Source organism: Hymenobacter fastidiosus (genome assembly GCF_039539565.1).
Classification (GTDB): domain Bacteria; phylum Bacteroidota; class Bacteroidia; order Cytophagales; family Hymenobacteraceae; genus Hymenobacter; species Hymenobacter fastidiosus.
On record NZ_BAABDJ010000006.1, the window covers coordinates 63255 to 293940 of the forward strand.

A 230686-nucleotide genomic window follows, 5' to 3' on the forward strand; every position below is an offset into this window, starting at 1 on the left:
AGGGCATGGGCGGGGCTATGGACCTGGTGGCTTCGGCCAAAAACATCATCGTGGCCATGCAGCACGTGGCCAAAGATGGCAGCAGCAAGCTGTTGGCGGAATGCACCCTGCCCATCACGGGCCTGCGCTGCGTGAAGAAAATCGTGACCGAGCTGGCCGTGCTCGACGTGACCCCCGACGGCTTCGTGCTGCGCGAGCGGGCGCCCGGCGTCACGGTCGAGCAGATTCAGGCCGCCACCGCCGGCAAGCTGGTGATTCCGGCGGCGGGCGTGCCGGAAATGCAGGGCGTGTAGCGGCGGCGGGTCGGCGGCGGATAGCCCCGCGGCGGGCCGGCAAGGGCCGCCGGCCGCGGGTAGATGCTTTGCGGCGGAGCCTTTTTTACCCCCGCAGTTGTTAGGCTTCCGTAAAGCGAGTGCCGAACCCGCTGGCCGGACGGTATCTTTGCCCTCAATTCGACCATCTCCCTTTCTTACCTATATGGCCCCTTCCTCCTCCGCCAAACCCGGCGGCAGCCACGCTAAAAAGCAAACCCTGCCCGGTGCTCCGGTACCGACCGAGCTGCTCACGCCTACCGCCATTCCGGCCCACAAGCTGGTGCTGCGCACGCTGCGCCGCTCCGACTTCAAAGCCGTGAAGGCCATCATGGACAAGGTGTACTCCAACATGGAAGGCTCCTGGTCGGCGGAGGAGTTCGGGGCCCTGGTGCGCAAATTTCCCGAGGGACAGATCTGCATCGAGGACAACGGCCAGGTAGTAGCCGCCGCCCTGGCCATCATAGTGCAGTACTCCGACTTCGGCGACCGGCACACGTACGCCAAAATCACCGGCAACGGCAAGTTCCACACCCACAACCCCGACGGCGACACCCTGTATGGCGTCGACGTGTTCGTGGACCCCGAGTACCGCAGCCTGCGCCTGGGGCGCCGCCTCTACGACGCCCGCAAGGAGCTCTGCGAAAACCTGAACCTGCGCGCCATGGTGGCCGGGGGCCGCATTCCCGGCTACGCCGCCTACGCCGACGAGATGACGCCGGCCAAGTACGTGGAGATGGTGCGCAACAAGGAAATCACCGACCCCATCCTCACCTTTCAGCTCTCCAACGAGTTTCACGTCCGCAAAATCATCCGGGGCTACCTGCCTTATGATTCCGAGTCGAAGGCGTTTGCCACGCTGCTGGAATGGCTGAACGTGTATTATGAGGAGGAGGAAAAGCTGATCGGCAACCAGAAAAGCAACGTCCGCATCGGCATTGTGCAGTGGCAGATGCGCGCCACCCGCTCGCTGGAAGATCTGCTCCAGCAGATTGAGTTCTTCGTCGACACCGTGTCGGGCTACAAGTCGGACTGCGTGATGTTCCCGGAGTTTTTCAATGCCCCGCTCATGGCCCTCACCAACGAGGACTCGCCGGCCGTGGCCATCCGGGCCATGGCGGCTTTCACCGAGCCCATCAAAACCAAGATGATGGAGCTGGCCGTGAGCTACAACATTAATATCGTGGCGGGCTCCATGCCGGTGTACGAGGATGGCAAGCTGCACAACGTGGCCTTCCTCTGCCGCCGCGACGGGACCATGGACGAGCAGTACAAGCTGCACGTGACCCCCGACGAGGCCAGCTACTGGGGCATGCGCGGCGGCGACAAGCTCCAGTGCTTCGACACCGACTTCGGCAAAATCGGCATCCTGGTGTGCTACGACGTGGAATTCCCCGAGCTCTCGCGCATGCTGAGCGACGAAGGCATGAAAATCCTGTTCGTGCCCTTCTGGACCGATACCAAGAACGCCTACCAGCGGGTGCGCATCTGCGCCCAGGCCCGGGCTATCGAAAACGAGTGCTACGTGGCCATCACCGGCTCGGTAGGCAACCTGCCCCGGGTCGAGAACATGGACATTCAGTACTCGCAGAGCGCCGTGTTCAGCCCCTCCGACTTCGCCTTCCCCCACGACGCCATCGTGGCCGAGGCCACGCCCAACACCGAGATGACCCTGATTGCCGACCTCGACCTCGATCTGCTCAAGGACCTGAATACCAGCGGGGCCGTGCGCAACCTGCGCGACCGGCGCAAGGACCTCTACTCGCTGAGCTGGACGGTGAAGAAGGCCGACCGCGACGAGGAGCTGCTGGCCCAGGGCGAGGAGCGCCTGCCCAAAGTCAGCCGGCGCAAGGCCATTTCGGCGGGGTAGAACAGCCCTTCTGTTTCGTCTGTCATCCTGAGCGCAGCGAAGGCCCTTCCCCGTAGGGGACTGTACCCTTTGCTCAATGGACAAAGTCCTTTACCGTTCGCTGGTAAAGGACTTTGCGCGTTTAAAACCGATTAGCAGGGCATCAGAGGAAGCTCCTTCGCTTTACTCAGGATGACAGAAAAGGGCAGGGCACGCCGAAGTAATTGTGTAATAGATGATTGACGGCTTCTGCCGTCAGGGGTTTGGTTAGCACCGCCGTGACGGGCAGGTGTTGGTTCTCCACCAGATGCGGGTCGAGGGGCAGCGCGGTAAGCAGGACCACCACGAACGCCTGCGGCAAGGCGGGGTGCCGCTGGGTTAAGGTGCGCAGAAACTCGAAGCCGTCGCGCAACGGCATGATGAAGTCCAGCAAAATCAAGATGGGGCACTCGGCCGTATCGGGGTGCGCGCAGCGGGCGGTGAGGACGGCCAGCGCGTCGTCGGCATTACTGGCCACCAGCACTTCCTGGCTCACCTGCATCCGCTGCAGCAGGCGCTGGTTGTAGTAATTCGTGGCCGGGTCATCGTCCACGAGCAGTACGGTAAGGCGTTGCGGCATGGGTGAAGTGGTTAAGAGGGTAGCATTTTCTGTACCCGAGCTTGCATCGCCTGAATCTTCGCCCAGTCCAGCGGCTTGTGCAGGACGCCCGCCACCAGGGGGTACTGCCGGGCGCGGGCCGCGTCGGCGGGAGCCAGCGAGGAGGTCAGGACGTAGAACACGCACCGACCCAACAGGTGTGCTTCCAGGGGTTGGAGGGCATCTAATACGTCCCAGCCGCTGAGCAGGGGCATGTTCAGGTCCAGCAGCACGACGTCGGGCACCGCATCGGCAGGCCCCAGCTGCCGGAAAAAGGCCACCGCTTCCTCCGGGGAGACGAAGGAGGTAATCACATCGGCGGGTTGCCCGTCGCGGCGCAGCAGGCGGGTGGTTAAAAAAATGCCCGTCGGGTTGTCGTCAATGATAAGGGTATCCATCTGCCTAAGGTATCACAATTATGAAGCGGGTGCCCTCGTTCACCCGGCTGTGTACGGCAATATGCCCGCCCAGGCTCTCAACGTGGGTTTTGGTCAGGTACAGGCCCAGTCCGCGGCCGGGGCGGTGGGGATGGAACCGCTTGTAGAGCTTGAACACGTCGTCGCCCGCCTGCTGCTGGTCAAAGCCCGAGCCGTTGTCGGCGACCGTTATCCGCGTTTCCTGCCCTTCCCCGCCCGTTGCCGTCACGGTGACTGCCAGGGGCCGCTCGTCGGCGCGGTACTGGAGGGCGTTGGAGAGCAGGTTGAAAAAGATGCTGTAGAGGTAGGCCCGGTTGGCGCGCAACACCAGGCCGGCGGGAATGGCCACCCGCACGGTGCCGCCGCACTGGTCCACCACTTCCTGCAGGTTCTGCACCACCTGCCGCACCACTTCGGCCAGGGGCACGGCCTCGGCTTCGGCCAGCTGCTGCTGGTCCCGAATGGCGAGGATGGTGTTCATGTCGCGCAGCACCAGGTCGAGCTGGTGCAGGCTGGCCTGCAAGTGGGTGCGCGTCTCTTCAAAGCACGGGGAGCCCGGCTCTTCGGTGCCCAACAGGTCGGCCAGGCCCAGGGCACTGGCCAGCGGGGCGCGCAGGTTGTGCGAAACGATGTAGGTAAACTGTTGCAGGTCCTGGTTTTGGGTCACTATTTCCTGCTGCGCCAGCATTTTTTCGGTGATGTCGCGGGCAATCATGTGAACCCCGACCACGACGCCTTTTTCCAACAGCGGTATTTTCACCACGTCCCAGTGCCGGAGCGCGGACTTACCCTGGGCGGCGTACATGTCGAAGCGCACGATTTTGCCGGTGAAGGCTTCTTCCAGCTTTTCCCGGAACAGGGGCCGCACCTCCGGGGGCAAGAAATCGTCGTAGCAGCGGTCCACCACCTGGTCCCTGGGCTCGGCAATCAGGGTGAGAAAGGCCGGGTTGGCGTCCAGAATGATGCACTTTTCGTTCTGGTAGAGAATCAGTTCGGGGGTGTTGTCGAACAGGGACCGGAACCGGACCTCACTCGTGGCAATGGGCGGGCTGGCTTTCGGGGGCATGGCGAAGCAGGGGTAAGAGCGGGCCAGGCGAACCACCCGCCACCCTTCACAAGAGCATACGGGCCGGCAGAGGTTAGTGGCGAAACAGCCTTGCTTTTCGGGGGCCTGGTCCGGATAAGGGCTATAGCAGTTTCACGAACGATGGCGCGCCGCGACCCGGCGCGCCGCGGCGGGGGCCGACACCCGGGGCACCGGCGCGCCCGGCGCGAAAATCGGTACTCGCTGAGCTGGACGGTGAAGAAGGCCGGCCGCGACGAGGAGCTGCTGGTCCAGAGTCAGCCGGCGCAACGCTATTGCGACGGGGTGAGGCCCAAACCGCCTGTCATGCTGAGCGCAGCGAAGGGCCTTCCCTGTAGGGTACTGTAACCTTTGCTAAATGCACAAAGTCCTTTACCGTTCGCTGGCAAAGGGCTTTGTGCATTGAAAACCGTTTAGCAGAGCATCAGAGGAAGGTCCTTCGCAAGCTCAGGATGACAGGTGCCTGGGAAGCGGGCTCAACCAACCTTACAAAAAGGGGGGGTTATTTGAGTAAACTTGGGCCTGGCTACTTAGCCGATAAGCAGCCAGGCCATCTCACCACCTAATCTTTCTTTCTCAGCTTATGAAACGTGTCCTCATCACCGGTGCCAACCGCGGCCTGGGCCTCGAGCTTACCCGCCAGTACCTGGAGCGCGGCGACCAGGTGTTCGCCGCCAGCCGCCAGCCCGATTCCGCTACCGATCTGCAGGCCCTGCAAGCCCAGTACCCCGACCAGCTCACGCTGCTGAGCCTCGACGTGACGGATACCGCTTCGCTGACTGCGGCCCACGCGGCCGTGGCCATGCGCGCCGAGGGGCTCGATATTCTTATCAACAACGCCGGCATTCTGCCCGGCCACCCCGGCGCGGGCGTCGGCGACGACCCGGCCACCCAGCGCCTGGGCCAGCTGCGCTACGACGACGCCCTGCGGGTGCTGGCCACCAATGCCGTGGGGCCGCTGCTGGTTACCCAGCAGTTCCTGGAGTTGCTGAAAAAGGGCGCGAAAAGCCGCATCGTGAGCATTTCTACCGGCCTGGGCTCGCTCACGCTGAAAGCCTCGGGCAGCCAGTACCACTACAGCGCCAGCAAGGCGGCCATGAACATGTACATGCGCACCCTGGCCGTCGAGGCCGGCCACGACGACATCGTGTCCGTTATGGTAGACCCAGGCTGGATGCGCACCGACATGGGCGGCACCGGCGCGGCCCTGCTCCCCGCCGACTCGGCCCGGGGCATCATCCGCCTCACCGACCAGCTGCACGCCGAGGAAAACGGCAGCTTCGTAACCTGGCAGGGCAAACCCGTGCCGTGGTAACTCCCGTCTTTCCGGATAATCCGGCCCAGCGCGGTTCCCGGGTTGATGTACGTCCTGGTCCGCCGGCCCAAAAGCCAGCGGACCGGAAAACGGCCGCGTACACCAGGCGGAGAACCACGCTGACTACAGCGTTGTGCATCCCCCGTTAGCACAGGATAGCGATACTTCGTTACCCGGACCAGATGGGCCCAGCCAGGAAACCGGATGCCCGCCACATCTTTGCTCATGACTCGTCAGCTAAAGCTACGGCATTGAGTAGCAACTGAAAGTCGCGCGCTGAAAGCGCGTAGCTCTGACCAGCGCTTGTGACCAGTCAACCTGTTTCCGGAAACCCCGCGCCTACGGGCGCAGGAGCCGGCTCCCGATCTGAGCGACGACGAAACCCGGAAGCGGCTGGCTCAGCTCCTCGACCCGAGCCCGGGTCGAGGAGCTGAGCCGCATTGTCCAGTTTGTTCGCACGGCCCCGCCGGTTCACGCCGCGGAGCCGCACCGGCTGGATCAGGCTATCCGGGACTTTCGCAAAAGCGTATTCTGCTGATTGCACTATGCCGGAAAATACGCTTATATCACTTTATAACTATACCAGTAAACACTATTCAAGCATTTCAGGGACTACTTTCAGGTATATATACTTCAAATAAGATATAATTATCCCGCAGCCACTCCTTCGCCGCACGCTTGTTTTTTCGCCGTCCTAACGGGGGAAATAATCCAGCTGATCCCACATCAGGAAATCCCCGCCCGCTTACGCGGCCCGCGGCCGACGGGTCGGTGGTTACGGAAACGGCGGCCTTTGCTCCCCGCACCGGTTTCAGCCTGCTCACGACCAGCACCGACGCCATCCGTCGCGAGCCGGGGAAGGTGATTGTGGGCCTGCGGCACCAGCTGCCCTACCTGCGCCGGCGGGCCCAAGACCATCTGCTGCTGGTCGTGTTCTTCGAGAACACCGGGCTGCGCGAGTTTCGGGACGCGCCGGCCGCTACCACCGAAGATATCTACCACCAGACCGTCGCCGGGAAATTCGCCCAGGAAAAGCGCCGGATCGTGCGCGAGCTGCAGCGCTACGGCATTCACGCCCTGCTCACCCCGCCCCAGGATCTGACGGTGAATGCCATCAACCGCTACCTCGAGTTCAAGGCCCGCGGCCTGATCTGAGGCCGGGAAGGGTTACTGCTCGTCGAAAACCGTCAGCCGGGCATTATCGATCAGCAGGCCCGAGCGGGTTCCGTAGTAGAGAAACACGACCGATACATTGTCGAATGCTTCGCGCGGCGGGCGCATATCGAAGTGCAGCTCCTGCGTCCAGCCGCCCTGCATGGCCCGCTGCAAGCGCACGGTGCGCGCTTTCACCACTTCGGAGCCCCGGCGAAAACGGACTACGTACTGCGTCATGCGCGGTACTTCCCACTCCGTATACTCGGAGCGGACCAGCGCCGAGGCGCGCACCCACTGAAACTCCCCGGGCTTCGCGGGCAGGACGTATTCTGTGCTTTGGGCATGGAGGGAATCCAGGACCAGCGAGCAGGCGCCGGCCAGGGCCGGGGTGCCGCAAAAACGGGTGCCGACCTGCTCGAAATCCTGCTGCCACAGTACGCGCTGCCGGACGGCCGTGCCCCCGAACTCCGAATTGCTGTCGAGCAGCAACCGGGTTTCCGCCGGGGCTTCGTAGCGAAACAGGATGCGCCACAGGTACGAGCGGGTCATGTCGCCGGCGGCCAGCAATCCTCCGCCCTGGGCCTGGATGGTCAGCCAAAGGCCGTAGTAGCAGCCCACCACCGCCAGCACCCCATAGGCCGCGGCCCAGCGCGGCCGCGCCAGCAGCCAATGAAGAGCGGCCGCCATGGGCCAGGCCAGCACGGCGTAGCTCTGCACCATAGCCCGCTGGCCCAGCGCCCCCCCGTACGTCCACTGCGACCAGGCGAAGGTGACGTACAGAAACAGCACAAAGTACCCCAGCATAGCCCAGAAAGCGGCCGGCTGCTGCCGCCGCAGGGGCCAGAACCCCACCAGGGCCGTCAGCAGCATGGGCGAGTACATCAGCCAGCCACTGCGAAAACTGAAAATCCCCAGCCACAAATGGGGTTGGAGCCAGTCGAATCCTTCCTGCCCGTAGCTGTAGTAAATCCAGGAGCCCGTAGCGTAGTGCCAGTAAAAGGCCTGAACGCTCAGCAGCGCCGCGCCCGCCAGAGCCGCCGCCAGCAGCAGTCCCAGATGGTGCCGCCAGAAGGCCAGCCGCGCCCGAAGACCCGCGCGGTCGAACGACACGCCCCACAACAGCGGCAGCAGTACGGCCAGAATATCGGTGGGCCGCGTCAGCGCCATCAGCCCAACGGTAGCGCCAATGCCCAGGGCTTTGCGCAGCGTGGGGCGGGCGTAGAAGCTGGGCGTGAGCAGCAGCAGGACCGCGTACCAGGTGAACAGCCAGTTGTGCGTCATGGCCCCCTGCCCGGCGCTGTAATTCAGATAATTGGTCCCCAGCACCAGAATCAGCAGCGTCAGCGCGGTAGGCCATTCCCCGAACCGGGGCAGCAGGGCCCGGCGGACCAGCCATAGCCCCAGCACGGCCACCAGCAGACTGGCCAGCAGAATGGCCCACTGGTAAGGCTGGGAATAGCCATCGGCCGGGTAGCCCAGGGGGCCGGCGAGGGTGTGCGCTATCAGGAAGAACGGCAGCTCCTGCAGCGCCAGCCCCGAGGAGTACTTCAGCACGAAGTTCCGGGATACCGAATCCCGGGAGGCGTGCTCAAACCGCGGCGTCGGATGGTATCTGGCGACCATCTCGTCGCGGAAGCCCAGCTGCCGCAGGTCGTGGTGCACGATGGCCGCCGGCAGGTAGAGGTAGTAGCCGGCGCTGTCGGAGCTGAGAATCCGGACTTCCTCCCGCAGCCAGGGCGCCAGGTAAAAAGCCACCCACAGCATCAGTCCAATACTCAGCAGCCACGCCCCGCGGGAAGGAGATTTCATACACGTTAAAAGTTCGGCCCGGCTGATTCAGCCCGGATCTGGCCGGTCGATAAAAGGTCCAAATTACGGATAATCCCCGGCCGCCGGGCATTTGGGCCCGGTGGTTGCTTACCTTTGATACCTGCTGTTTTACCCCGCCTATGTCGATCCGCGCCTTTTTTTGCCGCCTTTTGCTCCCGCTTCTGATCCTGGGCCCGGGGGGCCGCGGGCTGGTGGCCCAGCCCCTGCCGGCGGCTACCCGCAGCCTGCTGCCGGTACCCACCGCGGTGCGCTGGGGAGCGGGGCGGTTTCCCCTGAAGGCGCAGTGGCGGGTGCAGATGCAGGCGCTCCGGCCGGATTCATCCATTCAGCCCGCCGTGGCGGAACTCGGGCAGTGGCTTAGCCGCCAGACCCGCGACAAGCGCCTGACCACGCAGTTCGTGGCTTTCGGCAGCCCGGCCGACCTGCTGATTCAGTACGGCCGCCCGGGGCAGGTCACCAACCCCGCCGAGGATGAGTCCTACAGTCTGCGCGTCACGCCGATGGGCGTTGCCCTGTCGGCACCGACCAGCTTCGGCGTGCTGCGCGGCTTGGCCACGTTGCGGCAGCTGCTGGCCGGCGAGAAGAAAACGTACTACTTCCCCGAAACCGACATCGAGGATGCGCCGCGCTTCCGGTGGCGGGGTCTGCTGATCGACGTGGCCCGCCACTTCCAGCCCGTACCGGTCATCAAGCGCAACCTCGATGCCATGGCGGCCGTGAAGCTCAACGTGCTGCACTGGCACCTCTCCGACGACCAGGGCTTCCGGGTCGAAAGCCGGGTGCTGCCCCGCCTGCACGAGGTGAGCGGCCAGTACTACACCCAGGCCCAAGTGCGCGACGTGCTGCGCTACGCCGCCGCCCGCGGCATCCGGGTAGTGCCGGAGTTCGATATGCCGGGCCACACCACGGCCTGGCTGGCGGCCTACCCGGCCCTGGCCTCCAACGACTCGATCTACGGCCCGGCCCAGACCTGGCGCACCCTCAACATCGCCCTGGACCCCACCAGGGAAACCACCTACCAGCTCATCGATCAGCTGCTGGGCGAGATGACGGCCCTGTTTCCCGACCCCTACTTCCACATCGGCGGCGACGAAAACGATGGCCGGCAGTGGCGGCGCAGTCCGCGCATTATGGCCTGGGCCAAGAAAAACGGCTTCGTGAAAGACAATGGCCAGCTCGACAAGCACGGCCTGCAGACCCACTTCAACCGCCGGGTGCTGCAGTCGGTGACGAAATACGGCAAGAAGATGATTGGCTGGGACGAGATTCTGGGGCCGGGCCTGCCGCCCGATGCCGTGATTCAGAGCTGGCGCGGGCGCAAAGGGCTGGCCGACGCGGTGAAGGCCGGGCACGCCACCCTGCTTTCCCACGGCTACTACCTCGACCTGAACCACGGCGCGGCCACCCACTACCTCAACGACCCGCTGCCCGCCGATCTGGCCCTGACCGAGGCGCAGCAGGCCCTCGTGCTGGGCGGCGAGGCGGCCATGTGGGCCGAGTTTGCCGACAGCGTGATTCTTGAAAGCCGCATCTGGCCCCGCGCCGCCGCCGTGGCCGAGCGGCTCTGGTCGGCCGCCACGGTGCGCGACGTGCCCGATATGTACCGCCGGCTGGCCCTGGTGTCGCAGGAGCTGGAAACGCTGGGGCTGCAGCACAAAATCGCCCCCGAACAGCTGCTGCTGAACATGGCGGCGGGCCAGGATGCCGGGGCATTGCGGACGCTGGCGGCCGTGTTGGAGCCGGTGAAGGACTACAAGCGCCATTTCCAGGGGATGCTCTACACCCCCCAGACCCCGCTCACCCGCCTGGTCGATGCGGCCCCGGCCGAGTCGGAGGTGGCGCGGGAGTTTGGCGTAGCCGTAGATGCCCTGCTGGCCCGGCGGGCGGCCACCGCTTCCGGGCCCCTACCCGCGGATGCCCCAACCCGGGCGGCGCTGGCCGCCGTGCGGGGCCCGCTGGGGCGCTGGGCCACCAACGACCCACTGCTGCAGCCGTTGCTAACCTCGGTTCCGTCTCTGGGTGAATACGCGCCGCTTTCCGTTCGCCTCAGTGCCCTGGCCACGCTGGCGCTGGAGCGGGTGCAGCTGCTGGAAAAAGGGCAGACCCCCCCGGCCGCGTGGCTGGTGGCGGCCCACCAGCAGCTCGACGCGGCCCGGGCCCCGGCGGGCCAGGCGGAGCTGGCCGTAGTGCCGGCCCTGAGCCGGCTGGTGCTGGCGGGTACCCGGGTAGAATAATTGTGGGAGGATAGTAGTCTGGCCCCGGTTTTATTCAGAAATTACCGTCACTATGTTGTACCAGGAGCATTTCGCGGGCGGCACCCTTTTTCAGCGCAGCCTGTTTTCGACCAAGTATTTCACCATCACCGACCACAAGGTGCAGGTCCGGGAGAAAAACCTCGCGGGCGAAAAGTCGATGCAGGTCTCGTTCGAGGAAATCGGGCGCGACCGGCTGGTGAGCATGCGGCGCAAACCCGAAATTCTGGTGCTGGCCGCGCTGGTGCTGGGCCTCAGCCTGCTGGGTTTCTACGATTATCTGGCGGGCACCACCGGCAGCACGCTGGAAGGTCCGCTGGAAGGCCTGGTAGGCGCGCTGATGCTGGCCCTGAGCTTTTTTCTGACCCAGCAGCGCACTTTATTCCTGGTCAACGATGACCAGAAGCAGCTGGCTTTGTTTCTGCCGATCAAGGGCGAAGCTCCGGCCGCGGAAGAGTTTATCCAGGTGCTGCTCCGGAAGCGGGATATCTACCTGCGCCAGCAGTACGGCCACCTCAGCCACCTGCTCGACTACGACCTGCAGCTCAACCGCCTCACCTTCCTCTACAAAGCCAGCGTCATCAGCCCGGCCGAGTTCACGGCCCGCCGCGACAAGCTCGACGCCCTGTTCCCGCAGAAGACTGATATGCCGTCCGGGTTTTCATTCAGCCTGAACTGAGCCGGTGTCGAACAATCTGCTAAAAGCGGGTTTGAGATTTGACAAAACAGAGCTTTTGTCCTGCTCAGCATAACAATGCCCAGACTACTCTACCCCATTATTTTTGCAGATATCGGATAGCGAGCGACTTGCTTGATGAGCCAATCCAATAAGGCTTCGACTATTCGGGCTAGCTTAGTTTGGGCGTCGGTGGCGGGGCGGGTGAGTTGGCGCACGATATTCAAGCCGTGGCGGCTCAGGCTCGTGGCGCGGTAGCCGTGGTTTTTCCGGGGCAGCGGCGCCCGCCGGTCCGCCGCCCGGCCTACGCTCAGGCAAAAAGCATAGGCTAGGCTGACCAGCGCAACGAGTTTGCGCAGCTTGTCGTGCGAGCGCAAGTGGCTGTTTTCCAGGTTAAATCCCCGGCCTTTCAGGTTCTGAAAGCACTGCTCTATCGTCCAGCGCTTGGCGTAGAACTGCCCCAGGGAGGTCAGACCGGCCGTGCCAAAGAGAAAGAGAAACTCCCCTTCAGCCAGGGCTTTGACCCAGACTTGCCCCCAGACGCCATCGACTTGCCTGTGGGCAAAGCGGCGCACCTGCCCCACGGCCAGGCCCAGGTCCGCAATGGCGCAGCGCTCGCCGCTTTCAGCCGTCAGCAGATGATGCTTGGGCAGGCGCATGACAAAGCTCAACCCGTTGTCTTTGAGCCACTTCAACCACGCATGGCCCACAAACTCGCGGCCCAGCGCCGCCACGCAGACCTCGAGCACGGCCATGCGCTGGGCCGCGTTGGAGTTGCCGCTGCGATTGTCGAGCAGTTCCCGGTAGAGCGGCACGTGCCACGCGCCGCAGCCCACGGTGACGAGCAGGATAGTGACCTGACACTGGCCGAAGTCCCATTCGGTGCGGTCCAGGCACAGGCGCAGCTTGCCGGTTGATGGTAACAAGCTGATTATCAAACGTGCGAACACCAGGTAGTTGAGCGTCACATCGCGGAAGAAGTTCTGGATCCGGGTTTCATTCGAGGCGGGTTTAGCCGCATCGTTCAGGTGCTGGGCCACTTCGCAGAATGGCACGTTGCGGCTCTTTATCAGGCCAATAACGAATTACGCGATGAACTTTTGCCGCGACAGATGGCCCACCAGGGGCACGTGCTGTAAAACGGTCGTAATTTTGGCGATGAGGCGTCGCTTCACGGGGCGGGAAGGGCTTTGGTGTGTTGGAACCACAAAGGTCGGTCCGCCCCGTTTTAGCTGGCAACCCCTTCAAACAGGCAGCAGAGGGTCCTATTTGCCCATAAACAGTTGCTTATCAAATAATTGAAAAATCGTGTAGTATAGTAGGGAAGTACTATATTTGGTAACACATATTGTATTCCCCATGAAACCTTTTTCCTCCCTCTTGCCCGGGGGCCTGCTGGCCCTGCTGCTCCTCACTTTCAGCCGGCCGGCGGCGGCCCAGGCCCCGGCCTGGCAGTCGGCGCGGATTGTTGCCGTGGCCACGGCGGCGGCGGTTAATAGTTCCTCGTCAGTGAGCGCCACGGCCGTCGATGCGGCGGGCAATGTATACGTGGCCGGGATTTTCCAGGGCACGGTGGTGCTGGGCGGCACCACGCTGACCAGCCTCGGCCTCAATGACGTGTTCGTGGCCAAGTTCAACCCGGCCAGCAACCAGTTCGTGTGGGCGCAGCGGGCCGGCGGCACGAACGACGACCGAGCCACCGCGCTGGCCGTGAGTGGTACCAGCGTGTACGTGGCCGGGTATTTTTCCAGCCTTACGGTCGGCTTCGGTACCACCACCCTGACCAATGCGAATTCCAATGGCGGTTCCGAGGTGTACGTGGCCAAGCTCACCGATGCGGGCAGCACGGGCAGCTTCGTGTGGGCGCAGCGGGCCGGCGGCACGGAAACCGATTTTGCCACCGCGCTGGTCGTGAGCGGCACCAGCGTGTACGTGGCCGGCTTTTTCGACAGCCCCACGGCGGGCTTTGGCCCCGCCACTCTGACCAGTGCGGGCTCCTACGACGTGTTTGTGGCCAAGCTCACCGACGCGGGCAGCACGGCCAGCTTCGGGTGGGCGCAGCGGGCCGGCGGCACGGGCAACGATGGAACCTTCGCGCTGGCCGTGAGCGGCACCAGCGTGTACGTGGCGGGGTATTTTCAGAGTCTCACGGTCGGCTTCGGTGCCACCACCCTGACCAATACAAACGCTAATGGCTCTAATGACGTGTACGTGGCCAAGCTCACCGACGCGGGCAGTACGGGCAGCTTCGGGTGGGCGCAGCGGGCCGGCGGCACGGGGGACGAAACTGCTCTCGCCCTGGCCGTGAGCGGTCCCAGCGTGTACGTAGCCGGGTCGTTCACCAGCGCCACGGCAGGTTTTGGCCCCGCCACTCTGACCAATGCGGGCGGCCAGGATATATTCGTGGCCAAGCTCGCCGACGCGGGCCCCACGGGCAGCATCACGTGGGCGCAACGGGCCGGCGGCACGGCCAACGATTTAGCCGATGCGCTGGCCGTGAGCGGCACCAGCGTGTACGTGGCCGGACATTTCAGCAACGTCGCGGGCTTCGGTGCCACCACCCTGACCAGTGCGGGCGGTAGGGCGGGCATTCGCGACGTGTTCGTGGCCAAGCTCGCCGACGCGGGCAGTACGGGCAGCTTCGGGTGGGCGCAACGGGCCGGCGGCACGAGTGACGACCGAGCCACCGCGCTGGCCGTGAGTGGTACCAGCGTGTACGTGGCGGGGTTTTTCGACAGCCCCACGGTCAGCTTCAGCTCCATCACCCTCTCCAACCCAACCCTCAACGCCTCCACCTCCGGCTTCCTGGCCTCCCTCACCGACCCCACCCTCACCGCCACCACCGCCACCCGCGCCCCGGCCCCGGCGCAGCTCTTCCCCAACCCCGCCCACCGCACGGCCACCCTGCGCCTGCCCGCCGGCACCGCCCCCGCGCCCCTGACCCTGACCGATGCCCTGGGCCGGGCCGTGCGCCGCTACCCCGCCCCGGCCGGGGCCGAAGCTACGCTCGACCTGGGCGGGCTGCCCGCCGGCCTCTACCTGCTGCGCGGCGCCGGCCCGGCCCGGCGCCTGGCGGTGGAATAGGGGTGGGCTATATTTGAGAACACCTTTTTCCTCTCCCCGTGAAAGCATTTTCCCCTTTCTCCGTGGGCCTGCTGGCTCTGTTTCTCCTCACCTTGCACCTGCCGGCGACGGCCCAGGCCCCGGCCTGGCAGTCGGCGCGGGCCGTCGCGGCGGCTACGGCGGCGGCAGCTAGTGGTTAAAAAACTTTATTGAGTCGGGTATAATTTAGCGAGTTTGATGCGGGCATCCGCCGTTTTGAATTGCCAGTTACGGGGCTTGGGCCGCGCATTCTAGCGCTATTGCCACTGTTCCACCACGGCTCGCACCTGCTCGCTCGTAGTGAATGGCTGGTCGAGGACCTGCCGGCTGAGCACGGAGAATTCAATTTCGGCCCTGTTCAGCCATGAGCCATGGGCCGGGGTGTAGGTGATTTCCATCCGCCGCAGATACGCCTGGGCCACGGCGGGCGGAAAGTGGGCGTAGAAGAAGCTGCGCTTATGAGTGCTCAGGTTGTCCATCACCCAGCGCACCTTCTTGGCCTCGCGGTAGGTCGTATCCATCTGCCGGGCCACAAACTGGACCCAGGTGGCCGCTTTGTGGTCGGCCTCCACGCTCAGGTAGCGCCAGCCCCGCAGCGGCTCGGTGGCCACGAACAACTCCACTACGCCCCGGCGCACGTATTCCGAATCGCGGCAGCGCTGGCCGGTGGAAGTCGTAAACTGCTCGTATTCGAGCAGTTGCTTGGGCGACTCATCCAGGCACACGACGGGGTAGTCCGCGTCGTAGGGCTGCTCGTAGAGGTCGAGCTCCTGCTCCATCTGGCACACGAACGAGGCGCTCTGCTCGGCCGGAATCACCCACTGCTGCGGGCCGTTGAAAGGCTTGAGCTCGTTTTTTTTAGCAGCCGGGCCACCATCGTGGTCGAGATGTGCTCGACTACTGCCAACTCCACCAGGCGCTCGGCCAGCAGGCGCAGCTGCCAGCGGGGCTGACCGTCGGGCGGGCTTTGACAGAGCAGGGCCGTCAGGTGGGCCTCCACCCGGCCGTCTATCTTCTTGTCGGAGCGTGTTTTACGAATCTTCGGCTCGAACAGGGCCATGCCCTCTTCGCAGAACTGGCGCCGGACCCGCTCCACCGTTTTAGTGGACACGCCTAGCACGGCGGCCAGTTCGGAAGCCGGGCGGCGGCCCGCTTGCTCGTCACTATTCAACAGAATCTGAATGCGTTGCAGCTTCGGCGAATGGCTTTTGTATTTCTTCTGCCACCCTGCCAGGGTCTGGCGTTCCTCAGCGGTCAGAAACAGGCGATAAACTATCATTGACAAGGGGGTTAGCAAGGAAAAGAGCAACAGACCCAATAATGTTTTTCAACCACTAGAGCGTGTGGACACTTAGCTAAAAGGGTCTTTGAAGCCATCGAAACAGTCATGCTGAGCTTGTCGAAGCATCTCTACCGGACGTTTTGCCGCAAAAAAGCGGTAGAGATGCTTTGACAAGCTCAGCATGACCGCCTTTTTCGTTAAGTGTCCACACGCTCTAGAACAAATCGATCAATGAAGCGACGCGAAGGGTCGCGTATCTGCACCATGTACTGTTCGTGAAACCGCTATAAATGGACGAATGGCTTTGGTGCTGCAGAAATAAGCCGGGACAACCACAAGCAATAACAGCGGGGATTAACAGGGATTTTAAGCTCGTCTGCGCTCCCGCAGCAGGATTAGGCACTAAACTCAAAACAGCACCGATACCTGCATGCGGCCGGTGTGCACGGCGTTCAGGCCGTTGGCTTTGCGGCCGTCGTAGGCCACGGTCACGTTCAGGCCATTGCTGAGGCGCTGCTCCAGGTTCAGGTTCCAGGTGAAGTTGCTGCCGGGGCGCAAAGCGTTGAGGATTTCCAGCCCCACCAGCGAAGACTCCGCGCCCTCCATCCCTTCGAAGCCCACGCGCACGTAGCGGGTGGCGGCCGTCACGGTGCGCTTGCTCACCTGACTCAACCGCGTTTCGAGGCCCAACTCGTCAAAGGTGCCGCGGGTATCCTGGTTGGCGCCTGCGCGGGTGTTGCGCTTGCTGGTGCGCAGATAGGTGCCGGTGAAGCGCAGCGAATTGTTGGGCTGGTAGCTGATTTCGGGCGACGCTTCGTAGATCAGCAGGCTGAAGTCGCGGGCGGCCTGGGCCCCGGGCAGGTTGGCCAGATAGTTCGACAGGCTGGCCCGCACGTTGCGGGAGGTGGTCAGGCGGCCGGTGAAGCTCTGGGCCAGGGTGCGGCGCACGAGCAGCTGCTGGCTGGCCAGGTTGCGGGTGTCGGTGCCATTGGTGAGCAGCACTTTCTGCTGGGTTTGCTGCACCGTGAACTCAGCCCCGAAAACAGGGTTCGAGCGGTTGAAGTACAGCGTGTTGCGCAGCAGCTTGTTCAGCGACAGCAGCAGCAGGTCGTCGGTCTGAAACGCAAACGGATTCAGCCGCGAGCTAAGCGAGGTTTCGGTGGTGCGCCGGTCCAGCGTGACGGTAGTGATGGCCGAAAATCGCCCTACGATGCCCCGTAGGCCCACGGCCTCCCGCCATTCGCGCGGGGCGCTGGTGGTGAGGCGGTAGTTGAAGCGGTTGGTGAAGGCCGTGATGTAGTCGTCGGTGGGCAGGAAGACCTTAATGTGGGTGCGGAACTGGGCGTCGGGCGTCTGGGCCTCAAAAAACTCCTCCTTGTCCTGGCGGGTGTTGTTGTTGGCGTCGCCGCCGTAGTAGTGGGTGCCCTGGCCGTTTATCACCGTCAGGAAGGAATAGTCGCGCTTCAGCTCCCGGCCCGTGGCAATGCTGTAGCTCAGCTCCGAGCGCAGCACGTTCTGGAAAAAAGTGGCGTTCCAGTCAATGTTGCTGAGCACGGTGCGCTGGCGGGCACTGTCGCGGGCGGCCAGGTCGCGGTAAGTAGCCAGCACGTTCAGATCCTGATTTTTCCCCAGGCGGCTGGTGAACGAACCCTGCCAGGTCTGGGCCCGGCCCCGCTCCCGGAACTCGTTGCTCCGGGGCGTCTGGTCGCGGCGGTAGGTGTAGTCGAGGCGGAAGCGGGTTTTGGCGCTGTCGCGGCTTTGCAGAAAAAAGGCGTGCTCGTCGTAGTAGTTGGCCGAGCTCAGCGAGTCGCCATCGGGCAGGGCTACGCGGTTTTTGTCGAAGCGGTAGGCGTAGCCGGGCACCACGGGGCCGCGCACGTAGCGGGCCGTAGCCTCGCCCCGGGCCCAGCTGGACCGGCGCTGCCCGGCATCGGAATCGAGTACAAACAAGCCGGTGCGCACTTCCACGTCGCCGATTTTGCGGGCCACGTCCAGCCAGTGCTGCAGGCCGCGGACTTCCCCGGCCCGGTAGCGGCGGCTGAGGCGGTAGTTGAAGGCATTGTCGATATCCTTCACCGCGCCCACCGAAAAGTTGAAGATGTTGTCTTCGCGGGCCACGCGGCGCACGGCATTGCCCTGGGTGGTGCTGGTGGTGCTCCAGTTGCGGTCGAATTCCACGTCGCGGTACCGGTCGATGGGCGCGAACCGGCGGCTGGTGTACTCGTAGTCGAGGGTGCTGCGCAGCTTGTACTCCCTGAGAATGGGCAGGTTCAGCGGCCGGTCGAGCACGGCGTAGCCCACCCGGAATGCCTGCCCCTTATCCGCCGCCGCCGAAAACCGGTTCAGATCCAGCTGCGACGAGGCCATATCCACGAACACCGTTGTCGTCGAGTCGACCTGGTAGCTGGTGCCCACGCTGAGCAGCTGCTTCTGCAGGGGCGTGGGTATGAGCCGCTCGGCCCGGTAGCTGCCGCGGCCCGGGCCCACGTAGGAGAACACCCGGCCGTTGGCATTGGCGTTTTCAGTGCTCAGGCGGTAGTCGCCGGCCCCGCCTCCCACCTGGGTGAAGCGCACGTTGAACACCCGGGTCGAGTCGGTGGGCGGATACACGAACGTATTCACCGGCAGGCCCGTGCCGGGGTCGGTGCCGACCACGAGGTTGTACTGCACCTGCTGGCGGTTGTAGTCCACGGGTTCCCCGCCGGGCAGGCGCAGCTGACTCACGTTGTCGGTCAGGTTGCGCAGCGTGTCCCGGTCGGCCGCCGTCAGGGTCAGGTTGGGCGAGTTGTCGGGGTTGTCGGCTTCGCGGTAGTAGTTGGCCCGCACGCTCAGCTTACCCACTTCCTGGTAATGACTCAGGTGCGTGAGTGAGCGGGCGTAGTTGAAGTCGGAGTACTCAAAATCAACCTTGATGCGCGAGTTGCGGGTAATCAGGTGGCGGGGCGAAAAGGTAACCTCGGCCTGGTTGTAGTCAATAACGTAGTCGAAGTCGAAGCCGCGGGTCATCAGCCGGCCGTCGAGGTAAACCCGCTCGGAATTGGCCAGCACGATGATGAACTGCTCGCCGTTGGGGCCGCGCAGGCGGTAGGGTCCCTGCACGTTTTCGATGGGCGCCAGGTCGATGGACGCGAACTTACCCTTGGCCACGCCCGCCGCCGCCACCGTGCTGCTGCGGAGGCCGGGCCGGCCCAGGTTCACCTCCGCCGCCGCGCCCTGTACATTTTTGTAGAAGCGCAGGAAGTAGTCGGGTTTGTTGCGCAGCACCACGTCGCCGGCCGTCAGGTTCCAGTTGGGGTGGCTCAGGGTGATGTAGATGCGGTCGAATTCCTGGAGCTGCTGGGTGTTGCCCTCGGGCTGAAACGGCACGTTCTGGTCGGAAATGGCCGCTACCAGGTTGATTTTATCGGTGAGCTTCCCTTCCAGCTGCAGGTTGAGCGAGGAGTTGACGAATACGTTCTGGGTGTTGCCAAACGACACGCCCCGCGACAGATTGCCGGTTTTGCTGATGCCGGGAGTGCTCAGAATCTGCTCCTTCACCGCAAAGTCGTCGAACTGCAACGTCCGCCGGGTGAAGCTGAGGCTGTCCATCAGGGTGCGCGGCCGCCGGTAGCGGGCCGCCGTAAGCTGCACCGGCAGCACGCGGTAGCACACCAGCAGCGAATCAGGCGGCGGGGGCAGCGGGTTGCCCGCCGAATCATATTCCACGGGCTGGGGCCGCGTCCGGATCAGCTGGTAGCGGTCCGTGCGCGCATCGTAAGCCAGCGCGCGGCCGGCGGCATTCACGGAAGTGGGTACCACCGTCAGCGTATCGGTCAGGGTAAACGTGGTGGTGTCGCGGCCGGGCGTAAGCGCCACCCAGCGGCAGCGCCGCGACGACGGCACCCCCACCTGCTGGGCCACAGCGGCGTGGGCGGCCAGCAAAACCATCAGCAGCAGGCAGGCGGGCAGAAGCCGATGCGTAATGCTGCGGATCATGGAAACGGGTTGCGGTGGAAAAAGCGGTGGGAACTGGCTCCACAACGTGCAAAGCCGGGGTTTGGTGCTTGGTTTGGTGCCTGGTTTGGTGCCTGGTTTGGTGCTTAGTGCCGGCTGTTGAGGCCCGGCTGTCATCCTGAGCCTGCGAAGGACCTTATCGCGCTGGAACGAGTCGTTCAACTGGCATAAGGTCCTTCGCAGGCTCAGGATGACAAGTCGATACAAAACCAGGCCCCAGGCCCTAAACGCAAAGCTCTACTCCGGGGCCAAAGGCAGCTCGATGAAAAACCGGGTCCCGACATCTTCCCTGGTTTCAAACCAGATGTGGCCGCCCGCGCTTTCAATGCCGCGCCGCGCCACCGCCAGCCCGATGCCGGAGCCGGATTCCTTGGTGGTGAAGTTGGGGACGAAAATTTTGTCCTGCACGTCCCGGGGGATTCCCGCGCCGTTGTCCTGAATGCAGATCCGCACCCGGTCGGCGCCCGCTGGGGTCAGAGCGGCCATAATCAGGGGCTTGCGGGTGGCCGGCACCGACTGCAGGGCGTTGATGAGCAGGTTGTTGAAAGTGCGCACCAGCAGATTTTCGTCGGCAAACACTATGTAGCGGTCATCCTGCAGCCCGGTGGAATCGTGCAGATCGATGACGCCGCCGTGGGTTCCGCCCTGGTGCAGGGCCACGCAACGGCGCAGAATAGCGGCCACCGCCAGCCGCTCGGGCCGCATGGCGGGCAGGTTGGTGAAGTTGCTGAACGAAGTGGCAATGTCGTTCAGCACGTCGACCTGCGTAATCAGGGTCTGGGAGATTTTGCCGATCAGCTCGTCTACGTTGGGGCGCTGCTCGGCAATGGCCTTCTGCAGAAACTGCAGGCTCAGCTTCATCGGCGTGAGCGGGTTCTTGATTTCGTGGGCTACCTGCCGGGCCATTTCGCGCCAGGCGGCCTCCTTTTCCTGATTAGCCAGCTCCTGCTTGCTGTCTTCCAGCTTGAGCAGCATGGCGTTGTACTCGCGCACCAGCAGCCCGATTTCGTCCGACGACTCGTAGGCCAGCATCTCGTTCTGCCCCGTGAGCGTGGTGTGGCGCAGCTTCTCGGTGATAACCTTGAGCGGGTTGGTCAGCAGGCGGGAGGCAATGAAGGTGAGGATCAGAAACAGGATAAACATCACGGTGAAGATGTTCAGGATGGTCGAAATCAGCTCGATGAGCTTGTTGTCCAGCTCCTTTTCCGAATCGAAGAACGGGATGCCCACGTAGCCCACCACCCCCGTACGGCCCGGGCCCGCCACGGCCCGCAGCGGGAGATACAGCGCATTGAACGACAGCGAACCGGCCTGTTCCATGAGCAGCACCCGCGGCTGGCCACGCTCGGCCAGCGAGGCTACCGCCTGCGGGTTCATCAGCGGGCTCAGCAGCCCCGACTCAAAAATCAGGGGCTGGCTGCTCACCAGCAGCTGGCCCCGGGCGTCGTAGAGGTTGAGGTCGGTTTCGGTGAGGCCCGCCACGTTTTCGGCCAGGGCAATCAGCGGAGCTTTACTGGCCGAGTCTGCCAGCAGCGCATCGTGGCGCAGCAGATTTTCCTGCACGGCCTTGCCGCGCCGCTCGTAGGTGCGCAGCAGGTCGCGCTTGTAGGACGAGGTTACCTGGCTGGCCGTGGCCACGCTCACCACTACCAGCGGCACCAGAATTCCGAAGTTGAGAAAGAGCTGAATCTTGGTGCTGAAGTTGGTCTGGAAAGCCTCCACGTAACGGCCCCGGGCCAGCATGTAGATACCGATGCACAACAGCCAGAAAAAGGTGTGCAGCAAAAACAGGAAGGAGAAGTTGGCCAGCCAGTTGCTGAACGAATAAGTGGCGGTCGTCACCACCACCATCCGGCTCTGGGCGCCTCGCACGGCCAGGTGGTGAAAACCCTCAACCGACAGCCCGGAAGTGTAGAGCCGCGCATCGAGCAGCTGCGTAGCCGATAGGTTGTTGCCGTAGTCAAAGTCGCCCTCATTGTACACCAGCCGGCTGTTCTCGTAGCCGGCGTAGCTGAGGTCGGGGCCCAGGTTGGGCTGGAAGAATTTCTGGTCGACCAGCAGCTCAGGGACTACGCTGTAGGCCGTCAGCTTTTTCAGCGACAGCTCCAGCAGTACCGTGTTGGCCCGGCGACGGGAGGTGGGCACGCGCACGAAGGCCACGTAGCGGCGGGTGCTGAAGGAATTACTACCGCGGACCAGGTACAGGTTGGCCTGGTCCGTAAGCACCGCATCACGCAACAGCTGCCGCCGCCGCTGGTACAGCGACGGGGCCGTCCCCCCCCCCTCAATCGGCTTACCGCTGGGGTCGAAGAGCGACACGACAATTTCGTACTTATCGAAATAGTCGCGCAGGTAGTACTTGATGATTTTCTGCCGCACAATGTCCTGGCTGGCAAACGGACTCGCCAGGCGGGACCGGATCAGGGGGTCGGCGGCTAGCTCCCGGGTGCGCTCGGCCAGCAGGTATTCGCCTTGCAGGTCATTATCGACCAAGAGGTTGCCGGCAATTTTCTGCTTGCTGAGCACCAGCTGGTGGTCGAAATGCTCGTACAGGGCCAAAGCCCCCACGGCCGAGCTGACGCCCAGCATCAGGAAAATAAACAGGTAGACCTGATACGGCACCACGGCCGCGAGCTGCTTGAGCCCCGTGAGGCGCACCACGAAGAAGAAGAGCAGCGTCAGCCCCAGCAATACCAGGTCCACCTGATCCAGGGCCAGGCCCAGGGGCAGGAAGACGACCGTGCCGGCCCCCAGTACCAGCACGCCCAGCTGTCGGGTGCCCGGCCGCACAACGGTGATAAAAAGCTGGGAGAGCATGTAAAACCCCACCAGGTAGCCCCCCGTGTGCAGCACAATAGCCAGACAGAGCAGCAGCTTGAAGCCGCTGATCTGGATGCTTTGGGTGACGTCGAGGATCAGCTGGGAGTTGTTGAAGCTATTGGAGTAGAACTGAAACAGCAGCTCCAGCAGCCCCAGGAAAAAGCTCACCACAATGGCCCCGAACAGCGCCCGGGCCGGCAGGCCGTGGATGTGCCGGCCCCACCGCACCAGCCCGTAGCGGCGGAACAGCAACAGGCTGTAGTAAGCAATCAGCAGCAGTAGAAAGGCATTGATGAGCAGGTCGCCCAGCGAGGGCGACAGCCAGGAAGCGGCATATACCCGCGGGTCGAACAGGGGAACCTCGATAAAGGAAAAGGGTAGCCCGAAGTACAGCAGCGCGGCGCGGAACACGGCCAGGGGGGCCACTATTGCCGTAGCGGAGGCCACGGCATCGCTCCGGTCCCGAAAGCGCCGGGCCAGCAGCAGCCAGCTCACCAGATACAGGCCAAGTCCCAGCAGCAGCAAGGCCAGCGGCAGGTATTTGCCCGTGATGGGATTGGCCTGCAGGCTTTCCACTGAGAAGAGGTACCGGCCTTCGTCGGAATAGATCCTGGGCAGCGCCCGCCCCCCGGCAATGCCGGCGACCAGCCGCACGTTCAGACCCTGGAACAGCGCATTCTCCTCCCCTTCTTTCAGGTAGCGGTTGCTGATACTGTAATGCCGTTCCAGTGGCACGTAGGTCAGAATAACGTACGGACCGGCCACCCGGCGCAAGGCCAGAAACCGCCCGAACTTCATGTCCACGAACTTTTCCCGGAAGTTCTGACCCACGTTTTCGGGCTCCGGCCGCATCGTGTGGTCAGACCAGTACCAGAGCTGTTCGCCCCGGAAAATAAAGCACGGATACGTGGTGCGCCCCACCAACGAGCCGAAACTTACCTGCCCCTGCTGCAGGCGGTCGGCTACTTCGTCGGCGTCCCGCTCGGCCGTCGTTTCAGCCTCCCGCATCAGCGCCTGCAGGCGGGCGACATCAGTACGCAGCAAGGTATCGGCGGCCTGTCCGTAGTGACTGCTCAGGTAAGCCCCCACAAAGCAGACGACGGCCCCAAAAAGCAGTAGCAACGGAGACAGGCGGGGCGACTTCAAAGGCAACTGATACTGGGCCGACGGGGTTACCGGCGCGGAAAACGGGAAGGGGCTATCAACAAAAATGCCGCCAAAGGGCGGCATTTCCTAGCTTTTCGGAGTTCCCGCCGCCGATGGAGGCGGGCCCGGAGCATAGGCAGCATCATAATGCACCCCGCCGAAAAAGTACAGCATCATAGTACGGGCGTAGCGAAACATAAGGGGCGTGAGCAGAATAACTACCGCCGCCACGGTCACGATATAGATCCAGGTGGCCGGGTCGCCGGCCAGAAAGTAGAGCAGGATGCCCGTCAGCACCACGATGCCCACGGAAAAGCCATAGCTGATGTACATGGCCCCCCAGTAGAACCCTACTTCCGGCTCGTAGGCCTGCCCGCAAGCCGGGCAAGCCGCCGGCATCTCATCGAACCGGGCCAGATTGAAGGCGGAATGGAGAAACAATGGTCCCTGATGACAGCGCGGACACTTCTGAGCCAGCAGCGCCAAAGCGGTCGAACTGGGTCTGGGCATTACTTCTTCTGGTGAGTGTGCCGATACCAGAAGTACCCCACCGCGCCCATAAGAACGTAGGGCACCGTCATCAGGTAAAGAATCCCGCTGTTGAGGCCGGCGGTATCGTAGGAGCCTTTTTCCGTGCGGGCCGACTCCACCTGCGTTTTACACATGCTGCACTGCGCCCGCGCGGCCAACGGGGCCAGACTCAGCAACACACTCAAACACACGGCAAACAGGCCAAAAATTGCAGTCTTTTTCATCTCTTTTCTAACAGTCCCGGCCGCGTTAAGTTTCCCCGACTCAGGTGTAATACGGCGAAATCAGGAAGTAGACGATAACGCCCGTAACCGAAACGTAGAGCCAGACCGGGTAGGTCCAGCGGGCAATGCGGCGGTGCCGGGCAAACTGTGCCGTGAGGGCAAAGTACAACGTAAACAGCACCAGGCCCACCGTAGCCGCCGCCAGCGTGATATGGGTCAGCAGCAGGAAGTAATACACGTACCGGATGAAGCCCACGCCGCCGAATCGGGTGGAATCGACCTGGGAATGATACACCACGTACGACACCAGAAATAAAGCCCCGATCAGAAAGGCGGTGCCCATCATGGCCCGGTGTTTCAGCACTTCCTTGCGGCGGATGAAATAGTAGCCCAGCATCAGGCACATGGCCGTCAGCGAGTTGAGCACGGCATTCAGCGCGGGCAGAAACTTCACCTGCGCCCCCGGAATGCGAAAGGCTTCGGGGAAGTAGTGCAGTATGGCCACCAGCAGGGGCACAACCGCCGCCAGCACGGCCATGGTGACTTTGATCTTGGTGTGGTTTCCGGGGTTAACGGCCGGGGTCAGTGTGGTCATAGTCGTACAGCAGCACGCTGATTTCGGTGATGAGGCGGTTCACCTCTTTGGCTTTGGTACCATCGTAGATGCCCCGCACGCGCCGGTTCCGGTCCACGAGGAAGAGGTTCTGACTGTGCACCAGCCCCGGAGCCGCGCCGGTCGGGGCAGGCAGCCGGTATTCCTGAGTAGCTAACCGATAGAGCGCCGTTTTGTCGCCGGTCAGGAAAAACCATTTACCGGCAATAGCCCCATACTGCTCGGCGTAGCGCTCCAGCACCGCCACCGAATCGTGCGCCGGATCGACGGTATACGACACGAGCTTCACGCGGGGCTCCTTGCGGAATTTCTCCTGCACCTGCATCAGCAGGCCATTCATGCGCGGACACGCGCCGGGGCAGGTGGCAAAGAAGAAACTGGCCACGTACAGGCCACTATCCAGATCCGTTGGGGTAACCATCCGCCCCGATTGCGACTGCAGCCGGAAATCACCCAACTGGTGAAAAACAGTATCGCGCTGCCACTTCCCCCCTACCTGCGTCGAATCGACGCGGTCGGGCAGGTAAGTTGGCAGCGCGTAACGGTTGGTGCCGAAGGTTCTCAGGAAGAGAAAAGCCAGTACCGGCACTAGCAGCATGATGCCCAGCAACAAAGTTTGTTTGGGCCGCATCCGCTATTTAAAGATGTTGTAAACCGCTTCTCCGATGTAGGAACCCTCGGTGATGAGGGCTACCAGCAGCCAGATCAGCAGCGCCATAGGCACCAAAATGATCCAGATCAGACCTTTCGTCTCGTGCTTCAAGTGCATGAACTCCGCCACGATGAAGAACGCTTTGAAGATGGTCAGGATGATCAGGATGGAGTTGCGCAGCGTGCTGGGGTCCATGATGAACGTCACCGCGAATTCCAGGGCCGTAATGCCGACCAGCACGAAGAACGTCTTCCAGATCCAGCCCGTGACGGGCTTGGTAATCTCCCCAGGGGCCTGGGTATGGTCAGGTGCTTGATGAGCCATTTTGAGAGAATTAAGAATTAAGAAGTAGGAATTAAGAATTAGGAATTGATATGCGGAAGCTAAGCATACACCGCGTTGCGCAGCAAGTCTTAATTCCTAATTCTTAATTGAAAAATCAGACCAGGTAGAAGAAGGTGAAAACGAACACCCAGACCAGGTCAACAAAGTGCCAGTAGAGGCCTACTTTTTCTACCATCTCGTAGTGCCCCCGGTTATGGAAGGTGCCGTTGGTGGTGGCAATAAAGCAGTACGTCAGCAGAACCAGCCCGCTGAATACGTGGGTACCATGGAAACCGGTAATGAAGAAGAACAGGTCGGCAAACAGCACCGGACCGTATTGGTTCATGGCCAGGTTAGCCCCGAAGAACGTGCTGCCATCGAGCATCTTGGTGCCCTCATCGGTGCCGGTGATAAAGTGGCCCCACTCCCAGGCCTGGCAGCTTACGAACGTGGCACCAAAGAGCAAAGTCCAGAGCAGCCATTTTTGCACGTCGGCCTTGTCCATACGGTGGCCGGCTTCAACGGCCAGTACCATCGTCACGGAGCTGAAGATGAGAATCATCGTCATCAGGGCGACGAAAGCCAGCGGCAGGTCGACGCCGTGCAGGCCGGGGAAGGAGTTAAATACCTTATCCGGAATCGGCCAGTAGGCCGAGCTGAACACGAAATCCTTGTGGGCGCCAGCGTAAGCGAGGTGACGGTGACGAACCAGCCCGTAGGTGGTCAGGAAAGCGGCAAACGTGAAGGCGTCAGACAGCAGGAAAAACCACATCATCAGCTTGCCATAGCTAGCCTTGAAGGGTTCGTTGCCGCCGTCCCAGGTGCCCGAGCGGGGCTCTTCGTGGGAAGTGCTGGGCGAAAGCATCTGCGTCGGGGAAGTGGTGGACATAGCGGGCAGGGTAAAAACGAAATCAGTGGTTCAAAAGTAGGAACAAATACAGGTACAACCAAAGCGCGCCCAGGAAGTGCCAGTAGATGGCCACGTTGCCGATGGAGAGCATCTGGCGGGAATGCACCCGGTAGTTCAGGCTTTTACGCAGTACGATAAGCAAAAAGATCAGGCCCGTAATCAGGTGAAACGCGTGGACCCCGGTGAGCACGTACAGAAACGAGCCCGATGGATTAGAGTCAACGCCACCGAAGAAGATCTTGTTGCGGACCAGATCGGCCCACACGTTCCACTGCCCGATCAGGAAGGCTATGCCCAGCGCAAACGTCAGCCCCAGACCGATTTGTACGCGGCGCACCTCATCTTTGCGGGCCGCGAAATAAGCCCACTGTACCGTAGCGCTGCTCAGGGCCAGAATGATGGTCGTCGTCAGCAGGCGAACCGGCAGGTCAAATTCCAGCCAGTTGCCTTCTTCGCGCCGCACGATGTAGGCGCTGGTGTAAGCGGCAAAAATCATGGTGATGCTCACCATCATCAGCCAGAGCAAAAACCGCAGCGGGTGAGTACCGGCCCCGGGTTCTTTTTCTGGAGTTAGCTCCGTAGTAGTCATGCGAAAAGATTAAAGTTTGTCGAGTACCAGCGCAATCTGAACGATGGGCAGGTAGAGAAAGGAACCGAACATAATGCGCATGGCGGCTTTTTTAGTGCAGGTGCGCATCAGGTAAAACGTCTGCATCAGAAACAGCACCCCGCACACTACGGCTACTATGGCGTAAATCTTGCCGCTCATGCCAAACTGGAACGGCAGTAAGCTCAGCGGCACCAGCAGCAGCGTGTAGGTCATGATCTGGAAAGCGGTGCGCATGTCCTTACCGCCCGGCGTGGGCAGCATCTTGAAGCCGGCCTTCTTGTAGTCGTCGTCCAGCACCCAGGCAATGGCCCAGAAATGCGGAAACTGCCACATGAACTGAATGCCGAACAGCACCCAGGCTTCCAGACCCAGAATACCCGTGGCGGCCACGTAGCCGATCAGCGGCGGCATGCCCCCCGGAATGGCGCCTACGGCCACGCAAATAGGCGAAATGCGCTTGAGCGGGGTATATACGAAGCCGTAGAGAATCAGCGACACCAACGACAGCGCCGCCGCCTGGGCATTGAAGAAGTAAGTCAGCAGGCCCAGGCCGAAAACGCCCAGCACGATAGTGAAACCCCAGGCTTCGGTGATGCTGAGCACGCCCATCGGCAGGGGCCGGTTGGCCGTGCGCTTCATGAGCTTGTCGAGGTCCCGCTCGAAGATCTGGTTGATAGTATTAGCCGACCCTGTAACGGCCAGACCACCCACCATCACCAGCATCGCCCGGGTCCAGTCGAGTTCCTGCACGCCGAGCAGGTAGCCAATGGCGCTGGAAAACGCCACCGTCAAGGCCAGTCGAAACTTAATCAACTGGAAATACGCCTTGGCTTTTATCATTAAGGAAGGGAACAGTCCACCCGTGGTAGCAACCGCCAACGGGGCCGCAAAGTTACGCAACGACGCCCGCATAAGCGACCGGTACGGTGAATTTCGTTAGCCGCCGGTACGTGACGATGGTGAGAAACTGGGAGCCGAACAGCAGGGTAGCTACCGTGAGATGAATGGGCTGTACCGCGGCCGGCAGCGCCAGGTAAGCCAGCGTTATGCCCGCCAGGATTTCCAGCCCGATGAAAGTCAGGTTGAGCGTCGCCAGCCGGCGCAATCGGTAGTCGGCCAGCCCGTAGAGCCGGTAGGCCACGTACCCGTTCAGCAGCAGCAGCAAGGCCGAAAACGTCCGGTGGATTTTGAACGTGTTACCCAACTGCTCCACCCAATCGACCCGGTTGAGGTAATTGTTGGCCGCAGCCACCATATCAATCTGCTCCCGCACCTGGGTGCCCAATACGATCTGCGCAAACGTCAGCAGCGTTATCAGCCAGAGCAAAGCTGTTAAGCCCGTTGAAAGCGCCAGCGGCGCGGCCTGCGGGGCGGCATATTCCTTTTGCGACCGGACCACGGCGTAGATCAGCATCGCCACAATCAGCAGGGCCACGCCCATGTGGATCGTGACCAGCACCGGCAGCAGGTTGGTGGAAACGACCAGGGACCCCAGCCAGCCCTGAAACCCCGTCAGCAGAAACGAGGCGAAGGCCAGCCAGAACACCGCCCGGTCGCGCTGCCAGTACGGCAGGGCAAATACTACCGTCAGGAAGATAAAGAGGCCGATAAGAGCGCCCAGCAACCGGTTCAGGTACTCAATCCAGGTTTTGGTAGCATTGAAGTCCGTTTCGATATACTGGGTAGGGTGGGCGAATATTTCCCCGGCGACCTGCTTAAACCCCAGTCTCTCCAGCGTCCGGGCCAGCTTCTGGTTTTTAGCTACCCGCTGGGCCAGGTACACCTCTTTGTAGTCGGCAGGCAGCTGGCTGATCTGCGTGGGGGGCACCCATTGCCCAAAGCACTTGGGCCAGTCGGGGCAGCCCATGCCGGAACCCGTGCTGCGGACCACGCCGCCGACCAGAATGAGTAGATAAACCGCTACCACCGTCAGGATTCCAACGAAGCGGAAGCGGCGCACAAAAGCAGGTAGTTGCATGCGTAGGGAGAACAAGCCAGGTATTGGCTTTACAACAATCCAAACCCCGTTTAGATTGCCAAAGGTCAAGAGAAACCCCGATAACGGGGGCTGGTTTGTGCACAAGAAAACGGGCCGCTGTAAGTACAGCGGCCCGTTTCAGATATCAATGCCAAGTGACGCTTACTCCATGTCGCGCTCGTAGGGCAGGTTCGACGACTGCGTCTGCGAGTATGGTACGTTCTGGGGAATAAAGTCCTCCGTCGCGCCGGGCTTGCTGTAATCGTAGGGCCAGCGGTACACGGCGGGAATAGCGCCGGGCCAGTTGCCGTGACCGGGCACGACTGGCGTCGTCCACTCCAGCGTGGTCGAGTTCCAAGGGTTCTCAGTGGCACGACGGCCGCGGAAAATGCTGTAGAAGAAGTTGACGAGAAATACGAACTGGGCGAAGAAAGCCAGGATGGCCGCTACGGAGATAAACTTGTTCAGGTCAGCAAACTGGCTGAAGGAGTCGAAACCGGTCCAGGCATAGTAGCGGCGGGGGAAGCCGGCAATACCGACGTAGTGCATCGGCAGGAACACCAGATATACCCCGGCGAAAGTGAGCCAGAAGTGAACGTAGCCCAGCTTCTCGTCCATCATGCGGCCAAACATCTTTGGGAACCAGTGGTACACCCCGGCGAACAGACCGAAGAATGCCGCCGAACCCATTACCAGGTGGAAGTGAGCTACCACGAAGTAGGTGTTGTGCATCTGAATATCCAGCGCGGCGTTGCCGAGGATGATACCCGTCAGACCACCCGAGATGAACAGCGATACGAAGCCAATCGAGAACATCATGGCCGTGGTGAAGCGGATATTACCGCGCCACAGCGTGGCCAGCCAGTTGAAGGTTTTCACGGCCGAAGGCACCGCGATGATCAGCGTCAGGAACATGAAGACCGAACCCAGGAATGGATTCATGCCCGTGATGAACATGTGGTGAGCCCATACCACGAACGAAAGCAGCGAAATACCGATCAGTGAGCCAATCATGGCGCGGTAGCCGAAAACCGGCTTACGGGCATTGGTAGCCAGGATTTCCGATACCATCCCCATGGCGGGCATGATTACGATGTATACCTCGGGGTGACCCAGGAACCAGAACAAGTGCTGGAACAGGATGGGCGAACCACCTACGTTCGGCAAAGCCTGACCCGCAATGTAGATGTCCGACAGGAAGAAGCTGGTGCCGAACGAGCGGTCGAAAATCAGCAGCAAAGCGGCCGAGAACAATACCGGGAACGACAACAGCCCCAGGATAGCCGTCAGGAAGAAAGCCCAGATGGTCAGCGGCAGCTTCGACATCGACATACCGCGGGTCCGCAGGTTAATGACGGTGGTGATATAGTTTACGCCCCCCAGCAGCTGCGAGATAATAAACAGCGCCATCGACACGAGCCACATCGTCATCCCCATGCCCGAGCCGGGAATAGCCTGGGGCAGGGCACTCAAGGGTGGATAGATGGTCCAGCCCGCCGAAGCCGGACCGGTTTCCAGGAACAGCGAAGCAAACATGACCAAGCTCGACAGGAAGAAGAACCAGTACGAAAGCATGTTCATAAAGCCCGAGGCCATGTCGCGGGCCCCCACCTGCAGCGGAATCAGGAAGTTGGAGAACGTACCGCTCAGGCCGGCGGTGAGCACAAAGAATACCATGATGGTACCGTGCATCGTCACCAGGGCCAGATAAAACTCCGGATTCAGCTTACCCGCTTCAATCCATTTGCCCAGGAAAGGCTTCAGCCATTCCATGGTCGACTCCGGCCAACCAAGCTGCAGACGGAACAGGCTCGAAAGCGTGCCACCCAGAATAGCCCAGATGATACCCGTAATCAGAAATTGCTTGGCAATTACTTTATGGTCCTGGCTGAAGACGTACTTAAACAGCCAGTGCTGGTCATGATGATCGTGCTCGTCATGGTGCTCGTCGTGCCCGATGTGGGGGGCAACCGTGACGGTACCGCCTTGCACCAGCGAATTGGTAGGAATGTTAGCAGCCATAGAAGCGTGCGTTAAGATTGGATTTAGAGAGCAGGATTCAGTTGAGCACCAACGGCGGCCGTAGTGGCCGGCGCTACTGTCTTATCAACCAGATTACCCGATTTCTGTTTGAGATTAGCCAACACATCCGGGTTCTGTTCGGCAAAAGATTTTTGCGCCCCAAACCAGGCTACGTAATCATCCGGCTCATCCACGATGATGTTCAGCTTCATAGCGAAGTGACCACGGCCACAAATCTGGTTGCAGGCCAGCTCGTAGTTGAATTTCGGGTTGCCCAGCTTGGCGCGCATCTCATCGGTAGTGGTGGTAGGCGTAAACCAGAACTTGGTCGGCATACCCGGCACGGCGTACATCTGCACCCGAAAGTGCGGCATGTATACGGCGTGCAGTACGTCGCGCGAGCGAATCTTGAGCATCACCGGGTGGCCTTTCGGAACGTGTACTTCGCCGGCGACGAAGTCATCCATCCCGCTCTTGTCGTTTAAGTCGAACCCGAACTCGTTGGTGGCATCAATGAGGCGGTAGTTTACCACGCCCAGCTTCTGGTCGCGACCGGGGTAGCGTACGAGCCAGTTGAACTGCTTGCCCATGATTTCCAGCACTACCGAATCGGCGGGTGCGGGACCCGTGATTTTCGTCCACTCTTTCCAGCCGGCAAATACCAGACCGGCCATGACAATGGCGGGAATGATGGTCCAGATGATTTCGATCTTGTTGTTGTGCGAGAAGAAGAATGCCCGACGGCCTTCCTTGTGCTGGTACTTGTAGGAATAGTAGAACAGCAGTACCTGCGTCAGCACGAACACGATGCCGATGATGATCATCGTAATCCAGAACATGCGCTCGATGGCGAGGCCGTGCACGGAAGCAACGGGGGGGTTCATCTTGCCGTAGTTGTCGGCAAAAGAGTAGGCGAACAAGCCCCCGCCCACTACGAGGAAGACCATCATCAGAATGGCATTCACCCGGTTGCTGGTGCCAATCTCACGCGTGGAGCTACCCGAGAAGATAGAGGTCAGAATCTGGATGCGGAACAGCAGGCCAAACACGACCAGCAGCAACAGCAACAGCAGAAAGATACCGAGAGCAATCATTTTTGAGGAGTTAGAAGCTAGTAGCAAGGAGATAGGAGCAACAGGAGATGACAGAACAAACTTGCTCCTATCTCCTGACTCCTAGCTTCTCAATTAGGTGGTATGATGCACGCTCTCGTCGAGGAACGGGTGGTGAATCGGCACCAAAGAAGCTTGTGACAAGCGCTTGGTGAACAGAATCAGGTAGCTGCCCAGGAAAATCAGGGCTACGCCAATTTCAATGATAAACCCATTATCCCCCTTCAAAGTTGCCGGCATGAACATCAAATAAAAGTCCGACCAGTGACCAATCAGAATGGCGATGCTCACGATTTTGAGCATGATCATCTGGCGCTTGGCATCCCGCGTCATCAGCAGCAGGAAAGGAAACACGAAGTTGATGGCCAGATTGAAGTAGAAAATCCAGGTGTAAGCGCCATTGAAGCCGCCGAGGCGCTGGTTGAAGTACACCGCCTCCTCGGGCAGGTTGGCATACCAGATCAGCATGAACTGCGAGAACCATACGTAGGTCCAGAAGATGCTGAAGCCAAACATGAACTTACCCAGATCATGCAGGTGGTTCGAGTTTACGAACCGCAGGTAGCCGGCCTGCTTCAGGAAAATAGCCGTCAGCGTCGTTACGGCGATACCCGATACCCACCACGAGGCGAATACGTACCAGCCGAACAGGGTGCTGAACCAGTGGACATCAACCGACATTACCCAGTCCCAGGCCGACATCGACGAGGTTACGGCGTAGAGCACCAGGAACAGGGCCGCCACGTTGATACTTTTGTGGAAGTACTCGGTGCCGCCGTTCAGGTCTTCGGCCAGCGAAATCTTACGCAGACGCTCGGAAAAGAACCACCAGATGCCCAGATAGGTTACCGTGCGAATCAGGTAGAACGGCAGGTTCAGAAAGCCGCTCTTGCCGGCAATGATTTTGTCGTAGCTGGCGCTGCCTTCGGTCATAACACCTTCGTGCGTCCAGTGGAACAGGTCGTGCCGGCCCAGGAAGAAGGTAATCAGCAGGATGATGGCACCGGGCAGCAGCCAGGCGCTCATAGCTTCGTTGATTCGCTTAATCAGGACCGACCAGCCCGCGTACGCTACGTATTGCAGCGCCACGAAGAAGGTCCCGATGGCGGATACGCCAATGAAGAACACGTTGCTGTGCCACAGGCTGACGATAACCCGCTTCAGCCAGATGGGGCTGCCTTCGTGCTCCCCACCGTGGGCAGCCGCGGCACCGTGCGCGCCAGCCGCGGCACCGGCCGCTTCGTGATGCTCGCCCGGAAACATAATGGCGGCGATGATACCGAGAACCAGCAGGACGACGCCGGCCACGATGATGAGGAGAAAATTGCGGTTGGTGCGTGGCGAAACCTCCAGGTATTCAGCCGTGGCGCTTTCGTGGTGCGTCAGAGTTGCCATATCGAGTTAGTTCGCCGTTCCGTTACGTCCTTTATCTCCCTGACCCGGATTTTCCGAGCCTTTGTCGGCCTGCGCCTGTAGCGTAGGCTTTTGCGTGGCCTGATCCGTCATCTGCGTGGAGTCGTTGCTCACGCCGCGGGCGGTCAGGAAATCGGCCAGGCCATCGGGGCCTTTGCCTTCCTGCAGTACCCGCACGTACATGGCAATCTTCCAGCGCTCTTCGGGGTTCACCTGCGAGCCGTGCGGCATCATGCGGTTGCGGCCCCACTGGATGACGTGGTAGATGTGACCGTCGTTCATGGTCTTGTAGGCGCCCGCCGTATAGTTGGGCACCCCTTTGAACTTGATGCCGACCAATCCCTGACCGTCGCCCTGCTCGCCGTGGCAGTGGGCGCAGATCCGGGTGTAAAGCACTTTGCCTTCTTCCAGATTAGCTTTGGTGTAGACGTACGGGTTTTTCAGGCGCCGCTCGGCCGTGCCCACGCTATCCTTGGGAATGTGGCTGTAGTAATCTTCCTTGCCGCGGGCAACGGTACCAACCACCGGAGTGCGCTGGTTGATGCCCATCGGGTTGATGGTGTTGGTGTTCACCTGACGCAGGGGGTCGTACGCAATGGGTTCGTACATCTGCGGGGCGTACTCGATGCCGGTGCTATCAGCCTTGTTGCAGCTGGTGGCGACCACCGCACCGAAGAGGATAGCCGACGCGTGCAGACCTAGTTTCAGCGAATGCGTCATTAGTTCTTAGTCATTTCTTTTTCGTTCACCTCCGATGCGCCATTCTCGCGCAGCAGCTTGGTCAGGCCGGTCAGGTCCGACTTTTCGTTCAGCTCGATGGCTACCACGAACTTGTCGTCGGTCGAGCGCACGTCCAGCACCGGGGTTTTCCACCGTGGGTAGAGCTTGCTGATGGCGTAAAAGGTAATCACCATGCCGTGGCAGGTGAAGAATACCGTCAGCTCGAAGGAAACCGGAATGAAGGCGGGCAGGGCAATGTGGGGCTTACCGCCAATGATCATCGGCCAGTCGAAGCCCAGCATGTAGATCTGCATCCACAGGGCGAAGGACAAACCGACCAGACCGTAGAAGAAAGCCGCAATCGGCAGGCGCGACCGTTCGATGCCCAGGGCATCGTCCATGCCGTGGATGGGGAAAGGCGTAAATACCTCGTGGATCTTTACACCCGCGCCGCGGATGTTTTCAACGGCGTGCAGCAGCACATCTTCGTCTTCAAAGATGCCGAGGGCGAAGCGCTTAGTCATGCTTGTTGTAGTTTACCGGAGCGCTAGCAGGTACTCCGTGGGTGGTAGTCTGGGGGGTAGCGGGGGCGTGAGCGTCGTGGCTGGCGTAGGTCGGGCCATTGTCCACAGTGTACTTCAGGATAGTCTTCACTTCGGCCATGTTAATCACGGGGAAGAACTTGGCGAAGAGCAGGAACAGGGTGAAGAACAAGCCCAGCGTACCTACGTAGATGCCCACGTCGATGATGGTAGGCGAGAACATAGCCCAGCTTGAGGGCAGGTAGTCGCGGTGCAGCGAGGTTACGATGATTACGAAGCGCTCGAACCACATGCCGATGTTCACGATGATGGACAGCACGAAGGTGGCAGGAATGCTGTAGCGTATCCGGCGGAACCAGACCAGCTGGGGCGTAATCACGTTGCAGGTCATCATGGACGCATACGCCCACCAGTACGGGCCGGTAGCGCGGTTGATGAAGGCGTACTGCTCAAACTCTACCTGCGAGTACCAGGCGATGAAGAACTCGGTGATGTAAGCTACCCCTACAATCGAGCCCGTGATCATCATGATTTTGTTCATGAGGGCAATGTGCTCGATGGTAATGTAGTCTTCCAGCTTGAATACGACCCGGGTGATGAGCATCAGGGTGAGTACCATGGCGAAGCCGGAGAAGATAGCCCCAGCTACGAAATAAGGCGGGAAGATGGTGGTGTGCCAGCCCGGTACGACCGAGGTAGCAAAGTCCATCGATACGATAGTGTGTACCGACAGTACCAGCGGCGTCGAAACCCCGGCCAGAATCAGCGACACCGTCTCGTAGCGGCTCCAGTGCTTGGCCGAGCCGGTCCAGCCCATGCTCAGCAGCGAATAGGCGACCTTGGCAATCGGACCCTTGGCCCGGTCGCGGATAGTAGCGAAGTCAGGCACCAGACCCGTGTACCAGAACACCAGCGACACCGTGAAGTAGGTCGAAATGGCGAATACGTCCCAGAGCAGGGGCGAATTGAAGTTGGCCCACAGCGAACCGAACGTGTTCTGCAGCGGGAACACCCAGTAAGCCAGCCACGGGCGACCCATGTGCAGTACCGGGAACATAGCGGCGCAGATAACGGCGAAAATCGTCATTGCCTCGGCCGCGCGGTTGATGGAGGAGCGCCATTTCTGGCGGAACAGCAACAATACCGCCGAAATCAGCGTGCCGGCGTGACCAATGCCTACCCACCACACGAAGTTGGTGATGTCCCAGGCCCAGCCTACGGTTTTGTTCAGCCCCCACTCCCCGATACCATACCACAGGGTACGATAAACGGAGTAGAGGAAAATGCCCAGGAAGAACAGGGCAACGCTCAGGGCAGCCATCCACCGGACATTCGGTTTGGCTTCTACTTGGCGGCACACGTCTACGGTGACGTCGTGGTACGTCTTCCCCCCGGTAACGAGCGGCTCGCGTACGGCTGATACGTGCTGCATATGGTTGATTTTTGGTTAGGGTCTTGGAGACTTGGGAACCTGGGGGCTTGGTTTTTGTTGATCCGGCGCTGGTTGTTCTCCGAAAGGAAAACCCAAGCTCCCAAGTCCCTGCTATCCTATGGTTATGCGTTCCGAACGGCTTCGGTATTGCGGATCTTAGTCAGGTACGTGACGTTTGGCTGCACGTTGATGGTATCGAGTACGTGGAAAGCCCGCTCCCCGTCTTCGCGGCGCAACAGCTGCGAAATCCGCGTTTCCGGGTCCCGCATGTCCCCGAACACAATGGCTTCCGTAGGGCAGGACTGCGCGCAGGCCGTTACTACTTCCCCATCTCTCGGACGACGCTTCTCTTTTTTGGCTTCCAGCTTCCCGAGCTGAATGCGCTGCACGCAGAAGCTGCACTTCTCCATTACCCCGCGGGCCCGTACCGTTACGTCCGGGTTCAGCACCATGCGGCCGAGGTCGGTGAACATATGGCCGTTCACGTTCTCGAACTTCTCATTCGAAGTGTACGAGAACCAGTTGAAGCGGCGCACTTTATACGGGCAGTTGTTGGCGCAATAGCGGGTTCCTACGCAACGGTTGTAGGTCATCTGGTTCAGCCCTTCCGAGCTGTGCGTGGTAGCCAGTACGGGGCATACCGTTTCGCAGGGCGCGTGGTTGCAGTGCTGGCACATCATCGGCTGGAAGATCACGGAGGGGTTCTCCGATGGGTCTTCCATGGCGGCGTAGGTCGCCAGCTTGCCTTTTTCCTCGAAATCCTCTTTGCTGGCGTCGGAGCTATAGTAGCGGTCGATGCGCATCCAGTGCATTTCGCGGCGGTTGATAACCTCCTGCTTGCCCACTACGGCAATGTTGTTTTCCACCTGGCACCCAATCACGCACGAGCCGCAGCCAATGCACGAGTTGAGGTCGATGGCCATGCCCCAGTGGTGGTTCTTGTATTCGTAGTCATCCCAGAGCGAAACCCTGCTCGGCGACTCCAGCCCGTCCGGAGTGGCAACCTTTTCGTACTCGGTTACTTCCTTCGGGTTCTCGACGTACTTGGCCAGCGTCGACTCCTGCACTACCTGCACCGTCCGGTCCATGATGGTGTGGTGGGTCTGGGTCTGGGCAATGGTCGACTGCGCGCCGGTTTTCTCCAGCGTAACGACGTTGGCGTAGGTGATACTGTTGCCCGCCGCCATTACGGCCATCGGGTACGCGTTGGCGCCTACTTTGTCACCCACTTTGCCCGCCATTTCACGGCCGTAGCCGATGGCGATGCTCACGGTTCCTTTCGCCTGACCGGGCTGAATCAGCACGGGCAGCTCAATGAATTTACCGTTGGCGGTGATTTTTACCACGTCGCCCTGCTCCCACGCGTTGGCCACGGCCATGTCGCGCGGCACGGCCACGTAGTTGCCCCAGGTGGCTTTCGAAATCGGGTCGGGCAATTCCTGCAGCCACGGGTTGTTGGCCTCGCAGCTGCCGGTACCGACCCCTACTTTCTCGTACAGCGCCAGCTCCACCGCGCCACCCTTAGGCACGGCCGACAGCGTTGCTACTGCCTGCTGCACGCTCATGGCCGGAGCCGCAGGAGTTGCCGCAGCCAGCAGCGTGCCGGTGGCTACGCCATCGTGCACGGCAGCATCCCAGGCTTTCTGAAAGTCGCCGCCCAGAATACCGCGCCAGGAAGCGCGGAGGTAGTTGTAGTAGGTCTGTGGGCTGCCGGCCCAGGTGAGCAGGCTGTCCTGGGCCTGACGCGTGGCGAACAGCGGCGAAATCACTGGCTGGGCCAGGCTCAGGAAACCACGCTTGGGCTCGTAGTCATTCCACGATTCCAGGTAGTTGTGGTCGGGGCAGGCGTAGTAGCACAGCGAGCCGGTTTCGTCCAGACGGTCGTTGAACGAGATGCTCAGTGGCACTTTAGCGATGCCCTTCTTCACTTTATCGGCCAGCGGATGGTCGTAAGCAGGGTTGGCGTTGTAGAAGATAACGGCACCTATAGCCCCGCTATTCATGTCGTTCACCAGCTGTACCATGCGGGCATCATCGCCCTGGCGCAACAGTGAAGGATTAGCTACGTCAACCCCGGCGCTACCGAGAGCCTGGTTGATAGCGGCTACCAGCGTCTGCACGGCTACGTCGTTCGAACCCGAAACAACCAGGCCCGCACCGCGGGCGGCTTTCAGCTCGGCGGCCGCTTTCTTGAGGCGGGCGTTGCTGGTGGTGCCGCTACCGGTTACTTCGTTGTACAGCTCCCGGGCGATAGTACCCATTTCCGAAGGCTTCACCGGCACGCGCACATCAGCATTGGAGCCGGTCAGCGACAGCGCCGTTTCGAACTGGAAGTGCCGCGACATGGTCCGCTTCGCGCTCGAAACTTTCCGGTTGGCCACGTACTGCTTGGCAAATTCCACCGGCGACAACCAGGTCCCGAGGAAGTCGGCACCCAGGCTCACGATGACGGTGGCTTTACTGAAGTCGTAGGAAGGAAGCACGCCGCCGTTAGCCCCCAGCAGTGCGGAGCTGGAGTTGGCGTCGTACATCACGTGCTGCGTGGTAGGGTAGCGGGCGCTGAATTCAGCAATAACCTTCTTGGTCGAAGGGCTGATGATGGTATTCGACACGATGGCAATGCGGCCGGTCGTGGCCGCCAGCTTGGTGCGGATTTCCTGGTCGACGCGGTCCGTTTCCGCCTTTTTGCCTTTGATGGCAAAGTGCGGCAAACGACCGGTATCATACAGGTTGAGCACCGAAGCCTGGGCCCGGGCCGACAGGCCCCCCCCGGTAATCGGCGACTCGGGGTTGCCCTCGAGCTTGATCGGCCGACCATCGCGGGTTTTCACCAGCACGCTGTTGTAGTCGGTGCCGTTGAAGTAGGTGGAGGCGTAGAAATTGGCAATACCCGGATCCACCTCTTCGGGCTTGTTCAGATACGGAATGGCCTTCCGGACGGGGGCTTCGCAGCTGGCCAGGGTGGCGGCGGCAATGCCGAAGCCCATGAGTTTGAGGAAATCCCGGCGGGGCGCTACCGTCGCGTCCGAAGTGCCATAGGCTTCCTTCATCGGCATAAAGTCGCCAAACTCGCTGAACGCGGTTTTCACGAACTCCGGTGAGCTTTCCAGTTCCTCAATTCCCTTCCAGTACTTAGGCGACTCTTGCATTTGTGTGGGGTCTTGGGGTCTTGGGGACTTGGCTTTTGCGGCCGGTCATCGTCCTCAAGGTCAATGCTTGGCTTGTTTTATTGAGAGGTATTGGGCGGAGTGCTTGTCGGTGCCCGGGCGTCTTAACCAAGACCCCGAGACCCTAAGCCCCCCTCAACCAACTAGTAGTGGCACTTCGAGCACTCCGTACCGCCGTTCGACGATACCGTGAAGGGGGCCGCGCCGTTGGCCGTGTTGTGCAGCTTCACGAGGTTGTTGTAGTAGCCGTTGCCCTTGGTGTTGAGCGGCGTCTCGCGGTGGCAGTTGATGCACCAGCCCATGGTGAGGGCCGAATACTGATACACCACTTCCATGTTCTGAATCGGGCCGTGGCAGGTCTGGCACTCAATCCCGCCCACCTGGGTGTGCTGGGAGTGGTTGAAGTAAGCCAGATCCGGGATGTTGTGAATCCGGACCCACTGGATCGGCTGCTTGCGCTCAATAGCGCGGTAGATCTTCTTGATTTCCGGCGACTCCGTCTTGATCTGCGAGTGGCAGTTCATACAGATGTTGGCCGAAGGAATGTTGGCGCTCTTGCTCTTGTAGACCGACGTGTGGCAGTAAGCGCAGTTGATCTCATGCTCGCCGGCGTGCAGCTTGTGCGAGAAGGCAATCGGCTGGGTAGGCTGGTAGCCCTGGGTCAGGCCAATGGCCATTACGCCCTGCACTGATTCATAGAGTACCACGAGGGCGAAGATGCCGACGGCCAGCCCGCGCACTACCGGCGACTTGTAAAGCTTAGCAAAGTCGAAGCGCTGCTCGATCTGCTCTACGTCGCGGCCATCGAGGTCTTTGCGGCCGCGGAGCACGTCCTTCATGATGTTGGCGATAATCACCAGCGTGACTACCATCACGATCAGGACTACTACCAGAATGATCAGCAGCAGGTCAATGGTGCTGCTGGAAGCGGTAGCATCCGCGACGCCCGGCGTCTCAGTGCCGTCTTTAGGAGTAATTCCCGTAGCGGCTCCGGGAGCACCGGCGGTCTTACCTTCCTCCGCCGTAACGTAGGAAATGATGGAGGTGATTTCCGCATCCGAGAGCTGGAAGCTCGGCATCTGCTGCTTCTGGTACTGGTTGTAGATCTTCACGGCGTACTCGTCGCCGCTGGCTACCATCTTGCTGGAGTTCTTGATCCAGGGAATCAGCCACGATATCGGCCGACGCTTGGCGATACCGGCCAGCGCCGGACCAACGACTACGTCGTTGATGGCGTGACACTGGGCGCAGTTGCCTTTAAATAAAGCATCACCGGCGGCGATAGCCGCGGCGTCGCCAGTGGTGGTACCCGCAGCCGCAGCCGGAGCGGCCGCGGCGGTAGCGCCGGGAACTACACCTTCTTTACTCACTGCCGGAGCGGCACCAACCGTTTGAGCCGAGGAACGGCCGACGGCAGCAAACGTCAGAAACAGGGTGAGAAAAAGGTGGGAAAGAGAACGAAGTCGGATGCTATTCATAGCACTATTTGACTGGGGAAAAGAAACGCGGGGGGGTACTTTAAGGCCACAAATGTAAGTCGCGAATCGCAGAGAACAAACCCAGCCGGCCTAATTTTCGGCTTATGGCGGTTGAGTAGAACGATTCTAAAACCAGCATCCGGCAGACGGCGGCATCAACTCCCTCGCAAGCTGAAGCCTGAACTCCGTCCCATACTCTCACCGTATTAGCAGAGTACATCACCCTATAGAGTACCCGTTCGCCGCAGAAATGTTTCCTCCTTGTTACTCAGCCGTTTACTACGGCGGCTATTTCGGCTATTTTTACAATGGGCCATGGCATAGCGTAGATATAAAGTGTACCTTTGCCCCCTCAATAAGTTTTTCACCCTAATTTTTTCATCCCGTCTAATGGAAGTAAGAAATTACGAGACGGTCTTTATCCTCACTCCCGTTCTGAACGAGAGCCAGGTACAAGAGACGATCGAGAAGTTCTCCCAGGTGCTTAAGGAAAATAGCGCCGACATTATCCACACTGAAAACTGGGGCCTCAAGAAATTGGCCTACCCGATTCAGAAGAAGTCAACCGGGTATTATCACCTCGTTGAATTCACTGGCTCGGGCAACATCGTTGACGTGCTTGAGCTGGCCTTCCGCCGCGACGAGCGCATCATCCGCTTCCTGACCACGGTGCTCGACAAGCACGCCGTGTCGTACAGCCAGCGTCGTCGCAACGGCGAGATGAACCAGCAGAAAGCTAAAAAAGAATCGGAAGCCGCCGTAGCACAATAAGGATATGAGCCTAGCCAACGAGAAAATCCACAAGCAGGACACGCGCGTTAAGTATTGCCGCTTCAAAAAGGCCGGCATCAAGTACGTGGACTACAAAGACCCGAACTTCCTGCTGAAGTTCGTGAACGAGCAGGGCCGCATTCTGCCCCGCCGCATCACGGGCACGAGCCTGAAATTCCAGCGCAAAGTTGCTCAGGCCGTGGCCAAAGCCCGTCACCTGGCACTGATGCCCTACGTAACCGATTCGCTGAAATAGTCTAGTTATTGGTTTTTCGTTGTTGGTTTTTGGCCCCGGCCGCTTTCTCCGGGAATCGGCTAGTCAAACAACCAACAACCAATACCCATAAGCCAACAAAGTCATGGAAGTAATTCTGAAAGACGACGTAAAGAACCTGGGCTACAAGAACGATATCGTTACTGTAAAGTCCGGCTACGGTCGCAACTACCTGCTCCCGCAGGGTCTGGCTATTATGGCCGACAAGTCCAACAAGAAAATCATTGCTGAGAACGTCCGTCAGGCCGCTCACAAAGCAGAGAAGATCAAAACCGAAGCGCAGGGCGTAGCCAACCAGATTGGCGACGTGGCCTTCGACATTAAAGCGAAAGTAGGCGAGAGCGGCAAGATTTTCGGCCGGGTAACCACTTTGCAGCTGGCCGAGGCCCTCAAAGCCAAAGGCATTGATATCGACCGCAAGCGTATTTCTTTCGATCAGGAGCCTACGGCAGCCGGTGAATACACCGCTACCGTGAACCTGCACAAGGAAGTAAAGCACCAGGTCCGCTTCAACGTAGTAGCGGAGTAAGCTGCTGCACAACAAGCGAAGAAGGCCTGACCACTCCGGTGGTCAGGCTTTTTTTGTCTCTTCCGCTTTACAAAATCAAAGCCTCCTACGCTCTGCTCAGCAGCCCGGGCAAGGGTATTAGCCGGCCGAAAAGCTATTCTATTCTTTTCCCGGTACCTTTGGCAACCAAAATCCGGAATAATCCTGTTGGACATCTCCCTTTTGGCTAGCCCGTTATCCAGCCGCCACGGGCGGCCCACTCCGCTTCTTTTGGCTGAAAGAGGGGAGTTGAGTAGGTTGCCGGTCCGTTGGTCGGCTCACGCCCCTATTGCTTTCGAATGTTCCGCACTGAATTACCCCTTACGCCCCATCCTGCTCAGCTGCCCCTCACGGCCCGCGTGCTGACGGTGGGCTCCTGTTTTTCCGACGTCATTGGCAGCCGGCTGGCCCGCAATAAGGTCAGCACGCTGGTAAACCCGTTTGGCACCGTTTTCAACCCGATTTCGGCCTGTATGCTGCTGCGGGCAGCGGCGGGCGAGGAAATGGACTGGCAGCAGCATCTGGTAGAAGCCCGGGGCCGCTGGCAGAGCTACGATATGCCCGCCGACATCGGGGCCGATTCACCGGTGGAGTTGCTCCAACAGATCCGGGAGGTGGTGCAGCAAACCAGCCAGTTTCTGGAAACGGCCGACGTGGTGGTGCTGACGCTGGGTACGGCCTTCGCCTACCGGCTGCAGGAAACCCAGGAGTTGGTCAACAACTGCCATAAAATCCCCGCCGAGAAGTTCGAAAAAGAGCTTTTGACGCCGGATGAGGTGATTAACGCCATAGCCGAAACCCACGCCCTGCTGCGCCTCAGAAACCCTAAGCTGCGCTTTATTCTGACCGTGAGTCCGGTGCGTCATCTCAAGGACACGCTGCCGCTGAACGCGGTAAGCAAGTCGGTGCTGCGCGTGGCCTGCCACTACCTGAGCGAGCTGCTGCCCGACGTATCCTACTTCCCGGCCTACGAGCTGCTGCTGGACGACCTGCGCGACTACCGCTTCTACGCGGCCGATATGCTGCACCCGTCGGACGTAGCCGAAACCTACCTCTGGGAGCGGTTTACGCGTACCTATTTCGACCAGAATTTCGGCCGCTTTAAGAAGGACTGGGAAGCGGTGCAGCAGGACCTGGGCCACCGGCCCCTGCATCCGGCCGCGCCGGAGCACCGGGCATTCCTGGAAAGCACGCTGGAGAAACTCCAGAAGCTCAGCACCCAGGCCGATGTGCGCCCGGAAATCCGTGATTTGCACAAGCAGCTGGCCGCCTTGCCCGTGCCGCGCCAGCCCCAGCCGTTGGTGGAGCCTGAACCGGACGATGACGAGGAGCGCATTGATATCGGCGACCAGGAAACGTCCGGGGAAACGCCACCGGCAGCGCCGGCTCCCGCCCGCAGCCGCAACAACTCCCGGCCCCCGCGCCGCGAGCCCCAGCCGGCGGCCCCGGCAGTTCCCGTCGAAGCAGCTCCCTTCGCCGAACCGGTAGAAATGGAAGCGCTGGAAATGGAGGCGCTGGAAATAGGCGACCTGGAGGAAACGGCCGGCGACGAAGAGCTGCCGGGGCAACCCAAGAAGAAACGTCGTTCCCGCGGGGGAGCCAAGCGTACCGCCCGTAAGAACGCGGCCCGCGCCGCGCTGGAAGCCCCGCAGCCCCTGGAAACCGGCGCTATGCCGGTAGCCGCGGAGCAGGCCGATGAGTCGGCGGATTCTGAGGCACTAGCCACCGCACCGCAGACTCCTGCGCAGCCTGCGCCGGAAGTGCCGCTGCTTACTCAGGAGCTGGAAGTGATTCATGAGCTGCCGGAGCCAGAGCCGGTTGCCGCCCCCGCCCCGCGCAGGCCGGCGCCCCCGGTAGAAAAGCCGGCGCCCACCCCGAACGTGGACTGGCTGGTACCCATGGCTGGCGCGGACAACGCGCCCCGGATACCCGTACGGCAAGGCAAGGGCATTGTACGGACGCCTCCGACCCGGGCCCGCAAAAGCACCAAGGAGCCTATTGTTACCCCGCCCAAAACGGCCGCTAAAGCCGCGGCCAAGCCGAAAGCAGTGCGGCCCCCGCGGCGTAAGCCTACGGCGGTGGCAACTCCGGATGAAGCAGCCCCGGCCCTTGCAGTGCCGGAAGTAGTATTGGTGCCCGCAGTAGAGGCCGCCGTACTTCCCGCTCCCGAGCCCGTAGCGCCGACCCCGGTAGTCGAACCGGCAGAGCCCGCTGCGGAGCCCGTGGCTACGGCCCCCAAAAAGCGGGTTCGGCCGCCCCGCAAAAAGCCGGCGAAGCCCGACGAAACCGCTTAATTGCCGTAAATCAAAACCCAGCCCCGCGACGGCTGGGTTTTGTGTTTCTTTCTCCCGCGTATCTGCTATGTCAACTGCCCCACCCAACCGCCTCAGCCAGGAGTCCAGCCCCTACCTGCTCCAGCACGCCCACAACCCGGTGGACTGGTACCCGTGGGGGCCGGAAGCGCTGAGCCGGGCGCAGGCCGAGCAGAAACCGATTCTGGTGAGCATCGGCTACGCGGCCTGCCACTGGTGCCACGTCATGGAGCGCGAGTCGTTCGAGAATCCGCGCATTGCGGCGGTGATGAACCAGCATTTCGTCTGCATCAAAGTAGACCGGGAGGAGCGGCCCGACGTGGACCAGGTGTACATGGAGGCGCTGCACGCCATGGGCCTGCGGGGGGGCTGGCCGCTGAACGTGTTTCTGAACCCCGATGCCAAGCCCTTCTACGGCGGCACCTACTTCGCGCCCCGCAGCTTCACCCAGCTGCTGGAAAGCATCGGGCAGGCCTACCAGAACGACAGCCGCCAGGAGCTGGACCAGTCAGCCGAGCAGTTTGCCCGCGCCCTGCGCACCAGCGACCTGGAGAAATATAGCCTGCACCCTTCCGAGGCGGCAGTTTCGGCCGAGCAGTTCAAGCTGCTGGTCGCTAACCTAAGCGTGAAGTTCGACCAGGAAAAGGGTGGAACGAGCCGCGCGCCCAAATTCCCCATGCCCAGCATCTGGCGCTTTCTGCTGCGGGCCCACGCGGCTACCGGCAGCCCGGATTTGCTCCAGCAAGCGGCGCTGACGCTGCGCGAAATGGCCTGGGGTGGCCTCTACGACCAGGCCGGCGGGGGCTTTGCCCGCTACTCCACCGATACCGATTGGCTGGCGCCGCACTTCGAAAAGATGCTCTACGACAACGGACAGCTCATAAGTCTGTACTCGGAAGCCTTTCAGGTGACGCAGGACGAGCTGTTCCGGGAGGTCGTGTACGACACGGTAGCGTTTGTGGAACGGGAGCTGCGCAGTCCGGAAGGCGGCTTCTATTCCTCGCTCGATGCCGACAGTGAAGGCGAGGAAGGGAAGTTCTACGTCTTCACCCAGGACGAGCTCCGGGAGCTGCTGGGCGACGAGGAGCCGCTGTTTTCCGCTTACTACAACTGCACGGCGCCCGGCAACTGGGAACACGGCCGCAACATCCTGCACCGCCGCGCTTCGGACGCCGACTTCGCCCGGCAGCACCAGCTCCCGCCCGGCGTAGTCGCCGATATGGTGCAGGGCTGGAAAGCCCGGATTCTGGCTGCCCGCATCCACCGTATTCGCCCCGCCCTCGACGACAAGATTCTGACCGGCTGGAATGCACTGATGCTGAACGGGCTGACAGATGCCTACCGGGCCTTCGGCGAGGCCCGCTTTCTGGCTCTGGCCCTCCGCAACGCCCACTTCCTGCAAGCCCGGCTGCGCCAGGGTCCGCGTCTGTTTCGTAACTACAAAGCGGGCCGCGCCACCATTGAGGCCTTCCTCGAAGATTACGCCCTGGTGATTCAGGCCTACACCAGCCTCTACGAAGTCACTTTCGATGCTCAGTGGCTGCGCGAGGCCGAAACCCTGACGGAATACGTACTGGGCCATTTCTTCGACCCCACCGAGCAGCAGTTCTTCTACACCGACGATACCGGGGAAGTGCTTATTGCCCGCAAGAAAGAGCTGTTCGACAACGTGATTCCCGGCTCCAACTCCGTGATGGCGCACAACCTGCACCGCCTGGGCCTGCACCTCGACAACAGCCACTACCGGGAGTTGGCCGCGGCCATGCTGAAGCAGGTGCAGGAACTGGTGGTGCAAGAGCCTCAGCACCTCACCAACTGGGCTTCGCTTTACGCGGCCCTGCTCCACCCCACGGCGGAAATTGCCATCGTCGGGCCCGCCGCGGAAGCTATGCGGCACGAGCTGGGCCGCCATTTCCTGCCGAACGTCGTGCTGGCCGGCGCAGTGGTGGCCACCGACGAGCTTCCCCTGCTCCGCCAGCGCCCGGCGCAGAATGGCCAAACCACGCTCTACGTCTGCTTCAACCACGCCTGCCGGCAGCCGGTACATACCGTGGCCGAGGCGCTGGCCCAGCTGCGGGAGGCGCGTTAGGAGCTCAACAGAACGTCATGCTGAGCGAAGTCGAAGCATCTCGCGTGGGGTCGTCTGATTAGTATAGGACTTACGCAAAACCCTCCTAGTGCCATTTCACGCAGTGTTTCGCAGTGTTTAACGTCCTCGCACTGCGAAACACTGCGTGAAAGCATTTTGCGTAAGTCCTATAGTAATCCAGCATCAGCACGCGAGATTCCTCGGCTGCGCTCGGAATGACGTTCTTTTTCAGTGTGGCCGTTTCGCTGCCCAAATATTCAACCTGGACCACCCGTATTCTTCTCAGTGAGCCGAATCATCGACGGCGCGGTTTATCTTTACGGTTCCGTTTTTTAGTACCCTGCCCGTTGAGCCTCACCTTTGACTTTGTCCAGCCCGAGCCCGCCGCGACGGACCGCATCACGCTGTTTGCCGATGTGATTCTGCCGCTGCCCCTGCCCAAGCTCTACACCTACCGCGTGCCCTACGAGATGAACGACGACGTCGTCATCGGTGGCCGCGTAATTGTGCAGTTCGGGGCCAAAAAGACGCTCAGCTGCATCGTGGCCGCCGTGCACGAAACGCCGCCCGCCCTGTACCAGGCCAAGTACGTGCTCGAATTCATCGACGACGCGCCGGTAGTGACCCAGCCCCAGCTCAAGCTGTTTCGCTGGATGGCCGAGTACTACATGTGCACGCTGGGCGAGGTGATAAATGCAGCCCTGCCCTCAGCCCTGAAGCTCAGCTCGGAGTCGCGGATTCAGCTGCACCCGGCTTTCGTGCGCGACGAGCCGGCGTACCCGCTTAGCGAACCGGAGGAGAAAATAGTCGTGGCCCTGAGCACGGAAGATGGCAAGGCCATGACCTTTACCGACGTGGGCGAGCTGCTGGGCAATACCAACTTTCATAAGGTGATTAAGTCGCTGATTCAGAAGGATGTCATCTTTCTGTTCGAGCACCTGGCCGACAAGTACTCGCCCAAGGTGGTGAAGAAGGTACGGCTGGCCCACCACTTCGTGGAGGAAAACGTGCTGGAAGGGCTGTTTCAGCAGCTGGCCGGCCGCCCCAAGCAGCTCGACGTGCTGATGCGCTACCTGCAGAAGGTGCCGGTGTACCAGAATGTGCACGCCAACCACCAGGGCACCGAAAAAGCGTCGCTCACCAGCAGCCCCCACCTGTCGCCGTCGGCCGTCAACACCCTCATCAAAAACGGCGTGCTGGAGCAGTTCGACGTGATTGTATCCCGCTTTCCGCTCGACGACTCGCCGGAAGCCAAGATGCCTTTCACGCTCAGCGAAGCCCAGCTCACGGCTCAGGCTGACATTCTAAAGCAGTTCACGGAAAAGGACATCGTGCTGCTCCACGGCGTGACGGGCGCGGGCAAGACGGAAATCTACATCGAGCTGATCCGCAAGGCCCTGGAGGGCGGCGGGCAGGTGCTGTACCTGCTGCCCGAAATTGCCCTCACGGCCCAGATCGTCACCCGGCTGATGCGCGTGTTCGGCACCCGGCTGGGCGTGTATCACTCCAAGTTCAGTGACAATGAGCGGGTGGAAGTATGGAACGGCGTGCTTTCGGGCCGCTTTCAGGTGGTGGTGGGGGTGCGCTCGGCCGTGTTTCTGCCCTTCGACAACGTCTCGCTCATCATCGTGGACGAGGAGCACGAGAGCAGCTACAAGCAGTACGACCCCTCACCGCGCTACAACGCCCGCGAAGTAGCGCTGATGATGGCCAACTTCCAGGGCGCCAAAACCCTGCTCGGCTCGGCCACGCCCTCGGTGGAAACCTACTACCAGACCCGGGCCGGCCGCTGGGGCCTGGTTTCGCTTACCAAGCGCTTCGGCGAGGCCGGTCTGCCCGAAATCGAGCTGGTCGACACCCGCAAGAGCCGCGACGCGAAGAAGATGCTCAACCACTTCACGCCCGAGCTGATGAGCGAGATGGAGCGCAAGCTGGCCATGCAGGAGCAGGTGATTCTGTTCCAGAACCGCCGCGGCTACTCCCCTTTCATCAACTGCCTCGACTGCGGCTGGATTCCGAAGTGCAAGAACTGCGCGGTGAGCCTCTCCTACCACAAGCACGCCCACGAGCTGCGCTGCCACTACTGCGGCTTCCACGACCGGATGCCGGTGGAATGCCCCGCCTGCGGCTCGCGCAACCTGAAAACCGTGGGCTTCGGCACCGAGAAGATTGAGGACGACCTGAAGGTGATGCTGCCCCAGGCCAACGTGCAGCGCATGGACCTCGACACCACCCGGGCCAAGAACTCCTACCAGCAGATCATCAGCGACTTCGAAAACCAGGTCACCAACGTGCTGGTGGGCACCCAGATGGTGACCAAGGGCCTCGACTTCGCCAACGTGAGCCTGGTGGGCATCATCAACGCCGACAGCATCATCCACTACCCCGACTTCCGGGCGCACGAGCGGGCATTTCAGATGTTCGTGCAGGTGAGCGGGCGGGCCGGGCGCAAGGGCAAGAAGGGCAAAGTCATCATCCAGACCGCCGACCCGGCCCAGGTGATTTTCGACAAGGTGATCCGCAACGACTACCTCGAATTCTACGAGTACGAAATCACCCAGCGCCGCGAGTACGGCTTCCCCCCCTTCATGCGCGTGATTCGGATGACGGTGAAGCACGTGGACCAGCTGGTGGCCGAGCAGGCCGCCATTCTGCTGACCCAGGAACTGGTGGAGCGGCTGGGGCGGGAGGCCGTGCTGGGGCCCGAAGCGCCCTACATCTTCCGCATCCGCAACTTCTACCTCCAGGAAATCACCATCAAGCTCGACCGGGAACACACCGTGCTCAAGCACGCCAAAGGCCAGATTGCGGCGGCCATCAACGTGGTGAAAGACCAGAAGGAGTTCAGGCAGGCCCGGCTGGTAGCCGACGTAGACCCGATGTAGGTGTTTGGGCAGAAAAGCCGGCTACAGTAAACCGCCATTCCGGCCCATAAAAAGAGCCCCGATAACAACTGCTATCGGGGCTCTTTTCGGCTGGTGTCAACGGCTCCTACAGTTCGTCGAGCAGCCAGAGGATGATGAAGATGACGCCGATAATGGCAATGATGCCACCGATAAGGCCAATAACCCCTCCGAATATACCCAACAGCAAACCGATCAGCAGCAGGATAATACCCGTGCGCAGGTTTCCACTTATCTTGGAGGTAGAAGCGGTTTCCTTCTTATTGAGGGAAGTTTTGCTGGCTACTTTATTCACCTTGCTGATCACCTTGGCTACGGCAGCCCGCTGAACCAGATTCAGCCGGGGCGCCGCCGGGGCTTTCACCGCGGCCGGAGCGGAAGCTACTACCGGTGCTTTCGTGGTCCGGACCGGCACGGCGGCCGCAGCCGGCTGGGGAGCCGAAGCCACCGGAGCCAAGGCTACTGCGGGAGCCGGGGCGGCTGCCGGCGTTTCAACCACTGCGGGAGCAGCAGCAGGCCGGATAGCTACTGAGCGCTCAGTGCCATGATACGGCGTGGTTTTGGGCAGCATGGCATAATCGCCGCGGCCGCAGCTACTCAGGGCGACGGCAACGGCAGCCATAGCCGTCAGCTTATTCAGAATTCCGGACAGGTGTTTCATGGGTCTTGGGGTTTGGTGAAGGTGCAACGACGCGCATTTTACGGCGCGGACGGGAAAAAGTAGGAATTTTTCCCGTCGGTTATCAGGGTGGGGAGGTTTCAACTGGCCCAAGTATTTAAGTAGCACTGCACTTATAGTAGGCAAACCCTATATAAAAAACCGGTTTCCATTCGTTGAGGGCTGATAGCCGAACGCTTCACGCCCCCGGTACGTTAAGCAAAACCCAGTTTCTTTGCCCTGTGCGTATGACTCTTGTTCCTTCTTTTTCCTGGCGGGTGTTGGCCCCGGGCCTTTTTCTGCTGCATACCGCCTGCACCCAGTTGCCCGCCGAAAGCACGGCCACTACGCTGGCCGAGCAGCGCCGCCGCATGCCGCCCGACACCACCGGCTATGAGTCGCGCCCCCCGGCCGACCCCAATGGCATCAGCCGCTATTACCTGGGCCGGCAGATAGCCCACGTAATGGGCCACGAGGGAGCCGACTGGCTGGAGCGGAGTGGACGGCAGAAAGAGGAAGGTACTGACATCCTGCTGCGGGAGCTCAAGCTTAAGCCCACCGACGTGGTAGCCGATCTGGGGGCGGGCACGGGGTATTTCAGCTTCCGGATCAGTCCGTTGGTAGCCAAAGGCAAAGTGCTGGCCGTAGATATTCAGCCCGAGATGATTGCCTCGCTGAAGGCTACTAAGGAGCGCATCAAAGCTTCCAACGTGGAGCCGGTGCTGGGCACGGTGCAAAACCCGAACCTGCCCGCCAACAGCGTGGACGTGGTGCTGATCGTGGATGCCTACCACGAGTTCGACCATCCCCGCGAAATCATGCGGGCCGTGCGGGCCGCGCTGACGCCCACGGGCCGGGTGGCGCTGGTTGAATACCGCGCCGAAGACCCGGCAGTACCTATCAAGCGGATCCACAAGATGAGCATTGAGCAGGCCCGCAAGGAAATGGCCGCCGTGGGGCTGGAATTCATAGAAAGCGTGGAGACCCTGCCCCAGCAGCACCTGATGTTTTTCCGCAAGGCGAAATAGTCCGGTTTTCAGCTGGTGCCGGCACCCGGTTTTACGCTTTCCTTGAAGCCGGGCGCTTATCTTTGTGGCCTATGTCCGTTTTCCCCGACCCACGCCAGCTTTCCATCCACGATTTCACCTATCAGCTCCCCCCGGAGCGGATTGCCCCCGAGCCTCTCCCCGACCGGGACCAGTCGCGCCTGCTGGTGTACCGCGGCGGCACCCTGCAGGACCAGTGTTTCCAGGATTTACCGGCCGAGCTGCCTCAGAACGCCCTTCTCGTGTTCAACGACACGAAAGTAGTTCGGGCCCGGCTGTTCTTCCACAAGCCTACCGGGGGCCTCATTGAGCTGTTCTGCCTGGAGCCCGTTGCGCCCCACCGCGCCATTGAGCCGGCCATGCAGCAGACGGGCAGCAGCGTGTGGAAGTGCCTGGTCGGGAACGGCAAGCGCTGGAAAGGTGGGCCGGTCACCCTCGAATTTGAAGCCGAGGGCCAGGCGGCTACGCTCACGGCCGAGCGGCTGGAGGCCGCGGAGGGCTATTCGCTGATTCAGTTCAGCTGGCAGCCCGCGGCCCTGCCGTTTGCGGCGGTATTGCGCGGGGCGGGCCACCTGCCCCTGCCGCCCTACCTGAACCGGGAAGATACCGACGTCGATGCCGTGCGCTACCAGACGGTGTACGCGGCTCACGAAGGGGCCGTAGCTGCTCCCACGGCCGGCCTGCACTTCTCCGACCTGGTGCTGGCAGCAATAGCCCAGCGCGGCATCACCACGGCGCGGGTAACGCTGCACGTCGGCGCGGGCACCTTTCAGCCGGTGAAAGCCGACCAGATGGCGGGCCACGCCATGCACGGGGAGCCCTTCGTGGTAACCAGAGCGGTACTGCGCCAATTACTGGATCAGCTGCCGCGGCCCGTGCTGGCCGTGGGCACCACCAGCCTGCGGACCCTGGAAAGCGTGTATTGGCTGGGGTCCGGGCTCGTCCAGAATGCGGAGCCCGACGCATCGGCGCTGCACGTGAGCCAATGGCAGCCCTATGAAGCGGGTCCGGAAGTAAGCCTGACTGAGGCGTTGCGGGCAGTGCTGGAACATCTGGAGAAAACCGGGGCCGAGGCCCTGCACGCCACCACCCAGCTGCTGATTGCGCCGGGCTACCGGTTCCGGGTGGTGCAGGGCCTGATCACCAACTTCCATCAGCCCGAAAGCACGCTCCTGCTGCTGGTGGCCGCCCTGATCGGGCCGGACTGGCAGCGCGTGTACGACCATGCCCTGGCCCATGACTACCGCTTCCTGAGCTACGGCGACAGTTCGCTGCTGCTGCCATAAGCACATCTTTATTGGTCGGCAGCGCGTACACGGGGCAGTTTCATGTTCCAATTGCACTCCCTGCTATGAAAAAGATAAGCTTGTTGCTGGCTGTTGTGGCCTTCTCCGGCGTTTCCGCATTTGCTCAAACGACCACTACCCCCACCGGCACCACCGGTACTACTACCACCGGCACGACCACTACCGGTACCATGACCCAGAGCACGACTCCTACCACCACGCAGTCGACGACGACGACGACTGTGCAGGAGGAGCAGGATAAAACCCGCGCCGGCAAAGTAGTTGACCGCACAGGCCGGACCGCCAGGAAAGTAGGTCAGAAAACCGGCCGCGTTGCCCAAAAAGGCTACAAAGCCACCAAACGCGGCGTCAAGAAAGGCGTCGACAAAGTAACCGACTAGTCTCGTCCGCCCTCCGCAAAAAAGCCCTGTCAGTGATCTGACAGGGCTTTTTTGCACTCCAGGTAACTGCTCAGAGCTTACTGCCCGACAAAAAACAGCGCGTTGCCAAACAGCAGCTTACCGCCCTGCCAGAATCCGCGGAACAGCGGGTTGTCGGCCATGTAGACCACCTGGCCCCGGCCCATGTCCTGACTACCCAGCACGAAGGTGTCGGTGAGCTTGCGGCGGGCATCCCGGCCGGCGAAGCCGGCCGCGTAGCTGTCGCGCTTCAGCACGCCCACGTTCCAGCCCCCTTTGCCCATAAAGCGGTAGTTGAGCGTATCGCGCACCAGGGCGAAGTAAGTGCTGCCGTAGCCGAAGGCCAGCGGGTGGGTATTGTCGAGCTGCACGCGGTACACGCTGCCCTGCACCCGGTCGTCGATGGGGTCCCGCTCGGAATCGGCGTAGCGGCGCAGCAGGCGGTAGGGGTTTGCTTTCTTCGCCGCCATGGTGTCAGCGGGCTTAGTTTTGAGCAGGAAGTCCTTTTTGTTGGCCAGGAAGCTGGCCGCGCCTTCCAAAGCGATGAGCTTGCCGCCGGCCCGTACCCAGGCCTTCAGGTTTTCCAGGTTCTTCTCGGAGTAAATATCGCCGTAGTCGCCATCGGGCAGAATAAGCACGTCGAACTTCTGCAGCGGCACACTCCGCAGGTAGTCCGCGCCCAGCACCGTAACGGGGTAGCCGATCTGCTGCTCGAAGAAGTGCCACACTTCCCCGAACGCCGTGGCCGACACTCCTTCCCCGGCAATAACGCCAATGGTGGGCCGGTTCACGTAGCGCACGTAGCCCGAGCCCAGATCGGCTCCGGTAGTGGAAAAACCGGACTTGACGGCCTGCACCTGCACTCCGGCGGAATCGGCCTGGGCCCGCACGAGCTGGTCGAAGCGGGGGCCCAGGTTTTCGTTGCCGGTGCGGGTGATGACCAGGGTGCCGGGCTGGTACTGCCGGCCTTCGGCTTCGAACCCCCGCTGGGCCACGCGCACCTTCACGCGCTGCTGCAACAGGCGGCTCAGAAAGCGCAAATCCTGCAGGCTGCTCCAGCGGGCCACGTAGGCGTAGGGCGTTTCTCCGGCCGTGGCGCCGCTCACGGTGGGCTTGGCTGCCGCTTTGGCCCCCGGCTCCAGCTTGTCGCGCAGGGCGTAGGCTTTCAGGCCAAACGCGTACGGCAGCGCCCAGGCCGTGATGTCATACGTGAGCGAGTCTTCCACCCGGGACTGGGGCTCAAACAGCACTTTCACCAGCGTCGATTTGGGCTGGTACATGCTCACCACCAGGTCCTGGGCTTCTACCTGCACGGTTTCGGTTTTACCGGAGCTGTAGTTGAAGCCGCTGGTGCGCAGGCGGCGCGGCGCGTAGCCGTAGCGGATCTGCTGGCGGTCGAGGTACTGGGTGAAGGCGCGGAGCTGGCCCGGGTCGCCGGCCCCGGCCAGCACGAAGGTTTTGTAGGTCCCGCCGGGCTTGGTGCGGGCCGTGGTGAAGTACTTCTGAAACTCCTGGATCAGCTCCACGTGCCGGTCCGAAGCGGCCTGAATGGTAGCCAGGCTGGCGGCGTGGTGGTGGGAGATGCGCTGGCTCAGCGTGAGCGTATCGCCATCGGCCTTGGCTACGCGCACCCCGGCCCGGCCCGAGCCGCCCTGCTCGTACGTCATGCCGATGGCGCCGTTGAACGAGGGGTAGGTGTCGCCGTAGCTGGGGTAGAACAGGTCGTAGGTTTCGCGGGTGAAGTAGAGCCAGTTGTTCTTGTCGAACACCTTGCGGTTGTAGTCGCCGATGATGTTCTGGAAGTTGCGCTGCCAGGGGGTGATATCCTCGTGGAAGGGCTTGGCCGCGGGCGAGAAATAGTAGGGGTCGTCCACGCTCATCTCGTGGAAATCGGCGTGCACCTGGGGCAGCCACTGGTTGTAGAGCGCCACGCGGGTTTTGCTTTCCTGCTGGGTCTGCCAGGCCCAGTCGCGGTTCAGGTCGAAGAAGTAGTGATTGTAGCGTCCGCCGGGCCAGGGCTCGTGGTGCTCCCAGGCGTAGGGCGAGGCGTTGGGCTGCTGGTTGCGCACCCGGTTGTACCACTGCACGTACCGCTCGCGGCCGTCGGGGTTCACGCAGGGGTCGATGAGCACTACCACATTCTGCAGCCACTGCTGGGTGAGCGTGTTCTGGGAATCAGCCAGGTCGTAGAGCACCTGCATCACGGCCTCCGACGACACCGACTCGTTGCCGTGGATGTTGTAGCTCAGCCACACGATAGCCGGCTGCTGACGCTGGACCGCCCCGGTTTCCAGCCCCGCCATCCGCAGGTTGTTGTGGCGGATTTCCTCCAGGCGGCTCAGGTTTTCGGGCGTTCCGACCTGCACCACTTCCAGGATCCGGCCCTCGTAGGTAGTGCCGTAGGGCTGAACCTTCATGCGTCCCCCGGCATTCTGCACCACCTGGCCGACGTAGTTCAGCAGCTGGGCGTGCGGGGTGAAGCGGCTGCCGAGCGGATAGCCTAAAAACTGGCTGGGCGTCAGCAGCGGGCCCGCCGTCGGCTGGGCAGTACTCAGCCGGGGCCAAAGGGGCAATAACAGTACGAGCAGAGCGGCTGCAAGCCACGTGGAGCGAGGCGCGGCCGGCTTCCGGCAGTAGAATTTCGTCATCAAACAGGGAAAAGAAGAACAAAGAAAGTAGGTCCGCCGCCACCGGATATCCGGCCGGCGCGGCCGCTGGTTGTAGCAGCGGGCTAATTTCGCCCACTTTGGGCATAGTCCTAATATTTGCGCTGGAATTTGTTCGGTCGCGGTTCGCGGCACGGTGGCCCTGCCCGCCTGATCCTTCGGACGCGACGCCCAGGGCAACCCGCCTTGACCTCCGGCAGCCGCCGTAGCCGGCCAGGGCCCCGTAGCTTAGCCGGGCAGTCCGGCATCAGGCGCAGCCTGGGGTATAGTACTGCCAGGGCTGGCGCCGGAATCTTTTTCGCGCAGCTGGTACAACACGTTTTCGGCCACGCCGCGCCCAAACAGGCAGATGCCGGCGTTGAAAACGCCCAGCGCCACGGTGCCCGCCGCGACCCACTCCGGCGTAGGTGCTCCACCGGCTTTCTTGGCCGTAGCCCACTGTATCAGACAGGCGCCAAACCCGATAACCAGCAGCCCCGAGGGGGCGAATACCAACCATTTCTTCTTGTGTGTCATAAGGCAGAGCGAGTTAGGGTAGCTACGGTAGCCTGATCCGGCAGCAGATGAGCCAGGCCGGGGCCAGTCTACTTCTCTTACGGCTAATCGTACCTTTGAGGGCTCGGGGTGCACCGCTTCCTGAGAATAACTCTTTTTTTGCCTGGGCCACCGCTTAGCCGGTGGATCCGTTACTTGTTTCCCCACTGATGAGTGCTATTTCCTACGAGCAGCTGCTCCACCAGGCCTTTTCCACGGCCGAAGACGCCACCCGCTTCCTGACGGAGCCTACTACCACGGCTTACGCCACGTTTGCGCGGGCATCTAAGGCGGAAGTAGCCTTCCGCTTCGAGCGGGTCCGGCTGGGGGTAGCCATGGCCCTGATGAAGCTACTGGCCGACCTCGGCGACCACGAGGAAAGCCGCCGCGTGCTGGAGGTGCTGCACAAAGCGCTGCGGGCCCAGTCCGTGGCCGATATCGACGCCACCATCACCCGCGACGCCAAGCTGTTTGAGCGGCTCTACACCAATCTGTACGTGAATGAGGACGGGGAGCTGCTGCTTAATCTGTTTGAGCGGGCCCTCGACGCGGATTCCCAGCCCCTGATGGACGAAGTAATTCAGGACGCGCTGGAAGTGGCCGGGGAGCTGGATTTCAGCCCCCACGGCGACGATGACGACCCCGAGTAGCGTTCAGCTACAAGATAAAGGACAAACCCTTACCTTGCCCTGATTGCCGCCCGGTCTGACCGCCGGACTATCTGGTTCACCTCATCTCCTGCTGTATGACCCTCGTTTTTCTGGGTATCGTGTTGCTTATTCTGGGCTTCAACGCCGCTAAAATCTCCTTCAGCTTCGAGCGGTTTCGCAGCACCCTGCTGCTTGGCGGCCTTGTGCTGGTGGTTCTGGGACTGGCCCTGAGCACCGTGGTGCAGATTGAAGCCGGCCAGGTAGGCGTGCAGACGCTGTTCGGCCAGGTGCAGTCGCGCATTCTGACCAGCGGGCTGAACGTGGTGAATCCGCTGGTGGACGTCACCAAGTTCGATACCCGCACCCAGAACTACACCATGTCGGCCCAACGCAGCGAGGGCCAGCAGGCCGGCGACGACGCCATCCGGGTGCTGAGCGCCGACGGCCTGGAAGTGGTGATTGATCTGACGGTGCTCTACCGCGTGGTGCCCGCCGAAACGCCCAAGGTGCTGTCGACTATCGGCGAGGCGTACCAGGACGCCATCGTGCGCCCCGTCACGCGTACCCGCATCCGCGACAACGCCGTGTACTACGATGCCGTGGCGCTGTATTCCACCAAGCGCGACGAGTTTCAGGCCCGCATCTTCAAGAGCATTTCCGACGACTTCAAAAACCGCGGCCTGCAGCTGGAGCAGCTCCTGATCCGCAACATCCAATTGCCCCAGTCGGTGAAGCGCAGCATCGAAAGCAAGATTTCGGCCGAGCAGGACGCCCAGAAAATGCAGTTCGTGGTGCAGAAGGAGCGCCAGGAAGCCGAGCGCAAGCGCGTGGAGGCCCAGGGCATTGCCGACTACCAGAAGATCATCAACCAGGAAATCACTGACAAGCTGCTGCAGTACGAAAGCATCAAGGCCAACAAGGAAATTGCCACTTCTCCCAATACCAAAGTCATTATCATGAGCGGCCGGGGCACGGCCCCGCAGGTGCTGATCGGGGATAAGTAAACAGGTATGACCATACACAAAAGAGCCTCCCGGAATCCCGGGAGGCTCTTTTATGCACGGTTAGCTGGGCGTAAGGCTACAGGTAAGCCTCGTTTTGCACCAGATTGGGATTCACATCCCGCTCCCGCTGCGGAATAGGCAGCACCAGCTTGGGCGAGTTGAAGGGCAGGGTACCGACTTTTTGCTTTAACCGCTTGATATCGTGCAGCCGGAAGCCTTCGAAAGCCAGCTCCAGCCGGCGCTCCAGCAATACACCGTCAATGGTGACGGCAGTAAGTGGCGAAGCGCCGGCCCGCGCTCTAACCGTATTGATATCGGCCAGTGGGGTAGCGCCTACCGATGCCCTGGCCCGCAGGTTAGCTTCGGCCCGGATCAGGTACATTTCGGCCGAGCGAATCACCTTCACGTTGCCATATTGCTGGTCGAACTTGAGCGTGTAGACATCGTCAAAAAACTGGCCCCGTTCGTCATCAGCCTCATATAGGTCAATGAAATCCTCGCTCACTTCAATGTCTTGCCGCTGCGACACCGAGAAATAGGTATTCAGGTCATTAAGCCCATCCTGGGAAGTAATCTGAATGGCGAAGATATCCTCCGAAGTGTTGGTGGTGGTTTCAAACTCCTCAGCAAAAGTACCCGTCAGAGGGTAGCGACCCGAAGCAATAACGCGGTTGGCGGCGGCAGCAGCTTCGGCGTAGCGCCCCTGCTGCAGATACACCCGGGCCAGCATGGCGGCGGCAGCGCCTTTAGTGGCAAAAAAACCGTTACCCGCCGGCAGCTTGGCCTCGGCATCCGTCAGGTCGGCAATTACCTGGGTATATATCTGGGCCACCGTATTGCGCGATACCAGCGAAGCGCCATCGATCCGGCTCGTGGGCGTGAGTACCAGCGGCACGCCCAGGTTAGTCTGCGGGTTGCCGTCGTTCCAGTCGCGGCCAAACAGGCGCACCAGCTCGAAATACAGGGCCGCACGGATAAACCTGGCCTCGCCTTCGATCCGGTTTTTGCGCACGGCTACCACCTTATCGCCGTTGGCCAGCACGTTGTTGGTGATGTTGATGGCCTGGTAGGCATCGGTCCAGGTAGCGGCGGCGAAGGAGTTGTCCCGCTCAATGGCCTTTTCGATAAACTCCCGGGGCTGGGTGAACGTGCCCACGAACTCGAAGTCGCCATCATCACCCAGCAGGTCAGAGATGAACTGGATGTAGCCCCCATACAGCCGGTTGCTGCTCAGGGCGCTGTAGGAACCCACCAAAGCGGCTTCTACGTCGGCGGAAGTCAGCAGGGCCTTTTCGGCCCGCACCTGGTTTACGGGTTCTACGTCCAGCTTGCTGTCGCAGCTAACCAGCGCGCCGGTGGCCAGCATCGCGGCCAGGGCGAGGGAATGCAGTGATTTTTTCATGAGAATAAAGTCGGAAAGCGGGCGAACCCAGCGTTAATTTTTGGAAACAGACAGCAAGTCCGGTTAGAAAGCGACGTTCACCCCGAAGGTGTAGGTGCGGGCTTGCGGAGCGGAGTAGAAGTCGTTGCCCTGGGAGATGTTGCCCGTGTTGGCCCCGCTGGACAGGTAGTCAGCGTTAACTTCCGGGTCCCAGCCTTTGTAGTCGGTGAAGGTCAGCAGATTCACGCCGCTGAAATAGAGGCGGGCCGACTGCAGGTGGGCGGGCTGGATCCAGGCCAACGGCAGGTTGTAGCCCAGCGTCACGGTCTTCAGGCGCACGTAGGAGCCATCGGACAGGAAGCGGGATGATTCGCCGCCGCCACCAGTGCCATAAGCCAGGCCCGGCCGGGGACGGTCGAACAGCGTAGCCCGGGGCGTGTTGGTGATGTCGCCGGGCTTCTGCCAACGGTCCAGCTGGTCGCGGGTCAGGTTGTCGAAGCCGCCGGTAGCGTTGGCCGACTGGAACTTGCCGCCCCCGTCGTACACGTCGTTACCGAATACGCCCTGGAAGGTGAAGCTCAGATCGATGCCTTTATAGCCGAACGTGTTGGTTACCCCCCCATTCCATCTGGGGTTAGGATCGCCGATAAGCACCCGCTCAGCGTCGTCGTAGCGGTTGGTTTTCGTGCGGTCGGTGCTGCCATCCGCATTTATCTTGTTCAGAAAGTACAGCGCATCCCCGTTGGCCGGATCAACTCCGGCGTATTCCTTACCATAAAACGAGCCCAGGGGCTGGCCTTCGATGGCGCGGTTCAGGAACCCGCCCTCAATCACCTGCCCATCGAGGTTGGTCACCTTGTTGCGGTTGATGGACGCATTCAGGCTGGTGTTCCAGGTGAAGGCATCAACCAGATTGCGGGTGTTCAGGACGAACTCGATGCCCTTGTTTTCCAGCTTGCCCACGTTGCGGAACTGCCGGGTGAAGCCCGAAGTGCCCGGTACGTTTATGTTCAGCGCCAGATCCTTGGTCTTCTTCTGATACACATCGATTTCGCCGCTCAGGCGGTTATCCAGGAAACCAAACTCCAGTCCGATGTCTGCCTGGGCCGTAGTTTCCCACTTCAGGTCCGGATTGGCCAGCTGCGACGGCCGCTGCCCCGGTACGCCCGCGTAGCCGCCGTCGCCGGAGTAAAGCGCCAGGGAAGGGAAGTCGCTGAACTCCTGGTTGCCCGTCAGGCCGTAGCTGATCCGGGGCTTCAGAAAGCTCAGCACTTTCTGATCCTGCAGGAAAGACTCCTCCGTAACCACCCAGCCCACGGAGCCCGCCGGGAAGTAGCCGTATTTATTGTTGTCGCCGAAGCGGGAGGAGCCGTCGATGCGCAGGCTGGCATTGACCAGGTACTTGCTGGCAAACGCGTAGTTGGCCCGGCCGAAATAAGACAGCAGCGTATTGCCGGTTTCGGAAGACGAACCGCCCGTGATGCTGGCCGCGTTGAGAATGGTCTTGTAGGAGTCGCTGGGGAATTGCTGGCCCGTAACGCTGTTCGAGCGCAGCTTCCGCGCCTCGAAGGCCATGCCGCCGATAGCTTCCACGCTGTGGTTTTCGGCGAACACCTTGCGGTAGCTCAGGAAGTTGTTGGTGGTGTAGCGGGCCACCGTCAGGCGGCGGTTGAAGCCGTCGCCCCGGTTCGGGCCATTGTTGCGGGACGTAATGCGGCCGGCAAACTGATCCTCTTCCTGGTTAAGCAGATCCAGTCCCAGCTCGCTGCGGAACGACAGACCGGGGAGGAACTCGTACTGGGCAAACACATTGCCCAGGTTGCGGTAGACCGTGGCCACGTAGGAGGCCCCAATCTGGCTCAGGATCGGGTTGTAGTAGGTAGGGTAGTTGGTGTTGGGGTTGCCAGTGGCCAGGTCCAGGGCCCCGCTCACCTGTCCCGTGCGGGGGTCAACCGTAGGACTGATCGGCGCGAGGGCGACAATCTGCATCGGCGTGCTGAAGGCGTTGTCGTTGGAGATACGGTTGTTGCGCGTCCGGCTCACGCCCACGTTCATGCCGAGCGTCAGCTTATCGGAAGCCTTCTGGTCGAGGTTGATGCGGGCCCCGATTTTCTCAAACTTGTTGCCGATCAGAATACCGCTCTGGTCGCTGTAGAGTCCCGACACGAAAAAGCGGGTTTTGTCGTTGCCGCCGCTCACGTTCAGATCATACTGGCCGAAAGGGGCGCGCTGAAAGGCTTCGTCCTGCCAGTCGGTATCGACGGTGCTCGTGGCGAAGTCGGCATTTTCGGCGGCGAAGCGCCGCAGGCGTCTTTCCGTAAACGCTTCCAGACCGGCGTTCTTGCCGGCTTCGCGGAAATACTCGATGTACTCGGCCGCGTTCAGGAAGTCCTTTTTGTTCGTTGGCTCACTGCGGCCGGTCTGGTAGCCCAGCGTGAAGCGCGTGTCGCCGGCCTTGCCCCGCTTGGTGGTGATGAGCACCACGCCATTCGAGGCCCGGGAGCCATAAATCGCCGAAGCCGAAGCATCTTTCAGGATGCTGAGGCTCTCGATGTCGTTCGGGTTCAGATCGGCAATCGGGTTGGTGGCCGCATCGGTCCCCGACAGGTTTTCCGAGATGAGGGGAATGCCGTCGATTACGTACAGGGGCTGGTTGCCGCCGCTCACGGAGCTGGTGCCCCGCACGCGCACCTTGATGCCCTGGCCGAGCTTGCCGCTGCTGTTTTCAATAAACACGCCGGCTGCTTTGCCCTGAATGGCTTGCTCAAAGCTCGGTACCGGCGCATTCTGCACTTCCTGCCCCGAAATCTGGGTGATGGCGCCGGTCAGGTCGGCTTTCGACTGGGTGCCGTAGCCAACTACCACCGTTTCACTGAGGAGCGTGGCATTGGTGGCCAGCGCTACATTCACTACCGAGCGGCTGCCGACGGGCACGTTCTGGCTCACGAAGCCGATAGAGCTGACGACCAGCGTCGCGGTGGGCTGGACGGTGAGGGTAAAGTTACCCTCGGCGCCGGTGCTGGTCCCGTTCGTCGTGCCTCGTTCCACGATGGTCACGCCCGGTAGCCCCGAGCCATCGGCCGAGGTGATCCGGCCACTGATGGTCTGCGTCTGGGCCCAGGCCGTCACCGACAGCAAAAGGCTCCAGACCAAAAGGAAAAGTACTTTTTGTTTCATACGCTTGGTCTCTTCAGACCGGTTTGAGTGAGGAACAGCCAGTCCGGAGCTCTGGCAAAACGGAAAGAAAAAAGAGTGCGGGTGCCGCTAATGTAGTTTGTTTGATGCGGGATGTGCAATAATTCCACATTCGGTCGCCGTAATTACTATAATTTAATCAACCCACCAAGGTCCGGTTCCTTGATTTGCTCTTTACCAGCGTCCGTCAGCCGGTGCCGGCGAGCCTTTCCAGGGTCCCCGCGCTTGTTTCGCTTATTGGGTTTGCCCGCTCAGCTTAGCTACCTTTACCCGACCGACCGTAGCCCTATCCCGGCGCAGGCCAGTCGTAATCAGCCCTGCTATTCTTCGTAAATGCCTACCATTCACTACCTAACTACTGCCGCCGAGGTACAACAGGCGGCCGCTGCCCTACGCACTGCTCCCCGCATTGCCATCGATCTGGAGTTTGATGATATGCGCCACCGCTACGGCCGCAACCTCGCCCTGATCCAGATTTTCGACGGCGAAGTCGTGTACCTCATCGACCCGCTGCCGCTGACCAATCCGGCGCAGGATCTGGAGCCGCTCTGGGCCATTTTGCGCGACCCGGCGGTGGAGAAGGTATTTCACAGCTGCAAATCCGACATCCTGCTGCTCGACGAGGTCTATGGCGTGCACGTGCGGCCCATCACCGATACCAGCGTGCAGTACACGCTGCTGGGCGAATCGGACAACAACATTTCCCTGGGCCGCCTGATTCAGGCCGAAGTAGGGCTGGAAGTGGATAAAGGCGAGCAGAAGTCGAACTGGCTGAAGCGCCCCCTGACGGAAGCGCAGAGGCTTTACGCCGCCAACGACGTGCTTTACCTGTTTGAGCTGACCGATAAGCTGCGCGACAAGCTGGCCGCCCTGGGCCGCACCGGGTGGGCCGACCAGGAAAACCAGGCCCTGGAAGAGGTGCGCTACAACCGGGATGAGCGGCCCTACCTGCGCATGGCGGGCAAATACCGCATCCTGCCTAACGAGCTGCTGCTGTTCCGCGACCTGTATCTGCTCCGCGACCAGGTGGCCAAGCAGCTTGACCGGCCCCCCTACATGGTATTTGCCAACGACCGGCTTTCGGAGCTGGTGCGCGACACCCCGCGGGACCTCAACGACTGGAAAGCCGCCCGCGGCCTGCACCCGGAACTGAAACGCGCCCCTTTCCTCGATCAGCTGACGGCCCTGTCGCCCGCTAATTTCGTACCGGTACCCGAGCCGGCGGCCCCCGCCGAGCAGCGCCGCTTCCCGTTCCGGCGCCGCCTCAGCGGCGAAAAAGCCACCCGGGCTGATGCCCGCGAACAGCTTTTGATTCAGCTGAAGGCCCACCTCACCACCGACATGAACGGCTACGTGGCCAACCTGGTGCTGTCTAACCGCCTCGTGGCCGACATCGTGGAGCTGGGAGCCGACCAGGTGCTGCGCCCCTGGCAGAAAACTATCCTCCAGGAAACGGCCCGGCGCCACGACCTTGACTACCACGAGCTGGCTGATTCTTTCTGAACCACGGATTCCTCCGGATTTTTCGGATTGGTCGGATTTTGTGGACGATTAGCTTCACGCCAGAAAGGCCACCCAATTGGGTGGCCTTTCTTATTAGACTGCTAGCCAGATGGATAATCACCGGACGTTCACGCCGTCCACAAAATCCGATTAATCCGAAAAATCCGGAGGAATCCGTGGTTCAGACGTGGAACTGGGCTTCCTCAGTGCTGCCCACCAGCGCGCCGGTGCTGGACTTGCCAGCCGACACCACGTTCTGCACGGCATCGAAGTAGCCGGTGCCGACGAAGGACTGGTGCTTCACGGCTTTGAAACCGTGCTTTTGCAGCCCGAATTCGCGCTCCTGCAGCTCCGAATAGCCGGCCATGCCCCGCTCCCGGTAGGCCAGCGCCAGCTCGAACATGCTCGTATTGAGGGCGTGAAAACCGGCCAGGGTGATAAACTGAAACTTGTAGCCCAACGCGGCCAGCTCCTCGCGGAACGTTTCCATCTGCTCCACGCTGAGCTTGGAGGCCCAGTTGAACGACGGCGAGCAGTTGTAGGCCAGCAGCTTCCCGGGAAACCGGGCGTGAATGGCCGCGGCGAACTGGCGCGCCTGGCTCAGGTCGGGGTGAGAAGTTTCCATCCAGAGCAGGTCGGCGTAGGGCGCGTAGGCCAGGCCCCGCTCAATGCACGACTCCACCCCCGGCCGTACCCGGTAGAATCCTTCATTGGTGCGGCCTTCCTCCGTGAGCACGAAGGGCACGTCGCGCTCATCCACGTCACTCGTAATCAGGTCGGCGGCGTCGGCATCGGTGCGGGCTACGACCAGCGTAGGCACGCCCATTACGTCGGCGGCCAGGCGGGCGGCGACCAGCTTATTAATGGCTTCCTGCGTGGGCACCAGCACTTTGCCGCCCAGGTGGCCACACTTCTTGGCCGATGAAAGCTGATCCTCGAAGTGGACGCCCGCGGCGCCGGCCTCAATCATCATCTTCATCAGCTCAAACGCGTTCAGGTTGCCCCCAAAGCCGGCTTCCGCATCGGCTATGATGGGCACCAGCCAGTGCACGTCGCCGTCGCCGGTGAGGTTCTGAATCTGGTCGGCCCGCAGCAGGGCGTTGTTGATGCGCTTCACCACGCTCGGCACGCTGTCCACGGGATACAGGCTCTGGTCGGGGTACATCTGGCCGGCCCCGTTGGCGTCGGCGGCCACCTGCCAGCCGCTGAGGTAGATGGCGTTGAGGCCGGCCTGCACTTCCTGCACCGCCTGATTACCCGTCAGCGCGCCCAGCCCGGCCACGTATTCTTCCGAGTGCAGCAGATTCCACAGCCGCTCGGCCCCCTGCCGGGCCAGCGAGTACTCAATGTGGAGGCTGTTCTGGAGCTTCACCACATCCTCGGCCGAGTAGGGCCGCTCAATTCCTTTCCAGCGGGCATTCGTGGCCCAGTCGTGCTTGATGGCGGTAATCCGTTCGTGCTTTTTCATGGTGTTGGAAATGATGAGAGAAGTGAAACTTTGGAATTGACAGGCAAAGCGCGGCCCGGCCGGCTGGCAAAGCCGCTTTTTTGATCAGAAAACAGGAGGGAGGCAGGGTGGTGCCACGGCTTTTTTGCCGTGGTACCACTATCGTTGAACGACCGGCAGGCATTAGCAACGAAGTGGCACCACTATCGTTGAACGACCATCAGGCACAAGACAACGACAGTGGTACCTATCGTTGAACGACCGTCAGCCATCCGCAACGATAGTGGTACCACGAGGCCCTGCGGGCAACTCGTGGCACCACGACATCAGGCCAGCTGCTCGTAGGCGGGCACGGTCAGGAATTCGATGAATTTTTCGCTGATGACCATCCGGTCGAAGAGGCGGGCGGCGGGCAGGTACTGGCCGCGGGTATAGCGCTCCTCCCCTACCAGGGCCTTGATTTTTTCCAGCTGGTCCGGCACCAGGGAGCGGTACAGCTCCACGGTCACGTCGCGCCCATCCTGGAGCTTCGTGCCGGGCGTGTGGACCCACTGCCACACCTGCGCCCGGCTGATTTCGGCCGTGGCGGCGTCTTCCATCAGGTTGTAAATCGGCACGCAGCCGTTGCCGCCAAGCCAGGACTCAATATACTGAATGGCCACGTCGATGTTGAGCTTCAGGCCGGCCTCGGTGATGGTGCCCTGCGGAGCCTGCACGAGGTCGGCGGCGGTTACCTGCACGTCTTCGCGCTTGTTGTCGATCTGGTTCAGACCGGGCATCAGCTCGTTGAATACCTCCAGCGCCACCGGTACCAGGCCCGGATGCGCCACCCAGGTGCCGTCGTGGCCGTTTTTAGCTTCCCGGATCTTGTCCTGCCGGACTTTATCCAGGGCCAGCTCGTTGGCTTCGGGGTTGTTCTTGATCGGAATCTGGGCCGCCATGCCGCCGATGGCGTGTACCCCGCGGCGGTGGCAGGTCTGAACGACGAGCTGGGAGTAGGCCGCCATGAAGGGCACCGTCATGGTCACCTGGGCGCGGTCGGGCAGGGTAAATTCGGGCTTCCGCCCCAGACGCTTGATGTAGGAGAAGATGTAGTCCCAGCGGCCGCAGTTAAGGCCGGCGCTGTGCTCGCGCAGCTCGTAGAGAATCTCATTCAGCTCAAACGCGGCGGGCAGCGTCTCAATCAGCACCGTGGCTTTGATGCTGCACTTGGGCATTTTGAGTGACCACTGAGCGAAGCCGAACACGTCGTTCCAGAGCCGGGCTTCGAGGTGGCTTTCGATTTTGGGCAGGTAGAAATACGGGGCGCTGTCGCGGCGGCACAGCTCGTGCACGTTGTGGAAGTAGTACAGGCCGAAGTCGAACAACGAGGCGCTGATCGGCTCGCCGTCGACCAGCACGTGCTTTTCCAGCAGATGCCAGCCGCGGGGGCGCACCATGAGGGTCGCGGTTTTCTCGTTCAGCGTATACTCTTTGGTGGGCGTGCTCACGGAAATGGTGCGGCGCACGGCATCGCGCAGGTTGCGCTGGCCCTCAATCACATTGGCCCAGGTGGGTGAGTTGGAATCTTCCAGGTCGGCCATGAACACTTTAGCGCCGGAGTTCAGCGCGTTGATAATCATCTTCCGCTCCACGGGGCCGGTGATTTCCACGCGCCGGTCGAGCAGGTCGGCGGGCAGCGGGGCCACGGTCCAGGGCTTTTCGCGGATCAGGCGGGTTTCGGACAGAAAATCGGGCAGTACGCCGGCGTCAAACTCCCGTTGCCGGGTGTCGCGACGCAGCAGCACCTCGCGGCGCGTTTGGTCGAAGCGGCGGTGCAGCTCGGCTACGAAAGCCAAGGCCGAGGGCGTCAGGATTTCGGCGAACTCGGCCGAGTAAGAGCCCACTACTTTCACCCGCTCGGGCGTCAGGTAAGCGGGGGGCGAAACAAGCGTCTGAGGTTCAGCGAAAGGCGACATAAGACTGGCGTTTGGAGTGGTCGATGGGAAAGCTGATGGCCAAACATACAAAAGCGAATTTTATCATACTAGCGAATATTCGCTAAAATTAAAAAACACGGCTTTCTGAGTAGTTTTACGGGAATTTATTTTTTGCCTTCCCGAAGAGCACACCTAATCATTGATTTTCCGGGGAGGTAGGTTTTCGACGTTCCATTATGCTGAGTCACGGTCAGGTAGTACGGTTAATTTTTGGATTGAAGCTGCGGGAGCTGCGGCAGGAGCACGGCTTCACCCCCGCCGAGCTGGCCCGCGTCTGCGACGTGTCGGTTTCTTACCTCAATGAGATTGAGAAAGGCAAAAAGTACCCCAAGGCCGACAAGATTCTGAGTTTGAGCAAGGCCCTGGGCGTCACCTACGACCAGCTTACTTCGCTCACGCTGAGCCGCAAGCTGGAGCCGATTTCGGAGCTGCTCCAGTCGGATCTGCTGAAGGAATTCCCCCTGGAGATGTTCGGGCTGGACCCCATCCGCATCGTGGAGCTGATTTCGGATGCGCCGGCCAAGATGAACGCCTTCATCAGCACCCTGTTTGAAATAGCCCGCAACTACGAAATGCGGCAGGAGCACTTTTTCCTGGCGGCGCTGCGCTCCTACCAAGAAATGCACGACAACTACTTCGACGAGCTGGAGCAGGACGTGCGCGTGTTCGTGAGCCACGAAAAGCTGAGCGTGGGCGCGCCCTTCGACATCACCCAGCTCGAAACGGTCCTCACCCAGAAGTACGGCTACAGCATCGACCGCACGGCCCTGGGCGCCTATACCACCCTGGGCCGGCTCCGGTCAGTCTTTCAGCCCAAAACCCGCCGACTCCTGCTGCGCCCGGGCCTGACGGGCACGCAGGAAGCCTTCGTGCTGGGCCGCGAAATTGCCTTCAACTACCTCCATCTCAAGGAGCGGCCCTACGTGAATGCCAGCTTCCCCGTGCGCAGCTTCGACGAGGTGCTCAACAACTTCAAGGCGTCGTACTTCGCCGGGGCGCTGCTGATGGAGGAAGACAGTCTGGTGCGCGACTTCCAGAAGCTGTTTGCCAGCAAAAAGTGGGAACCCGCCGCGCTGCTGGACCTGATGGCCCGCTACGACGTGTCGCCGGAGATGTTCATGCAGCGCATCACCAACCTGCTGCCCCGGCATTTCGGCCTGCAAAGCCTGTTTTTCCTGCGCTTCGACCAGGCCAGTGCCGACGCGGCCTACGTGCTGACCAAGGAGCTGCACCTGTCGCGCCTGCACAATCCGCACGGCAACGAGCTGCACGAGCACTACTGCCGCCGCTGGATTTCGCTGCGCCTGATTGCCGAAGCCCGCCATAATCCGACCCCGGAAGCCCCCCTGACGGTTATCGGGGCGCAACGGTCCCGCTACTTCGGCACCGAGGATGAATACCTCTGCCTCACGCTGGCCCGGGCCGGCTCGGCCACTGAGCCCGCCGTGAGCGTGACCATCGGCCTGCTCTGCGACGAAAACCTGAAGCAGAAGGTGCGCTTTTTGGAAGACCCGGCTATTCCGCTGAAAATAGTAAACGAAACCTGCGAGCGGTGCCCGATTCCCGACTGTGAGGTGCGGGCCGCGGCGCCGCTGGAAATTGAACGTCAGCAGCGCAACCGGGAGCAGGAAGCCGCCGTGGCGGCGCTGGTAAATGGCGGGTAGGTTGGTTTTTGGTGGGTGGTTTTTGGTTTTTGGTGGTAGTCTTAGTGCTGGTAGCCTGAGCTACATTCCCCGACTTAAGCCTCAGCCATAAATACCTCGTGGTCAGTCATCAACTTCCGACCAATCATCCGACCATCTGAGCCAACAACCAAAAACCACCCACCAAAAACCACCCACCATTCACCAAAAACCAGAAGATGACCACCGCCAAAGAGCAGTTCGACCGTCAGGCCCGCCACTACAACGCCCAATGGAATACCTGGACCGAAGCTTCGCTGCATTGGCTGCTCACCCACGCCAACTGTCAGCCCACCGATGAAGTACTGGACGTAGCCACTGGCACCGGCTTCACCGCCCTGGCTTTCGCTCCCCGCGTGCGCTCCGTCGTGGGGCTGGATGTGTCGACCGGGATGCTGGCCCAGGCCCGGCAGCACCAGGCCGAAGCCGGCCTGGCCAACATCACCTGGCAGGAAGGCGCCGCCGAGGCCCTGCCGTTTGCCGATGACACGTTTTCGATGGTTACCTGCCGGATTGCGCCCCACCATTTCGAGTCGGTGCCGCGGTTTCTGGCCGAGGTAGCGCGGGTGCTGCGGCCCGGCGGCCGTTTCCTGCTGGCCGATACCACCGTGCCCGACAACGACCCGGCCACGGCCGCCTGGCAAAACCGCGTGGAGGCGCTGCGCGACCCGTCGCACCGCCGGAATCTGGCCCCGCAGCAGTGGCGGCAGGCAATCGAAACCGCCGGCCTGGATGTGGCAGAAATCGGGGTGCCCGGCCCGGAGGCCACCATGCAGCTGAACGACTGGCTGACCAGGGCCGGCTGTCCGGCGGAGCAGGCGGCGGCGGTGCGCACGGCTTTTGCTACCGCGCCTGAGGCTGCCCGCTCAGCCTTCCGGATTCAGCCGTTGGCGAACGAAGGTTATGCTTTCTGCTGGCAGCGGCTGGTAGCCAGGGCCACCAAGCGCTAGACCCTAACTTTTCAGTCCTTTGGCGCAACTACCTTCTGCTCTCCCTTCTTCCCGCCGCCGGTGGCGCCGCGTGGCCGGTGGGCTCCTGCTGCTGATTGTCCTGGGTGGGGCAGGCGCTTGCTACGTGGCCTGGCGGGTACTGTGGCAACCGAACGTTACCGTTTCCGCCTTCGGCCCGGCTTACCTCTACATCCGCACCGGTTCCTCCTACCAGGCAGTGCTGGACTCGCTGGAAAAGCACGACCTGCTGCGGGAGCCCGCCACCTTCCGCTGGCTGGCGGCGCGGCGCGAATATCCGGCCCACATCCGGCCCGGTCGCTATCTGCTCGACCCGGAGCTGGGCAATGCCGCCTTACTGGACCGCCTGCGGCACGGCCGGCAGGATACGGTGGCCTTCGAGCTGAACGCCTTTAAGTACAAGCCCCAGCTGGTCCGCCAGGTCAGCCGCCAGCTCGAAGCTGACTCCAGCGCCCTGCGGCGGCTTTTGAACGACAATGCCTTTCTACGGCGCCGCTACCAGCTCGACACCACCACCGTGCTGACGCTGTTCCTGCCCGGCCCTTACCGGCTGTTCTGGAACACGTCGGCCCGGCAGTTTCTGGATTCGGCGGCGGCCACGCACGGCCGGTTCTGGAACCCCCGGCGCCGCCGGCAGGCCGACTCGCTCCGGCTCTCGCCGGTGCAGGTGCACGTGCTGGCCAGCATCGTGCAGCGCGAAACGGCCAAGCCCGGGGATAAGCCCATCATTGCCGGGGTATACCTGAACCGCCTGCGCACCAACATGCGCCTGCAGGCCGACCCCACCCTGCTCTGGGCCATCGGCAACTTCGGGGTGAAGCGGGTGCTGAACCGGGACAAGCTCGTGGATTCGCCCTACAACACCTATAAGCACAAGGGCCTGCCGCCCGGCCCCATCACCTCGGCCAACCGCCAGAGCCTGAATGCCGTGCTGCAGCCCACGGCACACCGCTACTTCTTCTTCTGTGCCCGCCCCGACCTGAGCGGCTTCTCAGATTTTGCCGAAACCTACGCCGCCCACCGGCGCACCGCCCGCCGCTACCAGCACGCCCTCGACAGCCTGAAAATCCGGCGCTAACCGATTCATTCTGAATCCGGGGCCACTCCCGGGCAAGTTTCCCGACCCTGCGGGCGCTAGGCTATCATTATCACTGAATTAGGACTTACGCAAAATGCTTTCACGCAGTGTTTCGCAGTGCGAGGACGTTAAACACTGCGAAACACTGCGGTTCAACACTGCGAAACACTGCGTGAAATGGCACCAGGAGGGTTTTGCGTAAGTCCTATGAATGTTACGCAGGGTGAGGCGGGTTGCCGGCTGTCAGAAATCAGGAGTTGAGGGAGCAGGCGTTAAAAAAGGAAGGAACGAAACGGGTGACCAGGCAGACGCGCCTTACCTCGAAAACCTGCTCTTATGCTGCCTTCCAGCTTCTAACGCTTGGCTCCTCAAACCGGGGTTCAGTAATGCCCCGCGTAACAGCAGATTATCAATCTGATAAATCCTGGGAGCGGGTGGTTCTGAGTTGCGCGCGGCTTCGTACTTTTGTTTTCCTGTTGTTCGAAAATCCGCCTGCATGCCGCTTCGTTACCTTTCTTTTGGATTGCTCCTGTTTTCTCTTTCCGCCCATGCCGGCGGCTTTCAATCGGGCCCGCAAAGCGCCCGGACCCTGGGGTTGGGGGGAGCCAGCGTAGCCTACGTCCGCGACCTGGCCATTCTGTATTATAACCCGGCCGGCCTGGCCCAGCTGGATTCGCTGACGCACATCAGCGTAGGCCATTTGGCAAACGTGCGCCGCACCTCGTTTCTGGGGACCGATTCGCGCCGCCTGGTTGACCAGAAATTCCAGCCCTTGCCCGGGGGCTACTTCTACGCCACCAAAGCCCTTACTGATAAAGTAGCGGTAGGCTTGAGCATCAACACGCCCTACGGCTACGATACCCGCTGGCCCGGCGACTGGGAAGGCCGCAGCATAGTGCAGCAAGCCCGGCTGAACACCGTGTTTGTGCAGCCTACCGCAGCCCTCAGACTCAGTGAGAATTTCAGCGTTGGGGCCGGGGCCGTGTACGCGCTGGGCCGCATGAGTCAGCAGTATGCCCTCGGCGAGTATGACGACCGCGACGTAAGCGCCCAGTATTCGGGATCCGGCAGCGGCTTTGGCTTCAACGTCGGGATGTACGGAAAAACCGGGGAAAACCTCTCGTTCGGGGTCAGCTACCGCTCGCCGGTCACCCTAAAAGTCAAAAACGGGACGGCAGCCTACAACAACGTGCCGGCCATTGACGCCAGGAAGTATCCGGCGCGCACCAGCCTGCGCACCGACCTGAAACTGCCGGGGGCCTTGTCGGTCGGTATGGCGGATAACATCACCAAAAAGCTCCTGCTCACTTTCGATTTTACCCTCACGGGCTGGAGCCGCTTCGACTCGCTCACCTTCGATACCGGTGATGCGCCACGCCTGGCAACCCGCACCGTTGGGGGCCGCTACGAAGATGCCATGGCCTTCCGCGTAGGAAGCGAGTACGCCTACTCTGACAAGCTCACATTTCGGGCGGGCGTGAGCTACGACGAAACCCCGATCCGGGATGAGTATATCTCCCCCAACTTACCTGACGGCAACAAGCCCGGAGTATCAGCCGGGTTGAGCATCAGGCTGGGCGAGGATATGACGGCTGATCTGGCCTACCAGTTTGAGTATGTGGCCGAGCGCACCAGCCGCGTGGTGCAGGCCCGGGTGGGCGTGAACAACGTGGGGGGCACGTACCAAACGCAGGTCCATACGGCAGCCCTGGGCTTGTCTTATTCGTTTTAATTTTCCGCAGGCTTCTTTTCTCCTTCCGTGCAACTCACTTTTTCCTCCGCCACCCGGGTGGCCCTGCCCGCGCTGCTCGGCTCTCTGACGCTGTTGGGCTGCTCGCCCGATCAGGTGGTGCCCGCGTCCAGCGCCGGCCCACTCAACGTAAGCCAGTACCTTGCGGTCGGCGACAACTACACGGCCGGCTACAGCGACGGTGGCCTCACGCTAAGCAGCCAGCAATATTCAATACCCGCCCTGCTTGACCAGCAGTTTGCCCTGACCCTGGGTCGGGTATCTACCTTCCCCCAACCCACGTTGCCCGAGGGCACGGGGACGGGCTATTTACGGCTACAAGGCTTTGATGCCAGTGGCTTACCCCAGACCAAGCGCGTGACAACCGGCCGGAGCACCCGCGGCTCATTTATTAACCCCAGCGCCTGCGGGGGAAGTGCCGACACGACGTTCCTGTATTCACGGGCGACCAATACGCTGCCCCAGAACCTGGGAGTGCCGTTCATGCGTCTGTCGCAGATTGAAACCAAAGGCCTCGGCAATGAAGCCAATCTACAGCGCATCGGCCTGTTCAATCCGTTTCTGGAGCGTCTGCTGCCGGCCAATGATGAACGCACTTACCTGCAGGCGGTAACTGATGCCAGCGCCAGCGCGACGTTCTTCACCTTCTCCATGGGCCTGGGCGACGTGCTGCCTTATCTGCTCTCGGGGGGCAGCTGCACCAGCGCCAACCCAACTTCGGCAGCCATTAGCTTGATGAAAGCCAACGTCAAAAAGATCTTAGACAAGGTTTCGGACAATGGTCGTCGTCCGGGCATTATCTACTTGGCCCCCTATTCAATGAACCAGCTACCAATTCTGGGACGGGGCTCTATTGCCCGGGTTCAGGCGTTGGCCAAGTCAAACGACACCATATACGTTCAGGCCTCCACCCTATCAGGGGCTGTGCTTGTGCGGCCGATGTCGGCTAAAAACGATTATATCCTTCCTTCCGGGCTCGCCGAGTTCGGCAAGCGCCAGAACGTAGTCCTGCCGGGTGGTGGTACAGCATCCTTACGCTACGGACTACATTACCGTAACCCAATTAAGCTGCGCGACGTGCTTGATGAGGGCGAGTTTGGTCGGGTTAACCAAGCCGTTACAACTATTAATGATGAAGCGGTGCGCCTCGCAGACAAAGTCTACAAGCTGCCCGTTATCAATCGTAGTGTCAATGGGGTTAACCTGTATTCCCAGATTTCCCTCACGCCTCCTTTTAACGGTATCTCTGTCAATGGGGTAAAGTACACTGATGAGTTGATTAGAGGCAACTTTTATTCGCTGGACCAGTACTCGCTCACCCCGCGCGGTAATGCCATCATGGCTAATGCTATCATCCGTGAAATCAACCGCTTCTACAAGGCCAGCATCCCGTTGCTGGACCCCAATACCCTACCGACCACTGCCCATCCTTAGAAACTGGTAGTAGCGTGGGCATAAAGAAAGAAAAACGACTCTGCGGTCGTTTTCCTTTCTTTATGCCCACGCTACTACCAGCTCTCACAGCAACGCTTATAGCGGCAGCAACCGTAGCTGAACCGAATCGAGGCGGGCGGCCTGCTGACGGGCCAGGGTTTCGTGGTAGCTCAGGCCGGTGTATTCGGAGTGCTCCAGGAAAAGCAGCGGGCTGGTCAGCAGCGGCTCAGGCCAGGCCGCCAGGGCCGGCCGCCGGGCCAGGGAGTCGAACTGCGGCACCCCGGCCACGCGCCAGTAGGCATCGAGCAGCACGTACTGATAGCCGCGCCGCCGCAGAGCGGGCAGCTGATTCTCGTTCGTAATTCCCTGCAGGCTATCCAGGCCAAGGGCAAACGGGGCCAGACCGTGCCCCACGGTGCTGGCTACCCGCCGGGCCCCGTGCGCCTGCAGCCAGGCCGCCACCTGCGGGTAGCGGCTGGGCGTGTAGGCATAGATTTCGCGCTGAATCCGGTACAGGTTGAAACCAATCGCCAGCAGGACGACAGCGGCCAGCGCCCGTACCGGCAGCACGCGCCGCAGGCTCAGAAACGCCAGCGCATAGAACAACCCGTAGGCCAGCAGCAACCCCCGCGGGGCCTTAATCAGCAGCGACATACCGGCCAAGTAGCAATACGCCCACACCGCCAGGTAGCGGACCAGATTGATGCGGCGCAGCTCCGAAAACAGCTCCCGCCGCCACAGCACCGGCCCGGCTACCAGGGCCAGCAGCACCAGCGGCGACTCGAAGTCGCGCAGGTACTGGAGGTAGTAGAAAAGGTCGGTCTGCACTGAGCCCACGCGGCCGGAGGCATTGGCCGCGCCGGGAAACACAATGTTGTAGTACACGCCCACCCACCGGTACCACGGTAGTCCCGCAACCATGCCCACGGCGCTCAGCAGCACGTAAGGCGCTGCTACAAGGCCCGCGGCCCGCCACCAGCTGCCGCGCTGCCAGAAAAGTCCGTCGCGCTGGAGCAGCTCGAAAACCACCAGAATGGGCACCGTCAGCAGGAATTTATAATTGACGCACAAGCCCAGCATCAGCCAGAGCGCGGTGCGCAGCAAAGCCGGGCGGCTGGGGTGGCGCAGCCGGTGGTAATACGCCTGCAGCAGCCCGGCAAACAGCCCCAGGCTCGGGGAGCCCATCGTGAAGTCGCGGCCGGAGAAGGTCAGAAAGATAGATGAGCCGACCAGCAACGCCAGCAGCGCGGTTTCGGCGGGCCGCAGCCGGGCCTCGCGCCCCACGAAGGCGGCCAGCCAGCCCACGGCCCCTGTGGCCAGCAGGGCATTCAGGTATTGGAAGATGCGGAAGTTGGTGGTGAACCACGCCACCGGGGCGTACAGCAGCGAAAAGCCGGGGCTGCCGTGGTGAAACAGATTACGCAGGTTGCCCTGGGCTACTTCCTGCACAATCTGCCAGTTGCGCACCGAGTCGTAGTCGGGCAGGGCAGCGTCCGCCAGGCCGTAGAGCCGTAGCCCAGCCACGGCCAGCAGGGCCAGCAGCAGCCAGAAGGCGGTTTCTCGGGTCTGATTATCGTTCTTCGCGGCAGACACCTTTTTTTAATGCTGAATTTTGAATTGCTCCCACTCGCGCAGGCGGAGCAATATTACCAGTCTGCCTCCGGACTCCGCCCGGCCCGGCCCTTTCTTCCTTCCCAAACCCCGAATTCATAATTCCAGGACTTACGCAAAACCCTCCTGGTGCCATTTCACGCAGTGTTTCGCAGGGTTAAACCGCAGTGGTTCGCAGTGTTTAACGTCCTCGCACGGCGAAACACTGCGGTTTAACCCTGCGAAACACTGCGTGAAAGCATTTTGCGTAAGTCCTAAATTCATACTTCAAAAGAGATGCGAACAGTTATTCAGCGCGTAACCGAAGCCCGCGTAACCGTCGAAGGGCGCGTCACCGGGCAGATTGGTCCGGGCCTGCTGGTGCTGGCTGGTTTTGCTCCCGCCGACGATACCCGCGCCCTCGACTGGATGGCCCGCAAGCTGGTGCAGCTGCGCATTTTCGGCGACGACGAGGGCAAAATGAACCGCAGCGTGCAGGACATCGGCGGGCAGGTGCTGGTGGTGAGCCAGTTTACGCTGCTGGCCGACGCCCGCAAAGGCAACCGCCCCAGCTATATCGGCGCGGCGCCACCGCCGGTAGCGGTGCCCCTCTACGAGCAGTTCGTCGGGATGCTGGAGCAGCTGCTGGGCCAGCCCGTGCCTACCGGGGAGTTCGGAGCCGATATGCAGGTGCAGCTGCTCAACGACGGCCCGGTCACCATCGTGCTGGACTCGCCGGGGGCGTCGTAAAGGGCATTGTCCCAGCATCGAAGGTCATTCCAAGCTTGCCGAGGAATCTCGCGCGCTGACGAATGAGTAGTAATCCAACGACGCCACGCGAGATTCCCCGACTCCGCTACGCTACGCTCGGAATGACGTTCTAAGTAATCTTACCTCCCCAATTTCACCTTTGCCATGACTATCGAAGAAGCCCAAAAGACCGTGGACACCTGGATTCAGACTACCGGGGTGCGGTATTTCAACGAGCTGACCAATATGGCCATGCTCACCGAGGAAGTGGGCGAAGTAGCCCGCATCATTGCCCGGCAGTACGGTGAGCAGTCGTTCAAGGAGTCGGACCGGGACAAGGTACTGGCCGATGAGCTGGCCGACGTGCTGTTCGTGGTTATCTGCCTGGCTAACCAGACCGGCATCGACCTGACCGACGCCCTGCAGCGCAACCTGACCAAGAAAACCCTCCGCGACGCCGACCGCCACCAACAGAACGAGAAACTTCAATGAACAATCAACAATGAGCAATGAACAATTATCAATGAGCAATTATCAATGAGCAATTATCAATGAGCAGTTAACAGCTGTAAGTAGCCGTTAGACCGATCTGCTCATTGCTCATTGTTCATTGCTCATTGTTAATTGCTCATTGTTAATTGTTAATTGATTATCCCGCCAGATGGGCACGATATCGTACTCGTCCTGCTGCACGCAAAACGCCATATCCTGGTGCGCCTCCAGGTGGTTGAGCCGCCGGACGTGGGCCGATTTGAGCAGGTAGGCGGCTACGTCGGGTTGGGCGGTGCGCCAGAGATCGAGGGCGGCCAGCGTGGCGTCGGAGGCCGTGACGTCGAAATCGGCTTGCAGCCGCTCGGCCAGAGCGCCGCCGAAGAGCGTGTCTTCGAGGCAGAAATGGCCTTTCCAGCCCGCACACACTACCACCGCATCCTTATTCTGCCGGCGCAGGAAGCTGGCTACGGCTGCCAGATTCAGGAACGCGCCCAGCACCACCGCGTCGGCCGCCAGGGAAAGGTGCAGGGCGCGGGTGCCGTTGGTGGTGGTGATAGCAACGCCCCGCCCCCGCACCGGCACCACACCGTCGAGGTAGCCGAAGGGCGAGTTGCCCAGGTCCACGCCTTCGGCCTGCACGCCGTCGCGCTCGGCGGCGGTGAGGTAGCCCTGGGCGGCCAGGGCCCGGCACTCGGCCAGCTCGCTGCAGGGCACGATGTGCGTGACGCCCGCCGCCAGCGCCGTCACCATCGACGACGTAGCCCGCAGGATATCCACGATGACGGCCACCCGGCCCCGCAGATCAAACAGCGGCAGCAGCTCGGGGGAAAAACAGATGTCGAGAGAAGGCATATTTTTCAGTTACCAGTTACCAGTTGTGAGTTGCCCGTTGTGAGTTGCCTGTTGTGAGTTGCCTGTTGTGAGTTGCCTGTTGTGAGTTGCCTGTTGTGAGTTGCCTGTTGTGAGTTGCCTGTTGCCAGGGAGGCGGTCGGCCGGGCGGTAGTGCCAGGGCCGCCGCCATGGCCGAAGAGTTGCGACAGGAGTAAATGCAAAATTGCCAGCTGCCAGCTCGAACTGGCAACTGGCAACTCGTAACCGGCAACTGATTATTCTTCCGTCCCGGGCACGAAGGGTAGCTTTACTACCGTGGCGGGGAAGTTCTTGCCGCGCACCTGCACGAAAATCTTGCTGCCGGGCGCGCTCAGCTCGGTTTTCACGTAGCCCAGGCCCACGCCCTTGCCCAGCGAGGGCGACTGGGTGCCGGAGGTTACTTCGCCGATAGCTTCGCCGGCTTCGTCAACCAGCGGGTAGTGGCTGCGCGGGATACCGGGGCCGTCGAGCAGGAAGCCCACCAGCTTGCGGGTCACGCCTTCGGCCTTCTGCTGCCTGAGCGCTTCAGCATTGGTGAAATCCTTGGTGAACTTGGTGATCCAGCCCAGGCCGCCTTCCAGCGGGGAGGTCTGGTCGTCGATGTCGTTGCCGTAGAGGCAGTAGCCCATTTCCAGGCGCAGCGTGTCGCGGGCACCCAGGCCGATGGGCTTCAGGCCGTGGGGCTGGCCGGCTTCCATCACCCGGTCCCAGACCTGCCGGGCGTGCTCGTTGGGTACGTACAGCTCGAAGCCACCCGCGCCGGTATAGCCCGTAGCGGAGATAATGACGTTGGGTGCGCCGGCAAACGTGCCCTGCACGAAGGAGTAGTAGGGAATGCGGCTCAGGTCGGTATCGGTCAGGCCCTGCAGGGCGGCAATGGCCTTGGGGCCCTGCACTGCGAACAGGCTGATATCATCCGACACGTTCTGCATCTCGGCGCCCTGGGTGTTGTGCTGGCTGATCCAGTTCCAGTCCTTGTCGATGTTGGAGGCGTTGACCACCAGCAGGTAGTCCTCATCGGCCAGCTTGTACACCAGCAGGTCGTCCACGATGCCGCCCTCATTGTTGGGCAGGCAGGAGTACTGGGCTTTGCCGTCGGTGAGCTTGCTGGCGTCGTTGCTGGTCACGCGCTGAATCAGGTCGAGGGCCCGGGGGCCGCGCACCCGAAACTCCCCCATGTGCGACACGTCGAAAATACCCACGGCCCGGCGCACGGTGTGGTGCTCGTCGAGGTCGGAGGAATAGCGCACGGGCATATTGTAGCCGGCAAAAGGCACCATTTTGGCGCCTAGCTGCTGGTGAACGTCGTTTAGGGTGACGGTTTTGAGATCTTCGGCCATGGGTAGGATTGATTCGAAAAGAGAAGGGTAAGGCAGACGAGCCGCCGGAAGGGCAGGGCGAAATTAGCTATTTCCCTTGGCCGGGCGGCACGTCCTTCCCGTAGGAGTTCTTTAGCGGGCCCAACTACCCGCCGGGATTAACCGACGAGGGCCACTTTTCCCGGCTGCCGCCAGACACTACCGGCTGCCCCGGGCCCAACCCCCAACCTTAGCCGCCCCCGGCGGGCGTTTCCAGATGAACTTAGATCTTAAGCAGGATTTTGAAACGGCCATGGTCAAGCACCTGCTGTTCAAGTCCAAGCTCCGCTCCTTTCTCTACGGCACCAACCTGGCCGAAGGCCCCATCCGCGACCCGGATCAGTGCGGGCTGGGCATCTGGATTCAGGAAAGAACCAGCAGCGCCACCGGGAACCGGACTGAGTGGGCCACCCTGGATCGTTCTCACCGGCAACTGCACGTCGAGGCCAACCGCCTGATGGATATGCGCCTGCAGGGACACCCCGCCGAGGCTATTGCCGGCCTTTCGGATATCCACTACCTCACCGATCAGGTGACGGAGCTCTTACGAACCCTGGAGCAGAAGATGCGTACGGGTCGCTAATCTGCGTCAGTATCCCGCGCGGCCTGCCTCATGAAGCTGAAGCTTTCCACCAAACTCTTTGCCGGCTTTCTGCTCATCTCCGCGCTGTTTGCGGGGGTGGTCTTTGTCAACTACCAGCTTTCGCGCAAGGTATTGCGCAACTCCCAGCGCGTGGAGGCATCCCAGCGCCTCACGGGGGAAGCCTCCATGTTGTTCCGCAACATCATCGACATGGAGTCGGGCTTCCGGGGCTACCTGCTGCTGGGCAACGAGTTCACGCTCAAACCCTACTACCAGGGCGAGCGGGAGCTGCTGGGTCGCTTTTCCGAAATCCACGATCAGCTGCTCCCCACCGACCCGCAGTATGCCCGCATCACGCGCGCCCAGAAGCTGTTTCAGCAGTGGTCGTCGTTTTCGCATCTGCTGATCAGCGAAAAGCGCGAGGCCCGCCGCCGTAACCCCCGGCAGATTGCCATGGCAGGCATGGAGCACGGCGCGCTGGCCGCCAGCCTGACGGGCCCCCAGATCATGGACCAGATCCGGGTAATCTTTGACGCGTTTGACCGTACCGAGCTGGCGGCCCGCAAAAAAGTGCAGCAAAAGCTGGAGGAAAGCATCCGGCAGACGCGCCTCGGGTCGGTTATTATCACGCTGCTTTCCATTCTGGTCGGCTTGCTCTGGGCGGCCTACGTCACCCGCCTCATTGCCCGCCGCATTGCCACCATGGTAGCGCTGTCGACCCGCATTTCCGGCGGCGACTACATCACCCGCATCGACGATACGGATCAGGATGAGCTGACGGCGCTGGCTGACTCGCTCAACCTGATGGCTCGCACCATCGACTCGACCATCACCCAGCTGGAGCGACGCAACCAGGAGCTGGATCAGTTTGCCTACGTCGTCTCGCACGACCTGAAGGCTCCGCTGCGGGGCATTGAAAGCGCCTCGCGCTGGATTGAGGAAGATATGGGCCATAGTGTGCCACCCCATATTCAGGAATTTCTGGCCCTGATGCGGGTGCGGGTGCATCGCATGGAAAACCTGATTACCGGGATTCTGGATCTGGCCCGCATCGGGCGCACCCAGCTGGCGGAGGAGCGCATCAACGTCCGGGAGCTGCTGACTGAAATCGTGGACTCGCTGGAAAAGCCGCCGGGCTTCCGGTTTGAGCTGCCGACTTATCTGCCCACGCTCACTACCAGCCGGGTGCAGCTGCAGCAGGTATTTACCAATCTGATCAGCAATGCCGTCAAGTACCACGAACACCCCGAAGAAGGGGTGGTGCGCGTCGGTTGCCGCGAAGACCGCCAGCAGTACACCTTCTCCGTTTCCGATAACGGCCCTGGCATCGATCCGCAATACCACGAGCGGATCTTCGTCATTTTCCAGACCCTGACGGAGCGCGACACGCTGGAAAGTACCGGCGTAGGACTGGCCATCGTGAAAAAAATCGTGGAACGCCAGGGTGGAATCATTCGCGTTGAATCCGCTGAGGGTCATGGGGCCACCTTCGTTTTCACCTGGCCCAAAGAGCGGGTAGCCCATGCTGAGCGGCGGCCCGCCCCCAGTCAATTGGTGGCCGGCCCGGCCTAAAAAGTTCCTACGGCCGTATACTGTCCCAGCTTTTGCCTGTTCCGAACCAATCATTTTATGTCTGATAACGCCCTGGCTCCCTCCATTTTACTGGTCGAAGACGACCAAATGGACATCATGAACGTGCAACGCGAGCTGCGCAAGCACGATATCGTCTGCCCGCTGCACATTGCCCGCAATGGCCGTGAAGCCTTACACTTGCTCCGCGGCGATGGTGAACAGCCCAAAATCAGCAAGCCCACCGTCGTGCTGCTCGACATCAACATGCCGCGCATGAATGGCCTGGAGCTGCTCGACACGCTCCGGTCGGACCCGGAGTTTGTAGGCCTGAACGTGTTTATCATGACCACCTCCGATCTGGAAACCGACCGCCTCAAGGCGCAGCAGCTGGCCGTGAGTGGCTACATCATCAAGCCCCTGAGCTTCGATAACTTTGGGGAAGGTGGGACCACGGTGGATGGCTTCAGCCTGTTTCTGGACTTACTCAGGCTGAAGCAATAGCCGGGTTGTAGGTATCCGGTAAGAGGGAGGATCTTGCCGGCCGCAGGTCTTGCCCCTGGTCCTGGCGGTGTCTTCAGCAATCAGCCGGCCCGGCACGCCAACGCCTCCTACAGCAGCCGGAAGCCCATTCGATGATGCTCACAGGGGCCCTGCGCACGAATAGCGGCGCGGTGTTTTTCCGTGGGGTAGCCGGCATTCTGCTCCCAGCCATACGCGGGAAACTGCCGGGCCAGCTCGTGCATCCGGTCGTCGCGGAAGGTTTTGGCCAGCACGGAGGCAGCCGCAATACTGCGGTAGCGGCCGTCGCCCTTGATGAAGCAGGTGTGCTCGATTCCCGCGTAAGAGTGAAACCGGTTGCCATCGACCAGCAAATGCTGCGGCACCTGGGCTAGCGCGGCTACGGCACGGTGCATGGCCAGGTAGCTGGCGTTGGCAATGTTGAGCCGGGCAATTTCGGCCGGCGAAGCTTCGGCCACGGCCCACGCTACCGCTTCGCGGCAGATATCGGCCCGCACCAGCTCCCGCCGCCGGGCGGTCATCAGCTTGGAATCGTTCAGGAAGGCCGAGGTGAAATCAGGCGGAAGGATGACCGCGGCGGCGAAAACCGGGCCGGCCAAACAGCCCCGCCCCGCCTCATCGAGCCCCGCTTCGAGCGGATGGCCGGTGTAGGAAGCAAGCAGCATAGGCGGGTAAAGGTAGCACGCACGATTGGCAAGAGAAAGGGCCTCCCCGGCAGTCGTTGCTACCGGAGAGGCCCTTTCGAGAGGAGGTTTTACAGATATTCAGGCGTCAAAAACGAGAGCAGGGCGGACGGCACGCCGGCTCATCTGGTTCTGACGGCCGGCAACTTAATGACGGCCGGCCGTGGAGCCAATGTCGGGGGTCCCGGCTTCGCCGCGGCGGTTGCCTTGCTTGTCGCGGGGCCCTTCGTCGAGGGCGGCATCTTCTTCGGTGGTAATATACTCGTTGGTGAGGGGGCCCAGGCCGCCGGTATTCTGCAACAGCTCCGACTCGGCCTGCGCGTGTTTGAGGTTGAACAAAGGGTCGCCGGGTTGGGCAGAACGGTTGTTGGGTTGATTGGCCATACAATATCCGGTGCCGACCGGGATGTGAACGGCCGGCTATACCCGTGGTACGGCGGTCCGCCAGCGCGGGTTGAAGCAAGGCCAAAATGTTGTGCTCTGGTTTCGGAGCCAGGCACAAAAAAGCCGTTGCATCGCGCAACGGCTTTTTTCACACTAACCGGTTGGTCATTCATCCACCTATCCCAATACCGGTCGTGCAATACGCTGCTCAGTACTTCCTTTCCACAGTATAGCGAGCAGCGCTGGTTTCTTTCCGGAACAAAGCTACTTGCTGTCAGCCGGTTAAACCTGGTTTTTTTGATCAACCCGCTTCCCGGCTCGCTCAACTCCGTCTGCGGCCCGGTGGATGAGCTGACGACGGTTTGCCTACCTGACGAGTTGTACCTTTGTTGTCCGCCGGGCTTTCTCCCTTCTGAATTTATGACGTCACTAACCGATCCGGACTTCGACGAGAAGTACAACCCCTGGCAGCAGCTCAGCTCCGTGGTACACTACCAAAATCCCTGGATCAGCGTCCGCGAAGATCAGGTAGTTAACCCCACCGGGGGCCGCGGCATTTACGGGGTCGTGTCGATGAAGAACAAGGCGCTGGGCATTGTCCCGGTCGATGCCGACGGCAACACGTGGCTGGTGGGCCAGTACCGGTATCCGCTGAACGAGTACAGCTGGGAAATCCCGATGGGTGGGGGCCCGGTGGAGCTGGACATTCTGGCATCGGCCCAACGGGAGCTGAAGGAGGAAACCGGCTTCACGGCCCGCCGCTGGACCAACATTGCCCGCCTGCATACCTCCAACTCCGTCACGGATGAGGAAGGCTTTGTTTTCCTGGCCGAAGACCTGGAGCATGGCGACACCGAACCGGAAGAGACTGAGGACCTGCGCCTCTGGAAGCTGCCCCTCAGCCAGGCGGTACAGCTGGTGATGGATAATCGCATCACCGATGCCATTAGCGTCGCGGGGTTGCTGAAAGCCGAACGCATCCTGCGCAGCCGCCGGCCGGATATGGCTTAGGGTGGGTGGACAGTAAGGAAAAATGGCCGTCATGCAGAGCATAGCGAAGCATCCCGGAGAGGCCCGGCAGGAGAACCGGCCCGCGGGCAACGGCGGGGTAATACCCAGCCGGGAATCTTATCTTCCGGCTTCTAAGTTCCAGCGTCTAAATTTGCAGCCATGGGTCGTCTACTGCTTTTTCTGGGGCACCGCCTCTACACGGTCTGGAGCACCTTCTGGTTTGTGCTGCCCTTCGTGGTGACGTATCCGGCGCAGTGGCTGCTGAAGCACCGGCCGGCCTGGCATCCGCATCTGCACGCGCTCAACCGGGGCTGGTCTATTTTTGCCATCCGGATGTGGGGAATGCCGGTGGAGGTCATCAAAAAGAGCCAGCCTCCGGCAGGACAGCCCTGTCTCTACGTGGCCAACCACAGCTCCTACATTGATATCCCGCTGCTGTTCAAAGCCATTCCCGGATTCATTAACGTGGTGGGTAAAAGCTCCCTGGCCCGCGTGCCGCTCTGGGGCCCCATTTTCGGCAGCACGTATATCACGGTGAACCGGGAAAGTGCCATGAGCCGGGGCCGGGCCATGGTGCAGGCGCGCCAAAGTCTGGCGGCCGGCCGCTCAGTCGTCATTTTCCCCGAAGGCAGTATTTCGCCCCGCCCCGGCCAGGACATGCTGCCTTTCAAAGACGGCGCCTTCCAGCTGGCTATTGCTACGGGAGTGCCCATCGTGCCCGTCTCGATGCCCCTGAACCACCGCTTTATGCCCGATGTGGCCGGGCCGCTCCGGGTGCGCTACTCCCCCTTACGCATCGTGCTGCACGCCCCTATTCGGACCAGCCACCTGCTGCCCGCGGATGTTTCGGCCCTGAAGGAGCAGGCATTCCGTATTATTGCCAGCGAATTCCAACCGGCCGCCGCTGGCATTCCGGCCGCCTCCACGCTGCGCCGGCCGTCAGCCTCTGCCGGGCCCGCGGTGGCTGGTCCCGAAAACGCCGCCCCTGCCGCCGAAAATCCGCAGTTGAGTCTGCCCAGTTCTTAATTCCTGATTGCTAAATTCTGATTTCCCTTGAGTACCGACCTCCCTACCCTGCGCAAGCTGGCTCATCTGTCCCGCCTCGAATTCGACGCCACCAAAGAGCAGCAGATGCTCGGCGACCTGAACAAGATCCTGGACTGGGTGGCCGAACTCAGCAAACTCGACACCACCGACGTGGAGCCGCTGGTGCACCTGTCGCACGAAATCAACGTGCTGCGGCCCGACGTGGCCCACAACTCGGTGAGCCATCAGGAAGGCCTGCGCAACGCCCCGCGCAAGGATTCCGATTATTTCCGCGTCCCGAAAGTACTGGAATAACCCCCGCTAGTGCCGACTTCCGATTCCCGCTCCATCTGGCGCAGCCCGTTGCTGGTGCTGGGCCTGCTCGCCGGCCTGGCTATGGCCCTGGCGGGCTACCATTACTTCACCGGCGACGATTATACCCTGCGGGTGCAGGAGGTTGCCCAGCTTCAGCCCGTCCCCCTGGTCGTGCAGCGGGTAATGATTGGCCTCGACGCGCTGCCCGTGCGCGCCAACGGCTATATCACCACGCAAACCCACGACGTCAGCGGCCCCTTCGTCCGGGCGGAGGCGGCCGCGGCCCTGCTATTGCTCCTGGCGGGCTGCCTGGCTTATTTCCTGGCCGTAGTCAGCACTTTGCCCCGGCCGGCTTTCGTGGCGGGCATGGCCCTGCTGATTTTTCTGCTCATGTCCCTCAACGCCGATCTGCTCGGCCTCATCGACTCGCGGCAGCAGTACTTTCTGGTGGTAATGCTGCTGCTGTTGGGGCTGCCGGCTTTTGCCTTCCACGCCTTCTGGCCCCAGGCAGCCCTCTGGCAGCGCCTGCTGGTGTTCCTGGGGCTGGTAGCGGGCCTGAGTGCCTTCATTTTCCTGCGCAGCACCTACCCCACCGACACTACTGCGCTGCATCTGGTGAGCTTTGCGACGAGCAGCGGCGCCATTATCGTGGCGCTGCTGGTATTGTGGGTTGGCTTTGAGAATATCCAGGGGCTGCTGTGGTTTAATACCCAGGCCGAAAATCCGGGCAGCCGCTTTGGCCTGCTGCCCTTTGTGCTGGCCAGTGGTCTGTATCTGGGCATGTTGCTGCTGTACTACTGGAACAACGGCGAAGTATTTATTCTGCCCCACGTACGGCTGGAACCCTTGCTACTCTTACTGCCGGCCGTAGCCATCGGCTGGCTGAGTCTGCGCCGCCGGGCGGCTACGTACGGCCCCTGGGTACCCTACTGGCCCGGCGCGGCGCACCTCTACCTGATTCTGGTTGCCCTGGCCGCGGGCTTTCTGGGCTACGCCTTCGCCACCGCCAACGACCCGCTGATTACTGCCGGCCGTGATTTTACCGCGCTGGCTTTGCTGGTCTGCGGCACGGCTTTTCTGCTGTACGTGCTGATCAATTTTGGTCCTCTGATCAAACAGCGCCTGCGGGTGTACCGCGTGGTCTACGAGCCGCGGCGGCTGCCGTTCTATACAGTGTACCTGCTCGGTCTCGGAGGAATTATCGCGGTGGAGCTGCGCAACAATTTTTTTATCGTCAACCAGGTGCAGGCCGGATACTACAATAACCTGGGCGACCTCACCCGTTTGCAGAGCGAGCAGCAGCCCAATGCCGGGGCCCTGGCTTTACTGGCGGAGCGCTACTACGCCGAAAGCGACGTGCTGGACTTTCATAACCATCGCGCCAGCTGGGGACGGGCCGCGCTGTACCGCTTCCGGGCCCAGCGTCAGAACGAGATAAACGCCCTGCGCCGGGCTCAAAGCCGCTTGCCGTCGGAGAAGATTTCGCTCCGGCTGGCCGCTCTTTTCCCTGAGCCGACCGACTTCTTCGACCGGCTGCAGCTGTTGCGCGAAGGCCTGAAAACCGCGCCCCGCAGTGTCCGCCTCAACAACGACTTAGCCCAGCTCTACACCCGGTCTACCATCACCGATTCGGTCAACTACTACTTCAACCGCGCTGAGTCCTTTGCGGCGGGCAATCCGGTGGTGCAGGCTAACCGGCTGGCTTACCTGCTCCAGCTCCGGGATCTGACCACAGCTCAGCAGCTGGTGCAAAGTGAAACAACTAGGGCCCAAAACCCAGCCTGGCGCGGTAATGAAACCCTCCTGCAGCAGCTTGCCGGGTTACCTTCTTCGATTGACTCACCCTCCCCCACCACCTTCGCTCTTTCTACCGCCGACTTCGCATGGTACTATCATGATTGGCTACGACGGGCTAGTAAAGGCGATACCAGTCAGCTTCGCCAGCTTATCCGCCTAAGCAAAGTACCGGCGAATGACCGCTACGCGGAGCAGTTCACTTTTCTTCAGGCCCTGACGCAGTACTATGGCGGGCAGCCCGTGGCTGCCCAGAACACCCTGCAGCCGTTGGCGGCGGGCACCACCCCGGGCAGCGCCTACTATCAAAGCCTGGCCGGACTCTGGCTGCTGGAACCAGGCCTGCCGGCCTCGGCGGCCGTCCGCTTCCGGGAGGCCGCCCGGAATGGCTACCAGGAGGCAGCTCTTTTCCGGGCCTACGCCCAGGCCCTCAACAACCAGCCCGATTCGGCCCGGGCTTCGGCCATCCAGGCAGTTGCCTCAGCTACTCCGGTCCTGGCCGGACAGGCAGCCCGCCTGGCGGGCATCCTCAGCCTCGACTTCAGCCGGCAGTATTCGTCGGCCACCGATTCAACCCGGGCCCAGCTTCTGGTCTTACGGGGCAACGAGCTTGGTTCGACCAACCTGATTGCGCCGGCCGCCGCGTTGAATACGGTAGCGGCCCGCGAAGCCGCGCTGCTGGCTCAGATTCCCCGTGCCCTCCGGGCTGGCGAGTTAAGCGCGGCCCGGCAGGCAATCAGGCAGTTTGGCCCGGCTTCGCCAACCAGAACGCCCAGCTCTTCCCATTGGAACGTCCTGCGGGGCCAGCTATACGTGCAGGACAGGCAAAAACGGCTCCTGCACCAACTGCTATCGACGGCCTACTTTGCGCCATCGCACCAGCCGTATCGACTCTACTATCAGGCAGCGGCGGCCGAAATGGAGGGCCGGCCGGCGGCAGCCCAACTGTATGCCCGGTTGGTAGGCACAGCCCCGATGCTGGAAGCGGGCGTGTTGGCGGCGGCTGATTTTTATTCCCACCGGCAGGAATATACCAAGGCCTACAATTTTTTGTTGGAGGGATTAGCACATAATCCAGAATCAATTGCGTTATTGCAAGCATACACCCTGGCCGCTGTTCCAGCCGGACTTGCCTCTTACACGGCAGCTCCGCTGGAAAAGCTGCTCCAATTGCTTTCCCCTGCCGAATACCGTACCTTTCATACCCAGTACGAAGCTCGCCGCCGCGCTCAGGCGGCGGCGGCCCCCTGGAATTAAACCCGGCCCGTTTATGCTACCTCCCGTAATTGAAACCCACGACATCGCCAAGGAATATCAGATGGGTACGGAGCGTATTCACGCCTTACGCTCGGTGACCATCACTATCCAACGAGGCGAATACGTAGCCTTTATGGGTCCCTCAGGATCGGGCAAATCCACGCTGATGAACATCGTGGGCTGCCTCGACACTCCCAGCCGCGGCAATTATGTTCTGAACGGCAAGGATGTCAGCCGAATGTCGGACAACCAGCTGGCGGAAGTTCGCAACAAGGAGATTGGCTTTGTATTCCAGACCTTTAATCTGTTGCCCCGGGCTACTTCGCTCGACAATGTTGCCCTACCGCTTATCTACGCCGGCTACAGCAAAAGCCAACGCGAGGAAAAAGCGCTGGAGGCGCTGCGCAGCGTTGGCCTGGCCGACCGGGCCAAGCACCGGCCCAACGAGCTTTCCGGCGGGCAGCGCCAGCGCGTCGCTATTGCCCGGGCGTTGGTCAACGACCCCAGCATAATTCTGGCCGATGAGCCCACGGGTAACCTTGACTCCAAGACGAGCCATGAAATCATGGATTTGTTCGAGGCGCTTTACGTGAAAGGCAATACCATTATTATGGTGACCCACGAAGAAGACATTGCCCGCTACGCCCACCGGATTGTCCGCCTGCGCGATGGACTGGTAGAGTCTGATTTACCCAACAATGACATTGCCACGCTGCACAACCAGGTGCTGAATGGCTGATTTTTTTGTTTACTTCTTCGGGAGGCCTTTTTAAAGTTGGTGCATCGACTTAACGGTTGCCGCACTACTTTAAAAAGGCCTCTTCCGTGTAGTAAAACCGTGCACCCGTAGCGACAGAACAACCCGCTTTAACCAGTGATCCATGAAGATTTACACCAAAACCGGCGACAAAGGCCTGACTTCCCTCATCGGTGGCACGCGCGTTCCCAAATCCAGTCTGCGCATTGACTGCTACGGCACCGTAGACGAGCTGAATTCTTACATCGGCCTGCTCCGCGACCAGGAAGTGAATGCCAGTCGACGCGACCTGCTCAAAGAAATTCAGGACCGCCTGTTCACTATGGGGGCTGCGCTGGCCTCCGATCCGGAGAAATCGAAGATGAAGATTCCGGATCTGCACGCGGAGGACGTAGTGATGCTGGAACGGGAAATGGACCAGATGAATGAAGGGCTGCCCGAGCTGCGCGTTTTTATTTTACCCGGTGGTCATCCATCCGTTTCCTTCGCCCACGTAGCTCGCTGCGTCTGTCGGCGGGCGGAACGACTGGTTATTGCCTTGCAGGAAGAATCCTTTGTGGCCGAATTAGTGGCCATTTATCTGAACCGGTTATCCGATTACCTGTTCGTCCTGAGTCGGCAGATGGCGCACGATTTGGGGGCCGAAGAGGTTAGCTGGAAACCACGCCTGTCGTAGGACCGCTTCAGGTTCGTTTGCCTGTCGTAACTTGCCGCTCCCATCCATTTTCACTCCCCCTTCTATGCTCGAGACCCTGACTATCCGGACCCAACGCACTACCGCGTCCCGTCTGGAGCACCTGGACCCTGACCACATTGAATTCGGCAAAATCTTTTCCGATCATATGTTCGCGGTAGACTATCGCGACGGCGAATGGCAGACCCCTCAGATTGTGCCCTACGGCGATATGGCCGTAAGTCCGGCCAATTCGGCTTTGCACTACGGCCAGGCCATCTTTGAAGGCATGAAAGCCTACAAGAACGCGGAGGGCCACATTGCCTTGTTCCGGCCGACCGACAACCTGCACCGCCTCAACGCCTCGGCCGAACGGATGTGCATGCCCCCGCTCCCGGAGGAGTTGTTTATGCAGGGGCTCACCCAACTCATTCGCCTCGACGCGGCCTGGGTCCCCAATACGCCCGGCAGTGCGTTGTATATCCGGCCGTTCATGTTTGCCACCGACGGCTTCATTGGGGTGCGCCCTTCCGAATCGTACCGCTTTATAATTTTCACCTGTCCGGTTGGCTTATATTACAATAAGCCGTTGCGGGTACGATTTGAAGAAACCTACGTGCGCTCGGCGGAAGGTGGCGCGGGCTTCGCCAAGAATGCCGGCAACTACGGCGCCGCCATGTACCCAACCAAGCTGGCTCAGCAGGAGGGCTTTCATCAGCTGATCTGGACCGATGCGTCCGAGCACCGTTACGTGGAGGAATCCGGGACCATGAACGCCGTTTTCATTATCGATGGCAAAATCATTACCCCGGCGCTGAGTACCTCCATTCTTGATGGCATTACCCGGCGTAGCATCCTGCAGCTGGCCCGCGACTGGGGCCTTACGGTGGAGGAGCGCAAAGTATCGGCCACTGAAATCATGGCGGCGCAGGCCGCCGGCACGTTGCAGGAGGCTTTTGGAGTAGGTACGGCGGCCACCATTGCTCCTATTGCGGTTATTGGCTACCAGGGCCACGAGTACGAACTGCCGACGCCTGGTCCCGATTCTTTCGCCCAACGCATGGGGGCAGCGCTGAATGCTATCCGCACCGGTACGGCACCCGACGAACACGGCTGGATGGTGGAAGTGTAGTTTCGCCGTTTGCCCGGTTCTGCAACGCCCATTGCTGGCTCCGGCCAGTGGTGGGCGTTGTGTATTTTCTACCTTTATTTCTTTAGTCCCCATTTTTCACCACTAATTTTTCCCATGACCCAGGATCAGGTTAAGGAATTGAAAGGCCGCGCTGAGGCTTTGAGGAGGTATCTTTGACTACGATGCCCGAAAAAATCAGATTGTAGCCGCGGAAGAGCAGACTATGGCGGCCGATTTCTGGAATGATTCCAAGAAAGCGGAGTTGGTGCTGAAGGAAATCAAGTCCATAAAAATCTGGACTGATGACTACGAGGCCGTACAGCTCGCCCTGGCGGACACGGAAGTCCTGTTTGACTTCTACCGGGAGGGGGAAGTCGCCGAAGCGGAAATGCTGGCCGACTTCCAGGCCACCCAGCTGAAGGTGGAGCAGCTCGAGTTCAAGCGGATGCTTTCCGATGAAGAGGACCAGCTTTCTGCCATCATCGATATCAATCCCGGAGCGGGCGGAACCGAAAGCCAGGACTGGGCCGAAATGCTCATGCGCATGTACATCATGTGGGCGGAGAGTCATGGCTTCGGCGTGAAGCAAATCAGCTATCAGCCGGGCGAAGGTGCGGGCATTAAATCGGCTTCCCTGGAAATCGACGGCGACTTCGCGTATGGCTACCTGAAAAGTGAGATTGGAGTCCATCGGCTGGTGCGCATGTCTCCTTTCGACAGCAGTGGCCGGCGACATACCTCGTTTGCCTCCGTGTTTGCCTACCCGGTAATTGATGACACGATTAACATCGACATAAACCCGGCTGACATCTCCTGGGACACCTTCCGGGCCGGCGGGGCGGGGGGGCAGAACGTGAACAAAGTGGAAACGGCCGTGCGCTTAACCCATGCCCCTTCGGGCATCATCATCGCCGTGCAGATTGAGCGCAGTCAGCTGATGAACAAGGAGCACGCGCTGCGCATGCTTAAGTCGCGCCTGTACCAGATCGAGATGGATAAGCGCCACGCCGAGCGCGACAAAGTGGAAGCGGGCAAGAAGCGGATTGACTTCGGCTCCCAGATCCGCAATTACGTGCTCCACCCCTATAAGCTCATCAAGGACCTGCGCACGGGCATTGAGCGCACCGACGTGCAGAACGTGCTGGACGGCGACCTGGATGAGTACATTAAGGGATTCCTCATGCAGAATTAGCACTATACATCTTTCCCCGAAAAATCCTCTCTGATCTTTGAAAAGGCTTCTTCGGAGGACATTTTCTTACTTCTAGCTGCGAGGGGCGGGGTAAGGAGAAGCCTTAGTATATGGGTGAAATACTATGCCAGTTAACTGGACAAAAACCATATAATAGCAATACTTCCTTCCATAGGCTATGTTTCCTAAAAGTTGCTAAACGGCATTTTTCCCTTTATACTTGCCTATTCGCCCACTTTTACCCCTTTTTTCTACCACTTCACTCACCAAACAAACAGTCAAATGAAAAAACTACTATTTATGGTCGTCCTGCTGATGACTAGCCTGTTGCAGCAGGCCATCGCGCAGGACCGGGCCATTTCCGGGCGGGTTACCGACCGGGCTAACAGTCAGGGACTGCCCGGAGTTACGGTCCTCGTGAAGGGCACTACCATCGGGGCCTCCACAAATTCGGATGGTACCTATACCTTGAATGTACCGGCGTCTGCAACGACCCTCTCGTTCACGTCTATCGGTTACATCTCAGTAGATCGTCCGATTGGCACTGCTTCTACTATCGACATCGGCTTGGGCGTTGACTCGAAGCAGTTGGGCGAAGTAGTAGTAACAGCTCTGGGCATTGAAAGAACCCGCAACTCGTTGGCCTACTCGGCTACGCAGGTGGAGGGTACCGAAATCACCAAAGCCCGTAACCCTAACTTCATCAACGGCCTATCGGGCAAAGTAGCTGGTCTGACCGTGCGTCAGAGCAATACGCTGGGCGGCTCGTCAAACGTGGTTATCCGGGGCACAAAGTCGATTACGGGTAACAACCAGGCTTTGTTTGTTGTGGACGGTGTTCCGATCAGCAATGCAAACACCAACACGGCTGGTCAGCAGAGCGGAGCGGGTGGTTACGACTACGGCAACGCTGGCGCTGACGTAAACCCGGATGATATTGCAACCATGACGGTACTGAAAGGTGCTGCTGCTACGGCTCTCTATGGTGAGCGGGCCGCCAACGGCGTTATCCTCATCACCACCAAGAAAGGCCGCAAAGGTCTCGGTGTTACCGTCAACACCGGTATCACGGCTGGCCGCATCAACAAAGACACGTTTATTGAGCACCAGAAAGAATACGGCGCCGGCTACGGCCGCGTGGGTGATTCGAGCATCAACCCTTACTTCAACGGAGCTGACCTGAACGGTGACGGCGTCATTGATCTGTATCCTCAGTTGGATGCCGATGCTTCTATGGGGGCTCGTTTCGACCGGAATCTGCAGGTTTTCCAGTGGAATGCCTTCTCTCCCGGCAACGCTAACTTCGGCAAAGCTACGCCATGGGTAGCGGCTGAAAATGACCCTACTACGTTCTTTGAAACGGCCATCACGACCAACAATAGCTTCTCTATTGATGGTGGCAGCGACAACGGCTACTTCAAGCTGGGTTACAACAATGTAGTTGACAAGGGCGTGCTGCCAAACAGCCGCGTGGACAAAAACATTGTAAACTTCGCTGCTTCCTTTAACCTGACGCCTAAGCTGACGACCAGTGCTGCGGTGAACTTCACCCGCGTAAATGGTAAAGGCCGCTACGGTACCGGCTACGATGGAGCTAACGGTTCCAACCCCATGACCATGTTCCGTCAGTGGTGGCAGACCAACGTTGATATCAAGGAGCAGAAGGCAGCTTATGACTTCCAAGGCCTGAACGCTGGCTGGAACCTGAACGGTCCTGGTACTAGCAGCTCGTTTTACTGGAACAACCCCTACTGGACGCGTAACCGCAACTTCCAGACCGATGAGCGTTTCCGCACGTTCGGCAACGTAGCCACCACGTACAAAGTAACCGATTGGTTTAATGTACTGGGCCGCGTAACGCTGGATACGTATGATGAACAGCAGGAAGAGCGTATCGCTGTTGGCTCCAACACGACTTCTCTCCCTTCGTATACCCGCTTCAACCGCACTGCCCGCGAAGCTAACTACGACCTGATCGGCAACTTCTCCAAGAACGTTACCGAGAGCATCTCCCTGCGTGGCTTGGTTGGTGTCAACGTACGTCGTGAAGCATTCAAGTCTATCCGCGCTACCACCAACGGTGGCCTGGTAGTTCCGGACTTGTACACGATCGGTAACTCCCTGAACCCACCCACCCCGCCGATCGAAGGCGAGTCGAAGCGCGGTGTAGATGGCATTTTTGCCAGCGCTACCGTTGGCTTTCGCGAGATGATTTTCGTGGATGCCACAGTTCGCAGAGACAAGTCGACCACCCTGCCCCAGAAAAAGAATGCCTTCATCTACCCTTCGGTAGCCGGCAACTTTGTATTCTCGGAAATGATGAAAGACGTTACGTGGATGTCCTATGGCAAGCTGCGGGCTAACTACGCCGAAGTAGGTCAGGGTGCCCCAATCCAGAGCATCTTAGATGTGTACGATAAGCCAACGGCTTTCGGCTCTATTCCGCTCTTCTCGGTACCAGGAACTAAAAACAACCAGGATCTGGTTCCGGAGAGAACCAAGGCAATCGAAGTAGGCGTTGAAATGGCCTTCCTGCAAGGCCGCTTTGGCTTCGACGCAACCGTGTATCAGCAGCGCACCCTTGATCAGATTTTCCCGGTTGAGCTTTCCACCGCTACCGGTTACAACTCCCGTTTCGTGAACTCGGGTGAGGTTCGCAACCGTGGCGTAGAATTGACGGCCTTCCTATCGCCAATTCGCACGGATGCCTTCAACTGGACGGTCAACGCAAACTGGACTAAGAACCAGAACAAAGTAGTTTCCTTGTTCCAGGGCACCGACAACATTGTACTGGGCAGCTACCAGGGCGGTGTTTCGAGCAATGCCACGGTAGGCCAGCCATACGGCTCGCTGCGCGGCACCGACTTTGTATACCTGAATGGTCAGAAAGTAGTTGGCGAGGATGGCCAGTACCTGCGTTCGGCTACGGCTAACGTAGTAATTGGTAACCCAAATCCTGATTGGGTTGGTGGTATTACCAACTCCTTCTCGTACAAAGGGCTGGCTTTCAGCTTCCTTTTCGACATCCGCCAGGGTGGTGATGTATTCTCGCTGGACCGCGCCTACGGCATGGACACGGGTCAGACCATCGAGACGGTTGGCAAAAACGACAAAGGCAACGAAACCCGCAGCGACGTAGCTGATGGTGGTGGGGTTAAGTTCCCAGGCGTAAAGGCTGACGGCACGCCAAACAATGTTTATGCTGACAACACCGGTGACAGCGGCCACACGGCTTATGGCATCTCCTCTAACCCAGCGGCTGCTTTTGTGTATGACGCCAGCTTCGTGAAACTGCGCGAACTGACGCTCAGCTACTCCCTGCCCCAGTCTATCATGTCGAAGGTTGGAGCCGTTAAAGGTGCCGAAATTTCACTGGTAGGTCGCAACCTGTTCATCTTCAACAACAGCTTGCCCGGTGCTGATCCGGAAGAGGCTTTGAGCTCGGGCAACCTTGGCCAAGGCTACTCGTCGGGTGCTTATCCTTCTGTTCGCACCCTTGGTGCTAACCTCAGACTCAGCTTCTAATTCGAATAATGAAAAAGTCCCTTATCCTAGCTTTACCCGCGATGTTGCTTGCAACATCCTGCGTGGACACCCTGGACGATTACAACGTTGATCCCAAGCGAGCCAGCGTAGTACCAGGCCAGACTCTTGTGTCTAACGCGGAGCGTTCCCTGGCGCGTATCTTGGTGAGCAGCAGCGTTAACAATAACACGTTCCGCTTTTTCGTGCAGTCGTGGGCTGCTACGACGTATGCTGACGAAAGCCGTTACGAGCTCAACACGCGTAACATTCCCCAGAACTTCTGGAGCCCGCTGTACCGCGACGTACTGCGTGACTTGAAGGAAGCTAAATCCCTGATTACTGCGGACATCACCATTTCCAACCCTAAGGTAAAAGCCAACCGACTGGCTATCATCGAGGTTCTGGAGGTTTATACGTGGGCTACACTGGTTGACACGTACGGCGACGTGCCGTATACCGAGGCGCTGGACTTCAGCAAGCCTCAGCCCAAGTATGACGACGATGCCGCTATTTATGCAGACATCATCACTCGTCTGAATGCCGCTATCGGTCAGATGGACGCTACCGCCGCTGGCTATGCCACCGGCGCAAGCAGCGCTGATCTGATCAACAACGGCAACATGGCGTTGTGGGTAAAATTCGCCAACTCGCTAAAGCTGCGTCTGGCGCTGACCATTGCGGATGTTGATGGTGCAAAGGCCAAAACAATGGCTGAGGAAACGGCAGGCAAGACCTTAACGGCCAATGCTGACAACATCGACCTGACGTTTCTAACCTTCCCTAACTCCAACCCCATTTTCGAAGATCTAATCCGGAGCGGCCGTAAGGATTTCGTGGCATCTGCTACCCTGGTGGATAAAATGAACTCGCTGACCGATCCCAGACGTGATGACTTCTTCAAGCCGCTGGTTGGTACGGGAACGGCCACTGTGCCGGCTGTTTTCAAAGGTGGCGTCAACGGCAATGCCAATGCCTATGCTTCCTTCTCGGCACCAGGCACCAAGCTGGAAGTACAGGGCGCTCCAGCCGTGCTGATGTCCTACGCACAGGTGAAATTCATGCTGGCCGACGCAACAAGCCGGGGTTTCAATATGGGTGGCACGCTCACGGCTGAAGACCATTACAACGCTGGCGTTACGGCTTCTATTCTGGAGTGGGGCGGCACTGCTGCCGAAGCTACTGCCTACCTGGCTCAGCCAGGGGTTAAGTTCACCAATGCTGCTTCTGGCGCAACCAACAAGGAAAAGATCGGGGTACAGGAGTGGATTGCCCTCTACAACCAGCCGGTTGATGCCTACCGTGAATGGAGACGTCTCGATTCGCCAAAGCTGACGAAAGCCAACCTGGCCCGGACGGAAATTCCGTTGCGGTTGACGTACCCGATTATTGAGCAAAACCTCAATACGGGCAGCTACGGCGCTGCTGCCAGCGCTATTGGCGGCGACAACGTAGGCACCAAAATTTTCTGGGATAAGTTGTAAGCAACTTGGATCTTCCCATAGTGAAAAAGGGCTGCCAGATTTGGCAGCCCTTTTTTTGTTGGTTGTCTCGTCCGGAAATAGGTTGACAGCTTTTCCAAAAGGTGTCATGAAAACCGAGTTTGAGCCGCGTGTGCGGCGTAGTCAGCGCGACTACAGTTTGCCCTTTAAGCCAGCCGTGGTGGGCGAAGTAGCCCGCGGCGAGTTAAGCTGTGAGCAGGTCCAGCGGCGCTACGGCATCCAGGGCCGGAGCACGGTGCTGAGTTGGGGCTACAAATATGCCACTCACTTTATTGCCTTTCAGCAGGCTAGCTGTATAGTCCCGGAGGATAGTGGGGTACCTGTACCGCCTGCTTACCGAGCGAACTTATGGGAAAATCACCACACGGGTGCGCCCGCACAACGCCGGCAACTCGGCGCCTTATCCAGCAAAGTACAGAAAGCCTACAAACGCTAGCCACCCGCTTCGGTATCGACCCCAAAACGGTCGCCAAGTGGCGCAGCCGCACCAGTACGGAAGAGGCCGTGCGCGGGCCCAAACCGGCCTCGACCGTGCTCACGCCCGTTGAGGAAGCAGCCATCGTCCTGTTCCGCCAGCAGACCCTGTTGCCCCTCGATGACTGCCTCTACGCCTTGCAGGAGGCCATTCCACACCTGAGCCGCTCGGCCCTGCACCGCTGTTTGCAACGCCACGGCATCAGCCGCCTGCCCCCGGACGAGGCGGCGAGCCCGGCCCCAAAGGCCCGGTTCAAGGACTATCCCCTGGGCTACCTGCACGTTGATTTTGCTGAAGTGCAGACCGAAGAAGGCAAGCAGTACCTGTTTGTCGCCATTGACCGCACCAGCAAGCTGGCCTTCGCCGAATTACAGCCGCAGGCCACCCAAGCCATCGCCGTGGACTTCCTGCGCCGGGTGTTGCCACAGATTCCCTACAAAGTGCATAAAATACGGACTGACAACGGCATTCAGTTTCGCAACCTGCCTCATCATACGCAGGCCGGCCCACCCCTGGACCAACGGCCAGGTCGAACGGATGAATCGCACCCTGAAAGAGGCCACGATTAAACGCTTTCATTACGAAACGGCCGACCAGCTTAACACGCGCTTGCAGACCTTTTTACTGGCCTATAACTTTGCCAAACGCCTCAAACGGCTTAAAGGATTGACACCCTACGAATTCGTTTGTGCGGAATGGCGGAAAAATCCTAGGAGCTTTAGTCGAGAACCGACCCACCATGCTCCGGGACCATACACCATCAAACTCGCTAAATTATACCCAACCCAATAAGGTTTTCAACCACTGGTAACAGCGCCGGCTTCCTGGAGGAAGCCGGCGCTGTTGTTTCGCTTGAGGGAGGGTCAGTAGCCCACAACCTGATATCGCCCGGGTAGCCCTATGGCCCTACGGCTTGATATCCGTCAACCGCAGGGCTACGGCTTCCGCGCCTGCCACCGGACGCTGGAGCCAGGCTACGATCTGCTCGGCTACCGCTTGCGGGGTAGCCAGCCGGCCTTCGGTATGGAGGGCCTCAAACCGGGCGGCTTCGCTGAAATGCCGCGCACCGGCGGTGCGGATGTGGGCCTGCATGGCCGTATCAAGTACGCCCGGGGCCAGACTGCGGATCCGGACGCCGGAGCCCCGCAGCTCCTGTTCCTTCTGCGCCGTTTGCGACAACGATTCCAGCGCCGCCTTCGACGCACAGTAGGCGCTCCAGCCATCTACGGGGCGCTGCGCGGCGCCGCTGCTGATGTTGAGCACCGTGCGCGGCACGGCCAGGTGGCGGTAGGTGCTCAGGAAGGTGTTCATGAGCATGGCCGGGGCCACCACGTTTACGTCGAACACGAAGTTGAAATGCTCGTTTGGCTGCTCACCCAGGTAGCCGATGTCGCCCAGGACGCCCGCGTTATTGATCAGGGTAATCCCGGCCGCATCGGTCCAGCGGGGAAATACCTTGTGCAGGTTGTTTTCTACCGCCGGAATATCGGACAGGTCGAGGGGCTGGTGACGATACCGCTCATGTTCGATGGTAGCATGGCGCGACACCCCGATTATGCTGGTCCCGGGCTGGCACAACAGATTTTCAGCCAGTGCCTTGCCCAGCCCCCGGCTGGCCCCGGTGATGATGTAGTAATGCATCGATGAAATGGGGAGACGGTGAAATGGAAAGTTTTACGTTTTGCCGGGTCGGTTCAGCGCAAACTGAACGTAAAACTTCCCGTTTCACCGTCCCCCGGCATCACAGAATATACTGGCTCAGGTCGCGGTTGCGAACCATCTCGCGCAGGCGCTCTTCGACCAGCTCGCGGGTGATGAGGATGCGGGCATTGGCGCTGATGCGGTCGGGCACGTCGAAGAGAATGTCGTTGAGCAGGCGGCTCATGACCGTATTCAGCCGGCGGGCCCCGATATTTTCGACGTCGGCATTGACCTCGAAGGCTATTTCGGCCAGGCGCTCCAGAGCGGCATCCTCGAAGGTAAGCTCGACGTCCTCGGCCTGCAGCAGGGCCTGATACTGCTTGGTCAGGGCATTTTTAGGATCTTTCAGGATCAGGTAGAAATCATCCTTGGTCAGACTCTGCAGCTCCACGCGAATAGGAAAGCGACCCTGCAGCTCCGGAATCAGGTCACTGGGCTTGGCCACGTGAAAGGCCCCGGCGGCAATAAACAGGATGTGGTCGGTGTTGATCACGCCATACTTGGTGCTTACCGCCGAGCCCTCCACGATGGGCAGCAGGTCGCGCTGCACGCCTTCCCGGCTCACGTCGGGGCCACTGCCCCCCTTGCCGCTGCGGCTGGCAACCTTGTCGATTTCATCGATGAAGATAATGCCGGCATTCTCGGCCTGGCGGATGGCTTCTTCCTTCACCTCGTCCATATCGATGAGCTTGGCGGCTTCCTCGTCGAGGAGCAGCTTGCGGGCCTCCGCGATGGTGACGCTGCGCTTGCGCGTTTTCTTGGGCAGCATCCCGCTCAGCATGTCCTGGAGCCCGGCCATGGAGGCTTCGTCCATCCCACCGGGGCCACCCACTACGCCGATGCCGGGGCCACTGCTCTGCTGCACCTTGATGTCAATTTTACGCTCATCCAACTCGCCGTTGCGAATTTTGAGGCGGAATTTTTCCCGGGTCCGCTCATTCAGCTCGTAGTCGGAGTCCGGTAAAGTGCTGCCATCGGGGCCAAACCCAACCGAGGGCTTAACGGCGCCGCCGCTGGCGGTAACGGGAGGAATGAGGGCATCGAGGATGATGTCTTCGACGGCCTGGGCGGCGCGGACCTTCACTTCTTCTTTGCGGCGCTGCTTCACCATGTTCACCGATTGCTCCACCAGGTCGCGCACCATGCTTTCCACGTCGCGGCCCACGTAGCCCACCTCGGTGAATTTGGAGGCTTCGACTTTGGTGAACGGGGCCCCGGAAATGCTGGCCAGGCGGCGGGCAATTTCAGTTTTGCCCACGCCCGTCGAGCCGATCATGAGGATGTTGTTGGGCACGATTTCGCGCTGCATGTCGGCCGGGGCATGGAGGCGGCGCCAGCGGTTGCGCAGGGCAATGGCGACGTGGCGCTTGGCTTCGTGCTGACCAATAATATATTTATCCAGCTCGGCCACAATCTGGGCCGGAGTAAGAAAGGAAGCGGCATCTATCATAGGGGTGATAGGAAACAGGTGGGGTAAAAGAAGCGGGAAACAAAGGAAAAGCCGGATAAGCCACTGAATGCGGGCGAGAACCAGGACGGTTCCCGCGATAGAACTTCCACAACGGAAAGCTCAGCCGCGCTGACCAACTACGCTAGTCGTTCTTCTTAAACAAAGAATCGATGTTGCGGGCCACGGTAAAGTAGTTGGCGCCGCCCGCGGCGTGAATAGACGCGTGGGTGTAATCGAACTGGAACTGGCTGATGCGCACCAGCACGCCGAAGCTGAGGCCCGCGCCGCCGGAAGTGTTGTCGAGGCGCAGCTCGCGGCGCTGCAGGTGGTTGTAGCCTACGCGCAGGTTGAGGTTTTTGCCCAGCAGCAGCTCCCCGCCCACCACGAAGTGCCGGGCAATCTTGTCGCCGAGGCTCTTTTTGGGCTTCTTTTCCTCGTTGTTCTCATCCAGCTGCCCGCGTACGTTGGGGTCGAGGTACACGATGTCGAGCTGCTGCAGGCGGTGCGCCGTGAGGGAAAAGCGCAGGGGCATATGCTCGGGCTTGAAGGAAGTACCGATCTGCACGTCCAGGGGCATCGGTTCCCGCCCGGCCCCATCGTAGGGACGCAGCTGAACGCCCACGTTTTTCACCGCTAGCCCAACCGTAAAGTCCTGCGTCGGGTGTTTGAAGATGCCGCCTACATCGGCCAGGGCCCCCACCGAATGGTTGCCGGCAATACCCGATACGGCCAGCTTGAGCGTGCCTCCCATGGTGATGTTGCCGCTGGTGTACGCATTCGAAGCCTGCAGCGCGTATTCGTTCACGCCAAAGGTGCCCAGGCTGTTGCCGGCCGGGTCGAACTGCTCAAACTGGCCGTAGCTCAGATAAGTAAGCCCCACGCCGATCCGGCCCAGGCGGGCCGTATTGAACACGTAAGCCGCCGTGCTCTGCCTGATATCCGCCAGGTAATCGACGTAGCTCAGGGCCAGGCGGCCATCCATCTCAGCATTCAGCAGCGCCGGGTTGCCAAAGATCATGGAGCCGTCGGAGTCGCGGGTTGAAACGTTGACGCCCCCCAGGGCCGCTATTTTAGCGCTGGGAGCCAGGCTCAGAAAAGAAAAAGCCTGCTGCCCGCCAATCTGGGCGGCGGCCGGCTTCGCCGCCAGCAGGGCCAGGGGGAAAGCAGCAGCCAGATAGAGCGTACGGCGGCGTAACAGTCGGATCATTGATCTAAGGTACTGGGTTTCGAGGTATCCGGACTAAGACGCCCAACGCCGGGTTTTATTGCCCGCCAGCGGAGCCCGGGCTCCCGGCTCCGCCCGCCGGACCCACGCCCGCCAAGGCCAGACCTACGCTACTTCCACACTCGGCCCGAGCTGCGGCCCGGCCGGCTCGTCGCGCACCACCAGCTTGAGGGGGTGAGCCACCAGCTCGTCGAGCAGGGCGACCTTGAGCACGTCGTCGACGCGGTCGGCGTAGTGGATGGTGAGGTCCTTGACGTATTCGGCGGGGATTTCGTCGATGTCCTTCCGGTTTTTGTGGCACAGGATGATGTCGCGCACGCCGGCCCGCCGGGCCGCCAGGATCTTCTCCTTGATGCCGCCCACCGGCAGCACCTTGCCGCGCAGGGTGATTTCGCCCGTCATGGCCAGATGGCTGCGGATTTTGCGCTGGGTGAAGACCGAGGCAATGCTGGTGAAGATGGCAATGCCCGCGCTGGGCCCGTCTTTGGGCACGGCACCCTCGGGGAAGTGAATATGCAGGTCGTACTGATCGAAAAGGCGGTAGTCGATGCCCAGCTCCTCGGCCCGGCTGCGCAGGTAGCTCAGGGCCGTCACGGCCGATTCCTTCATCACGTCGCCCAGCTGGCCGCTGAGGGTGAGCTTGCCCCGGCCGCGGCTCAGCAGGCTTTCAATAAACAGAATGTCGCCGCCCACGCTGGTCCAGGCCAGGCCCGTGACGACGCCGGCGGTTTCATTGTCCTGGTAGATGTCGCGGTCGAAGATGGCGGCCCCCAGAATGCGGACAATGTCCTTGGGCTCCAGCAGCTCCGGAAACGGCTCTTTCATGGCCTTGTGCTTGGCAATGTTGCGCGTCACGGCTCCCAGCTTACGCTCCAGGCTCCGCACGCCCGACTCGCGGGTGTAGTCGTCGATAACGCGCTGCAGCGCGGGCGTGGTAATGTTCACGTCCTTCAGGCTCAGGCCATGCTCCGTCAGCTGCTTGGGCCAGAGGTGCTTTTTGGCAATCTGGGTTTTCTCCTCCAGGGTGTAGCCCGTCAGGTCGATGATTTCCATCCGGTCGCGCAGGGCGGGCTGAATGGTGTCCAGGGAGTTGGCGGTGGCAATGAAGAGCACCTTGCTCAGGTCGTACTCCACCTCCAGGTAGTTGTCGGTGAAGGTGGAGTTCTGCTCCGGATCCAGCACTTCGAGCAGCGCCGACGACGGGTCGCCGCGGAAGTCGGAGGCAATCTTGTCGATTTCGTCGAGGACGATAACCGGGTTGGAAGCCCCGGATTTCTTGATCTGGGAGATAATGCGGCCGGGCATAGCGCCCACGTAGGTTTTGCGGTGCCCACGGATTTCGGCCTCGTCGCGCACTCCCCCCAGGCTCATGCGCACGTACTTGCGGCCCAGGCTTTTGGCAATGGACTTACCCAACGAGGTTTTACCCACGCCGGGCGGGCCGTAGAGGCACAGAATCGGCGCCTTCAGGTCCTGCTTGAGCTTGAGCACGGCCAGGTACTCGATGATGCGCTCCTTCACCTTTTCCATCCCGTAGTGGTCCTGGTCGAGGATTTTGCGGGTGCGCTTCAGGTTGAAGTTGTCCTTGGTATACTCCGCCCAGGGCAGGTCGAGCAGGAATTCCACGTAGTTCACGCTCACGGGGTATTCGGCCGCCTGCGGATTTACCCGGGCCAGCTTGTCGAGCTCCTTGTGGAAGTGCTTGGCCACGGCTTCGGGCCACTTCTTGGCCTTGGCGCGCAGCCGCAGCTTTTCCACTTCCTGGTCGGGGCCGTCGAAGCCCAGCTCGTCCTGAAGCACCTTGATCTGCTGGCGCAGGAAGTAGTCGCGCTGCTGCTGGTCGATGTCGGTGTGGACCTTGGTCTGGATTTCGTGCTTGATTTCGAGCAGCTGAATTTCCTTCAGCATCATTTCCAGCAGCATGGTGCCGCGCTCCACGCCGTCGTTGATTTCGAGCAGCTTCTGCTTGAGGCCCACTTCCACGTTGATGTTCGACGACAGGAAATGGGTCAGGAACGAGGGCGACTCGATGTTGTCGAGCGCCACCTGGGCTTCCTGCGGAATTTCGGGGTTGAGCCTGAGCATCTTGGCGGCCGCGTCTTTGAGCGTGCTCACCAGCCCTTTCACCTGCTTGGAGGTCTTGTTGGGAAACACTTCCGGCAGGTAGCTCACCCGGGCAATGAGGTAGGGCGCGTTCTGGGTTTCCTCCTCGATCCGGAAGCGGCTCTGGCCCTGAATGATGATGGTCGTGTTGCCGTCGGGCAGCACCAGCAGCTTCAGGATTTTGGCCATGGTGCCCACCTGGTAGAGGTCGGCCAGGGCCGGGTCGTCGCTCCGGGTGTTTTTCTGGGCCACGACGCCCACAATCCTATTGCCCCGGTAGGCTTTACGGACCAGCTTGATACTCTTCTTGCGCGTGACCGTAACGGGCAGCACCACGCCCGGAAACAACACCGTATTGCGCACGGGCAGCAAAGCCAGCAGCTCGGGGGACTCCTGTTCGCCAAGCGCCTGATCGGGGTCGGCGGCTACGATGGCAACCTCTTCGGCGGGGTCTTCGGGCATCAGCAACAGGGAGGAAAAAGCAGATTTGGGCAAAATAAGGGTAGTCAAAGACGGTCGAAAGGAAAAGCGGGCGGTGCCACAATGACAGCCTGCCGGACAGCAAAAGCCCCAACCACTAACGGGGCCTTCCAAGATACTGTTTTGGCAAGCGCTATGCCACCAACCGTGCCGCCTTATTTCCGGGCCCGGGCCCGACAAGGCGGCACAGGGACCGGCCAGTCCGACAGGGAAAGGCAATACTCCATTTACATGAGAAAATCCCTATTTTTGACCTTCGCCGCGCCAACAGGGCCGGCTTTCGTGTCTTATCTGATTATGCCCCGCTTTTTACGCCCGATTCTCCTACTGCTTTTCCTGTTCGCCTCCGGGGCCGCGTATGCCCAGCAGCCAAGCTCCACCCCCATCAGGCAGCGCAAGCTCAGCAGCAAAGCCATCCGCCAGCTGCGGCTGCGGCCCGATGCCAACCCGGATTTCCCGAACGTCAACCGAATTGCTTACTTCGAGGATAAAAAGGCCCTGAAGGAAATTGCCCGCACGGAGAAGCGCCGCAACTGGAACCAGACCCGCAACCTGCTGGAAGGGTACGTAGCGCAGTTCGGCATTCAGAACTTCTACAAAAATACCCAGCTGCTCTGGCGGCTGGGGCAGCTGCACGAGAAGGCCGGCAACGAGGAGAAAGCCAAGGTTTACTTCCGGCTCGCCCTCAAGCACCGCCGCCAGGACATCACCAAAGTGCAGCTCTACTACGACTCGCTGGAACAGAAAACGGCCGACTTTTACGTGCCCCTCAAAACGTACTACGACCTGGTGGAGTACCGCAAGAGCATTGCCACGTTCCGCCCGCCCCGGGGCGTGTACACCAGCATGGGCGACGCCATCAACTCCAAGGTGGAAGACTACGGCCCCACGCTGAACACCGGAGCCGACCAGATTATTTTCTCCTCAAAGCGCAAGGTGCGGGGCATTCACGGCGTCATCGACGAGGATCTGTACACGGCCCGCCGGGAAGGCACCTCGTGGACCGCTGCCGAGCCTTTGCCCAAGCCCATCAACTCGCCCTACAACGAAGGCTCGGCCTGCATCAGCAAGGACGGCAAAACGCTGTACTTTGCCCGCTGCGAGTGTCCCAGCTGCCACGGCAACTGCGACCTGTTCGTGTCGTCGTTCAAGGATGGGCAGTGGAGCATGCCCCAGAGTCTGGGCATGCAGGTAAACTCCCAGGCCTGGGACTCCCAGCCCACGCTGTCGCGCAACGAGGACACGCTGTACTTCGCCTCCGACCGGCTCGGCGGCTTCGGGCTGTCGGACATCTGGTACACGGCCCGGAACAAGACCGGGCAATGGGGCAAGGCCCGGAACATGGGGCCGGTGGTGAACACCCGGGAAAGCGAAGTCAGCCCTTACTACCACCCGCTCTACAACGTGCTCTACTTCAGCTCGCGCGGGCAGCTGCTCAACTACGGCGACTTCGACATCTACAAAACCTACCGCGTGCAGGGCCGCTGGCAGGAGCCGCGCAACATCGGGCCGCTGGTCAACGGCAAGGGCTCGGAATACTACTTCACCATCGACAGCGAATCGAAGGACCTGTACTATGCCCGCTCGGAGGAAAAGGAGATGAAGAACCTCGACCTCTACTCCTTCCCCCTGCCCATGGAGGCTCAGCCCCTGGCTACCACCCACGTCGAGGGGACGCTTATCGACTCCGTATCGAGCAAGCCGCTGTCGGGCATCGTGAGCATTATTGATACCGACAATGGCATTGAGGTGGCCAGCAAGTACGTGCGCCCCGACGGCTCCTTCGCCTTCGACCTCATCGAAGGCTCGCACTACGTGATGCTGATTCAAAGCCCCGACTTTTTCAGCGTCGAAAAGCAGTTTGAGCTGAAGGGCGACACGGTGATGAAGCTGATGACCAACTCCATCGACTACAAGATTCCGCTCATCTTCAAGAACATCGAGTTCGACCCCGGCAAGTCCAACATCCGGGCTTCGATGCATCTCACCCTGGACCGTATTGCCCTGTTTCTGGTCGACCATCCCACGTTTCGCCTCAGCATCTCGGGCCACACCGACACCAGCGGTGACCCCGATGCCAACATGACGCTGTCGCAGGACCGGGCCCAGGCCATTCACAAGTACATCGAGGCCAAGGGCAAGCTCAAACCCAACCGGATTGAGAGCATGGGCTACGGCAGCAGCCAGCCGCTGAAAGACGAGGTAACCGACGCCGATGCCACCATCAACCGCCGGGTGGAGTTCCGCCTGCTCAAGCCTGAATCGGACAAGCCCGACGACGCGGGCGGCGTAGACTGGAAGTAGCTCCTGCCCTGCTGTCAGGGCGAGCCGAAACGACGCAATCCGTTCTCGGAAATGTGGAAAGCTCTTTTTCAGCAGAAAGTCCTGGGCGTCAGGGGTAGCGCGAAGTTGCCCTTCGCGAGGCGTCCGCGCCGTGGCAACGATGTCGTTCCACGGTTTCGCGAAGGGTAACTTCGCGTTACAACCCTAAAGCCCCGAGGCCAGGCAGGCGTCGGGGCTTTAGGGTAAACAGGGCCCGGTACATTTCAGAGGACGGATTGACGCCGCTTGAAGCGCGGAATGTCCTTCGTCGTCCTCGCAATGCCCCGAAGGCAGCAGGCTACCACAGCAGCTTCTGGTCTTCTTCGCCGTCGCGGAACAGGGCGCTCTGCTTTTTGCCGTTGGCTTCCACGTTTACGATGTTCATCTCATCGGGGAAAGTGTCGAGCAGCAGGCGGTGACGCAGGTAGATGCCATTGATGGGCCTGGCCAGCTTCACGGAGAAGTAGAGCCAGTGCGCGTCACTCTCCTTCTGGAAGCCGATGAACGTTAAGGGCAATACCTCGCCGGGCTTGGTCCCGAAACCGACCGCACGGGTCAGCAGCGCCGAAATCAGCGGGGTCACCTGCGCCTTCGGTGTTTCGGCGAGGCTGACGGGCCGCGGCTGGCCCACGGACAGGGCCTTTTCGAAGTCATCGGTAAAGACTTTCAGGGCCACTTCCAGCTGCTGCTTGCCCGCGTTGTAGCGCACGTCCATGATGGAGGCGTGGTAGGCGTGGGCCCCGGCGGCGAGGCCGGCAGCCAGCAGGACCAGAACAAGAATCAGACGACGCATAAAGGACAGCGGGAAAACAGGCTAAGGGTGAGGCTAAAAAACTAGTTCCCCTCCTCCGCTGACCCTGCTTCAGGCGCAGAGTCAGCTGAGGAGGGGAACTAGCTTTTAGCTTTAGAAAATGGCTTTGATGGCGTCGTTGAAAATCACGAAGACCATCAGGCCCAGAATCATCACCATGCCTACTTTCTGCGCGTTTTCGAGGAAGGCATCGGAGGGCTTGCGGCCGGCGACCATCTCGTAGAGCAGGAACGTGACGTGGCCGCCGTCCAGAGCCGGGATGGGCAGCAGGTTCATGAAGGCCAGCACCATCGACAGCATACCCGTGAGCAGCCAGAAATGCTCCCAGTCCCAGCTGCCACCGTACTGCTGGGCAATGGCCATTGGGCCGCCCAGCGACTTACGGGCCGACGCCTCGCCGCGGAAGATCTTCCCGAAGGCCGTGAGCTGGGTGGTAATTACGCCAAACGCCTTTTTGGTGCCCACGGGTACCGATTCGACCAGGCCGTAAGTCCGCGTGGAGGAGCGCAGCAGCGACTTCGGCATGAAGCCCAGCTTGCCGTCCTCGTCGATTTTGGCCGTGAGCGTGAGCGTCTCAGTACCGCGCTTGATGGTGAGCGGGGTTTCCTTGTTGGCATTGGCCTTCAACGCCTCCTGCAGCTGAGGGAAGAAGCGCGTGTCCTGGTTGCCCACCATCAGAATCTGGTCACCGACCTGCACGCCCGCTTTGGCGGCGGGGCTCCCCGGCGATACCTGCCCTACCTCGAACGGATTCAGCGGCAGCACAAACGGCGTCTGATTTTTGTCCGATAGCTGGTCCATGAAGTCCACGGGCACGCGGATGTCCACCAGCTGACCGGCGCGGTCCACGGTGTAATAGCCGTTCTGGCCGATGAGCACGTCGGGCTTGTACACGTCGTCGAACTCGGTGAACGGGCGGCCGTTGATCTTCACGATTTTGTCGCCGGTGCGGAAGCCGATTTTCTGGCCCAGCGCGTTGGGCAGCACGCCATACTTCACTTCGGTAGCAGGCAGATATTCCTCGCCGTACTTGAACGTCAGCGCCGAGAAGATGATGATGCCGGTGATGACGTTCATGATAATGCCGCCCAGCATTACGATAAGGCGCTGCCAGGCCGGCTTCGAGCGGAACTCGTCGGGCTGGGGCTCGGCCGAGAGCTGGTCGGCGTCGGTGGTTTCGTCGATCATGCCGTGGATGGCCACGTAGCCGCCCAGCGGGAACCAGCCCAGGCCATATTCCGTGTCGCCGATTTTCTTTTTGAGCAGGGCGAAGTTCATCACCCCGGGCATCGGGAACAGGAAGTCGAAGAAGATGTAAAACTTATCGACGCGGATCTTGAAGTACTTGGCCGCCGCGAAGTGACCAAACTCGTGCAAACCAACCAGGATGGAAAGGCCCAGCAGCATCTGGCCGGCCATGATTAATATTTCCAAAGCGAAATCAGGGAAGTGAGAAAGTGGGAAGGGAAATAAGTACGGCTGTCATCCTGAGCAGAGCGAAGGACCTTCCTCCGGGTAAGGCAGAAGCCTGATTCAATGCTGGGTTCTCTGCCTTGCTTGAGTGGTTATGAGGTTTACTCATCTAACAGAGTGCTTTCACTTAACCGAGGCAGGTCCTTCGCTTTGCTCAGGATGACAGACTAAAAAGAGGGCATTTCATTGCAACAACCTTACACCCGGCCGACAAGTTCTTGCGCCACCCGGCGCGTGTCGGCGTCGGTCTGCACGTAGTCGTCCAGCGTAGGTTCGGCAAGGTACGAAACCTTGGTCAGGCAGTTTTCGACCAGCGTGGGCATGGCCAGAAAGGCTATTTCGTCGCGCAGGAATGCCGCTACCGCTACTTCGTTGGCCGCGTTGAGCACGCAGGGCGCGTTGCCGCCGCGGCGCATGGCCTCGAAGGCCAGGGGCAGGTTGCGGAACGTGGCGCCGTCGGGCTGCTCGAAGGTGAGTTGGGGGTAATCGAGGAAGGAAAAGCGGGGGTAGTCGGACGGCAGCCGCTCGGGGTAGCCCAGGGCGTACTGAATGGGCAGCTTCATGTCGGGCAGGCCAAGCTGGGCTTTGAGGGAGCCGTCCTGGAACTGCACCAGGGAATGAACGATGCTCTGCGGGTGTACGACCACCTCAACCTGGTCGTTCGTGAGCCCGAACAGCCACTTGGCCTCAATCACTTCCAGGCCCTTGTTCATCAGCGAAGCCGAGTCGATGGTGATTTTGGCCCCCATATCCCAGTTGGGGTGCTTCAGGGCCTGGGCTTTGGTCACGGTAGCCAGCTGCGCGGCCGTGCGCCCGCGAAACGGCCCCCCGGAGGCCGTCAGAATGATTTTCTCAATCGGGTTGCGCTCCTCCCCCACCAGGCACTGGAAGATGGCCGAGTGCTCCGAGTCCACGGGGTAGAGGCCCACGCCGTACTGTCTGATTAGCTCGGTAATCAGCTGCCCGGCTACCACCAGGGTTTCCTTGTTGGCCAGGGCAATGTCTTTGCCGGCCCGGATGGCGGCCACCGTAGGCAGCAGGCCGGCGTAGCCGACCATAGCCGTCAGCACGACGTCGGTGGCGGGGCGGCCGGCAATTTCGGTGAGGGCCGCGGCCCCGGCCAGAACCTCCGTTTCCTGCCCGGCCAGGGCGGCTTTCACGGCGGCGTACTTACTTTCGTCGCCGATAACCACGGCGGCGGGCCGGAACTCGCGGGCCTGCTGAATCAGCAGGTCCGCGTTGGACTGGGCCGACAGCGCCGCCACCTGAAAGCGGCCGGGGTGGGCGCGGATCACGTCGAGGGCCTGGGTGCCGATGGAGCCGGTGGAGCCGAGTAGGGTGACGCGTTTGGGGGAAGCGGACATGCGGGAATTCGGAAGCAGGAAGGCGCGGAGTGCAGCCCGACAAAAGTACGGGGAAGTTTGGCTTGTGCCGTGCTTCGGCCGCCGCCGCTGGACCCGCGCTCCGAAAAGCCCGTACTTTGTCTTTCCAGCCTTTCCGATTCCCGTGACCAGCCCTACTCCCGCCGCCAGCCCTTCCGCCTTCGACAAAGCCCGCACCGGCCTTTGGGCCAGCCTGCAAAAGCACCTCGAAACCGTGTACGCCGCCGAAAAGGACTTCCGCGCCGCTACCGCGTTTACTGACGCCTTTCCCTTCTCCCCCGCCGCCGTAGAGCCCCAGGTGCTGCTCGACTACCACCAGCACCGCGCCCGGCTGCGCGACCTGTTCGTGGACGAAACCACCCAGCTCGACAGCCTGGTGAAAGCCGTGCGCCTGAAAAGCTACGAGGAAGACGAAAAAAAGCTGCTGCTGCTCATGATTCTGGGCTACCTCGACATTGCCGAGTCCATCTTCGCCCTGCTCGACGTGCGCCGCCCCAGCCGCCTGGACAAGGATGAGGAGTTAGAGGAAACGACTGCCAGGTTTGAGCGGGTCAAAAACTTCGTGCGCCTCAACATCAAGGGCATTGCGGGCCTGCTGCCCAAACTGAGCTAGCCCCAGGCGACAGCTTGCCGATTACTGGCCTACAGGAACCACTTTCTGCCGCTGATACCGTTTCTGACGCAGCTGCCGGAATTTGTCGTGGGCCACAGCATACACCGTTACGGTGGAATCTATATTGGAAGTAGCACTCAGGCTGTCCTCGCCGGTGGTAGCCTCCTGCACGGTGGTCAGGCGGAACTGCGCCGGGCTTTCAAACCGGCCATACGCCTCGGTCTGCGCCCCGCCGTCGGCCGCGTAGGCAGCCACCATTTCCCGGCTGACCAGCTTGTGCCGGGCGTCGTAGACCACCCGCAGCAGCTGCAGCATATACTCGCCGTCGTCGTGGAGCACCGTAATTTCCTGGCGCTGAGGCGTGTTTTGCTGGAGCGAGTAGAAATAGCAGGCCTCCTCCAGCCGTAAGCGGGTTTTCGGGGGCAGGTAGCGCCGCAGCTGGGCCACGGTGAGCTTCACCAGCCTGCTGCGTTTTTCGTAGTCGCTTTCAGAGCCGATGCGAAACGTATCCAGCCGGGCTACCTTAAACCAGGTTGAATCCAGAAATCCGTCGGGAGCGGGCGGCGGCGGGGCTGGGGTAGCTATTGGTGCCGGCGCCGGCGTGGTGGCTACTTCCTGCTTGGGGTCGGTTTGCCCGCAGGCCATGCCCAGCCCCAGCAAAAGCCAGCCGGCCTTTTTCAGCGGGTTATTCCACATTGACAACTTGTATTGACTTGCCGTTGAACAGGGCTTCTTCCCCGGCCCGCTTCCCGCTCAGCGCCGCCGCCACCGGGGCCGCGGCCGACACGGCAAAGTAGTCTACTCCTTCCACGGTGAGCGGGCCGGCGCTGATGCTGATAAAAAAGCGGCCCAGGCTGGTATGCACCAGCGCCCCGGGATGCACCGAGTCGCAGGGCCGGGCCGGGTCGATACGGATCAGCTCGGCCTGGAGCTGCCGGGCCTGCTGGAGCTGGACCAGGTTCCGGTCGCGCTCGTTCTGGGCCATGGCGCGGCCGGTTTCGTACTTGTCGCCGGCGCTGCTCTTGGTTTCGGAGTTGGCCGATTCCTGGGCCGCGTCGATGGCGGCCTGGATGGCGGTGAGGCGGTCCTGCACGTAGCTCTGGCACCGGGCGTAGAGTTGTTGTTTCACTAACTCACTTGAGCTTCCCATAGTATTTCGGAATCGTTTTCAATTTGCCAGCCCGATAGAAGATGACCAGGTTGATGGATAGAAGCTACCGCGGCCGGAATAGAAAATTCCAGGCGCTGCCGCTCTGGCTCGCGGCTTTTGTTGGCGGTGAGTACCCGTACTGCGGCATGGCCAAATGCATCGGAGCAGCAGGCGTCTAACATAGCGGTTCTGCAGGATTATCTGACCCTGCTTCAAAAGTAACCCGCGACGCACGTTGCACAGGAAGGTACGGTAGCGGCCCGCGGCGGCGTGGCGAATGCCGAGCGGCACGAAGCCGTTGCAGAGGTTGCACACGCCGTCGAACAGGAGGGCGTCGGGGGCAGGGTTGGGTATGATCAGGCGTACGAAAATAAGGCGCCAGTGGTGGTGGCGGAGTCAGCAGCCCGCCCGCGGGGCCGCACCACCTGCGTTTGCAAAACCAGCAATCTTTGCTGGATACCGGTGCTGAGGACTTGCTATTAAATAGTTATATGGAAATAAATACGTACTTATCCGGCGGTTGAGCCGGGGTGCCGTATAGCAATTCAGACTAACTAACCTTTCACCATGATGTTCACCAAAAAATCATCCATCTACCTGGCTACGCTGGTGCTCGGCACAGCACTGCTGGGGGCCTGCGAAAGCAAAACCACCAGCACCACCGAAACCACGGGCGCAACGGGCACCGAGTCGACCATGGGTACGGACTCGGCTGGAGCTATGAACGGCTCCATGGACAACGAGGACCGCTCGGGCTCTACCACGGGCGTCACGGCGGGCTCGACCACTGCCGGCCAGGGAACCAGCACCTCCGGCATGAGTACTTCCGGCGCGGTTACTCCGGGCTCCACCACCACGGGCGAGGGGACCAGCACTTCGGGCATGAGCACCTCCGGCAACACCACCCCGAGCTCAACCACGCGTTAGCCAGGGCTTTATCTGGTTCTTTTGCAAAGCGAAAAGGCGAGTCCGCGTGCGGCTTCCTTTTCGCTTTGCTGCGTTGTGCCCGTGGGCAGCCCCGCGTTTTTTGATTGAAAATAAGCACGTGGCTTTTTTCGTTGCGCCGAAATCCGGGCCGCGTGCGTAAGCCGAGGCACCGGGTGCCGCCGTTTCTCATGCCGCGCCCTGGCAACGGCAACTGATTTTAGCATCATCTATGGTCAACGAGGGTCCGGGGTTTTGGGGCGTGCTGCGCCGGCCGTTCGTGCTTGATTTGCGGGCTTTGGCGCTGCTGCGCATGGCCACGGCGGTAGTGCTGCTGGTGGACCTGGCCATCCGCAGCACCGACCTGGAGGCCCTTTATGCCAACCTGGGCGTGCTGCCGTTGGGCGCCTTGCTCGAGCACGCCTGGTCGCCGTACCAGTTTTCGCTGCACGCCGCCAGTGGGCTGTGGCAGGCCCAGGCCGTGCTGTTTGTGCTGGCGGCGGTGTTGGCGGGGGCGCTCCTGGCCGGCTACCACACGCGGCTGGCCACGCTGGCCTCGTGGGTACTGCTGGTGTCGCTTCAAAACCGCAACCCCATGATTAGCCAGGGCGGCGACGACCTGCTGCGGATGCTGCTCTTCTGGGGCATCTTTCTGCCCTGGGGCCGGGTCTGGAGCTGGGATGCGCGCGAGCGCCCCCTGCCCGGGCGACTCGACTATTTCAGCGCCGCCACGGTGGCCTACGTGGTGCAGCTGGCCCTGCTGTACTGGTGCACCGCCCTGCTCAAAAACGGCCCCGAATGGACCCGCGACGGCACGGCGCTCTACTACGCCTTTAGCCTCGACCAGGTCCTGCTGCCCGCCGGGCGCCTGCTCTACCCGTACCCCGGCCTGTTGCGCTTCCTCACGTTTGCCACGTACTACGTGGAGCTGGTGCTGCCCTTTGCGCTGTTTTTGCCGGTGGGCGTGGCGCGGTGGCGACTGCTGGTGGTGGGCGTGCTGCTGGGCTTTCACCTCACCATCAGCCTCACGCTCTTCGTGGGCATCTTCTTTTTGGTAAACATAGCCTCGGTGCTGGGGCTGCTGCCGCCGGTGGCCCTGGACTGGCTCACGCGGCGCCTGGGGCCCCACGCGGCGCGGGCGGGCCAGTTGCGCACGCGCCTGCCCGCCTGGCAGGCGCCCTGGCGGCTGCGGCTGGAGCGCACCCGCGCGCCATCGCCCGGCAGCCAGCGGCTGGGGCGCGGGGTGCGCAACGCGGTTGTGGCCGTGCTGCTGGCCTACGTGTGCTGGTGGAACCTCGACGACGTGGCCGTGCTGCGGCCCGCCGGGGGGTTGATGTCGGCGCCCATGCGGTGGTTCGGCTACCTGTTTCGGGTCGATCAGCACTGGGGCATGTTTGCCCCCACGGTATTCAAGGACGACGGCTGGTACATCCTCGAAGGCACCACCGCCGCCGGCCGCCGGCTCGACCTGAACCGCGCCGGCGCGCCCGCCCGCTACGCCAAGCCCGCGTCGGTGGTGGCGCTGTTTAAGAACGACCGGTGGCGCAAATACTCCGAGAATTACCTGTTCGTCAGCAACGCCTGGATGCGGCCCTACTACTGCAACTACCTGCTCCGCATCTGGCACGAAAACCCGGCCCACCCGCCGCTGCGGCACCTGTCGGTGGTGTACATGCTGGAAAAATCGTTGCCCGACTACCAGCTTTCCGAGCCGGTGCGCGAAGTACTGTGCGAGTGTGAGCCGGAAACGAGGGAGTAGAGGACCAATAGTACCAGATTCCGGTCCCACTCGTTCTGGGCCATGGCGCGGCCGGTTTAGTACTTGTCCCCGGCGCTGCTCTTGGTTTCCGAGTTGGCCGGTTCCCGGGCCGCGTTGATAGCCGCCTGAATGGCGGTGAGGCGGTCCTGGACGTAGGTTTGGCAGCGGGCGTGGAGAGTAGTTTTGATGTTATAGCGGTTTCGCAAACGGGGCGACTGCCGGTCCGGCGGCTACCAGCCGTCGGGCCGGTCGTCGTTGGCCCGAGACGTTCAACAGCCGCTCCTGGCAACCAGTCCAGAGCAGCGGGCACTGGCTATATTGTGCACGGTACTGCTGTAATCCGTCAGCTACTACTGGATCCTTGCCCAGGCGCGGCACCTTGCTCTGCTCGCCGAGACTATTCAGGGGGCGCTGAAAGGCCCGATGGGCGGTAGCTACGAATTCAATCCCGCCAGATTCTTTAGGTCCAACTGGTCCTTGAGGCGCCCGGTGCTGGCTTTGTTCTTTCGCAGATCGGCCAAGCTGATGAAGTTGATGGCGACACCGTCCCAGGTGGTGGTTTCGCAGGCCGCATAGCAGTCCGCGAACCTTACGCCGTCTATCTCATTCAGGATATCAATGCGCACCGGAGCCACGCCGAGCTGGATGATTCCGCCGGGCTCCAGAAAGTCGGCTTCCTTATACAGACTACCGAAGCCAAAATCCCGCATTACCCGTACCAGCCGGGCCGCATTTTCAGGCGCTACCTCCACCCAGACATCAATATCGGCCGTGTAGCGCACGAAGCCGTGGTAGGCAACGGCATAGCCGCCTACCACCAGGTAGCGCACCTCATGCGCGTTTAACAGCTCGATAAACTCTTTGTAATCCTGGTCCAGGGAATTGGCTAGGGTCATGACGGTAGTAAAACCAGATGGAGTGCGCCCGCAGATATTCCAGCGCCGCCAGTCTTTCCGTCGGCGTTTTGGTAAGCCAATAAATAGCATCTTCCGCATCCTGGTCGGCGTGCAAAGTAGTTTTGCGGGTGATGGTGCGGTCGAGGCGAATCATAGGACAATTTACGCTATTTCACCGGCTTGGGTCAGCCCTTCCGCCACCTGCCGGTCGTTGCTCAGCCGCGGCACTTTGTTCTGCCCGCCGAGCTTGCCCAGGCTTTTCATGTAGCGCTGAAACGCCCCGGCCGGTAAGCTTGTCAGGCGCGGCGGGGCCAGGATGGAGCCGGTGAGCAGGTCGTCGTAGTACGTGTTACGGCGGCGCAGACCCGCGTCCAGGGCGGCGGCAAAGGCGGCGGCATCGTGGGGCGGGCGGGCAAACTCCACCAGCCACTCGTGCCGGCTCGGCCCGGCGGGGTCGGCGCTGACCAGCGGGGCTACGGTAAACTCCACGACTTCCACCTCCGGAAACCGGCTCATCACCTCGCGCAGGGTCTGCTCCACTTCCTCGCCGATGACGTGCTCGCCGAAGGCCGACAGAAAGTGCTTGATGCGCCCACTCACTACCACGCGGTGCGGCGCCAGGCTCACGAAGCGCACGGTGTCGCCGAGGCTGTAGCCCCAGAGGCCGGCGTTGGAGCTGAGCACCAGCGCGTACTGCTGATCCAGCGCTACCTCGCCGATGGTCAGCCGGGGCGCATCGGGCTCGAAAAACTGCCCGGCGGGAATAAACTCGTAGAAGATGCCCGCGTCGAGCAGCAGCAGCAGGCCGGGGTTGCCGGGCTCGTCCTGAAAGGCCAGAAAGCCCTCGGAGGCCGGGAACAGCTCGATGCTGTCCACGGGGCGGCCAATGGTTTCGAACAGCCTGGCGCGGTAGGGCTCGAAGTTGACGCCGCCGTACACGAACAGATCGAACCGGGGGAAAATATCCTTTACCGGCTTGCCGGTCAGCTGCACCAGCTTGTCGAAGTACATCTGCACCCAGGGTGGAATGCCCGAAATCAGGGTCATGTCCGCGGGCAGGGTTTCCTCCACGATGTGGTCGAGCTTGGTTTCCCAGTCCTCAATGATGTTGGTAGAATACGTGGGCAGCTGGTTGCGGCGCAGGTAGGCCGGCACGTGGTGGTTCACGATGCCCGACAGCCGCCCGGTGTGAATGCCGCCCACCTTTTCCAGCTCCGGGCTGCCCGACAGAAACATCAGCTTGCCGTCCAGAAAGCGGCTTTTGCCGGTGCGGTGTACGTAGTGAAGCAGCGCGTCGCGGGCCCCGCTGATGTGGTTGGGGATGCTGTCGGCGGTCAGCGGAATGTACTTGGCCCCGGAGGTCGTGCCCGAGGTTTTAGCCAGATACGCGGGCTGGCCGGGCCAGAGCACGTCGGCCTCACCCGCTTTCACGCGGTTGAAATACGGGGCCAGGGCTTCGTAGTCGCGCACCGGCACCAGGCGGGCCAGGTCGGCGGGCGTCTGGATATCGGCAAAGCTATGGTCGCGGCCGAAAGCGGTGTTCCTGGCTTTGCTGATCAGCTGGCGGAACACGCGCTGCTGGGTGCCCACGGGGTCTTGCTGCCACTGCTGGTAGTGGTGGTGCACGTAGGCGGCCAGCGGCCGGCTCAGAAGTGACTTGAGGCCCATGCGGGGAGTTGGTGAAATGGGGAAGGTGTGAATTTTGGCTGCTGGCGCGAAGCTTCACCTTTTCAAAGGTACACTTCCAGCGAAATTCCCAACCAGCGCCTGCACTTCAGCTATTTCTTGGTTTCCGTCGTACCTGACTCACCAGTTCACCAACTCACCATTTCACTTATGATCAACCAACGTGGCAACGCCGTCTGGAACGGCGACATCAAAGGCAGCGGCGAAATTTCGACCCAGAGCGGCACAGTCAAAGCGCCTTATTCGGTCGGGGCCCGGTTTGAGGGCCAGAAGGGCACCAACCCCGAGGAGCTCATCGGCGCGGCCCACGCCGGCTGCTATACCATGTTCCTGACCGGCCAGCTCACCAAAGCCGGCGCGCAGGTCAAGCAGATCCGCACCGAGTCGAAAGTAACGCTCGATACGTCGGGCGAGGTACCCAAAGTCGTGAAGATCGTCCTGACCACCGAAGGCGAGGTGGAAGGCATCACTCAGGAAGAATTCCAGCAGCAGGCCGAAAATGCCAAGCTGCACTGCCCGATTTCGCAGCTGCTGAGCGCCGTGCCCGAAATGGAGCTGGCCTCGGCCACGCTGAAGTAGTTGCCGGTTTCAGTTGCCAGTTGCCGGTTTCAGTTGCCGGTTTCAGTTGCCAGTTGCCAGTTGCGTGTTACCAGTTGTTATTCGAACGAACTGGCAACACGCAACTGGCAACTGGCAACACGCAACACGCAACACGCAACTGGCAACTGGCAACTGACAACAGGCAACAGGCAACTGAAAAACCGGCCGCGCCCGCAGCGTTGCCGGTTTTTCGTTTACTTTGCTGTTCGCCTTTTTTTCTCCCTATGCCCCGTGCTACTCCTACCACCCGCATTCGTCTGCGGCCGGCTGATACATCCAAGGTTCCATTCTGGGGTCAGCTGCTCATCGGCAGCCTCTGGATTGTTTATACCCTGTTTCTGATTACGTCCGACCAGGGCATCCAGGACTACCACTTCCTGCACTACGTATTTCTGGTATTCAGCCTGGTCTATATCGGCTACGTGCTGGTCCACAATGCCCCCGTATTCGGCACCCAGAGCTACCTGGAATTCACGCCGGGCTACATCGTGCACAAAGGCGGGCTGTTTCGGGCCAAGCAGGTGTTTGCGGCCGAAAGCATCGAAGCCATTGATCTGGCACCCATGCAGCTACGTATCCGCCTCCGCTCCAACGATCTGTACACGCTGAGTCTGCGCGAAGTGAAAGGCCCGAAGCGCCGCGAGAAATTCAAGATGGAAATCCGCCAGTTCGCCGCGGAGTATAAGATTGCGCTGCGCGAAACCGCCGCCGCGCCGCGGGGGTAGCTTGTCATTCTGAGCAGCGCGAAGGACCTTCCTCTTCGGCTTTGCCAAACCTTATTCAAGCCAAAAAGCCCTTTACCGCGTGGTAAAGGGCTTTTTGGCTTAGGTAGTAATTCCAATTCAAAACGTCATGCTGAGCTTGCCGAAGCATCTCGCGTGCTGACGTATGAGTAGCAATCCAACGTCAGCACGCGGGATGCTTCGGCAAGCTCAGCATGACGTTCTTCTTATCCTTCTCTTTCCCTTCTCCCTTACTTGCCCGCAAACTTCTTGCGCAGCTCCTGAATCGTGCTCTTGAAGTTCTTGTCGGAGTCAATCAGGTCCGAGACGGTCTGCACCGAGTGAATGACGGTGCTGTGGTCGCGGCCGCCGAAGTTGTGGCCGATGCTCTTGAGCGAATGGCTGGTGTGTTCCTTGGCGAAGTACATGGCCACCTGCCGGGCCGTCACCACTTCCTTCTTGCGGGTTTTGGCCTTCATCAGGTCCACCGGAATACTGAAGTACTCGGCCACGGTTTTCTGGATGAAGTCCAGGTTGACCTCCGCTTCCACTTCCTCGATGATGTGGCGCAGGGCCTGCTTGGCCATTTCCAGGTCAATTTCGCGGCGGTTGAGGCTCGATTGGGCCACCAGCGAAATCAGCACCCCTTCCAGCTCCCGCACGTTGGTGTTCACCGAGTGGGCCAGGTATTCGACCACCTGGGGCGGAATGTCGATGCCGTCCTGCTGCATCTTGTTCTGGATGATGGCCATGCGCGTCTCGAAGTCGGGACTCTGCAAATCAGCCGTCAGGCCCCACTTGAAGCGGGACAGCAGCCGGTCTTCCAGGCCATTCAGGTCGCGGGGCGGCCGGTCGGAGGTCATGATGATCTGGCGGCCGGCCTGGTGCAGGTGGTTGAAAATGTGGAAGAACATTTCCTGGGTCTTGTCCTTGCCCGACAGAAACTGCACGTCGTCCAGAATCAGAATATCGACCAGCAGGTAGAAGTTGGCGAAATCCTGGACCGCGTTAGCGCGCAGGCTTTCGATAAACTGGTTCGTAAACTTCTCCGCCGACACGTAGAGCACGAACTTGTCGTCGGAGGTGGCCTTGATGTGGTTGCCGATGGCCTGCACGAGGTGAGTTTTGCCCAGGCCCACGCCCCCGTAAATCATCAGCGGATTGAAGCTGGTCGTGCCCGGCTTGTTGGCCACGGCCATGCCGGCCGAGCGGGCCAGCCGGTTACAGTCGCCCTCGATGTAGTTCTCGAACGAGTACGTGTGGTTGAGCTGCGACTTGAGGTAGTTGCGGTCGATGGCCTTGGAAGCCTCGAACGGGTTGCGCAGGGTGGCGGCCTTGTCGGGGTTGACGGGCGCGGCGGCGGCGGCGGCCACGTTGCGGGCCGAGGCCGTCATGGCGCTGGCGGCCATGGCGTTGTCCTGCTGCTGGGGCGTGGGGTAGGCGGCCTTGCGAGCCGTGGGGATGTTCACGGTGCGGGGCTTATTCTGCCCGTTGCCCTGGTCTACCACGATGGAGTATTCCAGGCGGCCGTCGTGGCCCAGCTCCTGGTAAATACTTTTTTTCAGAACGTCGACATAATGCTCCTCCAGCCACTCGTAAAAGAATTGGCTGGGCACCTGAATGATGAGCACGTTATTCTGGAGCTGCACCGGCAGGATAGGCTCGAACCAGGTCCGGTAGCTCTGCTCACCAATATTTGCCTTGATAACGCGAAGACAGTTGGCCCATACGGTTCGACAATCTTTCAGCATCAATCAGTTAGTGCAAAAGCAACAAGTGCGCGGGGTGGAAAAAAGGGAGCAGGGACGGCTTCCGGAGCGGTCGTTTTTTTCAGGGGGAGACAAAAATGTGGAAAAGTGCGGAGACAAAAAAACCCGCCTTTCCTTGCTTTTGTCAGGCGGTATGCACGGGTAGCACCGCCGAGCTGGCTACGGCCGGCCGCCGACTTCCGGGCTCGAAAACATAGTCGAGGCGGCCGAGGTTGATGCCCGACCAACCGACTTGGTTGATGAGGGTGCGGTGCCCGGCGGGGCCGTCAATCGGCTCGGGCTCCTTCATAAAGGTGTGGGTGTGCCCGCCCAGAATCAGGTCGATACCACCGACCTGGGCCGCCAGCTTGCGGTCGTCGATTTTGGCGCTTTCGTACTTGTAGCCCAGGTGAGAAAGGCAAATCACCATGTCGCACCGCTCGGGGCCGCGCAGCTGCGCTACCATAGCCCGGGCCGTAGCGACGGGGTCGAGGTGGCGGGTGGCGCCGAAGTTGCGGTCGGATACCAGCCCGGCCAGCTCGATACCGATGCCGAAAACGCCGATGCGCCGGCCCGCTTTCTCAAAAACCTGGTAGGGCTTAAAAGCCCCGGCCAGCGTGGTTTGCGAGAAGTCGTAGTTGGCAATCAGAAAGGGGAAGGACGCGTGGGGCAGCTGTTTTTTCAGGCCTTCCAGTCCGTTGTCGAAGTCGTGGTTGCCCAGTGTGCAGGCATCGTAGGCCATCTGCGACATAAGCTTGAACTCCAGCTCGCCCCCGAAAAAGTTGAAGTAAGGCGTCCCCTGAAATACGTCGCCCGAGTCGAGCAGCAGCACGTTCGGCTCCTGCTGGCGCACCTGCTCAATCAGCGAAGCCCGCCGGGCCATGCCGCCCATGTTGGCCCATTCGCCCCCGTTGTCGGGAAAGGGCTCAATACGGGAGTGCATGTCGTTGGTGTGCAGAATGGTGAGGCGCGTACCCTGGGCCTCGCGCGCCAGAGCCGGGGCACTCAACCCCAGTAAGCCCACGCTGGCGGCGCCAAGAGAAGTATGCTTGAGAAAGTCGCGACGATTCATGGAGTTAATGTGCTGATGTGATGTCAATGTGCTAATGTGATGTCAATGTGGTAATGTGGTAATGTGATGTCAATGTGCTAATGTGGTAATGTGCTGATGTTGTAAACGTGAGAACTGCGTAACATCAATGAGTAATTAGCACATCAGCACGTTAGCAGCATATTACCACATCAGCACATTACCACATCAGCACATTAGCAGCACATTACCTGACTCTTCCTTCCACTTTGGCTTCGACCGGCTTGCCCTGTTTGGTCAGGGTGCGGATGTGGTCGGCAATGGCGTTCCGCAGCAGGATACCCGTGGAGCGGGGCTGGAGGGGTTTGAAGAACGTCATCTGGTCGCCGCCCCCGGCCAGGTAGTCGGAAATGGCGATGGTGTAGGTTTTAGCCGGGTCGAAGGGCTGCCCACCAATCAGAATGCTGGTCGGCTTGCCGTCGGCACTGACGCTATAGGTCACATTCGACAGGGCCATTTTGACGCGGGCCGCGTAGTCGAACAGCTGCTGAGCCACCGGACCAGGCATATCGAGCACCACCAGCTCATTCTCGAAGGGCATCAGCTCAAACACCGACCCCAGGGTGATGGCACCGGCCGGCAGGCCGGCCCGCAGGCCGCCGTTGGTCATTACCCCGATATCAACGGGCTGCCCCAGCACCTGGCTGGCCCGGACGCGCTGCAGGTCCGCCACGAAATTAGCCAGCGGCGACTCGCCGGGATTTTTGGTAATGGCCACGGGCGCCGTCCCCAGCACGGTCGTCATCTGCTCGGTTACCTGCCGGCGGTAGGGCCCAATGGTGGCGGCGGCTTGCGCGTTGTCGGGCAACGCTTTGCCGACGGGCTGGGCCGTAACGGGAGCCAGCCGGGGCTTGGCTACGTAGCTAGCCCGCTGGCAGGCGGAAGATAAGCTTAGGACGGCCAGCAGGCTGAAGGTCGCGAAGCGGGAACGGAGGAAATGCATCAGCAGGCTAAATAAATCGGGAGCCCGTCAGGGCTGACCAATAGTACGGTCGGTTCAGGTCTGGTCAGCACCCTCAACTACAGAACAAGGCGAACAATTGCGGGGCCCAGGCAACCGGGAAATCAGCCGGCAAAGCTACGGCAAACTTTGGCGGCGGCAACGGCGGTCGGGCTGGCGGCGTTGTGAGGGCAATCCGGTATCTTTAGCCCCCATTGTCTCAGGCACTCCCAGGCTTCTACCCCACCCTATTATGGCCGATATCCCGCGTCCGGCGCCCGTTTCCTTTTCCGAATTCGAGCCCGTCAGCACCGCGGCCTGGCAGGAGCGCATCCGCCGCGACCTGAAGGGAGCCAGTGCCGAATCGTTGGTCTGGACGCCCGCCGACGGCTTTGCCGTGCAGCCCTTTTACCACCACGAAGCCCTGGCCGCGCTGGGCGCGCTGCCTACCCCGCAGGTGCGCCCCCAGCCGGCCACCGCCGGCTGGCTGAACGTGCCAACGTATGCCGTGGGTGCTTCCAGTATGGGCCACGCCGCCATCGACCGGGCGGCGGCGGCGCTGGAGCGGGGGGCCGATGGCGCCCACTTCGACCTGACCGATGCCGCCTCCTTCGACGTAGCCTATCTGCACCGCCGCCTGCCCCTGGCCACTTCCTACGTCGGCTACTCCCTGCGGATTGGCGCGGCCAGCTTCGTGCAGCGCCTGCTGACGGCTGAGCCCGCCGGCCTGCGCGGGTTTCTGCGCTTCGACCCCATCACCGACCACGCGCCCGACCTGCCGGGGCAGCTGGCCGACCTGCGGACGGTACTGGGCCTCACCCGCCGCTTCCGGGATTTTCGGGCGCTGACGCTGAACGGCGCTTTTTTCGCCAACCGCGGCGGCACCGTCACCCAGCAGCTCGGCTTCACCCTGGCGACGGCCGCCACCTACCTGAGCGAGCTGCCGGACGAAACCCTGACGGCCGCCGAAGTAGCCGCGGCCGTCCAGATTCAGGTGGGCCTCAACCCCACCTACTTTCTGGAAATAGCCAAGCTGCGGGCCCTGCGCCAGCTGTGGGCTACGCTGCTGCACGCCTACGAGCTACCCGCCGGAGCCGCTACGGACCTGCGCATTTTCGCGGGCACCTCCACCTGGTCGAAGACGACGCTGGACCCGCACACCAACCTGCTCAGAGTAACCACCGAAACCATGGCCGCCGTCCTCGGCGGGGCCGACGCGGTGAGCGTGGCGGCCTTCGACAGCCTGTACCACGACCCTAATGAGTTTTCCGACCGCCTGGCCCGCAACCTGCCCGTCATTCTGCGGGAAGAAGTACAGCTGCACCGCGTAGCCGACCCGGCGGCGGGTTCCTACTACCTGGAAACCCTGACCGACCAGCTGGCGCGGGACGCCTGGAGCTTGCTGCAGGACATTGAAACCCTGGGAGGCCTGCCGGCCGCGGTGGGCTTCGTGCTGCAGGAGCTGCAGAAAGTAGCCCAGCAGCAGTTTCAGCACATTGCCGACGGCACTCAGGTAGTGGTGGGCACCAACCGCTTCCAGGACCCCCACGAGCAGTTCGACTACAACCCCAAGAAGCTCCTGCGCAGCCGCGACTTCGACTCGACCCGGGCTACCTACCCCTCCGAAGTGCTGCGGCTGGCTACGGCCCTGCACTTCCAGCGGCGCGAGAAAAAGCGCAAGCGGGCGGCCGTGGTGCTGCTGGGCACCCACACCAACCAGCTCATTCTGGAGTCGTTCATGCAGCTGCTCCCGAAAGACGAGCGGCAGACTTTCAACATCAGCCACCCGGAAGGCACCTTGTCGTTGTTGTTTTCTACTCCCGAGGGGGCCATGCTGATGTATGCCACTCCCGACCAGTTCGGCCACTTTGCCCGGGTGGTGTGCCGGGTGCGGCAGGACGATGCCGGCTTCGTGCCGCCCTACCTGCTCAACGCCGACCTGGCCACCATGCAGGAAGCCGTAGCCTTATTCGGCTTCAAGGAATTCACCGTGGAAGGCTACAGCACCGACGACGTACTGGCCCGCCTGCAGGGGCGGTGAAATCAATTAATAATTAAGAATTAGTAATTAAGAATTCTGCTGTTCCGACCGAAAGCCCGGTCGTTTGCGGCCGTTCCTAATTCACAATTCTTAATTATTAATTCTTAATTCTTAATTCTTCATTACTCCCATGAAGCCCGACTTCTCCCGGATTGCCTATAACGCGGCTGCCCTGCCCGCTCCAGCTGCTGCCCCCACCGAAACGCTGAGCCCCGAGCAGATTACGCTGAAAAGCTACTACACGGCCCAGGATGTGGCTCACCTCGACCACCTCGGCTTCGGGGCCGGGCAGGCCCCCTACCTGCGCGGGCCCTACCCGACCATGTACGTCCAGAATCCCTGGACCATCCGCCAGTACGCGGGCTTCAGCACGGCCACCGAGAGCAACGCCTTCTACCGCCGCAACCTCGCCGGGGGGCAGAAGGGACTGTCCGTGGCCTTCGATCTGGCTACTCACCGCGGCTACGACTCCGACCACCCCCGGGTGGAAGGCGACGTGGGCAAGGCCGGCGTGGCCATCGACTCGGTGGAGGACATGAAGATCCTGTTCGACCAGATTCCGCTGGATCAGATGTCGGTGAGCATGACCATGAACGGGGCGGTGCTGCCAATTATGGCCTTTTACATCGTGGCGGCCGAGGAGCAGGGCGTGGGGCCCGAGAAGCTGGCGGGCACCATTCAGAACGACATTCTGAAGGAGTTCATGGTGCGCAACACCTATATCTACCCGCCGCTGCCGAGCATGCGCATCATTGCCGACATCTTCGCCTACACGGCGCAGCACATGCCCAAGTTCAACTCCATCAGCATCTCGGGCTACCACATGCAGGAAGCCGGGGCTACCGCCGACCTGGAGCTGGCCTACACCCTCGCCGACGGCCTCGAATACGTGCGCGCCGGCCTGGCCGTGGGCCTGGACGTGGACCAGTTTGCCCCGCGCCTGTCCTTCTTCTGGGCCATCGGCATGAACCACTTCATGGAAATTGCCAAGCTCCGCGCCGGCCGGTTGCTGTGGGCCAAGCTCATGAAGCAGTTCAACCCCCAGAACCCGAAAAGCCTGGCTTTGCGCACCCACTGCCAGACTTCGGGCTACTCGCTCACCGAGCAGGACCCCTTCAACAACGTGGCCCGCACCGCCATCGAGGCGCTGGCCGCGGCCCTGGGCGGCACCCAGAGCCTGCACACCAACGCGCTGGATGAAGCCATTGCCCTGCCCACCGACTTCTCGGCCCGCATTGCCCGCAACACCCAGCTCTACCTCCAGCACGAAACCGACATCACCCGCGTGGTGGACCCCTGGGGCGGCTCCTACTACGTGGAAACCCTGACCCACGAGCTGGCCGACAAGGCCTGGGCCCTGATTCAGGAAGTTGAGGAGCTCGGCGGCATGGCCAAGGCCATCGAAACCGGCCTGCCCAAGCTGCGCATCGAGGAAGCCTCCGCCCGCAAGCAGGCCCGCATCGACTCGGGCAAGGAGGTTATCGTGGGCGTGAACAAGTACCGCCTCACCGCCGAGCAGCTGGGCAACGAAGCCGAGATTGAAGTGCTCGACATCGACAACGCCGCCGTGCGCGAGTCGCAGATTGAGCGCCTGAACACCATTAAGGCCGAGCGCGACAACGAAGCGGTAAAAGCGGCCCTTCAGGCCCTGACCGACGCCGCCCAAGAAACTGCTGATTTAGTTGAGCCAAAAACCAAAAACCAAAAACCAGAAACCAACAACCTCCTGGCCCTGGCCGTGCAGGCCGCCCGTCTGCGCGCCACGCTGGGCGAGATTTCCGATGCCCTCGAAGCCGTGTACGGGCGCCACCAGGCCACCATCCGCGCCATTTCGGGCGTGTATTCCGCCGAGATGAACTACGACGAGGAGTTTGGCAAAGCCCGCGCCGCCGCCGACGAGTTTGCCAGGACCGAAGGCCGCCGCCCCCGCATGATGGTAGCCAAGATGGGCCAGGACGGCCACGACCGCGGCTCCAAGATTATTGCCACCTCCTTCGCCGACGTGGGCTTCGACGTGGATATTGCCCCCCTGTTCCAGACGCCCGCCGAGGTAGCCCGGCAGGCGGCCGAAAACGACGTGCACGTAGTGGGCGTGAGCAGCCTCGCCGCCGGCCACAAAACCCTGATTCCCCAGCTTATCCAGGAGCTTAAGCAGCTCGACCGCGCCGATATTCTGGTAATTGCCGGCGGCGTCATCCCCGCTCAGGACTACGACTTCCTGTACAACGCCGGCGTGGCCGGGGTGTACGGTCCGGGGACGGTAATTGCCGTGGCCGCGCAGGAGATTCTGGCGAAGCTGGAGGAGTAGCCTTCCGCAACTATAGCAGTTTCATGAACAGTATACCCAGTGTCCGCTGCTCTGGACTAGTCGCCGGGAGCGGATATTGAACATCCCGGGCCAACGACGACCGGCCCGACGGCTGGTAGCCGCCGGACCGGCAGCCGCACCGTTCGCGAAACCGCTATAACTGGGACGTGCGCGCGAATCTCGTCGTGGCCGGGCGCGGACGCAATGACGTGGCCGTATACATGCAGGCGGCCAACGGGACGTTTGGCAGCACGCCCCCAGCCACGTATCCCCCCGCAGTCGCTCGGCTGGGCCGAGTGACCACTGCGCCGGAGCGGTTATGCCGCGAGCGTCCCGCGCCGTATAGGTTTGGGCAAGTGGCGCAATCCACTTCACACCAGAGCTGCTCAGAGCGTAATCGTTACTCGGCCTGGCCGGGCGACTGCGAGAGAACATGGTTTGTAACTCTTCTCCCCGTTTCTGCCGAACTCCATAAAATGTACCGCCCCCAATCAAGCCGCTTACACGGCTTGCTCAGGGCCGTGAAGACCTTGCCGTTCTGGACGGTCACGTCGGTTTTCTCGTCGGTAAGCGGTTCAAGGCAGGCTACGTCGCCCCAGCGGGCAGAGACGAAGAAGGAGGTCCTGCATTCCGCTACGCGGCCTTCAGGATGACGGCCGGAGTTGGGTAGGCAGACCCGAAGACGAGCGCGCCGGAAGCGGAACCGACCGCAGCCAGCGCATGGCAACCAACCCGTTTGGCCCAGGCCAGGCACTAAAAAAGCGGCCCCGCTGTAGAGCAGGGCCGCTTTCTGAATTCTCTACCCGGCGCACCGGGCAGTGGCTGGAGTTAGCGTACGGTGAGGCGGGCACTGGCCAGCTGGCCGTTGCCGAGCGTAGCCCGCAGCTGGTAGAGCCCCGGCGTGAGGCCGGTCAGGGCTACCGGGCAGGCGCCGGCCGTGGCCGGCAGGGCCTGCTCGCGCACGGTGCGGCCCAGGGCATCAGTCAGCACCAGCTGGCCGCCGCCCACGGGCAGCATCAGCGTGGCCTGCTCAGAGGCCGGGTTCGGGTACACGCTCAGCGCCAGCGCGGCCAGCGCGGGGCGGCTGGCAGTGATGGTGCCTCCGGCGTTGAGCTTGGCCACGAAGGAATTTATGCCCACGCCGCTCGTGGCAATAGTGCCGAAAGTAGCGTTGCCTCCAACGGCCCCCACAACGTAGGCATTACCCAAGCCGTCAGTCGCCACATCGAGCCCGATAACGCCGTTGTCCCGGCCGGGGCTGGTTACCTTATCTGCCCATACGGTCTTGCCCTGCCCATCGAACCGGACCGCGTACAGGTCGCCGTTGTCGGTGTTGGCAGCCGTGAGCGTCGTGGGGCCGAAGGTGAGCGAGCCCAGGAAGTTGCCGGTCATATAGAGCCCGCCTTTCCCGTCGTACGCCACGCCGTAGCCGCTAATGTAGCTCGTTTCGGCCGGCGTAATCTTCTGCGACCAAAGCCGGGCACCCTGGCTGTTGTAGCGGCCCACGAAAATGCTGGTTCCATCCTCGGTGCCGTTGTAGAAGTAGTCGGTGTAGCCCCCCACGGCCACGTTGCCCGCCGCATCGACGGCAATGCTGCTGCCGGAGTCCCCGTTGGTGGCCACCCCGAAGCGCTGGGCCCATTGTACTGTGCCCTGGGTGTCGTATTTTACCACGAACCCATCCTCGTTATCGGCGGCTCCGGTATTGGCCAAAGTAATGGTACCGAAGGTGGCTGATTCGTAGATAGAGCCCGTGAGGTAGGCGTTGCCGGCCGCGTCCGTGGCCAGGGCGTAGGCGTAATCGGTGGCGGAGCCACCGGCGGTACGCACCCACGTGACGGCGCCGGCCGGCGTGAATTTAAAGAGAAAGATGTCTTCGTTGGAAGTGGAAACGGCTGGGCCGCCGAAGCTGAGCGAGCCGCTGAAATCACCCGCCACGTAGATGTTGCCGAGGGCATCGGTGCCGGCCGCGGCGGCGTAGGCGTCGCCGTTGGCAGTGGCGCCGCCGGCGCGGGCCCAGAGCAGATTGCCCTGCGGGTCAAACTTGGCCACGTAGGCATCGGTGACGTCGGGGCCGGCAGTAGTCAGCGGCGCAATAGCAGTATTGCTGAAGCTCAGCGAACCGCCAAAATAGCCCGTGATAATTGCATTGCCCGCCGCATCAACCGCTACCGCCGCCCGCGTATCGCCCTCGGTTTCCAGGGCGTAGCGCACCCAGGCCAGGGTACCATCAGCAGTGTATTTAGCCACGTAAATACCGGCTTCGGAGGGTTTCACGGGCAGCGTAGTGCCCCCAAAATTCACCGGGCCCGCGAATGTGCCACTCACGAACCGGCTACCGTCAGCGGCCACCGCCACTTTATCGGCCTGCGCCCCACTGTTGACCGTGGCCGCCGTGGAGCGTTGTACGGAAGCCCAGGTCGGGGTGGCCACCTGCGCCTGAGTGGTGAGGGCCGGGAAGCCCAGAACCGCCAGCAAAGCCAGGCGGGACAACATGGAAGGAATAGAAGTATGCATGAAAATGGGTATGGGTTAGGTAAATACGAAAGCGAAACTACGGTGGCACCACTTCGCGTCAAAACGGAACGGGCAAATTTATCCGCGGCGGCGGCGGTTGTCAGCCGAGCCCCGCTTGCCCGTTCGAGTACTCCCAGGATGAGTTCGTAGTCCGCAAGGTTGCATTGGCCGGAAAGTGATGTCTGCCGCCAGCCGGCCTCGTCGTTCCGGCGCTCGGCTGGCGGAGCAGCGCAACGGCTACCGATAAGCCTACAGCTCGTCCAGCCGCCGGCCCTGCTCCCGCCGGAGGCGGGGGTGCTTGGCCGGTCCGATAACCTGAGCCGCGTAAATGCCCCGGTGCCCGGAAAACAGATAGGCTACCACGCAGGTCAGCGCCAGGTACACCGCCGCCTCGGCACCGAACAGCTCCAGCCCCATGAGGGTGCAGGCCAGCGGGGTGTTAGCCGCCCCCGCAAACACGCCCACGAAGCCCATGGCCGCCAGCAGCGCCACCGGCAGCGGCAGCACCATCGCCAGCGCGGAGCCCAGCGCCGCGCCAATAAAGAACAGCGGGGTCACCTCCCCGCCCTTGAAGCCGCAGCCCAGGGTGAGGGCCGTCAGCACCAGCTTCCACGCAAAGTCCTGAGCTCCCAGCGGGGTCTGAAACGCTTCCAGGATAACCGGAATTCCCAGGCCCAGGTAGCGCGTAGTGCCCAGCAGCGCCATAATTCCCACGAACACCACTCCTCCTGCCACGGGCCGCAGCGGCGCGTAGGCCAGACGGGCAAACTGCCGGCTGAACCAGTGAGTGAGGGTGGCAAAGCTGCGGGCCGTCAGGCCGCACAAGGCGCCTACCAACAGCGCACAGCCCAGGTAGAGCGGCGTAACTGCCAGTTCCGGCAGCTGCGGATAAGCCGTATGCCCCACGCCCCAGGCCTGCGTTACGAAGTCGGCGCTGATGGCGGCCAGGAAGGCGGGCAGCACCGCGTCGTAGCGAATGGAGCCCAGCAGGAACACCTCCAGCCCGAATACCGCCCCCGCCACCGGAGTGCCGAATACCGAAGCGAAGCCCGCGCTCATGCCGGCAATGAGCAGCAGGCGCCGGTCGTGGGGCGGCAGGCGAAACCGACGGGTGAGCTGATCGGCCAGAGCGCCTCCCATCTGCACGGCGGTGCCTTCGCGGCCGGCCGAGCCCCCGAACAGGTGGGTGAGCAGCGTGCCGCCCAGCACCAGGGGCACCATGCGCAGCGGAATCAGGGTACCAGGCGAGTGAATTTCTTCCAGCAGCAGGTTATTGCCGCGCACCACCCGGTCGCCGAAGTAGTGGTAGGCCAGGCCGATAACCAGGCCCGCGACGGGCAGCAGCAACAATATCCAGGGGTGCAGCTCCCGCCAGCGCGTCACCCCGTCGAGCGACACGAGGAACAGCGCCGACGCGGTGCCCGCCAACGCCCCGACCAGTACGCTGAGCAGCAGCCAGCGCAGCAGAAAAAATGCGGTAGCAACCGTATCAAGGTGCCGCAGGCGGGCGGGCAGCTGACGGAGGAAAGCGGTAAGAGGCGGCATAGGACGAACGGCGTGCTGAAGTACCCGGCGCGGCCTGCGGGGCCGTCCGTGGAGTAGGAATCATCAGCGCAAAGCCTGAGCTTCGGCGGTTCGCGGTGGAAATCCATCACCGTAGGCCGGGCCAAGATAGGGAGAATACCCAAAGCGGCCCGCAGCCGGAACGATCAAAGGCAGCCTTGAGTCGAACTCAGCGCGCCTCCCCATACCTGGAAAAACCGGCTAGAACATGCCGTTGTCGTGCGCCAGCCGGGTGGGCACTACTTGTAGCACGTCCCAGTGCTCCACGATTTTGCCGTCGTCGTCGAAGCGGAAGATGTCCATGCCGGCGTAGTCGTGGTCGTGGGGCCAGTGCTGGTAGCAGTGCAGCACCACGAGGTGGTCTTCGGCCACGGCCCGCTTCACCTCCACCCGCTTGCCCGGATACTCGCGGGCCATGCGCTCGAAGTAGTCGACAAAAGCCTGCTTGCCGTCGGCTACGTGGGGATTGTGCTGAATGTATTCAGCACCCACATACCGCGCAATGGCGGCCGCCGGCTGGTTCTGGTTGAACATCAGGTCATAGAAAGCAAGGGCGTTCTGCTTGTTCTGAGCGGGTGAGCTGGCCATGGAAATAGCTTTGGGGCGGCAATACAAGAATAATGGTCAACCGGCAAATCAACCCGCTACCCCAAGGTAGTCGTCAGCCAGGCAAACAGCTCCCGGTACACTACCTCCCGCACCGGGGGGCGCGACAGCACCAGATCGTGCATGCCGCCGGCAATGGCCTTCACCGTTACGCGCGGCCCGAGCCGGGGCGCCAGGGTGTGGATATCCCGCACGTTCAGCACGCCGTCGGCCCGGAAATACTCGTCGCTCCAGCCGCCAGTCCGCACGGTTTGGTCGGAGTGCAGCACCAACACCGGCTGCGCAATACTCAGTCCGCGCCGGATGCGCTGGTGTCCGCCATGAATAGCCCGCAGCCACCCCGCCGTGACCGGAAATACCTGGTTGGGTTTCCAGGCCAGCTGATAATCCCATTCGCCGTGGTGCTCCCGGTGCAGGCTCCGGCCGTATTCCGGGGATAAGTTGGTCGGGATTTTTGCGCCGGGCACCAACCAGCCCAGGGCCGCGGCCAACGGCACTCCCACCCGTTTGTTGAACCAGCTCTGGTGCATGGCCAGAAACGGGCTGTTCAGAAACAGCGCCGTCACCGCCGTCCGCTGCCGCCCGTCCTGAGCGTACAGGGCCGCCACCAGGCCACCGGTGGAATGGCCGCTGAGCAGAATCGTGGCGTGGCCTTCAGCCTGCACAATGGTCAGCGCGGCGTCGAGGTCGGCGTAGTATTCGCGCAGGTCCCGGACGTTGTTGGGCCGCTGCTGCGGCAACAGGGAGCGTCCGTACTTGCGCAGGTCGAGGGCATAGAAGTCGTAGCCGTGCTGCTGATAGCGGGCCGCCATTTCCTGCTGGAAGAAATAGTCGTTGAAGCCGTGGACGTACAGCACGGCCTGGGCGTACTGCTTGGCCGGCAGGCGGCGCACCAGGGTGCTCTGCACCGCGCCCTCGTAGTCGGCGGGCTGGGGCAGAATGCGCTGCTCGTAGTCGGCGCCCAGAATGTCGGGTTGGTAAAGCGAAGCGGTGGGCATGAGCAAATAGCGGAGCTGGTTCAGAAGCGGGCGCTCAACAGTACGGAACGGGCAGGCTACCCTACCAGCTTCAGCAGCCATTTCTTCACCAGCGGCTGGCGGGCCAGGCGGAAACCGGCGTTGACCACCCAGGGCTTATCGGCAAAAAAACGCATCAGCCGGTAGCTGCGGGCCAGCTTCCGCCCGATTTTCGCTTCCACTTCCTGCTCGTACTGCTTCATAAAAGCCGCGCTGAAGTCCTGCGTTGCGAAGCAGCGCCGCACCTGCGCGGCGGCCAGAATCCCGCTTTCGATGGCCGTGTCGATACCGTGGCCCTGCAAGGGGTCGATGAGGGAGGCCGCGTCGCCGCAGAGCATAAACCGGGAGCCGGTGATGGGCCGGGGCGTACCACCCAGCGGCAGGCCGAAGCCGACGACGGGCGTGAGCTGCTCGGCGGCGGCGAAGCGCGGGGCCAGCGCGGGCTGCTCACGCAGCAGCGCCAGCATCGTATCCTTGAGGTTCACCTGCCCGGCCGCAATCTGGTCCGACACCATGCCGAAGCCCACGTTGCAGGTACCATCACCCACGGGAAAAATCCAGAGGTAGCCGGCCAGATATTCCTTCAGAAAGAAAAACTCGGTGGTCTGGTCGTCGGTGCCGCTGATGCCGCGGTAGTAGGCGCGCACGGCGGCGCAGTGGTAGTTCCGGTCTACGGGGCGGGGCAGCAGCTTGCGGGAAGCCACCGAGTTGGCCCCGTCGCAGCCGATAACCAAGGCGGCGGTGAGCGGCGCGCTGCCATCGGCGGGCACCACGGTGGCCTGCTGCCCGTCGGTCAGTACGTCGCGCACGCCGTAGCCTTCCAGAATGGTGGTGGCAGTATGGCGGCGCACCAGGTTCAGCAGGTGATGGTCGAAGTGCCGGCGCGGGCTGCTGAAGGTGGGCAGCTGCCACTGCACCCTGGCCTCGCCGCCATCGGGGGCCACCAGGCGGCTGGCCTGGGTGTCGGCGCGGGGCGTAAGGCCGCGCAGCTCCTGGTAAAACCCCTCGGAGAGCTTGCGGATGGCTTTCAGGGCCGGCCCGGGAATGGCATCCCCGCAGACCTTATCGCGCGGAAACCGGGCCTTATCTACCAGGGCTACGCGCAGGCCGCTGTCGCGCAGGGCCAGGGCGCAGGCCGCGCCCGCCGGACCAGCCCCGATCAGGATAACATCATAGTGGTGGCGGGCGGGGGTGGTCATGAAGGGCGGCGGGGTTGGCACAAACCAAAGGTAAGGGCGGCGGGCAGGTTTGCGGCAGCGCAGCCGGGCGGTTTTTAATACCGGACATATACGATATTCGCTATTCCGCCCGTTCCCTCAGCCGCGGACCACTCACTACCGCCCTATTTTTTTATGAAGAGACTATTGCTGGCATTGGGGTTGCTGCTGAGTATCTGCGCGGCCCGGCCGGCTGCGCCCACGTTTCGGGAGCAGCAGCTGCACTACCCGCGGGTGCGGGCCGCCTACGCCCGGCACTGGCCGGCCATGCGCCAGCTGCTGCACCGCCGCCACCTCGATCCGGCCCGGCTGGAAGTATTTATCCGGGTGTTCAAAATCGGGCAGCGGGTAGAAGTGTGGGGCCGCAACCAGGGGGAGCCGGCCTTCCAGCTGGTGCGCACCTACCCCATTGCCGCCTGCTCGGGCGCGCTGGGGCCCAAGCGGCAGGAAGGCGACCGGCAGGTGCCCGAAGGCTTCTACTTCATCAACCGCTTCCACCCCAGCAGCCTCTACCACCTCTCGCTGGGCCTGGACTACCCCAATGCCGCCGACCTGGCCCTGGGAATCCCTAAACCCGGCGGCGACATTTTCATCCATGGCTCCAACGTGACCATCGGCTGCCTGCCCATCACCGATCCGCTGATTGAGGAGCTGTACGTGCTGCTGGTGGAAGCCCGCTCGGCCGGCCAGGAAGCTATTCCGGTCCACATCTTTCCCTTCGAGCTGCGCGACGAGGTGCTGGCGCGCTACCAGCAGCACCGCCACTACGCCTTCTGGCGGAGCCTGCAGCCAGGCTACGCGGAGTTTGAGAAAATGGTGAAGATTGATTTTTGAATCTTTGGGGTATGCCAGCTGACGGCGCAGGGGAGTTTTCCCGCCGAGGTCCGCCGAGGGTTGCGCAGAGGTAGGCAGAGCCCAGCCTGCATTCACACTTCAACATTCCTGATCCAATATTCCTGATGCGCGAATCAGCCGTTCTGGTGCCCGTGTTCCGCGATGCCGCCGGGGAGCTGAAGGTGGTGCTCGTACACCGGGGCGAGCGGGGCGTACACGGCGGGCAGCTGGCTTTTCCCGGCGGCAAGCGTGACCCCGAAGATGCTTCCTTCCTGGCCACGGCGCTGCGCGAAACGCGGGAGGAAGTCGGGCTGGGCCCCGAAAGCATTGAGGTGCTGACGGCGCTGCCCGAGATTCAGACCTTCACCACCGGCTTCCATATTGCCCCGTTTCTGGCCCGCATCACCCCCCCGCCGACGTGGCAGTTTCAGCAGCCCGAAATTGCCGAAGTGCTCGAAGTCAGCCTGCGCTACCTGGCCGACCCGGCCGCCCACGGCGAGGAAGAGTGGCAGCTGACGGGCTGGCCGCATCCTGCCCCGATTTCGTTCTGGCGGGTGGGGCCGCACCACCTCTGGGGCGCCAGCTACCGGATTCTCCGTCCTCTGGTGCCGCGCCTGCTGGCCGGGGAGTGGGCGGTGTAGAGGTTATCTGCGCCGGCTATGGAGGTTGGATTTGTGAGCCGGACAAGGCGGATTCCGGCTTGATAATGCCACTTTTTCGGCCGTCCTTGCGGCGGCTAATCCGGTTGTACTGCCCCCCGCTTTCATGCCTGCTCCTGCCCTTTCCGGCCGTAAGCCGCTCTATTATTTTCTGACCCTCGCGCTGCTGCTGCTGGCCGGGGAGCTGACTATTACGCGCCTCGCGCGCTTTACCACCACGCCGGGTCTGCCCTTTGCCGTAACGGTAGATCTGGTGGTGGGGCTGCCGGTGTTGTACTACCTGTTCATCGTGCGGCGCTACAAGGTGGGCTGGACCACGGTGGCGGGTGTTTTTGGGCTGGCGCTGGTGGTCGCCGCCTGGATTTTGCCCCCGGCGCAGCAGCTGTATCTGGGCTGGTTCCGCAAGGCGCTGCTGCTGGCCGAGCCGGTGCTGCTGGTAGTGCTGGTGGTGCGCCTGCGCCGCCTGGTGCACCACTACCGCCTGGCCGCCGCCATCGAGCCGGACTTTCTGCTGAATCTGGCCGCCAGCTTCCGGGCGGTTTTTGGGCAGCCCCTGCCCTTTTTGGTCAGTGAGGCCGCCATGGTGCGTTACGGCCTGCTGGGGTGGCTGAAGCCGGCGGCGGCACAGCCGGGATTTTCGATGCACCGTGAATCGGCTTTCACCGCCATCATGGGCACACTGCTGCTGGTTTCGGTGGCCGAAATGGGCGGTGTGCATCTGCTGGTGCAGCGCTGGAATCCGGTGGCGGCCTATTGGCTGCTGGGTCTGAGCGTGTATGGCATGGGGTTTCTGCTGGGCCATCTGCAGGCGGTGCGGCAACGGCCGCTGCTGCTCACCGCAACCGTGCTGCGCATCCGTGTCGGGTTGGTCTGGAACTTCGACCTGCCCCTGGCCGCCCTGGCCGCCGCCGAGCCCTGGCGCGACGCGGAGCCGCTACCCGAAGGGGTACTGAATCTGGCCCAGCAGCTCATCACGCCGCCCAACGTGCTGCTCAGCTGCCACCACGCCATAACGGCGCTGGGCCCCTACGGCCTGGGCAAAACCACCCGGCAGTTGGCGCTGTATGTCGATAAGCCGGCGGAGTTCGTGCAGGCGCTGCAGCGGCCGGTGGCGGAGTGAGGCCGCCGCCGGGCCCGCACATCATTCTGGCACGAAATTGCGTTTAGCAGCGGCAACCGGCTGTCCATTCCTTTCCCGCGCCGGCTTTCCAACCTATGCAACAACTTTCTTTCTTTACTGCGCTGCTCCTGGTCTGCTGGCTCCGGCCGGTTTCGGCTAGTGCCCAGGGCGAGCAATCCATCTGGTATTTCGGCGGTCAGGCCGGCCTGCGCTTCACCGGCACCGCGGCCCCGACGCCCTTGCTGGACGGCAAGATGAGCACCTACGAAGGCTCGGCGGTAGCCACCAACCAGCAGGGTCAGCTTCTCTTTTACACCAACGGCGAGCTGGTCTACAACCGTAAGCACGAGGTGATGCTGAACGGCAAGGGCCTGATGGGCAGCAAGTCCAGCGCCCAGAGTGCCCTCATCGTGCCCGACCCCGGCAGCGGCAACGTGTTCTACATTTTCACCGCCGCCCCCCAGGGCACCAGCAACGGCATGCGCTACTCGGTAGTGGATATGACCCGCGAAGGAGGCTTCGGCGACGTCCCCCGTTCCAACCTGCTGCTCATCACGCCCGTAGCCGAAAAGCTGGCCGCCGTGAAGCACAAAAACGGCCGCGACGTCTGGGTTATCGGCCACCGCTGGAACTCCAATGCCTTCGTTTCCTACCTCGTAACGGCCGAGGGCGTGGAAACCAAACCCATCCTGAGCAACGTGGGCAGCATGAATGCCGGCCCCGGCCGCAATGCCATCGGCACCATCAAATTCTCCCCCGACGGCACCAAGCTGGCTACCTCCATCTGGCGGGAAGGCAACAAGTTCGAGGTGTTCGACTTCGACGCGACCACCGGCAAGGTCAGCAACCCCAAATCCTTCGGCCCCTATGAGGAAGCCTACGGGGTTGAATTTTCGCCCGACGGCACCAAAGTATACGGAACCTGCAATGGCAAAGGCGGCGGGCGGGCTGAAATCTGGCAGTTTGATCTGACCCCGAAAAAGCCCACCTCGACCAAAATCGGCACTTCCGCCAACCGCAAAATCGGCTCCTTACAAGCTGGCCCCGACGGCCGAATTTACGTGGCCCGCGAAGACAACCTCTTCCTGGGCGTCATCCAAAGCCCCAACACTGCCGGCCTGGCCAGCAAATACGTGGACGATGGGCTCAAGCTCGGCGGCCGCCGCAGCAAGCTGGGCCTACCCATTTTCGTGCGGTAGGGCCTCCCCCCCGGCCCCGTTGGCCTCACCCCCGGCCCCTCTCCTAGGGGAGAGGGGAGCCAGCCGACGCGGAGTTGTCGGCTCTCGCCTCCGACTCCGCCCTGCATTAAGCAATAAGTACCCAACAAGAATTAGTTTGACCTATTTGGAACGTCATGCTGAGCTTGTCGAAGCATCTCTAACTAGTCGTTAAACGATTGGTTTAGTGTGCGGTAGAGATGCTTCGACAAGCTCAGCATGACGTTCTTTTTAATGCAAAACGATTTTCGCCACCTACTTAGCGCTGTAAGAACACGAAAGCCTCAGCTGAAAAGCTGAGGCTTTTGTCCGTTCGTGCCATCAGGCTCCCCTCTCCCCCAGGAGAGGGGCCGGGGGTGAGGCCCTACTGCTCCTTCCCGAACCTAAACCGCAGGAACCCCGCTGCCACCGACAGATACGGGTTCTGCGAAGTCAGCAGGCCGGCGGCGTCGCGGGTGCTGATGCCGGCTTCGTAGAAGCCCGTGGTGAGGGTGACGCCCAGCGGCACGCTCACGCTGTAGCCGGCACCGGCCGAAACGCCACTGCTGAACCGGATCCAGCGCACGGGCTTGAAGTCGACGCCCAGCCCTACAAAGGGGGCGGTGAGGTTGCCGGCCACCTGGTTCAGGGGTAAGGTCACGTCGATGCCGGTTTCGAAGTATTCGCTGATGCGCAGCCCGGCCCCGGCCCGCAGCTTGGTGGGCAGGTCGGCACGGCGCGACTGGGCGGGCTGGTACTGAAACAGGCTGTCGGAGCCGGCGGAGAAAATTTCGGCAGCCTCCCGAAAGAAGTCGTAGCTGCCCACCCCGGCGGAGCGCAGGCGCTTCAGCCTCTGGTCGTTGGCCGTCACCAGGTTACCTTCCCACGTCATACGTCCCACGTCGGTGAGGGCCAGGCCCAGGCGCAGCTTCCTGCCCGCTTCCAGGGCCAGGCCCAGGTCGAAGCCGTGCCCTTTGCCCACGGGCTGCAGGCCATCGGCCCGCTGGCGCAGGTTGAACGAGGGGTTGCTGACCAGCGCGCCGTAATCGATATCAAACAGCGGCGACATCGAGCCGTAGGCGTCCACCTTGCCATCCTTCACCTGAAAATCCACGACCCCGATACCCTGAATGTAGCGGTAGCCGGCGCCGGCCGACAGCTGTACCAGGGGGAGGTCGAGCACCCGGGTTCCGAGGGCCAGGTTAAACTCATTAAGCCAGGCCATCTGCAGCTCCGTGCCGGCCAGGGCTTCTGAAATCAGCGGCGACGTCTGGATGTCGTAGTTCTGAAAAATGGGCGCATCCTTGCCCAGAAAAGTTATTTCCGCGGCGTTCTTGCTCAGCCCCACGTGGCTCGAAATGCGCTGCCGGTTGCTGACGGCAATACTGCCCACGCCCGGCAGGGCCACGGAAAGCCCGAAGGTCGTAGCGTCGATATTCAGATTCAGCGCGTTATCGGAGGTAAAGCTGCGGGCCAGCTCCTGCTTGTCGGCGGCACTGAGCTCGTCGCCGGCCCGATAGATGAACTTCTTGAGCTGGGTGCGGGTGATGGACTGTGACCCGATGCCGGCCCCGAACTCGCCGATGGTGAAAGCGAATTTGGCCCCGCCCACCCGGCCCAGGTTGCCGGGGTTGATGCCGATGGCCTGGTAGTCGGTGGCGAAAGTGGTGGCTACGCCGCCGCGGCCGGTGGCGGTGAAGTTACTCAGCTCATTCTGGGCCCAGCTGAACCCGGGAAAAGCCAGCAGGACGACCAGCAGGGAGCGTTTCAGGGCGGCAGAACCAACAGGTAGAGAAACAGGCATAAGGCGGGCGCTAAACGGACGACAGTTGGTCAAATGTACTATTATGGGGTAGTTTGCGGTTTCAATCAGCGGCCCGCTGGTATTATTTTTTTGCTCCGCCCCGATTCCGCCCCCAATGGCCCGCCGCTTTTCCGCTTCCGACTACGCCGACGGCATCCTCAGCGGCAACCGCGTGCGGCTCAGTCAGGCCATTACCCTCGTCGAAAGCACCCTGGCCACCGACCAGCAGCTGGCCCAGCAGGTACTCGATGCGGTGCTGCCCCACGCCGGCCGCTCGGTGCGGGTGGGCATCACGGGCGTGCCGGGCGTGGGCAAGAGCACCTTCATCGAAGCCCTGGGCCTGCACCTGGTGAATAAGCTGGGGCGGAAGCTGGCCGTGCTGGCCGTGGACCCCAGCAGCCAGCGCGGCGGGGGCAGCATTCTGGGCGATAAAACCCGGATGAACCTGCTGGCGGCGCACCCCCAGGCCTACATTCGGCCTTCCCCCGCCGGCGGCAGCCTGGGCGGCGTCACGCGCAGCACCCGCGAGGCGCTGCTGCTGTGCGAGGCGGCGGGCTTCGACGTGATTTTCGTGGAAACCGTGGGCGTGGGCCAGAGCGAAACTGCCGTCCACGGCATGGTCGACTTCTTCCTGCTGCTAATGCTGGCCGGCGCCGGCGACGAGCTGCAGGGCATTAAGAAGGGCATTATGGAAATGGCCGACGCCGTGACCATCACCAAGGCCGACGGCGGCAATGAAACCGCCGCCCGCCTGGCCCGGCGCGAGTACCAGAACGCCCTGCACCTGTTCCCGCTGGCCCCCAGCGGCTGGAGCCCGCAGGTTACGGTCAGCTCGGCCGTGACGGGCCAGGGCGTGCCGGAGGTGTGGCAGGTGGTGGAGCAGTACTGCCAGCAAACCCGGAGCAGCGGCTACTTCGGGCAGCGCCGCCAGGAGCAGAACCTGCACTGGCTCCACGAAACTATTCGTCAGGCGCTGGAAACGCGGTTTTTCGCCCGCCCCGACGTGGCCCGGCAGCTGGCCGCCGTGCAGCAGCAGGTGAAGGAAGGCACCAAATCAGCCTTCGGCGCGGCTGAAGAGCTGCTGGGGCTGTAGGCCGCAACGCATCAAAATCAGCACGTCGTTCCGAGCGTAGCCGAGGAATCCCGCGGGCAGTCGTCGTTGGAATAAGAACGTCATATCGAGCCAGGCGCGACATCTCGCGGGCTGATGGTGGCATGATCATACCACGAAGCGGGAGAGGTCCTTCGCGCTGCTCAGGATGACAGTTAGCTTGGCCACGTCAGCCCGCGAGATTCCTCGGCAAGCTCGGAATGACGGCCAGGGCCATAATCACGCTGCCGAAAAAATATTTCACCCGCTGCTGTAACCTTCCCGGAAAGGCGCAGTTTCCACCGCCGAATACGCCTCCACCTCCTCACCAGCTCCAGCTTGAACACGCTTACTGACAATTCGCTCATGCTGCAGGTGAAGGCCGGTCAGGTCGAGAAGATGGGCCTGCTGTTCGAACGCTACCACCGGCCGCTGTTCGCCTTCTTCTACCATTCCAACGGCCACGCTACGGCCAGCGAGGATCTGGTGCAGAACGTCTTCTACCGCATGCTGAAGTACCGCCACACCTTCAGCGGGGAGGGCGAGTTTCGGAGCTGGATGTACCACCTCGCGCGCAACGTGCTGGCCGACGCCGCGAAGAAAAACAAGGCTTCGGCCCACCACCAGGACATTGCGGACTGGACCGAAAAGCTGGCCGGCGGGCCGCTGGCCGATGCGGGGCTGCAACAGACCCAGGAGGTAGCGCTCCTGCACCAGGCGCTGGGCCAGCTCAGCGCCGGGCAACGGGAAGTACTGGTGCTGAGCCGCTTCCAGGAGCTGAAATACGAGCAGATTGCGCAGCTGCTCGACACGACGGCTGGGGCCGTGAAGGTGCGCGCGCACCGGGCCCTGGGCCAACTGAAAAACATCTATCTGAAACTCGAACATGGAAGCAAACAGGAACTGTGAGAGCGTGCAGCCCGAGCTGCTGGCCTGGCTGGCCGGCGACTTAGCGGCCGCCGACCAGCAGGCAGTGGATGCCCATCTGGCCCAGTGCCCCGCCTGCCGGCAGGAGCTGACGGCCGTGCGCGAGCTGTGGCAGGCGATGGGCACGCTGCCCGTGCCCGAACCGAGTGAGCTGCTTCGCCCCCGCTTCTATTCTATGCTGGCCGGGTTTCAGGCGGCCGAGCAGCAACGGCAGCGCTGGTCGGTGGCCGGCATAAGGGAACGGCTGCGCGAGTGGTGGCAGCCAGCCTACGCCCTGCGGCTGGCCTACAGCCTGGCGCTGCTGCTGGTGGGGCTGGTGGCGGGCTATGGGCTGAAGGGCACTCCGGCAGCGCCCGAAGTGGCCCGGCAGGCGCCGACGGCTACTGCAGCTCCCGAAACCAGCCGGCAGGTGCTGCTGCTCGAACAGCTGGCCAACCCTTCGGCCGTGCAGCGCCTGAAGGCGGTAAGCCACGCCGAGGAGCTGGCCCCTACCAACGAGCGGGTGCTGGCGGCCCTGCTCAGCACCCTCAACCAGGATCCGAACGTGAATGTGCGGCTGGCCGCCCTGGAAGTGCTGACCGGCCTGACCCAGGAGCCTATCGTGCGCCAGGGGCTGGTGAAGTCCCTGACCCAGCAGGACTCGCCCCTGGTGCAGTCGGCGCTGGCCGATGTGATGGTGCAGCTGCAGGACCGCCGCTCGGTGCGGCCCCTGCGCAAGCTGCTCCAGCAGGACAACCTGAACGAGCAGGTGAAAAGCAAAATCGAACAAAGCATTGAGACCTTGTCGGGTGACCAGGCTCCCCCACTTTCCGATCCATCGACCCATAATGAAACCCGCAACGACATCCGGCCTGCTCTGGCTCCTATTGTGGCTGCCTAGCGGCTTCCTCCAGGCCCAGAACCGCACCGATAAAGAACAGATCAGGCGGGAGTTTACGCTGACCGGCCAGGCGGGCAGCAGCACGCTGGCCCTCTACAATATCTCCGGCTCGGTGACGGTGGAAGGCTACAACGGCCCGACCGTGGTGGTGGAGGCCACCAAAACCATCCGCGCCGACAACGCCCAGCGGCTGGCCCAGGGCAAAAAAGAAGCCCAGCTCGGCTTTCTGCAGCGCAACGACAGTGTGGTGGTGTATGTGCAGGGCCCGCAGGACTCGCGCCCCCGGCGCAACAACTACTCCAACAGCCGGAACCTCGAGTACGACTACCGGTTCGACATCACCGTGAAAGTGCCGGCCGCGATGCGCGTAAACGTATCGACGGTGAACGGCGAAATGGTGCTGGTGCAGGACGTGAGCGGACCGCTGCAGGCCCGCAACGTGAACGGCGGCGTGACCATCAAAAATGCCCGCGAAGCCACCGTGGCCCGCACCGTGAACGGCGACGTGGCCGTGAGCTACGCCGCGGCCCCGACCCAGGCGGCGTCCTACCACACCATCAACGGCAACATCAGCGTGAGCTACCCGGCCGATGTGTCGGCCAACCTCTACTTCAAAAGCATGCACGGGGAGCTCTACACCGACTTCCCCAAAACCGTAGTGCTGCCCGCCCGCGTGACCCAGAACCAGCAGCGCGACGGAGCCGGCACCAAATACAAACTCAGCAAGGAAACGGCCGTGCGGCTGGGCCAGGGTGGCCCCGACTACCGCTTCGAAACCATCAACGGCGACGTCACCATCAAGCAGCAAACCCGATGAACAAGCTCCTTTTTTCAACTCTGCTGACCCTGCTCACGCTGGCGGGCGCCCGCCCCGGCGCGGCCCAGCAGGCGGGCAAAGACCAGCAGATGGTCGTGGCCCTGAGCAGCCCTGGTAAGCCCGGCACCCTGCACCTGAAGCTGGTCGGTGGCTCCATTCGGGTGGAAGGCTACAGCGGCAGGGACGTGGTTATCGACGTGGTCAGCCACGTCGGCCGCGACCGGGGCTCCGATTCGGAGGAAAGCCGCGACGGTATGCGGCGCATCGCCCGGGTGAATGGCCTCGATGTGACGGCCCAGGAAAAGAACAACCACGTGTACGTCCGCTCTCAGCCCGGCCCCCGGCCCGTCGATTTCACCATCAAAGTACCCCGCCAGTTTTCGCTGCAGATCGGGACCGTGAACGACGGCAACATCACGGTGGAAAACGTGAGCGGGGAGCTGGAAGTGTCGAACGTGAACGGCTCCATCCGGCTGGGCAACGTGGCGGGCTCGGCGGTGCTGAACACCGTGAACGGCGACGTAACGGCCCGGTTTACCGACGTGACGGCCAACGCGCCCATGGCCTTTTCCAGCGTCAACGGCAAGATTGACGTCACCTTCCCAGCCAAAGTCAAAACGGCGCTCAAGCTTAAATCGGACCGGGGCGAAATCTACAGCGACTTCGACCTGACCGTAGATACCAGCGCCCCGAAAGTGAGCCGCACCGCCAAGGACGGCACCTACCGCGTGAACGTGGACAACTGGACCTACGGCAAGATCAACGGCGGCGGGGCCGAGGCCATGATGAAGACCCTGAACGGCAACATCTACATCCGCAAAGCCAAGTAAGCAGCCTTTCACGCACGATCGGGCGGGCGAAATACGCCTGCGCTGGCGGAAGTCTGAAGCGAGGCGCAGCCGGGCGTGACTTCCAGCCCCGAACACGAGGTCAGTCTCCGGACTGACACCGCCAGCAAGCCTACTTTCCGTTGCCCGTTTCCGCAAGTCAGGAGACTTGCCGCGTGTTCGGGGCTGGAAGTCCCATTCCGCTGCGCTCCATTTAAGACTTCCGCCAGTCGACTAGTCGACTGGCCCCAACGCTCTTCCGGACCCTTGTTTTTCAGCGCCGCTTTGGCGGCTGCCAGCCACTGCTGTGTCCGGTTGGGTCGGGCTTGCCCCTCTTTTCGCCGTCCGGCTTCCTCCCCAAAACGCCTGCGTTATGCACTCCACGACTATTCCGCGTTTTTCCGGCTTGCTGCTGGCCCTGAGCCTGGGCACCCAATGGGCCACCGCTCAGGCTCCGGCCCCGGCCGCCACGCCCACCCCGACCACTACGGCCGCCGCCAGCGCCGCCCCCAAGCGGCAGCTCCAGGCCATCCGCATCAGCAGCAGCATCAGGCTCGACGGGCTGCTCGACGAAGCGGCCTGGGCGCAGGCCCCCGTAGCCACCGACTTTGTTCAGCAGCGCCCCAACCCCGGCGTGCCCGAAAAGAACCGCACCGAAGTGCGGGTGCTCTACGACGATGCCAACCTCTACATCGGGGCCGTGCTGCACGATGTAAGCCCCGATTCGATTCTGCGGGAAATGACGGCCCGGGACCAGTTTGGCAACACCGACCTGTTTTCGGTATTCCTCGATACCTACCACGACCAGCTCAACGGCTACAACTTCACCGTGACCACCAGCGGCGTGCAGCTCGACGCCCGTTACTCCCCGGCCGGGGGCGAAGACTTCAACTGGAATGCCGTCTGGGACGCCCGCACCACCCAGCGCGGCACCGACTGGGTGGCCGAGCTGCGGATTCCCTACTCCGCCATCCGTTTCAGCAAAGCGCCGGAGCAGCTCTGGGGCATCAACTTCGCCCGCCAGCGCAAGCGCGACAATGCCCAGTTCTTCTGGAACGAGGTCAAGCCCGCCGTCAATGGCTTTGTGAACCAGTGGGGCGAGCTGCGCGGCGTACGCGACGTGCAGCCCCCGCTGCGCCTGTCGCTGACGCCCTACATTTCCAGCTACGTCAATCATAATCCGCTCAGCGCCGACGGCTCGCGCCGCACCACGACCAGCCTCAACGGCGGGGCCGACGTGAAATGGGGAATCAACGAAAGCTTCACGCTGGATGCCACCCTGGTGCCCGATTTCGGGCAGGTGCAGAGTGACAATCAGGTGCTGAACCTGTCGCCGTTTGAAGTGCAGTTCAATGAGAACCGGCAGTTTTTCACCGAGGGCACCGAGCTGTTCACCAAGGGCAACCTGTTTTACTCCCGCCGGGTGGGCGCTACGCCCATCGGCTTCTACGGGGTGAAGGCGGGGGCCCGGGAAAAGGTGCTGCGCAACCCTTCGGAAACCGGCCTGCTGAATGCCACCAAGATTTCGGGGCGCACCCAAAACGGCCTGGGCGTGGGGTTGTTCAATGCCGTATCCAACGACGTGTACGCCACCGTACGCCACACCGAAACCGGGCAGGAGCGGGAGGTGCTGACCCAACCGTTCAGCAACTACAACATTGCAGTGCTGGACCAGAGCCTGAAGAACAACTCCTACGTCTCGCTCATCAACACCAACGTAACCCGGGCCGGCCGCACCTACGATGCCAACGTGACCGGCGGGCTGTTCAGCTTCAACGACAAAACCAACACCTACGCCGTGGATGGCCGCGTGGTGTACTCCCGCCGCCGCGGCAACACGTTTGGCTCCGATACGGTCCGGGTCAGCGACCCGGACGGCTACAAGTACACCGTTGGGGTGGGCAAAGTCAGCGGCAACCTGACCTGGGGGGTGAACCACGGCATCGAGTCGGACACTTACAACCCCAACGACCTGGGCATCCTGTTCGGCAACAACAGCATCAGCCAGTGGGGCTACGTGACGTACCGTAAGTACCAGCCCTTCTGGAAAGTCAACAACCTGGGGCTTTTCGGCCAGATCAATCATTCGCTGCTCTACCGGCCCACGCGCCACCAGAGCCTGAGCTTCTACCTGGGCGGCAACACCACCTTCACCACAAATTTCCTGCAGGTGGGCTTCGACCTCAACGTGGACCCGGCCAACAACGACTTCTTCGAGCCGCGCCAGAATCCGCTGGGCCGGTACCTGGTGCGGGTGCCGGGCAGCACCAGCCTGGGCCTGTTTGTCAACTCCGACTCGCGCAAAAAGCTCGCCCTGAGCATGAACGCCGGCAACCGCACCTACGGCCTGGACGAGCAGCTGCCCCGGGCCCGGCGCGCACACTACACGGTGGGCTTTTATCCGCGCTACCGCGTCAGCAACCATCTCACGTTTCGCTACAGCCTGGACTGGAGCCGGGCGGGCAACCAGGTCGGCTTCGTGAATGGCGGCCTCGCGGCCGATGAGCCGCTCGACCAGCCCTGGCTGGGCCAGATCCTGCTGGGCCGCCGCGCCGTGGCCACGGTGTCGAACGTGCTGTCGGCGGCTTACACGTTCACCAACCGGATGTCGTTCACGCTGCGTACGCGCCACTACACCAGCAACGTGCGCTACGCCGACTTCACCACCCTGGCCCCGGGCGGGCAGGAAACCAGCGTGGCCTACCAGCGCAACCGCGACAACACCTACAACGCCTTCAACGTGGACGCGGTGTACTCGTGGTGGTTTGCGCCCGGCTCGCAGATCAGTGTGGTCTGGAAAAATGCCGGATCCACGTTCCTGCTGGCCGAAGAAGCCACGCCCCAGTACTTCGACAACTTCAACAACACCATCAACACGCCCCACAATAACTCAGTGTCGGTGAAAGTGCTCTACTACCTGGACTATCTGATGCTGCGGCGGAAGAAGTAAGGTTCGGCAAAACGAAGCGGGCCGCGCAGCAGAAACCAAATTTCTGCTGCGCGGCCCGCTTCGTTTTATCTTGATTCGGCCGGCCTTACTTCACCTCCAGCAGGTCCCACTTGTTGCCGTACAAATCCCGGAATACGACTACCCAACCGTAGCTTTCGTGGCGGGGCTCCTCCAGAAACGTCACGCCCCGGGCGGTGAACTGGTCGAAGTCACGCGCGAAGTCGTCGGTGTGCAGAAACAGGAAGACGCGGCCGCCGGCCTGGTTGCCCACGGCGGCCCGCTGCTCAGCAGTAGCAGCCCGGGCCAGCAGCAGGCGGGCGCCTCCCCCGGCGGCCGGCGCGACCAGCACCCACCGCTTGCCGTGGCCCAGGTCGGTGTCTTCCACCAGCACGAACCCCAGCTTGCCGATGTAGAACGCCAGCGCCTCGTCGTAGTCGCGCACGAGGAGCGTCAGGGAACCGAGGTGCTGGGCCACGCTGGTCTGGGTTAGAATCTGGTGCTGCTTTTTGGGCGGAATGCCGGCACTTACGTCCGCCGGGGCCGCAGCGTCAGGTAGTCGAGAAAGTACAGGATCTTGATGCTCACGTTGTTGTTGTGCGGCGTGTTGATGGTGTTGTTCAGGTTTTCGAAGTAGAGCGGGGTAGCTTCGTTGGCCTGCAGGAAATTGGTGCCGGCGTTTTTCCAGACGATGCTGATCTGCGAGCCGGGCGCGAACCACCACGAGTACACCGCGTCTATGTTGAAGGCGTTGTAGGTGTTGGCGCGGTTGCGGCGGTAGTCCACGGGCTCCTCGGTGCCGCCGGGCCGCAGCAGGGCAAAGTCCTGGTAGCGCACGGTGCTGGTGTAGTGGCGCGTGCGCACGGTGAGTGACATGCGGTTGGTAAACGTGTAGGCCGCCGACAGCACATTGCTGACCGTAACCACCTGCCGCCGGCCCAGCAGCACGTCTTTCGGGGCCCGGCCCAGCGGCACGCTGCCGCCCAGCTGCCTAATGACGGCCGTATCGAGCGGCTCCCGGCCATTCAGGCCGCCGTTGACGAAGCCAATCTGGTTCTGGCGCAGGCTCCAGTCGGCGGAGTAGCGGAAGTTGAGCTTGTTGTTGACGCGGTAGCGGGGCGAGACGGAAAAGTCGTAGTTCATGCGGCGCGGCCGTTCCGGCAGGCGCGTGTCGCGGGCGTAGGTGCGGATGCCGCCGTTCAGGTCCAGCGCCAGCTTTTTACGGTAGTCGGTGGAGATGTAGCCGCCCAGGTTGAAGCTGCCCGGTACCAGCACGGAGTACTTGCCCAGCGGCTCCTTGCGCGGCTCAAAATAGTCGCGGTTGCGCGGGTCAATGTTGAGGTTGAGGCCCGTACTCAGGAAGTTTTTGGTGAAGGTGGTATTGAAGCCGCCGTACAGATTCACGCTCTGCAGAGCGGTGGGCTGGTAGAGCAGGCTGTGGTTCAGGCCAAAAAAACTGTTGAACCGGTTCACTTTCCAGAACGGCTTGAAGATGTTGTAGTTGCCATAAAGCCCCTGCGAAATGGAGTTGTTGCTGAACAGAATGCCCAGGTCGTTGGGGTCGTAGGTATCGGACTCAATGCCGTGGAACGCGCCGTAGGTGAAGCTGCCGCTGATTTTGCTCACGTCCAGGCTGTACTTGTAGCCGTCGCGGTTGTCGATCTGGGCCTCCGAGTTGAAGATGTTGCCGCGGCGGCGCGAGTAGTTGGCCTGGCCGCTGAGGGCGTAGCGGTTTTTCTTGTCGGCGAAGCGAAACAGGCCGCCCGTCACGTTGGCGTCGTAGGTGCGGCCGGCCCGGGTTACGTTGGTGTTGATGAGCGAGACGTAGGAGTTGTTCTTCAGGCTCTGGTCCAGCACCACGATGTTGTAGTTGCTGAACGGCTGGGTCAGAATCTCCCGCTCCGCCCCCGATTCCGTGTCGCGCACGGTGGCGTACACGTTGTTGCTGAGGGCATTGAACACCCCCACCCCCAGTCCCTTGCTGGTGCGGCCCGAAACCTTGGTGGCATTCAGCAGGCCGGTTTCGCTGGGGTTGCGCACCAGCTTCTCCTTGTCGCCCACGGCCACCTCGTAGAACCCGATGGGCGTGGCCCCTACCCGGCGGGAGTAAAACAGGTTGCCCTTGGTGAACAGCTCGGTGCCTTCGGTGAAAAACTGGCGGTTCTCATTGAACTGCACCTCAAACGGCGACAGGTTCAGCACCTGATTGTCGCTCTGCACCTGCCCGAAATCCGGGACCAGGGTGGCGTCGAGGGTGAAGCTTTCGTTGAGGCCCCACTTCACGTCGGCCCCGCCGTTGAGGCTGGTGGTGGTGCGGCGCGTGCCGTCGGCGCTGAGCGGATTATGATTGACGTAGCTGGAAATGTAGGGCGTCAGCGAGAGGCGCAGCGGCGGCTTCACGTCGCGCACGCCGCTGAGCGTGCCCCACTGGTTCACGAAACCATCGACCTGGGGCTGCACCTCATTCCAGAAAAAGGTCTGGTTTTCCTTTTTGCGCTGGCGCATAAAGTTCAGGCCCCAGAGCTGCTCGGGCTGGCTGCTGAAGCGAATGGCCGAGTACGGAATCCGGATTTCGGCAATCCAGTCGGTGCCCCGAATGGCCGTGCGCGAGTCCCAGACGGCGTTCCAGTTGAAGTCTTCGCCGCTGGCCGGCGAGTAGCGGGCATCGAGCTGCACGCCCCCGGTGGTCACGAAGAACCCGTAGCCGTTGAGTTTATCCTGGTACGTATCGAAAAAGACCCCGAAAAAGTCGGTGTTGCCGAACTCGTCGCGCGGGGTCAGCTCGCGCAGAATCGAGTCCGGCGATACGTCGTGCATGATGGCCCCGATGTAGAGGTTGGCATCATCGTACAGGATGCGCACCTCGGTGGGGTGTTTTTCGTGCGGGCCGGGATTGGGCCGGGATTGAATGAAATCGGTGGCCAGCGCAGCTTCCTGCCATATCGGCTCATCGAGCTGGCCGTCGAGCTTAATGGGCTGGGTGATGCGCAGGGCCGAAAGCTGGCGCTTGGGCGCGGCCGCGGCCGTGGGAGAGGCAGGGGGTGAGGCCGGCGTATCCTGAGCGCGGGCCGCAGAGGTCAATAGTCCAAAAAGGCCGAGAAACAGGACCCGTACGCGCATAAAACAGGATGAAGAAAACATAAAGCAGACAGCTAAACAGATGAGCTAAACTCGCGAAGGGTTGCTCAAACCGGCGCGATTGGGCAAAAAAAGGGCGGCCTGCTCTCTGCAAGCCGCCTTTTCTACCCCCTTCATCACTCCGAGACGGAGATATTCACGTTGAAACTCTTGTCGTCGGCGTGGTTGAGCAGGGCCCGGTATTTCTTCGCCACTTCTTCCGGCTGCGGCTGCCCGTTCACTTTCATGCCGGCCTGATTCAGTTGCAGCTGATAGGATTTATCCTCTTTTCCAATCAGTCCGTCCTGGCGCAGCTGGTTGCCAATAACGCCGGAGTCAACGCTTGGCCTGCGTGGCGGCAGGGGTGCCCGCAGGGGCATGGGGGGAGTCACCGCCCGGGGCGCCCGCGGGGGCTGCGGGGGCTGCACAGGCCGGGGACCGGTAATAGTGCTGGTGCTGCTATCCGTATTGCGGGTAACGTTATAGCTACTGCCCGGGGCCAATTTATGGCCGGACTGGTTCTGCAGCAGGCCCAGATATTTGTCGCGCTGGGCGGCGGGCTGGGTTTTGCCGTTCACTACCAGGTTTTTGGCACTGAGACTAAGCTGGTAGTTGTCGGGGTCCGAAAGCAGGCCGTCGGCCCGGAGTTCGCGCACCATGGCGGCTTCGGTTCGTTCGCGCTGCTCCCGCATCCGGTCGTGCTGCTCCTGGGCCCGGTCCCGTTGCTCCTGCATCTGATCGCGCTGCTCCTGCATCCGGTCGCTTTGCTCCTGCAGCCGGTCGCGTTGTTCCTGCACCTGGTCGCGCTGCTCCTGGTCCCGGTCGCGCTGCTCCTGGTCCTGCTCCTGCTGGCGCTCCTGCTGCTGGTTGCGCAGCTCTTCGTGCTGCTCCTGCAGCCGGTCAAGCTGGTCGTCGAGCTGCTCCCGTATCTTCTCATCCGTTTCCCTGCGAATGGCCTCCCGAAGCTGGTGCTCGGCATCGCGCAGCGCTTCGTCCTGAACTTTCCCGGTGTCGATGATTTGCCCGGTCCTGGCGTTGCGGATTTCCACGCGCTTGCCGTTGCGCGTCACGTAGGTTTTGCCCGTCCCACGCTGGGCATTGGCCCGTACCCGCTCGGTATCCAGGTTCAGGTTCATCTGAAACCCGGGAAAAGCCATGCGCAGCGCCTCCCGGTCCTTGAAGGTCATGCCGTAGGTTTCGGAGCCGTCCTTGAAGTTGAAGGCGAAGTCGTCGCCGCTGTTGTTGCTCCCCCGGCGGTCGGCGCGGCCCGGTGCTGGCAGCTGAATGATTTCGGTGCTGCCGCCTTTGCCCTTCTTATTTTCGGCCTGCAGATCGATGCGGCGGCCATCGACGAAGATTTCCGTGGCCCGGCCCTTCTTATCGCGCTTCACTATCACGGTGCGGTCGTCATCATTGCGGCCGTACCGGCTGGATCCTTCCCCGGCCTCGTTGCGCACGATTACTACGCGCTGGTTTCCCTCGGTAGCCGGGCGCTTCTTTTTCTTGTCCTTGGTGTCGTCGCCGGCCGGCCCGTTCTGCGCCTGATCCTGAGGCAGGTATTCCGGCTGCGGGATGGGCGGCAGCGTATCCTGGTGCATAGCTTCGATGCTGTGCAGCCAGAGCGTATGGTCGGGGCGGACTACGAATCCGGCCAGGGCCTGAGCGTTGTCGGCCCAGGGTCGGGGGCTGGCCATCGATACGGCCGCCGTGACGCCCAGCAGCACCAGACCGCCCATCACGACCAGCGCGGCCATAAAGCCCTCGGAGAAGGTTGGAGCCGCCCGCCGCTGCACCAGCCGCCGGATGCGGCCCAGCAGCGAGCCATCGGGCCCCACGGCCGACAGGGCCAGCTGCGGCACGGGAGTGACGTCCTGCCCCATTTCAGCCAGCGCGGTCAGGGCCCGGGCCAACGTTAGTGGATCGCCACAGATGGCGGTAGCTTCGTCATCGCAGCAGTTTTCGCGCTCCGTACGCAGGCAGGCGGTGATAAACCAGACGGCGGGGTGGTAGAAAAAAAGGATTTCAGCCACCGACTGGAGCATGTTCATCAGATAGTCGCGGCGGACAATATGGGCCAGCTCGTGGGCCAGAATGGCTTCCAGCTGCTCCGGCGTGAGACCCAGCACCGTACCCAGGGGCAGCAGAATCACCGGCTTCAGGTGCCCGGCCACGAGCGGAGCTTTCACCAGCGCCGATTCGAGCAGGGTAACCGGGCGCTGCAGCCCGGCTTTAGCCGCCAGCCCTTCCAGCCGCTCGTTCCAGTGGGCCGCTAAGGGCTGCACCCGGTAATGCCGCAGGCGCTGCACGTAAGCCAGCCCACCCAGCAGGCGGAGCGTCATGGCCAGCAGCCCCAGCAGCCAGGCGGCAACAATCAAAGGCAGATTATGGTCGAAATACTGCAGCCAGGCCGGCAGACCAACCGCCCCACCGGCATCCGCAGCCGGCTGGTCGGCCGGCAGGAAACCCAGCGCCTCAGCTGTGCCGGCGGAGGTAGCCGGCGCGGCCAGGGCCGTAACCGCTTCCGGGCCGATCAGCGCAATCGAGTAATGCCGGATAAACGTCACCAAAGCCAGCCCGACCATGGTGGCCAGGGCTACGCAGGCCACATTGTAGCGCACCTGGGCCGAATGGCGCCGCAACAATAGCAGCAGCCCGACCAGGGCCAGCCCCACCACGGCTCCCTGCCAGAGCGAATGCACGATGGTCCAACCCAGGGCCCGCACCAGGGCGGGAGAAAGTGCAGTTTCAAGCCAGTTCATCGGTAGCAGCTTTATCGGTGGAGTCTTTCTGATCTTCCATCTGGTTGAGCAGCGTGCGGATCTGCTGCAGCTCCTCCTTCGAAGTACGGCGGTTGCCGAGCGCCTGCAGCACCAGCTTCATGGCCGAGCCCCCAAAAGCGGCATCCACGAACCGGTCGAGCAGCAGGCCCTGGGTTTCCTCTTCCCGCACGGCGGCGCGGTACACATGGGTGCGGCTATCGTCGTCGCGCAGCACCAGGCCTTTGTCGAGCATCAGCTGCAGCAGCTTCAGGGTAGTGGTATAGCCCACGTCACGGCGGCGGCTAAGCTCGTCGTTGACAACCCGGACGGTAGCCGGCCCCTGTTGCCAGAGCACCTGCAAAATTTCCAGCTCGGATTCGGTGGGCTTAGGAATGGGAGACTTGCTCATAGGAAGGCACTTTAGTACGACGCGTTTCGTACCTCAAACATATACGAAAGATATCGTAGTCCCAAATTTTACTACGAATACTTTCGTATGATTTACCCCAAAGATAAAAACCAGCCGTATCCGACTGGCTTTCACAGGACATCTATTTTTCCTTATGGTTGCAGAGCGCGTTTGCGCTTCAGCGTGATGCGGGCCCGCCGACAGATGCCACCCAGCGGCGGATTGAACTTCGACACGCGCACCTTCACCGAATGAACGTGCGGAAACTCCACCATAATCCGATCCAGCACCCGATGGCCCACGTGCTCCAGCAGCCGGGCCGGGGCGCGCATCTCCTCCGCCACCACCCGGTACAGGACTTCGTAGTTCACCGTTTCCTGGAGCTTATCCGAGGTACCCGCCGCGTGCAGGTCGGTGCTGATGTAAAGGTCTACCCCGTACTTGTTACCGATCTTCTGCTCCTCGTCGTAGTAGCCGTGAAACGCGAAAAACTCCATCCCCTCCAGTGCAATCTGACCCATGCTGTTAATGTGCTGATGTGATTAATGTGCTGATGTGTGGAATGTGATTAATGTGCTGATGTGTGAAATGTGATTAATGTGCTGATGTGTGGAATGTGATTAATGTGCTGATGTGTGGAATGTGATTACTGTGCTGATGTGCTGATGTGTGAAATGTGATTAATGTGCTGATGTGTGGAATGTGATTAATGTGCTGATGTGTGGAATGTGATTACTGTGCTGATGTGCTGATGGGTGGAATGTGATTAATGTGCTGATGTGATTAGCTAATGTGCTGCGGTGGTTGACCCAAAGGCCTTAAGAGGACCAGGCTTCCTTTTGATGAGGTGTGGCTGGTAGCTGAACGGCTGCTGTGCCGCCCACCCGCCAACGGACGCCTGGCGGCACCTCAACTACCTAAAAGAAAACCTGCCCGGTCGGGCAGGTTTTCGCACGTTCACAAAATCCGCGGAATCCGAAAAATCCGGAGGAATCCGTGGTCTAGATTTCGTCGAAGAACGACTTCTCGGCGGGGGCTGACGCCGCCACCGTCATCCCCGGGTGCGTCGCGGGCGAAGGCGGGGCTATTTCGGGATGACTGGGTCCCACGGGCTGAATATCGGGGCGGGTTGGCTCCACGTAGGGCTCTACGGGATTAGGAACCGTAGCCGGGCCGGGTTGATAGATGCGCTCCGGGTCCGAAATGCCGGGGTTCTCGTTGGGCGACGGGTTGGGCCGGATGTCGGGACCGGGCGTCCGGGCCGGGGCTCCGCGGTCGGGCTGCTCGCCGGGCTGGGGTTCCGGATGAGGATCGGGCTGCTCGCCGGGCTGGGGTTCCGGGCGAGGATCGGGCTGCTGACCGGGCTTGGGGTTGTAGCTGCCGGGTTGCGGGCCGATGGGCTGGCGGGGCTGGTCGGCCGCGCTACCCCCAACGGTGGCGGCGGCAGCGCCGGCGACGGCGGCAACGGCGGAAGTGGAAGCGGAGCTTACGAGCATGGCGGAATCGGGGTCAGGTGAGGAATCAGGTCGATTCACCTTTACGCTGGCCGCCCGCGAAAGGATGGCCGCGATTGACGCTTTCGGCCGGGCTTTCACCTTTTCTACTTTATCCAGGGAGTCGGCCGCCAGCCGCTGCAGGTCGCGCACGAGGCCTTCGAGCTGGTTTTCCAGGCCCTGGCACTGCTGCCCCAGGCCATTGACCTCGGTCTGCATTTCGACAATGGTTTTCTCCGCCTGCTTATAGGCCTCATCCACTACCGCGCGGGCCTTCTGCCGGGCATCGGCCAGAAGCTGATCGGCCTTGAGCTGAGCTTCCCGAATACGCAGCTCCGATTCGCGCTGGGCCTGCTCGGTGATGCTGTTGCCGGTATCTTCGGCCGTTTTGAGCGTGCGGTAGAGGCTCGTTTCCACTTCCCGCATCTTGCTCACGGCCTGGGTGGCATGGTCCAGCTTGAGGCGGAGCTCCCGGTTTTCGTCGCCCATTCGCTCCCACTGCTGGGAAAGGGTCACCAGAAAGGCTTCGACTTCTTCCTTGTTGAGGCCCCGGAAGGCTTTTTCAAAAGTCTTTTGCCGGATATCGAGGGCGGTAATCTTCATTTTTCAATCAACAATTATCAATGAGCCATTATCAATGACCAGGAGTCAATCAGCACCTCCCCATTATCCGTGCCCCGCTCCCCGGTTCCACCGTGGACGGCCACTTCTTACGGGCTCATTGCTGACTGTTAATCGGTCATTACTACCTGCCAGACCGCAAGGCTGCGGTCGTCACTACACGAAACTACCCGATTCCGGAGTGCGGACCAAAATAACTTGTTCACCGACGTGCCGTGCCCCGCGCTCCGGGCCTTATCCACCACCCGCAGCAGCCGGAAGGTAGCGGCGTCCCAGAGCTTGATGGATTTGTCCATGCTGCCCGTTATCAGAAACTGCCCATCGGAACTGAAGGCCAGGTGATTGATGGTAAAAAGATGCGCTACAATACTTTGCTGTTCGCGGTAACCGGCCGCCACGTCCCACACCCGCAAATGGGCATCGCGGCCCGCCGTCACCAGCAAGCATCCATCGGGCGAGTACGCCGCCGTGAAAACCGAATTCGTGGAGCCGGCAAGGGTATATTTAACGGTCAGCGAATCAGCGTCCAGCACCCGGATCAATGCGTCGCTGCCGCCAATGGCCAGCTCGTTGCGCTCCTCGTGCAGCGCCAGGCAGCGCAGGCTTTTGTCGGATAGGGAAACCAGCTTCTCCACCCTAAAATCGTCGTCGTGCAGCACGGCCAGCGTGCCGTCGCCGAGGGCCACGTATACGCGGCGGCGGGCGGCGGAATGGACGATGTCGAAGATGGCAGCCGGCGGCAGGGCGATGGCGTGCCGCAGCTTTTTTTCGGCCAGGGAAATAACCTGGAGGCCCTGAAAGTTGTGGCCGATAAGCAGCAGGCCGCGCGCCGGCAGATAGCGCAGCGCGTACACCGAGTTTTCGACCCGCGCGACCAGCTCGCCATCCCGCTCGGGCTGGTCGATATCCCAGGCTACTACAAATCCATCGGAGCCGGCCGAAAAAACCGTGGCCTCGTTGGGGGTGCCGGCCAGGGCATACACGCAGTCGCGGTGGCCGGTGAGCGTGGCCAGTTTCTGAATCTGCGGACGAAAGAGCAAGGGCATAGCGAGCGGAGTAAGAGCCGGTTAAAAATTAGCATTGGCTAATGCTTCTAACCTCGAAACAAGTCGGAAAAGGCCTATTCGTGGTTGGGCAAGCATAGGGCTGAAGCCTTGGAAGTGCCCGGAACGGCGTTTTTGGAGTGTCTGAACTATAGACCAGGCCTGATTTTTAACCAGCTCCAGGGCCGAAAGTTAGCCCGGGGTTCGCAGCTTAACCTGATCTTCCCGCCGGGCGGCCGTTTTGTTGCGGCTTATCTGCTTGCTTTGTGCTTCCCTTCCGCCCTGTTTTCTCCCCCTATGCCGCTGCACACCGTTACGCCGCTTGCTTCGGATGCGCTGCTCGGCCTGTGGCACCTCACCGACTTACCTGCCGGGCTGCTGGCGCTGCTGCCTCAGCCCGACCATTACACCCGGCTGCAACCCGTGGGCCGCGACGAAACCCGCTCCTTACAATGGCTGGCGGGCCGCGCCCTGGCTCATACCCTGCTGCGGCAGCTCACGCCTACTCCGGCTCTGCTCCGCAATGATGTCAACGGGCGGCCCTTCTTCGAGCAGCTGCCGGAGTACGCGGTGTCACTCTCTCATTCCGGCGAGTGGGTGGCGGGGGTCGTGGCGGCCCGTGGACGAGTTGGCACAGATGTTGAATTGATCCGGGCTAAAGCTCAAAAGTTGGCTCCCCGGTTTTTATCGGAAACCGAACGAGCCGACGCCGGCGACGATGAAGCTAAAAACAGTCTCTACTGGAGTGCCAAAGAGACGCTCTATAAGCTGCATAGTCGCCGGGGCCTGGTGTTCAAGGAGCAGATTCAGCTCACCCCGTTTGGGCTGCGGGCGGCCGGTGTGCTGACGGGGCACCTGCTCACAGAAAACTCCCGCAGCCGACACCAGATTCAATACCAGCGGCTGGCCCCGGATTACGTACTTACCCACTGTTTTGAGCCTGATGCCCCTTTCCTTCTTTCCTGATTTCTCCCGCTCTATGTCCTTCCGCCGCATCTCCATCCTCGCCGCCGTTGCGCTGCTGTTCTGTACCGTGGCCGTCACCACGGCTCGGGCCCAGAGCCCTACCGTCAGCGACTTCACGCTGAAGAACGCGGCCAATGCCGAGGTGGCGCTGAGCAGCTACGCGCAGAAAAAAGCCGTGGTCGTGGTATTCGTCAACCCGGCCTGCGCTTTTTCCAAGCTCTACCAGAATCGGCTCAACGAGCTCAAGGCCCGGTACAGCGGCCGGGGCGTTGAGTTTCTGTTCATCAACGTGCCCATCAACCTGGAAGCCAGCGCGGCCGACACTGACGCGGAAAAGCTGAAGGTGAAAACGGCCGGCACCGGGTTGGCCTACCTCACCGACGAAGACCACCGGGCCAGCACGCTGCTGGGCGCTACCAAAACCCCCGAAGCCTTCCTGCTGGTGCCCACCAGCAATGGCTTTGCCGTCCGCTACAAAGGAGCCATCGACGATAATGCCCAGGTGGAAAGCTACGTGAAGGACCAGTATCTGGCCCAGGCCCTGGACAACATCCTGGCCGGCAAGCCCGCCGGCGTGGCCGATAAGCGCGCCGCCGGCTGCCTGATCAAGAAATTTTAAGCTGCGACCCAATGCCGGGTCAGTGCGAGGCCCGAAGCAATCCGTCCTGAGCAATGAAGCAAGCCTGGTTACCTTAGAAAGCCCCGCCGTATGATCACCGGTCGGGGCTTTCTACGTTAACCAGGGTTTCACTTCGCGGCGCGGCTACGTTGCTGGGGTTCGTTCAACGCTTCGCAAAGTGAAACTTCGCGTTACATTCTAATCCTCGTCCGCGCCGTCGTCTTCCCGGGGGTCGGCATCGGTGGTTGTGGCGTCGTCGGTGAGAATGGCGAGCAGCTTGCCTACTTCGGCGGACTTGCCGGGTTCCTGCATTTTCTCGAAGCTCATCATCAGGTTGCGCAGGGCGCGGCGCACGATGTCGAGGTGGGAACAGGGCTCGTAGAAAATATCGTTCGGCGACAGGTTGAGCTGGCCCACGTAGTGCTCGATGTCGGTGCGCGAGAGAATCAGGCCGCGGTTGTAGCAGTTGATGTAGAACGGCAGCACCGCCGGGTCGTCGGGCTGAAAGGTGAGCACGAACAGATTGGGCAGGTTCACGCCGAAGACGGGCAGATTCAGCCGCTGGGCCACCAGCAGGTAAATCACGCAGAGCGTAAGCGGGTTGCCGCGCCGGGTTTCCAACACCAGATGGAGCATGGAATTAGCCGGCGAATGGAAGTTCTGGGTGTTGGCCGAGAACTTATGGGTCCGGAACATTACGTAGTTCAGCGCCTGCACCTGGTCGGCGGGGTGCATGTCGGGGCGCAGCAGGGTCCAGACTTCGAAGCGCAGCTGCTCGATGGCCCGGCTCAGGGCCTGCAGGTCGGCATCGGGGTATTGGTAGGAGTTCAGCAGCCACATGCCTTCGAGCAGGTTCTCACTGCCCGAGTCGCGCCACACGCGCAGACGCTGCTGCAGGCCGCCGAACTGCAGATTGTGAATCAGGTCTTCGAGGCGCTGCTGCTGGGCCGGATCCAGACTCTCCTCCCACGACTCCTCCAGAAACGGAATGATGCTCTCGCCCAACGACTCAATCTTGCCCTGAATCTGGGGGGCGATTTCCGGGTCGTCGAGCAGGGAAATAAGGGCTTTAATTTCTTTGTTCGTCATTCAATGGGGAGAATGGCCCTGGTGCCATTCACAGGTTATGGCTGGTAATAAAGTGAAAAACCAGCCCGCAGTCCAGTTTTCCCGGCTGGCGGCAGCTTCACCTTTTCGCAGTCGGCCCGCACCGGCTTCTTATTCAGCCGCGTCGCCGTCCGGCTTACGGGATGCAATATCGGAGGAAATGCGGCAGAAAGCAGGATTCTTGCGGGTGGGGAGCTGGTAATGCTGCGTCTGGCGAGGTGTGGCAGAGCCGTTAATTTCTAGGCAGGCGTGTAGGTTGTGTTCTTTCAAACCACGTAAATTTCATGGCATTAGCTGATTTCTTTGCGCAAATTACAGACCCGCGTCGGCGGCAAGGCCAACGCTATCCGTTGCAAGGCCTGCTCTGGCTCATCTTCCTGGCCGCGGCCAGCGGCTACGTGAGCTACCGTAAAATCAGTGCCTTCGGCCGCAGTAACGCCGCCTTTTTCAGCGACTACTTCGCCTTGGCGCACGGCCTGCCCTAGCATGTGAGCGTGCGCAAGCTGCTACAAGCCCTTGACAAGAAGTCGCTTGCGCACGCTTTTAGCTAGTATTTCAACGACCAGGCCGTCGCGGGCGATTGGGTGGCCGGCGATGGCCAAAGCCTGCGCTCGACGGTGCAGCACGCTCAAGAAGCCGGGCAAACCTTTGTCTCGGTCGTGAGTCTGTATTGCCAGCGCACGGGCCTGACGCTGGCCCTGCAGGACTACACGGACAAGAAAACAGGGGAATCAAGCGTGATTCATGCCTTGTTGGATGGCCTGCAACACCGGGGCGTGGTGCTGACGCTTGACGCGTTGCATGCCCAAAAAAAACGGCTGCCGCCATCGTGACCAGTGGCAACGACTACGTGCTGCAAGTCAAGGGCAACCAGCCCAAATTGCGGGCTGCTATCCAGGCCCAACACCAGGCCGCCCCCGCCCCCGCCCGGGACTATACGCAAGTCCAGGAGCGCCGAAGCGGGGCAATTTGTACCTGGCAAGTAAGTAGTTATGCCTGTGCTGACCCCGTGTTGCAGACGGCCTGGGCCGGGCTGGCCCGCACCGTGGTCGTGGTCAAAACCGTGGTCCGCGGCGCGGTCAGCACCCGGCAAACACGCTACTATATCACCAGCTTACGCACGACACCGGTAGCCGAGTTGGCGGCGGGCATTCGCGGACACTGGGGCATCGAAAACAAGCTGCACCGCGCCCGCGACGTGCAGTTTAAACAGGACACGAATGGGATTCGCCACCCCCTGGCGGCGGTCAATGTCGCCTTGTTCAACACCTTGTCCCTGAATTACTTGCTGCTGCATACCCCCCTCCCTGTGAGCTATACCCAAGTGCACTTCGCCCAAAACTTCAAGCAGTTTTTGTCCCCTCATCCCTAGAAGTTAACGGCCCACCGGCTGCACCCCGCCGTGTCGCAGCTGAGCGTGTGGGTGAGCGAGTTTGCGCGGCTGAACCTGGCCGTGCGCCGGGTTTACATCATCGAAAACCTGACCTCGTTTCTGGCCTTCCCGGCGGTTGCGGATGCGGTGGCCGTCTGGGGCAGCGGCTTTGCCGTGAATTTGCTGGCGGACGCCGGCTGGCTCGGCGAAAAGCAGCTGTTTTACTGGGGCGACATCGACGTGCATGGCTTCCCGATTCTGGCGCGGCTGCGGGCCTGTTTCCCCGCCGCACAGTCGTGGCTGATGGACGCGGACACGTTCCGGCGCTACCACGGCGGCGGGCAGGGCGCGGGGTTCGTGGCGCAGGCCCTGCCCGGCCTCACGGAAGCGGAGCAGCCGCTCTACCAGGAGCTGCTGCGCACCAATGCCCGGCTGGAGCAGGAAAAGCTGCCGGCGGCTTACGTGGCGGCGGCACTACGGGCAACGGCCGGGCAATAGCTTTTTACCGCTGGCAGCGCCAACTTTGTAGCTGGCCGGGGCCTTTCCGGCCAGCTCCGCCTCACCTGTTGCCCGCCCGCTTATGTCGTTCACCCGCTCCGCCGCCGCCGATGACGCTGCCGATGCTGCCGCTGCCGCTGCCGCCGATGACGACTCCATCATCGACCTCACGGGCCGGCCGGCGGTCAGCATTCCGGCCCCGGCGGCCCCACTCGTTACGCCTCCGCTCATGCCTTATTTCACTTCTTACCACCACTACTCGCGCCCGGCGCAGCTGGGCGACTTGTACGAACAGCCGCTGGGCCTGCAACGCAACGAGGTAACCTAGCTCAACAAATTCCTCGCCCCCAACCACGCGTTTCTGCAGATTGAGGTGGCCCGGCAAACCACCGTGCGCCTCTACGTGGCGGTGCTGCACGAGCTGGAGCTTGGGTGCAAAAAGGCTGGCTCGACCCTGCTTAAGCGGGTGAAACAGCTGGAGGAAGAAACCGAGCACTACGACCACCACTACTACAACTACCGCTACATGAGCCGCGACTCGGCCGGGCCTAAGGTGGGCGCGGCCGTGTTTCTCACTCTTTTTCAGCGCTGCGAAAACGCCGTGCGCGAGCGGTATGGCTTCAGGCTGCTGGATGCCGACCTGTATTTCTCTGAAAAGAGCGACCCGGACCAGCGGTTCAACCACTACTTCGGCGACGTGCTGCCGGCCCTGCTGGCCCCGCTGGCCCAGGCCCTGCCCGCTCCCGACCCCGCCCTGGAACAAGCCCTCAACCTCGCCGACCCGAAACGCTGGTTACCCCGTTTTCAGCAGCTGCTGGCCTACCTGCCGGCCCAGCCAGCACAGTTTGTGGAAGAGGTATATGCACTGGGGCAGCAAAACGAGCGCAACCCCAACGTGGCCACCATCTACCAGCAGGCAGCCTGGGAGCTGGGCGCGGCCGGCCAGCAAGCCACCCTTCGTCTCTACCTGCACTACCTCTACCACGGGGCGCGGCGCCACCCCTTCAAGCCCAAACCCCTGCTGAAGCGGCTGCAGAAAGCCTTGTTTCCGCTGCCCGAGCACTTCCCGCGCTTCGAGAGCCTCACCTATGAGCTCATCAACACCCGCGACCTGCCCGCCGCGCTGGCCGCCGTGCCCACTATCTACTTTAAGGAGCGTCGGAAAATTGAGCGGAGCCCCGCCGCCGTGCACGCCGCCCGCCAGCAGCACGCCGGCACCGTGGAGTTGCTGAACGAGTACCTGCAAGACGAGCCGGCCCCGGTTCCTACGCCGCCAGTCGCCGCTTCCCGGCCGGCCCCGACTCCGCCCCGAAAAGCTAAAGCCAAAGCCACCGCGCCGACCAAAAAAGCCGTTGCGCCCGGTGCTCCCGAATCAGCCGCGGCCCAGCCCCAGGCCCTCACTTTCGCCGTAGCCCTGAGCGCGGCCCAGCAGGAGCTGCTGCTGCTTTTCGCCGGCCAGAGCCTGACCTTGCCGCGGGCCGACGTAGAAGCCTTTGCCCGGCAGCACGGAGCGTTGCGCAACCAGCTCATCGACGCAATCAACGAGGCCTGCTACGCGCGGCTCGACGACGTGCTGATTGAGGAAAGCGGCGACGACTACACCATTTACGAAACCTACTACCAGCGCATTACCGCATCATGCTAGACAACATCAAACCCAAAGAGGCCACGGCCATCATCAACTCGTTGCTGGGCGGCGTGGTGCCCAAGCTGGGCGTGCAGCACATCACGGTGGGCCGCTCGCCCGAGATTGAAGCCTTCCTCAAGTCGCTCGATGAGGTGAAGAACGGCCACAGCATGGTCAAGTTCTGGATTGGCGACTTCGGCTCGGGCAAATCGTTCATGCTGCACCTGCTGAACACGGTGGCGCTGAAGCAGAAATTCGTGGTGGCCAATGCCGACTTCACCCCCGACAACCGCCTCTACGCCAACGACGGCAAGGCCGTGGCGCTGTACTCGGCCCTGATGGACAACATTGCCATCCAGACCAAGCCCGAGGGCGGGGCCCTGGCTACCCTGCTCGAAAAGTGGATTGAGCAGGTGCTCACCCGCACTGCCGAAACCCACGGCATTGCCCTGCCCGATATCCGCGACGCGCAGCACCTGCCCAAGGTGCAGGCCGCCATCATGCGCACCATTCAGGAGCTGACCGACGTGGGCGGCTTCGATTTCGGCACCGTGGTGATGAAGTACTACGAAGGCTACATCACCGACAACGACCTGCTGCGCCGCCACGCCTTGAAGTGGCTTAAGGGCGAGTACCGCACTAAAACCGAGGCCCGGCAGGATTTGGGCGTGCGCGAAATCATCCACGACCTGAACTACTACGACATGCTCAAAAACTTCGGGCGGCTGTTCGTGAGCCTGGGCTACAGCGGGTTCATGATTAACCTCGACGAGGCCATCAACCTCTACAAAATCTCGACGGCGGGGATGCGGGAGAAGAATTACGAGAAGATTCTGACCATCTACAACGACTGTTTCCAGGGCAAGGTCAGCCACCTGTTCATCAACTTCGCCGGCACCCGCGAGGTGCTCGAAAACGAGCGGCGCGGTCTGTTCAGCTACCAGGCCCTGAAGTCGCGCCTGGAAACCAACAAGTTCGAAACCGCCGAAGTCCGCGACTTCGCCCAGCCCGTGGTGCGCCTGCTGCCCCTCACCCACAACGAGGTGTTCGTGCTGCTCCAGAAGCTCAAGGAAATCTTCGACTTCAACTACCACACCACGCTCGCCGTGTCGGAGGCCGATATTCACGCCTTCATGGAGGAGCTGTTCAACAAGCCCGGCGCGAGTGAGTTTCTCACGCCCCGCGAGGTGATCCGCGACTTTCTGAACATCCTCAGCCTGCTGCGCCAAAACCCCGGCCTCGACAAGCAGAAGCTGTTCGGCGACCTCCAAATCCGCGACGAACGGCCGGATGAGTCGGCCGTGGATGCGCTGCTGGATGGGATTGAGGTACTGTGATTTTTGAGCGGTCAGCGGTCAGCTATTGGCCGTTAGCTTTTTCTGAATCAGTTAACTACAGCGGGTTTATGATCGGGGTACGCTCCGGTCCGGCGGCTGAAAAAGCCGCCGGACCGGAGCCAATGACCGGTACCCCGATTCCGAAACCGCTATAACAAGGGAGCTGACCGCTGACCGCTAACCGCTCAAATATGTCCTTCGACCTGCTTGCCGAACCCATTCGCCGCTACGTGCGCGACCAGCGCTGGGAAACGCTGCGGCCCATTCAGGCGGCCGCCATTCAGCATATTTTAGCCAGCGACGACAACTTCATCCTGGCCTCGCGCACGGCCTCGGGCAAGACGGAGGCGGCGTTTCTGCCCATTCTGTCCAAGGTCGATTTCCGCCAGCCCGGCGTGCGGGTGCTCTACGTGTCGCCGCTCATCGCCCTGATTAACGACCAGTTTCAGCGCGTGGAGGAGCTGTGCAAATACCTCGACGTGCGGGTGACCAAGTGGCACGGCGAGGCCAGCCGCACCGCGAAAAAACAGCTCATCCAGCACCCCGAAGGCATCGTACTCATCACGCCCGAGTCGCTGGAAGCCATGTTCGTGAATGCGCCTTACAGCGTGAAAACCCTGTTTTCGCAGCTGCAATACGTCGTCGTCGATGAAATCCATTCCTTCCTGGGCACCGACCGGGGCACGCAGCTCCAGTCGTTGCTGGCGCGGCTGGGCGCGGTGCCGGCCGGCCGCTTTGCCGTGGTGGGCTTGTCGGCCACCATCGGCGACTATGCCGAGGCCAAGCGCTTCACCGGCGACGCGGCCCGCACCAAGGTGCTGCTCGACCGCACCGGCCGCGTCATGCTGACGCAGTTCCGCTACTTTCCGGCCACCGGGGCCGACCTGCCGCTGGACCTGCTCAAGGACCTGTATAAGCAAACCGCCACCAGCAAGGCCCTGATTTTCCCGAACAGCCGGGGCCTGGCCGAGCTCATTGCCGTGAAGCTGGGCCAGATTGCCGGGCGCGTGGGCGGCCATGCCAATTACTTTTCGCACCACTCGTCGGTCGATAAGGAAGTGCGTGAGTACGTGGAGCACTTCGCCAAGCACAACCAGCGCCAGCCGTTCTGCATTGCCTGCACCTCCACGCTGGAGCTGGGCATCGACATCGGCTCGGTGGATAAGGTAGTGCAGGTGAACGCGGCCCACTCCATTGCCTCGCTCATTCAGCGGGTGGGCCGCAGCGGCCGGCGCGACGGCGAGCCCAGCCAGCTGCTGCTCTACGCCACCGACCCGTGGAGCCTGCTCCAGTCCCTGGCCTGCTGGCTGCTCTACCAGGAAGGCTTTGTGGAGCCCCTGCGCCAGGCCCGCCACCCCTACGACCTGCTGCTGCACCAGGCCTTGTCCATCACGAAAGAGCGCGGCGGCCTGCCCCGCGCCGAGCTGCTGCGCCAGCTGCAAGCCAACGCCGCCTTCCCCGACATCGCGGCCCCGGAAATCAACGACATCCTGGACGAGCTGCTGCGCCTCGACTGGCTCGAAAGCCTGGGCCCGGAGCTGATTATCGGGGTGGCGGGCGAATTCGTGGTCAATTCGCGGGCCTTCTACAGCGTGTTCCAGACCGAGCCGGCCTACAAGGTGGTGCATGCCGGCAACACGGTGGGCGAAATTCCCTACTCGCCCCAGGTGCAGGAAAACGAGAACCTGCTGCTGGCCGCCCGCATCTGGAAAATCAGGTTCGTGGACCTGGCCGCCCGGCGCATCGAAGTCGTGCCGGCCCACGACGGCAAGAAGCCGCTGTTTTTCGGCGGCGCGGGCGCGGTGCATCCGCGCATCCGCGAAAAAATGCTGCACCTGCTGGTGGCCGACAGCCAGTATGCCGAGCTCGACGCGCCCAGCCAGGAAGCCCTGCGCGGGCTGCGCCAGGAGTTTGCCGGCTTCGCCTGGCCCGCCCAGCTTACCCACGAGCGTCCCGTCATCGTCAAGGACCAGCACCTGGTGCTCTACACCTTCACCGGCACCAAAATCAACCGCAGCCTGGCGTTCCTGCTGCAGTGCCTCGACGTGGAGGCTCCCTACGACGAGAGCACCAGCAGCTTCAGCCTCTGCCTCGCGCCCACCCGGCTGCCCGACCTGTTCGAGCAGCTTCGCCTGTTCGCCGACGACGTGGAATTTCACCTCACCCAGGCCGTAACGGCAACGCCGGCCCTGCTCGACTTTGCCAAGTGGAGCGCGTCGCTGCCCCTGCCCCAGCAAGTAGCGGTGTTGAAAGAGCGGTACTACGATTTCGGGGGTGCCAGCGCGTTTCTGCGCGACACGGTGCGGCTCCTCAGCCAGCAAGAGTCTGTTTGAGGTGATTTCCGAGGCCAGCAACCGTGTAGGGGCGGGGCTTGCCCCGCCCCTCGTTGAACGATTGGGGCCGGAGTCGTTCAACGACGGGCGGGGGCAAGCCCCGCCCCTACCGCGCATACCACTTCGCGACGAGGATACCAGCTTAATCAGGTTCTTATACCTACAGCGGCCTAAACAGCGCCCCCGGCCCGGCCTTCGGAATGCGGTAGGCTTTCAGGAAGGCCTTCAGCGCGGCCGGGTCGTGCTCAAAGGCTAGCACGTTGGCGGCCAGCTGCCGTATTTTGGCTTCCAGCAGTAGTTTCTGCCGCTGGTAGTCGTAGTCCAGCGCGGCGGCCGTGGAGAGCATGTAGTAGGGCTGCCCGGAGAAGTCCGACACGTTCAGCTGTTCCTCATACATGGCCTGGTCCAGCTCGCGGGCCTGCTCGCGCAGCAGCTTATTGTAATAGCTGAGCTGGTCTTCGGCCAGGTTTTCGAGGTGGCTCTGGTCGATGTGCTGCAGCTCCAGCTGCAGGCGCAGCAGCGTGAGCAGCTCGTTGGCCTCGTAGGCGGCGGTTACTTTTTGCAGCAGTACCGTCTTGCGGGCCTTTTCGGCTTCGTCGGGCTCCCGGTCGGGGTGCAGGGCCTTCACCAGGTCCATGTACAGCGTCCGCACCGATTTGGTGATGTTCTTTTCCTCGGCCTGCTTTTTGGCTTCAGCGGCCTGCTGCTTGGGGCTTTTCTTGCGCTGGGCGCGGCGGGCGGCCTGCTCCTCTTCCTGGCGCACGTACTCGGCTTCCTGCTCGGCCAGCTTCTGCTCTACGTAGACCCCGAACTTCTCCTTGGTGCTCACGTCCACGGCCGGGTCGAACTCGATGCCGAACTGCTGGGTGTAGAGCTGCTTCATCATTTCCGAAATCTGCAGATCGGCTTCGGCACCGGCTTCCTCGCTCAAGGGCGGGGCGTATTTGTCGAGGATGGGCTGTAGGTCGGTGTAGCCGCGGTCGGGCAGGTCGTGGCAGCCTTGCACGATGAGGTCCACGATTTTGGCACGCTCGGTTTTGGTGAGCTTGTAGGTGTCGTGGGCGCGGTCGAGGTGGCGCACCAGGGCGGCGCGCTGGTCGTTGTGCTGCGTCTGGAGGGGCCGGTACTCGGTTTGCACGCGCTGGCGCAGCCGGTCAGCGGCGGCGCGGAAGTCGGCCACGTCCTGTTCCAGCTTCTGGATGCGCTTGGTAAGCCGGTTGAATTCCTTCTGCGCTTTGGACAGCGACGAGCCGACCATGCCTGGAGCCTGAATGTGGACGAGCTGGGACGCGGTGGCAGCGGTTTTTTTGGCCATATCTAGAGCGGCTGTTTTAGGCGAATGAAGGGCATTAAGGCAGGTTTTCCTCTTGACGGAGGACCCAAAGATAGAAAAAGCCGCCAGCCTTAGCCTACCACTTTGCGCAGACACACGCTGTTGGTCACGCCCGCGTACTGCCCGTAGTTGGGGATGTAGACGTAGCCGCTTTTCTCGTAGAGGCGGATTGCCTCGGGCTGCTTTTTACCGGTTTCCAACACGCAGGCAGTATACCCCAGCTCCCGCGCCCACGCCTCCAGCTCCGCCAGCACCTTGCCGGCCACGCCCTGCCCCCGGTGCGCGGGCGGCACAAACATGCGCTTCACTTCCACCTCCCCGGCCGCATGCTCGCGAAATGCCCCGCAGCCCACGGCCTCACCATCAAGGTAAGCCAGCACGACGTGCCGGAGCACAGCCGCCTTATTCAGCTGGGCATAAAAGGCGTGCTCGCCGCCGTCGCGCACGGCCAGGTCGTGGTCGAGCAGGGTCACCAGGGTGCGGAAGTCGGGGTGGTCGGAAGTGGTGCGGGTCAGGGAAAGCATGCGGGCTGGTTTTGGCCGCAGGATAGGCAAAAAAGCGGCCCGCCGCAACGGGAGGTGCGGCGGGCCGGGAAGGACGATTGAACTTGCGGGTTAAGCTGCCGGGTCTTCAGCAGGCGGCATCCGGTCGGCCTGCACCTCTGCTACCTTACCATTCCGGGAAATAATGACGGGAGTCTGCTTGTAGCGTTTGAAGGCCAGCATATTATTGTAGGCCACGACCAGGCCTTTCCGTACCTGTGCGTTGATGTGCGCGGCCTGTTCCTGCTTAGTCATGATAGGTGGTGGTTAGCTGCCCCCAAATTTCCGGATTTGCTACGACAGTTTCGGCGGCGGTGCCTTCGGCAATGACCTGCGCCAGGCCCGCCGAGTTGTCGAGAAACATCCAGTCGTCCACGGCAGTACGATACTGCCCGAAAAACTGCCGCAACCCGCCTTCATAGCGCCGCCGAATCACCGGCTCCGGAATGTTGTGGCCGCCCTCCCGTACCCGGATGCGCACCCGCTCTACCGCTTCGTCGGCGGAATTAAGCCAGAAAAAGAACAGACTCACGTAGTACCCCCGCACCCGGGCCGCCTCGATAAAGGGCAGGTAGATGCGGGTAGCCAGCGTGGTTTCCAGGGCAAAGCTTTCCCCCGCCGCCAGCAGATCCTGCAGGCGCGTGAGCATCAGCCGTCCCGCCTGCACGCTCACCGTTTCCGGCTGAAACGGCGAGAGGCCCCGCGCAATTTCATCGGCATTCACGAACTCCCGGCACCCCAGCAGGTTGGGCAGCAGGGCGTAGGCGGCAGTGGTTTTGCCCGCGCCGTTGCAGCCGGCCAGGAGGTAGAGGGTTTTCATTGCTGCTGCTGACAGGATTTCAACATATCGTCAGGATTTTGCACGATTCTGCCGTCGGGGAATGCTTCCAGGAATTGACGCCCCAAGCGTTCATCCCGAAACTTCACCAGCGTGAAGGTGTAAGCTTCCCCCCAAAGTGAGCCAGTCAAAAGTAGAGAGAAGTAGTAACTTTTCACTTCTTCTATTTTCAACTGTTTATGAAAAAAAGCCGCTTTAGCGAAGCCCAGATACTGGGTATTTTGCGCCAACAGGACCAGGGCCAGACGGTAGTTCAGATTTGCCGGGAACACGGCATCAGTGAGCCCACCTTTTACGCGTGGAAAAGCAAGTTTGGGGGCATGAGCGTGAGCGAGTTGTAGCGTCTCAAGCACCTGGAAGACGAAAACCGCCGCCTCAAACAGCTCTACGCCGAGCTAAGCCTGGAGCACCAGGTCATTAAGGAGGTGTTGCGAAAAAAGTAGTCACCCCCACGGCCCGGCGCGCGGTGGCCCACTACGCCTGTGGGCGGGGACTAAGCCAGCGCCAGGCGTGTGCGCTCGTGGGCCTGGCCCGCGGCAGCTACGCCCCGCCCCCAGGTGGGGGCCGTGGGGGACTCCAACCCGCCGATGCCGACCTGGTTACCCGGCTGCGGGCGCTGGTGAAACGGCATAGTGGCTGGGGCTTTTGGAAATATTATTACCGGCTGCGCAAGCTACAGATTGTGGTCAATCACAAGCGCTTATGGCGTATTTATCAACTGCTGCGCCTGCAACTGGGTAAGCGACGGAAAAAGAAACGCCTGCCCGAGCGGATAAAACGGCCTCTGGAAGTGCCTGCGCAGCCCAACGTGTGCTGGTCGCTGGACTTTATGAGCGATGCGCTGACCGATGGTCGCCGCTTCCGTACCCTGAACGTGGTCGAGGACTGGAACCGGGAAGTGCTCGGTATCGAGGTCGATTTTTCGCTGCCCGCTACGCGGGTCGTCGCCTTGCTCACCACGCTGGTCCACCGCCACGGCAGCCCGGCCCGCATCCGGGTCGACAATGGCCCCGAGCTTATCAGCCAGGTGTTACAGACCTGGTGCCAGGAACAGGGGATTGACTTGCACTGGATTCAGCCCGCGAGTCCAACGCAAAACGCCTATATTGAACGCTTTAACGGCTCGTTTCGCCGGGAGCTGCTCAATGCCTACCTCTTTACCAGCCTGCGCCAGGTGCGCGAACAGTGCCTGAGCTGGCAGTACGACTATAACCATCTGCGGCCCCATGAGGCCCTCAACTTCTTAACTCCCATCGAGTTTCGCCAAGCTGCCTGACCTCTAGTTTTGACTGGCTCACTTTGAGGGGGAGCTTACAAAGGTGCTATCAAAGGCTACTATTTCAATTTCAGAAGATGCCAACTGAAATGCCTCTGGCTCGGTCCAAATCTGTCGATTACCATCAGCATACGGAACCTCCTCAAGTGGTATAGTAGGAACATTGCCAGCTACCCCACAGAAAATCCCCCATACCACTTGTATTTCCCGACCAGCAAATGTTTCATATACGATTTTACCAGGCACTACACTGTAGTATGGTACCGAGTTGTATGATTCTGATTGCCAAGTATCAATCAGTGGCGGCCAATCACCCAAACTTAAACATTGCAGTTCGGTAACCAGCCAGTTTAGATTTTCTACTTGCTGCCGAAGTGGTAGCAGGAGTGTACCCAAATTGGTTTGATATCCTTCTTCCAGAATAATAGTCATCACACCTGAATAACCCCCACATTGTACGCCTTTTCAATAGGCGCATGGTTGGCGGCCTCAATGCCCATGCTGATGACTTTGCGGGTTTCCAGCGGATCGATGATGGCATCGACCCAGAGGCGGGCCGCGGCGTAGTACGGGGAAAGCTGCTCTTCGTAGCGGGCTTTGATGCGGTCCAGCAGCTCCTTTTCGGCTTCGGGGGTGATGACTTCGCCTTTGGCTTTGAGCGTGGCCACCTGAATCTGGAGTAGCGTGTTGGCTGCCGCGGCTCCGCTCATTACGGCCAGCTGGGCGGTGGGCCAGGCCACAATCAGGCGCGGATCGTAGGCCTTGCCGCACATGGCGTAGTTGCCGGCCCCGTAGCTGTTGCCGATGATGACGGTGAACTTGGGCACCACCGAGTTGGCCATGGCATTCACCATCTTGGCGCCGTCCTTGATGATGCCGCCGTGCTCACTCTGGGAGCCCACCATGAAGCCCGACACGTCGTGCAAAAATACCAGCGGGATGCGCTTCTGGTTGCAGTTCATGATGAAGCGCGCGGCCTTGTCGGCCGAGTCGGAGTAGATGACGCCGCCCATCTGCATGCCGGTTTTCTTGCTCTTCACGATTTTGCGCTGGTTCGCCACAATGCCCACGGCCCAGCCGTCGATGCGCGCCAGCCCGCAGATCAGCGTCTGCCCGTACAGGTCCTTGTAGGGCTCAAACTCCGAGTTGTCGATCAGCCGGTTGATGATTTGCATCATGTCGTAGGGCTTGGCGCGGTCGGAGGGCAAGGTGCCGTAGATTTCCTTCTGCTCTAAAGCCGGCAAAACGGCGGCGGCGCGGTTGAAGCCGGCCCGGGGCAGCTCGCCCATCTTATCGAAGATGTTGCGGATGTGGTCCAGGCACTCCTGGTCGTCCTTGAACTTGTAGTCCGTGACGCCCGAAATTTCGGAGTGGGTGCTGGCCCCGCCGAGCGTTTCGTTGTCGATGGTTTCGCCGATGGCCGACTTCACCAGGTAGGAGCCCGCCAGAAATACCGAGCCGGTGCCATCCACGATCATGGCCTCGTCGCTCATGATGGGCAGGTAAGCGCCTCCCGCCACGCAGGGCCCCATGATGGCGGCCAGCTGCACGATGCCCATACCGCTCATCACGGCGTTGTTGCGGAACATGCGGCCGAAGTGCTCCTTGTCGGGGAAGATTTCGTCCTGCATCGGCAGAAACACACCCGCCGAGTCGACGAGGTAGATGATGGGCAGCTTATTTTCGATGCTGATTTCCTGGGCCCGCAGGTTTTTCTTGGCCGTAATCGGGAACCAGGCCCCGGCCTTCACGGTGGCGTCGTTGGCCACCACCACGCACTGCCGGCCCTTCACGTAGCCCATCATCACCACCACGCCACCGCTGGGGCAGCCGCCTTCCGCCTGGTACATTCCCTCGCCGGCAAACGCGGCAATTTCCACCTGGTCGCGGCCTTCATCGAGCAGGTAGGCTATTCGCTCCCGGGCCGTGAGCTTGCCCTTGGCCTTGTGGGCGGCAATGCGCTTTTCGCCGCCGCCGAGGGCTACGCGCTGCAGCTTCTGGCGCAGCTGAAAGGTGAGTTGTTTGAGTTGGTCTTCGTTTTTGTTGAACTCCAGATCCATGCGGGTGGGAAGGGTAGTGGTGGGAAGGGTAGTGGTGAGATGGTGAAGTTGGGAAATGGTGCGTTTGCTGTTCTGGCGGCGCAAGTGACGCAGGCCGAACCGCAAACGCACCATTTCACAACTTCTAGGACTTACGCAAAATGCTTTCACGCAGTGTTTCGCCGTGTTAAACCGCAGTGTTTCGCACTGCGGTTTAACACGGCGAAACACTGCGGTTTAACACGGCGAAACACTGCGTGAAATGGCACCAGGAGGGTTTTGCGTAAGTGCTAACTTCATAATCTCACCGTGCGTGCATAAAAAAATCCGCCCGGGGGCGGATTTCAAAGGTAAGGGTTCTGGCTTTAGCGGCTGGCCGGCTACTTGACGGTCGTCTTGATTTCGGCCTCTACCTCCGTGCCGTTGGGCTTGGTGGTGGTGGTTTCTACTTCGGTCTTGGTTTTCTTGTCCTTACCGCCGCCGCCGAACACCGAGAAGTGGACGTAGCGCTTCGGATTCGCTTTGAAATCCTTCATCAGCGCGTCGGAGCTGGCGGCGGTGGAGTTCAGGTTATTATACAGCGTGGTGTCGTTGATGAGCTTGCCAAGCGAGCCTTTCTGGTCGGTCAGGGCTTTGTTGACGCCGGTCATGGCCGTCTGGGCTTCGGTCATAGTGGCGTTGAGCTTACGCATGGCGGGGCCCACCGGGGCGCTTTTCAGCGAGTCGCTCAGCACGGCGAAGTTGGCCGCAATCCGGTCGAACTTACGGCTGGTCACGTTCAGGTCGCCGGTCAGCTTGGCCATGTTCGTGGTGATTTCGTTGATGTTGCGCTGGTTCATCAGCAGCAGGTTTTTCAGCGCTTCCGTCGAGCCCTGGGCATTGAGCAGCGTGGCCTGCAGGCTCACCTTGGCATCCTTGTTCAGAAAGCCATTGATCTTAATCAGCGTCGAATCGACGGTACCCAGCACGGGCAGGGCCTTGGCCTGGAAGGCGTCGGTGATGCTGGCCACGGTGTAGGATTTGAGCTCCTCGTCACCCTTGTAGATCTTGGAGTTCCGGCCCATGAAGAGCGTGATGGTCTTGCTGCCCAGCAACGAGCCCGACAGGCTGGCCACGGTAGAGTCGCCGACGATGACGCCTTTCTGCAGCTCCAACGACACTTTCACGCGGTTGCGCTCCTCAGGCAGCAGCTCCATGTGCTTCACCTGGCCGATTTTAATGCCGTTCAGGATAACCGGGTTGCCAATGGCCAGACCGTCCACGTTGTCGTACTTGGCGAAGTAAGTCCGGTCCGATGACAGCAGGTTGCTGCCTTTCAGGAAGTTGAAGCCCAGGTACAGGGCAGTCAAAGCGACGATGCCTAATAAGGCTACTTTAATTTCTCTCGACACAGTGGGAGCAGCTAGTAAATGAGGTGATGGGCCAGCGAAAGGGGCCAGAAAAGGCAGGAAAGCCCCTTATTCCCCGTTCATAGCTTCGAGTTCGTTTTTATAGTCCCGGAAAGCCCGGTAGATTCCTGCTGCCATATACGACTGCCCCGACTTATCGTTGAGGTAGCGTTCCTCGGCCCGGTTGGTGAGAAATCCCGCCTCAATCAGCACCGAAGGCATGGTCGATTTCCAGAGCACCAAAAAGCCGGCCTGCTTCACGCCGCGGGAGCTGCGGCCCACGGTGGTGCGGAACTGGCGGTCTACTTTCTGGGCGAAGCGGATGCTGTTCACGACGTGAGCACTCTGGTAGAGCGAAAAGAGAATGTGGTTCTGCGGCGAGGTCGGGTCGAAGCCATTGTACTGCTCCTTGTAGTTTTCTTCCTGCAGGATGACGGCGTTTTCGCGCTTGGCCACGGCCAGGTTAGCGTCGGTCTTGTGCGGCCCCATGGTCCAGACTTCGGTGCCGTAGGCCGATGGGGCGCTGGCATTGCAGTGGACCGAGATAAATAAGTCGGCGGCGGCCTTGTTGGCAATGCCGGCGCGGTCGGCCAGTTCTACGAACACGTCGGTTTTGCGGGTGTACACCACCTTCACCCCGGGCATATTTTCCTCGATCTGGCGGCCCAGCTCCAGAATAATTTTCAGGGCTACATCGGCCTCCCGGGCCTGCACGCCCGCGCAGCCGCGGTCTTTACCGCCGTGGCCGGCATCGAGCACCACGGTGCGCAAATGGTATTTACGGGGAGGCAGGCCGGGCGTACCGGGTACTACGGCCCGCGTGGGGCCCGCCAGAAGAAGTAAGCCGGCAGCGCAAAGAGCGACAATATTCCGCACAGAGTTCGTTAGTTGGAAGAGCTAGCCATTATCTTTGCAAACAGCCACAAAATAAACGATTAAAAACTACGTGGCATTGCCTGCGCCGTCCCGCCCGCCCCTTTTCTATTCCGCCGCCCGTCTGATGCGCGCCCCAGTGCTGCTGCTGCTGGTGTTGTTCGGGCTGGGGTTCGGCCCCGATGCCCGGGGCCAGCAGCGCCCCAAAAAGGCCGGTATCCCCGCCGTGGTACCCCGGCTGAATGTGGACGGACGCCCCACCACCAACGTTTTGCCGCCGGATACCACCCGCCGCCCCGGCGACTCGCTGCGCGTATCGGCCGCGCCCCAGGGCGATATCCAAACAACGGTCAGGTACGCCGCCAAGGATTCGATTCGGTTTGAGGTTCAGAACAAGCAGGCTATTCTCTACGATAAGGCCACCGTGGATTACGGCGAAATGTCGTTGAAAGCGGCCCGCATCACCGTCGACTACAGCAACAACCTGCTCACGGCCGAAGGCATCCGCGATACCACCGGCAAGGTGCGGGACAAACCCGTCTTCAAAGATGGCGCCACGCTCTACGCCGCCAGCCGTATCAACTACAACTTCAAGACCAGGAAGGGCCGCATTACCGATGCCGTGACGTCGGAAGGAGAAGGGTTCGTGCACGCGGAAACCATTAAAAAGAACGAGCTGAACGAGATTTTCGGCCGCAATGGCCGTTATACCACCTGCAATCTGGAGCATCCGCACTTCTTCATCAATGCCACCAGGATGAAGGTGATTCCCAAGGAAAAAGTGGTTACCGGTCCTTTCAACCTCATCATCGGCGACATTCCCACGCCGCTGGGCTTTTTGTTCGGCTACTTTCCCATGCCGGCCCAAACCCGGGCCTCGGGGCTCATTATTCCCACCTTCGGCCAAACGGCGGACCGCGGCTTTTCCCTGCGCAACGGCGGGTATTACTGGGTGCCGAACGAGTACATCGGGTTGCGCCTTACCGGCGACGTGTACTCGGGCAATGCGGCCACGTTTGGGGGCTTCGGGGTTACGGCGGAGATGCAGTACCTCAAGCGCTATACCTACGACGGGCGGGTAAACTTCAGCTACAGCCAGCGGCCCTCCGACCAGATTCTGCGCCCGGTGAACAACGCCGTCAACACCGATCAGGCTTACCGCCGGCCCCGTACGCCGCAGACGTTCTGGCTTACCTGGGCCCACTCGCCCACTCCCCGACCCGGCGGCGGCCGCTTCTCGGCCAGCGTACAGGCCGGCAGCACCGATCACAACCAGCAGAACTCCTTCGACACCCGGCGCTACCTGACGCCGTCGTTCAGCTCCACCATCAGCTACCAGAAGCAGGTCCGCAACTCGCCCATCAACTATGCCCTCACCCTGAGCCAGAGTCAGAACACGGCGACGGGCGCCATGGATTTTACGCTGCCCGACGTCACCGTGGGCGTGGCCCGGCAGTACCCCTACGAATGGCTGGGCCTGGAGCCGCGCGGCCGATTCTACGAGCAGTTTGCGCTGAGCTACACGCTCAACGGGCAGAACCGCCTGAGCAATGCCCAGACGACCCGCACCCTGGAAAGCGGCCTGCCCCTGCTGGGCGGCACCACCCAGACCACCCGTATTCCGGTGCGGCTCGACAACCTGGGGCCTTTGCTGCGCAATGGTCAGACGGCAGTTTCCCACCGGTTTGATATTTCACTGGGCAGCTACCCGGTGCTCAAGCATCTGAGCCTGCAGCCCACGGTGACGTACGACGAAAACTGGTACGGCAAGCGCCTGAACTACGAGTACGTACCGGCCGCCGAGGCCATCCGCATCGATACCGTGCGGGGCTTCAACCGGGTGTACCAGTATTCGGCGGGCTTGAGCATGGGCACCAACATCTATGGCGTGCTGCCCATCAAGGGTAAATCGATTCAGGCTATCCGCCACAAGCTCTCCCCCAATGTGAGCTACCGCTATTCGCCGGATTTTTCGCGCAACGACAACTACTACGTACTCAATCCCAACCTGGGCCGGCTGGCCAACAGCTCGGGCCAGCTCTACAACACGGAGGACCCGCGCTACCCCGGCGACCGGACCCGGCTGCTGAACCCGCTCAGCTTTTCGCGCTATCAGGGCTTTCTGGGCAGTATTCCCAGCGGGCAGCGGGTGAGTCGGGCTAGTTTCTCGGTGCAGAACTCCGTGGAAATGAAAGTGCGCGACCTCAAGGACACGACCGGCATCACGCCCTTCAAGAAAGTCAGTCTGATCGACGACCTCACCTTCAGCACCGGCTACGATTTCGCGGCCGATTCCCTGCGTCTGTCGGGCCTGTTTGGCGGTTTCCACACCCAGATTGCCCGCAAGCTGGACGTGCGCATCAACGCCAACTTCGAATTCTACCAGCGCGACTCCACCGGTCGCTTCGTCAACAAGTATCTGCTCAACCAGGCTAAGCCGCGGCTGATGCGGTTGTCGCAGGCGACCTTAACGTTGAGCTACCAGTTCAATCCGGCCGTGGGGCAGAAGAAATCGACGGTCCCGCGCACCGTGGCCCCTACCAACGACCCCGTGCTGGGCAGCCCCCAGCAGGTCAACCCCTACGAAGACTACATAGATTTTGCAATCCCCTGGGAGCTAAGTGCCAACTTCACCACCCTCTACTCCGATCCGGGTCCGCTGCCCAACCGCCCCGGGCGCCTGCGTCCCTCGGCGCTGGCGGCAGCGGGCCTGAGCCTGAGCGGTTCCATCAAGCTGACGGAGAAATTCCAATTGCGCTACACCACTGGCTACGACGTCAAGAATAAAGAAGTGTCCTTTACCACGCTCGATATCGTGCGCGACCTGCACTGCTGGCAGATCACCGGCAACTGGCGGCCTCTCGGCAACACCCGGGGCTACTTCGTGACCATCGCGGCCAAGTCGGCGCTGCTGCAGGACCTGAAGCTGAACCGTAACCGGACTTTTTTGAATCGTTAAACCGCTGCGCTATACTCGTCGCGCCGTAGGGTGCGGGGCTGGCCCCCGCCCGTCTACTTCCTTTTCGCGAACCACTTTGTGATGAGTATAACGGCTCGCAGGGCACCGAAAAAGGGGCCTGCTGCCCGACGGGAACAACCCAGGTCGGGAGGTGGGCCGGGGATATGCCGGAATTTTGGCACTTTTGGCCCCGGCTTTCCTTAGCCCTTCATCCTCCATCCTTAATTGCCCCCCATGTCGCAGCATAAAGAAGTGAAGCTCGTGACCACGCACCAGTTGCTGGCCATGAAGCAGCGCGGCGAAAAAATATCCATGCTCACGGCCTACGATTTTTCGATGGCCACCATTCTCGACGGCGCCGGCATCGACGTGCTGCTCGTCGGCGACTCGGCCTCGAACGTCATGGCCGGCCACGAAACCACGCTGCCCATCACGCTGGACCAGATGATTTACCATGCTCAAAGCGTGGTACGGGCCGTGAAGCGGGCTTTCGTAGTGGTCGATATGCCCTTTGGCTCCTACCAGGGCAACTCTTCCGAAGCCCTGCGCTCGGCCATCCGCATCATGAAGGAATCGGGTGGGCACGGCGTGAAGGTGGAAGGCGGGGCCGAAATCCGCGAGTCCATCACGCGCATCCTCACGGCCGGCATTCCGGTGATGGGCCACCTGGGCCTCACCCCGCAGAGCATTTATAAATTCGGCACCTACTCCGTACGGGCCAAGGAAGAAGCCGAAGCCCAGAAGCTGATCGACGACGCCCTGCTGCTCCAGGAGCTGGGGTGCTTCGCCATCGTGCTCGAAAAAATTCCTTCGGCCCTGGCCAAGCAGGTGGCCGAGCAGCTCACGATTCCCGTTATCGGCATCGGCGCCGGTCCCGACGTGGACGGGCAGGTGCTGGTAGTGCACGACATGCTGGGTATCACCAAGGAGTTTAAGCCGCGCTTCCTGCGCCGCTACGCCGAGCTGGCCGACCTGATGAGCGACGCCGTGACGCGCTACGTGAAAGACGTGAAAGACCGCAACTTCCCCACTCAGGACGAAGCCTATTAAATCAATGAGCAATTATCAATGAGCAATGAACAATTGTCGTTGATATGGTCCGCGGTGTTGCGCCATTGCTCATTGCTCATTATTAATTGTTCATTGCCAAAAAGTGAATCGTCCGAATATCTGGTCAGAGCAGAAGGAAATTCTGTTTGAAGACAATCACCTGCTCATCCTCAATAAGCCCGCCGGCATGCTCGTGCAGGGCGACAACACCGGGGATGAGCCTATTTCGGTGAAGGCCGCCGAGTACCTGCGCTTCAAGTATAAGAAGCCCGGGGCGGCCTTCGTAGGCGTGGCCCACCGCCTCGACCGGCCCGTGAGCGGGGTGGTGGCGCTGGCCAAAACCAGCAAAGCCCTGAGCCGCCTCAACGAAATGTTCCGCGACAACAAGGTGACCAAAACCTACTGGGCGCTGGTGGGCAAATGCCCGAACCCGACCAGCGGCCACCTCACCCACTGGCTGGTGAAAGACCCCATCCGCAACGTGACCAAAGCCTACACCGAGCGCCATGGCCAGGGGCTGAAAGCGGACCTCGACTATCAGGTGCTGGGCCAGGCCGGCAACCGCTTCCTGCTTCAGGTGAACCCCATCACGGGCCGTCCCCATCAGATCCGGGTGCAGCTCGCCACCGGCCTCGGCACGCCCATCGTCGGCGACGTGAAGTACGGTTTCCTCTCCCCCCTGCCCGACGTAAGCATTGCCCTGCACGCCCGCCAGCTGGAATTTGAGCATCCGGTGACGAAGGAAGCGATGTGCTTTCGGGCGCCGGTACCGGAAATAGCGCACTGGGACGCCGCCCAGGCCTTCTACCCGGCTTAAATTCATTTCCCGATCTTTTCCGAAGCCTCTCCAACCTTGGGGAGGCTTTTTAGTTGTTGTATCTCACGGGAAGCGGCTACCAGAATATTGCCTGAATAAGATTTTGGTCTTTTCGGCTCATTTATTGAACCCCGGCTGCCGTGACCGTAGTTTTGCCCCAGCAGGAGGAACTTATCGTTTCGGGTTCCTCTTCTGCGAGCTACGCGTTATTGCCTTCCAACTGCGGTTTTAACTTTTGACCGGCCCATGCCAATTCTCATTTTCTTCGTCGCCCACTACTACCTGTCGCTGTTCACGCAGACGTTTTATCTGCACCGGTACGCCGCGCACAAGATGTTTACGATGAACAAGTTTTGGGAGACCTTCTTCTTCCTGTTCACCTACATCTGTCAGGGCTCTTCCTTCCTGTCGCCCCGGGCCTACGCGCTGCTGCACCGCATGCACCACGCCTACTCCGACACCGAAATGGACCCGCACTCGCCGCTGTTCTCGTCGAATGCCTTCTCCATGATGTGGAAGACCAAGAACATCTACAACGACGTGCTGAACCACAATTACGCCGCGGCCGAGCGGTTTGAGGGTGATTATCCGGAGTGGGTATCGCTGGAGAAGTTCAGCGCCACCGCGGTTTCGCGCATCGGCTGGGGCGCGTTGTACGTGGCCTTCTACGTGCAGTTTGCCACCGCCTGGTGGATGTATCTGCTGCTGCCGATTCACTTCCTGATGGGTCCGATCCACGGTGCTATCGTGAACTGGGGCGGCCACAAATACGGCTACCAGAACTTCGACAACCACGACCAGTCCAAAAATACGCTGGCCCTGGATTTCCTGGCCTTCGGCGAATTGTTCCAGAACAACCACCACAAGCTGCCGATGCGCGTCAACTTCGGCGTGAAATGGTGGGAGTTCGACCCAACCTACGTGGTTATCTGGACGCTGGACAAGGCGCGTATCATCAAGATCAAGCGCAAGGTCACGGCCCAGAAACTGCGCGTCGCCGCGTAAGCAGCCTGAGTTGATCAATTTGAAGAGCCCCGACGTACGCCAGCGTCGGGGCTTTTTGCCGTAGGGCGAAGCTCTACTTCGCGACTCGTTGAACGACTACGGAATACACCCCACCGGCGCACGCGATCCGCGCAGTGGAGCTTCGCGTTACCAGCCGGGGCAATTCTTCATTATTAATTCTTAATTGTTCATTGACTTCCCTACCTTTGCACCTCATTTTCAACCAGACGCACGAGTTGCGTCGCTTAACCAACCCGGTTTATGGCAGTTAAAATCCGCCTCGCCCGTCGTGGCCGTAAAAAGGCCGCTCAATTCGACATCGTAGTAGCTGACGCCCGCGCTCCCCGCGACGGTCGTTTCATCGAGAAAATCGGTACCTACGATCCGAACACCAACCCTGCTTCGATCAACTTCGACGGCGAAAAAGCCTTCGATTGGATCATGAAGGGGGCCCAGCCTACCGACACGGTACGGGCTATGCTCTCCTACCGCGGCGTATTGTACCGGAAGCATCTGCAGCTGGGTGTCATCAAAGGCGCTATTTCGCAGGACGTAGCCGATGAGCGTTACACTGCCTGGAAAGAGCAGAAAGACGCTAAAATCGAAGGCAAGCGCACCACGTTGGGCACTGCCAAAGAGGAGTCGCGCAAGACTGCTCTGGCTGCTGAGACCAAAGTGAAAGAAGCGCGGGCTGAAGCTATCCGCAAGAAAAACACGCCGGCTCCCGTAGAAGCTCCGGCTGTTGCTGAAGGCGAAACGACCGAAGCTGAAGCGACGGCCGAAACGACTGAGGAAGCCGGCGCCTAGGCTTCCCGGTAACGTAGGTAGGAGGTGATTACGTGATTAGAATGCCCGCGGCTCAGGCTGCCGGACAAGCTAAGCCACCTGATCACCTCTTTCTTTTTACCCAATCCCCCGATCATGACCATCGACGACTGTTACCAGCTGGGTTCCATTGGCAAAACGCACGGCCTGAAAGGCTTTGTGGTGGCCTTTATGGATGTAGACGACCTGGACGACTACCGCAAGCTCAAATCGGTGTACCTGGAGCTGCCCTTCGCCCCTGGCAAGCTGACGGCCTACGACGTGGAAAAGCTCCAGCTCCAGGTTGAGAACCGCGCCCTGCTCAAGCTCAAAGGCTTCGACACGATAGAAGCCGCCGAGCCCCTGCGCAACGCCAAGCTTTACCGCCCGCTGACCGAGCTACCCGCATTGCAGGACGACCAGTTCTACTTCCACGACGTAATCGGCTACACCGTAATCGATGAGACGCTGGGTGAGCTGGGCATCGTGGAAACCTTCTACGAAATGCCCCAGCAGGATCTGATGGGCATGCGCTACAAGGGGCAGGAAATCCTTATTCCGGTGGTAGACGAACTGATTTTGCACGCCGATCAGGACGCGAAGAAAATCTTCGTCAACCTGCCCGAAGGCCTGCTCGACGTATACCTCACGCCCTCCTCCCGCGAGAAAGATGAGCCCGACGAGTTCGACGGCCCGGAACTTGACGAGCCCAAGACCAACACGTAAGCTCTATGCGCCTCGATATCGTTACGTGTCAGCCTGATCTGCTCATCAGCCCCTTTGCCTTTTCCATCGTGAAGCGGGCGCAGGAGAAAGGCCTGGCCGAAATCCACGTGCACGATTTGCGGCGCTTTGCCATCAACAAGCACGGTCAGATCGACGACTACGTGTTTGGTGGCGGGGCCGGCATGGTCCTGCGCGTAGAGCCTATTGCGGCCTGCCTGGACGCCCTGCTGGCTGAGCGCGCCTACGACGCCGTTATCTACATGACGCCCGACGGCGAAACGCTCCGCCAACCGCTGGTCAACCGCTTTTCGCTGGCCGGCAACCTGCTCATTCTCTGCGGCCACTACAAGGGCATCGACGAGCGAATCCGCAAGGCCTACATCACCCACGAAATCAGCGTGGGCGACTACGTGCTGAGCGGCGGCGAGCTGGGCGCGGCCATCCTTACCGATGCCATCGTGCGGCTGCTGCCCGGCGTGCTGGGCAATGAGGAGTCGGCCCTGAGCGACTCCTTCCAGGACAACCTGCTGGCGCCCCCCGTCTACACCCGGCCCGCCGAGTGGCGGGGCGAGCCGGTGCCCGAGATTCTGCTGTCGGGCAACACGCCGCAAATAGAAATCTGGCGGCACGACCAGGCGCTGGAGCGCACCCGTCAGCGCCGCCCGGACCTGCTCAAGTGAAGGTGGTAGAATGTGGGAATGTGCTGAATGTGGAAATAAAAGAGCTTTTCGGGCTCATTTACCACGTTTAACCCATTTAATACGTTCCGCCTCTTTCAACCCAGTTGTAATCATCAAAACAGAGCGCTATATTTGCGCCTCCTTAAGTGAAACCCCGGGCGGCGGCGCCGTCCTTTTTCTAGTTTTTTCAGTCATGAGCGTACTACTCGATTTTATCCAGCAGGAATCCCAGGAGCGCCGCGCCAGCTTCCCTGCTTTCGCCGCCGGCGACACCGTTAACGTGCACGTGAAGATTCGCGAAGGCAACAAGGAACGCGTTCAGCAGTTCCAGGGTGTTGTCATTCAGCGCAAGAACCCCAGCACCAACGGTGAGACCTTCACCGTGCGTAAGATTTCCAACCAGATCGGCACCGAGCGGATTTTCCCGCTGCTGTCGCCTAACATCGACAAGATCGATCTGATCCGTCGTGGCAAGGTGCGGCGCGCCCGTTTGTTCTACCTGCGGGGCCTGTCGGGCAAAGCAGCCAAGATCAAAGAGCGTCGCGGTTAAGCCTCTTCCTTCGGGAAAATCAACTACCAAAAAAGCCGGCCCCTTTTCAGGAGCCGGCTTTTTCGTGTTCAGGCGCCTGCCTGATCCGGCGGTCTTAGCTGTTTTGCAGATCCTGCTCCGCGCTGTTGGCCGTGTCGGGGTGCTGCACCTGCTTGGCGGCGGCCAGCAGGGCTTCGCCGAGCTTCTCGACGCGCGGCTGGGTGTTGCCGTCGGTGAATACAGCGGCCTTGAGCGTGTTTTCGCCCAGCCGGGTGAGCAAGCGACCGATAACGTCTTTATCGTAGGTGCCGGACCCAAAATGGGCCTTCAAGTCCTGCATATCTACTACGAGCTGGTGCAGCTCGGGATTGTTGGCATCCTTCAAATCCTGAATCCAGCGCTGAAAGGTGTTATCGAGCCCGGCCCGGGTTGCTTCTTCCAGCAGGTTGCCGGTCAGCAGGGTGGTAGCCGCATCGAGGTGAACCTGGTTTTGAACTTCGGTCTTTTCCATAGTCAAGGGTTTTGGCGGTGAGGTAAAGGTCTCATCCTGGTATAGCCTAACGGCCCGGCCGGGGTAGGGTTATCGATACGCGGCTTTTCCGGGCCGAAAACGTACTTTCGTAGCGCATTCGTTTCTCCCTGTTTCTGTTTCATGAAAAAACTATTCGCCGGCCTGGTCCTGGCTGCTCTTCCTTATCTGACTTTTGCCCAGCAAAAAGCGGCTCGGCCCTACTGGCAACAGGAAGCCAACTATTCTATTGACGTAACCCTCGACGACAAGCAGCACCTGCTGACCGGCACTGAGGAAATCCAGTATACCAACAACTCGCCCGATAAGCTCACCTTCATCTGGTTTCACCTCTGGCCCAACGCCTACAAGGACAACACCACGGCCTTTGCCAAACAGCAGCTCCGCAACGGCAGCCGCAAGTTCCAGTTTGCCTCAGCCAGCCAGCGCGGCTCCATCGACCAGCTCGACTTTGAGGTAGACGGCCAGGCGGCCCAGCTCGCCTACGACCCGGCTAACCCCGACATGGCCCGGCTCATTCTGCCCCAGCCGCTGGCCCCGGGCGCCAAAGCCACCATCAGCACGCCCTTCCGGGTGAAGATTCCGGCTTCGTTTTCGCGCTTCGGCCACGTCAATCAGTCGTACCAGATCACGCAGTGGTACCCCAAGCCGGCGGTGTACGATGCCAAAGGCTGGCACCAGATGCCCTACCTCGACCAGGGTGAGTTCTTCTCGGAGTTCGGCTCGTTCGACGTGCGCATCACCCTGCCCGCCAACTACACCGTGGGCGCCACCGGCGTGCTGCAGAACCCCGACGAGCAGCAGCGCCTGGACCAGCTGGCAGCCGCTACGGCCCTGAAAAAAACCGCCGCCGACTTCGGCACCGACCTTTCCTTCCCGGTTTCGGCTCCCGAAACCAAAACCCTGCGCTACCAGCAGGACCGCGTACACGACTTCGCCTGGTTTGCCGATAAGCGCTTCAACGTACTGAAAAGCGGCGTTACGCTGCCTTCGGGCCGGGCCGTCACGTCGTGGGTGCTGTTCACCAACGCTGATGCCCTGAAGTGGGTGAAGGGCCTACAGGACGTGAACGATGCCCTGACCTACTATTCGCAGTGGGTGGGCGAGTATCCCTACTCCGCCGCTACGGCCGTGGATGGGGCCCTGAGTGCCGGTTCGGGCATGGAATACCCGATGGTGACCGTAACGATGCCCTCAGCTATTATCCACGAAGTGGGTCACAACTGGTTCTACGGCATTCTGGCCTCCAATGAGCGGGACTTTGCCTGGCTGGATGAGGGCGTGAATTCCTACGTCGAAAACCGGGTGAAGGCGCAAACGGACTCGCTGGCCGGGGATTTCAGCGGCATTCTCAAGTCTAAAGCCGTCGCTGGCTTGGTTGGAATTGACGGTCTGAATGCTTCGGCCCTGAATCAGTTGCCCTACCAGGCGGTAGCCAGCCGGGGACTTGACCAGCCCGTGAGCGGACCACCTTCCGCCGCCTATGGCAAGCTTAACTACGGCCTTATCGTGTACAGCAAAACCGCGTCTCTGCTGCGGTATCTGGCCGGCTATCTGGGGCAGGATACGTTCGACAAAGCCATGCACACCTACTACGAGCGGTGGCAGTTTCGGCACCCCTACCCCGAGGATATGCAGGCCGTGTTTGAGGAGTCCACGGGGCAGAAGCTCGACTGGTTTTTCAAGGATATGCTGCAGACCACGGGCCAGTACAACGCGGCCGTGTCGCAGATGCAGGTATCCGATAGCCAGGTGAAAGTGCTGATCCGCAACGATTCGCCGGGTTTGTTTGCCGTGCCGGTTTCTACGGTGGACGCGCAGGGTAAAATCCTGGAAACGCAATGGACGCCCGTTATCAGCACCGATGACGAGGAAGACGAGGTGCAGCTGAACTTCCGCCGCGCCGGGGCCGCCGCCGTGGTGGTCGATGCCGCCTACCTGACGCCCCAGCTCAACCGCCGCGACGACCGGATGAAAGTTGATGGCGTGCTGCGGGGGTTCGAAAAGCTGCAGATCAAGCCCCTGGCCAGCATTGAGCGCTGGGACCGGAGTACGCTGAACTGGGCCCCGGTACTGGGCGCTAATACCTCCGATAAGTTTATGCTGGGGGCGGCCTTCTACAACAGCCCCCTCGTAACTAAAAATTTGAACTACCTGGTCATGCCGATGTACAGCTTCAACCAGAAGGAGCTCAACGGCATTGCCACGGTCAACGTGAATGTGCTGCCCAACGGCATAGCCCGGCAGATTGTGACCGGCCTCACGGTGCAGCGGTTTGAGCGCTACCGCAAAGTGGAGCCCAGCATCACCTTCCTGCTACCAAAGTCCGCTTTCGACCGGCCCCAGCATGCCATCAAGCTGGCCAATACGGCTATCAAGGATCAGGACCTGAAGGCCACGTCCAGCATTCAGTCGCTGGAATACACCGTGAAAGCCGGCAATGCGCTCCAGACCTGGGGAGCCCACGTGGAACTCAACCAGCTGACTTCGGCTATCGAGCAGGAAACCGGCTCGCGCAACGCCGTGCTGCTGCGGGCCTCGGCCGATTATCAACGCTATTACAAAGCCAAAAAGCGGGTATCGGTACGGCTCTTCGGCGGCCGCTTCCTGCAAAACAACAACAGTGGCTTTATGATGGGGCTGAGCGGCAGCCCCGACTACCGGCGCCAGACGGCTTTCCTGGACCGCCAGCAGATTTCCAACGCCTTCACCGCCCAGGTACGTCAGACCGACGACCAGGATGGCGCTTTCAAGGGCTTTATGCCGCTGCAAAATGGCCCGGTCGGCGTGTTCAGCCGGCGTTGGCTGACTACGCTCAACCTGCAGGCCGACCTGCCGGTAACCCGTCTGAGCGTGTTTGCGGACCTGGGCGCTACCAAGGAATATTTTGCCCTGGACAACGGCAAAACCCAGGCCCAGCGTATTTTCTACGATGCCGGTCTGGTGGTTCCCGTGGTGCGCGACGTGCTGCAATTCTATCTGCCGGTGGCCGGTTCGCAGTACCGGAACGGCTTTCCCGGCAGCGGCCGGGATTTTGCCGACCAGATTCGCTTTGTGCTTAAGCTCAATCAGTTCAATCCGTTCCGGCTGCTGAACGAGCAGCTGGCGCAATAACCTTGCTTCTGCCTGCGCCATGCGTTTTTCCCGGGTTGCATTCGCGCTTTGGCTGGGCGGCCTGGGCGTAGCCGGTTGCCAAACCGACTACGCCCAGCTCCCCACCTTTTCGGCGGAGCGCCGGCTGTTGCAGGCCGTGGTGGAAATTCCGGCCGGCACCACCCACGAGCAGGTATACGACCCGGCAACCAAAGCTTTCCGCCGTATCCAGCGGGCCGGACAGGACCGGCAAGTGGAATTTCTTCCTTACCCCGGCAACTTTGGCTTCGTACCGGGCACGCATACCGCACCCGGGCGAGGCTTTCCGACCGGACGCCCCCTGGGGGTGCTGGTCCTTGCGGAAAGCCAGCCGGCGGGGACCACCCTGGAAGTCTTACCCATTGGCATGCTCCTGCTCGATGTGGTTGGGTCGCTGGAGGCCATCGTGCTGGCGGTACCTGCGCGGCCCAGCCAGCAGATCTTACCCGAAGCCACGACCTGGGGCGAATTCACGCGCAACTATCCGGCGGCCAAAGAGATTCTGCGGCAATGGTTTCAGCACCGCGGCAACCCCGGCGAAGTACGCATTGTCGGCTGGAAGGACGAGAAGTATGCCCTGCAACAGATTCGCGCTGCCATGCAGTAGCCTCACCGATTGCCGCAGATTGTGCGTTGATTACGCAGATTCAATGCTTGCGCTACTGCGTTTGTGGTAAGCAGCAAGCGCCCGGGCTACACCGCAGAAATGCTTCTGAAAACCAGGAGGCGACTAAAATGCCCGTACAACAAGAAAGCCGCTCCTTCCTGGAGCGGCTTTCTTGTTGGGACCGGTGGCTGAATACCAATCAGCGCAATCAGCGCAGCATCGGCGTTACTCAGTGATACTACTCAATCTTGTTCTGACGGTCCTTCACGGCTTCCAGCGCTACGCGCATGTTCACAATGTCGGCGCGGGCCGCTTCCTGCTCTTTCAGGTTCATGTCGATCAGGTTGTTGTACTGCAACAGCTCAGCGGCGTTGGAAGCCAGCTGCTGCTGGATTTCCTGCTTCTTCACCTTGTTCTTCTCGATGTCCTTCTTGATGAGGTCAGCCTTGGAAATAACCGTCATGTGGTTGTTCTGCGACGATACCAGCGCTTTTTCAGCTTCCGCCACCTGCACGGCCAAATCTTCGCGGTAGAGCATGCGGGCGAAATCCTTCAGGTATTTCTCCGACGACTTCCACTGCACCGGCGTGGCATCCTTACTCAGGTAGGCGTTGCCCAGGTCAATCGACCACCATACCGTGGTACCGGTCGGCGTGGCGTCTACTTTGCTGATCAGACGAACCGGCGTCTTGGAGATGTCTTCGATAATGACGCCGTCCATGGTGTAAACACCTTTGTCGGCTTTAAACTTACCACCGAATTTTTCGCTCAGCTGTTTCTGCCAGGAGGCGTCGACGCGCTTGCTGTCCAGCTGAATGGTAACCCGTTGGCCTTTACGAGGGATGCCCTTAATGGCCATGTCCGTCTCGTCTACGGGTGACTTTTGGGCAAAGCCCGTCACCGTCATTACACACACCAACAGTAGGGAGAGAAGTACACCTGGTTTCATATGACAATGAAAAGGTTGAAAAGAAAAGGTTTGCAAAAGGTGAAGTCAGAAACGAATCGGGCCATCTGACTCACCAAATTTAACCAGACTACCCTGATGTTGGTACCCCTACCGATTGATTTTTTTAAAGAAATCAATATTTTATCGAATTAATTATATCATATATCTATTTTATTCAAATCCGGAAAGTAAAACCGAAATACTTGGTTAAAAATCAGGTAATGCGTACAATGAAGCCTGTCCGCGGTACCAAACAAAATCAACTATGGCGGGTTCCGTAACGACTATGCCTATCACCGTCTGCCGAAAAGAACACTTCAATGCCGCTCACCGTTTGCACAATCCCGCGTGGAGCGACGAGCAAAACCAACGCATCTTTGGCAAGTGCAACAACCCTCATTATCACGGCCATAACTACGAGCTGATTGTGCGTCTGACCGGCGAAGTTGACCCTGAAACCGGTTACTTGTATGATCTGAAGCGTCTGAGTGACCTGATCAAGCGCGAGATTCTGGATACCTTTGATCATCGGAATCTGAATCTTGACACCAGTGATTTTCGGGAGCTGAATCCGACGGCTGAAAATATTGCCGTGGTCATCTGGAACCGCTTGCGTCCTCATCTTGAGGCACCTCTGGCTTTGTCGGTCACGCTCTATGAGACGGACCGTAACTTTGTAGAATACCATGGATAAATCCGCCCCTGCGGCTTCCACTGTGGACGGCTCCGGCCTTCCCGACACCCACTTATCAGTTGATTTGCGGGCCCCTCTCCGCCCTGATGCCTTCGCTCTGTCTGATGAAGCCAAAATTGCGGGCATCGCCGAGCACTTTCGCGAGATCATGCAGCTGCTGGGTCTCGACCTGACCGACGACAGCCTGCAGGGAACCCCACGCCGGGTAGCCAAGATGTACGTGCACGAGTGGTTTAAGGGCCTCGACCCTAAGCACCGCCCCGACGTGAAGCTGTTCGAAAACCGCTATGCCTACTCGCAGATGCTGGTGGAACGCGACATTACGGTTTTCTCCTGCTGCGAGCATCACTTCGTGCCCATTATGGGCAAGGCCCACGTGGCCTACCTGCCTGGGGAGCGTGTCGTGGGACTTTCCAAGCTGAACCGCGTAGTGCAGTACTACGCCCGCCGGCCGCAGGTGCAGGAGCGCCTCACCCGCCAGATTGCGGAGGAGCTCAAGCAAACCCTGCACACCGACAACGTAGCCGTACTTATCGAAGCCGACCATTTGTGCGTGATGAGCCGGGGGGTAAATGATACGGGCAGCAGCACGCTCACGGCCGAGTATGGCGGAGTCTTTGAAACCGACCAGGCCCTGCGCACGGAGTTTCTGCGCCTGATCGGGAAGTAAAAATCGTGGCCGTTTGCTGGTTAGCTGTTAGCTTGCAGCCCGTTTTGCGTAACACCGTTTTTGCACCCTGCTCCAGCCCCGCTGACCTCGCATGTCCCGAAAAGTCCTCATTACCGGTGGCACCGGCCTTATCGGCACCCGCTTAGCCGATATGCTCATCGATGCCGGCTACGAAGTAGCCATTCTGAGCCGCCACCCCAGCCAGAGTCGCTACCGCAGCTTCCGCTGGGACCCGAAAGCCGGGACTATCGATGAGGCCGCCGTGCCCTACGCCGATTATATCATCAATCTGGCTGGCTCCAGCGTGTCGGATGGCAAGTGGACGGAGGAGCGCAAGCGCGATATTCTGACCAGCCGCCTGCAGGGCACCAGCCTCATAGCCCGCGAGCTGGCTAAGCCCACCCAGCGTGTTCGCACGTTTTTGTCGGCTTCCGCCATTGGCATCTATGGCGACAGCGGCGACCGATTGGTGAGCGAAGAAACTCCGCCGGCTTCGGCCAGCGATTTTCTGGTGGATGTATCCCAGCAGTGGGAAAAAGCCGGCCAACGGGTGCAGGAACTCGGTATCCGCACGGTGCTGATGCGAATCGGTATTGTGCTCAGCACGGAAGGCGGCGCCCTGGTACCGCTGGCCCGCACGGTGAAAATGCTGGCTGGCGCCCCACTCGGCTCGGGCAAGCAGTTTATGTCCTGGATTCACCTCGACGACCTGTGCCGCTTGTTCATCCAGGCGCTGGAAGAGCCGCAGTGGCAGGGCACCTACAACGCCGTAGCGCCCAATCCGGTAACCAACCAGCAATTCACGGAAACCCTGGCCGAGGTGATGCACCGGCCGCTGGTACTGCCCAAAGTACCCGCTTTCGGCTTGAAGCTGATGATGGGCGAGATGAGCGAAATCGTGCTGGGTTCCCAGCGCGTGAGTGCCGACAAAGTCCTTCAGCACGGGTTCAAGTTCGAGTATCCGCAGCTGAAGCCCGCGCTGGAGTCGTTCTACGGGGAGGAGGAGTAGTCAGTAGACCTGTTCCCAAATACTAAAACACCCAAAAAACAGCACGTCATGCTTCATCTGGCGTCCGCGAAGCCGAAGCATCTCGCTCGCTTCGTCGGCATACCGTTGCACCGTCAGCAGGCGAGATACTTCGACTCCGCTACGCTTCGATGAGTATGACGCCTGCTTTTTAGTAGTTGGAAACAATTCCAGTGTGTCCTTGCGAGGACCAAAGCAAGGACAGATCTACAGCTTCAGACTGTCGGGCACGGCGGTGCCTTCCGTGTTGAGCTGTTCCAGCAGGTTATCGGTGGCAATGGTATCCACGGCTTCCACGCGCTGCCGCCGGGGCTCCGACTCGGATACGCAGATATACTTCTTGCTGATTTTGGCCGTGGGCTTGGGAAACGGGCCCATGGTGATGTCCAGCGCGGGGTCTTCGTAGAGCTTTTCCATGTAGGCCCCGAAGATGGGCAGGGCCATGCGGCCGCCTTCGCCCTGCTGGGAACCCTGGAAATGGATGCTGCGGTCTTCGCCACCTACCCACACGCCCGTCACGAGGTCCTTGGTCACACCCATGTACCAGCCGTCGGAGTAGTTGGAGGTAGTACCGGTTTTGCCGCCGATCTGGTTGTTGTTGCGCCACAGCTCATAGTCCCACAGGGCCTGGGAGGTGCCGCCGGGCTCGTCCATGCCGCCGCGTAGCATATACAGCATCAGCCAGGCCGTTTCGGAGGGAATAGCGCGCTTCTGCTTGGGGTCGAACTGCTTGATGACGTTGCCGTTGCGGTCTTCGATGCGGGTCACGAACTGGGGCTCACTCTGGAAGCCGTTGTTGACGAAGGTGCTGTAGGCGTCCACCATCTCGTACACGCTCACGTCGCCGCCCGAGCCCAGGCCGATGCTGGGCACCGGCAGCAGCGGCGAGGTGATACCGACTTTGTGGGCGTACCTGGCCACGTTCTCCCAGCCTACTTTCTCCGTGAGCTGGGCCGTTACGGAATTTACCGAGCGGGCCATGGCGTGGCGCAGGGTCATGTTGATGCCGGTGTACTCCCGGGTTACGTTGTCGGGCTTCCACTCCATGGACTTGCCATTCTCGACGTAGTTGATGGTCACCCGCTGGTCGCGCACCCGGTCGCAGGGCGTGTAGCCGTTGTCCAGCGCGGTGAGGTATACGAAGGGCTTGAAGGTGGAGCCGGCCTGGCGGCGGCCCTGCTTCACGTGGTCGTATTTGAAGAAGCGGTAGTTGATGCCGCCCACCCAGGCCTTCACGTGGCCCGTGAAGGGGTCCATGGTCATCATACCCGCGTGCAGGAAGTGCTTGTAGTAAGCCAGCGAGTCGAGCGGGGAAAGCACCAGGGTAGTGTCGCCGTCGCCTTTCCAGGTAAACACCTTGATGGGGCGCTTGGCGTGCAGGGCCGAATCGAGGCGGGCGGGCTGGCCCCGGTAGCGGGCGGCCAGCAGCTTGTACTGGTCGGTGCGCTTCATCTGGGTTTCGATGAAGTTCGGAATTTCTTTGCCTTCATCATCCACCCAGGGGTTGCCGCCGCGGTTGCGCCAGAAGTTGTCGAAGTCGCGCTGCAGGCGCTTCATGCGGTCTTCCAGAGCATCCTCGGCGTGGGCCTGCATGCGCGAGTCGATACTGGTGTAGATGCGCAGGCCGTCGCGGTACATGTCGTAGCCGTTGGCTTCGCACCACTTGTTCACGTACTGGCTCACGGCCCCGCGGAAGTACGTATCGGGCCCGTCGATGTGCTTCTCCACGCGGTAGTGCAGCACGATGGGCGCTTTGCGGAGCGCGGCAATGGTGGCCGCGGGCAGCACGTCCGACTGGCCCATGCGCTCGAGCACCACGTTGCGACGCTTCAGAGCCGCCTCCGGGTGGAAGCGTGGATTAAAGGCCGTAGGGTTGTTGAGCACGCCCACCAGCATGGCGGCCTGTTCGGGCAGCAGGCTGTCGGGGGAAGTATTGAAAAACGTCTTGGCGGCTACCTTGATACCAAAGGCGTTGGAGCCGTATTCCACGGTGTTGAGGTACATCCGCAGAATTTCCTCCTTGGTGTAGCGGCGCTCCAGCTCCACGGCCGTCAGCCACTCCTTGGTTTTGACTACCAGAATGTTAACCAGCGGAATGTGACCCAGCAGGCCCCGGTCGCCGCGCCGGATTTTGTAGAGGTTTTTGGCCAGCTGCTGGGTGAGCGTGGAGCCGCCGCCGTTCTTGCCGCCACCCGCCACGGCCCGGGCCAGGGCCGTGAGGTCGATGCCGGAATGCTGGTAGAAACGCACGTCCTCGGTGGCAATGAGGGCCTTGATGAGCAGGGGCGAAATCTTGTTGTAGGCGACCGGGGCGCGGTTTTCGCGGAAGTACTTGCCCAGCAGCACGCCGTCGGCGGTGTACAGCTCGGAGGCCTGCTCCACCCGCGGGCTTTCCAGCTCCTCCAGCCCCGGCGACTTACCAAACAGGAACAGGAAATTGCTCTTCACCAGAATGGGGTAGAGCAGGAAGATACCCAGAAACACCACGAAAAAGCCCCAGACGGTGCGTGCCATGATGTTGGGCCAACGGCGCGGCGGACGGGAAACGGCGTTTGTTTTCGGCTGTGCGGGAGCGGACATTCGGAGCAGGTTGAGCTGGGTGAGGCCTCAGCCCCGGCAACTAGACCGTAAATATACCAGATAGGTACGGCCTATGCGTGCTCCTATCCCGGCGGCCCCACTATTTACCCTTTTCAGGACCGGCCCCTGACCCGCGCCGGAAGTAATTCGGGCTGCGAAGCGGCGGCGGCCCGATATTATTGGCGCCGGGTTGGTAGCTTTACTCACTGCCTGGCCCGGCGGAATTAGCCTTACTTCTACTCCCAGATTGCTTATGAAATTTCGATTACCCAATCTGCTGCGCCTGATCTTCGTGCTGGCCAGCTATCTGCTTACTACCGTATCCCAGGCCCAAAGTGCGGCGCCCGTCGTCAACCTAATCCAGTACGCCGGTGGCCCTACCAATTCCGGCTACTCCACTTCCGAGCCCCAGGGCATGGTGACCGACGCTCAGGGTAGTACCTATCTGAAAGGAAATTTTGCCGGCACGGTGCAGTTTGGGGCTTTTACCCTGACCTCGCCCGGCGGTTTGCCAACCGGCTATCTGGTCAAGCTGGATCAGAACGGCAACTGCCAGTGGGCACTCCAACACCCGGCTTTTGATTGGTCCGGGCGCAGTTTGGCGCTCGACGCCGCTGGCAATGTGTACATCACTACCAGCTACAGCGAAAGCCTCGATTTCGGCGCCATTCACCTTACTACCACCGGCAGCGGCATCGCCCTGGTCGTGGTGAAGATTGACCCCGCCGGCAATTATGTCTGGGCCCGGCAGGTGGAAGGCAGCTGCGGGATTGTGGCCACGGCACTAGCCGTCGATGCTCAAAACAATGTGTACCTGACGGGCTGGTTTGGCACCGGCACCATCCAGATTGGCGCCACCACGCTCACCAACACCAATAATTCAGCTTACAACCCAGCCAACCTGTTCGTGGCCAAGCTGTCGGCAGCCGGCACCTGGCTCTGGGGCGCCCAGAGCGTGCGCCTCTCCTTCAATTACTACAGTGAGCAGGGCACCGGTATTGCCGTTGATGCCGCAGGCAGCGTGTACGTGACTGGTTCGCTGGGCAGTTCCAGCGCCAGCCTGGGCGCCACCGTGCTGACCAACGCAGGCTACACCGACGCTCTGGTAGCCAAGCTCAGCAGCAACGGCGCCTGGGAGTGGGCCTACCGCGAAGGTGCCCCCGGCTACGACTCCGGCACCGCCGTGGCCGTAGACAACTCGGGTAACGTCCTCCTTTACGGCAATATCCACGGTACGCCCGACGCGAGCAGCCCCTTCAGCCTCACGCCAACCAACGGCGCCTTCGAAGTGTTTGTGGCCAAGCTGACCCCCGCGGGTACCGTGCTCTGGGCCACCACGGGCGGGGGCACCGAAGCCGAAGTGGCGGGCAACCTTGTCCTCGACGCGGCCGGCAACGCGTACGTCACCGGCTGGTTCGACAGCGCCCCGGCCCGGTTCGGCCCCACGGAACTGACTAATACCGGCCAGGTACCCAACCACGATGTGTTTGTGGCTAAGGTGAGCGGGACCGGGCAGTGGCAGTGGGCCCTGGCTGCCGCCGGCAGCTATATGGAAGCTGGCATCGACGTAAGCGTGGATGCGCAGGAAAATGTGTGGCTGACGGGTATCACCCGCAGTGCCACTCTGGCGATGGGCCCGCTGGTGCTGACCGGCATTTACCCGCGCGGCTACGGCTTTCTGGCCCGTCTCGTTAAGGGTCAGCTAGCCAGCGTAACGGCCATAGCCCCGAGCAGTGGCGCGCCGGGGCAGACGGTAACCATTACGGGCACCAACTTCACTGGAGTAAATGGCGTGGCATTTAACGGCATTCCAGCACCTGCTTTCACGGTCTTCTCGGCTACTTCGCTGCAGGCTACGGTGCCCGGCGGGGCAAGCAGCGGCCCGGTTACGGTGCAGACTGCGGCGGGCAGTAGCGGGCCCGGATCGTTGTTTCAGGTAATTCCCCTGGCTGCCGCCTCAGCCCTCGACGCGGCCGTACGGGTCTGGCCAAATCCCGTCAGCCACAACGCCTCGCTCTATCTGGAACTACCAGGCTCCATTTCCGCCGGGCACATGGCGCAAATAAGCCTCACCACCATGCTGGGGCAAACGGCATTGCGCCAGAACTTTTCGGGCCGCTCTACCCGGGTGCCGCTGGTGGCTCTGGCACCCGGTGTATACGTGCTCACGCTGCGTTTAACGGGCCAAACGCCGGTTATCCGGCGAATTATCATCGAGTAGAAGCAGGCACTGCCGAGAGCAGAAACCGGGCTTACGCCAACCGGGCCGCCATTTGGCTGCGCCAGGTAGCCAGCACGATGAGCAAACCCTTGCCCGAATCGAGCAGCAGGTTGTCCAGGCGACCGTAGCCCAGGTATAGGCCCAGCCCGATGCCCATCCACCAAAAGCCCAGCAGGTAGCACAGCGTGGCGTAGTGCGGCTGCCGCTGCCACACCTGCCACAAGGCCACGGCATCGACCAACGACACGAACAGCAGCAGCCAGGCCAGGGTAAACCCCATAAACTGCGTATCGTTGGAAATACCTACCCCGAAGCCCGTCAGCAGCTTATCGGGCACGAAAAATCCGCCGATGGTTAGCGTCAGCTCAATAATGAGTGCGAGAAAAAGCAGAACGAGCAGCGCAGTGCGGGCCATAGAACAGAGCGTAGTGGGAGCGGGAAGCTAGCACAATTGCTCCGTTCGGCCGGCCGGCCGCCTTGGTTGGCAGCAGCCCGTTCAGCCCAGCAGGGGAAAGCGCCACCCCGCCGTAGCCCGCAATGTCCGTAAAGCGCCACCCCGCTTTCCGGAAGAAGCTGTCTACGGCATCGGCCAGGCGCCAGACAACGCGGGCGGCCAGTGCGTAAGGCCTATTAAAATATTTCGATAACCCCGCTGGAGTGGTGCCACGACTTTTTTGGTCGTGGTACCACTATCGTTGCTGATGCCTGCCTGCCTGCCTGCCTGCCTGCCTGCCTGCCTGCCTGCCTGCCTGCCTGCCTGCCTGCCTGCCGTGCAACGATAGTGGTACCACGACCAAAAAAGTCGTGGCACCACCCCGCCACAAACTGGTTTTGTGCGTACTTGGGCCCGTGAAATTCCGCCGCCAGCTGTTTGAGTTTGAAGATTTGTCTTGGTTCCCCAAAGTTATCCGGGCGGGCATGATGGACTACCTGCGCTTCACCATCTCGCTGCTGCGCATCTACCAGCCCATCGTGCCGCTGCTGCGCGAGGCCCTGGTCAGAACCGGCCAGCAGGATATCCTGGAGCTGTGCGCCGGGGCCGGGGGTGGCACCGAGGGCGTGTGGCGCAGCCTGCGGGCTTCTGGTCTGCCCAACGTCCGCGTTACGCTTTCCGACCTGTACCCGCAGCCCGCCGCCTGGCAGCTTTTAGCCGAGCGGACCCAGGGTGGCCTGACGTACGCTCCCGCCCCGGTGGATGCCACGGCAGTACCCGCAAATATGGCGGGCTTCCGCACCGTATTTTCCGCGTTTCACCACTTCCCGCCCGCCGCCGCCGAGGCCATGCTGGCCGATGCCGTGCGGCAGGGCGCGGGCATCGGCATTTTCGAGGGCGCCGGCAAGCACTGGTACGAGCTGGTGCTGGCCGGACTGGTGCTGCCGGTGGTGCAGCTGGTCACCACGCCTTTTATCCGGCCTTTCAGCCTGAGCCGACTGTTTTTCACCTATCTGGTGCCCCTCATTCCGCTCTGCACCATCTGGGACGGTACCGTCTCGTTGCTACGCATGTACCCACCGGACCAGCTGCTGGCCCTGGCCCGCCGCGCCGACCCGAACGGGCAGTTTGAGTGGCAGGCCGGCAAGGTACGCAACCCGCTCACCCGCTCCGAAGTGACTTATCTGCTCGGCTGGCCTGGCGGTAATGAGCAATTATCAATGAGCAATGAACAATAAGTGGTTTCTTGCCGCCGGGCCGTACCCTGACGCCACAAACCGGCTCCTTACTCATCCTTGATTGTTCATCCGTAATTATTCATTGCTCATTGATAATTGCTCATTACAAAAAGGCGTTACCGCTGCTGCGCATTCCGTTTTCCATCTACCTGATGCCGGTGTTCTGGTTCGGGCTCAGCGCCCTGCGTGGGCCGGTAGATGCGGGCCGGGCCGTAGGCGTATTCCTGGTGCTGCACTTGCTGGCTTACCCGGCCTCCAACGGCTACAACTCCTACTACGACCGGGACGAAGGCAGCATTGGAGGCCTGAAAGCGCCACCCAAAGTTTCCGAGGAGCTGATTCACCTGGTCTGGCTGTTCGATGCGCTGGCCGTATTGGGCGCCTGGCTGCTGTCCCCGCTGTTTGCGGGGCTGGTGGCGGTGTATCTGCTGATTTCCAAAGCCTACAGCTACGAGGGTATCCGGCTTAAGAAGTACCCGTTTCTGAGCACGTTCGTGGTAGTGGTATTTCAGGGTGCCTTCACGTTCCTGATGACGCAGGTGGGCGTCGGCACGCCGTGGGCCGCTCTTTCCGAGCCGACTAATCTGCTGCTGGCACTGGTCAGCACCCTGTTTCTGTGCGGTTCCTACCCGCTCACCCAGGTGTATCAGCACCAGGAAGACCGGCAGCGCGGCGACCAGACGCTGAGCTTGTGGCTGGGACTGCGGGGCACGTTCATTTTCGCGGCCATTGGCCTGCTGCTGGGGGCCGCGGTGCTGGCGCTGGCCTACGGGCTGCGCGGCGAAACGCGCAATCTGCTCATCTTCCTGGTCGCGACCGGGCCGGTGGTCTACCTGTTTTCGCGCTGGGCCTGGGCCGTGTGGCATGATGCCGCCGCCGCCGATTTCGAGCACACCATGCGCATGAACCAGGTATCGTCGCTATGTCTGAGCGCGGCCTTCATTGCCATGCTTCTGCTGGGTCAGCGGTAAGCGGCGGGTCCTTTGGCACGGGGTGTGGCCAACGGTCGGCCGTCGGCCTGCGTATTTCCCGGCACATCCATCTTCCCCTGACTATGCGTTACGCTGCCTTTGCTGCCCTGCTGCTTTTCGCCGGGGCCTGCTCATCGCCTGATTCGACCGGAACCGCTGCCACCACCACCCCGGCCGCCCCGGCGGCCGGTTCTGCTACCGCCGTGGAACCCATGGACACGGCCCGCACCCCAGCCGTCTCGGCCCAGGCGGACACGCTCAAAGTCGTCCGGCAGCGCCACCTGTTCTCCTCCCCCACCACGCCCGACCTGTTTATGCTGACTTTGCGGGGCTCATCAGTAGTGGGTGGCGAGGCCACGCTCACCATCACTGACGCGGGGGGGGCAGGTTATCTTCCGCGAAATGCTGGGCGCCGCCGACCTAGAGGCCTCGATGGTGTATGAGATGAAAACCAACTCGGCCACGCCGGCCGAGCGCGAAGCCTTCATCCGGAAGCGCATGGACGAATTTTTTGCTGATAAGAACTTCCGCACGCCGGCCCTCGGCGCGCGGGAAGCCTACCAGCCCGGCCCTCTCGACCGTGCCACCTGGAATGAGTTGCAGCAGCAACCCCAGTCTATCCGCTTTCAGTATCTGGTGGGCAAAGAGGATGTGCGCCGCGTGGCGTGGTCGCCACTGAAGCAGCAGGTGGTGCACCTGCCCGGCTTCGGGGGCTAAGGCCGCTTTTCATGAAGCTGCTGCCTGATCAGGGTGCAGGTCGTTTGCTCCGGTCCGACGGCTTTTTCTACCGTCGGACCGGTCGAAATAAGCGGGTGTGGTTTCGTTCGGGCGGGTTGTTCTGGCGGCGACCAGCCCGACGGCTGAAAAAGCCGCCGGACCGGAGCGTACCCCGGCCCTGCAGCCGCTGCAGGAGCCAGCAAGCGTCCCCGACAGGCTATGCGCCGGCTTCTTCCGCGGCCTGCCGGAGCGCCTGCTCCAGGCCGCCGGCGAATTGCGCGTAGGGCAGAAAGCCCCGGGCCAGCAGATACCCCTGGCTGCCCACGCGCAGAATGGTAGTCGGGAAGCCCTGCACGCCGATTTTGGCCACGGCGGCAAATTCATTCTGCGTGGCCACGGCCGTTTCCGGCAATGCCCAGCGCCGCTCAAACTCGGCGGCATCCAGGCCGTAGCGGCTTACCAGCAGCCGATACGTGGCCACGTCGTTCAGGTCCTGGCCGTCGCGGAAGTGCGCCAGCTGCAGGTCGTGGGCAAAGCTGGCGGCGCGGTGCTGCTCGTCGAGCTGGCGAAACACGGTGATGGCGCGGCAGGGCGGCTCCGAGTCCTGCACGTTGCTACCCGCTGCCCCCAGCGCCCGGAATGCCTCGCCGAACTGTACGCCGGCAGCCTTTTCCACTTGCTCCAGGGCCGCGCCGATGTAGTCCCATTCCCGCCCGATGGGCCCGACCCGCTCACCCGTCACCATACCGCCGCAGAGCACCGAAACCGTCACGCGGCCGGCGTATTCGGCCTGAATGCGCTGGATTACCGGGCTCATGCCGTAGCACCAGCCGCAGAGCGGGTCGAAGAGGTAAAGGATTTCGGGGAGGTCGGGGGTTTGTTCCATCGTGGGGCAAAGGTAGCGGCAGGCGCTGAACTGTCAGCTCCGGCCGAAGATCCGGCAAAGCCGGAGGAGGCTTTAGAGCAGTGGAAACAACCGTGGCGGGAAGCGGCGGCCGAAAGTATTTCTCCCGGCTCACCAAACCTTTGGGCTCCTTTCCTTACTCTACCCAGTATGCTCCCTCTTATTCCTTACGCCCTGGCGCTGCCGCTGCTAGGGGGCCCCGGCCCGACGGCCCCGGACAGCCTGATTATCTTCAATGCCAGCCGGACGTATCACTACCAGGCCATTTTTATCAGCCCGGCCGGCGACACATTATCGCGGGAGCGGATAACGATGCAGCCTTCCGGCCAGCCCTGGGCGGGGCAGCCCAAGGTCCAGACCGCCTGCACCATCCAGTATCGGTATAGTCCCGGCGATTCGCTGACCTTCGCAGCCCGCCCCAATCCGCAAAACCAGCCCGGCCGCCAGCCTCAGGCCTACGAGTGGCGCAAGTCGACGGTGACCGGGGTAATCGAAAACCCGCAGGAAATCTGGATGCACCCCATCCGCAGCAACCAGTACGCCTACACGGAGGTGGCGCCTTTTCCGCAGGTAAGACCGGCTGATCTGCACCCGGGCGGCAGCTGGCGCGGGGGCCGGCTTTTCATCATGGGTGGCTGGGGCGCGTTCAAAGGCAGCGTACAACCCTTCTACCAGGTAAAAGCCCCGGCAACCCGCCGCTATGGCAACCAGGACCTGGCCGGCTGCTGGCTGATTGAGGCAGTAGGCCGGCACAGCCGATTGGGCAACAGCTACCTCGACTTTTACTTTCACCCCCGGTACGGGTTCACCGAAATGCACTACCGCTTCTTCGACGGCACCCGCGTTTTGCTGGTACTGGAAGGCCTGCCGACGGGCAACAAGTAAGCATTCCGACGCAAAAAGCCCGTTTCACAGTGGTGAAACGGGCTTGTCATTGTAGCGTCAGGCTGGTCGCCTAGCCGTTCATCGACACCAGGAACTCCTCGTTGCTCTTGGTATTCTTGATGCGGTCCTTGAGGAACTCCATGGCTTCGATGGCCGTCATGTCGGCCATGAACTTGCGGAGCACCCAGATGCGGTTCAGCTCTTCCTTGCCCATGAGCAGGTCTTCGCGGCGGGTGCCGGAAGCCGGAATGTCGATGGCCGGGAACACGCGCTTGTTGGCCAGCTTGCGGTCCAGCTGCAGTTCCATGTTGCCGGTACCCTTGAATTCCTCGAAGATAACCTCGTCCATCTTGGAGCCGGTTTCGATGAGGGCCGTAGCAATAATGGTGAGCGAGCCGCCATTCTCCACGTTGCGGGCCGCGCCGAAGAAGCGCTTGGGCTTGTGCAGCGCGTTGGCATCTACCCCACCCGACAGGATTTTGCCGGAAGCCGGCTGCACCGTGTTGTAGGCCCGGGCCAGGCGGGTGATGGAGTCGAGCAGAATCACCACGTCGTGGCCGCACTCCACGAGGCGCTTGGCCTTATCCAGCGCGATGCTGGCGATTTTGACGTGACGGTCGGCGGTTTCGTCGAAGGTGGAGCTGAGTACTTCGGCTTTCACCGAGCGGGCCATGTCCGTCACTTCCTCGGGGCGCTCATCAATCAGCAGGATGATGAGGTACACTTCGGGGTGATTTTCGCTGATGGCGTTAGCAATTTCCTGCAGCAGCACTGTTTTGCCGGTTTTGGGCTGGGCCACAATCAGGCCGCGCTGGCCTTTGCCGATGGGGGCAAACAGGTCCATGATGCGGGTGCTGAGCTGGGTCGACTTGGTGGTCAGCTTCAGGCGCTCCTCGGCAAACAGCGGGGTGAGGTGACTGAACGGAATCCGGTCCCGGGCCTCTTCCACCGTGCGGCCGTTGATGCCTTCCACGGTCACCAGCGCGAAGTATTTCTCGCCTTCGCGCGGGGGCCGCAGGGTGCACTTCACCGTGTCGCCGGCTTTCAGGGCAAACTGCTTCACCTGCGCCGGCGATACGTAAATATCGTCGGGCGAGGCCAGGTAGTTGTAGAAGGGGCTGCGCAGGAAGCCGTAACCACCATCGGGCATCATCTCCAGGGTGCCTTCGCCGGGAATAATGATATCGAAGTCGTTGCGCGGGGCGCGGGGCGGCTGGCTCTGCTGACCCGGCTCGCCTCCCTGGCGGGCCTGGCGCTGCTGGTCGCGGGCGGCGAAGCGGTCTTCGCGGCGGCCCTGCTCGCGCGGCTCCCGGTCGGCCCGGGGCTCCCGGGGCTCGCGGGGCTCGCGGGGCTCGCGGCCCTCCCGCGGGGCGTCGGCCCGCAGCGGGCGGTCTTCGCGGCGACCCTGGTCGCGGCCTTCGCGGGGGGCATCGTTACGCAACGCTTCGGGGCGCGGCTCGCGGGCATTTTCACGGGGCTCCCGGTTCCCGTCGCGGGGGTCGCGCTGGTCCCGTCCATCGCGGCCGGTGCCATTTTCGGGGCGCGGCTCGCGGTACACGAAGGGGGCCATGGTGGGCGCGGGCGCGGCGGTTTCCGCCGCGGCTTCCGGAGCAGAAACCGCGGGCGTCAGGGCTGGTGCTTCGGGCATCACTACCACCGGCGCTTCCGGGTCCTCAGGGAGCACGGCAGCCGGTTCCTCATCGCGGCGCTGGTCGGTGCGCGTGCGGCGCTCGGGGCGCTGGTATACTTTTACGGGCCGGGCAGCGCTATCAGCGGCTTCCCCGTTGACGGCTACCGCTGGGGTAGCCTCCGAGGGCATCTCCGCTACGAGCGGGGCCTCTACCGGAGCCGGAGCGGCTGCGGCCGCAGCCGCGGGTTTGAGGGGTTGTACGGCTACCGCGGCCGGAGGCGTCGAGCGGGTAGCCCGGGACGTGGCGGCGGCGCGGGGAGAAGCCGGTTCGCGGCGGGCCGGGCGGGCCGCCGGGGCCGGGGTCGGCGTAGCGGCGGGAGCCACATCGGAAAAAGCCAACGGGACGGCCACTGGCTTTTCGTCAGCCAGTTTCACTTTGTTGGGGAGCTTGTCAGTTGGCGTGATGGCCTGCTGATCGAGAATCTTGTAGATCAGATCCTGTTTGCTGAGTTTTTTGAAGTTACCAACATTCAGCTTTTCGGCTATTTCCTTGAGCTCGGAAAGCAAACGGTCCTTCAACTCTTCAATATTGTACATACACTAAAACGGGGGGGAGAGAAAACGAGCGGGTACGAAGCCGACACGGAGCAACACAGGCCAATCCGGACAAAAGAGGGCCGCCGCGGGGCGGCGCGTAGCACTGAAAATTCGGAACGAGAAACGGGGGTAGTACGGGGAGGCGCTGGAGATAATTCGGACCGTACGCGAGCAAAAGCAACTCCGGGTCCGGCATCAGCGGCCGGTTTACTTACGCAATGTTAGCGTAATACGCCGGAACCGCCAAACGGGATGCCGATTTTTTAACTGGCTGTCGGGTAGTCATTCTACCGGCGGCCGGTTGAGCCCGGCCCCCTGACCTGGCCCCGCCGCCGCCGGCAAATCCCGGTGGTGCGGCCGCTACTTCAACGGCGGGCCCGGCAGCTTGGTTCGTTTTTGAAACCGGGGTGCCGGGTCAGGAGGCCAATACGCCCTGGTCAGGCCCCTTTGGCCCCGGGCCCGGAGGTTTTACGGCGGGCCCTTCTCAAAAAAAACTACTTTTGCCGACGTTCCAATTCGTGTTTTCTGCCCTATGCTGCAAGTTTCCGTCCTGAAAGAAAATACCGCGCTGGTCGTAGCCGGTCTGACCAAGAAGCATTATAAAACGGCGGAAGCCGACGTGGCCGCCATTCTGGGCCTCGACCAGCGCCGCAAGGAGCTGCAAACCAGCCGCGACTCGGCCCAGGCCGAAGCCAACGAGCTGGCCCGGCAGATTGGCGGCCTGATGAAAAGCGGCGACCAGGCCGGGGCCGAAACGCTGAAAATGCGCACCGCCGAGCTCAAGCAGCATACCAAAGCCGCCGGCGATGAGCTGACGCAGGTGGAGGAAGCGCTCCAGCAGCTGCTCTACAAGCTACCGAATCTGCCCCACCGCAGCGTGCCCGAAGGTCGCGTGGCCACCGACAACGAAGTGGTGCGCGAAGGCGGCACCATTCCCGAGCTGCCCGCCGATGCCCTGCCCCACTGGGAGCTGATCAAAAAGTACGACATCATCGACTTCGAGCTGGGCAATAAGATTACCGGCGCGGGCTTTCCCGTGTACAAGCGGCAGGGGGCCCGGCTCCAGCGCGCCCTGATCAACTTCTTCCTGGATGAGGCCCGCGACGCCGGCTACGACGAAATTCAGCCCCCGATTCTGGTAAACGAGGCCAGTGGCTACGGCACCGGCCAATTGCCCGACAAGGAAGGTCAGATGTACCACGACAAGCAGGACAACCTCTACCTGATTCCGACCTCGGAGGTGCCCATCACCAACCTGTACCGCGACGAAATCATTGCCGCCGAGCAGCTGCCAATCCGCAACACCGGCTACACGCCCTGCTTCCGCCGCGAAGCCGGTTCCTGGGGTGCCGACGTGCGCGGCCTCAACCGCCTGCACCAGTTCGACAAAGTGGAAATCGTGCAGATCACCCAGCCCGAAAACAGCTACGCCGCGCTGGAAGGCATGGTGGCCCACATCGAAGGGCTGCTGCAGAAGCTGGAGCTGCCCTACCGCGTGCTGCGCCTCTGCGGCGGCGACATGGGCTTTACCTCCGCGCTGACGTTCGACCTGGAAGTGTGGAGCGCGGCCCAGGGGCGCTGGCTGGAAGTAAGCTCAGCCTCTAACTTCGAAACCTACCAGGCCAACCGCCTCAAGCTGCGCTACCGCGCCGAAGGCGGCAAAATGCAGCTGCTGCACACCCTCAACGGTTCGGCGCTGGCCCTGCCCCGCATCGTGGCGGCACTGCTGGAAAACAACCAGACGGCCGATGGTATTAAGCTGCCGAAAGCACTGCATTCCTACTGCGGGTTTGAGAAAATTGGGTAGCGCAATAGGTCCTGGCGAGCGAAGCGCGGCAATCCGTCCTGAACAACACGAAAACCGCTGTTATCCCAAAAGCCCCGACGTATGCATTACGTCGGGGCTATTTGCTTTTCCACCCTCTGCTCATTGGCCGGAACGGATTGCCGCGCTTCGCTCGCCAGGACGGGCAGCCGCTATTCGGCCACCAGCCGCGTGACGATGCGCAGGCTGCTCATCAGGGTTTTCTGCACCGGGCACTTTTGCGAAATGGCTTCCAGGCGCTGGCGCTGCTCGTCGGAGAGCGGGCCAATGAGGCGCAGCTCTTTCCGGACTTCTTCCAGCATCTGGCCCGACTGCTCGCATTGCTCGCAATCCTGCGCGTGTACCCGCTGGTGGCTCAGCCGCACTTCAATACCTTCGAGGGGCCACTTTTTTTGGGTGGCGTAGAGGCGCAGGGTGATGGCCGTGCAGGCGCCCAGGGCCGAGAGCAGCAGATCGTAGGGCGTGGGGCCCCGGTCCTGCCCGCCGACGGGCACCGGCTCATCCACGAAATACGTGTGGCGGCCTGCCTGCACGTCGGCGACCAGGGCCTCGGGGCCTACTTTTACGACCACTGCCTGGTTGTCCGGTTCCGTCATCTGGGCTGAAAGTGAAGAGGATAAGCCGCAAGAAAGCAAAAACTCCGTTTCGTTTAACCCCGCGAGCCCGGCCGGGGTTGCCGGCCCGGCTTAGCGGCCGTCCCGCGCGGGGGGCAGGTTAAGGTCGAACTTAATTTCGCGCATGCACTTAAAATGCCCCTGCGGACACTCGGCATAGCCAATCTTGGAGCAGGGCCGGCACGACAGGCCCGGCACTTCCAGCACCCGAAACTCGCTGCGATAAGGATACATACCAAACTCCGGCACAGTGTTGCCCCACACGCTGAAAATCTGCTTCTGAAACGCGGCCGCAATGTGCATCAGGCCCGTATCGTGGCTGACCACCAGCTCGGCCTGCCGCACCAGGGAAGCCGACTGGTTCAGGGAAAATTTACCGCAGGCGTTATAAATACTTGTCAGCTGCGTGGGTTCCCCCACTGGAGGGGGAAAGTAGTAGGGGCTGTCGGGCAGGCGGGGTGGGGCGGGCACTACCGCCGGCACGTTGCGCTCGAAGGCCAGCTCAACCACGTGGCCGGTGCTTTCATCTTCGGGGCCGCCGAGCAATACGATGGGCCGCCGCAACAGGGCGCAGAGCTCAATGATACGCTCCACCGGCAGGCGTTTGGTGGCGTGCTGGGCCCCGATGGCGAAGGCCACGTAGCCGCGCTGAAAGGTGGCTGGCAGGGCCGCGGCCAGATCAACCTCGTCTTGCTCGGGGATAAAATAATCCAGGCCCTGCCGGTCGTCGGTTACCCCCAGCGGGGCGGCGGCGGCCAGGTAGCGCGCCACGATGTGCACCCGCGGCAGCTGATCTATTTTCAGGTTGACCAGCAGCCATTTCTGCAGATTCAGCTTGTCGAAGCTGCTCGATTTCACCCCCAGGCGCAGCTTGATAAGGCCTGTGCGCAGGTTGTTATGCAAATCGACTACGTAATCGAACCGCTCCGCTTTCAGCTCCGCCACCAATTCCCCGAGGGAGCCGGTGAGGCAATGCACCTTGGTCACGTACGGGTTAGCCGCCACGATGCCGCGGTAGGCGGGTTTGGTGGCAAAGTGCACCCGCGCCCCGGGCACCTGCTGGCTGAGCGCCCGCACCACCGGCGTAGTCAGCACGATGTCGCCAATGGAGGAAAAGCGCAGAACGAGGATTTTCATAGGGGTCCGTTATGTGTTGCCGGTTGCCAGTTGCCAGTTGTGCGTTGTCAGTTTCGAGTTTGTTCAATAATAATGTCTGGCAACTGGCAATACACACCTGGCAACACACAACCGGCAACTGGCAACTGGCAACACACAACTGGCAACACACAACCGGCAACTGGCAACTGATTTACCCGAATAGCGTGGCTTTGAATTCCTCGGCGGGCTTGATACCGGCTTTGCGCCGGGCAAAGTAGGCCGCCATTTCCTCGGCCGTCAGCGCGTTGAAGGTCATTTCTTTGGTCAGCCCCCCCTTGCGGCCCATCATCACGCCGTAGCGCATGTCGGCGTAGCCGTCGGTGTGGTGGGCGTCGGGGTTGATGCTGAGCTGCACGCCCTGGTCGAGGGCGTAGCGCACCCAGCGCCAGTCGAGGTCGAGGCGCCAGGGGTTGGAGTTGATTTCAATGATGACCTGGTGCCGGGCGCAGGCGTCGATGACGGCCTTGTGGTTGATGGGGTAGCCTTCGCGGCGCAGCAGCAGCCGGCCCGTGGGGTGGCCCAGCATGGTAGTGTAGGGGTTGGCAATGGCCCGCAGTAGCCGCTCAGTGGCTTTGCGCTCGTCCATGCGCAGGTTGCTGTGTACCGAGGCCACGATGAAGTCGAAGCTTTCGAGCACCGTAGGCGCGTAATCGAGGCCGCCGTCGGAGAGAATGTCGCTTTCAATGCCCTTGAAGATGCGGAACGGCGCCAGCTCCTGGTTGAGCTGGTCGATTTCGCGCTGCTGCTGGCGCACCCGCTCGGGGGGCAGGCCGTTGGCGTAGTGCGCGGCCTGCGAATGGTCGCAGATGCCGAGGTACCCGTAGCCTTTGGCGCGCAGAAACTCGGCCATCTGCCGCAGAGTGTGGTTGCCGTCGGAGTAGGTGCTGTGGTTGTGCAGGGAGCCGCGCAGGTCGGCATCCTCCAGCAGCGTGGGCAGCTTGTGTTCCCGGGCCAGGGCTACTTCCCCCAGTCCTTCGCGCAGCTCGGGCTCCACGTATTGCAGGCCCGCGGTCTGATAAATGGCGGCTTCCTGATAAAACCGCTCCCGCTTCACCAGCTGCCGCAACGACCCTATCGGGCCGCCCAGCGGCTCGCTCAGGTGGGCTTCGGTGGCCGTGAGCAGAAACAGCTGGTTCACGAAATCGTCCTGGCTTACCAGCTGCACCTCCACTTTCACGCCCGAGGCCATGGCCGTGCCGCGCCAGGCAAACGGGCCCGAGCGCGCAGGGTCGGCCGTGAGGCCCTCCATCGTATTCAGTAGCTCATGGGCCTGCCAGGGCTGGGCGGTGGCGGCCACCAGCAATACGGTTTCGACCACTTCCAGCCGCCGCCGCACTTCCCCGGCCACGGCTACATGCTCCGTTCTCAGCGCTTCGCGCAGGTGCCGGGTCAGCTCCTCCGCCAGCGTTTCGGCGTGCGGATACAGCAGCTTGCCCCGGCTTTCCTGGTTGAACTCCAGGGCCGCCAGAATCAGGTCCTGGGTCTTTTTGCCGAACCCCTTCAGCTTGCTCACCTCGTCGTTTTCGGCGGCCTCGCGCAGCTGATCAATGCTTTCCAGCCCGAGGTCCCGCCACAGGGAGCGGATTTTCTTCGGGCCGATGCCTTTGATGTTCAGCATTTCGACCACGCCGGCCGGGGTGGTGTCGAGCAGCTTCTGCAGCTCCGGAAAAGTACCCGTATCGAGCAGCTCGGCTACTTTGGCGGCGGCCGTCTTGCTCAGGCCGGTGCGGTCGGGCAGGCCGGTACGGTCCATGTCGGCCACGGGGCTTTCCAGGCGTTCGAGCACGGCGGCGGTGCCTTCGTAGGCCCGGATTTTAAACGGATTTTCGTCGTGCAGCTCCATGAGCGACGCGGTGAGGCGGAAGGCACGGATGAGGGCGCGGTTGTCCACTTGGTTTTTGGTTGGTGGTTTTTGGTTTTTGGTTTTAGTCAGTGACCTACGGCCAAAAACCAAAAACCACCAACCAAAAACCAGTAAAAGGGCGGGCGGCAAAGGTAAGGGGCAATAGCGTACATTCGCTGCGACGTCCCCGGCGGGGCCGGTCCTGGTTTTTGCCCCTCTCTTCTTGCGTTTTGCCCTATGCGTTTGTTTCTTCTGTTATCCTGCCTGAGCACGGTGCTGCTGGCGGGCACCTGCAACCCCGATGCGAAGACTGCCGCCCAATCTCCCTCGATGAAACAGCTTGAAGGCACCTGGCTCCACGCCCAGGAAGAAGATCAGGGCGACGTGCGCGTGTACCGGCCCAACACCTACGCCTTTCCGCCGGCCCGGGGCCGCACCGGCTTCCAGTTCGACCACAACGGCCTGTTCACCCAGTTCGACATTGCCCCCACCGATGGCCTTGAAGGGCGCAAAGGGCAGTGGAAAGCCAGCGGCAGCGCCAAAGTCATCATCAGCCTCGACGACAAGCGCGACCCGGACTACACCCTCGAAATCGTGTCGCTGGATAAAGACGTGCTGAAGGTGCGGCGGCTGGAGTAGTCTTTTCTACGGCCGGCCGGCGCCCCGCCGTGCAACCTTTCCGCGCGAGTGGCAATCCAGAGGATATAGTTTCATCTTAATCCTTGGGGTTGCCATGCGTGTTCTGCTCTCGTTGCTATTGACGCTGGGGTTATTGGGCGGTTGTAAAAAGGAAAGTGCGCCGGCCGCGCCGGCTACGCTGCAGTCCCGCATTATCGGCCGCACCTGGCTGGAGTCGCACGAGGACGCGCAGCCGGGCAGCGACATCCGGGTGTACCGCCCCGAAACCTCCGCGTTTCCGGCATCCTGGCCCCGGGACGGGTTCCGCTTCGATGCCGGCAACGTCTTCACGGGTTACGGTCCAAGCCCCGTCGACGGTACCGCAACTTTCCCCGGCCGCTGGCAGACCACCGGCCCCGACCGGTTCCGCATCACCCCCAACGCGCCGGCCGGCAGCTATAGTCTGCAGCTTGTTTCTCTCGAAAACGAGGTGCTGCGCGTCCGGCGTTTGCCGTAGTACAGGGCCGGGCACCCGGTTTCCTGCGTAGCTTGCGGCCATGAAGTACTGGCTCGTAAAATCGGAACCCACCGCCTATTCCTGGGCTGATTTCAGCCGCGACGGCGGCACCGCTTGGACCGGCGTGCGCAACTTTCAGGCCCGCAACTATCTGCAGCAGATGCAGGCCGGCGACCTGGTGCTGTTCTACCACAGCGTGACCGAAAAAGCCGTCGTTGGTATTGCGGAGGTAGCGGCTTCGGCCACCCCCGATACCACGGCCGCAGCCGGGAGTGGCTGGGTGGCCGTAGCGCTCCAGCCCCGGCAGGTGCTGCCCAACCCCGTCCGCCTGGAGCAGATAAAACAGGATGCCCGCCTGACTCAGATTGGCCTGTTGCGCCAGTCGCGCCTGTCGGTGATGCCGTTGCAGGCGGAGGAATTCGATACGATTCTGGAGCTGGGCAGCTAGCCCTGGTCGGCTGCACTCCGGGGGGCGCTGCTTATGGTCGGGGCGGACCGCGAATTTGACCGGGAAGCCGCTACTTTGCCGCGGCTTCGTCGTATCTTACTTGACGCCACGCAGCAAGTGGCTCCACCTGCTATGAAACACGTTTTACTCGCGCCGTTGCTACTGCTGCTGCTGTTGGGTGGTCCGGGCGTGGGCCAGGCCCAGCGTCGGCCGCACGTTAACCCTCCCCTGCCGGCCAATGCTCCCGCGCAGTCGGCCCGGTTCGAGCTGCCGCTCCAGGCCTATACCAGCGCGGTACAGGTGCAACCGCTGGCCGAAGACAGCAGTGCCGTGCTGCTGGTTGAGCGCGAAGTATTCACGGCGCGACGGTCTAACTTCAGCTTCCAAAAGCTGGACCATGCGCTACAGACCCGCTGGACCAGGCCGCTGGAGGTGCCCCGGGGGTATGAATTCGCGGAAATCTGTGCCGAAGAGGCCATGGTGTATGCGCTGTTTCAGAACGACACGCAGGCCCACAAGATCTGGGTAGCCGCCCTGAACAGCCGCACCGGCGAAATCAGTACCACGACGTTTGACACCCGGGTCAGCGACGAAATCTATGAGCTCAAGGCCCTGGGAGGAAACCTGTTCGCCACGGTGCAGGTGGACCAGCACGTAACGGTACTGCTGTTGAACCTGCGCACGGGTCAACAGCAATTCCTGCCCTCGGTGTACGAGCAGATTCCAACCCAGCTTACCTTCCTGGCCGACTCGGTGAGCCAGCGCGCTAAATTTGTGTTAAGCCAGACCAACGGGGTGAAGTCGCGCCTGCAGGTGAAGCAGCTCTCGGCCCAGGGCAAGCTGCTGCGCACCGAATACGTGCAAGCCGCCAGCGACCGGGGCCTGCTGACGGCCCAGATCAGCCCCGGCGACTCCACCGAGCGGCTGCTGACCGGCACGTACACGCTCCGGGACCCGCGCTACTCGCAGGGCTTGTTTGCCACCGACCTGGCCGCGGGCGTGACGCCCACCGGGGCCCGCGAGTCGTTGCGCTTCTACGATTTCTTCAACCTCAAGCACTTTTTCGATTTTATGCACCCCGCCCGGGAAGCCCGGTTCCGCCAGCGCGGGGCGCGGCGGCGGGCGGCGGCGGGCCAGTTCCGGCTGCACTACCGCCTGCTGATGCACGATCTGGTCCCTTTTCAGAACGGCTACGTGCTGGTAGCCGAGGTCTACTATCCGCACTACCGCTACGATACCTACGGCTATAGCTTTATGATGAGCCCCACCCGCAACTTCGATGGCTACACTACCACCCACGCCATCATCTGTGGCTTTGACCGACGCGGCAATCTACTGTGGGACAACACCTTCGTGCTGAAGGACGTGCGTCACCGCGACCTGCTGGAAACGGTGCGTTTGCGGCCCCTGCTGGATGGCCGGCGACTGGCCCTGGCGTACCTCGACGACAACGTGATCCGCTACAAGATTATTGACCGCACGGTGTCTTCCCCCAACGACTTGAGCGTCCCGATTCAGGTTTCGTCTACCAACGACCAGGAACGCCCGAGCGCTACGAGCGAAAGTGGGATGCGGGCCTGGTACGGCAACCGGTTTCTGGCTTATGGCTACCAGCACGTCCGCGTAGATGGGGGGCTGGACCGGGACGTATTTTTCCTCAACACCGTTACCTTCAAATAAGCCGACCGGCGACCGGCCATCGGCGTACAGGGAGGTATTCCGCTTTTTCCCCTCCTTTACGCCATGAAAATCCGCTTCCTCACTTTCCTTGTGCTGGCAACGCTGCTGGGTGGTACCAGTTGCCGCAGCTCGGGTCCGGGCCAGCCCGCCCAAACCGTCGATCAGTTTTTCCGCAAGTATGAAGGCCGCTCCGGCTTCAAAGTCACCGACTGGTCGGCCGGGCTCACGGCCCGGCTGCTGCTGCTGAAGGTGGCCAGCCTCGGCGGCGACAACTCCGTTACCCAGGCGCTGTCGGCGGTACGCAGCGTGAAGGTGCTCACCTTTGCCCCTACTTCCGGCAGCGCCCGCCAGCTGGTAGCCGAAGGGCTGAATAAGGAAGTGGATGGGTTGCTGGCCAGTGAGCGGTACACGCCTTTGCCGGCCACGGAAGCGGGTACCACCGTGATGCGCTACGCCGCCCGCCGGCAGGGCGACACCGTGCAGGAAGTGGTAGCTACCGGCAACGTGGAAGGCGCGCCCGAATCGTTTATGCTGGTGGCCATTTCCGGCAATTTCACCCCGGAGCAGCTTCAGCAGCTGATTAAATTCCTGCCTAAGGTAAAATCTGAAATCAGTCAGTAAGGCTGAACACAGGAAATGAGAAAGGGGCTCTACTACCGGTAGAGCCCCTTTCTCATTTTCCACTCTGCTGTATCGTTCGGACGCAATCTACTTTGGCGGGGCGACCGGTTTTCCTGCCGGCCAGCTTAGCGGCGGGCTTCGCGCATCAGGCGCTCAATATCGTCCGCTTCGAGCGGAATGTTCTTCATCAGATCTTCGGGCTGGCTGCGGGTGATGAGGATGTCGTTTTCGAGCCGGATGCCGAGGCCTTCCTCACGGATGTAGATGCCCGGCTCGCAGGTGTAGACCATACCCGGCTCGAAGGTGCGGTACTTGGCTCCTACGTCGTGCACGTCGAGGCCGAGGTAGTGGCTGGTGCCGTGCATGAAGTACTTTTTGTAGAGCGGCGCGCCGGGGTCCTGGTTCTGCACGTCGTTGGCGTTGAGCAGATCGAGCCCGATCAGCTCCTGCTCCATAGTGCGGCCCACTTCGGCGTGGTAGTCCTCGATGTTGTTGCCGGCCACAAGGCGGGAGGTGGCGAACTTCATCACCCGCAATACGGCGTCGTACACGGCGCGCTGGCGCGGGGTGAAGATGCCGTTCACGGGAATGGAGCGCGACAGGTCGGCGGCATAGTTGGCATATTCGGCCCCGAAGTCCATCAGGATAACGTCGCCATCCTGGCACTCCCGGTCGTTGCTCACGTAGTGCAGGATGCAGGCGTTGGCCCCCGAAGCCAGAATGCTGCCGTAGGCCGGGCCCCGGCTGCGGTTGCGCAGAAACTCGTGGTAGAGCTCGGCTTCAATCTCGTATTCCCATACCCCGGGCTGCACGAAGCCCAGCACGCGGCGGAAGGCCTTGTCCGTAATGTTGGCCGCTTCCCGGAGCAGGCGGATTTCCTCGGTGCTTTTGATGGCCCGCAGCTGGTGCATCAGCGGGGCCGCCCGGCGGTACTGGTGCAACGGGTACCGGGCGCGCAGCTCCTTGCCGAGGCGGGCGTCGCGGGTTTCCACCTCCACCACGGCCCGGATGTGCTCATTGGAATTGAGGTACACGTTTTCGGCCTCGTTCATCAGCGCCGGCAGCACCTGCTTAAAGGAGTCGAGCCACATAATAGTGGGCACGCCGGACTGGGTGCGGGCCTGGTCCTTGGTCAGCTTATAGCCTTCCCACACCAGAATATGGTCGCTGGTTTCCTTCAGGAACAGGATTTCGCGGTGGTGGGGCAGCCTGGCATCGGGGAAGAGCACGAGGATACTCTCTTCTTGATCGACGCCGGAAAGATAGAACAGGTCGTTGTTTTGCCGGAAGGCCATGGTGCCGTCGGCATTGGTCGGCATCACGTCGTTCGACTGGAAAACGGCCAGCGACGCGGGGGGCAGCTGCTGGATGAAATTGCGGCGGTTCTGAATAAACAGATCGGGTGAGATGGAGCCGTAACGCATAGAGGGGGCTTAGGGGTGGGAAACAAGGCCCGCGCCGGGGCGGGTGGGCCGCAAGTTAAAAGAAAGCCCGGCCGAAGCCACCGCCATCCGGCACCGCTTGAGCGGGTGAAGGTGGCCGATGGCTGTAACCACGTTTACAAGGACCGGCAGAACCCAAACCGCTACTACGGCTCCGACACGCCCATCGAGCCGGGCAAGGTAGAGTGGCAGGAGCTGCAGAAGGTGTCGCTGAAAAACTACTGAGCTGGCTCCGGCACGGGCGGGCCCCAGCAGCTTTGCCCCGTCTGGGGTGGCCCGGGCCAACCAGCAGCCTACAAAAAACGGCGGGCCGGGGACTTCGTAGTACCTTCGCGCTTTCCTTTTTTTCCAATGCCTGCTGTTTCCCCCCCTGCCGTCCTGCTGATTCAGACTGCCTTTATCGGCGACGTGATTCTGGCCACGGCCCTGCTGGAGCGTATGCACCAGACCGAACCCGACACGCCCGTCGACTTTCTGGTGCGTAAGGGAAATGAAGGCTTGCTCAAAAACCATCCGCACGTGCGGCGGGTGCTGATCTGGGACAAGAAAAAGGACAAGTACCGGGGCCTGTGGCACCTGCTGCAGCAAATCCGCGCTACGGGCTACGACCGGGTCATTACCCTCCAGCGCTTCGCCTCCACCGGCCTGCTGACGGCCTTTTCCGGGGCCCGGGAACGAATCGGCTTCGATAAAAACCCGTTGGCCTTCCGCTTCACCCGGGTGATACCCCATGTTATCGGGGTGGGAGTACACGAGGTGTCGCGCAATCTGCACCTACTGGACCCCGCCGCGGAAGTGCCGCTGACCCCGCCCCGCCTCTACCCCACTGCGGCCGACGAAGCGGCCGCCGCGCCTTACGCGGCCGCGGGTCCTTACGTGTGCATCGCGCCCACATCGGTGTGGTTCACCAAGCAGTTTCCGGCGGCAGAGTGGGTGAAGCTGCTGCGGGCCCTGCCCCCGCAGTACACCGTGTACCTCATCGGCGGTCCGCCCGACGCCGCCGCCTGCGCGCAGCTGTTGACCGCTAGTGGTCGGACTACCGGGGTGAATCTGGCGGGGCAGCTGTCGTTGCTGGCGTCGGCGGCCCTGATGCGGGACGCGGTGCTGAACTACGTCAACGACTCGGCGCCGATGCACCTCTGCTCAGCCCTGGCCGCCCCGACGTGCGCGGTATATTGCTCCACGGTGCCGTATTTCGGGTTCGGACCGCTGAGTCCGTTTTCGCGGATTGTGGAGCTGCCCCAGGAGCTGGACTGTCGCCCCTGCGGCCTGCATGGCTACCGAAAGTGTCCGCTCGGTCATTTTCACTGCGCCCACGGTATTCAGACCAGTCAGCTGCTGGCTGCGCTGGCCGAGGCGGAAGCCCTATCCCAACCCCTGCCCGCTAGGGAGGAGCTCTGATTTTAGCTTTTAGCGCTAAAGCCCCTTCCTTTCGGGGAGGGGTTGGGGTAGGGTTGCGTACCTTTGCAACCACCGGCGGGGCTGGCCGGTTATACTGGTCCGGGGCCTGCCGGTTCCGGCTCCTAAGCCGCAAGAAACCAAGATCCTACCCAATGTCTGATTACGACCTGCACGAATATCCCAACGGAATCCGGTTGCTGCACAAACAGGTTTTGCACACCAAAATCGCGCACTGCGGTTTCCTGCTGGATATCGGCTCGCGCGATGAACAGCTTCACCAGCAGGGACTGGCCCACTTCTGGGAGCATATGGCTTTCAAGGGCACCGAGAAGCGGCGCTCGTTTCACATCCTGAACCGCCTCGAAACCGTGGGCGGGGAGCTGAATGCCTACACTACCAAGGAGAAAATCTGCTTCTACGCCTCCCTGCTCAGCACCCATTTCGAGCGGGCCTTCGAGCTGCTCACCGACCTGACCTTCAACTCGGTATTTCCGGAGCGCGAAATGGAAAAGGAGCGCACCGTGATTCTGGAGGAGATGAGCATGTACCAGGATGCTCCCGAAGACGCCATCATCGACGAGTTCGACGCCGTGGTGTACGGCACCCATTCCCTGGGGCACAACATTCTGGGGACCCGCCAGAGCGTGACGGACTTTCAGCAGGCCGACTTCCGCCAGTTCCTGGCCGAAAACGTGCGTACCGACCGGCTCGCGTTTTCCTCCGTCAGCAACCTTTCCTTCGCGCAAGTGAAGAAGCTGGCCGACAAGTATCTGGCTCCGCTGCCGGCCCGCCTCGGCCCCCGGCCCCGCACACCGTTCACCAACTACCAGCGCACCGACCAGCTGGAACGCCGGCCCATCACCCAGGCCCACTGCCTGATTGGCGGCCCGGCCTACGCCATCCGGGACGAGCGGCGGGTGCCGTTTTTCATGCTGAACAACATTCTGGGTGGCCCCGGCATGAACTCCCGCCTCAATCTGGGGGTGCGCGAAAAGCACGGCCTCGTGTACTCCATCGATTCGACCTACAGCCCCTACACCGACACGGGCCTGTTCGGCATCTATTTCGGCACCGAGAAAAACCAGGTGAAGCGTACCATTGGGCTCGTGCAAAAAGAGCTGAAGCAGCTGCGCGAAAAACCCCTGGGCACCAGCCAGCTGCACACCGCCAAGGAGCAGCTGATGGGTCAGCTGGCCATGGCGGAAGAAAGCAACGGCGGCATGATGCAGCTGCTGGGCAAGAGTACCCTGGATTTGGGCCACGTGGAATCCATCAACGAAATCTTCGCCCACATCCGGCGCATCACGGCCCCGGAGCTGTGCGAGCTGGCCAACGACGTGCTGCACGAGGACAACCTGAGCGTGCTGCAGTACATACCGGAGTAGGTAGAGGGAGCTGATGACAAATCGGGTTTTTGGCCACGTCAGTCACTATCGACCCGGCGACTTGTTCAGTTCCCGGGCCGAGCTGAGCGTTGCGCGCGTTCATGCTCCGTTACGTAGTGGGGTGAGCGGCACGCAAGCAGAAGGAGTAGACTCCCTGGTGCTGGCGGACCAGTATGAGGACGACCTTTTCACGGAAGAGCTGATCTGGTACACGGGCCATGGTGGACGCGACGCGAAAACCGGTAAGCAGGTGACTGACCAACTGCTGACCTGCCGCAATGCCGCTTTTCTTACAAGCCGGGAGAGCGGCCAGCCCGTGCGGGTATTGCAGAAGGTGACCGACGAAGTCCGGGGCCAGGTTTACCGGTATGAAGGATTGTATACCGTGCTGGACTCTCGCTATGAACAGGGAAAATCCGGGTTTATGGTGTGGAAATTCCTGCTCAAGCCGCGCAAATCCTAACCCGCCCATGCCCTTCACCCTCGCCCATCCGGCCCTGATTCTGCCGCTGCTCCGCCCGTGCCGGCGGGGGCTATCGGCTACGGGACTGGTGCTGGGAAGCATGGCGCCCGACTTCGAGTACTTCCTGCGTTTGCGGCCCGATGGTATTTATGGGCACACCCTGGCCGGCATCTTCTGGCTGGATCTGCCGCTGGTTGTCCTGTTCACCGCGTTGTTCCATAGCCTGGTCAAGCAGCCGCTGGTGGCCAGCCTGCCGGCATTGCTGCGCCGCCGCCTGGCCCCGCTGACCCGGCAGGCCTGGCCGATGCGACGGGCTTGTTCGGGACCGGTGCTGCTGGGTGGCTTCGCCGGCATACTCTCCCATCTTAGCTGGGACGCCTTTACCCACGACGACGGGCTGGTGGTGCTGCACTGGCCGGCGCTGCAACAGCCGCTGGCCCTACTGCACGGCACTTTTCCGGTGTACACCTGGCTCCAGCTGGGCAGCACCGTGGCCGGCCTGCTGGCTATCCTGACTTACCTCGGGGCCCTGCCGCGCTACTCCGCCGCGGGACCCTTCGTACCGGCCGTGGCCCGGCGCACTTTCTGGCTGATAACCGGGGCGGGAACGGGGTTGCTGTGGGGTCCGTTTGCCTGGGTGTCGGCGCGCATCTGGCCATTTTCCTTCAACTCGGTGGTCGTCACGGGCATGAGTGCGGCGCTGGTGGGGCTGCTGGCCGCGGCAGCGGTTTTTCGGCGGCAACGGGCGGCGGGCACTGAATAGCCGCCGCCGCCCCTACCTTTGCCCCCTGACGCCACCCTTTGCCCGTGCTCCCCAACGACGACGAACTGCAGGCCTACGCTGAGGCCCACACCAGCCCCGAAACCGACCTGCTGCGCCGCCTCAACCGCGAAACCCACGTGCAGGTGCTGGCCCCGCGCATGCTCTCGGGGCAGTTGCAGGGCCGCCTGCTGAGCATGATCAGCCACATGGTACGGCCGGCCCGGATTCTGGAACTGGGCACGTTTACCGGCTATTCGGCCTTGTGCCTGGCCGAAGGGCTGGCCCCGGCGGGCGAGCTGCACACCGTGGAGCAAAACCCCGAGCAGGAAGACCGTATCCGCCGCTACGTGGCCGCGGCAGGCCTCACCGACCAGATTCATCTGCATATCGGCGATGCCGCGGCCGTGGTGGCCACGCTGGCCCGGCATTGCTGGGACCTGGTATTCATCGACGCCGACAAAATCAACAACCACCGGTACTACGAGCTGGTACTGCCGCAGGTGCGCCCGGGCGGCTTTGTGCTGATCGACAATGTGCTGTGGGGCAGCAAAGTCCTGGCCTCCTACCCCCTCAAACCGGCGGACAAGGACGCCCACGCGGTGCGGGCGTTCAACGACTTCGTGCAGCAGGACGCGCGGGTGGAAAACGTATTCCTGCCCCTGCGCGACGGGCTGCTGCTGGTGCGCAAGCGGTAGGCCGGCAGGCGGGGCGCAGGATTAGTTGCAGCGAACTTTAAACTTTCCCTTCCGGGCGGCGTCTTACCCGGTTATGTACTCTTCTACGTTGGTTGTTATCAGGAAAGCACTGCCGCTGCTCTGCTGCCTGTTTGCCATTTCCGGGGCCGGGGCCCAGAACCTCTCCATCCGCGGGCGCATTGTCGACAGCAAGGATCAGGCGGCGCTGATTGGCTCCAACGTGCTGCTCATCCACCTGCCCGATTCGGTCCGGCAGGGTACTGCGGCCGATGCCAGCGGCGGGTTTTCCTTCCCGGGCCTGACCCCCGGCCGCTACGTGCTGGCGGTTTCCTTTTTGGGCTACACCACCCTGCGCCGCACCCTGGAGCTACGCTCCCAACCCCTGAACCTGGGAGCGGTGGGGCTGCAAACCGGCGGGGCCGTGGCGCTGAAGGGCGTGGAAGTAGTCGGGCGGGCCGCCGCCGCCGTTCAGAAGGGCGACACGGCGCAGTACGACGCGCGGGCTTTCAAAACCAACCCCGATGCCAATGCCCAGGACCTGATAACCAAAATGCCCGGCGTAGTCGTTACCGACGGCAAAGTGCAGGCCCAGGGCGAGCAGGTGCAGCGCATCCTCGTCGATGGCAAGGAGTTCTTCGGCAGCGACCCGGACGCCGTGCTCAAGAATCTGCCCGCCGAAGCCATCGACAAGGTTCAGGTCTACGACCGCCGTAGCGACCAGTCGCAGTTCACGGGCTTCAACGACGGCAACACCGAGAAAACCATCAACATCACCACCAAGCCCAGCTTCCGCAACGGGCAGTTTGGGCGCATCCTGGCCGGCTATGGTCCCGACAACCCCAGCAGCAATGGCAAATACCGGGTGAGCGGCAACCTGAACTCGTTTAAAGGCCGCCGGCGGCTATCCATCGTGGCCCAGTCGAACAACGTGAACGAGCAGAACTTCGGCACCGACGACCTGCTCGGGGTGATTGGCACTTCGGCCCAGGGCGGGGGCGGCAACCGCGGGGCCGGCGGCCCCGGACGGCCCGGCGGCGGCGGACGGCCCGGACAGCAGGGCGGCGGCCAGGCGGGCAACTTCCTCGTCAACCAAAGCAGCGGCATTTCCACTACCCACGCCATCGGCCTGAACTACGCGGACACCTGGGGCAAGAAAACCGACGTGCAGTCCAGCTACTTTTTCAACCTGAGCGACAACACCACCCAGAGTACCACCAACCGGCTCTACAACGTGCTCACCCGGGGCCGCACGCTTGGTTACGACGAAAACTCCCAGGCGACGGCGCGCAACATCAACCACCGCTTCAACCTGCGGCTGGAGCATAAGCTCGACACAGTGAACTCGATTCTGTGGCAGCCGCGCTTCACGCTGCAGCGCAACACCAGCACCAGCGCCCTCAACGGCCGCACCTTCCTGAGCGGAATTTCCGACGTGCCGGCCACCACGCAGAGCCTCAACAACAGCACCTACAACTCCGCGCAGCACGGCCTCACGCTAGCCAACCAGCTCTTGTACCGCCACCGCTTCGCCAAGCGGGCCCGCACGTTCTCGCTGGGCCTGAACACCACTTATAACGACCGCGAAGCCGACAACTTCCTGCTTGCGCAGAACTACAGCCCCGATACGACGGCCACCGACCAGTATTCGCGGCTCGACCAGATTGGCTGGAACTGGAATGCCAACGCCACCTACACCGAGCCGCTCAGCCTGAAAAGTCAGCTGCAGCTCAATTACACGCTGTCGTACGCGCCCAACGACTCGGACAAGCGCACGTTTGACCAGCTGACCGGGCCACGCACCCCCAACGACTCGCTCAGCAACGTGTTTCGCAGCAACTACCTCACCAACTCCGGCGGACTTACCTACCGCTACCAGTTCGGGAAAGTGGAATGGGCCGTGGGCGCCGCCGTGCAGCACGCCCGGCTCGACAACGACCAGACCTTCCCGCGCGCCCTCACCACTCAGCGCACTTTCCTGAATGTGCTGCCTACCGCCACGCTGCAATACCGGGTCTCGGCCCAGCAGAATCTGCGCTTCAACTACCAGATGCGCACCCAGAACCCCAGTATCAGTCAGCTGCAGGAAGTGGTGAATAACTCCAATCAGCTGCAGATTCGTACCGGCAACCCGAATCTGGCCCAGGAACACTCCCACAACCTGTTTCTGCGCTACTCCTCGTCGCAGCCCGAAACGTCGCGCTCCTTTTTTGCCCTGCTCGGCGGCTCCTACACCGATAACTACATTGCCAACAGCACCGTGGTCGTGCGCGAGCCGACCAGCATCGGCGGGGTACTAGTGCCCGCCGGGGGCCAGATTACCCGGCCCATCAACCTGAACCGGCAGTATTCGCTGCGCTCGTTTGTTAACTACACGCTGCCGCTGAAGGTCATCAGGTCCAACCTCAACCTGAACGCCAACGCGACCTATTCCCAGACGCCGGGCATCGTTAACGCGGGGCTGAACTACAGCCGCTCCCCCAATGTCGGGCTGGGCGCGGTACTGAGCTCCAACATCAGCCCGGAGCTGGATTTCACGCTTTCCTCTAATTCCAGCCAGACCTACGCCCGCAATACGCTGCTGAGTCAGAACAACAGCCGGTACTTCCGCCAGAACACCGCCCTGCGCCTGAACTGGATCCTGATCAAGGGCATAACCCTGCAGTCGGATGTAAACCACGTGGCCTACCGCGGGCTGACGGCGGGTTTCGACCAGAGCTTCGTGCTCTGGAATGCCAGCCTGGGCAAAAAGCTGTTTGCCAAGCAGCAGGGCGAAATCAAGCTCTACGCCTTCGACCTGCTGGCCCAGAACAACAGCATCGGCCGCACCATCACCGATGCCTACACCGAGGACGTGCGCACCAACATCCTGCAGCGCTACTTCATGGTGATGTTCACGTACAACCTGCGCAACTTCGGCGGCGGGGCCGGCCCGGCCGACATGCCGCGCGACAACAACCGGCCGGATGGGCCGGGCCGGCCGGGGCGGGGGCCCGGCGGGGGTAGCTGATGGCCGCGTGGTACCACGACCAAAAAGGCGGAGCATCAGGGCAGCTTGTGCCTTTATCCCCCGTTTTTTCGCCTACTTTGTAGCCGTCGGAATCTGGTGAGCCTCAGGAGAGAGCCCGAAATTCCGGCCCCGCTTAGTATGAAACGAATCTTCCTCACGCTGCTCTGCGTGTTGCCCCTGCTGGCGGCGGCCCAGAACGCGGCCGTTCCTTCCGACCTGTACTTTGCCGGCCTGCACCTGCGCCTCACCGAGGGGGGCCGCAAAGCCGTGCAGCAGAAAACCGATGCCCTGCGCAGCCACCCCGCTTCCTTCCAGGCCCGCGTCGCCCTGGCCGATGCCCATTTCCCCCTCATCGACCGGGTTTTCCAGACCGAAGGGCTGCCCCAGGATTTCCGCTACCTCGTGCTCCAGGAAAGCGGCTTGCAGGGCGAAGCCCAGTCTATTCACGATGCCGTGGGCTACTGGCAGTTCAAGCGCGAGTCGGCCACGGAGCTGGGCGTGGTGGTCAACGACGCGGTGGATGAGCGCAAGCACCTGGTGGTGTCGTCGAGGGCGGCGGCGAAGTACTTCCTGCGCAACAATGCCACGTTTCACAACTGGCTCAACGCGCTGCTCAGCTACAACCTGGGCCTGACCGGAGCCAGGCCCTACACCCTGCCCACCGACTTTAACGCCACCGAAATGGAGATTTCGGAGCAGACCCACCCTTACCTGCTCACGTTTCTGGCCCACAAGGTGGCCTTCGAGCCCGTGTGTGGCCAGAATCCCAAACCGGCCATGCTGCTCCGGGAGTTTCCGGCTATGCCGGGCCAGCAGCTGCCGGCCCTGGCCGCGGCGCTGCAAACCAACCCCACCGAGCTGGCCCGGCACAACCGCTGGCTGCTGCCCAACACGGCCGTGCCCGCCGACAAAACCTATACGCTGGTGGTGCCCGTAACCGACCCCATTCAGCTGACGGCCATGGCCGCCCTGCAGAAAGCTACCGCCGGTGGCCAGCTGCTGCACGAGCCTGCCGTGGACCCGCAGAACGCCGAGTTTGTGCAGATCAACGGCATGCGCGCCCTCGTTGCCCTGCCCGGCGACACCAAGGAAAGCATCGCGCAGCGGGCCAAGCTGAAGATGCGCCGGTTCATGCAATACAACGACCTGTTTGCCTTCGACAACATCGTGGTAGGCCAGCCCTATTTCACCCAGAAAAAGCGCGACAAGGCGGCCGTGGAATACCACGTGGCCCAGTTGAGCGAGAGCGTGGCTACCATTTCGCAGAAGTATGGCGTGCGGGCCAAGGCCATCTGGGCCAAAAACCGGATGCCCCGCAACGAGGAGCTGCGCCCCGGCCGCATTCTGTGGCTCCAGCACACGCGGCCCCGCGAGGTGGCCATCGAGTACGCGCCCAGCCGGGACGCCGGGGCGGTAGCCGCATTTGAGCGGCCCGCCAAGGCGGCAGCATCGGCAGTAGCTTCGGTAGCGCCAGCCCGCAAGAAAGAGGCGGCTAAGCCGGAAGTGGAGGTTTATACCGGCCGCACCGCCGCCGCCAGCCGCCTTATTGAAGATGCTGAGGAAGCCGATTCGGTCGAGATAGATCTGCCAGCTGACGTCGTTACTGACGACCACATGGAGAACCTGAATGAGCTGACGGCTGACGCTAAGCCGGCCAAGCCGGCTCCCGCGCGCCCGGCTTCGTCCGTCCCCCCGGCAGTAGTGAAGCCGGCAGCACTGCCCCGGGAGCCCGTCGTTCTGAAACCAGCGAAGAAAACGCTGCCCACTTCTTCGCCCATAGCCGATGAGCCGACCGACGAATCCGGTGCGGCAGCAGTCGCAGCGGTTACTATTCCGGTAGCCAAAACCGAGCCTCTGCCCAAAGCCCCCGGGCCGGCACCGGTAGCGCCGACGAAGGAAGTGAAGTCGCCGACCCCGGTCCTAGCGCAGCCGACCCCGCCGACCCCGTTACCCCGGCCCTTGCCCCCAACCTTCCCGGCTTCAACGGCGGCTTCGGCCATCGAGCCCGTACCGGCCAATGGCATCCACGTCGTGCAGAAAAGCGAAAGCCTCTACGCCATTGCCCGCCGCTACGGCCTGCGCCCGACCGATGTAGTGGCCTGGAATAACCTTCCCGCCAACCCGTCGCTGCGCCTGGGGCAGGCATTGCGCGTGGCGGCTCCGGCAGCGGTTGCGGTAGCTCCGGCGGCTACGCCCAAGCCTGCTGCCACCATCGCGCCGGCCTCCGCCGCGCCGGCGGAAACGGCTGCAGCCGTCGGCACCGACCCTGTCCGCCACAAGGTGGCAACCGGCGAGTCGATGTATGGTATTTCACGCCGGTATGGCGTCACCATCAAGCAGATTATGGAGTGGAACGGCAAAGCCGATTTCAACGTGAAGCCCGGCGAAGTACTCACCATCAAGCCCGCCAGGTAAGCCGGAGCCCGTGTACCAGAACGAGTAGGGGCGGGGCTTGCCCCCGCCCGCCGTTCGCGCCGCTGCAACGATGGCCGCACAACGACGGGCGGGGCAAGCCCCGCCCCTACTCGTTCCAGCCGGTAAACAGACCTGGAAACCGCTCTAAAGCCATAAGGCCGCTCCAGTTGGAGCGGCCTTATGGCTTTAGCGGGTGCTTCTATCCAGCAAAAATCAAGACCGAACTCAGGCCGCCTGCGGCACCAGCACGGGACGCGGAATGCGCTGGGTACGGGTTTTGAGCAGCTCGATTATCTCCGCGTCATTCTGGTACCGCTCTCCCAGATTCACGAAGTTCTTCGCCAGCAGGTCGTAGCGCCGGCTCATCAGGTACACGAAGATGTGCAGGAAGTGAATGCCGTCGAATACGATGGCGTCGTTCTGGGCGTACTGCGCCACACTGTTGCGGAAGTGCTTGGGGTGCTCGGTCCAGTGCAGGGCCGGCTTGAGGTGGTGGCTGGTGTGGTAGCCATCGTTCCAGCACTTGTGGTTGTAGTTGGTGTTGATGCAGGTAATGCTGTTGGTGTAGCAGTTATCGGGCGCGGCCGCGTCGATGAAAGAGTGCTGGCTCCAGTTACCCAGCATCATCACCACCCGCGACAGGATAACCGGTAGTACAAATACCACCAGCGTGGCGGGCAGGTTCACGAAGCACAGCGCGAAGGTGACGGCAATGTAGAGCAGCTCACCGCGCAGCAGCCGGGCCCGCAGCGTCATTTTATTCTTCCGGCTGAAATAGAGTACCAGCCTGGGAATGCCCAGCAGGAAGAAGTCGCCGAGGTAGCGCAGGAAGCTCCGCCAGGAGTCGCGCTGGTAGAACATGGTGGAGCTTTGGTCGTCGGGCAGGTTGTTTTCGGGGTGGTGCATGCCCATGTGGTGGGTGAAGTACGACTCCGGCGTTTGCCCGAAAAGCGGCCCGATCACCCAGGGAATGTACTTGTTCATAAAGCCGTACTTCTGCTTGAACAGGATGCGGTGGCAGGTGCAGTGCAGCATCAGCCCAAACGGCCCCTTAAACCGGGCATTGCTCAGAAACAGGTACACGGCCAGCACCGCCCACCACGCCCAACCCGTGAGGGCGGGTACAAACAGCAGAACGGCCAGCGGCAGCAGCGTGAGGCTGATGTGCAGCGTGAGGTAGGCAAAGGGCAGGTCCCGCTTATCCTGGATATACTTCAGAATAAATAAATCCAGGAACGAGGGATTCTCGACGGCGGTGTACTCCGGGTCGGTGGTAGCAGTCAGGAATTTCATACGAGGAAAACCGGGTTCTTCTTGTAGTCCACTACGAGTGAACACTCTGATATACTCGCCTGACGGCTGCTTGTTTGCAGGATCAGATGGAAAAGCAAATGAAAAGGCAACGCCGGCCGGATTAATAAATCCCCGGCGGCAGCAGGCCCGGCGGGCCTTCCCTCTTCGGGTAGCACGGCCCAAGGTAAGTAGTTCAAACCCGGCAGTAGCCTGGCCCGCCTCATCGGGCACTGAAAAACCGGCCCCGCCCGGGACCCCAAGCTCTGTGGGGTCCGCCCGCCGGAACTTCTTGCTAACCCGGGCACCTTGGCAGGGCATATGACAGCCCTGCAATCCTTACTTTTCGCCGCGGGTGTGCTTTGCACTGCCGCTCCCCTCGCCGCCCAGACCAAACCAACCGCCCCCGGCACGTCCGCTGCCGCGCCCCGGATCGACCTCAGCCGGGAGGCGCGCGAAAGCCAGTATTTCGCCGACCTCAGCCAACGTCTGCGGGAAGTGTACCGGGCCCCCGGCGACGGCCGGGCCATTGCGCTGCTGAGCCATGCCATCACTGAGTTCCAAGCCCGCAGGAAAGGCCTGCTGGCCGAAGCGGCCCGACCCGGCCCGTAGCGCCCCCCACCAGCCGCCGGCTCTCTGGGTACAGGCGCCGGAAGCGCTGCTAGCCAGCCCGGCCGCGGCTAAAATGCCGGGCCGCCGTCAGCGCAACCCGGCCCTGGAGTACGCTTTTCGGCGTTTTGATGAGGCACAGCTGACCACGCTGGAACCGTTGGAAACGGCGGCGAAATAGAGGGTCAGGCCTAACTTGGGGGTGGCAGCTCGCTATTCACTGCTGTATCTGTCCAAGCTGCGCCACATAGCCCAGCTTTTCCAGCAAGCCCGCCACGGAAGCATCCCGGTCTTTTGCGGCATCAAGTACGGCCCGGATATCCTGGCGAGCCAGCAGCTGGGCTGAGGCCGCAGCCAGATAGAGCCGCAAGGCTGGCTGGCTTTCCGCTACCTCTTCCAGTATCCTTGTTCGGTAGGTCAGCACGTACAGGATATCCTCAAAGTCAGAGTCATACCGCAGATCATCACCCCGGTTTTGCATCGCGCAAAACTTTGTCCCGAGCAGATGCGGCGCATCCAGAATCCGGATTGAGCTGCCGTCCGGTAGCTCATACGCCACTGCCGTGTGTATGCCACTCGTATACCACTGGTTGCTGAAGCCCAGAATACGTTCGTCAGTTGGCATTACGTCCACGGTATACTCTTGCCAGATCCACCGAATCTGCACTCCGCTTTCCGCATCGTTGCGGAAGCCCTTTTTGCGCAGGCTTTCTTCCAGCTGCGCAAAATCTCCGTAAGAGGCGAGTTCTATTATGCAGTCCACATCATCAGTAGGTCGTGACTCCGGCGAGATTTTCGCCGCGCCATACAAGCCAATGGTTGCTCCTCCCACAAAAACGACCTCCGCCCGCATGCTTCCTAATGCATTGGCCACTGCCTGCAAGGCAACGGTATTCGGGGAGCTATGCATAGATATAGTCTTTCATTTTTTGCTGAGCGAGTTTAATCTCGCGAGCCCGCCCTACCCGCAAAGCATCCGTCAGGGCCAGCAACTCATACAGCCGCTCGTCCTGCCGGGCCGCATAAGGCACCTTATTATAAAGCGGTTCGATGGCTTGGCCCCGCTCACTCCCCTGTGGATCGGGCCAGACATACAGTTCCTGACTGACAATCAGCGACCGTAATGGCTCGGCTGAATGAGCTGTTGGCATTCCTACTACCAGGGGGCCGGGTTCGGCGGGAAATACATAGCGCAGGCCATAAAACAGAAAATCCAGAAAGTTTTGCTGGTACACTTCCCGCTTATCTTCCCCCACCAGGCGCACGATCCGGCTCCGTTGCAAGGAGCCCGAGATTTCCGACTGGCTCAACCCCAGCGCTACCGCCAGATGCGTCTGGGCGGTCTGCCGGATGTACGCGCCTTTGTCGCTTTGCAGCAAGCTCTTCAGGCTGATTAATTTCAGCACCACCACGACATCCTGCGGGCGCATTCCTTTATGAGAAATCATGGCTTGATTAGTTACCAAGTATTGCGTATCGCGATACGCAATATAGAATACAAAAAGTTTTGTTTTAAATCGGGCTCTTCCAGCTGGTATCTTTACCCTTGAGAAACGCTGAGACAAGACGAGAAAAAGCAGGGCAAAAACCCAACTGCACTTATTCAAAACTCAGCATTCAAAATTCAGAATTCCCCCGCCGCCATGCCCGTCTTCTCGCACCTGCACTCCCACACCCAATACTCCCTGCTCGATGGCCAGGCCAGCATTGCCGGCCTCATGAAAAAGGCCCAGGCCGACGGAATGCCCGCTGTAGCGCTGACCGACCACGGCAACATGTTCGGGGCGTTCAACTTCGTGGCCGAGGCCAACAAGTACAACGTGAAGCCGATTGTGGGCTGCGAGTTCTACCTGGTGGAGGACCGCCACAAGAAGGCCTTCAGCCGCGAAAAAGGCGAGCGGGACAAGCGCTACCACCAGCTGCTGCTGGCCAAGGACCAGGACGGCTACCACAACCTGAGCAAGCTTTGCTCGATGAGCTTCATCGAGGGCGTGTACAGCAAGTTTCCGCGCATCGACCGGGAGCTGCTGCTCAAGTACCATAAGGGCCTGATTGCCACTTCCTGCTGCATCGGCGCCGAGCTACCCCAGGCCATCCTGTTTCAGAGCGAAGCCAGGGCCGAGGAGCTGCTCAAGTGGTGGCTCGACGTGTTTGAGGACGACTACTACATCGAAATCCAGCGCCACGGGCTGATGAACTTCGACGGCACCGGCAAAAGCCAGGAGGACGTGAACCAGGTGCTGCTGAATCTGGCCCGCAAGTACAACGTGAAGGTTATCTGCACCAACGACTCCCACTACGTCGACCAGACCGACTTCGCGCCCCACGACATCCTGCTCTGCGTGAACACCGGCGAGGAGCACAGCATCCCGGTCGGCGACTTTCAGACCCAGTATTTCCGCCTGATTTCCCAGGACAGCAAGGTTCACTACGACCACATCGACAACCTGCGGCCCCTGGCCGGCCAGGATGCCTTCATCCGCCGCCAGCTCCAGCGCATCGACGAGGAAGCCCAGAGCCCCAAGCCCCGGGCCCGCTTCGGCTTCGCCAACGACCAGTTCTACTTCAAGACCCAGGCCGAGATGAACGCGCTGTTCGCCGACGTGCCGGAAAGCGTGGACAACACGAACGAAATCGTGGATAAAATCACGCCGCCCAAGCTGCAGCGCGATATTCTGCTCCCCAACTTCCCGATTCCTGCCGAGCACGCCAACGCCGACGCCTTCCTGCGCCACCTCACCTACAAGGGCGCTTTTGAAGGCCCCAAGTGCCGCTACTCCGACCGCACTCCCGAAATTGAGGAGCGCCTCGACTACGAGCTGCGCGTGATTGAAACGATGGGCTTTGCCGGCTACTTCCTCATCACCCAGGACTTCATCAACCACGGCCGCAGCATCGGCGTGGCCGTGGGGCCGGGCCGGGGCTCGGCGGCGGGCTCGGCGGTGGCCTACTGCGTGGGCATCACCAACATCGACCCCATTAAGTACTCGCTGCTGTTCGAGCGGTTCCTGAACCCGGAGCGCGTGTCGATGCCCGATATCGACATCGACTTCGACGACGTGAACCGGCAGAAAGTCATCGACTACGTGGTGAATAAGTACGGCAAAAACCAGGTGGCCCAGATTATCACCTTCGGCACCATGGCCGCCAAATCGTCGATTAAAGACGTGTCGCGGGCTATGGAGCTGCCCCTGCAGCTGGCTAACGACCTGGTGAAGATGGTGCCCGAGCAGGTGGGCACCACCCTGGCCAAGGCCTTTGCCGAAAACCAGGAGCTGGACTCCATCCGCCGCGACGACGCGCCCGACAACCTGCGCGGCCACATCCTGCGTCTGGCCACCCAGCTCGAAGGCTCGGTGCGCAACACCGGCATCCACGCCGCCGGCGTCATCATCGCCCCCGACGACATCACCAAGTACATTCCCGTCTCCACCTCCAAGGACTCGGACCTGCTCATCACCCAGTTCGACGGCAAGGTCATCGAGAGTGCCGGGATGCTGAAGATGGACTTTCTGGGCCTGAAAACCCTGACCATCATCGTGGATGCCATCAATCTGATCGAGCGCAACCACGGCGTCAAGATCGACATCGACGAAATCCCGATTGACGACCTGAAAACCTACGAGCTCTACCAGCGCGGCGACACCATCGGCACGTTTCAGTTCGAGAGTGAGGGCATGCGCATGTACCTCAAGGACCTCAAGCCGACCAACATCGAGGATTTGATTGCCATGAACGCCCTGTACCGGCCGGGCCCGATGCAGTTCATTCCGAACTTCATCAACCGCAAGCACGGCCGCGAGGTGGTAGAGTACCCGCACGAGCTGCTGGAGCCCATTCTGAACTACTCCCAGGGCATTTGCGTCACCGGCGAC

Annotated in this window: 192 protein-coding genes, 4 pseudogenes and 1 riboswitch (1 of these 197 running past the window's edge); of the genes and pseudogenes, 106 read left to right on the forward strand and 90 right to left on the reverse strand. The window is 61.4% G+C overall.

What is annotated here, in order from left to right:
* Both ABD833_RS03805 and ABD833_RS03810 read left to right on the forward strand, forming a co-directional pair.
* On the forward strand, positions 1 to 293 hold the 3' portion of the coding sequence (locus tag ABD833_RS03805) for a CoA transferase subunit B (RefSeq protein ID WP_345071083.1). 367 nt of this gene lie to the left of the window's left edge; 293 of the gene's 660 nt are visible here — the last part of the coding sequence; its start codon lies off the left edge, out of view; it ends in the stop codon at positions 291 to 293.
* A gap of 349 nt (positions 294 to 642) precedes the next feature.
* A complete protein-coding gene (locus ABD833_RS03810; protein ID WP_425553568.1) occupies positions 643 to 2181 on the forward strand; it encodes a carbon-nitrogen hydrolase family protein in 1539 nt (512 codons plus the stop codon).
* A 166-nt stretch (positions 2182 to 2347) separates the two neighbouring features.
* Here the strand turns inward: ABD833_RS03810 and ABD833_RS03815 are convergent, their stop codons facing one another.
* Genes ABD833_RS03815 through ABD833_RS03825 form a run of 3 tightly spaced genes read right to left on the reverse strand, consistent with a single transcriptional unit; the run spans position 2348 to position 4279 of the window.
* Positions 2348 to 2779, reverse strand: a complete 432-nt coding sequence (locus ABD833_RS03815; protein WP_345071086.1) for a response regulator — start codon at positions 2777 to 2779, stop codon at positions 2348 to 2350.
* An 11-nt stretch (positions 2780 to 2790) separates the two neighbouring features.
* The gene (locus ABD833_RS03820; RefSeq protein ID WP_345071087.1) at positions 2791 to 3195 is read right to left on the reverse strand and encodes a response regulator; all 405 of its coding nucleotides are present in this window, start codon (positions 3193 to 3195) and stop codon (positions 2791 to 2793) included.
* A gap of 4 nt (positions 3196 to 3199) precedes the next feature.
* Entirely contained in the window at positions 3200 to 4279 is a 1080-nt protein-coding gene (locus ABD833_RS03825; protein ID WP_345071088.1) for a sensor histidine kinase, read from the reverse strand.
* 601 nt (positions 4280 to 4880) lie between these two features.
* Here ABD833_RS03825 and ABD833_RS03830 point away from each other — a divergent pair.
* Positions 4881 to 5612 carry an SDR family oxidoreductase gene (locus tag ABD833_RS03830; RefSeq protein WP_345071090.1) on the forward strand — a complete coding sequence of 244 codons (732 nt, stop codon included), beginning with the start codon at positions 4881 to 4883 and terminating at the stop codon, positions 5610 to 5612.
* Between the two features lie 771 nt (positions 5613 to 6383).
* A complete protein-coding gene (locus tag ABD833_RS03835; RefSeq protein ID WP_345071091.1) occupies positions 6384 to 6767 on the forward strand; it encodes a hypothetical protein in 384 nt (127 codons plus the stop codon).
* 12 nt (positions 6768 to 6779) lie between these two features.
* Here the strand turns inward: ABD833_RS03835 and ABD833_RS03840 are convergent, their stop codons facing one another.
* The gene (locus ABD833_RS03840) at positions 6780 to 8576 is read right to left on the reverse strand and encodes a hypothetical protein (RefSeq protein WP_345071092.1); all 1797 of its coding nucleotides are present in this window, start codon (positions 8574 to 8576) and stop codon (positions 6780 to 6782) included.
* 170 nt (positions 8577 to 8746) lie between these two features.
* Here ABD833_RS03840 and ABD833_RS03845 point away from each other — a divergent pair, with 170 nt between their 5' ends.
* Both ABD833_RS03845 and ABD833_RS03850 read left to right on the forward strand, forming a co-directional pair.
* Positions 8747 to 10831, forward strand: coding sequence for a beta-N-acetylhexosaminidase (locus ABD833_RS03845; RefSeq protein WP_345071093.1), 2085 nt, complete (start codon positions 8747 to 8749; stop codon positions 10829 to 10831).
* A gap of 52 nt (positions 10832 to 10883) precedes the next feature.
* Positions 10884 to 11528: a hypothetical protein gene (locus tag ABD833_RS03850; RefSeq protein WP_345071094.1), complete on the forward strand. Its 645-nt coding sequence runs from the start codon at positions 10884 to 10886 to the stop codon at positions 11526 to 11528.
* A gap of 89 nt (positions 11529 to 11617) precedes the next feature.
* Here the strand turns inward: ABD833_RS03850 and ABD833_RS03855 are convergent, their stop codons facing one another.
* The gene (locus tag ABD833_RS03855; protein WP_345071095.1) at positions 11618 to 12580 is read right to left on the reverse strand and encodes a transposase; all 963 of its coding nucleotides are present in this window, start codon (positions 12578 to 12580) and stop codon (positions 11618 to 11620) included.
* 304 nt (positions 12581 to 12884) lie between these two features.
* On the opposite strand from ABD833_RS03855, the gene ABD833_RS03860 reads away from it, so the two are divergent.
* Together ABD833_RS03860 and ABD833_RS03865 are read left to right on the forward strand one after the other, a co-directional pair.
* Positions 12885 to 14609, forward strand: coding sequence for a T9SS type A sorting domain-containing protein (locus ABD833_RS03860; protein WP_345071097.1), 1725 nt, complete (start codon positions 12885 to 12887; stop codon positions 14607 to 14609).
* 38 nt (positions 14610 to 14647) lie between these two features.
* Positions 14648 to 14788, forward strand: a complete 141-nt coding sequence (locus tag ABD833_RS03865; protein ID WP_345071098.1) for a hypothetical protein — start codon at positions 14648 to 14650, stop codon at positions 14786 to 14788.
* Between the two features lie 96 nt (positions 14789 to 14884).
* On the opposite strand, the gene ABD833_RS03870 is transcribed toward ABD833_RS03865, so the two are convergent.
* The 21 genes from ABD833_RS03870 to ABD833_RS03970 form a co-directional block, all read right to left on the reverse strand.
* A complete protein-coding gene (locus tag ABD833_RS03870) occupies positions 14885 to 15445 on the reverse strand; it encodes an IS630 family transposase (protein ID WP_345071100.1) in 561 nt (186 codons plus the stop codon).
* Positions 15442 to 15906 carry a helix-turn-helix domain-containing protein gene (locus ABD833_RS03875; RefSeq protein WP_345071101.1) on the reverse strand — a complete coding sequence of 155 codons (465 nt, stop codon included), beginning with the start codon at positions 15904 to 15906 and terminating at the stop codon, positions 15442 to 15444. Before ABD833_RS03875 ends, ABD833_RS03870 begins: the two co-directional genes overlap by 4 nt.
* 411 nt (positions 15907 to 16317) lie before the next feature.
* Entirely contained in the window at positions 16318 to 19884 is a 3567-nt protein-coding gene (locus ABD833_RS03880; RefSeq protein WP_345071102.1) for a hypothetical protein, read from the reverse strand.
* Positions 19885 to 20139: 255 nt separating this feature from the next.
* Entirely contained in the window at positions 20140 to 23844 is a 3705-nt protein-coding gene (locus ABD833_RS03885; RefSeq protein WP_345071104.1) for a sensor histidine kinase, read from the reverse strand.
* A gap of 111 nt (positions 23845 to 23955) precedes the next feature.
* A complete protein-coding gene (locus ABD833_RS03890) occupies positions 23956 to 24309 on the reverse strand; it encodes a DUF983 domain-containing protein (protein ID WP_345071105.1) in 354 nt (117 codons plus the stop codon).
* A 68-nt stretch (positions 24310 to 24377) separates the two neighbouring features.
* The gene (locus ABD833_RS03895) at positions 24378 to 24623 is read right to left on the reverse strand and encodes a hypothetical protein (protein WP_345071107.1); all 246 of its coding nucleotides are present in this window, start codon (positions 24621 to 24623) and stop codon (positions 24378 to 24380) included.
* 40 nt (positions 24624 to 24663) lie between these two features.
* Entirely contained in the window at positions 24664 to 25218 is a 555-nt protein-coding gene (locus ABD833_RS03900) for a DUF420 domain-containing protein (protein ID WP_345071108.1), read from the reverse strand.
* Positions 25193 to 25867, reverse strand: coding sequence for an SCO family protein (locus ABD833_RS03905; RefSeq protein ID WP_345071109.1), 675 nt, complete (start codon positions 25865 to 25867; stop codon positions 25193 to 25195). Before ABD833_RS03905 ends, ABD833_RS03900 begins: the two co-directional genes overlap by 26 nt.
* Before the next feature lie 3 nt (positions 25868 to 25870).
* Positions 25871 to 26212, reverse strand: a complete 342-nt coding sequence (locus ABD833_RS03910; RefSeq protein WP_345071110.1) for a cytochrome C oxidase subunit IV family protein — start codon at positions 26210 to 26212, stop codon at positions 25871 to 25873.
* A 115-nt stretch (positions 26213 to 26327) separates the two neighbouring features.
* Positions 26328 to 27101: a cytochrome c oxidase subunit 3 gene (locus ABD833_RS03915; protein ID WP_345071112.1), complete on the reverse strand. Its 774-nt coding sequence runs from the start codon at positions 27099 to 27101 to the stop codon at positions 26328 to 26330.
* A 22-nt stretch (positions 27102 to 27123) separates the two neighbouring features.
* Entirely contained in the window at positions 27124 to 27711 is a 588-nt protein-coding gene (locus tag ABD833_RS03920) for a cytochrome c oxidase subunit 3 (RefSeq protein WP_345071113.1), read from the reverse strand.
* Between the two features lie 9 nt (positions 27712 to 27720).
* Positions 27721 to 28572, reverse strand: coding sequence for a heme o synthase (gene cyoE, locus ABD833_RS03925; protein WP_345071114.1), 852 nt, complete (start codon positions 28570 to 28572; stop codon positions 27721 to 27723).
* Positions 28573 to 28624: 52 nt separating this feature from the next.
* A complete protein-coding gene (locus ABD833_RS03930) occupies positions 28625 to 29710 on the reverse strand; it encodes a COX15/CtaA family protein (RefSeq protein WP_345071115.1) in 1086 nt (361 codons plus the stop codon).
* 162 nt (positions 29711 to 29872) lie between these two features.
* On the reverse strand, positions 29873 to 31732 hold the full coding sequence (locus ABD833_RS03935; protein WP_345071117.1) for a cytochrome c oxidase subunit I: 1860 nt from the start codon (positions 31730 to 31732) through the stop codon (positions 29873 to 29875).
* 23 nt (positions 31733 to 31755) lie between these two features.
* Positions 31756 to 32826 (reverse strand): cytochrome c oxidase subunit II, encoded by a 1071-nt coding sequence (locus ABD833_RS03940; protein WP_345071118.1) that lies wholly within the window; start codon positions 32824 to 32826, stop codon positions 31756 to 31758.
* A 93-nt stretch (positions 32827 to 32919) separates the two neighbouring features.
* On the reverse strand, positions 32920 to 34239 hold the full coding sequence (locus tag ABD833_RS03945) for a quinol:cytochrome C oxidoreductase (RefSeq protein ID WP_345071120.1): 1320 nt from the start codon (positions 34237 to 34239) through the stop codon (positions 32920 to 32922).
* A 6-nt stretch (positions 34240 to 34245) separates the two neighbouring features.
* Positions 34246 to 34977, reverse strand: a complete 732-nt coding sequence (locus ABD833_RS03950; RefSeq protein WP_345071121.1) for a c-type cytochrome — start codon at positions 34975 to 34977, stop codon at positions 34246 to 34248.
* Positions 34977 to 35501, reverse strand: a complete 525-nt coding sequence (locus tag ABD833_RS03955) for a DUF3341 domain-containing protein (RefSeq protein WP_345071123.1) — start codon at positions 35499 to 35501, stop codon at positions 34977 to 34979. The genes ABD833_RS03950 and ABD833_RS03955 overlap by 1 nt, the downstream gene beginning before the upstream one ends.
* On the reverse strand, positions 35494 to 36951 hold the full coding sequence (gene nrfD, locus ABD833_RS03960; RefSeq protein ID WP_345071125.1) for an NrfD/PsrC family molybdoenzyme membrane anchor subunit: 1458 nt from the start codon (positions 36949 to 36951) through the stop codon (positions 35494 to 35496). Before nrfD ends, ABD833_RS03955 begins: the two co-directional genes overlap by 8 nt.
* Positions 36952 to 37073: 122 nt before the next feature.
* The gene (locus ABD833_RS03965; protein WP_345071126.1) at positions 37074 to 40100 is read right to left on the reverse strand and encodes a TAT-variant-translocated molybdopterin oxidoreductase; all 3027 of its coding nucleotides are present in this window, start codon (positions 40098 to 40100) and stop codon (positions 37074 to 37076) included.
* Positions 40101 to 40261: 161 nt separating this feature from the next.
* Positions 40262 to 41596 carry a c-type cytochrome gene (locus tag ABD833_RS03970; protein WP_345071128.1) on the reverse strand — a complete coding sequence of 445 codons (1335 nt, stop codon included), beginning with the start codon at positions 41594 to 41596 and terminating at the stop codon, positions 40262 to 40264.
* Positions 41597 to 41986: 390 nt separating this feature from the next.
* Between ABD833_RS03970 and rpsF the strand changes: the two genes are divergently transcribed.
* The 6 genes from rpsF to priA all read left to right on the forward strand — a co-directional run bounded on the left by rpsF (position 41987) and on the right by priA (position 50474).
* Positions 41987 to 42367: a 30S ribosomal protein S6 gene (gene rpsF, locus ABD833_RS03975; protein WP_345071129.1), complete on the forward strand. Its 381-nt coding sequence runs from the start codon at positions 41987 to 41989 to the stop codon at positions 42365 to 42367.
* A 4-nt stretch (positions 42368 to 42371) separates the two neighbouring features.
* Positions 42372 to 42623 carry a 30S ribosomal protein S18 gene (gene rpsR, locus ABD833_RS03980; RefSeq protein WP_345071130.1) on the forward strand — a complete coding sequence of 84 codons (252 nt, stop codon included), beginning with the start codon at positions 42372 to 42374 and terminating at the stop codon, positions 42621 to 42623.
* Positions 42624 to 42726: 103 nt separating this feature from the next.
* On the forward strand, positions 42727 to 43170 hold the full coding sequence (rplI, locus tag ABD833_RS03985) for a 50S ribosomal protein L9 (RefSeq protein ID WP_345071131.1): 444 nt from the start codon (positions 42727 to 42729) through the stop codon (positions 43168 to 43170).
* A gap of 317 nt (positions 43171 to 43487) precedes the next feature.
* Positions 43488 to 45482 carry a GSCFA domain-containing protein gene (locus ABD833_RS03990; RefSeq protein WP_345071132.1) on the forward strand — a complete coding sequence of 665 codons (1995 nt, stop codon included), beginning with the start codon at positions 43488 to 43490 and terminating at the stop codon, positions 45480 to 45482.
* A 67-nt stretch (positions 45483 to 45549) separates the two neighbouring features.
* The gene (locus tag ABD833_RS03995) at positions 45550 to 47589 is read left to right on the forward strand and encodes a thioredoxin domain-containing protein (RefSeq protein ID WP_345071133.1); all 2040 of its coding nucleotides are present in this window, start codon (positions 45550 to 45552) and stop codon (positions 47587 to 47589) included.
* A gap of 347 nt (positions 47590 to 47936) precedes the next feature.
* Positions 47937 to 50474 (forward strand): replication restart helicase PriA, encoded by a 2538-nt coding sequence (gene priA, locus ABD833_RS04000; protein ID WP_345071134.1) that lies wholly within the window; start codon positions 47937 to 47939, stop codon positions 50472 to 50474.
* Between the two features lie 106 nt (positions 50475 to 50580).
* Here priA and ABD833_RS04005 read toward each other — a convergent pair whose 3' ends face one another.
* Positions 50581 to 51153: a hypothetical protein gene (locus tag ABD833_RS04005; protein WP_345071135.1), complete on the reverse strand. Its 573-nt coding sequence runs from the start codon at positions 51151 to 51153 to the stop codon at positions 50581 to 50583.
* A 245-nt stretch (positions 51154 to 51398) separates the two neighbouring features.
* Here ABD833_RS04005 and ABD833_RS04010 point away from each other — a divergent pair, with 245 nt between their 5' ends.
* The 3 genes from ABD833_RS04010 to ABD833_RS04020 all read left to right on the forward strand — a co-directional run bounded on the left by ABD833_RS04010 (position 51399) and on the right by ABD833_RS04020 (position 53883).
* Entirely contained in the window at positions 51399 to 52178 is a 780-nt protein-coding gene (locus ABD833_RS04010; RefSeq protein WP_345071136.1) for a class I SAM-dependent methyltransferase, read from the forward strand.
* A 71-nt stretch (positions 52179 to 52249) separates the two neighbouring features.
* Positions 52250 to 53482 (forward strand): S-adenosylmethionine:tRNA ribosyltransferase-isomerase, encoded by a 1233-nt coding sequence (locus ABD833_RS04015; RefSeq protein WP_345071137.1) that lies wholly within the window; start codon positions 52250 to 52252, stop codon positions 53480 to 53482.
* Between the two features lie 65 nt (positions 53483 to 53547).
* Complete coding sequence (locus ABD833_RS04020; protein WP_345071138.1) at positions 53548 to 53883, forward strand: hypothetical protein; 336 nt, start codon at positions 53548 to 53550, stop codon at positions 53881 to 53883.
* A 77-nt stretch (positions 53884 to 53960) separates the two neighbouring features.
* On the opposite strand, the gene ABD833_RS04025 is transcribed toward ABD833_RS04020, so the two are convergent.
* Entirely contained in the window at positions 53961 to 56474 is a 2514-nt protein-coding gene (locus ABD833_RS04025; protein WP_345071140.1) for a M14 family metallopeptidase, read from the reverse strand.
* A gap of 321 nt (positions 56475 to 56795) precedes the next feature.
* Complete coding sequence (locus ABD833_RS04030; protein WP_345071141.1) at positions 56796 to 57083, reverse strand: hypothetical protein; 288 nt, start codon at positions 57081 to 57083, stop codon at positions 56796 to 56798.
* 188 nt (positions 57084 to 57271) lie between these two features.
* Here ABD833_RS04030 and ABD833_RS04035 point away from each other — a divergent pair, with 188 nt between their 5' ends.
* Positions 57272 to 57751, forward strand: coding sequence for a hypothetical protein (locus ABD833_RS04035; RefSeq protein WP_345071142.1), 480 nt, complete (start codon positions 57272 to 57274; stop codon positions 57749 to 57751).
* A gap of 95 nt (positions 57752 to 57846) precedes the next feature.
* Complete coding sequence (locus ABD833_RS04040) at positions 57847 to 58755, forward strand: prohibitin family protein (RefSeq protein ID WP_345071144.1); 909 nt, start codon at positions 57847 to 57849, stop codon at positions 58753 to 58755.
* A gap of 76 nt (positions 58756 to 58831) precedes the next feature.
* On the opposite strand, the gene ABD833_RS04045 is transcribed toward ABD833_RS04040, so the two are convergent.
* Together ABD833_RS04045 and ABD833_RS04050 are read right to left on the reverse strand one after the other, a co-directional pair.
* Positions 58832 to 60157, reverse strand: coding sequence for a RagB/SusD family nutrient uptake outer membrane protein (locus ABD833_RS04045; protein ID WP_345071146.1), 1326 nt, complete (start codon positions 60155 to 60157; stop codon positions 58832 to 58834).
* Between the two features lie 63 nt (positions 60158 to 60220).
* The gene (locus ABD833_RS04050; RefSeq protein WP_345071148.1) at positions 60221 to 63313 is read right to left on the reverse strand and encodes a SusC/RagA family TonB-linked outer membrane protein; all 3093 of its coding nucleotides are present in this window, start codon (positions 63311 to 63313) and stop codon (positions 60221 to 60223) included.
* 351 nt (positions 63314 to 63664) lie between these two features.
* Here ABD833_RS04050 and ABD833_RS04055 point away from each other — a divergent pair, with 351 nt between their 5' ends.
* Complete coding sequence (locus tag ABD833_RS04055) at positions 63665 to 64834, forward strand: ribonuclease D (RefSeq protein ID WP_345071149.1); 1170 nt, start codon at positions 63665 to 63667, stop codon at positions 64832 to 64834.
* A gap of 181 nt (positions 64835 to 65015) precedes the next feature.
* On the opposite strand, the gene aceA is transcribed toward ABD833_RS04055, so the two are convergent.
* Together aceA and aceB are read right to left on the reverse strand one after the other, a co-directional pair.
* The gene (aceA, locus tag ABD833_RS04060; protein ID WP_345071150.1) at positions 65016 to 66302 is read right to left on the reverse strand and encodes an isocitrate lyase; all 1287 of its coding nucleotides are present in this window, start codon (positions 66300 to 66302) and stop codon (positions 65016 to 65018) included.
* 305 nt (positions 66303 to 66607) lie between these two features.
* Positions 66608 to 68239 (reverse strand): malate synthase A, encoded by a 1632-nt coding sequence (gene aceB / locus ABD833_RS04065; protein WP_345071152.1) that lies wholly within the window; start codon positions 68237 to 68239, stop codon positions 66608 to 66610.
* A 236-nt stretch (positions 68240 to 68475) separates the two neighbouring features.
* Between aceB and ABD833_RS04070 the strand changes: the two genes are divergently transcribed.
* The 5 genes from ABD833_RS04070 to ABD833_RS04090 all read left to right on the forward strand — a co-directional run bounded on the left by ABD833_RS04070 (position 68476) and on the right by ABD833_RS04090 (position 75172).
* On the forward strand, positions 68476 to 69924 hold the full coding sequence (locus ABD833_RS04070) for a helix-turn-helix domain-containing protein (RefSeq protein ID WP_345071154.1): 1449 nt from the start codon (positions 68476 to 68478) through the stop codon (positions 69922 to 69924).
* 197 nt (positions 69925 to 70121) lie between these two features.
* A complete protein-coding gene (locus ABD833_RS04075; protein WP_345071155.1) occupies positions 70122 to 70892 on the forward strand; it encodes a class I SAM-dependent methyltransferase in 771 nt (256 codons plus the stop codon).
* Positions 70893 to 70911: 19 nt separating this feature from the next.
* On the forward strand, positions 70912 to 71988 hold the full coding sequence (mltG, locus tag ABD833_RS04080; protein WP_345071157.1) for an endolytic transglycosylase MltG: 1077 nt from the start codon (positions 70912 to 70914) through the stop codon (positions 71986 to 71988).
* Positions 71989 to 72511: 523 nt separating this feature from the next.
* Positions 72512 to 73720: an OmpP1/FadL family transporter gene (locus ABD833_RS04085; RefSeq protein ID WP_345071158.1), complete on the forward strand. Its 1209-nt coding sequence runs from the start codon at positions 72512 to 72514 to the stop codon at positions 73718 to 73720.
* 27 nt (positions 73721 to 73747) lie between these two features.
* On the forward strand, positions 73748 to 75172 hold the full coding sequence (locus tag ABD833_RS04090; protein WP_345071159.1) for a hypothetical protein: 1425 nt from the start codon (positions 73748 to 73750) through the stop codon (positions 75170 to 75172).
* 96 nt (positions 75173 to 75268) lie between these two features.
* Here the strand turns inward: ABD833_RS04090 and ABD833_RS04095 are convergent, their stop codons facing one another.
* Complete coding sequence (locus ABD833_RS04095; RefSeq protein WP_345071160.1) at positions 75269 to 76765, reverse strand: hypothetical protein; 1497 nt, start codon at positions 76763 to 76765, stop codon at positions 75269 to 75271.
* Between the two features lie 294 nt (positions 76766 to 77059).
* Between ABD833_RS04095 and dtd the strand changes: the two genes are divergently transcribed.
* Positions 77060 to 77512, forward strand: coding sequence for a D-aminoacyl-tRNA deacylase (gene dtd, locus ABD833_RS04100; RefSeq protein WP_345071161.1), 453 nt, complete (start codon positions 77060 to 77062; stop codon positions 77510 to 77512).
* A 165-nt stretch (positions 77513 to 77677) separates the two neighbouring features.
* Positions 77678 to 78004 (forward strand): nucleotide pyrophosphohydrolase, encoded by a 327-nt coding sequence (locus ABD833_RS04105; RefSeq protein ID WP_345071162.1) that lies wholly within the window; start codon positions 77678 to 77680, stop codon positions 78002 to 78004.
* A 108-nt stretch (positions 78005 to 78112) separates the two neighbouring features.
* Here ABD833_RS04105 and ABD833_RS04110 read toward each other — a convergent pair whose 3' ends face one another.
* Complete coding sequence (locus ABD833_RS04110) at positions 78113 to 78856, reverse strand: 2-phosphosulfolactate phosphatase (RefSeq protein WP_345071163.1); 744 nt, start codon at positions 78854 to 78856, stop codon at positions 78113 to 78115.
* 254 nt (positions 78857 to 79110) lie between these two features.
* Positions 79111 to 80214 (reverse strand): glycine cleavage system aminomethyltransferase GcvT, encoded by a 1104-nt coding sequence (gene gcvT, locus ABD833_RS04115; protein ID WP_345071165.1) that lies wholly within the window; start codon positions 80212 to 80214, stop codon positions 79111 to 79113.
* Positions 80215 to 80449: 235 nt separating this feature from the next.
* On the opposite strand from gcvT, the gene ABD833_RS04120 reads away from it, so the two are divergent.
* Genes ABD833_RS04120 through ABD833_RS04130 form a run of 3 tightly spaced genes read left to right on the forward strand, consistent with a single transcriptional unit; the run spans position 80450 to position 82888 of the window.
* Positions 80450 to 80815 carry a CZB domain-containing protein gene (locus tag ABD833_RS04120; protein ID WP_345071166.1) on the forward strand — a complete coding sequence of 122 codons (366 nt, stop codon included), beginning with the start codon at positions 80450 to 80452 and terminating at the stop codon, positions 80813 to 80815.
* A gap of 30 nt (positions 80816 to 80845) precedes the next feature.
* A complete protein-coding gene (locus ABD833_RS04125; RefSeq protein ID WP_345071167.1) occupies positions 80846 to 82387 on the forward strand; it encodes a sensor histidine kinase in 1542 nt (513 codons plus the stop codon).
* A gap of 57 nt (positions 82388 to 82444) precedes the next feature.
* The gene (locus ABD833_RS04130; protein WP_345071169.1) at positions 82445 to 82888 is read left to right on the forward strand and encodes a response regulator; all 444 of its coding nucleotides are present in this window, start codon (positions 82445 to 82447) and stop codon (positions 82886 to 82888) included.
* 107 nt (positions 82889 to 82995) lie between these two features.
* Here the strand turns inward: ABD833_RS04130 and ABD833_RS04135 are convergent, their stop codons facing one another.
* Together ABD833_RS04135 and ABD833_RS04140 are read right to left on the reverse strand one after the other, a co-directional pair.
* Positions 82996 to 83571 (reverse strand): ribonuclease HII, encoded by a 576-nt coding sequence (locus ABD833_RS04135; RefSeq protein WP_345071171.1) that lies wholly within the window; start codon positions 83569 to 83571, stop codon positions 82996 to 82998.
* 165 nt (positions 83572 to 83736) lie between these two features.
* Complete coding sequence (locus ABD833_RS04140; RefSeq protein ID WP_345071172.1) at positions 83737 to 83973, reverse strand: hypothetical protein; 237 nt, start codon at positions 83971 to 83973, stop codon at positions 83737 to 83739.
* A gap of 420 nt (positions 83974 to 84393) precedes the next feature.
* Here ABD833_RS04140 and ABD833_RS04145 point away from each other — a divergent pair, with 420 nt between their 5' ends.
* The 12 genes and pseudogenes from ABD833_RS04145 (at position 84394) to ABD833_RS04200 (ending at position 99421) form a co-directional block, all read left to right on the forward strand.
* The gene (locus ABD833_RS04145) at positions 84394 to 84984 is read left to right on the forward strand and encodes an NUDIX domain-containing protein (protein WP_345071173.1); all 591 of its coding nucleotides are present in this window, start codon (positions 84394 to 84396) and stop codon (positions 84982 to 84984) included.
* Between the two features lie 159 nt (positions 84985 to 85143).
* Complete coding sequence (locus ABD833_RS04150) at positions 85144 to 86010, forward strand: lysophospholipid acyltransferase family protein (protein WP_345071175.1); 867 nt, start codon at positions 85144 to 85146, stop codon at positions 86008 to 86010.
* A 27-nt stretch (positions 86011 to 86037) separates the two neighbouring features.
* A complete protein-coding gene (gene gatC / locus ABD833_RS04155) occupies positions 86038 to 86325 on the forward strand; it encodes an Asp-tRNA(Asn)/Glu-tRNA(Gln) amidotransferase subunit GatC (RefSeq protein WP_345071177.1) in 288 nt (95 codons plus the stop codon).
* Between the two features lie 9 nt (positions 86326 to 86334).
* Positions 86335 to 89376 carry a hypothetical protein gene (locus ABD833_RS04160; RefSeq protein ID WP_345071178.1) on the forward strand — a complete coding sequence of 1014 codons (3042 nt, stop codon included), beginning with the start codon at positions 86335 to 86337 and terminating at the stop codon, positions 89374 to 89376.
* Positions 89377 to 89389: 13 nt separating this feature from the next.
* Positions 89390 to 90115, forward strand: coding sequence for an ABC transporter ATP-binding protein (locus tag ABD833_RS04165; RefSeq protein WP_345071179.1), 726 nt, complete (start codon positions 89390 to 89392; stop codon positions 90113 to 90115).
* Positions 90116 to 90257: 142 nt separating this feature from the next.
* Positions 90258 to 90809, forward strand: a complete 552-nt coding sequence (locus ABD833_RS04170; RefSeq protein ID WP_345071180.1) for a cob(I)yrinic acid a,c-diamide adenosyltransferase — start codon at positions 90258 to 90260, stop codon at positions 90807 to 90809.
* A gap of 64 nt (positions 90810 to 90873) precedes the next feature.
* Positions 90874 to 91938 carry a branched-chain amino acid aminotransferase gene (locus ABD833_RS04175; protein WP_345071181.1) on the forward strand — a complete coding sequence of 355 codons (1065 nt, stop codon included), beginning with the start codon at positions 90874 to 90876 and terminating at the stop codon, positions 91936 to 91938.
* A 114-nt stretch (positions 91939 to 92052) separates the two neighbouring features.
* Positions 92053 to 93130 (forward strand): peptide chain release factor 2 gene (prfB, locus tag ABD833_RS04180; protein WP_345071182.1). Its coding sequence is split into 2 segments (ribosomal slippage): positions 92053 to 92103 and positions 92105 to 93130, totalling 1077 coding nucleotides; the frame shifts between segments, so codons are not numbered across the junction.
* A 282-nt stretch (positions 93131 to 93412) separates the two neighbouring features.
* Entirely contained in the window at positions 93413 to 96655 is a 3243-nt protein-coding gene (locus ABD833_RS04185) for a SusC/RagA family TonB-linked outer membrane protein (RefSeq protein ID WP_345071183.1), read from the forward strand.
* An 8-nt stretch (positions 96656 to 96663) separates the two neighbouring features.
* Positions 96664 to 98136: a SusD/RagB family nutrient-binding outer membrane lipoprotein gene (locus ABD833_RS04190; protein WP_345071185.1), complete on the forward strand. Its 1473-nt coding sequence runs from the start codon at positions 96664 to 96666 to the stop codon at positions 98134 to 98136.
* Between the two features lie 106 nt (positions 98137 to 98242).
* A pseudogene (locus ABD833_RS04195) lies at positions 98243 to 98413 on the forward strand (IS3 family transposase); the annotation flags it as partial.
* An 89-nt stretch (positions 98414 to 98502) separates the two neighbouring features.
* Positions 98503 to 99421: pseudogene (locus ABD833_RS04200) on the forward strand (IS481 family transposase).
* A gap of 114 nt (positions 99422 to 99535) precedes the next feature.
* Here ABD833_RS04200 and ABD833_RS04205 read toward each other — a convergent pair.
* The 4 genes from ABD833_RS04205 to lon all read right to left on the reverse strand — a co-directional run bounded on the left by ABD833_RS04205 (position 99536) and on the right by lon (position 105570).
* Entirely contained in the window at positions 99536 to 100270 is a 735-nt protein-coding gene (locus ABD833_RS04205) for an SDR family NAD(P)-dependent oxidoreductase (RefSeq protein WP_345071187.1), read from the reverse strand.
* A 100-nt stretch (positions 100271 to 100370) separates the two neighbouring features.
* Positions 100371 to 101780: an ATP-dependent protease ATPase subunit HslU gene (hslU, locus tag ABD833_RS04210; protein ID WP_345071188.1), complete on the reverse strand. Its 1410-nt coding sequence runs from the start codon at positions 101778 to 101780 to the stop codon at positions 100371 to 100373.
* Between the two features lie 142 nt (positions 101781 to 101922).
* Positions 101923 to 102987 (reverse strand): type IX secretion system protein PorQ, encoded by a 1065-nt coding sequence (porQ, locus tag ABD833_RS04215; RefSeq protein WP_345071189.1) that lies wholly within the window; start codon positions 102985 to 102987, stop codon positions 101923 to 101925.
* Between the two features lie 123 nt (positions 102988 to 103110).
* Positions 103111 to 105570, reverse strand: coding sequence for an endopeptidase La (lon, locus tag ABD833_RS04220; RefSeq protein WP_345071369.1), 2460 nt, complete (start codon positions 105568 to 105570; stop codon positions 103111 to 103113).
* Positions 105571 to 105819: 249 nt separating this feature from the next.
* Between lon and ABD833_RS04225 the strand changes: the two genes are divergently transcribed.
* Complete coding sequence (locus ABD833_RS04225) at positions 105820 to 107892, forward strand: OmpA family protein (RefSeq protein ID WP_345071190.1); 2073 nt, start codon at positions 105820 to 105822, stop codon at positions 107890 to 107892.
* Positions 107893 to 108208: 316 nt separating this feature from the next.
* On the opposite strand, the gene ABD833_RS04230 is transcribed toward ABD833_RS04225, so the two are convergent.
* The 3 genes from ABD833_RS04230 to ABD833_RS04240 form a co-directional block, all read right to left on the reverse strand.
* Entirely contained in the window at positions 108209 to 108703 is a 495-nt protein-coding gene (locus ABD833_RS04230; protein ID WP_345071191.1) for a DUF6702 family protein, read from the reverse strand.
* A gap of 111 nt (positions 108704 to 108814) precedes the next feature.
* Complete coding sequence (rseP, locus tag ABD833_RS04235) at positions 108815 to 110155, reverse strand: RIP metalloprotease RseP (RefSeq protein WP_345071192.1); 1341 nt, start codon at positions 110153 to 110155, stop codon at positions 108815 to 108817.
* 236 nt (positions 110156 to 110391) lie between these two features.
* Positions 110392 to 111558 carry a 1-deoxy-D-xylulose-5-phosphate reductoisomerase gene (locus ABD833_RS04240; RefSeq protein ID WP_345071193.1) on the reverse strand — a complete coding sequence of 389 codons (1167 nt, stop codon included), beginning with the start codon at positions 111556 to 111558 and terminating at the stop codon, positions 110392 to 110394.
* Positions 111559 to 111700: 142 nt separating this feature from the next.
* Here ABD833_RS04240 and ABD833_RS04245 point away from each other — a divergent pair, with 142 nt between their 5' ends.
* A complete protein-coding gene (locus ABD833_RS04245) occupies positions 111701 to 112189 on the forward strand; it encodes a hypothetical protein (RefSeq protein WP_345071195.1) in 489 nt (162 codons plus the stop codon).
* 21 nt (positions 112190 to 112210) lie between these two features.
* On the opposite strand, the gene ABD833_RS04250 is transcribed toward ABD833_RS04245, so the two are convergent.
* Positions 112211 to 112885 (reverse strand): hypothetical protein, encoded by a 675-nt coding sequence (locus ABD833_RS04250; protein ID WP_345071197.1) that lies wholly within the window; start codon positions 112883 to 112885, stop codon positions 112211 to 112213.
* Entirely contained in the window at positions 112875 to 113318 is a 444-nt protein-coding gene (locus ABD833_RS04255; protein WP_345071198.1) for a 3-oxoacyl-ACP synthase, read from the reverse strand. Before ABD833_RS04255 ends, ABD833_RS04250 begins: the two co-directional genes overlap by 11 nt.
* 588 nt (positions 113319 to 113906) lie before the next feature.
* On the opposite strand from ABD833_RS04255, the gene ABD833_RS04260 reads away from it, so the two are divergent.
* Entirely contained in the window at positions 113907 to 114266 is a 360-nt protein-coding gene (locus tag ABD833_RS04260; RefSeq protein ID WP_345071199.1) for a hypothetical protein, read from the forward strand.
* A 229-nt stretch (positions 114267 to 114495) separates the two neighbouring features.
* On the forward strand, positions 114496 to 116022 hold the full coding sequence (locus tag ABD833_RS04265; protein WP_345071200.1) for an HTTM domain-containing protein: 1527 nt from the start codon (positions 114496 to 114498) through the stop codon (positions 116020 to 116022).
* 56 nt (positions 116023 to 116078) lie between these two features.
* On the opposite strand, the gene ABD833_RS04270 is transcribed toward ABD833_RS04265, so the two are convergent.
* The 4 genes from ABD833_RS04270 to ABD833_RS04285 form a co-directional block, all read right to left on the reverse strand.
* Positions 116079 to 116228: a hypothetical protein gene (locus ABD833_RS04270; protein WP_345071201.1), complete on the reverse strand. Its 150-nt coding sequence runs from the start codon at positions 116226 to 116228 to the stop codon at positions 116079 to 116081.
* Between the two features lie 228 nt (positions 116229 to 116456).
* A complete protein-coding gene (locus ABD833_RS04275) occupies positions 116457 to 116918 on the reverse strand; it encodes a hypothetical protein (protein WP_345071202.1) in 462 nt (153 codons plus the stop codon).
* Positions 116854 to 117072, reverse strand: coding sequence for a hypothetical protein (locus ABD833_RS04280; protein WP_345071204.1), 219 nt, complete (start codon positions 117070 to 117072; stop codon positions 116854 to 116856). Before ABD833_RS04280 ends, ABD833_RS04275 begins: the two co-directional genes overlap by 65 nt.
* 8 nt (positions 117073 to 117080) lie before the next feature.
* Positions 117081 to 118586: a GH3 family acyl-acid amido synthetase gene (locus ABD833_RS04285; protein ID WP_345071205.1), complete on the reverse strand. Its 1506-nt coding sequence runs from the start codon at positions 118584 to 118586 to the stop codon at positions 117081 to 117083.
* A 168-nt stretch (positions 118587 to 118754) separates the two neighbouring features.
* Between ABD833_RS04285 and ABD833_RS04290 the strand changes: the two genes are divergently transcribed.
* Positions 118755 to 119183 carry an OsmC family peroxiredoxin gene (locus ABD833_RS04290; protein ID WP_345071207.1) on the forward strand — a complete coding sequence of 143 codons (429 nt, stop codon included), beginning with the start codon at positions 118755 to 118757 and terminating at the stop codon, positions 119181 to 119183.
* Between the two features lie 245 nt (positions 119184 to 119428).
* Entirely contained in the window at positions 119429 to 119929 is a 501-nt protein-coding gene (locus tag ABD833_RS04295; protein ID WP_345071208.1) for a hypothetical protein, read from the forward strand.
* A 248-nt stretch (positions 119930 to 120177) separates the two neighbouring features.
* Here ABD833_RS04295 and dnaA read toward each other — a convergent pair whose 3' ends face one another.
* From dnaA to ABD833_RS04310, 3 genes are all read right to left on the reverse strand, one after another.
* Complete coding sequence (dnaA, locus tag ABD833_RS04300) at positions 120178 to 121677, reverse strand: chromosomal replication initiator protein DnaA (RefSeq protein ID WP_345071209.1); 1500 nt, start codon at positions 121675 to 121677, stop codon at positions 120178 to 120180.
* Between the two features lie 142 nt (positions 121678 to 121819).
* Positions 121820 to 122746 carry a bifunctional metallophosphatase/5'-nucleotidase gene (locus tag ABD833_RS04305; RefSeq protein WP_345071210.1) on the reverse strand — a complete coding sequence of 309 codons (927 nt, stop codon included), beginning with the start codon at positions 122744 to 122746 and terminating at the stop codon, positions 121820 to 121822.
* Positions 122747 to 122951: 205 nt separating this feature from the next.
* Positions 122952 to 123707 carry a 5'-nucleotidase C-terminal domain-containing protein gene (locus ABD833_RS04310; RefSeq protein WP_345071211.1) on the reverse strand — a complete coding sequence of 252 codons (756 nt, stop codon included), beginning with the start codon at positions 123705 to 123707 and terminating at the stop codon, positions 122952 to 122954.
* 250 nt (positions 123708 to 123957) lie between these two features.
* Between ABD833_RS04310 and ABD833_RS04315 the strand changes: the two genes are divergently transcribed.
* Together ABD833_RS04315 and scpA are read left to right on the forward strand one after the other, a co-directional pair.
* Positions 123958 to 125745 (forward strand): methylmalonyl-CoA mutase family protein, encoded by a 1788-nt coding sequence (locus ABD833_RS04315; RefSeq protein WP_345071212.1) that lies wholly within the window; start codon positions 123958 to 123960, stop codon positions 125743 to 125745.
* Positions 125746 to 125875: 130 nt separating this feature from the next.
* The gene (scpA, locus tag ABD833_RS04320; RefSeq protein ID WP_345071213.1) at positions 125876 to 128053 is read left to right on the forward strand and encodes a methylmalonyl-CoA mutase; all 2178 of its coding nucleotides are present in this window, start codon (positions 125876 to 125878) and stop codon (positions 128051 to 128053) included.
* 828 nt (positions 128054 to 128881) lie between these two features.
* Here scpA and ABD833_RS04325 read toward each other — a convergent pair.
* The 5 genes from ABD833_RS04325 to ABD833_RS04345 form a co-directional block, all read right to left on the reverse strand.
* Complete coding sequence (locus ABD833_RS04325) at positions 128882 to 130570, reverse strand: SBBP repeat-containing protein (protein ID WP_345071215.1); 1689 nt, start codon at positions 130568 to 130570, stop codon at positions 128882 to 128884.
* A gap of 249 nt (positions 130571 to 130819) precedes the next feature.
* A complete protein-coding gene (locus tag ABD833_RS04330; protein ID WP_345071217.1) occupies positions 130820 to 132115 on the reverse strand; it encodes a voltage-gated chloride channel family protein in 1296 nt (431 codons plus the stop codon).
* A 47-nt stretch (positions 132116 to 132162) separates the two neighbouring features.
* Positions 132163 to 132235: riboswitch (Fluoride riboswitch) on the reverse strand.
* 99 nt (positions 132236 to 132334) lie between these two features.
* Entirely contained in the window at positions 132335 to 132721 is a 387-nt protein-coding gene (locus tag ABD833_RS04335) for a nuclear transport factor 2 family protein (RefSeq protein WP_345071219.1), read from the reverse strand.
* Between the two features lie 56 nt (positions 132722 to 132777).
* Positions 132778 to 133737 carry an alpha/beta hydrolase gene (locus tag ABD833_RS04340; protein WP_345071220.1) on the reverse strand — a complete coding sequence of 320 codons (960 nt, stop codon included), beginning with the start codon at positions 133735 to 133737 and terminating at the stop codon, positions 132778 to 132780.
* A 56-nt stretch (positions 133738 to 133793) separates the two neighbouring features.
* The gene (locus tag ABD833_RS04345; RefSeq protein ID WP_345071221.1) at positions 133794 to 134954 is read right to left on the reverse strand and encodes an NAD(P)/FAD-dependent oxidoreductase; all 1161 of its coding nucleotides are present in this window, start codon (positions 134952 to 134954) and stop codon (positions 133794 to 133796) included.
* Between the two features lie 153 nt (positions 134955 to 135107).
* On the opposite strand from ABD833_RS04345, the gene ABD833_RS04350 reads away from it, so the two are divergent.
* The 4 genes from ABD833_RS04350 (at position 135108) to ABD833_RS04365 (ending at position 138784) form a co-directional block, all read left to right on the forward strand.
* Positions 135108 to 135806, forward strand: coding sequence for a L,D-transpeptidase family protein (locus tag ABD833_RS04350; protein ID WP_345071222.1), 699 nt, complete (start codon positions 135108 to 135110; stop codon positions 135804 to 135806).
* Positions 135807 to 135931: 125 nt separating this feature from the next.
* Positions 135932 to 136447 (forward strand): NUDIX hydrolase, encoded by a 516-nt coding sequence (locus ABD833_RS04355; protein WP_345071224.1) that lies wholly within the window; start codon positions 135932 to 135934, stop codon positions 136445 to 136447.
* Positions 136448 to 136571: 124 nt separating this feature from the next.
* A complete protein-coding gene (locus ABD833_RS04360) occupies positions 136572 to 137585 on the forward strand; it encodes a hypothetical protein (RefSeq protein ID WP_345071225.1) in 1014 nt (337 codons plus the stop codon).
* Between the two features lie 95 nt (positions 137586 to 137680).
* A complete protein-coding gene (locus ABD833_RS04365) occupies positions 137681 to 138784 on the forward strand; it encodes a TolB family protein (RefSeq protein WP_345071226.1) in 1104 nt (367 codons plus the stop codon).
* Between the two features lie 382 nt (positions 138785 to 139166).
* Here the strand turns inward: ABD833_RS04365 and ABD833_RS04370 are convergent, their stop codons facing one another.
* Entirely contained in the window at positions 139167 to 140585 is a 1419-nt protein-coding gene (locus ABD833_RS04370) for a DUF5723 family protein (protein ID WP_345071227.1), read from the reverse strand.
* 115 nt (positions 140586 to 140700) lie between these two features.
* Between ABD833_RS04370 and meaB the strand changes: the two genes are divergently transcribed.
* From meaB to ABD833_RS04400, 6 genes are all read left to right on the forward strand, one after another.
* Complete coding sequence (gene meaB, locus ABD833_RS04375) at positions 140701 to 141678, forward strand: methylmalonyl Co-A mutase-associated GTPase MeaB (RefSeq protein ID WP_345071228.1); 978 nt, start codon at positions 140701 to 140703, stop codon at positions 141676 to 141678.
* Positions 141679 to 142014: 336 nt separating this feature from the next.
* Entirely contained in the window at positions 142015 to 142584 is a 570-nt protein-coding gene (locus tag ABD833_RS04380) for an RNA polymerase sigma factor (RefSeq protein WP_345071230.1), read from the forward strand.
* Positions 142562 to 143482, forward strand: coding sequence for a HEAT repeat domain-containing protein (locus ABD833_RS04385; protein WP_345071232.1), 921 nt, complete (start codon positions 142562 to 142564; stop codon positions 143480 to 143482). The genes ABD833_RS04380 and ABD833_RS04385 overlap by 23 nt, the downstream gene beginning before the upstream one ends.
* Complete coding sequence (locus ABD833_RS04390; protein WP_345071233.1) at positions 143469 to 144299, forward strand: DUF4097 family beta strand repeat-containing protein; 831 nt, start codon at positions 143469 to 143471, stop codon at positions 144297 to 144299. Before ABD833_RS04385 ends, ABD833_RS04390 begins: the two co-directional genes overlap by 14 nt.
* A complete protein-coding gene (locus ABD833_RS04395) occupies positions 144296 to 145129 on the forward strand; it encodes a DUF4097 family beta strand repeat-containing protein (RefSeq protein ID WP_345071234.1) in 834 nt (277 codons plus the stop codon). Before ABD833_RS04390 ends, ABD833_RS04395 begins: the two co-directional genes overlap by 4 nt.
* A 370-nt stretch (positions 145130 to 145499) precedes the next feature.
* Complete coding sequence (locus ABD833_RS04400) at positions 145500 to 148076, forward strand: DUF5916 domain-containing protein (RefSeq protein WP_345071235.1); 2577 nt, start codon at positions 145500 to 145502, stop codon at positions 148074 to 148076.
* A gap of 85 nt (positions 148077 to 148161) precedes the next feature.
* On the opposite strand, the gene ABD833_RS04405 is transcribed toward ABD833_RS04400, so the two are convergent.
* The 7 genes from ABD833_RS04405 to ABD833_RS04435 form a co-directional block, all read right to left on the reverse strand.
* Complete coding sequence (locus tag ABD833_RS04405; protein WP_345071236.1) at positions 148162 to 148551, reverse strand: VOC family protein; 390 nt, start codon at positions 148549 to 148551, stop codon at positions 148162 to 148164.
* 50 nt (positions 148552 to 148601) lie between these two features.
* Positions 148602 to 151193: a DUF5916 domain-containing protein gene (locus ABD833_RS04410; protein WP_345071238.1), complete on the reverse strand. Its 2592-nt coding sequence runs from the start codon at positions 151191 to 151193 to the stop codon at positions 148602 to 148604.
* A gap of 134 nt (positions 151194 to 151327) precedes the next feature.
* Complete coding sequence (locus tag ABD833_RS04415; RefSeq protein WP_345071240.1) at positions 151328 to 153949, reverse strand: M56 family metallopeptidase; 2622 nt, start codon at positions 153947 to 153949, stop codon at positions 151328 to 151330.
* Positions 153936 to 154358: a BlaI/MecI/CopY family transcriptional regulator gene (locus ABD833_RS04420; RefSeq protein ID WP_345071241.1), complete on the reverse strand. Its 423-nt coding sequence runs from the start codon at positions 154356 to 154358 to the stop codon at positions 153936 to 153938. The genes ABD833_RS04415 and ABD833_RS04420 overlap by 14 nt, the downstream gene beginning before the upstream one ends.
* Before the next feature lie 152 nt (positions 154359 to 154510).
* Positions 154511 to 154879 carry a dihydroneopterin aldolase gene (folB, locus tag ABD833_RS04425; protein WP_345071242.1) on the reverse strand — a complete coding sequence of 123 codons (369 nt, stop codon included), beginning with the start codon at positions 154877 to 154879 and terminating at the stop codon, positions 154511 to 154513.
* A 480-nt stretch (positions 154880 to 155359) separates the two neighbouring features.
* Entirely contained in the window at positions 155360 to 156454 is a 1095-nt protein-coding gene (locus tag ABD833_RS04430; RefSeq protein ID WP_345071243.1) for a DivIVA domain-containing protein, read from the reverse strand.
* Positions 156455 to 156582: 128 nt separating this feature from the next.
* Positions 156583 to 157518, reverse strand: coding sequence for a WD40 repeat domain-containing protein (locus ABD833_RS04435; protein ID WP_345071245.1), 936 nt, complete (start codon positions 157516 to 157518; stop codon positions 156583 to 156585).
* 294 nt (positions 157519 to 157812) lie between these two features.
* Between ABD833_RS04435 and ABD833_RS04440 the strand changes: the two genes are divergently transcribed.
* The gene (locus ABD833_RS04440) at positions 157813 to 158481 is read left to right on the forward strand and encodes a 4'-phosphopantetheinyl transferase superfamily protein (protein ID WP_345071246.1); all 669 of its coding nucleotides are present in this window, start codon (positions 157813 to 157815) and stop codon (positions 158479 to 158481) included.
* A 13-nt stretch (positions 158482 to 158494) separates the two neighbouring features.
* A complete protein-coding gene (locus tag ABD833_RS04445) occupies positions 158495 to 159100 on the forward strand; it encodes a redoxin domain-containing protein (RefSeq protein WP_345071248.1) in 606 nt (201 codons plus the stop codon).
* A gap of 198 nt (positions 159101 to 159298) precedes the next feature.
* On the opposite strand, the gene ABD833_RS04450 is transcribed toward ABD833_RS04445, so the two are convergent.
* Positions 159299 to 160189, reverse strand: coding sequence for a transglutaminase-like domain-containing protein (locus tag ABD833_RS04450; RefSeq protein ID WP_345071250.1), 891 nt, complete (start codon positions 160187 to 160189; stop codon positions 159299 to 159301).
* Between the two features lie 302 nt (positions 160190 to 160491).
* On the opposite strand from ABD833_RS04450, the gene ABD833_RS04455 reads away from it, so the two are divergent.
* The 8 genes from ABD833_RS04455 (at position 160492) to ABD833_RS04490 (ending at position 167374) form a co-directional block, all read left to right on the forward strand.
* Positions 160492 to 160692, forward strand: a complete 201-nt coding sequence (locus ABD833_RS04455; protein WP_345071251.1) for a transposase family protein — start codon at positions 160492 to 160494, stop codon at positions 160690 to 160692.
* 132 nt (positions 160693 to 160824) lie between these two features.
* Complete coding sequence (locus ABD833_RS04460; RefSeq protein ID WP_345071252.1) at positions 160825 to 161040, forward strand: hypothetical protein; 216 nt, start codon at positions 160825 to 160827, stop codon at positions 161038 to 161040.
* Positions 161037 to 161579 (forward strand): ISAs1 family transposase, encoded by a 543-nt coding sequence (locus ABD833_RS04465; RefSeq protein WP_345071253.1) that lies wholly within the window; start codon positions 161037 to 161039, stop codon positions 161577 to 161579. The genes ABD833_RS04460 and ABD833_RS04465 overlap by 4 nt, the downstream gene beginning before the upstream one ends.
* Positions 161580 to 161609: 30 nt before the next feature.
* The gene (locus ABD833_RS04470) at positions 161610 to 162077 is read left to right on the forward strand and encodes a Wadjet anti-phage system protein JetD domain-containing protein (RefSeq protein ID WP_345071254.1); all 468 of its coding nucleotides are present in this window, start codon (positions 161610 to 161612) and stop codon (positions 162075 to 162077) included.
* A gap of 82 nt (positions 162078 to 162159) precedes the next feature.
* Positions 162160 to 162405 (forward strand): hypothetical protein, encoded by a 246-nt coding sequence (locus ABD833_RS04475; RefSeq protein ID WP_345071256.1) that lies wholly within the window; start codon positions 162160 to 162162, stop codon positions 162403 to 162405.
* A gap of 45 nt (positions 162406 to 162450) precedes the next feature.
* On the forward strand, positions 162451 to 163722 hold the full coding sequence (locus tag ABD833_RS04480) for a tellurite resistance TerB C-terminal domain-containing protein (protein WP_345071258.1): 1272 nt from the start codon (positions 162451 to 162453) through the stop codon (positions 163720 to 163722).
* Positions 163716 to 165041 carry an ATP-binding protein gene (locus ABD833_RS04485; protein WP_345071260.1) on the forward strand — a complete coding sequence of 442 codons (1326 nt, stop codon included), beginning with the start codon at positions 163716 to 163718 and terminating at the stop codon, positions 165039 to 165041. The genes ABD833_RS04480 and ABD833_RS04485 overlap by 7 nt, the downstream gene beginning before the upstream one ends.
* Positions 165042 to 165232: 191 nt before the next feature.
* Positions 165233 to 167374, forward strand: a complete 2142-nt coding sequence (locus tag ABD833_RS04490) for a DEAD/DEAH box helicase (RefSeq protein WP_345071261.1) — start codon at positions 165233 to 165235, stop codon at positions 167372 to 167374.
* A 160-nt stretch (positions 167375 to 167534) separates the two neighbouring features.
* Here ABD833_RS04490 and ABD833_RS04495 read toward each other — a convergent pair whose 3' ends face one another.
* The 5 genes from ABD833_RS04495 to ABD833_RS04515 all read right to left on the reverse strand — a co-directional run bounded on the left by ABD833_RS04495 (position 167535) and on the right by ABD833_RS04515 (position 170260).
* Positions 167535 to 168689, reverse strand: coding sequence for a hypothetical protein (locus tag ABD833_RS04495; protein ID WP_345071263.1), 1155 nt, complete (start codon positions 168687 to 168689; stop codon positions 167535 to 167537).
* 89 nt (positions 168690 to 168778) lie between these two features.
* A complete protein-coding gene (locus ABD833_RS04500; protein WP_345071264.1) occupies positions 168779 to 169231 on the reverse strand; it encodes a GNAT family N-acetyltransferase in 453 nt (150 codons plus the stop codon).
* Between the two features lie 90 nt (positions 169232 to 169321).
* Complete coding sequence (locus ABD833_RS04505) at positions 169322 to 169504, reverse strand: hypothetical protein (RefSeq protein WP_345071265.1); 183 nt, start codon at positions 169502 to 169504, stop codon at positions 169322 to 169324.
* Positions 169497 to 170069: an ATPase gene (locus ABD833_RS04510; RefSeq protein WP_345071266.1), complete on the reverse strand. Its 573-nt coding sequence runs from the start codon at positions 170067 to 170069 to the stop codon at positions 169497 to 169499. Before ABD833_RS04510 ends, ABD833_RS04505 begins: the two co-directional genes overlap by 8 nt.
* Positions 170066 to 170260 (reverse strand): hypothetical protein, encoded by a 195-nt coding sequence (locus ABD833_RS04515; RefSeq protein ID WP_345071268.1) that lies wholly within the window; start codon positions 170258 to 170260, stop codon positions 170066 to 170068. Before ABD833_RS04515 ends, ABD833_RS04510 begins: the two co-directional genes overlap by 4 nt.
* A 6-nt stretch (positions 170261 to 170266) precedes the next feature.
* Between ABD833_RS04515 and ABD833_RS04520 the strand changes: the two are divergent.
* A pseudogene (locus tag ABD833_RS04520) lies at positions 170267 to 171363 on the forward strand (IS3 family transposase).
* A gap of 18 nt (positions 171364 to 171381) precedes the next feature.
* Here ABD833_RS04520 and ABD833_RS04525 read toward each other — a convergent pair.
* The 4 genes from ABD833_RS04525 to ABD833_RS04540 form a co-directional block, all read right to left on the reverse strand.
* On the reverse strand, positions 171382 to 171795 hold the full coding sequence (locus tag ABD833_RS04525; RefSeq protein WP_345071269.1) for a hypothetical protein: 414 nt from the start codon (positions 171793 to 171795) through the stop codon (positions 171382 to 171384).
* Entirely contained in the window at positions 171795 to 173423 is a 1629-nt protein-coding gene (locus ABD833_RS04530) for an acyl-CoA carboxylase subunit beta (protein ID WP_345071370.1), read from the reverse strand. Before ABD833_RS04530 ends, ABD833_RS04525 begins: the two co-directional genes overlap by 1 nt.
* Positions 173424 to 173782: 359 nt before the next feature.
* Positions 173783 to 174793, reverse strand: coding sequence for an MlaD family protein (locus ABD833_RS04535; RefSeq protein ID WP_345071270.1), 1011 nt, complete (start codon positions 174791 to 174793; stop codon positions 173783 to 173785).
* 66 nt (positions 174794 to 174859) lie between these two features.
* Positions 174860 to 175666: an N-acetylmuramoyl-L-alanine amidase family protein gene (locus ABD833_RS04540; protein ID WP_345071271.1), complete on the reverse strand. Its 807-nt coding sequence runs from the start codon at positions 175664 to 175666 to the stop codon at positions 174860 to 174862.
* Positions 175667 to 175790: 124 nt separating this feature from the next.
* Here ABD833_RS04540 and ABD833_RS04545 point away from each other — a divergent pair, with 124 nt between their 5' ends.
* The 8 genes from ABD833_RS04545 (at position 175791) to rplS (ending at position 184254) form a co-directional block, all read left to right on the forward strand.
* Complete coding sequence (locus ABD833_RS04545) at positions 175791 to 178622, forward strand: putative LPS assembly protein LptD (protein WP_345071272.1); 2832 nt, start codon at positions 175791 to 175793, stop codon at positions 178620 to 178622.
* Positions 178623 to 178856: 234 nt separating this feature from the next.
* A complete protein-coding gene (panB, locus tag ABD833_RS04550; RefSeq protein ID WP_345071274.1) occupies positions 178857 to 179672 on the forward strand; it encodes a 3-methyl-2-oxobutanoate hydroxymethyltransferase in 816 nt (271 codons plus the stop codon).
* A 103-nt stretch (positions 179673 to 179775) separates the two neighbouring features.
* Complete coding sequence (locus tag ABD833_RS04555) at positions 179776 to 180489, forward strand: RluA family pseudouridine synthase (protein WP_345071275.1); 714 nt, start codon at positions 179776 to 179778, stop codon at positions 180487 to 180489.
* Between the two features lie 246 nt (positions 180490 to 180735).
* Positions 180736 to 181494 (forward strand): acyl-CoA desaturase, encoded by a 759-nt coding sequence (locus ABD833_RS04560; protein WP_345071276.1) that lies wholly within the window; start codon positions 180736 to 180738, stop codon positions 181492 to 181494.
* Between the two features lie 261 nt (positions 181495 to 181755).
* On the forward strand, positions 181756 to 182301 hold the full coding sequence (locus ABD833_RS04565; protein WP_345071278.1) for a 30S ribosomal protein S16: 546 nt from the start codon (positions 181756 to 181758) through the stop codon (positions 182299 to 182301).
* Positions 182302 to 182415: 114 nt separating this feature from the next.
* The gene (gene rimM / locus ABD833_RS04570; protein ID WP_345071280.1) at positions 182416 to 183024 is read left to right on the forward strand and encodes a ribosome maturation factor RimM; all 609 of its coding nucleotides are present in this window, start codon (positions 182416 to 182418) and stop codon (positions 183022 to 183024) included.
* A 5-nt stretch (positions 183025 to 183029) separates the two neighbouring features.
* Positions 183030 to 183704, forward strand: coding sequence for a tRNA (guanosine(37)-N1)-methyltransferase TrmD (gene trmD / locus ABD833_RS04575; protein ID WP_345071281.1), 675 nt, complete (start codon positions 183030 to 183032; stop codon positions 183702 to 183704).
* Positions 183705 to 183897: 193 nt separating this feature from the next.
* Positions 183898 to 184254, forward strand: a complete 357-nt coding sequence (gene rplS, locus ABD833_RS04580) for a 50S ribosomal protein L19 (RefSeq protein ID WP_345071282.1) — start codon at positions 183898 to 183900, stop codon at positions 184252 to 184254.
* Positions 184255 to 184348: 94 nt separating this feature from the next.
* On the opposite strand, the gene ABD833_RS04585 is transcribed toward rplS, so the two are convergent.
* The gene (locus tag ABD833_RS04585) at positions 184349 to 184744 is read right to left on the reverse strand and encodes a hypothetical protein (protein WP_345071283.1); all 396 of its coding nucleotides are present in this window, start codon (positions 184742 to 184744) and stop codon (positions 184349 to 184351) included.
* A 141-nt stretch (positions 184745 to 184885) separates the two neighbouring features.
* On the opposite strand from ABD833_RS04585, the gene ABD833_RS04590 reads away from it, so the two are divergent.
* Complete coding sequence (locus tag ABD833_RS04590; RefSeq protein ID WP_345071284.1) at positions 184886 to 187876, forward strand: M1 family metallopeptidase; 2991 nt, start codon at positions 184886 to 184888, stop codon at positions 187874 to 187876.
* A gap of 19 nt (positions 187877 to 187895) precedes the next feature.
* Positions 187896 to 188501, forward strand: a complete 606-nt coding sequence (locus ABD833_RS04595; protein ID WP_345071285.1) for an inorganic diphosphatase — start codon at positions 187896 to 187898, stop codon at positions 188499 to 188501.
* A gap of 238 nt (positions 188502 to 188739) precedes the next feature.
* On the opposite strand, the gene ABD833_RS04600 is transcribed toward ABD833_RS04595, so the two are convergent.
* On the reverse strand, positions 188740 to 189450 hold the full coding sequence (locus ABD833_RS04600) for a hypothetical protein (protein WP_345071286.1): 711 nt from the start codon (positions 189448 to 189450) through the stop codon (positions 188740 to 188742).
* A 286-nt stretch (positions 189451 to 189736) separates the two neighbouring features.
* Between ABD833_RS04600 and ABD833_RS04605 the strand changes: the two genes are divergently transcribed.
* The 3 genes from ABD833_RS04605 to ABD833_RS04615 all read left to right on the forward strand — a co-directional run bounded on the left by ABD833_RS04605 (position 189737) and on the right by ABD833_RS04615 (position 191823).
* A complete protein-coding gene (locus ABD833_RS04605) occupies positions 189737 to 190144 on the forward strand; it encodes a 6-pyruvoyl trahydropterin synthase family protein (RefSeq protein WP_345071288.1) in 408 nt (135 codons plus the stop codon).
* Positions 190137 to 190814: a GTP cyclohydrolase I FolE gene (gene folE, locus ABD833_RS04610; RefSeq protein WP_345071289.1), complete on the forward strand. Its 678-nt coding sequence runs from the start codon at positions 190137 to 190139 to the stop codon at positions 190812 to 190814. The genes ABD833_RS04605 and folE overlap by 8 nt, the downstream gene beginning before the upstream one ends.
* A gap of 91 nt (positions 190815 to 190905) precedes the next feature.
* Positions 190906 to 191823, forward strand: a complete 918-nt coding sequence (locus ABD833_RS04615) for a TIGR01777 family oxidoreductase (RefSeq protein ID WP_345071290.1) — start codon at positions 190906 to 190908, stop codon at positions 191821 to 191823.
* Between the two features lie 225 nt (positions 191824 to 192048).
* On the opposite strand, the gene ABD833_RS04620 is transcribed toward ABD833_RS04615, so the two are convergent.
* Complete coding sequence (locus ABD833_RS04620) at positions 192049 to 194355, reverse strand: transglycosylase domain-containing protein (RefSeq protein ID WP_345071291.1); 2307 nt, start codon at positions 194353 to 194355, stop codon at positions 192049 to 192051.
* 319 nt (positions 194356 to 194674) lie between these two features.
* Between ABD833_RS04620 and ABD833_RS04625 the strand changes: the two genes are divergently transcribed.
* The gene (locus ABD833_RS04625) at positions 194675 to 196642 is read left to right on the forward strand and encodes an IPT/TIG domain-containing protein (protein ID WP_345071292.1); all 1968 of its coding nucleotides are present in this window, start codon (positions 194675 to 194677) and stop codon (positions 196640 to 196642) included.
* A 31-nt stretch (positions 196643 to 196673) separates the two neighbouring features.
* Here ABD833_RS04625 and ABD833_RS04630 read toward each other — a convergent pair whose 3' ends face one another.
* The gene (locus tag ABD833_RS04630; RefSeq protein WP_345071293.1) at positions 196674 to 197057 is read right to left on the reverse strand and encodes a hypothetical protein; all 384 of its coding nucleotides are present in this window, start codon (positions 197055 to 197057) and stop codon (positions 196674 to 196676) included.
* A 434-nt stretch (positions 197058 to 197491) separates the two neighbouring features.
* On the opposite strand from ABD833_RS04630, the gene ABD833_RS04635 reads away from it, so the two are divergent.
* The 4 genes from ABD833_RS04635 to ABD833_RS04650 all read left to right on the forward strand — a co-directional run bounded on the left by ABD833_RS04635 (position 197492) and on the right by ABD833_RS04650 (position 200001).
* A complete protein-coding gene (locus ABD833_RS04635; RefSeq protein WP_345071294.1) occupies positions 197492 to 198313 on the forward strand; it encodes a class I SAM-dependent methyltransferase in 822 nt (273 codons plus the stop codon).
* Between the two features lie 89 nt (positions 198314 to 198402).
* Positions 198403 to 199284: a UbiA family prenyltransferase gene (locus tag ABD833_RS04640; RefSeq protein WP_345071295.1), complete on the forward strand. Its 882-nt coding sequence runs from the start codon at positions 198403 to 198405 to the stop codon at positions 199282 to 199284.
* 83 nt (positions 199285 to 199367) lie between these two features.
* Positions 199368 to 199727: a hypothetical protein gene (locus ABD833_RS04645; RefSeq protein ID WP_345071296.1), complete on the forward strand. Its 360-nt coding sequence runs from the start codon at positions 199368 to 199370 to the stop codon at positions 199725 to 199727.
* Complete coding sequence (locus ABD833_RS04650; RefSeq protein WP_345071298.1) at positions 199687 to 200001, forward strand: hypothetical protein; 315 nt, start codon at positions 199687 to 199689, stop codon at positions 199999 to 200001. The genes ABD833_RS04645 and ABD833_RS04650 overlap by 41 nt, the downstream gene beginning before the upstream one ends.
* A gap of 217 nt (positions 200002 to 200218) precedes the next feature.
* On the opposite strand, the gene ABD833_RS04655 is transcribed toward ABD833_RS04650, so the two are convergent.
* Entirely contained in the window at positions 200219 to 200887 is a 669-nt protein-coding gene (locus tag ABD833_RS04655) for a DsbA family protein (protein WP_345071300.1), read from the reverse strand.
* A gap of 168 nt (positions 200888 to 201055) precedes the next feature.
* Between ABD833_RS04655 and ABD833_RS04660 the strand changes: the two genes are divergently transcribed.
* Positions 201056 to 201790, forward strand: coding sequence for a hypothetical protein (locus ABD833_RS04660; protein WP_345071301.1), 735 nt, complete (start codon positions 201056 to 201058; stop codon positions 201788 to 201790).
* Between the two features lie 70 nt (positions 201791 to 201860).
* On the opposite strand, the gene rho is transcribed toward ABD833_RS04660, so the two are convergent.
* Positions 201861 to 204017, reverse strand: a complete 2157-nt coding sequence (gene rho / locus ABD833_RS04665) for a transcription termination factor Rho (RefSeq protein WP_345071302.1) — start codon at positions 204015 to 204017, stop codon at positions 201861 to 201863.
* A gap of 532 nt (positions 204018 to 204549) precedes the next feature.
* Here rho and serS point away from each other — a divergent pair.
* The gene (gene serS, locus ABD833_RS04670; RefSeq protein WP_345071304.1) at positions 204550 to 205824 is read left to right on the forward strand and encodes a serine--tRNA ligase; all 1275 of its coding nucleotides are present in this window, start codon (positions 204550 to 204552) and stop codon (positions 205822 to 205824) included.
* A 170-nt stretch (positions 205825 to 205994) separates the two neighbouring features.
* Here the strand turns inward: serS and ABD833_RS04675 are convergent, their stop codons facing one another.
* The 3 genes from ABD833_RS04675 to ABD833_RS04685 all read right to left on the reverse strand — a co-directional run bounded on the left by ABD833_RS04675 (position 205995) and on the right by ABD833_RS04685 (position 209505).
* On the reverse strand, positions 205995 to 206438 hold the full coding sequence (locus ABD833_RS04675) for an OsmC family protein (protein ID WP_345071305.1): 444 nt from the start codon (positions 206436 to 206438) through the stop codon (positions 205995 to 205997).
* A gap of 90 nt (positions 206439 to 206528) precedes the next feature.
* Entirely contained in the window at positions 206529 to 207593 is a 1065-nt protein-coding gene (locus tag ABD833_RS04680; protein WP_345071306.1) for a glycosyltransferase family 9 protein, read from the reverse strand.
* Between the two features lie 172 nt (positions 207594 to 207765).
* Positions 207766 to 209505 carry a DNA polymerase/3'-5' exonuclease PolX gene (locus tag ABD833_RS04685; RefSeq protein ID WP_345071307.1) on the reverse strand — a complete coding sequence of 580 codons (1740 nt, stop codon included), beginning with the start codon at positions 209503 to 209505 and terminating at the stop codon, positions 207766 to 207768.
* A 189-nt stretch (positions 209506 to 209694) separates the two neighbouring features.
* On the opposite strand from ABD833_RS04685, the gene ABD833_RS04690 reads away from it, so the two are divergent.
* The 5 genes from ABD833_RS04690 (at position 209695) to ABD833_RS04710 (ending at position 213341) form a co-directional block, all read left to right on the forward strand.
* The gene (locus ABD833_RS04690) at positions 209695 to 210096 is read left to right on the forward strand and encodes a hypothetical protein (protein ID WP_345071308.1); all 402 of its coding nucleotides are present in this window, start codon (positions 209695 to 209697) and stop codon (positions 210094 to 210096) included.
* A 94-nt stretch (positions 210097 to 210190) separates the two neighbouring features.
* The gene (locus tag ABD833_RS04695) at positions 210191 to 210592 is read left to right on the forward strand and encodes a hypothetical protein (protein ID WP_345071310.1); all 402 of its coding nucleotides are present in this window, start codon (positions 210191 to 210193) and stop codon (positions 210590 to 210592) included.
* Between the two features lie 40 nt (positions 210593 to 210632).
* Positions 210633 to 211040 carry an EVE domain-containing protein gene (locus ABD833_RS04700; RefSeq protein ID WP_345071311.1) on the forward strand — a complete coding sequence of 136 codons (408 nt, stop codon included), beginning with the start codon at positions 210633 to 210635 and terminating at the stop codon, positions 211038 to 211040.
* A gap of 132 nt (positions 211041 to 211172) precedes the next feature.
* On the forward strand, positions 211173 to 212720 hold the full coding sequence (locus ABD833_RS04705; RefSeq protein WP_345071313.1) for a hypothetical protein: 1548 nt from the start codon (positions 211173 to 211175) through the stop codon (positions 212718 to 212720).
* 63 nt (positions 212721 to 212783) lie between these two features.
* The gene (locus tag ABD833_RS04710; protein ID WP_345071315.1) at positions 212784 to 213341 is read left to right on the forward strand and encodes a DUF4252 domain-containing protein; all 558 of its coding nucleotides are present in this window, start codon (positions 212784 to 212786) and stop codon (positions 213339 to 213341) included.
* 125 nt (positions 213342 to 213466) lie between these two features.
* On the opposite strand, the gene ABD833_RS04715 is transcribed toward ABD833_RS04710, so the two are convergent.
* Positions 213467 to 214765, reverse strand: coding sequence for an aminopeptidase P N-terminal domain-containing protein (locus ABD833_RS04715; RefSeq protein WP_345071317.1), 1299 nt, complete (start codon positions 214763 to 214765; stop codon positions 213467 to 213469).
* A gap of 111 nt (positions 214766 to 214876) precedes the next feature.
* Here ABD833_RS04715 and ABD833_RS04720 point away from each other — a divergent pair, with 111 nt between their 5' ends.
* The 8 genes from ABD833_RS04720 to ABD833_RS04755 all read left to right on the forward strand — a co-directional run bounded on the left by ABD833_RS04720 (position 214877) and on the right by ABD833_RS04755 (position 224912).
* The gene (locus ABD833_RS04720) at positions 214877 to 215008 is read left to right on the forward strand and encodes a hypothetical protein (RefSeq protein WP_345071318.1); all 132 of its coding nucleotides are present in this window, start codon (positions 214877 to 214879) and stop codon (positions 215006 to 215008) included.
* A gap of 126 nt (positions 215009 to 215134) precedes the next feature.
* A complete protein-coding gene (locus tag ABD833_RS04725; RefSeq protein ID WP_345071319.1) occupies positions 215135 to 216184 on the forward strand; it encodes a glycosyltransferase family 9 protein in 1050 nt (349 codons plus the stop codon).
* Positions 216185 to 216336: 152 nt separating this feature from the next.
* Positions 216337 to 217569 (forward strand): M16 family metallopeptidase, encoded by a 1233-nt coding sequence (locus ABD833_RS04730; RefSeq protein WP_345071321.1) that lies wholly within the window; start codon positions 216337 to 216339, stop codon positions 217567 to 217569.
* Positions 217570 to 217582: 13 nt separating this feature from the next.
* Positions 217583 to 218032: a YDG/SRA domain-containing protein gene (locus ABD833_RS04735; RefSeq protein ID WP_345071322.1), complete on the forward strand. Its 450-nt coding sequence runs from the start codon at positions 217583 to 217585 to the stop codon at positions 218030 to 218032.
* A gap of 7 nt (positions 218033 to 218039) precedes the next feature.
* Positions 218040 to 218795: a DUF4184 family protein gene (locus ABD833_RS04740; RefSeq protein ID WP_345071323.1), complete on the forward strand. Its 756-nt coding sequence runs from the start codon at positions 218040 to 218042 to the stop codon at positions 218793 to 218795.
* A 38-nt stretch (positions 218796 to 218833) separates the two neighbouring features.
* Complete coding sequence (locus tag ABD833_RS04745) at positions 218834 to 219490, forward strand: O-methyltransferase (protein WP_345071324.1); 657 nt, start codon at positions 218834 to 218836, stop codon at positions 219488 to 219490.
* Between the two features lie 73 nt (positions 219491 to 219563).
* Positions 219564 to 222497, forward strand: a complete 2934-nt coding sequence (locus ABD833_RS04750) for an outer membrane beta-barrel protein (RefSeq protein WP_345071325.1) — start codon at positions 219564 to 219566, stop codon at positions 222495 to 222497.
* Between the two features lie 138 nt (positions 222498 to 222635).
* Positions 222636 to 224912: a LysM peptidoglycan-binding domain-containing protein gene (locus ABD833_RS04755; protein WP_345071326.1), complete on the forward strand. Its 2277-nt coding sequence runs from the start codon at positions 222636 to 222638 to the stop codon at positions 224910 to 224912.
* Positions 224913 to 225137: 225 nt separating this feature from the next.
* Here the strand turns inward: ABD833_RS04755 and ABD833_RS04760 are convergent, their stop codons facing one another.
* Positions 225138 to 226205, reverse strand: coding sequence for a fatty acid desaturase family protein (locus ABD833_RS04760; protein ID WP_345071327.1), 1068 nt, complete (start codon positions 226203 to 226205; stop codon positions 225138 to 225140).
* 354 nt (positions 226206 to 226559) lie between these two features.
* Here ABD833_RS04760 and ABD833_RS04765 point away from each other — a divergent pair, with 354 nt between their 5' ends.
* On the forward strand, positions 226560 to 226814 hold the full coding sequence (locus tag ABD833_RS04765; protein ID WP_345071328.1) for a hypothetical protein: 255 nt from the start codon (positions 226560 to 226562) through the stop codon (positions 226812 to 226814).
* Positions 226815 to 227028: 214 nt separating this feature from the next.
* Here ABD833_RS04765 and ABD833_RS04770 read toward each other — a convergent pair whose 3' ends face one another.
* Both ABD833_RS04770 and ABD833_RS04775 read right to left on the reverse strand, forming a co-directional pair.
* Positions 227029 to 227721 carry a hypothetical protein gene (locus ABD833_RS04770; RefSeq protein WP_345071329.1) on the reverse strand — a complete coding sequence of 231 codons (693 nt, stop codon included), beginning with the start codon at positions 227719 to 227721 and terminating at the stop codon, positions 227029 to 227031.
* Entirely contained in the window at positions 227714 to 228376 is a 663-nt protein-coding gene (locus ABD833_RS04775; protein WP_345071331.1) for a hypothetical protein, read from the reverse strand. The genes ABD833_RS04770 and ABD833_RS04775 overlap by 8 nt, the downstream gene beginning before the upstream one ends.
* A gap of 78 nt (positions 228377 to 228454) precedes the next feature.
* Here ABD833_RS04775 and ABD833_RS19300 point away from each other — a divergent pair.
* Positions 228455 to 230678 (forward strand): annotated as a pseudogene (locus ABD833_RS19300) (DNA polymerase III subunit alpha); the annotation flags it as partial.
* Positions 230679 to 230686: the final 8 nt, after the last annotated feature.

Excerpts from the sequence above, each read along its gene's own strand:
- ABD833_RS04185 (WP_345071183.1), top strand. The coding sequence starts at position 93,413 with ATGAAAAAACTACTATTTATGGTCGTCCTGCTGATGACTAGCCTGTTG.
- ABD833_RS04750 (WP_345071325.1), top strand. The coding sequence starts at position 219,564 with ATGTACTCTTCTACGTTGGTTGTTATCAGGAAAGCACTGCCGCTGCTC.
- ABD833_RS04165 (WP_345071179.1), top strand. The coding sequence starts at position 89,390 with ATGCTACCTCCCGTAATTGAAACCCACGACATCGCCAAGGAATATCAG.
- ABD833_RS04005 (WP_345071135.1), bottom strand. The coding sequence starts at position 51,153 with ATGAAACACCTGTCCGGAATTCTGAATAAGCTGACGGCTATGGCTGCC.
- ABD833_RS04590 (WP_345071284.1), top strand. The coding sequence starts at position 184,886 with ATGAAAAAACTATTCGCCGGCCTGGTCCTGGCTGCTCTTCCTTATCTG.
- lon (WP_345071369.1), bottom strand. The coding sequence starts at position 105,570 with ATGCCCGAAGACCCCGCCGAAGAGGTTGCCATCGTAGCCGCCGACCCC.
- ABD833_RS04760 (WP_345071327.1), bottom strand. The coding sequence starts at position 226,205 with ATGAAATTCCTGACTGCTACCACCGACCCGGAGTACACCGCCGTCGAG.
- ABD833_RS04495 (WP_345071263.1), bottom strand. The coding sequence starts at position 168,689 with ATGGCCAAAAAAACCGCTGCCACCGCGTCCCAGCTCGTCCACATTCAG.
- ABD833_RS04525 (WP_345071269.1), bottom strand. The coding sequence starts at position 171,795 with ATGACTATTATTCTGGAAGAAGGATATCAAACCAATTTGGGTACACTC.
- ABD833_RS03995 (WP_345071133.1), top strand. The coding sequence starts at position 45,550 with ATGTCAACTGCCCCACCCAACCGCCTCAGCCAGGAGTCCAGCCCCTAC.
- ABD833_RS04250 (WP_345071197.1), bottom strand. The coding sequence starts at position 112,885 with ATGTGGAATAACCCGCTGAAAAAGGCCGGCTGGCTTTTGCTGGGGCTG.
- ABD833_RS04500 (WP_345071264.1), bottom strand. The coding sequence starts at position 169,231 with ATGCTTTCCCTGACCCGCACCACTTCCGACCACCCCGACTTCCGCACC.
- ABD833_RS04655 (WP_345071300.1), bottom strand. The coding sequence starts at position 200,887 with ATGGAACAAACCCCCGACCTCCCCGAAATCCTTTACCTCTTCGACCCG.
- ABD833_RS04120 (WP_345071166.1), top strand. The coding sequence starts at position 80,450 with ATGAACTTAGATCTTAAGCAGGATTTTGAAACGGCCATGGTCAAGCAC.
- trmD (WP_345071281.1), top strand. The coding sequence starts at position 183,030 with ATGCGCCTCGATATCGTTACGTGTCAGCCTGATCTGCTCATCAGCCCC.
- panB (WP_345071274.1), top strand. The coding sequence starts at position 178,857 with ATGTCGCAGCATAAAGAAGTGAAGCTCGTGACCACGCACCAGTTGCTG.
- ABD833_RS04770 (WP_345071329.1), bottom strand. The coding sequence starts at position 227,721 with ATGCATAGCTCCCCGAATACCGTTGCCTTGCAGGCAGTGGCCAATGCA.
- ABD833_RS04150 (WP_345071175.1), top strand. The coding sequence starts at position 85,144 with ATGGGTCGTCTACTGCTTTTTCTGGGGCACCGCCTCTACACGGTCTGG.
- ABD833_RS04740 (WP_345071323.1), top strand. The coding sequence starts at position 218,040 with ATGCCCTTCACCCTCGCCCATCCGGCCCTGATTCTGCCGCTGCTCCGC.
- ABD833_RS04370 (WP_345071227.1), bottom strand. The coding sequence starts at position 140,585 with ATGCCTGTTTCTCTACCTGTTGGTTCTGCCGCCCTGAAACGCTCCCTG.
- ABD833_RS04660 (WP_345071301.1), top strand. The coding sequence starts at position 201,056 with ATGCTCCCTCTTATTCCTTACGCCCTGGCGCTGCCGCTGCTAGGGGGC.
- ABD833_RS04340 (WP_345071220.1), bottom strand. The coding sequence starts at position 133,737 with ATGCCCACCGCTTCGCTTTACCAACCCGACATTCTGGGCGCCGACTAC.
- ABD833_RS03900 (WP_345071108.1), bottom strand. The coding sequence starts at position 25,218 with ATGACCACACTGACCCCGGCCGTTAACCCCGGAAACCACACCAAGATC.
- ABD833_RS04490 (WP_345071261.1), top strand. The coding sequence starts at position 165,233 with ATGTCCTTCGACCTGCTTGCCGAACCCATTCGCCGCTACGTGCGCGAC.
- ABD833_RS04265 (WP_345071200.1), top strand. The coding sequence starts at position 114,496 with ATGGTCAACGAGGGTCCGGGGTTTTGGGGCGTGCTGCGCCGGCCGTTC.
- ABD833_RS04170 (WP_345071180.1), top strand. The coding sequence starts at position 90,258 with ATGAAGATTTACACCAAAACCGGCGACAAAGGCCTGACTTCCCTCATC.
- ABD833_RS04650 (WP_345071298.1), top strand. The coding sequence starts at position 199,687 with ATGCTGGGCGCCGCCGACCTAGAGGCCTCGATGGTGTATGAGATGAAA.
- ABD833_RS04615 (WP_345071290.1), top strand. The coding sequence starts at position 190,906 with ATGTCCCGAAAAGTCCTCATTACCGGTGGCACCGGCCTTATCGGCACC.
- ABD833_RS04360 (WP_345071225.1), top strand. The coding sequence starts at position 136,572 with ATGCCTGCTCCTGCCCTTTCCGGCCGTAAGCCGCTCTATTATTTTCTG.
- ABD833_RS04145 (WP_345071173.1), top strand. The coding sequence starts at position 84,394 with ATGACGTCACTAACCGATCCGGACTTCGACGAGAAGTACAACCCCTGG.
- ABD833_RS04015 (WP_345071137.1), top strand. The coding sequence starts at position 52,250 with ATGTCCGTTTTCCCCGACCCACGCCAGCTTTCCATCCACGATTTCACC.
- ABD833_RS04280 (WP_345071204.1), bottom strand. The coding sequence starts at position 117,072 with ATGATTCGCCTCGACCGCACCATCACCCGCAAAACTACTTTGCACGCC.
- ABD833_RS04675 (WP_345071305.1), bottom strand. The coding sequence starts at position 206,438 with ATGACGGAACCGGACAACCAGGCAGTGGTCGTAAAAGTAGGCCCCGAG.
- ABD833_RS04345 (WP_345071221.1), bottom strand. The coding sequence starts at position 134,954 with ATGACCACCCCCGCCCGCCACCACTATGATGTTATCCTGATCGGGGCT.
- ABD833_RS04645 (WP_345071296.1), top strand. The coding sequence starts at position 199,368 with ATGCGTTACGCTGCCTTTGCTGCCCTGCTGCTTTTCGCCGGGGCCTGC.
- ABD833_RS03815 (WP_345071086.1), bottom strand. The coding sequence starts at position 2,779 with ATGCCGCAACGCCTTACCGTACTGCTCGTGGACGATGACCCGGCCACG.
- ABD833_RS03970 (WP_345071128.1), bottom strand. The coding sequence starts at position 41,596 with ATGAATAGCATCCGACTTCGTTCTCTTTCCCACCTTTTTCTCACCCTG.
- ABD833_RS04445 (WP_345071248.1), top strand. The coding sequence starts at position 158,495 with ATGTCCTTCCGCCGCATCTCCATCCTCGCCGCCGTTGCGCTGCTGTTC.
- ABD833_RS04130 (WP_345071169.1), top strand. The coding sequence starts at position 82,445 with ATGTCTGATAACGCCCTGGCTCCCTCCATTTTACTGGTCGAAGACGAC.
- folE (WP_345071289.1), top strand. The coding sequence starts at position 190,137 with ATGGATAAATCCGCCCCTGCGGCTTCCACTGTGGACGGCTCCGGCCTT.
- ABD833_RS04430 (WP_345071243.1), bottom strand. The coding sequence starts at position 156,454 with ATGAAGATTACCGCCCTCGATATCCGGCAAAAGACTTTTGAAAAAGCC.
- rpsF (WP_345071129.1), top strand. The coding sequence starts at position 41,987 with ATGGAAGTAAGAAATTACGAGACGGTCTTTATCCTCACTCCCGTTCTG.
- ABD833_RS03905 (WP_345071109.1), bottom strand. The coding sequence starts at position 25,867 with ATGCGGCCCAAACAAACTTTGTTGCTGGGCATCATGCTGCTAGTGCCG.
- hslU (WP_345071188.1), bottom strand. The coding sequence starts at position 101,780 with ATGATAGATGCCGCTTCCTTTCTTACTCCGGCCCAGATTGTGGCCGAG.
- ABD833_RS04295 (WP_345071208.1), top strand. The coding sequence starts at position 119,429 with ATGCCCCGTGCTACTCCTACCACCCGCATTCGTCTGCGGCCGGCTGAT.
- ABD833_RS04715 (WP_345071317.1), bottom strand. The coding sequence starts at position 214,765 with ATGCGTTACGGCTCCATCTCACCCGATCTGTTTATTCAGAACCGCCGC.
- scpA (WP_345071213.1), top strand. The coding sequence starts at position 125,876 with ATGAAGCCCGACTTCTCCCGGATTGCCTATAACGCGGCTGCCCTGCCC.
- ABD833_RS03915 (WP_345071112.1), bottom strand. The coding sequence starts at position 27,101 with ATGTCCACCACTTCCCCGACGCAGATGCTTTCGCCCAGCACTTCCCAC.
- ABD833_RS04325 (WP_345071215.1), bottom strand. The coding sequence starts at position 130,570 with ATGCATACTTCTATTCCTTCCATGTTGTCCCGCCTGGCTTTGCTGGCG.
- ABD833_RS04125 (WP_345071167.1), top strand. The coding sequence starts at position 80,846 with ATGAAGCTGAAGCTTTCCACCAAACTCTTTGCCGGCTTTCTGCTCATC.
- dtd (WP_345071161.1), top strand. The coding sequence starts at position 77,060 with ATGCGAACAGTTATTCAGCGCGTAACCGAAGCCCGCGTAACCGTCGAA.
- ABD833_RS03830 (WP_345071090.1), top strand. The coding sequence starts at position 4,881 with ATGAAACGTGTCCTCATCACCGGTGCCAACCGCGGCCTGGGCCTCGAG.
- ABD833_RS03965 (WP_345071126.1), bottom strand. The coding sequence starts at position 40,100 with ATGCAAGAGTCGCCTAAGTACTGGAAGGGAATTGAGGAACTGGAAAGC.
- ABD833_RS04485 (WP_345071260.1), top strand. The coding sequence starts at position 163,716 with ATGCTAGACAACATCAAACCCAAAGAGGCCACGGCCATCATCAACTCG.
- ABD833_RS04285 (WP_345071205.1), bottom strand. The coding sequence starts at position 118,586 with ATGGGCCTCAAGTCACTTCTGAGCCGGCCGCTGGCCGCCTACGTGCAC.
- meaB (WP_345071228.1), top strand. The coding sequence starts at position 140,701 with ATGGCCCGCCGCTTTTCCGCTTCCGACTACGCCGACGGCATCCTCAGC.
- ABD833_RS04260 (WP_345071199.1), top strand. The coding sequence starts at position 113,907 with ATGATGTTCACCAAAAAATCATCCATCTACCTGGCTACGCTGGTGCTC.
- ABD833_RS04510 (WP_345071266.1), bottom strand. The coding sequence starts at position 170,069 with ATGAAAACCCTCTACCTCCTGGCCGGCTGCAACGGCGCGGGCAAAACC.
- ABD833_RS04415 (WP_345071240.1), bottom strand. The coding sequence starts at position 153,949 with ATGAACTGGCTTGAAACTGCACTTTCTCCCGCCCTGGTGCGGGCCCTG.
- ABD833_RS03895 (WP_345071107.1), bottom strand. The coding sequence starts at position 24,623 with ATGAAAAAGACTGCAATTTTTGGCCTGTTTGCCGTGTGTTTGAGTGTG.
- ABD833_RS04420 (WP_345071241.1), bottom strand. The coding sequence starts at position 154,358 with ATGAGCAAGTCTCCCATTCCTAAGCCCACCGAATCCGAGCTGGAAATT.
- ABD833_RS04455 (WP_345071251.1), top strand. The coding sequence starts at position 160,492 with ATGGCATTAGCTGATTTCTTTGCGCAAATTACAGACCCGCGTCGGCGG.
- ABD833_RS04035 (WP_345071142.1), top strand. The coding sequence starts at position 57,272 with ATGAGTGCTATTTCCTACGAGCAGCTGCTCCACCAGGCCTTTTCCACG.
- ABD833_RS04355 (WP_345071224.1), top strand. The coding sequence starts at position 135,932 with ATGCGCGAATCAGCCGTTCTGGTGCCCGTGTTCCGCGATGCCGCCGGG.
- ABD833_RS04140 (WP_345071172.1), bottom strand. The coding sequence starts at position 83,973 with ATGGCCAATCAACCCAACAACCGTTCTGCCCAACCCGGCGACCCTTTG.
- ABD833_RS04225 (WP_345071190.1), top strand. The coding sequence starts at position 105,820 with ATGAGAAAATCCCTATTTTTGACCTTCGCCGCGCCAACAGGGCCGGCT.
- ABD833_RS04630 (WP_345071293.1), bottom strand. The coding sequence starts at position 197,057 with ATGGCCCGCACTGCGCTGCTCGTTCTGCTTTTTCTCGCACTCATTATT.
- ABD833_RS04350 (WP_345071222.1), top strand. The coding sequence starts at position 135,108 with ATGAAGAGACTATTGCTGGCATTGGGGTTGCTGCTGAGTATCTGCGCG.
- rplS (WP_345071282.1), top strand. The coding sequence starts at position 183,898 with ATGAGCGTACTACTCGATTTTATCCAGCAGGAATCCCAGGAGCGCCGC.
- ABD833_RS04045 (WP_345071146.1), bottom strand. The coding sequence starts at position 60,157 with ATGAAAAAATCACTGCATTCCCTCGCCCTGGCCGCGATGCTGGCCACC.
- ABD833_RS04205 (WP_345071187.1), bottom strand. The coding sequence starts at position 100,270 with ATGCATTACTACATCATCACCGGGGCCAGCCGGGGGCTGGGCAAGGCA.
- aceA (WP_345071150.1), bottom strand. The coding sequence starts at position 66,302 with ATGAAAAAGCACGAACGGATTACCGCCATCAAGCACGACTGGGCCACG.
- ABD833_RS03820 (WP_345071087.1), bottom strand. The coding sequence starts at position 3,195 with ATGGATACCCTTATCATTGACGACAACCCGACGGGCATTTTTTTAACC.
- ABD833_RS03950 (WP_345071121.1), bottom strand. The coding sequence starts at position 34,977 with ATGACGCATTCGCTGAAACTAGGTCTGCACGCGTCGGCTATCCTCTTC.
- ABD833_RS04730 (WP_345071321.1), top strand. The coding sequence starts at position 216,337 with ATGTCTGATTACGACCTGCACGAATATCCCAACGGAATCCGGTTGCTG.
- ABD833_RS04755 (WP_345071326.1), top strand. The coding sequence starts at position 222,636 with ATGAAACGAATCTTCCTCACGCTGCTCTGCGTGTTGCCCCTGCTGGCG.
- cyoE (WP_345071114.1), bottom strand. The coding sequence starts at position 28,572 with ATGATAAAAGCCAAGGCGTATTTCCAGTTGATTAAGTTTCGACTGGCC.
- ABD833_RS04530 (WP_345071370.1), bottom strand. The coding sequence starts at position 173,423 with ATGGATCTGGAGTTCAACAAAAACGAAGACCAACTCAAACAACTCACC.
- ABD833_RS04010 (WP_345071136.1), top strand. The coding sequence starts at position 51,399 with ATGACTCTTGTTCCTTCTTTTTCCTGGCGGGTGTTGGCCCCGGGCCTT.
- porQ (WP_345071189.1), bottom strand. The coding sequence starts at position 102,987 with ATGATCCGACTGTTACGCCGCCGTACGCTCTATCTGGCTGCTGCTTTC.
- ABD833_RS04725 (WP_345071319.1), top strand. The coding sequence starts at position 215,135 with ATGCCTGCTGTTTCCCCCCCTGCCGTCCTGCTGATTCAGACTGCCTTT.
- serS (WP_345071304.1), top strand. The coding sequence starts at position 204,550 with ATGCTGCAAGTTTCCGTCCTGAAAGAAAATACCGCGCTGGTCGTAGCC.
- ABD833_RS04400 (WP_345071235.1), top strand. The coding sequence starts at position 145,500 with ATGCACTCCACGACTATTCCGCGTTTTTCCGGCTTGCTGCTGGCCCTG.
- ABD833_RS03920 (WP_345071113.1), bottom strand. The coding sequence starts at position 27,711 with ATGACTACTACGGAGCTAACTCCAGAAAAAGAACCCGGGGCCGGTACT.
- ABD833_RS03955 (WP_345071123.1), bottom strand. The coding sequence starts at position 35,501 with ATGACTAAGCGCTTCGCCCTCGGCATCTTTGAAGACGAAGATGTGCTG.
- ABD833_RS04585 (WP_345071283.1), bottom strand. The coding sequence starts at position 184,744 with ATGGAAAAGACCGAAGTTCAAAACCAGGTTCACCTCGATGCGGCTACC.
- ABD833_RS04230 (WP_345071191.1), bottom strand. The coding sequence starts at position 108,703 with ATGCGTCGTCTGATTCTTGTTCTGGTCCTGCTGGCTGCCGGCCTCGCC.
- ABD833_RS04305 (WP_345071210.1), bottom strand. The coding sequence starts at position 122,746 with ATGAATCGTCGCGACTTTCTCAAGCATACTTCTCTTGGCGCCGCCAGC.
- ABD833_RS04050 (WP_345071148.1), bottom strand. The coding sequence starts at position 63,313 with ATGAAACAAAAAGTACTTTTCCTTTTGGTCTGGAGCCTTTTGCTGTCG.
- ABD833_RS04605 (WP_345071288.1), top strand. The coding sequence starts at position 189,737 with ATGCCTATCACCGTCTGCCGAAAAGAACACTTCAATGCCGCTCACCGT.
- ABD833_RS04020 (WP_345071138.1), top strand. The coding sequence starts at position 53,548 with ATGAAAAAGATAAGCTTGTTGCTGGCTGTTGTGGCCTTCTCCGGCGTT.
- folB (WP_345071242.1), bottom strand. The coding sequence starts at position 154,879 with ATGGGTCAGATTGCACTGGAGGGGATGGAGTTTTTCGCGTTTCACGGC.
- ABD833_RS04440 (WP_345071246.1), top strand. The coding sequence starts at position 157,813 with ATGCCGCTGCACACCGTTACGCCGCTTGCTTCGGATGCGCTGCTCGGC.
- ABD833_RS04190 (WP_345071185.1), top strand. The coding sequence starts at position 96,664 with ATGAAAAAGTCCCTTATCCTAGCTTTACCCGCGATGTTGCTTGCAACA.
- ABD833_RS04450 (WP_345071250.1), bottom strand. The coding sequence starts at position 160,189 with ATGACGAACAAAGAAATTAAAGCCCTTATTTCCCTGCTCGACGACCCG.
- ABD833_RS04075 (WP_345071155.1), top strand. The coding sequence starts at position 70,122 with ATGACCACCGCCAAAGAGCAGTTCGACCGTCAGGCCCGCCACTACAAC.
- ABD833_RS04620 (WP_345071291.1), bottom strand. The coding sequence starts at position 194,355 with ATGGCACGCACCGTCTGGGGCTTTTTCGTGGTGTTTCTGGGTATCTTC.
- ABD833_RS04110 (WP_345071163.1), bottom strand. The coding sequence starts at position 78,856 with ATGCCTTCTCTCGACATCTGTTTTTCCCCCGAGCTGCTGCCGCTGTTT.
- ABD833_RS04395 (WP_345071234.1), top strand. The coding sequence starts at position 144,296 with ATGAACAAGCTCCTTTTTTCAACTCTGCTGACCCTGCTCACGCTGGCG.
- ABD833_RS04625 (WP_345071292.1), top strand. The coding sequence starts at position 194,675 with ATGAAATTTCGATTACCCAATCTGCTGCGCCTGATCTTCGTGCTGGCC.
- ABD833_RS04055 (WP_345071149.1), top strand. The coding sequence starts at position 63,665 with ATGCCTACCATTCACTACCTAACTACTGCCGCCGAGGTACAACAGGCG.
- nrfD (WP_345071125.1), bottom strand. The coding sequence starts at position 36,951 with ATGCAGCACGTATCAGCCGTACGCGAGCCGCTCGTTACCGGGGGGAAG.
- ABD833_RS03910 (WP_345071110.1), bottom strand. The coding sequence starts at position 26,212 with ATGGCTCATCAAGCACCTGACCATACCCAGGCCCCTGGGGAGATTACC.
- ABD833_RS04335 (WP_345071219.1), bottom strand. The coding sequence starts at position 132,721 with ATGGCCAGCTCACCCGCTCAGAACAAGCAGAACGCCCTTGCTTTCTAT.
- ABD833_RS03840 (WP_345071092.1), bottom strand. The coding sequence starts at position 8,576 with ATGAAATCTCCTTCCCGCGGGGCGTGGCTGCTGAGTATTGGACTGATG.
- ABD833_RS04175 (WP_345071181.1), top strand. The coding sequence starts at position 90,874 with ATGCTCGAGACCCTGACTATCCGGACCCAACGCACTACCGCGTCCCGT.
- ABD833_RS03940 (WP_345071118.1), bottom strand. The coding sequence starts at position 32,826 with ATGATTGCTCTCGGTATCTTTCTGCTGTTGCTGTTGCTGCTGGTCGTG.
- ABD833_RS04600 (WP_345071286.1), bottom strand. The coding sequence starts at position 189,450 with ATGAAACCAGGTGTACTTCTCTCCCTACTGTTGGTGTGTGTAATGACG.
- ABD833_RS04330 (WP_345071217.1), bottom strand. The coding sequence starts at position 132,115 with ATGCCGCCTCTTACCGCTTTCCTCCGTCAGCTGCCCGCCCGCCTGCGG.
- ABD833_RS04385 (WP_345071232.1), top strand. The coding sequence starts at position 142,562 with ATGGAAGCAAACAGGAACTGTGAGAGCGTGCAGCCCGAGCTGCTGGCC.
- ABD833_RS04560 (WP_345071276.1), top strand. The coding sequence starts at position 180,736 with ATGCCAATTCTCATTTTCTTCGTCGCCCACTACTACCTGTCGCTGTTC.
- ABD833_RS03860 (WP_345071097.1), top strand. The coding sequence starts at position 12,885 with ATGAAACCTTTTTCCTCCCTCTTGCCCGGGGGCCTGCTGGCCCTGCTG.
- ABD833_RS03875 (WP_345071101.1), bottom strand. The coding sequence starts at position 15,906 with ATGATAGTTTATCGCCTGTTTCTGACCGCTGAGGAACGCCAGACCCTG.
- gcvT (WP_345071165.1), bottom strand. The coding sequence starts at position 80,214 with ATGGCCGAAGATCTCAAAACCGTCACCCTAAACGACGTTCACCAGCAG.
- ABD833_RS03935 (WP_345071117.1), bottom strand. The coding sequence starts at position 31,732 with ATGGCTGCTAACATTCCTACCAATTCGCTGGTGCAAGGCGGTACCGTC.
- ABD833_RS03880 (WP_345071102.1), bottom strand. The coding sequence starts at position 19,884 with ATGATCCGCAGCATTACGCATCGGCTTCTGCCCGCCTGCCTGCTGCTG.
- ABD833_RS04505 (WP_345071265.1), bottom strand. The coding sequence starts at position 169,504 with ATGACTAAGCAGGAACAGGCCGCGCACATCAACGCACAGGTACGGAAA.
- rplI (WP_345071131.1), top strand. The coding sequence starts at position 42,727 with ATGGAAGTAATTCTGAAAGACGACGTAAAGAACCTGGGCTACAAGAAC.
- rpsR (WP_345071130.1), top strand. The coding sequence starts at position 42,372 with ATGAGCCTAGCCAACGAGAAAATCCACAAGCAGGACACGCGCGTTAAG.
- ABD833_RS04105 (WP_345071162.1), top strand. The coding sequence starts at position 77,678 with ATGACTATCGAAGAAGCCCAAAAGACCGTGGACACCTGGATTCAGACT.
- ABD833_RS04275 (WP_345071202.1), bottom strand. The coding sequence starts at position 116,918 with ATGACCCTAGCCAATTCCCTGGACCAGGATTACAAAGAGTTTATCGAG.
- ABD833_RS03945 (WP_345071120.1), bottom strand. The coding sequence starts at position 34,239 with ATGGCAACTCTGACGCACCACGAAAGCGCCACGGCTGAATACCTGGAG.
- ABD833_RS04240 (WP_345071193.1), bottom strand. The coding sequence starts at position 111,558 with ATGTCCGCTTCCCCCAAACGCGTCACCCTACTCGGCTCCACCGGCTCC.
- ABD833_RS03930 (WP_345071115.1), bottom strand. The coding sequence starts at position 29,710 with ATGCAACTACCTGCTTTTGTGCGCCGCTTCCGCTTCGTTGGAATCCTG.
- aceB (WP_345071152.1), bottom strand. The coding sequence starts at position 68,239 with ATGTCGCCTTTCGCTGAACCTCAGACGCTTGTTTCGCCCCCCGCTTAC.
- ABD833_RS04365 (WP_345071226.1), top strand. The coding sequence starts at position 137,681 with ATGCAACAACTTTCTTTCTTTACTGCGCTGCTCCTGGTCTGCTGGCTC.
- ABD833_RS04410 (WP_345071238.1), bottom strand. The coding sequence starts at position 151,193 with ATGCGCGTACGGGTCCTGTTTCTCGGCCTTTTTGGACTATTGACCTCT.
- ABD833_RS04690 (WP_345071308.1), top strand. The coding sequence starts at position 209,695 with ATGCGTTTGTTTCTTCTGTTATCCTGCCTGAGCACGGTGCTGCTGGCG.
- ABD833_RS03825 (WP_345071088.1), bottom strand. The coding sequence starts at position 4,279 with ATGCCCCCGAAAGCCAGCCCGCCCATTGCCACGAGTGAGGTCCGGTTC.
- dnaA (WP_345071209.1), bottom strand. The coding sequence starts at position 121,677 with ATGCTGAAAGATTGTCGAACCGTATGGGCCAACTGTCTTCGCGTTATC.
- ABD833_RS04700 (WP_345071311.1), top strand. The coding sequence starts at position 210,633 with ATGAAGTACTGGCTCGTAAAATCGGAACCCACCGCCTATTCCTGGGCT.
- ABD833_RS03990 (WP_345071132.1), top strand. The coding sequence starts at position 43,488 with ATGTTCCGCACTGAATTACCCCTTACGCCCCATCCTGCTCAGCTGCCC.
- ABD833_RS04435 (WP_345071245.1), bottom strand. The coding sequence starts at position 157,518 with ATGCCCTTGCTCTTTCGTCCGCAGATTCAGAAACTGGCCACGCTCACC.
- rho (WP_345071302.1), bottom strand. The coding sequence starts at position 204,017 with ATGTACAATATTGAAGAGTTGAAGGACCGTTTGCTTTCCGAGCTCAAG.
- ABD833_RS04475 (WP_345071256.1), top strand. The coding sequence starts at position 162,160 with ATGTCGTTCACCCGCTCCGCCGCCGCCGATGACGCTGCCGATGCTGCC.
- ABD833_RS04135 (WP_345071171.1), bottom strand. The coding sequence starts at position 83,571 with ATGCTGCTTGCTTCCTACACCGGCCATCCGCTCGAAGCGGGGCTCGAT.
- ABD833_RS03850 (WP_345071094.1), top strand. The coding sequence starts at position 10,884 with ATGTTGTACCAGGAGCATTTCGCGGGCGGCACCCTTTTTCAGCGCAGC.
- ABD833_RS04735 (WP_345071322.1), top strand. The coding sequence starts at position 217,583 with ATGACAAATCGGGTTTTTGGCCACGTCAGTCACTATCGACCCGGCGAC.
- ABD833_RS03810 (WP_425553568.1), top strand. The coding sequence starts at position 643 with ATGGACAAGGTGTACTCCAACATGGAAGGCTCCTGGTCGGCGGAGGAG.
- ABD833_RS04310 (WP_345071211.1), bottom strand. The coding sequence starts at position 123,707 with ATGCATTTCCTCCGTTCCCGCTTCGCGACCTTCAGCCTGCTGGCCGTC.
- ABD833_RS04595 (WP_345071285.1), top strand. The coding sequence starts at position 187,896 with ATGCGTTTTTCCCGGGTTGCATTCGCGCTTTGGCTGGGCGGCCTGGGC.
- ABD833_RS04030 (WP_345071141.1), bottom strand. The coding sequence starts at position 57,083 with ATGACACACAAGAAGAAATGGTTGGTATTCGCCCCCTCGGGGCTGCTG.
- rimM (WP_345071280.1), top strand. The coding sequence starts at position 182,416 with ATGACCATCGACGACTGTTACCAGCTGGGTTCCATTGGCAAAACGCAC.
- ABD833_RS04545 (WP_345071272.1), top strand. The coding sequence starts at position 175,791 with ATGCGCGCCCCAGTGCTGCTGCTGCTGGTGTTGTTCGGGCTGGGGTTC.
- ABD833_RS04695 (WP_345071310.1), top strand. The coding sequence starts at position 210,191 with ATGCGTGTTCTGCTCTCGTTGCTATTGACGCTGGGGTTATTGGGCGGT.
- ABD833_RS04565 (WP_345071278.1), top strand. The coding sequence starts at position 181,756 with ATGGCAGTTAAAATCCGCCTCGCCCGTCGTGGCCGTAAAAAGGCCGCT.
- ABD833_RS04315 (WP_345071212.1), top strand. The coding sequence starts at position 123,958 with ATGGCCGATATCCCGCGTCCGGCGCCCGTTTCCTTTTCCGAATTCGAG.
- ABD833_RS04680 (WP_345071306.1), bottom strand. The coding sequence starts at position 207,593 with ATGAAAATCCTCGTTCTGCGCTTTTCCTCCATTGGCGACATCGTGCTG.
- ABD833_RS04705 (WP_345071313.1), top strand. The coding sequence starts at position 211,173 with ATGAAACACGTTTTACTCGCGCCGTTGCTACTGCTGCTGCTGTTGGGT.
- ABD833_RS04290 (WP_345071207.1), top strand. The coding sequence starts at position 118,755 with ATGATCAACCAACGTGGCAACGCCGTCTGGAACGGCGACATCAAAGGC.
- ABD833_RS04710 (WP_345071315.1), top strand. The coding sequence starts at position 212,784 with ATGAAAATCCGCTTCCTCACTTTCCTTGTGCTGGCAACGCTGCTGGGT.
- ABD833_RS04040 (WP_345071144.1), top strand. The coding sequence starts at position 57,847 with ATGACCCTCGTTTTTCTGGGTATCGTGTTGCTTATTCTGGGCTTCAAC.